At 65.3% G+C, this 183,065-nt stretch carries 162 protein-coding genes, 1 tRNA gene, 2 pseudogenes and 1 riboswitch; of the genes and pseudogenes, 89 read left to right on the top strand and 76 right to left on the bottom strand.

Annotated features, from left to right (window positions below; all coding sequences use genetic code 11):
- From AWB83_RS35810 to AWB83_RS17635, 3 genes and pseudogenes are all read right to left on the bottom strand, one after another.
- Positions 1–155 (bottom strand): annotated as a pseudogene (locus AWB83_RS35810) (alcohol dehydrogenase catalytic domain-containing protein); the annotation flags it as partial.
- A 38-nt stretch (positions 156–193) separates the two neighbouring features.
- Positions 194–1,420, bottom strand: coding sequence for an AGE family epimerase/isomerase (locus AWB83_RS17640; protein ID WP_087046893.1), 1,227 nt, complete (start codon positions 1,418–1,420; stop codon positions 194–196).
- Between the two features lie 108 nt (positions 1,421–1,528).
- On the bottom strand, positions 1,529–2,986 hold the full coding sequence (locus AWB83_RS17635; protein ID WP_087046892.1) for a xylulokinase: 1,458 nt from the start codon (positions 2,984–2,986) through the stop codon (positions 1,529–1,531).
- A gap of 336 nt (positions 2,987–3,322) precedes the next feature.
- Between AWB83_RS17635 and AWB83_RS17630 the strand changes: the two genes are divergently transcribed.
- Positions 3,323–4,714, top strand: a complete 1,392-nt coding sequence (locus tag AWB83_RS17630) for a nucleobase:cation symporter-2 family protein (protein WP_087046891.1) — start codon at positions 3,323–3,325, stop codon at positions 4,712–4,714.
- 140 nt (positions 4,715–4,854) lie between these two features.
- Here the strand turns inward: AWB83_RS17630 and AWB83_RS17625 are convergent, their stop codons facing one another.
- The 3 genes from AWB83_RS17625 to AWB83_RS17615 are packed head-to-tail and all read right to left on the bottom strand — an operon-like array spanning position 4,855 to position 10,768.
- Positions 4,855–6,321, bottom strand: coding sequence for an efflux transporter outer membrane subunit (locus AWB83_RS17625; RefSeq protein WP_087046890.1), 1,467 nt, complete (start codon positions 6,319–6,321; stop codon positions 4,855–4,857).
- Between the two features lies 1 nt (position 6,322).
- Positions 6,323–9,526: an efflux RND transporter permease subunit gene (locus AWB83_RS17620; RefSeq protein WP_087046889.1), complete on the bottom strand. Its 3,204-nt coding sequence runs from the start codon at positions 9,524–9,526 to the stop codon at positions 6,323–6,325.
- Between the two features lie 18 nt (positions 9,527–9,544).
- On the bottom strand, positions 9,545–10,768 hold the full coding sequence (locus tag AWB83_RS17615; protein WP_087046888.1) for an efflux RND transporter periplasmic adaptor subunit: 1,224 nt from the start codon (positions 10,766–10,768) through the stop codon (positions 9,545–9,547).
- A gap of 15 nt (positions 10,769–10,783) precedes the next feature.
- Here AWB83_RS17615 and AWB83_RS17610 point away from each other — a divergent pair, with 15 nt between their 5' ends.
- The gene (locus AWB83_RS17610) at positions 10,784–11,143 is read left to right on the top strand and encodes a hypothetical protein (protein ID WP_143750071.1); all 360 of its coding nucleotides are present in this window, start codon (positions 10,784–10,786) and stop codon (positions 11,141–11,143) included.
- A gap of 226 nt (positions 11,144–11,369) precedes the next feature.
- On the opposite strand, the gene AWB83_RS17605 is transcribed toward AWB83_RS17610, so the two are convergent.
- The 3 genes from AWB83_RS17605 to AWB83_RS17595 are packed head-to-tail and all read right to left on the bottom strand — an operon-like array spanning position 11,370 to position 17,357.
- Positions 11,370–12,896 (bottom strand): efflux transporter outer membrane subunit, encoded by a 1,527-nt coding sequence (locus AWB83_RS17605; RefSeq protein ID WP_087046886.1) that lies wholly within the window; start codon positions 12,894–12,896, stop codon positions 11,370–11,372.
- A 1-nt stretch (position 12,897) separates the two neighbouring features.
- Positions 12,898–16,083 (bottom strand): efflux RND transporter permease subunit, encoded by a 3,186-nt coding sequence (locus AWB83_RS17600; protein WP_087046885.1) that lies wholly within the window; start codon positions 16,081–16,083, stop codon positions 12,898–12,900.
- A gap of 23 nt (positions 16,084–16,106) precedes the next feature.
- Complete coding sequence (locus AWB83_RS17595; protein WP_087046884.1) at positions 16,107–17,357, bottom strand: efflux RND transporter periplasmic adaptor subunit; 1,251 nt, start codon at positions 17,355–17,357, stop codon at positions 16,107–16,109.
- 447 nt (positions 17,358–17,804) lie between these two features.
- Here AWB83_RS17595 and AWB83_RS17590 point away from each other — a divergent pair, with 447 nt between their 5' ends.
- On the top strand, positions 17,805–18,449 hold the full coding sequence (locus AWB83_RS17590; RefSeq protein ID WP_087046883.1) for a TetR family transcriptional regulator: 645 nt from the start codon (positions 17,805–17,807) through the stop codon (positions 18,447–18,449).
- On the opposite strand, the gene AWB83_RS17585 is transcribed toward AWB83_RS17590, so the two are convergent.
- Entirely contained in the window at positions 18,432–19,064 is a 633-nt protein-coding gene (locus AWB83_RS17585) for a cysteine hydrolase family protein (protein ID WP_087046882.1), read from the bottom strand. The genes AWB83_RS17590 and AWB83_RS17585 overlap by 18 nt on opposite strands.
- Positions 19,065–19,207: 143 nt before the next feature.
- Between AWB83_RS17585 and AWB83_RS17580 the strand changes: the two genes are divergently transcribed.
- A complete protein-coding gene (locus tag AWB83_RS17580) occupies positions 19,208–20,164 on the top strand; it encodes a helix-turn-helix domain-containing protein (protein ID WP_341866713.1) in 957 nt (318 codons plus the stop codon).
- A 32-nt stretch (positions 20,165–20,196) separates the two neighbouring features.
- On the opposite strand, the gene AWB83_RS17575 is transcribed toward AWB83_RS17580, so the two are convergent.
- The 7 genes from AWB83_RS17575 to AWB83_RS17545 form a co-directional block, all read right to left on the bottom strand.
- Complete coding sequence (locus tag AWB83_RS17575) at positions 20,197–20,988, bottom strand: SRPBCC family protein (protein WP_087046880.1); 792 nt, start codon at positions 20,986–20,988, stop codon at positions 20,197–20,199.
- Between the two features lie 75 nt (positions 20,989–21,063).
- On the bottom strand, positions 21,064–21,441 hold the full coding sequence (locus AWB83_RS17570; RefSeq protein WP_087046879.1) for a DUF427 domain-containing protein: 378 nt from the start codon (positions 21,439–21,441) through the stop codon (positions 21,064–21,066).
- A gap of 149 nt (positions 21,442–21,590) precedes the next feature.
- A complete protein-coding gene (locus tag AWB83_RS17565; protein ID WP_087046878.1) occupies positions 21,591–22,076 on the bottom strand; it encodes a hypothetical protein in 486 nt (161 codons plus the stop codon).
- Between the two features lie 140 nt (positions 22,077–22,216).
- Positions 22,217–23,722 carry a DegQ family serine endoprotease gene (locus AWB83_RS17560; protein ID WP_087046877.1) on the bottom strand — a complete coding sequence of 502 codons (1,506 nt, stop codon included), beginning with the start codon at positions 23,720–23,722 and terminating at the stop codon, positions 22,217–22,219.
- 501 nt (positions 23,723–24,223) lie between these two features.
- The gene (locus AWB83_RS17555) at positions 24,224–25,849 is read right to left on the bottom strand and encodes a YadA family autotransporter adhesin (RefSeq protein ID WP_159463060.1); all 1,626 of its coding nucleotides are present in this window, start codon (positions 25,847–25,849) and stop codon (positions 24,224–24,226) included.
- 670 nt (positions 25,850–26,519) lie between these two features.
- Positions 26,520–27,821: an ATP-binding protein gene (locus tag AWB83_RS17550; protein WP_087046875.1), complete on the bottom strand. Its 1,302-nt coding sequence runs from the start codon at positions 27,819–27,821 to the stop codon at positions 26,520–26,522.
- Complete coding sequence (locus tag AWB83_RS17545; RefSeq protein ID WP_087046874.1) at positions 27,821–28,483, bottom strand: response regulator; 663 nt, start codon at positions 28,481–28,483, stop codon at positions 27,821–27,823. The genes AWB83_RS17550 and AWB83_RS17545 overlap by 1 nt, the downstream gene beginning before the upstream one ends.
- Before the next feature lie 291 nt (positions 28,484–28,774).
- On the opposite strand from AWB83_RS17545, the gene dacB reads away from it, so the two are divergent.
- Positions 28,775–30,391 carry a D-alanyl-D-alanine carboxypeptidase/D-alanyl-D-alanine endopeptidase gene (gene dacB, locus AWB83_RS17540; protein ID WP_143750070.1) on the top strand — a complete coding sequence of 539 codons (1,617 nt, stop codon included), beginning with the start codon at positions 28,775–28,777 and terminating at the stop codon, positions 30,389–30,391.
- Positions 30,392–30,632: 241 nt separating this feature from the next.
- A complete protein-coding gene (locus AWB83_RS17535; RefSeq protein ID WP_087046873.1) occupies positions 30,633–31,739 on the top strand; it encodes an SGNH/GDSL hydrolase family protein in 1,107 nt (368 codons plus the stop codon).
- Between the two features lie 169 nt (positions 31,740–31,908).
- Here the strand turns inward: AWB83_RS17535 and AWB83_RS17530 are convergent, their stop codons facing one another.
- From AWB83_RS17530 to AWB83_RS17490, 9 genes are all read right to left on the bottom strand, one after another.
- Positions 31,909–32,940 carry an L-threonylcarbamoyladenylate synthase gene (locus AWB83_RS17530; protein ID WP_087046872.1) on the bottom strand — a complete coding sequence of 344 codons (1,032 nt, stop codon included), beginning with the start codon at positions 32,938–32,940 and terminating at the stop codon, positions 31,909–31,911.
- A 21-nt stretch (positions 32,941–32,961) separates the two neighbouring features.
- Positions 32,962–34,149, bottom strand: a complete 1,188-nt coding sequence (locus AWB83_RS17525; RefSeq protein ID WP_087046871.1) for a 5-(carboxyamino)imidazole ribonucleotide synthase — start codon at positions 34,147–34,149, stop codon at positions 32,962–32,964.
- A 91-nt stretch (positions 34,150–34,240) separates the two neighbouring features.
- Entirely contained in the window at positions 34,241–34,762 is a 522-nt protein-coding gene (purE, locus tag AWB83_RS17520) for a 5-(carboxyamino)imidazole ribonucleotide mutase (RefSeq protein WP_087046870.1), read from the bottom strand.
- Between the two features lie 63 nt (positions 34,763–34,825).
- A complete protein-coding gene (locus AWB83_RS17515; protein ID WP_087046869.1) occupies positions 34,826–35,716 on the bottom strand; it encodes a phosphoribosylaminoimidazolesuccinocarboxamide synthase in 891 nt (296 codons plus the stop codon).
- A 147-nt stretch (positions 35,717–35,863) separates the two neighbouring features.
- On the bottom strand, positions 35,864–36,928 hold the full coding sequence (fba, locus tag AWB83_RS17510; RefSeq protein ID WP_087046868.1) for a class II fructose-bisphosphate aldolase: 1,065 nt from the start codon (positions 36,926–36,928) through the stop codon (positions 35,864–35,866).
- A 222-nt stretch (positions 36,929–37,150) separates the two neighbouring features.
- A complete protein-coding gene (gene pyk, locus AWB83_RS17505) occupies positions 37,151–38,587 on the bottom strand; it encodes a pyruvate kinase (RefSeq protein ID WP_087046913.1) in 1,437 nt (478 codons plus the stop codon).
- A 376-nt stretch (positions 38,588–38,963) separates the two neighbouring features.
- Entirely contained in the window at positions 38,964–40,160 is a 1,197-nt protein-coding gene (locus AWB83_RS17500) for a phosphoglycerate kinase (RefSeq protein ID WP_087046867.1), read from the bottom strand.
- 380 nt (positions 40,161–40,540) lie between these two features.
- Positions 40,541–40,864: a branched-chain amino acid transport AzlD family protein gene (locus AWB83_RS17495; RefSeq protein WP_087046866.1), complete on the bottom strand. Its 324-nt coding sequence runs from the start codon at positions 40,862–40,864 to the stop codon at positions 40,541–40,543.
- A complete protein-coding gene (locus tag AWB83_RS17490) occupies positions 40,861–41,679 on the bottom strand; it encodes an AzlC family ABC transporter permease (protein WP_244197779.1) in 819 nt (272 codons plus the stop codon). Before AWB83_RS17490 ends, AWB83_RS17495 begins: the two co-directional genes overlap by 4 nt.
- A gap of 359 nt (positions 41,680–42,038) precedes the next feature.
- Between AWB83_RS17490 and AWB83_RS17485 the strand changes: the two genes are divergently transcribed.
- The 6 genes from AWB83_RS17485 (at position 42,039) to AWB83_RS17460 (ending at position 46,853) form a co-directional block, all read left to right on the top strand.
- Complete coding sequence (locus AWB83_RS17485) at positions 42,039–42,959, top strand: branched-chain amino acid transaminase (RefSeq protein ID WP_087046865.1); 921 nt, start codon at positions 42,039–42,041, stop codon at positions 42,957–42,959.
- Positions 42,960–43,050: 91 nt separating this feature from the next.
- Positions 43,051–43,248: a zinc-finger domain-containing protein gene (locus tag AWB83_RS17480; RefSeq protein ID WP_087046864.1), complete on the top strand. Its 198-nt coding sequence runs from the start codon at positions 43,051–43,053 to the stop codon at positions 43,246–43,248.
- A 180-nt stretch (positions 43,249–43,428) separates the two neighbouring features.
- Positions 43,429–44,502, top strand: coding sequence for a lipopolysaccharide heptosyltransferase II (waaF, locus tag AWB83_RS17475; protein WP_087046863.1), 1,074 nt, complete (start codon positions 43,429–43,431; stop codon positions 44,500–44,502).
- 202 nt (positions 44,503–44,704) lie between these two features.
- Positions 44,705–45,151, top strand: coding sequence for a nuclear transport factor 2 family protein (locus AWB83_RS17470; RefSeq protein WP_087046862.1), 447 nt, complete (start codon positions 44,705–44,707; stop codon positions 45,149–45,151).
- Between the two features lie 40 nt (positions 45,152–45,191).
- Positions 45,192–46,265, top strand: coding sequence for a YheT family hydrolase (locus AWB83_RS17465; protein WP_087046861.1), 1,074 nt, complete (start codon positions 45,192–45,194; stop codon positions 46,263–46,265).
- Positions 46,266–46,271: 6 nt separating this feature from the next.
- The gene (locus tag AWB83_RS17460; protein WP_087046860.1) at positions 46,272–46,853 is read left to right on the top strand and encodes a DUF2946 family protein; all 582 of its coding nucleotides are present in this window, start codon (positions 46,272–46,274) and stop codon (positions 46,851–46,853) included.
- Position 46,854: 1 nt separating this feature from the next.
- Here the strand turns inward: AWB83_RS17460 and AWB83_RS17455 are convergent, their stop codons facing one another.
- Positions 46,855–48,897: a M48 family metalloprotease gene (locus AWB83_RS17455; protein ID WP_087046859.1), complete on the bottom strand. Its 2,043-nt coding sequence runs from the start codon at positions 48,895–48,897 to the stop codon at positions 46,855–46,857.
- Positions 48,898–49,072: 175 nt separating this feature from the next.
- Here AWB83_RS17455 and moaC point away from each other — a divergent pair, with 175 nt between their 5' ends.
- Entirely contained in the window at positions 49,073–49,570 is a 498-nt protein-coding gene (moaC, locus tag AWB83_RS17450; RefSeq protein WP_087046858.1) for a cyclic pyranopterin monophosphate synthase MoaC, read from the top strand.
- 7 nt (positions 49,571–49,577) lie between these two features.
- Here moaC and AWB83_RS17445 read toward each other — a convergent pair whose 3' ends face one another.
- From AWB83_RS17445 to recA, 8 genes are all read right to left on the bottom strand, one after another.
- Entirely contained in the window at positions 49,578–51,395 is a 1,818-nt protein-coding gene (locus AWB83_RS17445) for a PglL family O-oligosaccharyltransferase (protein ID WP_087046857.1), read from the bottom strand.
- 179 nt (positions 51,396–51,574) lie between these two features.
- The gene (locus AWB83_RS17440; RefSeq protein ID WP_087046856.1) at positions 51,575–52,165 is read right to left on the bottom strand and encodes a pilin; all 591 of its coding nucleotides are present in this window, start codon (positions 52,163–52,165) and stop codon (positions 51,575–51,577) included.
- Positions 52,166–52,306: 141 nt separating this feature from the next.
- Positions 52,307–53,017 (bottom strand): TerC family protein, encoded by a 711-nt coding sequence (locus AWB83_RS17435; RefSeq protein WP_087046855.1) that lies wholly within the window; start codon positions 53,015–53,017, stop codon positions 52,307–52,309.
- A gap of 128 nt (positions 53,018–53,145) precedes the next feature.
- Entirely contained in the window at positions 53,146–54,027 is an 882-nt protein-coding gene (gene sucD / locus AWB83_RS17430; protein ID WP_087046854.1) for a succinate--CoA ligase subunit alpha, read from the bottom strand.
- Between the two features lie 97 nt (positions 54,028–54,124).
- On the bottom strand, positions 54,125–55,306 hold the full coding sequence (sucC, locus tag AWB83_RS17425) for an ADP-forming succinate--CoA ligase subunit beta (RefSeq protein ID WP_341866717.1): 1,182 nt from the start codon (positions 55,304–55,306) through the stop codon (positions 54,125–54,127).
- Between the two features lie 107 nt (positions 55,307–55,413).
- Positions 55,414–56,055 (bottom strand): DUF2889 domain-containing protein, encoded by a 642-nt coding sequence (locus AWB83_RS17420; RefSeq protein WP_087046852.1) that lies wholly within the window; start codon positions 56,053–56,055, stop codon positions 55,414–55,416.
- A gap of 127 nt (positions 56,056–56,182) precedes the next feature.
- Entirely contained in the window at positions 56,183–57,178 is a 996-nt protein-coding gene (recX, locus tag AWB83_RS17415; RefSeq protein ID WP_087046851.1) for a recombination regulator RecX, read from the bottom strand.
- 18 nt (positions 57,179–57,196) lie between these two features.
- Positions 57,197–58,267 (bottom strand): recombinase RecA, encoded by a 1,071-nt coding sequence (gene recA, locus AWB83_RS17410; protein ID WP_087046850.1) that lies wholly within the window; start codon positions 58,265–58,267, stop codon positions 57,197–57,199.
- 296 nt (positions 58,268–58,563) lie between these two features.
- Between recA and AWB83_RS17405 the strand changes: the two genes are divergently transcribed.
- The 6 genes from AWB83_RS17405 (at position 58,564) to AWB83_RS17380 (ending at position 64,988) form a co-directional block, all read left to right on the top strand.
- On the top strand, positions 58,564–59,292 hold the full coding sequence (locus AWB83_RS17405) for a response regulator transcription factor (RefSeq protein WP_087046912.1): 729 nt from the start codon (positions 58,564–58,566) through the stop codon (positions 59,290–59,292).
- 5 nt (positions 59,293–59,297) lie between these two features.
- The gene (locus tag AWB83_RS17400; protein ID WP_244197778.1) at positions 59,298–60,884 is read left to right on the top strand and encodes a sensor histidine kinase; all 1,587 of its coding nucleotides are present in this window, start codon (positions 59,298–59,300) and stop codon (positions 60,882–60,884) included.
- Positions 60,885–61,115: 231 nt separating this feature from the next.
- A complete protein-coding gene (locus AWB83_RS17395; protein WP_087046849.1) occupies positions 61,116–62,774 on the top strand; it encodes an MFS transporter in 1,659 nt (552 codons plus the stop codon).
- A gap of 119 nt (positions 62,775–62,893) precedes the next feature.
- A tRNA-Met gene (locus AWB83_RS17390) sits at positions 62,894–62,970 on the top strand.
- Positions 62,971–63,304: 334 nt separating this feature from the next.
- Positions 63,305–63,997, top strand: coding sequence for a hypothetical protein (locus AWB83_RS17385; protein ID WP_087046848.1), 693 nt, complete (start codon positions 63,305–63,307; stop codon positions 63,995–63,997).
- A gap of 130 nt (positions 63,998–64,127) precedes the next feature.
- Positions 64,128–64,988: a MurR/RpiR family transcriptional regulator gene (locus tag AWB83_RS17380; protein WP_087046847.1), complete on the top strand. Its 861-nt coding sequence runs from the start codon at positions 64,128–64,130 to the stop codon at positions 64,986–64,988.
- Here AWB83_RS17380 and AWB83_RS17375 read toward each other — a convergent pair.
- The gene (locus AWB83_RS17375) at positions 64,985–65,872 is read right to left on the bottom strand and encodes a LysR family transcriptional regulator (RefSeq protein ID WP_087046846.1); all 888 of its coding nucleotides are present in this window, start codon (positions 65,870–65,872) and stop codon (positions 64,985–64,987) included. The genes AWB83_RS17380 and AWB83_RS17375 overlap by 4 nt on opposite strands.
- 102 nt (positions 65,873–65,974) lie before the next feature.
- On the opposite strand from AWB83_RS17375, the gene AWB83_RS17370 reads away from it, so the two are divergent.
- The 6 genes from AWB83_RS17370 to AWB83_RS17345 all read left to right on the top strand — a co-directional run bounded on the left by AWB83_RS17370 (position 65,975) and on the right by AWB83_RS17345 (position 72,250).
- Positions 65,975–67,411: an N-acyl-D-amino-acid deacylase family protein gene (locus AWB83_RS17370; protein WP_087046910.1), complete on the top strand. Its 1,437-nt coding sequence runs from the start codon at positions 65,975–65,977 to the stop codon at positions 67,409–67,411.
- A gap of 24 nt (positions 67,412–67,435) precedes the next feature.
- Positions 67,436–68,752 (top strand): MFS transporter, encoded by a 1,317-nt coding sequence (locus tag AWB83_RS17365; RefSeq protein ID WP_087046845.1) that lies wholly within the window; start codon positions 67,436–67,438, stop codon positions 68,750–68,752.
- 91 nt (positions 68,753–68,843) lie between these two features.
- Positions 68,844–70,187: an aspartate aminotransferase family protein gene (locus AWB83_RS17360; protein WP_087046844.1), complete on the top strand. Its 1,344-nt coding sequence runs from the start codon at positions 68,844–68,846 to the stop codon at positions 70,185–70,187.
- Positions 70,184–70,378 (top strand): hypothetical protein, encoded by a 195-nt coding sequence (locus AWB83_RS17355; RefSeq protein ID WP_087046843.1) that lies wholly within the window; start codon positions 70,184–70,186, stop codon positions 70,376–70,378. Before AWB83_RS17360 ends, AWB83_RS17355 begins: the two co-directional genes overlap by 4 nt.
- Positions 70,362–71,699, top strand: a complete 1,338-nt coding sequence (locus tag AWB83_RS17350) for an AtzE family amidohydrolase (protein ID WP_087046842.1) — start codon at positions 70,362–70,364, stop codon at positions 71,697–71,699. The genes AWB83_RS17355 and AWB83_RS17350 overlap by 17 nt, the downstream gene beginning before the upstream one ends.
- The gene (locus AWB83_RS17345; protein WP_087046841.1) at positions 71,696–72,250 is read left to right on the top strand and encodes a carboxymuconolactone decarboxylase family protein; all 555 of its coding nucleotides are present in this window, start codon (positions 71,696–71,698) and stop codon (positions 72,248–72,250) included. Before AWB83_RS17350 ends, AWB83_RS17345 begins: the two co-directional genes overlap by 4 nt.
- A gap of 36 nt (positions 72,251–72,286) precedes the next feature.
- On the opposite strand, the gene AWB83_RS17340 is transcribed toward AWB83_RS17345, so the two are convergent.
- Positions 72,287–73,183 carry a glutamate/aspartate ABC transporter substrate-binding protein gene (locus AWB83_RS17340; RefSeq protein WP_087046840.1) on the bottom strand — a complete coding sequence of 299 codons (897 nt, stop codon included), beginning with the start codon at positions 73,181–73,183 and terminating at the stop codon, positions 72,287–72,289.
- 202 nt (positions 73,184–73,385) lie between these two features.
- Between AWB83_RS17340 and AWB83_RS17335 the strand changes: the two genes are divergently transcribed.
- From AWB83_RS17335 to AWB83_RS17325, 3 genes are all read left to right on the top strand, one after another.
- Positions 73,386–74,054 (top strand): glycine zipper 2TM domain-containing protein, encoded by a 669-nt coding sequence (locus tag AWB83_RS17335; protein ID WP_087046839.1) that lies wholly within the window; start codon positions 73,386–73,388, stop codon positions 74,052–74,054.
- Between the two features lie 131 nt (positions 74,055–74,185).
- Positions 74,186–74,677 (top strand): hypothetical protein, encoded by a 492-nt coding sequence (locus tag AWB83_RS17330; RefSeq protein ID WP_087046838.1) that lies wholly within the window; start codon positions 74,186–74,188, stop codon positions 74,675–74,677.
- Between the two features lie 403 nt (positions 74,678–75,080).
- A complete protein-coding gene (locus tag AWB83_RS17325; protein ID WP_087046837.1) occupies positions 75,081–75,704 on the top strand; it encodes a cysteine hydrolase family protein in 624 nt (207 codons plus the stop codon).
- Between the two features lie 12 nt (positions 75,705–75,716).
- Here AWB83_RS17325 and AWB83_RS17320 read toward each other — a convergent pair whose 3' ends face one another.
- The 3 genes from AWB83_RS17320 to AWB83_RS17310 are packed head-to-tail and all read right to left on the bottom strand — an operon-like array spanning position 75,717 to position 77,493.
- Positions 75,717–76,064 carry a hypothetical protein gene (locus AWB83_RS17320; RefSeq protein ID WP_244197777.1) on the bottom strand — a complete coding sequence of 116 codons (348 nt, stop codon included), beginning with the start codon at positions 76,062–76,064 and terminating at the stop codon, positions 75,717–75,719.
- A gap of 57 nt (positions 76,065–76,121) precedes the next feature.
- On the bottom strand, positions 76,122–76,688 hold the full coding sequence (locus tag AWB83_RS17315) for a hypothetical protein (RefSeq protein WP_087046909.1): 567 nt from the start codon (positions 76,686–76,688) through the stop codon (positions 76,122–76,124).
- Positions 76,689–76,716: 28 nt separating this feature from the next.
- Positions 76,717–77,493: a peptidoglycan DD-metalloendopeptidase family protein gene (locus AWB83_RS17310; protein WP_244197775.1), complete on the bottom strand. Its 777-nt coding sequence runs from the start codon at positions 77,491–77,493 to the stop codon at positions 76,717–76,719.
- Between AWB83_RS17310 and AWB83_RS37280 the strand changes: the two genes are divergently transcribed.
- Both AWB83_RS37280 and AWB83_RS17305 read left to right on the top strand, forming a co-directional pair.
- The gene (locus AWB83_RS37280; RefSeq protein ID WP_244197774.1) at positions 77,450–77,734 is read left to right on the top strand and encodes a hypothetical protein; all 285 of its coding nucleotides are present in this window, start codon (positions 77,450–77,452) and stop codon (positions 77,732–77,734) included. The two genes, AWB83_RS17310 and AWB83_RS37280, sit on opposite strands and share 44 nt — an antisense overlap.
- A gap of 348 nt (positions 77,735–78,082) precedes the next feature.
- A complete protein-coding gene (locus AWB83_RS17305; RefSeq protein ID WP_087046908.1) occupies positions 78,083–78,334 on the top strand; it encodes a GlsB/YeaQ/YmgE family stress response membrane protein in 252 nt (83 codons plus the stop codon).
- Positions 78,335–78,400: 66 nt separating this feature from the next.
- Here the strand turns inward: AWB83_RS17305 and AWB83_RS17300 are convergent, their stop codons facing one another.
- A complete protein-coding gene (locus AWB83_RS17300; protein ID WP_087046834.1) occupies positions 78,401–79,063 on the bottom strand; it encodes a DedA family protein in 663 nt (220 codons plus the stop codon).
- 204 nt (positions 79,064–79,267) lie between these two features.
- On the opposite strand from AWB83_RS17300, the gene mutL reads away from it, so the two are divergent.
- The 4 genes and pseudogenes from mutL to AWB83_RS17280 all read left to right on the top strand — a co-directional run.
- Positions 79,268–81,247, top strand: coding sequence for a DNA mismatch repair endonuclease MutL (gene mutL / locus AWB83_RS17295; protein WP_087046907.1), 1,980 nt, complete (start codon positions 79,268–79,270; stop codon positions 81,245–81,247).
- A complete protein-coding gene (gene miaA, locus AWB83_RS17290; protein WP_087046833.1) occupies positions 81,244–82,194 on the top strand; it encodes a tRNA (adenosine(37)-N6)-dimethylallyltransferase MiaA in 951 nt (316 codons plus the stop codon). The genes mutL and miaA overlap by 4 nt, the downstream gene beginning before the upstream one ends.
- Positions 82,142–82,456 carry a nucleotidyltransferase family protein gene (locus AWB83_RS17285; protein ID WP_374729122.1) on the top strand — a complete coding sequence of 105 codons (315 nt, stop codon included), beginning with the start codon at positions 82,142–82,144 and terminating at the stop codon, positions 82,454–82,456. Before miaA ends, AWB83_RS17285 begins: the two co-directional genes overlap by 53 nt.
- Positions 82,457–82,545: 89 nt before the next feature.
- A pseudogene (locus AWB83_RS17280) lies at positions 82,546–82,806 on the top strand (HepT-like ribonuclease domain-containing protein); the annotation flags it as partial.
- An 81-nt stretch (positions 82,807–82,887) separates the two neighbouring features.
- Here the strand turns inward: AWB83_RS17280 and purM are convergent.
- Positions 82,888–83,955 carry a phosphoribosylformylglycinamidine cyclo-ligase gene (gene purM / locus AWB83_RS17275; protein ID WP_087046832.1) on the bottom strand — a complete coding sequence of 356 codons (1,068 nt, stop codon included), beginning with the start codon at positions 83,953–83,955 and terminating at the stop codon, positions 82,888–82,890.
- 251 nt (positions 83,956–84,206) lie between these two features.
- Here purM and hda point away from each other — a divergent pair, with 251 nt between their 5' ends.
- The 7 genes from hda (at position 84,207) to AWB83_RS17240 (ending at position 89,891) form a co-directional block, all read left to right on the top strand.
- The gene (gene hda / locus AWB83_RS17270; protein ID WP_087046831.1) at positions 84,207–85,019 is read left to right on the top strand and encodes a DnaA regulatory inactivator Hda; all 813 of its coding nucleotides are present in this window, start codon (positions 84,207–84,209) and stop codon (positions 85,017–85,019) included.
- 11 nt (positions 85,020–85,030) lie between these two features.
- Positions 85,031–85,717, top strand: a complete 687-nt coding sequence (locus AWB83_RS17265; protein ID WP_087046830.1) for a histidinol-phosphatase — start codon at positions 85,031–85,033, stop codon at positions 85,715–85,717.
- Positions 85,710–87,296 carry a polynucleotide adenylyltransferase PcnB gene (gene pcnB, locus AWB83_RS17260; protein WP_087046829.1) on the top strand — a complete coding sequence of 529 codons (1,587 nt, stop codon included), beginning with the start codon at positions 85,710–85,712 and terminating at the stop codon, positions 87,294–87,296. Before AWB83_RS17265 ends, pcnB begins: the two co-directional genes overlap by 8 nt.
- An 85-nt stretch (positions 87,297–87,381) precedes the next feature.
- Positions 87,382–87,936, top strand: coding sequence for a 2-amino-4-hydroxy-6-hydroxymethyldihydropteridine diphosphokinase (folK, locus tag AWB83_RS17255; RefSeq protein WP_087046828.1), 555 nt, complete (start codon positions 87,382–87,384; stop codon positions 87,934–87,936).
- A complete protein-coding gene (locus AWB83_RS17250) occupies positions 87,933–88,613 on the top strand; it encodes a deoxynucleoside kinase (RefSeq protein WP_087046827.1) in 681 nt (226 codons plus the stop codon). The genes folK and AWB83_RS17250 overlap by 4 nt, the downstream gene beginning before the upstream one ends.
- Positions 88,614–88,652: 39 nt before the next feature.
- Positions 88,653–89,468, top strand: coding sequence for a 3-methyl-2-oxobutanoate hydroxymethyltransferase (panB, locus tag AWB83_RS17245; protein WP_087046826.1), 816 nt, complete (start codon positions 88,653–88,655; stop codon positions 89,466–89,468).
- A 123-nt stretch (positions 89,469–89,591) separates the two neighbouring features.
- A complete protein-coding gene (locus tag AWB83_RS17240) occupies positions 89,592–89,891 on the top strand; it encodes a hypothetical protein (protein ID WP_087046824.1) in 300 nt (99 codons plus the stop codon).
- A 149-nt stretch (positions 89,892–90,040) separates the two neighbouring features.
- Here AWB83_RS17240 and AWB83_RS17235 read toward each other — a convergent pair whose 3' ends face one another.
- Positions 90,041–90,973 carry a CopD family protein gene (locus AWB83_RS17235; RefSeq protein WP_087046822.1) on the bottom strand — a complete coding sequence of 311 codons (933 nt, stop codon included), beginning with the start codon at positions 90,971–90,973 and terminating at the stop codon, positions 90,041–90,043.
- A gap of 454 nt (positions 90,974–91,427) precedes the next feature.
- Here AWB83_RS17235 and AWB83_RS17230 point away from each other — a divergent pair, with 454 nt between their 5' ends.
- From AWB83_RS17230 to AWB83_RS17215, 4 genes are all read left to right on the top strand, one after another.
- Positions 91,428–92,174 carry a c-type cytochrome gene (locus tag AWB83_RS17230; RefSeq protein WP_087046820.1) on the top strand — a complete coding sequence of 249 codons (747 nt, stop codon included), beginning with the start codon at positions 91,428–91,430 and terminating at the stop codon, positions 92,172–92,174.
- A 21-nt stretch (positions 92,175–92,195) separates the two neighbouring features.
- Positions 92,196–93,494, top strand: coding sequence for a c-type cytochrome (locus AWB83_RS17225; protein ID WP_087046818.1), 1,299 nt, complete (start codon positions 92,196–92,198; stop codon positions 93,492–93,494).
- A 111-nt stretch (positions 93,495–93,605) separates the two neighbouring features.
- Entirely contained in the window at positions 93,606–94,226 is a 621-nt protein-coding gene (gene trhA / locus AWB83_RS17220) for a PAQR family membrane homeostasis protein TrhA (RefSeq protein WP_087046816.1), read from the top strand.
- A 236-nt stretch (positions 94,227–94,462) separates the two neighbouring features.
- Positions 94,463–95,986 carry a DEAD/DEAH box helicase gene (locus AWB83_RS17215; protein WP_087046814.1) on the top strand — a complete coding sequence of 508 codons (1,524 nt, stop codon included), beginning with the start codon at positions 94,463–94,465 and terminating at the stop codon, positions 95,984–95,986.
- Between the two features lie 28 nt (positions 95,987–96,014).
- Here the strand turns inward: AWB83_RS17215 and AWB83_RS17210 are convergent, their stop codons facing one another.
- The 4 genes from AWB83_RS17210 to ggt form a co-directional block, all read right to left on the bottom strand.
- On the bottom strand, positions 96,015–96,527 hold the full coding sequence (locus AWB83_RS17210) for a hypothetical protein (protein WP_087046812.1): 513 nt from the start codon (positions 96,525–96,527) through the stop codon (positions 96,015–96,017).
- A gap of 40 nt (positions 96,528–96,567) precedes the next feature.
- Complete coding sequence (locus tag AWB83_RS17205; RefSeq protein WP_087046811.1) at positions 96,568–97,392, bottom strand: ferritin-like domain-containing protein; 825 nt, start codon at positions 97,390–97,392, stop codon at positions 96,568–96,570.
- 352 nt (positions 97,393–97,744) lie between these two features.
- On the bottom strand, positions 97,745–99,094 hold the full coding sequence (locus AWB83_RS17200) for an MFS transporter (protein ID WP_096059378.1): 1,350 nt from the start codon (positions 99,092–99,094) through the stop codon (positions 97,745–97,747).
- A 163-nt stretch (positions 99,095–99,257) separates the two neighbouring features.
- The gene (gene ggt / locus AWB83_RS17195) at positions 99,258–100,895 is read right to left on the bottom strand and encodes a gamma-glutamyltransferase (protein WP_087046809.1); all 1,638 of its coding nucleotides are present in this window, start codon (positions 100,893–100,895) and stop codon (positions 99,258–99,260) included.
- A 466-nt stretch (positions 100,896–101,361) separates the two neighbouring features.
- Between ggt and AWB83_RS17190 the strand changes: the two genes are divergently transcribed.
- Positions 101,362–101,559: a hypothetical protein gene (locus tag AWB83_RS17190; protein ID WP_008351420.1), complete on the top strand. Its 198-nt coding sequence runs from the start codon at positions 101,362–101,364 to the stop codon at positions 101,557–101,559.
- A 76-nt stretch (positions 101,560–101,635) separates the two neighbouring features.
- Here the strand turns inward: AWB83_RS17190 and AWB83_RS17185 are convergent, their stop codons facing one another.
- The gene (locus AWB83_RS17185) at positions 101,636–102,016 is read right to left on the bottom strand and encodes a hypothetical protein (RefSeq protein WP_087046808.1); all 381 of its coding nucleotides are present in this window, start codon (positions 102,014–102,016) and stop codon (positions 101,636–101,638) included.
- A 250-nt stretch (positions 102,017–102,266) separates the two neighbouring features.
- On the opposite strand from AWB83_RS17185, the gene glpK reads away from it, so the two are divergent.
- Both glpK and ribB read left to right on the top strand, forming a co-directional pair.
- Positions 102,267–103,763 (top strand): glycerol kinase GlpK, encoded by a 1,497-nt coding sequence (gene glpK / locus AWB83_RS17180; protein ID WP_087046806.1) that lies wholly within the window; start codon positions 102,267–102,269, stop codon positions 103,761–103,763.
- 117 nt (positions 103,764–103,880) lie between these two features.
- Positions 103,881–104,042, top strand: a riboswitch (FMN riboswitch).
- A 178-nt stretch (positions 104,043–104,220) separates the two neighbouring features.
- The gene (gene ribB, locus AWB83_RS17175) at positions 104,221–104,931 is read left to right on the top strand and encodes a 3,4-dihydroxy-2-butanone-4-phosphate synthase (protein WP_087046904.1); all 711 of its coding nucleotides are present in this window, start codon (positions 104,221–104,223) and stop codon (positions 104,929–104,931) included.
- Between the two features lie 15 nt (positions 104,932–104,946).
- Here ribB and AWB83_RS17170 read toward each other — a convergent pair whose 3' ends face one another.
- The 3 genes from AWB83_RS17170 to AWB83_RS17160 are packed head-to-tail and all read right to left on the bottom strand — an operon-like array spanning position 104,947 to position 107,277.
- Complete coding sequence (locus AWB83_RS17170) at positions 104,947–105,633, bottom strand: HAD family hydrolase (RefSeq protein WP_087046805.1); 687 nt, start codon at positions 105,631–105,633, stop codon at positions 104,947–104,949.
- 37 nt (positions 105,634–105,670) lie between these two features.
- Positions 105,671–106,861 carry an MFS transporter gene (locus AWB83_RS17165; protein WP_087046803.1) on the bottom strand — a complete coding sequence of 397 codons (1,191 nt, stop codon included), beginning with the start codon at positions 106,859–106,861 and terminating at the stop codon, positions 105,671–105,673.
- A gap of 38 nt (positions 106,862–106,899) precedes the next feature.
- Positions 106,900–107,277, bottom strand: coding sequence for a VOC family protein (locus AWB83_RS17160; protein WP_087046801.1), 378 nt, complete (start codon positions 107,275–107,277; stop codon positions 106,900–106,902).
- Between the two features lie 107 nt (positions 107,278–107,384).
- On the opposite strand from AWB83_RS17160, the gene AWB83_RS17155 reads away from it, so the two are divergent.
- From AWB83_RS17155 to AWB83_RS17080, 16 genes are all read left to right on the top strand, one after another.
- Complete coding sequence (locus tag AWB83_RS17155) at positions 107,385–108,356, top strand: LysR family transcriptional regulator (protein WP_087046903.1); 972 nt, start codon at positions 107,385–107,387, stop codon at positions 108,354–108,356.
- 125 nt (positions 108,357–108,481) lie between these two features.
- On the top strand, positions 108,482–109,843 hold the full coding sequence (miaB, locus tag AWB83_RS17150) for a tRNA (N6-isopentenyl adenosine(37)-C2)-methylthiotransferase MiaB (protein WP_087046799.1): 1,362 nt from the start codon (positions 108,482–108,484) through the stop codon (positions 109,841–109,843).
- Between the two features lie 21 nt (positions 109,844–109,864).
- Positions 109,865–110,983 carry a PhoH family protein gene (locus AWB83_RS17145; RefSeq protein ID WP_087046797.1) on the top strand — a complete coding sequence of 373 codons (1,119 nt, stop codon included), beginning with the start codon at positions 109,865–109,867 and terminating at the stop codon, positions 110,981–110,983.
- On the top strand, positions 110,980–111,450 hold the full coding sequence (ybeY, locus tag AWB83_RS17140) for an rRNA maturation RNase YbeY (protein WP_087046795.1): 471 nt from the start codon (positions 110,980–110,982) through the stop codon (positions 111,448–111,450). Before AWB83_RS17145 ends, ybeY begins: the two co-directional genes overlap by 4 nt.
- A gap of 26 nt (positions 111,451–111,476) precedes the next feature.
- Positions 111,477–112,169, top strand: coding sequence for a gamma-glutamylcyclotransferase (locus tag AWB83_RS17135; RefSeq protein ID WP_087046793.1), 693 nt, complete (start codon positions 111,477–111,479; stop codon positions 112,167–112,169).
- A 202-nt stretch (positions 112,170–112,371) separates the two neighbouring features.
- A complete protein-coding gene (locus AWB83_RS17130) occupies positions 112,372–112,671 on the top strand; it encodes a type II toxin-antitoxin system HigB family toxin (protein WP_087046791.1) in 300 nt (99 codons plus the stop codon).
- Entirely contained in the window at positions 112,668–113,087 is a 420-nt protein-coding gene (locus tag AWB83_RS17125) for a helix-turn-helix domain-containing protein (protein ID WP_087046789.1), read from the top strand. Before AWB83_RS17130 ends, AWB83_RS17125 begins: the two co-directional genes overlap by 4 nt.
- 133 nt (positions 113,088–113,220) lie before the next feature.
- Positions 113,221–114,126 carry a CorC family transporter gene (locus tag AWB83_RS17120; protein ID WP_087046788.1) on the top strand — a complete coding sequence of 302 codons (906 nt, stop codon included), beginning with the start codon at positions 113,221–113,223 and terminating at the stop codon, positions 114,124–114,126.
- Positions 114,127–114,204: 78 nt separating this feature from the next.
- Positions 114,205–115,896, top strand: coding sequence for an apolipoprotein N-acyltransferase (gene lnt, locus AWB83_RS17115; RefSeq protein ID WP_096059377.1), 1,692 nt, complete (start codon positions 114,205–114,207; stop codon positions 115,894–115,896).
- A 185-nt stretch (positions 115,897–116,081) separates the two neighbouring features.
- Positions 116,082–117,101 (top strand): glycine--tRNA ligase subunit alpha, encoded by a 1,020-nt coding sequence (gene glyQ / locus AWB83_RS17110; protein WP_087046786.1) that lies wholly within the window; start codon positions 116,082–116,084, stop codon positions 117,099–117,101.
- Between the two features lie 17 nt (positions 117,102–117,118).
- Positions 117,119–119,218 (top strand): glycine--tRNA ligase subunit beta, encoded by a 2,100-nt coding sequence (glyS, locus tag AWB83_RS17105; protein ID WP_087046784.1) that lies wholly within the window; start codon positions 117,119–117,121, stop codon positions 119,216–119,218.
- Between the two features lie 10 nt (positions 119,219–119,228).
- Positions 119,229–119,786, top strand: a complete 558-nt coding sequence (gene gmhB, locus AWB83_RS17100; RefSeq protein WP_087046782.1) for a D-glycero-beta-D-manno-heptose 1,7-bisphosphate 7-phosphatase — start codon at positions 119,229–119,231, stop codon at positions 119,784–119,786.
- A gap of 37 nt (positions 119,787–119,823) precedes the next feature.
- On the top strand, positions 119,824–120,597 hold the full coding sequence (locus AWB83_RS17095; protein ID WP_087046781.1) for a lysophospholipid acyltransferase family protein: 774 nt from the start codon (positions 119,824–119,826) through the stop codon (positions 120,595–120,597).
- An 84-nt stretch (positions 120,598–120,681) separates the two neighbouring features.
- Positions 120,682–121,602 (top strand): M48 family metallopeptidase, encoded by a 921-nt coding sequence (locus tag AWB83_RS17090; protein ID WP_087046901.1) that lies wholly within the window; start codon positions 120,682–120,684, stop codon positions 121,600–121,602.
- A gap of 119 nt (positions 121,603–121,721) precedes the next feature.
- Positions 121,722–122,108 (top strand): lactoylglutathione lyase, encoded by a 387-nt coding sequence (gloA, locus tag AWB83_RS17085; RefSeq protein ID WP_096059376.1) that lies wholly within the window; start codon positions 121,722–121,724, stop codon positions 122,106–122,108.
- 181 nt (positions 122,109–122,289) lie between these two features.
- On the top strand, positions 122,290–123,219 hold the full coding sequence (locus tag AWB83_RS17080; RefSeq protein WP_087046780.1) for a DMT family transporter: 930 nt from the start codon (positions 122,290–122,292) through the stop codon (positions 123,217–123,219).
- Position 123,220: 1 nt separating this feature from the next.
- On the opposite strand, the gene AWB83_RS17075 is transcribed toward AWB83_RS17080, so the two are convergent.
- On the bottom strand, positions 123,221–124,234 hold the full coding sequence (locus AWB83_RS17075) for a DedA family protein/thiosulfate sulfurtransferase GlpE (RefSeq protein WP_087046778.1): 1,014 nt from the start codon (positions 124,232–124,234) through the stop codon (positions 123,221–123,223).
- 206 nt (positions 124,235–124,440) lie between these two features.
- Here AWB83_RS17075 and AWB83_RS17070 point away from each other — a divergent pair, with 206 nt between their 5' ends.
- Positions 124,441–125,301 carry an MBL fold metallo-hydrolase gene (locus AWB83_RS17070; RefSeq protein WP_087046776.1) on the top strand — a complete coding sequence of 287 codons (861 nt, stop codon included), beginning with the start codon at positions 124,441–124,443 and terminating at the stop codon, positions 125,299–125,301.
- Between the two features lie 16 nt (positions 125,302–125,317).
- Here the strand turns inward: AWB83_RS17070 and AWB83_RS17065 are convergent, their stop codons facing one another.
- Positions 125,318–125,953: a FadR/GntR family transcriptional regulator gene (locus tag AWB83_RS17065; protein ID WP_244197773.1), complete on the bottom strand. Its 636-nt coding sequence runs from the start codon at positions 125,951–125,953 to the stop codon at positions 125,318–125,320.
- A gap of 214 nt (positions 125,954–126,167) precedes the next feature.
- Between AWB83_RS17065 and dgoD the strand changes: the two genes are divergently transcribed.
- Positions 126,168–127,316, top strand: a complete 1,149-nt coding sequence (gene dgoD / locus AWB83_RS17060; protein WP_087046773.1) for a galactonate dehydratase — start codon at positions 126,168–126,170, stop codon at positions 127,314–127,316.
- A gap of 37 nt (positions 127,317–127,353) precedes the next feature.
- On the opposite strand, the gene pabB is transcribed toward dgoD, so the two are convergent.
- From pabB to grpE, 5 genes are all read right to left on the bottom strand, one after another.
- Positions 127,354–129,153, bottom strand: coding sequence for an aminodeoxychorismate synthase component I (gene pabB / locus AWB83_RS17055; RefSeq protein ID WP_087046772.1), 1,800 nt, complete (start codon positions 129,151–129,153; stop codon positions 127,354–127,356).
- A 27-nt stretch (positions 129,154–129,180) separates the two neighbouring features.
- Positions 129,181–130,317, bottom strand: a complete 1,137-nt coding sequence (dnaJ, locus tag AWB83_RS17050) for a molecular chaperone DnaJ (RefSeq protein WP_087046770.1) — start codon at positions 130,315–130,317, stop codon at positions 129,181–129,183.
- Between the two features lie 255 nt (positions 130,318–130,572).
- Entirely contained in the window at positions 130,573–132,528 is a 1,956-nt protein-coding gene (gene dnaK, locus AWB83_RS17045) for a molecular chaperone DnaK (RefSeq protein ID WP_087046769.1), read from the bottom strand.
- A gap of 166 nt (positions 132,529–132,694) precedes the next feature.
- Positions 132,695–133,090: a thioredoxin family protein gene (locus AWB83_RS17040; protein WP_087046767.1), complete on the bottom strand. Its 396-nt coding sequence runs from the start codon at positions 133,088–133,090 to the stop codon at positions 132,695–132,697.
- Between the two features lie 17 nt (positions 133,091–133,107).
- The gene (grpE, locus tag AWB83_RS17035) at positions 133,108–133,704 is read right to left on the bottom strand and encodes a nucleotide exchange factor GrpE (RefSeq protein ID WP_087046765.1); all 597 of its coding nucleotides are present in this window, start codon (positions 133,702–133,704) and stop codon (positions 133,108–133,110) included.
- Between the two features lie 359 nt (positions 133,705–134,063).
- Here grpE and AWB83_RS36815 point away from each other — a divergent pair, with 359 nt between their 5' ends.
- A complete protein-coding gene (locus tag AWB83_RS36815; protein ID WP_167389124.1) occupies positions 134,064–134,225 on the top strand; it encodes a hypothetical protein in 162 nt (53 codons plus the stop codon).
- Here the strand turns inward: AWB83_RS36815 and AWB83_RS17030 are convergent.
- From AWB83_RS17030 to hrcA, 3 genes are all read right to left on the bottom strand, one after another.
- Positions 134,197–134,604, bottom strand: a complete 408-nt coding sequence (locus tag AWB83_RS17030) for an Hsp15 family ribosome-associated heat shock protein (RefSeq protein WP_087046764.1) — start codon at positions 134,602–134,604, stop codon at positions 134,197–134,199. The genes AWB83_RS36815 and AWB83_RS17030 overlap by 29 nt on opposite strands.
- 25 nt (positions 134,605–134,629) lie before the next feature.
- Positions 134,630–135,697, bottom strand: coding sequence for a ferrochelatase (gene hemH, locus AWB83_RS17025; RefSeq protein ID WP_087046762.1), 1,068 nt, complete (start codon positions 135,695–135,697; stop codon positions 134,630–134,632).
- 132 nt (positions 135,698–135,829) lie between these two features.
- Positions 135,830–136,846 (bottom strand): heat-inducible transcriptional repressor HrcA, encoded by a 1,017-nt coding sequence (gene hrcA, locus AWB83_RS17020; RefSeq protein ID WP_087046760.1) that lies wholly within the window; start codon positions 136,844–136,846, stop codon positions 135,830–135,832.
- Positions 136,847–137,032: 186 nt separating this feature from the next.
- Here hrcA and AWB83_RS17015 point away from each other — a divergent pair, with 186 nt between their 5' ends.
- Positions 137,033–137,929 carry an NAD kinase gene (locus AWB83_RS17015; RefSeq protein ID WP_087046759.1) on the top strand — a complete coding sequence of 299 codons (897 nt, stop codon included), beginning with the start codon at positions 137,033–137,035 and terminating at the stop codon, positions 137,927–137,929.
- A gap of 40 nt (positions 137,930–137,969) precedes the next feature.
- Positions 137,970–139,625 carry a DNA repair protein RecN gene (gene recN / locus AWB83_RS17010; protein ID WP_087046757.1) on the top strand — a complete coding sequence of 552 codons (1,656 nt, stop codon included), beginning with the start codon at positions 137,970–137,972 and terminating at the stop codon, positions 139,623–139,625.
- Positions 139,626–139,633: 8 nt separating this feature from the next.
- On the opposite strand, the gene glnE is transcribed toward recN, so the two are convergent.
- On the bottom strand, positions 139,634–142,426 hold the full coding sequence (glnE, locus tag AWB83_RS17005; protein ID WP_087046755.1) for a bifunctional [glutamate--ammonia ligase]-adenylyl-L-tyrosine phosphorylase/[glutamate--ammonia-ligase] adenylyltransferase: 2,793 nt from the start codon (positions 142,424–142,426) through the stop codon (positions 139,634–139,636).
- Positions 142,427–142,651: 225 nt separating this feature from the next.
- Here glnE and AWB83_RS17000 point away from each other — a divergent pair, with 225 nt between their 5' ends.
- The 4 genes from AWB83_RS17000 (at position 142,652) to aroG (ending at position 150,899) form a co-directional block, all read left to right on the top strand.
- Positions 142,652–146,974 (top strand): YhdP family phospholipid transporter, encoded by a 4,323-nt coding sequence (locus tag AWB83_RS17000; protein WP_087046754.1) that lies wholly within the window; start codon positions 142,652–142,654, stop codon positions 146,972–146,974.
- 70 nt (positions 146,975–147,044) lie between these two features.
- On the top strand, positions 147,045–147,890 hold the full coding sequence (locus AWB83_RS16995; RefSeq protein ID WP_087046753.1) for a carbon-nitrogen hydrolase family protein: 846 nt from the start codon (positions 147,045–147,047) through the stop codon (positions 147,888–147,890).
- A 129-nt stretch (positions 147,891–148,019) separates the two neighbouring features.
- Positions 148,020–149,486: a metalloprotease TldD gene (gene tldD / locus AWB83_RS16990; protein ID WP_087046752.1), complete on the top strand. Its 1,467-nt coding sequence runs from the start codon at positions 148,020–148,022 to the stop codon at positions 149,484–149,486.
- Between the two features lie 339 nt (positions 149,487–149,825).
- Positions 149,826–150,899, top strand: a complete 1,074-nt coding sequence (gene aroG / locus AWB83_RS16985) for a 3-deoxy-7-phosphoheptulonate synthase AroG (RefSeq protein WP_087046751.1) — start codon at positions 149,826–149,828, stop codon at positions 150,897–150,899.
- Between the two features lie 145 nt (positions 150,900–151,044).
- Here the strand turns inward: aroG and AWB83_RS16980 are convergent, their stop codons facing one another.
- Positions 151,045–151,611, bottom strand: a complete 567-nt coding sequence (locus tag AWB83_RS16980; protein ID WP_087046899.1) for a cob(I)yrinic acid a,c-diamide adenosyltransferase — start codon at positions 151,609–151,611, stop codon at positions 151,045–151,047.
- Between the two features lie 271 nt (positions 151,612–151,882).
- Here AWB83_RS16980 and AWB83_RS16975 point away from each other — a divergent pair, with 271 nt between their 5' ends.
- The 6 genes from AWB83_RS16975 (at position 151,883) to proC (ending at position 158,979) form a co-directional block, all read left to right on the top strand.
- Positions 151,883–153,298, top strand: a complete 1,416-nt coding sequence (locus AWB83_RS16975) for an FAD-binding oxidoreductase (RefSeq protein ID WP_087046750.1) — start codon at positions 151,883–151,885, stop codon at positions 153,296–153,298.
- Positions 153,299–153,409: 111 nt separating this feature from the next.
- Positions 153,410–154,909 carry an FAD-linked oxidase C-terminal domain-containing protein gene (locus tag AWB83_RS16970; protein WP_087046898.1) on the top strand — a complete coding sequence of 500 codons (1,500 nt, stop codon included), beginning with the start codon at positions 153,410–153,412 and terminating at the stop codon, positions 154,907–154,909.
- 143 nt (positions 154,910–155,052) lie between these two features.
- Entirely contained in the window at positions 155,053–156,141 is a 1,089-nt protein-coding gene (gene glcE / locus AWB83_RS16965) for a glycolate oxidase subunit GlcE (protein WP_087046748.1), read from the top strand.
- 36 nt (positions 156,142–156,177) lie between these two features.
- Positions 156,178–157,404, top strand: coding sequence for a glycolate oxidase subunit GlcF (glcF, locus tag AWB83_RS16960; RefSeq protein ID WP_087046747.1), 1,227 nt, complete (start codon positions 156,178–156,180; stop codon positions 157,402–157,404).
- Positions 157,405–157,448: 44 nt separating this feature from the next.
- On the top strand, positions 157,449–158,144 hold the full coding sequence (locus tag AWB83_RS16955; protein ID WP_087046745.1) for a YggS family pyridoxal phosphate-dependent enzyme: 696 nt from the start codon (positions 157,449–157,451) through the stop codon (positions 158,142–158,144).
- 22 nt (positions 158,145–158,166) lie between these two features.
- Positions 158,167–158,979: a pyrroline-5-carboxylate reductase gene (gene proC / locus AWB83_RS16950; RefSeq protein ID WP_087046743.1), complete on the top strand. Its 813-nt coding sequence runs from the start codon at positions 158,167–158,169 to the stop codon at positions 158,977–158,979.
- A 73-nt stretch (positions 158,980–159,052) separates the two neighbouring features.
- Here proC and ubiA read toward each other — a convergent pair whose 3' ends face one another.
- The 6 genes from ubiA to recG all read right to left on the bottom strand — a co-directional run bounded on the left by ubiA (position 159,053) and on the right by recG (position 165,974).
- A complete protein-coding gene (gene ubiA / locus AWB83_RS16945) occupies positions 159,053–159,910 on the bottom strand; it encodes a 4-hydroxybenzoate octaprenyltransferase (protein WP_087046742.1) in 858 nt (285 codons plus the stop codon).
- 144 nt (positions 159,911–160,054) lie between these two features.
- On the bottom strand, positions 160,055–160,543 hold the full coding sequence (locus AWB83_RS16940) for a Dps family protein (protein WP_087046741.1): 489 nt from the start codon (positions 160,541–160,543) through the stop codon (positions 160,055–160,057).
- A gap of 180 nt (positions 160,544–160,723) precedes the next feature.
- A complete protein-coding gene (locus AWB83_RS36510) occupies positions 160,724–160,876 on the bottom strand; it encodes a hypothetical protein (protein WP_159463059.1) in 153 nt (50 codons plus the stop codon).
- Between the two features lie 33 nt (positions 160,877–160,909).
- Positions 160,910–162,370, bottom strand: a complete 1,461-nt coding sequence (locus AWB83_RS16935) for a catalase (RefSeq protein ID WP_087046740.1) — start codon at positions 162,368–162,370, stop codon at positions 160,910–160,912.
- Positions 162,371–162,692: 322 nt separating this feature from the next.
- A complete protein-coding gene (locus AWB83_RS16930) occupies positions 162,693–163,652 on the bottom strand; it encodes a hydrogen peroxide-inducible genes activator (RefSeq protein WP_087046739.1) in 960 nt (319 codons plus the stop codon).
- 132 nt (positions 163,653–163,784) lie between these two features.
- Positions 163,785–165,974: an ATP-dependent DNA helicase RecG gene (gene recG, locus AWB83_RS16925; RefSeq protein WP_087046738.1), complete on the bottom strand. Its 2,190-nt coding sequence runs from the start codon at positions 165,972–165,974 to the stop codon at positions 163,785–163,787.
- A 72-nt stretch (positions 165,975–166,046) separates the two neighbouring features.
- On the opposite strand from recG, the gene queA reads away from it, so the two are divergent.
- The 5 genes from queA (at position 166,047) to secF (ending at position 171,999) form a co-directional block, all read left to right on the top strand.
- Positions 166,047–167,093, top strand: coding sequence for a tRNA preQ1(34) S-adenosylmethionine ribosyltransferase-isomerase QueA (queA, locus tag AWB83_RS16920; RefSeq protein WP_087046736.1), 1,047 nt, complete (start codon positions 166,047–166,049; stop codon positions 167,091–167,093).
- 52 nt (positions 167,094–167,145) lie between these two features.
- Entirely contained in the window at positions 167,146–168,309 is a 1,164-nt protein-coding gene (tgt, locus tag AWB83_RS16915; protein ID WP_087046897.1) for a tRNA guanosine(34) transglycosylase Tgt, read from the top strand.
- Positions 168,310–168,506: 197 nt separating this feature from the next.
- Positions 168,507–168,836 (top strand): preprotein translocase subunit YajC, encoded by a 330-nt coding sequence (gene yajC / locus AWB83_RS16910; RefSeq protein ID WP_087046735.1) that lies wholly within the window; start codon positions 168,507–168,509, stop codon positions 168,834–168,836.
- Positions 168,837–168,961: 125 nt separating this feature from the next.
- Entirely contained in the window at positions 168,962–171,022 is a 2,061-nt protein-coding gene (secD, locus tag AWB83_RS16905; protein ID WP_087046732.1) for a protein translocase subunit SecD, read from the top strand.
- A 26-nt stretch (positions 171,023–171,048) separates the two neighbouring features.
- A complete protein-coding gene (gene secF / locus AWB83_RS16900) occupies positions 171,049–171,999 on the top strand; it encodes a protein translocase subunit SecF (RefSeq protein WP_087046731.1) in 951 nt (316 codons plus the stop codon).
- A gap of 77 nt (positions 172,000–172,076) precedes the next feature.
- Here the strand turns inward: secF and AWB83_RS16895 are convergent, their stop codons facing one another.
- The 3 genes from AWB83_RS16895 to AWB83_RS16885 all read right to left on the bottom strand — a co-directional run bounded on the left by AWB83_RS16895 (position 172,077) and on the right by AWB83_RS16885 (position 173,971).
- The gene (locus tag AWB83_RS16895; RefSeq protein ID WP_374729121.1) at positions 172,077–172,685 is read right to left on the bottom strand and encodes a YceI family protein; all 609 of its coding nucleotides are present in this window, start codon (positions 172,683–172,685) and stop codon (positions 172,077–172,079) included.
- A 26-nt stretch (positions 172,686–172,711) separates the two neighbouring features.
- Positions 172,712–173,269, bottom strand: coding sequence for a YceI family protein (locus AWB83_RS16890; RefSeq protein ID WP_087046729.1), 558 nt, complete (start codon positions 173,267–173,269; stop codon positions 172,712–172,714).
- Positions 173,270–173,401: 132 nt separating this feature from the next.
- Entirely contained in the window at positions 173,402–173,971 is a 570-nt protein-coding gene (locus AWB83_RS16885; RefSeq protein ID WP_087046727.1) for a cytochrome b, read from the bottom strand.
- 458 nt (positions 173,972–174,429) lie between these two features.
- On the opposite strand from AWB83_RS16885, the gene AWB83_RS16880 reads away from it, so the two are divergent.
- The 5 genes from AWB83_RS16880 (at position 174,430) to AWB83_RS16860 (ending at position 178,932) form a co-directional block, all read left to right on the top strand.
- Complete coding sequence (locus tag AWB83_RS16880; RefSeq protein WP_087046726.1) at positions 174,430–175,107, top strand: paraquat-inducible protein A; 678 nt, start codon at positions 174,430–174,432, stop codon at positions 175,105–175,107.
- Positions 175,104–175,787, top strand: coding sequence for a paraquat-inducible protein A (locus AWB83_RS16875; RefSeq protein ID WP_087046725.1), 684 nt, complete (start codon positions 175,104–175,106; stop codon positions 175,785–175,787). Before AWB83_RS16880 ends, AWB83_RS16875 begins: the two co-directional genes overlap by 4 nt.
- Complete coding sequence (locus AWB83_RS16870; RefSeq protein WP_096059375.1) at positions 175,780–177,456, top strand: PqiB family protein; 1,677 nt, start codon at positions 175,780–175,782, stop codon at positions 177,454–177,456. The genes AWB83_RS16875 and AWB83_RS16870 overlap by 8 nt, the downstream gene beginning before the upstream one ends.
- Positions 177,453–178,160: a PqiC family protein gene (locus tag AWB83_RS16865; RefSeq protein WP_087046723.1), complete on the top strand. Its 708-nt coding sequence runs from the start codon at positions 177,453–177,455 to the stop codon at positions 178,158–178,160. Before AWB83_RS16870 ends, AWB83_RS16865 begins: the two co-directional genes overlap by 4 nt.
- A 160-nt stretch (positions 178,161–178,320) precedes the next feature.
- Positions 178,321–178,932, top strand: a complete 612-nt coding sequence (locus AWB83_RS16860; protein ID WP_208636763.1) for a glutathione S-transferase C-terminal domain-containing protein — start codon at positions 178,321–178,323, stop codon at positions 178,930–178,932.
- Between the two features lie 51 nt (positions 178,933–178,983).
- Here the strand turns inward: AWB83_RS16860 and AWB83_RS16855 are convergent, their stop codons facing one another.
- The 4 genes from AWB83_RS16855 to AWB83_RS16840 all read right to left on the bottom strand — a co-directional run bounded on the left by AWB83_RS16855 (position 178,984) and on the right by AWB83_RS16840 (position 182,758).
- Positions 178,984–180,015, bottom strand: a complete 1,032-nt coding sequence (locus AWB83_RS16855) for an alpha/beta hydrolase (protein WP_087046894.1) — start codon at positions 180,013–180,015, stop codon at positions 178,984–178,986.
- A 316-nt stretch (positions 180,016–180,331) separates the two neighbouring features.
- Complete coding sequence (locus AWB83_RS16850) at positions 180,332–180,889, bottom strand: TetR/AcrR family transcriptional regulator (protein WP_087046722.1); 558 nt, start codon at positions 180,887–180,889, stop codon at positions 180,332–180,334.
- A 161-nt stretch (positions 180,890–181,050) separates the two neighbouring features.
- The gene (gene mnmA, locus AWB83_RS16845; protein WP_087046721.1) at positions 181,051–182,181 is read right to left on the bottom strand and encodes a tRNA 2-thiouridine(34) synthase MnmA; all 1,131 of its coding nucleotides are present in this window, start codon (positions 182,179–182,181) and stop codon (positions 181,051–181,053) included.
- Between the two features lie 94 nt (positions 182,182–182,275).
- Positions 182,276–182,758: an NUDIX hydrolase gene (locus AWB83_RS16840; RefSeq protein ID WP_087046719.1), complete on the bottom strand. Its 483-nt coding sequence runs from the start codon at positions 182,756–182,758 to the stop codon at positions 182,276–182,278.
- Between the last annotated feature and the right edge of the window lie 307 nt (positions 182,759–183,065).

The following is a 183,065-nucleotide window of genomic DNA, read 5'->3' as shown; positions in this document are numbered from 1 at the left end:
GGGTCCGCGCCCGAAAGCGTGTAGTAATCGGTATGGCAAATGCCGGTCGCCTTGACCTCGATCAGCACTTCACCCGCACGCGGGCCTTCGAGATCGACTTCCTCGATCGTCAGAGGCTTGCCCGCTTCCCATGCAATTGCTGCTTTCGTCTTCATCGTTCAGCTCCTTGAGTTTCGGTGATGCGGATTCCGTCTCAGCGCACGACGTTGAGCACTTCGTAGCATGCGCCCATCGTGTGATAGTCGGTCTTGCCGGCGGGGCTCTTCTCGTCGCTGTACTGGCGGTTGTCGCGCGTGAGGATGCGATACCACGCCCCCCACTTGTGATCGACGAAATGCTCCCAGCCATAGCGCCACAGGCGCTCGTAATCGCTCCAGTAGCGCGCGGCGAGCGCGGCGTCGCCATCGCGCTGCGCGCGATCCGCGAGCAGGGCCGCAGCAGCGAGCGACTCCGCCTGAACCCAGAAATACTTGTCCTCGTCGTAGAACTTGCCGTCGGGATCGAAGCCATAGACCATGCCGCCATGCTCGTGATCCCACGACAGTTCCAGCGCCCGATCGAACAATTCGCGCGCACGCGTGAGATGCCACGCCTCGGGCCGGTGACGGTCGAGGATCAGCAGAAGCTTCGCCCATTCCGTCTGATGCCCGGGCTGAAAGCCCCACGGCCTGAAGATGTTGCTGCGGTCGCCCTTGTTGTAGTCCCAGTCGATCGACCAGTCCGGCTTGTAGTGCTCCCACACGAGACCGCCCGCGAGGCTCGCCTGGCGGTTCACCATGTTGTCCGCGAGCAGCGCCGCGCGATCGAGATAGCGCGCTTCGCCGGTCGCTTCGTACGCGGCGAGCATCGCCTCGCAGCTATGCATGTTCGCGTTCTGGCCGCGATAGCCGGACACCTGCCAGTCCTCGCTCGCTTCGTCCTTGTAGAGGCCGTGCGCCGCGTCCCAGAAGCGCGTGTCCATCAGCTCCCAGGTTTCGTCGAGATAGGCGCGCGCTTCGTCGAGTCCGGCTTCGATCGCCTTCGCATACGCGAGCACGACGAACGCGAGGCCGTAGCAATGGTTGGTCGCATCGGTGACGTCGCGGCCATCGAGCGTCCACGCATAGCCGCCCGTCCGCGGATTGCGATGAACCTCGCGCAGATACTCGATGCCGTGCACCACGCCGCCGCGATATTCATCGAGGCCGAAGTGCTTGTGCGCCATCGCATAGTTGAAGACGAAGCGCGTGCTCGACACGAGATGCCGCGATGTGCGGTCGTAGATCGTGCCGTCGTTCTTGTAGTAGTGGTAGAAGCCGCCCGCCGGGTCCATGCAGTGCGGGTGATAGAAGGTCATCGTGCGCAACGCGTGATCGAGCAGGAACGCGCGCGAGCGGAAATCGGGGTGCAACGCGGGTGTGGACGGTTCGGGTGCGGGCATGGCTGAATTCGATGTTGTCTTGACGAAGCGAGCATCACTTGCGGCTCATATGAAGCGCCGCTTCATAGTCCCCGCCGCATATTGCGTCGGAATTAAGGGTACGAAAGTTTAAGCGCTCTCGCGCCGCGGTGCGAACCAGTCTTCGGCGCGCTTGTACAGACCGATGAAACGCGCGATCCGTTCATCGAGCGATGCGTTTGCCCGGGGCGTCGCGGCGAGCGTCGCCGCGGGCGCGAGCGATGCGAGGTCGTCCACGCGCCAGTGGCCCGCCGCGATGCCGCCGAGGATCGCCGCGCCGCGCGTCGCCGCGTTCGGGCAATCCACCGCGTGCAGTTCGACGCGCAGTGCGTCGGCGAGCAGTTGCCGCCAGCGTGGATCGACCGAGCCGCCGCCCGCGAGACGCATCGAGTCGAGCGTGGTGCCGTGCTCGCCCAGGTTGCCCCGAATGGCGTCCAGTCCCGCACGCAAGGCGAATGCCACGCCCTCGAACGCGGCGCGCATCATCGTGCCGCGGGTGTCGTCGAGACCGAGTCCGAGCCAGCCGCCGCGCGCGTCCGGGTTCATCCACGGCGAACGCTCGCCGCTCAGATACGGCAGAAAGCTCACGGATGCGCTGGCGTTTGCGGCGAACGCATCGTCGTAGGCTTCGGGCCACGATGCGTAGCCGAGCCAGCCGCGCACCGCTTCGAGCGCGACGCCGACGTTCTGCATCGCCGCCATGCGATACCACGCGCCGGTCGCGGAGCGGTATGTGTGCAAGCCGTGCACCGGCGCGGGCGCGGCGGCGCACATCACGACGATCTGGCCGCCTGTGCCGGTGGTGAGGAGCGCATCGCCATCGGAGGACAAACCGCTGCCGAGCGCGGCGCACGGCGTATCGCCCGCGCCGACGGCCATCGGAATGCCCGCGCGCAAGCCGAGCGCCGACGCCGCTTGCTCCGACAGCGCACCGGCCCGCTCGTGCGACGCCGCAAGCGGCGCGAACCACGCGCGCGGCAAGCCGAGCCTGTCGATGAGCGCGTCGTCCCATTCGCCTGAAGGGCGGCCAAGCGCGGTCGCGCAAGCGTCCGACGGATCGGTGAGGAAGCTGGCAAAAGCGGCGCCGCCGAGCCTCGCGCGCAGCCAGTCCTTCGGCTGCAACGCCCAGCGCGTGTCGGCCGCGACCTGAGGCTCGTTCAGCGCGAGCCAGCGCAGTAACGGCCCGGCCATGCCCGGCGCCACGGGATTCGGCTGCGGCTCGGGCCACGCGTCGAGCAGATCGCGCGCGCGCGTGTCGGGCCAGAGCATCGCGGCGCGCAGCGCGCGGCCGTCGGCGGCGGTCGGCACGACGCCGTGCATCTGCCCGGAAAAGCCGATCGCGCTCACCGCCTCGCGCTCGTTCGCGGGCAGGCGCGATGCGGCATTCACGAGCGCCGAGTACCACGCATCGGGCGGCGTTTCAGCCCAGCCGGGGTGCGCGCTCGTCACGGCATAGGCAGCGCTCGAGAAGGCGACTTCGCGTCCGTCTTCGTCGACGATGGCGAGTTTGAGGGAGCCCGTACCGAGATCGATGCCGAGAAAACGCATGGGATTTTCGAGCGTGAAATGACGTTAGGGAAAACGCGTAAAACGGGGGTTTACCCCGCCAACGCGCGGGGAAGACGAAAAACGGACTATACGCGCGGCGTGATGCACATCATAACGAGCGTCGGAACAAAGCGGCCTTTCGTCACACGACAAAATTCCCTCGTCATGCGTCCAACCCCTTGTGGCAAAGGCTTGCGCACGTTTGCGCCAAGGATGGCGCGCGAAATCCATATCGTCGGGCGAACGCGACGTATAGCGCCGCGCGGTCTTGTTCATGCTTTCCGATGCACTTACCTTGGAGGCCATTCAAATGGAAAGGCTATAAAGGAGAGAGACATGGCTTCAAGTTCGGTGAAACCGTCCGTGCATCCGTGCGACGAACGGCTGCCCGCCGGTCAACTGCTGACCCTCGGCATACAGCACGTTCTCGTGATGTACGCGGGCGCGGTCGCGGTGCCGCTGATTCTCGGCGCAGCGATGAACCTGCCGAAAGACCAGGTCGCGTTTCTCATCAGCGCGGATTTGTTCTCATGCGGTATCGCCACTCTGATTCAGACGCTCGGGCTGTGGATCTTCGGTATTCGCCTGCCCGTCATCATGGGCTGCACGTTCGCCGCCGTCGGCCCGATGGTCGCGATCGGCACCAATCCCTCGCTCGGCATTCTCGACGTATTCGGCGCGACCATCGCGGCGGGCGTGATCGGCATCTTCCTTGCGCCGATGATCGGCAAGCTCCTGCGCTTCTTCCCGCCGGTCGTGGTCGGCACGGTGATCGCGGTCATCGGCCTCTCGCTGATGGGCGTCGGCATCAACTGGGCGGCGGGCGGCGTCGGCAATCCCGATTACGGCAATCCCGTGTATCTGCTGCTCTCGCTCGTCGTGCTCTCGCTGATCCTGCTCATCAACAAGTTCGCGCGCGGCTTCATCGCGAATATTTCGGTGCTGCTCGGCATCGTCGCGGGCTTCATCATCGCCGCGATGCTCGGCCGCGTGAACATGGACGGCGTCGCGCACGCGCCGTGGGTCGGCATCGTGCTGCCGTTCCATTTCGGCATGCCGCATTTCGATGCGCTCTCCGTGGCGACGATGGTCATCGTCATGTTCGTGACCTTCATCGAATCGACCGGCATGTTCCTCGCGGTCGGCGATCTGGTCGAGCGTCCGGTCGATCAGAAGGCGCTCGTGCGCGGCCTGCGCGTCGACGGTCTCGGCACGCTGATCGGCGGCCTCTTCAACTCGTTCCCGCATACGTCGTTTTCGCAGAACGTCGGCCTGATCGGCGTGACGGGCGTGAAGAGCCGCTTCGTCTGCGCGACCGGCGGCGTGATCCTCGTCGTGCTCGGCCTCTTTCCGAAGATGGCGCAGGTCGTGGCTTCGGTGCCGCCGTTCGTGCTGGGCGGCGCGGGCATCGTGATGTTCGGCATGGTTGCGGCGAACGGCATCAAGACGCTGTCGCGCGTGGACTTCTCGAAGAACCATCACAATCTGTTCATCGTCGCGGTGAGCGTGGGAATGGGCATGGTGCCGGTCGTCGCGCCGAAGTTCTTCACGCAACTGCCGCACGCGCTGGAGCCGATTCTTCACAGCGGGATTCTGCTGGCTTCGGTGTCGGCGGTGATTCTGAATATCGTGTTCAACGGCGTGCGCAAGGAGCGCGCGGCGCGACGCGAGATCCGCGAAGCCGCACATGAGTTCGATGGCGCGGCCCACGCGGGAGACGCGCACTAAGGAAGTCGTACCCTGGAAGTGCTTGCTGGCTGTTTGCGTTATGCGCCGCGGTGGGAGCCGCGGCGTTTTTTTTGATCGTGTCCCAGGCGCTGATATCGAACGCCCGGGGTGCTGCACCAGCTCAACGCAGAAACGGCGCGCTAGCCCGCATCCGCCGCGCGCGGCTGATCCCCGGTCCGCTCGACCCACCCGCCGCCGAGCGCCTGATACAACGTCACGAGATTGGCGAGCCGCTGCGTGCGCGCGGTGATGAGCGTCTGCTGCACCGAATAGAGATCCTGCTGCGCCGTCAATACGCCGAGATAGCTATCGACGCCCTGCTTGTAGCGCAGCGTCGACAGATCCAGCCGCCGCTGCTGCGCGGCCGTATCGCGCTCCAACGCCGCGATCTGCTGATCGTAGGTGCCGCGCGCGGCCAGCCCGTCGGCCACGTCGCGGAAAGCCGACTGAATCGCCTTCTCATAGTTCGCGATCTCGATCTTCTTCTGGATGTTCGCAAGATCGAGATTCGCTAGATTCTGCCCGCCCTGGAATAGAGGCAGCGTGATCGTCGGCGCGAAGCTCCACGCCGCCGAGCCCGGCTTGAACAGCCCGCCGAGCGACGGGCTCAGCGTGCCGAAGCTGCCCGTCAGCGAGATGCTCGGAAAGAACGCCGCGCGCGCCGCGCCGATGTTCGCATTCGCGGCGAGCAGGTTCTGCTCCGCCTCCATGATGTCCGGACGGCGCAGCAGCAGGTCCGACGGCAGCCCCGCCGGAATGTCGGTGAGCAGGTTCTGTCCGTCGAGCGCGAGACCGGCCGGCAAGTCGCCCGGCATCGGCTCGCCCAGCAGCAGCACCAGCGCGTTGACCGCCTGCGCCCGCGCGCGCTCCTGCGACTGGAGATTCGCCGCGGCGCTCTCCATCACCGTTTGCGCCTGGCTCAGGTCCAGCTCCGAAGCCGTGCCGTTGTCGAACTGGAGCTTCACGATGCCGTATGAATCGCGCGCGCTCCTGAGCGTCTGCCGCGTGACGCTCAGCAGGTCGTCGGCTTGCAGCACTTGCAGGTACTGCGTTGCCACCTGCGAGACCAGCGAGATCTCGGCCGCCTTGCGCGCGTACGCCGTCGCGAAGTATTTCGCGAGCGCCTGATCCTTCAGGCTCTGCACGCGACCGAACAGGTCGATCTCCCACGCCGCGTTCAGACCCACCGAGTAGGTGTTCTGGATCGTCTGGTTGAAGAGCGACAGATCCTTCGGCGTGCGCTGCTTCGACTGGCCGGCCTGCGCCGCAAGCGTCGGAAACAGCTCCGAGCGCGCGATGCGGTACTGCGCCTGCGCGGCCTGGACGTTGAGCACGGCGACGCGCAAATCGCGATTGTTCCCGAGCGCGATATCGATGAGCCGTTGCAGCCGCGCATCGACGAAGAAATCGCGCCAGCCGACGTCGGCGCCGGCCACGCCCCGGGCGCTGCGCGCGCCGCCATCCGCCGCGCCCGGCTGCGCCGCGTAGGCGCTGCCCGTCGGGAAGCTCGCCGATACCGGCGGCGCGGGACGCTCGTACTTCGGCGTCATCGTGCAACCCGTCGCCAGCGCCGCGATGGCCGTTGCAATCAAGGAGAATCTACGCATTTCAGTGTCCTTCGTTGCCCGGGCCATTGCCACCCTTCGTGCCTTGTTCAGCCCGGCGTTGCTGCTCGTAATGCGCGAGCGCCGCTCCCGCGTCTTCCTTGTCGCCGCCGAAGTGCGCACGCACGACGACGAAGAACATCGGCACCATGAAGATCGCGAGGAAGGTCGCGGTAACCATGCCGCCGATCACGCCCGTGCCGATCGCATGCTGGCTCGCCGCCCCCGCGCCGTTGCTGATCGCGAGCGGCAAGGTGCCGAGAATGAAGGCGAGCGAGGTCATCAGGATCGGGCGCAGACGCAGGCGCGCCGCTTCCATCGCCGCCTCGATCGGGCCCATCTTTTGCGATAACTGCAGATCGCGCGCGAACTCGACGATCAGAATCGCGTTCTTCGCGGATAGGCCGACGGTGGTGAGCAGGCCGACCTGGAAGAACACGTCGTTCTCCAGACCGCGCAGCGACACGGCCACGAGCGCACCGATCACGCCGAGCGGGACGACCATGATCACAGAGAACGGAATCGACCAGCTTTCGTACAGCGCCGCGAGGCACAGGAACACGACGAGAATCGAGATGCCGTAAAGAATCGGCGCCTGCGAGCCGGACTGGATCTGCTGATACGACAAGCCCGTCCATTCGTAGCCGATGCCCGCCGGCAGCTTCGCGGCGAGCGCCTCGATCGCGGCCATCGCCTGACCGGTCGATTTGCCCGGCGCCGCGACACCCTGGATTTCGATCGCCGAAAGACCGTTGTAGCGCTCGAGCTTGGGCGACCCGTAGCTCCATTCGCCCGTCGCGAACGACGAGAACGGCACCATCGCGCCCGATGCATTGCGCACATACCAGCTGTTGACGTTCTCCGGCGACATGCGGAACGGCGCGTCGCCCTGCATGTACACCTTCTTGATCCGGCTATCCGTATCGAGGAAGTTGTTCACGTACTTCGACGCCCAAGCGATCGAGAACGTCTGGTCGATCGTCGATGGATCGACGCCCTGCGCCTGCGCCTTTTCGCGGTCGATGCTCACCTTGAATTGCGCGGTGTCGTTCAGGCCGTTCGGACGCACCTGCGCGAGCGTCGGGTCCTTCGCGGCCATGCCGAGCAATATTGCGCGCGCCTGCATGAGCTTCTCGTGGCCGAGACCCGCGCGATCCTGGAGTTCGAAGTCGAAGCCCGATGCCGTGCCCAGTTCCGGAATGGACGGCGGATTCACCGGGAACACGAGCGCGCTCTTGTAGCTCGCGAAGTGGCCGTACGTGCGGCCCACCAGGGCCTGCACCTTTTCGTCCGGCTTCTTGCGCAGATCGAAGTCCTTCATCCGCACGAAGACGAGGCCCGAGTTCTGGCCACGGCCCGCGAAGCTGTAGCCGTTCACCGTGAAGACCGAGTCGACGACGGCGCCTTCCTTCTTCAGGAGGTAATCGGCGACATCGTCCAGCGCGCGCTGCGTCATTTCCTGCGTGGAGCCGGCGGGCGTCGACACGAGCACGAACATCGTGCCCTGATCCTCGTCGGGCAGGAACGCCTTCGGCAGCCGGCTGAACAGCATTCCCACCGCGACGATGACCACGAGATAGACGATCATGAACCGTCCCGAGCGGCGGAGCACATGAGCGACACCGCTGTGGTACTTCTCCTGGCTCTTTGCGAACGTGCGGTTGAACCAGCCGAAGAAGCCCGTCGTCTTCTCTTCGTGCCCCTTCGGCAGCGGCTTGAGCAGCGTCGCGCACAATGCCGGGGTCAGGATCATCGCGGTCAGGACCGACAGGCCCATCGCGGAGACGATCGTGAGGGAGAACTGGCGGTAGATCGCGCCGACCGAGCCGCCCGTGAAGGCCACCGGCACGAACACCGCGGCCAGCACCAGCGCCACGCCGACCAGCGCGCCGGTGATCTGGCCCATCGCCTTGCGCGTCGCCTCCTTCGGGGGCAAGCCCTCCTCGGTCATCACCCGCTCGACGTTCTCCACGACCACGATCGCATCGTCCACGAGCAAGCCGATGGCGAGCACGAGGCCGAACATCGACAGCGTATTGATCGAAAAGCCGACCGCCCCCATGATCGCGAACGTGCCGAGCAGCACGACCGGCACCGCGATCGTCGGAATCAGCGTCGCCCGCAGGTTCTGCAGGAACAGATACATCACGAGGAACACCAGCACGATGGCCTCGAACAGCGTCACCGCCACGTCGGAGATCGACTGCTTCACGAAAGGCGTGGTGTCGTACGGATACCTGACGACGAGGCCGTGCGGGAAGTACTTCGACAGCTCCTGCACCTTCGCGCGCACCGCATTCGCGGTCGCGAGGGCATTCGCGCCGGTCGCCAGCTGAATGCCGAAACCGGCGGCCGGGCGGCCGTTGTACTGGGTCACGAAATTGAAGTTCTCGCCGCCGAGATCGACGCGCGCGACATCCTTGATGCGCACTTGCGAGCCGTCCTGATTCACCTTGAGGAGCACGTTGCCGAACTGCTCGGGCGTGCGCAGCAAGGTCGCCTCGGTGATGGTCGCCTGCGTGGACTGGCCCGGCACGGCGGGCGTGCCGCCCAGCTGGCCGCCCGCGACCTGCACGTTCTGGCCTTGCAGCGCGTTCTGCACGTCGATCGGCGTGAGGCTGAACTTGGTCAGCTTGTTCGGATCGAGCCAGATGCGCATCGCGTACTGCGAGCCGAACAGCGTCACGGTCCCGACGCCGTTCAGGCGGCTGATCGGGTCCTGGACGTTCGACGCCACGTAGTTCGCAAGGTCATCGCGGCTCATGCTCCCGTCTTCCGACACGAACGCCAGCACGAGCAGGAAGCTGCTGCTCGACTTCGCCACCGTGATGCCGAGCTGCTGCACGACCTGCGGCAGATTCGGCGTCGCGAGCTGCAGCTTGTTCTGCACCTGCACCTGCGCGATGTCGGCATTGGTGCCCGCCGCGAAGGTCAGCGTGATGGTCGCGGTACCGGTGTCATCGGAGGTGGAGGACAGGTACAGCAGGTGATCCAGGCCGCTCATCTGCTGCTCGATCACCTGCGTGACGGTGTTCTCCACCGTCTGCGCCGATGCGCCCGGATACGTGGCGTTGATTTGAATGGAAGGCGGCGCGATCGTCGGATACTGCGCGACCGGCAATGACGAGACGGACGCGATGCCCGCCAGCATCATGATGATCGCGATCACCCACGCGAAGATCGGGCGATCGATGAAGAATTTGGCCATGAAGCTTGCCTCCCGTCCTTAGGCGCCAGCGGCGGCGGCGCCGGAGGCGGCCCGCGCGCCCGACGCGGGCCCGGCGGCGGCGGTGGCGGGTTCGGCGGGCACTCGAGGCAGATGCGCGGGCACCGCCTTCACTTCCATGCCCGGCCGCACCTTGTCGATGCCGTCGACGATCACGCGGTCGCCCGCGTTCAGGCCGCTGTCGACCACCCAGTTCTGTCCGTAGGTGCCCGACGTGACGAGCGGCCGCTGCGCCACCTTGCCGTCCTTGCCGACCACCATCGCGAGCGCCGTGCCCTTCTGGTCGTGCGTCACACCCTGGACCGGCACGACCAGCGCGCCGGGATTCACTCCTTCCTCGATGCGCGCGCGCACGAACATGCCGGGGAGTAGCACGCGATCCTTGTTCGTGAAGATCGCGCGCACCGTCACGGAGCCCGTGGACGGGTCCACGGTCACATCGCTGAATTGCAGCTTGCCCTGCTCGGAATAGACGCGGCCGTCCTCGAGGATCAGCGTGACTTTCGCGGCGTTCGGGCCGTTCGCCGACAGACGCCCCTCCTGGATCTGACGCCGCAGCTTGAGGCCGTCGAGGCTCGATTGCGTGAGATCGACGTACATCGGGTCGAGCTGCTGGACGGTCACCATCAGCGTTGCCTGAGCCGCCTGGACATAGGCGCCCGGCGTGACCTGCGAGATGCCGACCTGACCCGTGACGGGCGAAGTCACGTCGGTATATCCGAGGTTGATCTGCGCGGTATCGATCGCGGCCCTGGCCGACGCGACATCCGCCTGGGCCTGGCCGAGCGCTGCGACCGCGTTGTCGTAGTCTTGCTTGCTGACGGCATTGGAAGCGACGAGCACCTTGTAGCGCTCCGCCTGCGCGGTCGTCGAGACGAGATTGGCCTGCGCCTTCGCATACGATGCCTTCGCGTTGTTCAGCTGCGCGACGTAAGGCGCCGGGTCGATCTTGTAGAGCCGCTGACCCGCCTTGACGACACTGCCTTCGGTGAACTCGCGGCGCAGCACGATGCCGTCGACGCGCGCACGCACCTGTGCGTCGAGGAAGGCGCTCGTGCGGCCCGTCAGCTCCGTGGTGACGGGCACCGGCACCGGCTGGAGAGCGACGACGCCGACTTCCGGCGCATGAGGCGCCATCGCGGGATGCTTCTCCCCGCATGCGGCAGCCAGCATGGCGGCTGTCGTGACGCCGATGAGGCGGTATGGAATCCGTTTGAGACGCATGGAACGCAAACCTCTGTGGTTACTAAATGGGGAAAGGCGCGCGTCCTCGCGTTGGATGCGGGTCGCGCGCACGACGGGCTCCTTGCGATGCCGCGCATCGGATCGCCGCGCTGCGCCAGCCGGTCGTTCGGCTCGCAGGCGCTTCGGATGGCTGATCGGCTCGTCGCATCGCAGAAGGCCGTCGGCGAATGCGACGGCCGCAACATGAAAGTGCGCGCTCGCCATACCGACGAGTTGCCGTCACCTTCCGTGAAAGGCGGCCTTATTTTTTGGATAACTAATTTCTATCGTCTGTGTCTGTGCGCAACGTTCACCGGCCGATTGCCGCGACCAAAAAAGCTGATGCCCGCGAATATCGCCTGGGACGCTTCGTGACAAGCTGTTTTACGAAATCGCGGGAACGGGTTGCACCGTTACGGCTTTGACGAGCCGCCGATTATAGATATCGCGTGCGCTGAGGAAGCCTAAACAAGAGGCAAATGTGCGAAGAATTGACAGTTGTTCAACAATTATGCCGAAGACGTAACAGAAAAAAGCCCGGCGCGATGGCCGGGCTCCGTTACATCGAACCTCCGGGCGACGCCGGGCGTCGCGCCGGGCGCTACCCCGCCGCCGGCGCCGAGGCCGGCTGCGGCGCGCCTTGCGAGCCGTAGTCGACCGGCGCGTCGGCCGGACGCGGCGCATCGCCCGAATGCTCGATCCATCCGCCGCCGAGGAACTGATACAGATCGACGAGGTTGGTCAGGCGATTCAGCCGCGCGGTGATCAGCAACTGCTGCGCCGAGTACAGATCGGTCTGCGCGGTCAGCACGGCCAGATAGCTGTCCACGCCGTTGCGATAGCGCAGGTCCGACAACTCCAGCCGGCGGCTCTGCGATTTCACGAAACGCTCGAGCGACTTGATCTGCTCGTCGTACGTGCCGCGCGCGGCGAGGCCGTCGGCGACTTCGCGGAACGCCGTCTGAATCGCCTTCTCGTAGTTGGCGATCTCGACGCGCTTCTCGATATTCGCCAGATCGAGATTGGCCACGTTCTGACCGCCCTCGAAGATCGGCAGATCGATCGTCGGCGCAAACGACCATGCGGCCGAACCCGGCTTGAACAGGCCGCCGAGCGTCGGCGACAGCGTGCCGAAGCTGCCCGTCAGCGAGACTTTCGGGAAGAAAGCCGCGCGCGCCGCGCCGATGTTCGCATTCGCCGCCAGCAGCGACTGCTCCGCCGCCGCGATATCGGGACGGCGCGTCAGGAGATCGGACGGCAGGCCAGCCGGAATGTCGGACAGCAGATTCTGCGTGTCGAGCGGCATGCCCGACGGCAGATCGGCGGGCAACGGCTCGCCGACGAGCAGCACGAGCGCGTTCTCGGCCTGCGCGCGCAGACGCGCCTGCGCCTGCAGATTCGCCTCCGCCTGCTGAACCACGCCCTCGGACTGCCGCAAGTCGAGCTCCGAGCCCGTGCCGTTGTCGTACTGCAGCTTGGTGATGCGGTACGATTCCTGCGCCGTCTTCAGTGTGTTCTGCGTGACGACGAGCTGATCGTCGTAGGCGAGCATCGTCAGATACTGGTCCGCCACCGACGACACCAGCGCGATTTCCGCCGCCTTGCGCGATTCGGCCGTCGACAGATACTGCGCGAGCGCCTGATCCTTCAGGCTCTGCACGCGCCCGAAGAAGTCGATTTCCCAGGACGCGTTGAGCCCGACGCTATACGTGTTCGAGATCGTCTGATTGAAGAACGACAGATCTCTCGGCGTGCGCTGCTTCGACTGCGAGGCGACCGCGTCGAGCGACGGGAACAGTCCGGCGCGCGTGATCCGGTACTGCGCCTGCGCCGCCTGCACGTTCAGCACCGAGACCCGCAGGTCGCGGTTGTTCTTCAGTGCGAGCGCGACGATTTCCTTCAGGCGCGCGTCGGCGAAGAAATCGCGCCAGCCGATGTCCGGCGCGCTCTGGCTGTTCGCGCTGCGGCCATTGCTCGCCGTCGACGACATGTCCGGCTGGGTCGCGTACACACCGCCTTCCGGAAACGTCTGCGCGACGGGCGCGGCCGGGCGCTCGTACTTCGGCTGGAACGTGCAGCCGGCCGCGAACACCGCCACGGCGGCCGCGATCAAGGAATGTTTAAGCATCTCAATGTCCTTCCTTATCGGAGCCATTCTGCGAGCCGCCATGCGGACCTTCGAAATCGCCCGACGTACCCGGCGACGGCACATCCTTGCTCTTGCTGAACTTCGAGATCACGACGAAGAACATCGGGATCATGAAGATGGCGAGGAAGGTCGCGGTCAGCATCCCGCCGATCACGCCGGTACCGATCGCGTGCTGGCTCGCCGAGCCCGCGCCGTTACTGATCGCGAGCGGCAGCACGCCGAGAATGAACGCGAGCGAGGTCATCAGAATCGGGCGCAACCGCAGGCGCGCCGCTTCCATCGCCGCCTCCACCGTCGTCATGCCCTGTATCCGCAGCTCGCGCGCGAATTCCACGATCAGAATCGCGTTCTTCGCCGACAGACCCACCGTCGTCAACAGGCCGACCTGGAAGAACACGTCGTTCTCGAGACCGCGCAGCGTGGCGGCCAGCAGCGCGCCGAGCACCCCGAGCGGCACGACCATGATCACCGAGAACGGAATCGACCAGCTTTCGTACAGCGCCGCGAGACACAGGAACACGACGAGGATCGAGATGCCGTACAGGATCGGCGCCTGCGAGCCCGACTGGCGTTCCTGATACGACAGACCCGTCCATTCGTAGCCGATGCCCGCCGGCAGCTTCGCCGCGATGGCTTCCATCGCCGTCATCGCCTGGCCGGTCGACTTGCCCGGCGCGGCCGCGCCCTGGATTTCCACCGCCGAGATGCCGTTGTAACGCTCGAGCTTGGGCGACCCGTAGATCCAGTCACCCGTCGCGAATGCGGAGAACGGCACCATCGTACCGCCGGTGTTACGCACGTACCACTTGTTCAGGTCTTCCGGACTCATGCGGAACGGACCGTCGCCCTGTACGTAGACCTTCTTGATCCGGTTGTCGACGTCGAGGAAGTTGTTGATGTACTGCGACGCCCAGGCGATCGAGAACGTCTGGTCAATGTCCGAGATCGCGACGCCGAGCGCATTCGCCTTCTCGCGGTCGATGTTCACCTTGAACTGCGGCGTATCGTTCAGGCCGTTCGGGCGCACCTGCGCGAGCGTCGGGTCCTTCGCGGCCATGCCGAGCAGCATGTTGCGCGCTTCCATCAGCTTCGCGTGGCCCACGCCGGCGCGATCCTGCAGTTCGAAGTCGAAGCCGGCGGCGGTGCCGAGTTCGGGAATCGAAGGCGGATTGACCGGGAAGATCATCGCGTCCTTGTAAGGCGCGAAGTGCATGAACATCCGGCCGACCAGCGCCTGCACCTTGTCCTTGCTCGCCTGACGCTGCGCGTAGTCCTTCATCCGCACGAACACGAGACCGGAGTTCTGGCCGCGGCCCGCGAACGAGAAGCCGTTCACCGTGAACACCGATTCGACGATCGCCTTCTCGTCCTGCAGCAGATAGTTCTGCACGTCCGCGAGCACGTGCGCCGTGTACTCCTGCGTGGAGCCGGCCGGCGCCTGCACGAGCACGAACATCGTGCCCTGGTCCTCGTCGGGCAGGAACGATTTCGGCAGACGCAGGAACAGCATGCCCACCGCGATGATCACGACGATATAGATGATGAGCCACCGTCCCGAGCGCCGGATCACGTGCTGCACGCCGCTGTGGTACTTCTCCTGGCTCTTGTTGAAGTTGCGGTTGAACCAGCCGAAGAAGCCCTTCTTCTCGGGCTGATGCCCTTCCGGATGCGGCTTCAGGATCGTCGCGCACAGCGCCGGCGTGAGAATCAGCGCGACCATCACGGACAGCACCATCGCCGCCACGATCGTCAGCGAGAACTGCCGGTAGATCGCGCCGACCGAGCCGCCCGAGAACGCCACCGGCACGAACACCGCCGACAGCACGAGCGCCACGCCGACCAGCGCGCCGGTGATCTGGCCCATCGCCTTTCGCGTCGCGTCCCGTGGCGATAAATGCTCCTCGGTCATCACGCGCTCGACGTTCTCCACGACCACGATCGCATCGTCCACGAGAAGACCGATCGCCAGCACGAGACCGAACATCGACAGCACGTTGATCGAGAAGCCCACCGCCGACATGATCGCGAACGTGCCGAGCAGCACGACCGGCACCGCGATCGTCGGGATGATCGTCGCCCGCAGGTTCTGCAGGAACAGATACATCACGAGGAACACGAGCACGATACCTTCGATCAGCGTCTTGACCACTTCCTCGATCGACAGGCGCACGAACGGCGTGGTGTCGTACGGATACTTCACGACGAGCCCGTTCGGGAAGTACTTCGACAGCTCGTCGACCTTCTGGCGCACCAGCTTCGCGGTCTGCAGCGCGTTCGCGCCCGTCGCGAGCTGAATACCGAAGCCCGCCGTCGGCTGGCCGTTGTACTTCGTGTCGAAGTTGTAGTTTTCGCCGCCCAGCTCGATCCTCGCGACATCCTTCAGGCGGACCTGCGAGCCGTCCTGGTTTACTTTCAGCAGGATGTTGCCGAACTGCTCGGGCGTCTGCAGCAGCGTCGCTTCGGTGATGGTCGCCTGGAGCATCTGCCCCGGCACCGCCGGCGTGCCGCCGAGACTGCCCGCCGCCACCTGCACGTTCTGGTTGGTGATCGCGTTCTTCACGTCGACGGGCGTGAGCGCATAGTTCGTGAGCTTCGTCGCGTCGAGCCAGATGCGCATCGCGTACTGCGAGCCGAACAGCGTCACCGTGCCGACGCCGTCGATACGCGAGAGCGGATCCTGCACCTTCGAGGCCACGTAGTTCGCGAGGTCATACTTGCTCATGCTGCCGTCTTCGGACACGAACGCGAGCACGAGCAGAAAGCTCGAGCTCGACTTCGTGACCTTCGTGCCCAGCTGCTGCACGACTTGCGGCAGAAGCGGCGTCGCGAGCTGCAGCTTGTTCTGCACCTGAACCTGCGCAATGTCCGGGTTCGTGCCCGCGGCGAACGTCAGCGTGATGGTGGCCGTGCCCGAGTCGTCACTGGTCGACGAGAGATACAGCAAGTGGTCGAGACCGCTCATCTGCTGCTCGATCACCTGCGTCACCGTGTTTTCCACGGTGCTCGCCGAGGCGCCCGGATACGTCGCACTGATCTGGATGGCCGGCGGTGCGATCGTCGGATACTGCGCGACCGGCAGCGTGAAGATCGACGCCATCCCCGCCAGCATCAGGATGATCGCGATCACCCACGCGAAGATCGGTCGATCGATAAAAAACTTTGCCATGTAACAGGCTCCCTGTTATTGCCTTACGCGCCAGACGCGGCCGAAGCTGCTTGCGCACCGCTCGAGGCGGCCGCACCGCTCGCGCCCGCCGGAGCCGGACCCGCGGCCTGCGCGGCGGAGGCGCCCGCGACCGGATACGGCAGCTTCGCGGCGACCGGCTTCACCTGCATGCCGGGCTTGGCCTTCTCGACGCCGTTCACGATCACGCGATCGCCCGGATTCAGGCCGCTGTCGACCACCCAGTTGTTGCCGTTGGTGCCGCCGGTGACGAGCTGGCGCAGTTCGACCTTGTCGTCCTTGTTGACGACGAGCGCGGTCGGCTGGCCCTTCTGGTCGTGCGTGACGCCGATCTGCGGCACGACGAGCGCGTGGTCGTTCATGCCTTCCTGGATGCGCGCGCGCACGAACATGCCGGGCAGGAGCACGCGGTCCTTGTTGTCGAAGATCGCGCGCACGGTGACCGAGCCGGTGCTCTGGTCGACGCTCACGTCGGAGAACTGCAGCTTGCCCTGCTCGGTGTACGTGCGGCCGTCCTCGAGCACGAGCGTCACCTTCGCGGCGTGGATGCCTTCGGTCTGCAGGCGGCCTTCCTGGATCTGCCTGCGCAGCTTGAGGCCCTCGACGCTCGATTGCGTCAGATCGACGTAGATCGGATCGAGCTGCTGCACGGTGGTCATGAGCGTCGCCTGGCTCGCCTGCACGTACGCGCCCGGCGTGACCTGCGAAATCCCCGTGCGGCCGGTGATCGGCGAGACGACGTCGGTATAGCCGAGATTGATCTGCGCGGTATCGACGGAGGCCTTGCCGGCGGCGACGTCCGCCACGGCCTGGCCCTGCGCGGCCACGGCGTTGTCGTAGTCCTGCCTGGACACGGCGTTGGCCGCGACCAGCACCTTGTAACGCGCGACGAGCGCGTTCTGCGAAGCGACGTTGGCCTGCGCCTTCGCGAGCGATGCCTTCGCGTTGTTCAGCGCGGCGATGTATGGCGCCGGGTCGATCTTGTAGAGACGCTGACCGGCCTTGACCTCGGCGCCTTCAGTGAACTCGCGGCGCAGCACGATGCCGTCGACCCGCGCGCGCACCTGCGCAACCAGATACGCATTGGTGCGACCCGGCAGATCGACGATGACCGGCACGCTCGTCGGCTGCACGGTGACGATGCCCACTTCGGGCGGTTGCGGCGGAGGTGCTGACTGTTTTTGTCCGCACGCTGCCAGGAACACGGCAGCCGTCGCGGCGGTGATTAAGCGGAATGGAACCCGTTCGACGCGCATGGAGCGACCTCTGTCTAAGACTGAGAGTGAAGTGGGTGCGCGGCGGCCTTCCCCGGGCAATGCCGCGCACGAGCGTCGTAAGACGCTGACCAATAAACCAACCAGTGAGACCCGCGAGCGCAACCGCCGGCCAGCGGCCGGCTTTTCATGTCCGTGCGCGACGCCTATGCAGCGCCGCCGAAAGGCCTGAGGACGGCCAGAACGGACAATCGAAATGAAAGCTTGGCTGGGATACCACCCGCCGCCTGCTACTTGGGCTATCGGTCGACGGGTGGTATTGTATATACATTCACGAATGAATGTAAAAAACTGTACGTGTTTTCCCCATTGGAAGCGAGAAAAAACCGCTCGGGGAATCGATTACGTTGGACGAATCTTCGACAGGGCCGCATTTAGGGCGTCCCTTCAACGGCAGCAGCAGGAGCAGACGGCCATCGGCCGCACGATATGGTCAGACGAACCAAGGAAGAAGCGAAGGCAACGCGCAACCGTGTTCTGGACGCGGCCGAGCGCGTCTTCTACGAAAAAGGCGTGTCGCGCACGACGCTCGCGGACATCGCGCAGGCCGCGGGCGTGACGCGCGGCGCGATCTACTGGCATTTCGCCAACAAGGGCGATCTCTTCAACGCGATGTTCGACCGCAGCCTGCTGCCGCTCGACGAGCTCGTGGCGACCACGCTGGACGGCAAGGAAGAAGACCCCCTCGCGCGCCTTCGGGAGCTGTTCGTCTGGTGCATGCGCAACATCACGACCGACGAGCAGCGCCGGCGCGTGTTCGACATCCTCTTTATGAAATGCGAGTTCGTCGAGGAAATGGGGCCGGTGCGCGAGCGGCATCAGAACAACATGCGCGACGGCATGGAGCGCATCGAGCGCGCGCTGCGCAACGCGGTCGAAAAGAAGCAGTTGCCCGCGACGCTGGACGCGCGCCGCGCCACGACCATGCTCCACTGCCTCTTCACCGGCATCCTGCACGATTCGCTGATGCTGCCCGACCTGGTTCATCCGGAGCGCGACGCCGAAGCGCTCATCGACGCGTGCTTCGACGCCCTGCGTTGCAGCCCGGCCCTGCTGTCACCGGCTTGCGGCTGAATCCGCCGCGCGCGCACGCTGGTTCGACGCGTAAATGTTGTCGCGCGCGGGCGGCTGGCCGCTTTCCAGCGCGGTGATCCATTCGTCGGTGCCGAGCACGGCGGCGAAGCGCGACTGCATCACGACCGTGAATACGCGGTGGATCTCTTCCGCGCTCGCTTTGCCCGCGCGGTTCTCGTAGGGCACGGCGCCCGTCGCATCCGCGAGAAACTCCACCGATAGGCCGGCATGCACCGCGTGCTTGACGGTGGAATCGTCGCAGTTGTGCGTCATGTAGCCGGCGATCACGATCGTGTCGATGTCGTGGGCGCTCAGCCAGTCGGCGAGATCGGTGCCGGCGAACGCGCTCGGCAGCGACTTCTCGACGTAATGCGCGCGCGGGCGCGACCTCACCGTCTCGTGCAGTTCCGCCAGCGCCGAGCCGCGCGCGAAGATCGGCGCAGTGGCGGGCGCGAAATTCTGCACGACGACGACCGGCACGCCGTGCTTCTGCGCGGCGTCCATCGCCCGGCCGATGTTGGCGAGCGACAGGTTCACATCGGGATATTCGATCGGCAGGTTGCCGGTGACGTATTCGTTCTGCACGTCGATGACGATCAGGGCGCGGCGCGGCATGGTCAGCTCCTTTTCTTGAATGAGCGCGATGGGTCGAGCGCATTGTCGCCGCACCCCGGCGGCGGCCAGAAGTGGCCCGATTGCCAACTTTCGCAGAAATCGGGCCAAAATGCTCGAATTCGATGATCCGCCGGAGCCGAGCCATGAGTCGCCATTCGATCGCCGTCGTCGCGTTCGACCGCATCAGCCCGTTTCATCTCGCCGTGCCGTGTATCGTGTTCGGCGAGGAGCGCGGCGGCATCGGCGTGCCGTCGTTCGACTTTCGCGTGTGCGCGGCGGAGCCGGATGCGCTCGCGACGTCGGCCGGCTTCACGATCGCGGCGCGGCATTCGCTCGATGCGCTCGCGAGCGCCGATGTGATCATCGTGCCTTCCTGGCGCGATCCGGACGAAACGCCGCCCGATGCGCTGCTCGAAGCGCTGCGCGCCGCTTACGCGCGCGATGCGCAGGTCGTCGGACTGTGTCTCGGCTCCTACGTGCTCGCGGCGGCGGGTCTGCTCGACGGCCGCGCCGCCACCACGCACTGGGCGTGGGCGGACGATTTCGCGCGCCGCTATCCGCGCGTGCGCCTCGACCCCAACGTGCTCTACATCGACGACGGCAACATCACGACCTCCGCCGGCACTGCGGCGGGACTCGATTGCTGCCTGCACGTGCTGCGGCGGCTCGCCGGCTCGCGCGCGGCCAATCACGTCGCGCGACGGCTCGTCGTGCCGCCGCACCGGCAAGGCTCGCAGGCGCAGTTCATCGACGAGCCGTTGCCCGAGCGCGCGCATGGCGAACGGCTCGCGGGACTGCTCGACTGGATGCGCGCGAATCTGCAAACCGAGCATTCGCTCGATGCGCTCGCCGCGCGCATGGCCATGAGCCGGCGTACGTTCACGCGGCGTTTCCGGGAAACGACGGGCGCGGCGGTCGGCGCGTGGCTCGCCGGGCAACGCGTCGCGCTCGCGCAGCGGCTGCTCGAAGACACCGACTTGCCGATCGATCGCATCGCTGAGGAAAGCGGATTTCGCACAGGCGCGACGCTGCGCCAGCAGTTCGCGCAGACGCTGAAAACGTCGCCGTCGGCTTATCGGAGAGCGTTTCGCGGGGTGTGATGCGTCATTGCGGCCCGCTCATTGCAGCCCGCTCATTGCAGCCCGATGTGCTGCGCGAAGTACGCAAAGAGCGCGACGCACACGAGCATCGCCGCCCAAGCCCAGCCCGGCAGGCCGAGCGGATGCGGATCGTGAGAGTGATCGTGCTCGTGATGCGCGAATCCGTGTCCGTGCAGGCGATGCCGCAACACGCCGCTCGCGTGGGCGTCGGCGGCGGGTCCGCGCATCGCGCCCGAGCGACGCGAGAACGCCGCGGACATCGAGCTCGGCCGCAGGAACACATGCCGGCGCGCCGCGCTTTCGCCCGCCGCGCGCAGCGACGGCAAACCGTGCTTGGCGCGCACCACCTCGCAGAACTCGGCGAAGAAATCGTCGGCGCCGTCGCGCAGCGCGTTTTCGATCTGGCGTGACGGCAAGCCGGCAAGCGGACCCGAGACCGTCGCCCAGACGGTGTATTCGATCCAGGTCGCGTCGCCGCCGTCGTCCGGATTCAGCGCCACCGCGATCTGACCGCGCAAGGATCCGACGCCTTCGCCGCGCGCCTTGAAGCTCAAGGTGCGCGCATACGCGAGCTCGGCGGATTCCGCGTTTTCGCCCTCCTCGTGCGCCGCCTGCCGCGTGCGCCCGGCGGAATGCGCGCGAACGTCGTAGCGTGCGCGCAGCGCGCCCAGCGGCACGATCAGCGTGAGCGCATACTCGCCGCTCGGCGTGCGCGTGAAGGATTCGCAGTTGTCGAGGCTCGCGCGCACCAGCGCGAGATCGCCCAGCGCCTCCCGGACATGCGCCGGGTCGAGCGGAACGCGAAACGCATCGGTGACTTCCATTCGAGCCTCCGGGGCAAGGACCGCATTCGTTCGTTATCGCCGAGTGGGCGCGACCGTGTCTGTACGAATACCCGCCTAGGACGTTTCGTCGATGCGATCGACGCGCGACCGGTTGAACGCGAGATAGCCCTTGATCTTCGCCGCGGCATCGTGCGGGGCCTCGTAGCTCCACGCGGCGTTCTCGACCGGGCCGTCCTCCGTCAACAGGTGATAGTGCGTGGCCTCGCCCTTCAGCGGGCAATGCGAGGTGTGGATCGAGCGTTCCAGGCGCGCCATGTTGACGTCGGCGCGCGGAAAATAGTGCACCTTCTCCATGCCCGGTTCGATCAGCGTAAGGGCCCCGTGGGTATCGGCGTAGGTGACGCCCTGATGGATCACGCGGCAGCGCCGGCTGTTCGCCGTAATCTCGATGCGATGCGCCGCTTCGTGCCCGTCGTTCAGATCCGTGCCCATCTGGTGCGCCTCCCGTGTGCCAACCGAAAGCGAAAAAAGCCACGAGCCGTCGACCATGAAAAGCCGATGCCCGTGGCTTAATTATGAGACAACTTTCGATGCCGGGGTGAGTGCTTTCGATGCTGCCGTGGTCACCCTCCTTCCCGCGCCTACTGAATACTCCAGTGGAACGCCGCCTTGGCCTTGCCCGGCCCCGACACGTTGACCGATTGTTTCTTTTCCTGATCCTTGTACTTGGCGTACACCGTGTAGCTGCCGGGAGGAAGCTTGACGAGCATGTACGGGCCCATCGACTCGGCGCTCAGCACCTCGCCGCCGCCCTGGCCGCCCACGATGCGCACGTGCACGCCCGCGAGATAGTCGGCCGTCGGTCCCGTGAAGCGCAGCGACAGCGGCCAATGCGCTTCTTCGCGCAACAATGCGCGCGATTCGTCGAGCCCCACGCCGCCCGACGTGTAGGAGACGTCGCCCTGCTGCTGGATTTGCGGCAGGCCGCCACCGTTGGTGTTGCCGGCGCTCGACATGTCGCTCGTGGTACCGCCCGATGCCTGCGCCCAGGCGCCGCCCGCCATGCCCGCGCCCAGCGCCGCCATGAGGAGTGCTGCGGCAAGCTTGCCCGTGGTTCTGCTCGTCATGTTTTTGCTCCTTTTTCCGATGTCGCCGGGCCCGCGAGCGCCGGCGACGTCACGCCCGATGCGTCGGCTTCACGCGATGGGGCACCGGAGAGCCATGAAGCATGGTTCGTGCCCGCATCGCATGCGCCGCCGGCGGCGCCTTAGCCGAGATCGACCGGAACGAAGATCTGCGCATTGTCGCGCTGGATCAGGAGCGCGATGCTGTCGCCCGCGTGCGAAACCATCGACTTCAACTGCTGCACGGAGCTGACCGGCTGGCCGTTGACCGCGAGGATCACGTCGCCCGCCTGGATGCCCGCGCTCGCCGCCGCCCCGTTCGACTGCTGCACCAGCAGCCCGCGCGAAAGCGAATCGTTCTGCTTCTCTTCCGGCGTGAGCGGGCGCACCGCGACGCCGAGGCGGGCCTCCTGAGCGGAAGCGCCATCGTCGCCGCCGGGGTTCGCGCTGGCGGTCTTGGCGTCCTTCAGGGCGCCGATCGTGACGTTGAGGTCCTTCGAGCTCTTGTCGCGCCACACCGTCACCTTCGCGGAGCTGCCGGGCGAGAGGCTCGCAACCTGCGACGGCAGCGAGGTCGAATCGGCCACCGGCACGCCGTTGAGCGCGATGATCACGTCACCCGGCTGCAGACCCGCCTTCGCCGCCGGTCCGCCCGGCTCGATCGAGCTCACGAGCGCGCCCTGCGGCGACTTCATGCCGAACGAATTCGCGAGCGTCTGGTTCATGCCCTGCACGGTCACGCCGAGACGGCCGCGATCGACGTGGCCCGTCTTGATGAGCGCGTCCTTCACCTTGATCGCCTCGTTGATCGGGATGGCGAATGAAAGACCCTGAAAGCCGCCTGTCTGCGAATAGATCATCGAGTTGATGCCGATTACCTCGCCTTGCAGGTTGAAGAGCGGGCCGCCCGAGTTACCAGGGTTCACCGGCACGTCCGTCTGGATGAACGGCGTGTAGTTCTCGTTGGGCAGCGCGCGCGACTTCGCGCTGATGATGCCCGAGGTCACGGTGTTGTCAAAGCCGTACGGCGAGCCGATCGCGACGACCCACTGGCCGACCTTGCTGCCGTTCGGATCGCCGATCTTGACGGTCGGCAGGTTCTTCGCGTCGATCTTCAGCACGGCGACGTCCGACTGCTTGTCTGCGCCGATGACTTTCGCGCGGAATTCGCGCTTGTCCGTGAGCTTGACGGTGACGACGTTGGCGTTGTCGACCACGTGCGCATTCGTCAGGATGTAGCCGTCGCCGCTCACGATGAAGCCCGAGCCGAGACCTTCGCTCGGACGGTCCGCGCCCGGGCCGCCGTCGCCGCCGCCGAAGCCGGGCATGCCGCCGAAGCGCTTGAAGAACTGGTAGAAGGGGTCGTCGGGGTCCATCGGCAGCTGGTTCTGGCTACGGCGCGACGACGTCTGCTTCACGACATGCTTCGCGCTGATGTTCACCACGGCCGGGCCATAGGTCTCGACGAGACCGGAGAAATCGGGAATGCCTGTCTTGGCCGCGGCTTCGGCGGGCATCATCGCCGCCGCCGCGGCGGGCGAGATGACCTGCGGCGCAGGCACATTATTATGACCGGCCACGTAGCCCGCCGACAAGGCAACGGCGACAGCCACTGCGACGGCGCTGCGGGTGAGAATCTTCGCTTTCATCGTGTGCTCCTGACGAGGGATGCGCTCTCGAAGAGCGCGCAATATCGATGAAGGAAGATTACGGGGTGTCACTTAAACCTTTCTTAAAAATTGAAGCTTGCGCGGGAACTTCGAAAGAAAAGGGGCGGCTGCTCTTGCGAACAGCCGCCCCTTGCTACTGCTTCACTACGGTACAACTTTGCTGCGTTACTTCAATACTGCGTTACTACGATTTCAACTGCTTTACTACGGGGTACAACGCGACTACTGCTACTCCTACTGCTACTACGGCTTGCTGCTCTCGAACCACCACACAACCAACGAGAGAGATATTAACGACTAGGAACTCCGAATCGAAGCAGACAACTCCGAAAGCATCGAGCCATGCACACGCTCGTCGCTTCGCGGCTCCGGCGAATGAAAAAAGGGCGGCTGCCCTTCCGGACGGCCGCCCCTGCTTGCTGCCTTGCTTCGAACCGCTTTACTACTCTCTACAGTTGATCTCGCCTGCGCGACGCCAGCTTAGAACTCGTAGCCCACCTGGCCGCGCACGCCCGTATCGCCATGCGGCGTGAACGACGCAGCCCCATTCACGAGCCAGTGGTTGTTCATGGAGCGATACGTGCCGCCGACGCCCACCGCGGTATAGCCCTTGTAGTTCGCGACGCCCGCCGCGACCACCGTCTTGCCCGGCTGGCTGGGCGTGAGGTTCGGCATGGCCATCGCCGCGGCGACGCCGGCAAACGCCTGACGCGCAACCGTGTTGACGCTGTTCTGAACCGTGTTCAACTGATTCATGTTGACGGCGTCGGTGCCGTTGATGCCAGGCGCCACGTTCGTGAGGCGGCGCTCGTTGCCTTGCGAGCCGAACGAAACCGTGTTGTCCTCGTTGGCGAGCGAACCACTGCCGATTGCGACCGAATTGTTGCCCGAAGCGATCGAACCGTTGCCGAGCGCCGTCGAGTCCGTACCGCTCGCGACTGCCGGCGTGTCCATCTTCTGCGAGGCAACGACGCTCGTGCTGGCGCCTGCGAAATTCTTGACCTGCTGCATGAGACCTGCCACGTCCTGGTTCGTCTGGTACAACTGCGAACCGTTGACAGCGTCGCTGCTGTCGGCGCTCAGCTCGCCGGCCGCCACGCCCGTTACCATGCGGGCGCCTTGCGTGCCGGTCATGTCGACCACCGTGCCGTCGTTGTCCTTCGCGACGGTGATGGTGCGCGTGTTCGCATCCTGACGAACCAGGCCGACGTTGCCGCTGTTGATCGCGTTGTTGATGTTGTTGATGTCGGTGGTGTTCTTGGCGATGTTGGTGGTGTTCTTCGCGATATCGGTCGTGTTCTGGGCAACGTTGTTGTTCAGGTTCGCGATGTCCGCGGTGTTCTGAGCGACATTTTGATTCGTCGCATAGAGCTGCGAACCGTTGACCGCGTCCGTGCTGCTGGCCGACAGTTGGCCTGCCGTCACTCCCGTCACGGTGCGCGTGCCCTGCGTGCCCGTCATGTCGACGACCGTGCCGTCGGTGCTCTTTGCAACGGTGATGACACGCGTGCTCGCGTCTTGTTGCACCAGGCCGATCGAACCATTGTTGATCTTGGTGTTGATGGTGTTGATGTCAGTCGTGTTCTGCGTCACTTGCTGATTGGTCGCGAACAGCTGCGAGCCGTTCACCGCATCGGTACTCGACGCCGAGAGGTTCCCCGCCGTCACGTTCTTCAGCGTGCGTGTCGCGCCGTTCCTGTCCGCGAAGTTCACGGCCGCACCGTCGGTGTCCTTGCCCACGGTCAGATCCTGGCCGGCCGCGGCCTGCTGTACCAGACCAATCGTGCCGTTGTTGATCTGGTTCGTGAGGTCGTCGATCGCCGTCGTGTTGCCGGATACGGACGTGTTCAGCTTGCCCAGCGCCGCATCGACCTTGCTGAAGCCGGAGCCGACGCTGGTTGCCGCGCCGGTGGTCCCGGCGATGCTGTTCGCATTGGCGAGCGTATAAGTCGGAGCGGTGACGGCGCCAGTGGTCGCATTGAGCGACGCGCCGCCGCCTAAGGCATTGACCACCGGTGTGAGTTGGCTCACGTTGACGGCGTCTCTCGCGCTGACGCCGGCAGCAATACCGGAGAGCAGCACACCGCCATTGACGCTGTCGGTCATCGTCGCCACGTTCGCGGAGTTGCTTGGGCTGAAGGCCAGCTTTTTCTGAGTCGTGGAAATCACGATCTGCGTACCACCGGACCCAATGCTGGTCCATGTACCCGATCCGGGCAGGTCGCCGATGATATCTCCGCCGCTCCAGTCCACACAACTCGCGACGGGGCCCATTGCCATATAGTTGTATTGGTACAGGACGTCGTTCGTACACATGTCCGCCCAAGCGTTGCCAGAAAGCAGAAGTGTCGCCGAGCCTGCCAAGAGCATGAGCCTCGCGATCAGTTTGAAACGACCAGACCTTTTTCCACCTCGTGCAACGGCGCGCTCCCGCGCGACAATCCAACTACCTGCACCTTCGGTCAGGTTCGACCGATAACTCGTTTTCATTTAGGCCTCCAGATTAATTACCGTTTTCATATTACGACACCCAGGTGTGTCCAGAAAGATCGGTAAATCCTAAATTTTTATCAACGAGAGATTTACTGAAAGGCGCAACCGGATCGATCGGCATATATTGTGCCGAGCCGCGGCGCGAAGCATTATATGATTCGGTTACCTAAATATCCGATGCCGCTCGCCCGAGCAGGATTGATTTAACTTTCTCGCGCAATAAGAAAACGCGCTTCACGCCATCTATATTGGATCGACTCGATTGATCCAGGAACGATTCGACTCAAAACCGAATCGACGCTTTCAGCCCGCCGGCCGGCGATTCCCCGAGCGCCACCGTCGTGCCATGCTGAGCCGCGATGCGCCGCACGATCGCAAGCCCGAGCCCGCTGCCCGCGACATCGGTGGGCGCGCGAGTCGCCCCTTCCCCGGCCCGATAAAACCGGTCGAATACGCGCTCGCGCTCTTCGGCGGGAATGCCCGGCCCGGTGTCCGAGATTTCGACCAGGGGATGGTGATCTTCCGCTTTCAAGCACACATCCACCCGCCCGCCTTTGGGCGTGTACTTGGTCGCGTTATCGATGAGATTGTTGAACATCACGCGAAGCGAATCCGGATCGCCCTTGACGAATGCGGGCTCGCTCGCCTCGATGCCGAGGTCCACGCCGCGCTCCTGCGCCACGAGCACGTAGCCGCGCACGCATCCTTCGAGCAGTTCGCGCAGGTCGACTTGCGTCTCGACGGCCTTGCCATCCGGCTCGGAACGCGCCAGCGCGAGCAACTGTTCGGCGAGCCGGGTCGCGCGCGCGATGCCTTCGTGCAAGTCGGCCAGCGCCTCGCGCCGGGTCTCGTCATCCTGCGCGCGCGCGACGAGCTGTGCCTGAATCTGCACGGCGGCGAGCGGCGTGCGCAGTTCATGCGCGGCGTCGGCGACGAAAGCCTTCTGCGTATCGAGCGCCGCCGACAGACGCGCGAGCAGCGCGTTCAACGCACGCACGACGGGCCGCACTTCTTGCGGCAGACGTCGATCGGAGAGAGGATCGAGCGCCTCGGGATGACGCGTGTCGAGCGCGCGCGTCACGCGCTGCAAGGGCGCGAGCCCGCGTCCGACGATGACCCATATCGCCAGGCCCAGCAGCGGCAGCAGCAGCACGAGCGGCCATAACGTGCGCCACGCGACGCCCGCCGCGACGCGATTGCGAATGGAGAGCGGCTGCGCGAGCTGCACGACGTTGTCGCCGACGATCGCGCTATACACGCGCCACTCGCCGCGCGGCGTCATCTCGGTGGAGAAGCCGAGCTCCGCGTGCGGCGCGAGCGGCACGCGCGGATGCGAGTAGTACATCAGCACGCCGTTGCGATTCCAGATCTGGATCACGACGCCTTCGTCGCTCTCGCTGCGCGAACTGAGCACCGACGAAAACGGCTCGGACGGCAGCGCCGCCGCAATCTGCTGAAGCTGATAATCGAAGAGTTCGTTGGCTTCGGCGAGCGCCTGCCGATAGATGAGCCAGCCTGCAAAGCCCACGCCGACGATCACGAGCGCGAGCAGCCAGATGAGCAGCGTGCGGCGAATCGACCGCATCAGGCGTCCTTCGCGACCATGTAGCCCAGGCCGCGCACGTTGCGAATGAGATCGGCGCCGAGCTTCTTTCTCAGCGAATGGATGTAGACCTCGACCGTGTTGCTGCCAATTTCCTCGCCCCAGCCGTAGATCTTCTCTTCGAGCTGGCTCTTGGAGAGCACCGCGCCGGGCCGCGCCATCAGCGCTTCGAGCAGCGCGAACTCGCGCGCCGACAGCGAGACGGGATTGCCCGCGAGCGTCACCTGATGGCCGACCGGATCGAGCGTCAGCTCGCCGTGCCGCACGAGCGATTCGCCGCGCCCCACGTGACGGCGGATCAGCGCACGCATGCGCGCGCCAAGCTCGTCGAGATCGAAGGGCTTGACGAGATAGTCGTCCGCGCCGGCATCCAGCCCCTTCACGCGGTCCGCGATGGCGTCGCGCGCCGTGACGATGAGCACCGGCAGCGCGTTGCCGCGCGCGCGTAGCGTCTTCAGCACGTCGAGGCCGTCGCGCTTGGGCAGGCCGAGGTCGAGCAGCATCAGGTCGTAGGGCTCGCCAGCGACGGCCGTGAGCGCGGCCTCGCCGTCCTGCACCCAGTCGACAGCGAAGCCGTCCGCGCGCAGCGCCTTGCGCACGCCTTCGGCGATCATCCGGTCATCTTCGACAAGCAGGATTCGCATGGCACATGTCTATCCGTGGTTACGTGAAGCAGCCGCGAGGCCGCGACCCATTGTAGCCGCGCGGCCCCGCCACAGGCTTAAACGGGTCTTAACCGTGCCGGCCACCGGCCGGCCGTGCGCGCTTGCAAAGGACAACGACGTGTCGCGCGCAAGCCGCATCGCGCCAGTGCGATTTCCATTCGTACGATTTCCGCAAGCCAGCTTGTCTACAATAGCCGCTTCCCGCGCGTGGCCGCTTTCACCGAGCCGCGCGCCGCCGCCCCAAACCCGCTCCGGAACGTCCGTTCGTCCATGCTGCCCGCTTTTCATTCCGTGTCCCGCCGCCTTTCCTCGTTCGCGCTCGCCGCGGTCCTCGCAAGCGCGACGCTCGGCCACATGCCCGACGCCCAGGCGCGTGGCGGCACGAGGGCCGAATCGCAGGCGCAGGCGCCGGAGCGCGCGGCGATAGGCGCCAAAGGCGGCTCGAAGGCGAGGCACGCCGCGAAAGGTGCAAAGGCGGAACACGCCGCGCGGGCGAGCGTGCCCGCCGGTCCGCTGCCCGCCTCGGTGATGACGGCCCTTGCACGCGCGCACGTGCCGCTTTCGTCGATGAGCGTGGTCGTGCAGCGTGTCGGCGCACCGGTGCCGCTCGTCGAGATCAACGCGAACCAGCCGATGCTGCCCGCCTCGACGATGAAGCTCGTCACCACCTACGCGGGGCTCTCGATGCTCGGGCCCGACTATCGCTGGAAGACGACCGCCTACGCGGACGGCGACGTGGATGCGCAAGGCGTGCTGCACGGCAATCTGTATATCCAGGGCACGGGCGATCCGAAGCTCGTGCCGGAAGAGCTGATCGATCTCGTCGACCAGATCCGCAAGAACGGCATCACGGGCATCGACGGCGCAGTCGTGCTCGACAAGCGTTACTTCGACGTATCCACGCGCAATCTGCCCGCCTTCGACAACGACGACTCCGCGCCCTACAACGTCGGCCCGGACCCGCTGCTCTACGCATTCAAGTCGCTCTCCTTCACGCTGACGCCGAATCCGGACGGGCAGGTTTCCATCGACGTGCTGCCGCAGCTCGCGCAACTGCAGATCGACAACGAACTGCGCGTCACGCGCGGCGCATGCGTGGGCTCGCTTTCGGCGGCGTCGCCGAGCGTCGCGCAGACGCAGAGCGGCTTCGTGCAGGCGTCGTTCATCGGCGACTATCCGCTGCGCTGCGGCTCGCGCACGATCAACGTCGCCGCGCTCGATCATTCGACCTTCTTCGCGGGCGGCTTCCTCGCGCTGTGGAAGCAGGCGGGCGGCACGTTCCAGGGCGCGACGCGCGAAGGTCCGACGCCGGCAAACGCGCGCCTCGTCGGCACGCATCGCAGTCCGGTGCTGTCCGACATCGTTCGCGACATCAACAAGTTCAGCAACAACGTGATGGCGCGCAATCTGTTCCTCACGATCGGCGCGGCGCAACTGAAGCCGCCCGCGACGACCGCGAAATCCGCGCAGGCGATTCAGGCGTTCCTGCGCCGCAGCGCGTTGCCGATGAACGGCCTCTCGCTCGACAACGGCTCGGGCCTGTCGCGCGACGAAAGCATCTCCGCGCTCTCGCTCGCCGATCTGCTGCTGGCGGCGAACGCGAGTCCGGTCGCGCAGGTGTTCGTGGAGTCGCTGCCGATCGCGGGCGTCGACGGCACCATGCGCAACCGCCTGACCAACGCGGGCGCGCTCGGCAACGCGCACATCAAGACCGGCACGCTGCGCGACGTGCGCGCGATCGCGGGCTACGTCGGCTCGGCGAACGGCGAGAGCTACGTGGTCGTGAGCTTCATCAACGATCCGCGCGCCGAGGCCGCGCGCGCCGCACACGACGCGCTGCTCGAATGGGTCTACGAAGGCGCGCGCAAGCCGGGCGTCGCGGACTGAACACGCGGCTCGCGGGCACGGAAGCCCGGCGCGACCGAAGACTTCTTCTACGAAGTCGCGTTCGGAAAGCCGCATGCGCCGTGTACGCTGTCGGGCACGGCGCTCGGCCGGATGCGGGTGGTCATGCAGCCGGGCGGGCGTGCCGCATCGCTTAATATTGCAGTTGCGTGCCGTGAAGACCGGAAAGAAGGTCGAGCGCCGCGATCGAACTAGAAAACACCGAAGAACGGAGACGAGGTCCATGAAGAAGCAACGCTCGACGCGCGCCGCCCTGGTGCGCTTTGCCCAGGTCGCCACGGCCAGCGCCGCATTCGCCCTGCTCGCCGCATGCGGCGGCGGGGGTGACGACAACAATTCCACGCCGCCGGGCGGCGTCAAGCTGCAGGTGGTGTCCTTCGGCGACAGCCTCTCGGACGTCGGCACATACTCGCCGGTCGCGGCGGCGAACTTCGGCGGCGGCCGCTTCACGACGAATCCGGGCCAGGTGTGGGTCCAGGATGTCGCGCAGTATTACGGCGACACGCTGACGCCCGCGATGACCGGCGGCTTCGGCACGCCGCCCGCGACGCAGGCGGGCTTGGGTTACGCGCAGGGCGGCGCGCTCGTGACCAATCCAATCGGCATCAATCACGTTTCGAACGATCCCGCGAACTATCAGGGTGCGCTGACGGTGCCGGTCGTCCAGCAGGTGAAGAACTATCTCACCGCGCACGGCAGCTTCAATTCGGGCCAGCTCGTGCTCGTCGGCGGCGGCGCGAACGATATCCTGTACAACTTGCAGGCAGTGCAGGCGGGACAGTTGTCGCCGACCAATGCAGGCATCGCGATCGCAACCGCGGCGGGTCAGCTCGCCGGCGTCGTCGCCACGATCCTGCAGAACGGCGCGACGCACGTGCTGGTATCGAATGTGCCGGACATCAGTTTGACGCCGCAGGGCGTGATGAGCAGCGCGGCCGTGCGCGCGCAGTTGCAGCAGGTTTCACAGTTGTTCAACGCTACGCTCACCGCAAAACTGACGGAGTTCGGGGTGATCTCGAAGGTGGCCTTACTGGATATCGCCACGCCGTTCGCCAATATCACGGCGAACTTCGGGCAGTACGGCTTCACGGTGTCCAACACGGGAACGGCGTGTAACTTGCAGGCAATGGCCGCGGCGGCGCAGAAGTTCGGCGAGACCAATCCGAGCGCGTTCGCCACTTCGCTCTTCTGCTCGCCGGAGACGTTGACCGTCGCGGGCGCGGATCAGACCTACATGTTCGCCGATACGCTGCATCCGACGACGCATCTGCATGCGCTTTATGCGCAGCAGGCGGAGCAGGCAGTGGCGAAGACGGGGCTGGGGAAGTAAGTCTGGAACGTCAGGAGTAAAAAACCGCCCGGATACAACGCCGGGCGGTTTTTGTTTTTTGGCCTGGTTGAATCTCTGCGCATGCGGAGGAAACCCAGGACCATGACGATCCGCCACGGACCCGAAATCCCCACGATACATCTTCAAGAATCACGCGAGAACGACGCGATCACCTATCCGCCTCAAACGCCGCCGCCGCCCTTCCCAGCCGATCGTTCACCGCGATCCACTCGATCGACTCCGGCAGCTTCTCGATGAAAATGCGCTCGACGTTCGCGCGATCCAGCGCGCGAAGAAGGCCGTAGAGATCGCGCGCATAGCTCTGCGGATCTTCGGGCGCGGCAACGAAGTGCACATTCGCGGCATGCGCCCACTCGCCCGCGCTCGACGCCCGCGCGACCAGCGCGATCTTCTTCCCGCTCGAGCGGTCCTGCGCCGCGAGCAACGGCGCGATCGCGGCGAACGGCAACAACGCGAGCGGCGTGCGCGGCGCGTAATGCGCCTTCAGCGTGCCGGACGCGCGCGGCGCGGTGGCGTCCGAGCCATCGGGCAAGCGCGGCGCGACGCCGATCACGTCCGCGATCTGCTGCGGACTCACATGCCCCGGCCGCAACAACGCCGGAAAACCGCGCGACAAATCCAGAATTGTCGATTCGATGCCGACATCCGCCGCGCCGCCGTCGAGCACATGCACGGCGCTGCCGAACTCGTCGCGCACGTGCTGGGCGGTCGTCGGGCTGACGTGACCGAAGCGGTTCGCCGAAGGCCCCGCTACGCCGCCCTGCTTGCCCGTCCCCGCGCGCCGCTTGTGGAACGCCGACAGCAATTGCTGCGCAACCGGATGCGACGGACACCGGACGCCCACCGAATCCTGGCCGCCGCTCACCGCCGCCGGAATATGCGCCGCGCGCTTGAGAATCAGCGTGAGCGGGCCGGGCCAGAACGCATCGATGAGCTTTTGCGCGTCGGCGGGCAGTTCGCGCACCCAATAGCCCGGATCGGCCTCGGGCGCGAGATGCACGATCACCGGGTGATTCGCCGGCCGTCCCTTGGCCGCGTAGATGCGCGCGATGGCGTCCGGATTCTCGGCGTCGCCGCCGAGCCCGTAGACCGTCTCGGTCGGAAACGCGACGAGTTCGCCCGCATCGAGCAAGGCCGCGGCTTCATCGATCTGTGCGGCGCCCGGAAAGTGGATGGTCATTGCCTGCTTGCTGCCAAAGTCTTAATCGAGCGGGATATGCAGCATGCGCGCGCAGTCGCGCGCCGCCGTGCGCGCTTCCTCGAGCGTCGCCGCCGTGAAGTTGATGTGGCCCATCTTGCGGCCCCGGCGCGCTTCCTCCTTGCCGTACAGATGCAGCCGTGCCGCCGGCATTGCCGCGACCTCCGGCCACGCGGGCGGACGCGCCTTGTCGCCGTCGAACCAGATGTCGCCGAGCAGGTTCAGCATCGCGGCCGGCGAATGCTGGCGCGGGTCGCCGAGCGGCATGCCGGTCATCGCGCGCACCTGCTGCTCGAACTGACTCGTAGCGCAGGCATCGACCGTGTAGTGGCCGGAATTGTGCGGACGCGGCGCCATTTCGTTGGCGATGAGCGAACTGTCCTCCAGCACGAAGAACTCGACGCACAGCACGCCCACGTAGCCCATCTTCGCGGCGATGGTGAGCGCCGCGTCCTGCGCCTGGGCGACGAGCGCGTCGGACGCATCGGGTGCGGGCACGACCGTCTTCGCGAGAATGCCGTTCATGTGCACGTTCTGCGCGAGCGGGAACACGGCCGACTTGCCGTCGCCGCCGCGTGCGATCAGCACGGACACTTCATACTTGAGCGGCATGCGTTTTTCCAGCACGCACGGCACGCCCGACAGCGACGCGTACGCCGTGCGCACTTCGTCGACATTGCGCACGCTCACCTGTCCCTTGCCGTCATAGCCGAGACGCGCGGTTTTCAGAATGCCGGGCAGCACGGCGGCGATCTTCTCGTCGGGCAGCGCGGCGAGCGCCTGCGGCGATTCGATGACGACGTGCGGCGCGACCGGCACGCCCGATGCCGCGATGAAGCGCTTCTCCGCGACGCGGTCCTGCGCAATGGCGACGCAGCTCGCCGCCGGGCTCACGAAGGTGCAGGACGCGAGGAATTCGAGGCTCGCGGACGGCACGTTCTCGAATTCCGTCGATATCGCCGCGCACAGGCGGCCGAGCTCGATGAGCGCGGCCTTGTCGTCGTAGGCGGCGCGGATGTGCCGGTCCGCAACGGCGCCGGCGGGGCTCGTCTCATCCGGATCGAGGACGGCGACGCGATAGCCCATCGACTGCGCGGCGAAGCAGAACATGCGGCCGAGCTGGCCGCCGCCGACCATGCCGAGCCAGGCGCCCGGCAGGATGGGAGAGATCGGGGAGTTTTGTGGGTTCATCGTGGGAGCTGAGTCGCGGACGGTGGGCGAAGCGTGCTGTTTTCGGGGCCCTGCTGTGAGACGAAGTGGGAAACGCAATCGCTGTTGCGCTTCAGAGCGGCGGCAACGCCATATCGCGCGCCGCCTGATTCTGCTTCACGCGGAAAGCCGCCAGCGCGTCGGCATAGCGCGCATCCGTCACGCTCAGAATCGATACCGCGAACAGCGCCGCATTGGCCGCGCCCGCCTCGCCGATGGCGAAGGTCGCGACCGGCACGCCCTTGGGCATCTGCACGATCGAGTGCAGGGAATCGACGCCCTTCAGATACTTGCTCGCCACCGGCACGCCGAGCACCGGCACCGTGGTCTTCGCGGCCAGCATGCCGGGCAGATGCGCCGCGCCGCCCGCGCCCGCGATGATCGCGCGCAAGCCGCGCTCGCGAGCGCTTTCGGCGTAGGCGAACATCTCGTCGGGCATGCGGTGCGCCGAGACGACCTTCGCCTCGTACGGCACGCCGAATTCCTGCAGGATCGCCACCGCGTTCTTCATCACGTCCCAGTCGGAGCTGGAGCCCATCAACACGCCGACGAGCGGCGCTGCGTGCATATGCGCGCCGGTCTGTACTTCGCTCATTCCTTTTCCCTTGAATTGCGCGCGCCGCTTTCCGGAAGCGGCGCCTGTCGAACTATCGAGAACTTACGAAAGCGTCTTACCCGTCAGACGTTGCAGCGCTTCCTGATACTTCTCCGACGTCTTCGCGATCACGTCTTCCGGCAGCTTCGGCGCCGGCGGCTCCTTCTTCCACGGCTGTGTTTCGAGCCAGTCGCGCACGAACTGCTTGTCGAACGACGGCGGATTCGTGCCGACCTGGTAACCGTCGGCCGGCCAGAAGCGCGACGAATCGGCGGTCAGCACTTCGTCCATCAGATACAGGTCGCCCTTGTTGTCCAGACCGAACTCGAACTTCGTATCGGCAATGATGATGCCGCGCGTCGCCGCGTACTCGGCGGCTTCCTTGTACAGCTGGATGGAAATGCGCTTGATCGTCGCCGACAGCTCGGTGCCGATGCGGCGCTCCATTTCATCGTAGGTGATGTTTTCGTCGTGATGGCCCATTTCGGCCTTGGCCGCCGGCGTGAAGATCGGCTCGGGCAGCTTCTGCGCGTTCTGCAGGCCCGGCGGCAACTCCACGCCGCACACCGCGCCCGTCGCCTGATAGTCCTTCCAGCCGCTGCCCGCGAGATAGCCGCGCACGACCGCCTCGACCAGAATCGGCTCCAGGCGCTTCACCACGACCGCGCGGCCCTTCACCTGCTCGACTTCGTCCGGCGCCACGACGGAAGCCGGATCGATGCCCGTGTTGTGATTCGGCACGATGTGGCCGAGCTTCTCGAACCAGAAATCGGCCATCGTGTTCAGCACGCGGCCCTTGTTCGGAATCGGCTCGCCCATGACGACGTCGAATGCGGAAAGGCGGTCGGTCGTGACGATCAGGAGCTTGTCCTGACCGACTGCGTAGTTGTCGCGGACCTTGCCGCGGCCGAGCAGCGGCAGCGATTTGATCGTGGATTCGTATAGCGTGGACATCGTCGTATACCGAAGAGGTGCTGAAAAGGGTGGATCGCCGCGCCCGGCCCGCAGGCGCTACGAAAAAAGCGAACGGGTCCCGTCGCCGGAACCCGTTGATTTTACTTTACAAATACCGCGTGGCTCAGATCGGGCGTGATTTCACGCTCATTTGACGATCTGCGCGAGCTCGCCGGACTTGTACTTCTCGGCGATCTTGTCGAGCGAAACCGGTTTGATCTTGCCCGCCATGCCCTCGCAGCCGAACTGCATGTAGCGCTGGCGGCAGATTTCCTTGGCCGCTTCGCGCGCGGGCTTCAGGTAGTCGCGCGGATCGAACTTCGACGGATTCTCGAACAGATAGCGGCGGATTGCGCCGGTGATCGCGAGACGCAGGTCGGTGTCGATGTTCACCTTGCGCACGCCGTGCTTGATGCCTTCCTGAATTTCCTCGACCGGCACGCCGTAGGTTTCCTTCATGTCGCCGCCGAATTCGCGGATTTCCGCGAGCAGCTCCTGCGGCACCGACGACGAACCGTGCATCACGAGGTGCGTGTTCGGAATGCGCTGGTGGATTTCGCGGATCCGGTCGATTGCCAGAATGTCGCCCGTGGGCTTCTTCGAGAACTTGTACGCGCCGTGCGACGTGCCGATGGCGATCGCGAGCGCATCGCACTGCGTCTGCTTCACGAAGTCGGCGGCCTGCTCGACATCGGTCAGAAGCTGTTCGCGCGTCATCGTGCCTTCGGCGCCGTGGCCGTCTTCCTTGTCGCCCTTCATGGTTTCGAGCGAGCCGAGCACGCCCAGCTCGGCTTCGACCGTGACGCCGATCGCGTGCGAGAACTCGACGACTTTCTTCGACACCGCGACGTTGTACTCGTACGACGCAACGGTCTTGCCGTCCGCTTCGAGCGAGCCGTCCATCATCACGCTGGTGAAGCCGGAGCGGATCGCGGCCATGCAAACGGCCGGCGACTGGCCGTGATCCTGATGCATCACCACCGGAATATGCGGATACGACTCGACGGCCGCTTCGATCAGATGACGCAGGAACGCTTCGCCCGCGTACTTACGCGCGCCGGCGGACGCCTGCATGATGACGGGCGCGTTCACTTCGTTCGCGGCCGCCATGATCGCCTGCACCTGTTCGAGGTTGTTGACGTTGAATGCCGGGAGGCCGTAGCCGTGTTCGGCCGCGTGATCCAGCAGTTGACGCATTGATACGAGAGGCATTGTGGTGAGACTCCATGATGTGAAACGAATTCTGTAGCGCGCTCGATTCCGCTCTCGGGCGGTTTTCGGCTTTATCGAAGCTTTGACTGACGAAGCCGTCTTCGTCGTCCTGCGCGCTCTTCTGGAGCGCTCACCGTTGCTGGCACGGCGAGCGCTCCCGTGCTTGCGGCACGCCGCGCGGTCGTTGACCGCGCATCTTTCTCTTTATTGCGTACGACGTCCTCAGAAATGGTCGCCCACACGCACGATCTTCAGCGTGTTGGTGCCGCCCGCCTGGCCCATCGGCTCGCCGACGGTGAGCACGACCATGTCGCCGCGCGCAGCGTAGCCCTTCGACACGACCACTTCCAGCGCCTGATTCAGCGCGGCGTCGCGGTCCATGTTGGTGTCGACGTGCAGCGGCGTGACGTTGCGGTAGAGCGACATCGTGCGCTCGCTCGACACGCGCGGCGTGAGCGCGAAGATCGGCACGTGCGTCCAGTGACGCGACATCCACAACGCGGTCGAGCCCGACTCGGTCAGCGCGACGACCGCCTTCGCACCGAGATGGAATGCGGTGAACAGCGCGCCCATCGCGATCGACTGGTCGATACGCGTGAACGTGCGGTCGAGAAAATCGCGGTCCAGCTGCGATTCTTCCGACTTCTCCGCTTCTACGCACACGGCCGCCATCGTCTCGATGGTCGTCACCGGATACTTGCCCGCCGCGGTTTCGGCGGAGAGCATCACGGCGTCGGTGCCGTCGAGCACGGCGTTCGCCACGTCCGACACTTCCGCGCGCGTCGGCACGGGCGCGTGGATCATGGATTCCATCATCTGCGTGGCGGTGATCACGAGCTTGTTCGACTCGCGCGCCATGCGGATCATGCGCTTCTGCAACGCCGGAACCGCCGCGTTGCCCACTTCCACCGCGAGGTCGCCGCGCGCGACCATGATGCCGTCGGACGCGTCGAGAATGCCCTGCAGCGCCGGAATGGCTTCGGCGCGCTCGATCTTCGCGATCATCTTCGGCTTGATGCCGTACGGCGCGCCCGCGATGTTCGCGAGCTGACGCGCCATTTCCATGTCGGTCGCGTTCTTCGGGAACGACACCGCGACGAAGTCCGCGCCAAGCGACATCGCCGTCTTGATGTCCTCCATGTCCTTCTCGGTCAGCGCGGGCGCGGTGAGCCCGCCGCCCTGGCGGTTGATGCCCTTGTTGTTCGACAGCTCACCGCCGACCTTCACCGTCGTATGGATCTCCTCGCCGATCACGCGCGTGACGTCCAGCACGATGAGGCCGTCGTTGAGCAGCAGCACGTCGCCTGCGCGCAGGTCGCGCGGCAGATCCTTGTAGTCGAGGCCGACGCGCTCGTTGTTGCCGAGCGTGCAATTGGCGTCGAGGATGAACGAATTGCCCGCGACGAGCATCGTCTTGTTGTTCTCGAACTTGCCGACGCGGATCTTCGGGCCTTGCAGGTCCGCCATGATCGCGACTTCGCGGCCGATCTGGCGGGCCGCCTCGCGGACGATCTCGGCGCGCTGGCGGTGGTCGTCGGCGGTGCCGTGCGAGAAGTTGAAGCGAACGACGTCGAGGCCCGCCTGCAGCATTTGCAGCAGGATGTCCGGGCTCGTGGAAGCCGGGCCGATGGTGGCAACAATCTTTGTAGCGCGATGCATGGAATTCCTCGTCTCAGTAGGATCGCCCGTAACAACGCTGCGAGCACGTTGCGCTTGCGATGAGGTATTGCTCACCGCTTGCGCGCGCGCGCCGGTTCGTGCCGGCGTCGCTTTGTCGATTTCTTTCAGGGCATGGGCGGTCACGCCGCCGATGATGACCGGAGGCGTTTCGGGCACTGCCGCTTCGCCTTCGGGTTTTGCTTCGTTCGTCGCCGGATGCGGCTCATCGGGGCGAGGCGCTTCCGCAATCACTTGCGCTGCTTCGGCGGTCGCGTCGAGCGGGCCGCCGTTTTCGATCACATCGTCTTGCGCGCCGCCGGCTGCTTGCGCGCCCTTCTTTCCTGCCTTCGCCGGATTGCCTCGGGCCGCCAAGGCCTTAAGCCCCGGCGCGGGATTCGAGCACTTCGACCGCCGGCAGCGTCTTGCCTTCCAGGAACTCCAGGAACGCGCCGCCGCCGGTCGAGATGTAGCTCACCTTGTCGTGGATGCCGTACTTCGCGATGGCCGCGAGCGTGTCGCCGCCGCCCGCGATCGAGAACGCCGACGAACTGGCGATCGCCTGCGCGAGCGTCTTCGTGCCGTTGCCGAACTGGTCGAACTCGAACACGCCGACCGGGCCGTTCCACACGATCGTGCCGGCCGTTTCCAGTTGCGCGGCGAGCGCGCGGGCCGTGTCCGGGCCGATGTCGAGGATCAGGTCGTCGTCGGCGACATCGGCGACGGGCTTGGTTTCCGCCTTCGCGGTCGCGGCGAATTCCTTGGCGGTGACGACATCGCTCGGAATCGGCACCGATGCGCCGCGCGTGCGCGCCTGCTCGATGATTTCCTTCGCTTCGCCCACGAGATCGGCTTCCGCGAGCGACTTGCCGATCTTGAGGCCGGACGCCAGCATGAACGTGTTGGCGATGCCGCCGCCGACGATCAGCTGATCTACCTTCTCGGCGAGCGACTTGAGAATCGTGAGCTTGGTCGACACCTTCGAGCCCGCGACGATCGCAACCAGCGGGCGCTTCGGGTTGCCGAGCGCCTTGCCGAGCGCGTCGAGCTCGGCCGCCAGCAGCGGGCCCGCGCATGCGACGGGCGCGTACTTCGCGATGCCGTGCGTGGTCGCCTCGGCCCGGTGCGCGGTGCCGAACGCGTCGTTGACGTAGATGTCGCAGAGCTTCGCCATCTTCTGCGCGAGGCCGTCGTCGTTCTTCTTCTCGCCCTTGTTGCAGCGGCAGTTTTCCAGCAGCACGACCTGGCCCGGCTGCACGTTCACGCCGTCGACCCAGCCGGCGAGCAGCGGCACGTCGCGGCCGAGCAGCTCCGACAGGCGCGCCGCGACCGGCGCGAGCGAGTCTTCCGGCTTGAACTGGCCTTCGGTCGGGCGGCCCAGGTGGGACGTGACCATCACGGCCGCGCCCGCGTCGAGCGCCGCCTTGATCGCCGGGACCGAGGCGCGCACGCGCGTGTCTTCGGTGATGTTGCCGTCGTCGTCTTGCGGCACGTTGAGATCCGCGCGGATGAACACACGCTTGCCGGAGACTTTGCCTTCGGCGATCAGATCGGTGAAACGCAGTACTTTCGTCATGGGAGTCAACGTAGGTAGTGAAGCGGTTCGGGCGGGATGACCGGTGGGGGCCGGCCGGTTCGTGGAGTCGCCGCACTCGGGCCGCCGGGCAGGACGGCTCGCGCGCGGATCAGGCTGGGGGCGAGGGCCGCGCGGCGAAGCCGAACGCGCGTGCCGGAAGCGGAAGAAACGGGTCGGGCAGATGAATCCGGCGAAGCGCGCCGCACGCCATGACGCGCGGGCACGGCGCAGCGGCCGGGAGCGGCGGGTTGGACAACCGTAGCACGGTGACTGCCGGACACACTTTCGACCTCTCACTGGCCAGGAAAGACCGTCATCTTAACCGATCGCCCTGACCGCTTTTAGCGGGCAATCGTTGATGACGCGTATTTGGCTCGCCGTCATGCCGCGAGCCGCAACAGGGTGAAGACGATCATGCCGATGGCGATCGTGCCCATCATGCCGCGCCGCCACAGGTAGTACGCGAGTCCGGCCGCCGACGCCCAGAGCGCGTGATTCGACAGCGCGAGCGACATTCCCGTGGGCGTCTCCAGCAGATCCGGCACGACGACGCCCGCGAGCGCCGCCGCCGGGGCGTAGCGCAGCACCCGCTGCACGCGCGGTGGCAGGACCATGCGTTCGCCGCCGATCAGAAAGAGCGCGCGCGTCACCGCCGTGACGAGTCCCATGCCGAAGATGGCGAGCCAGACTTGCAGCGTGCTCATCGGGCGGTCCTCGTGGCATCGGGCTTGGCTTTCGTCTCCGCGCGGTCTTCGCCCGAAACGTCCGAAGCGCCCGAAACGCCTGCAACGCCCGCGCCGATCGGCTTCGGCCGCGCGCGCTCGGCGATCAGGTCCGCGAGCGTGCCCGCGATGAGCGCCGCGAACACCGACAGCGGCAGGCCGAAGCGATACGGCAGATCGAACGCCAGCAGTGCGACGACGCTTCCGACCGCGACCGCCGCCAGCGTCGAGCGCGTCGCGATGGCCGAGACGATGAGCGGAATCAGCGCGAGCGTGCCGGCGAGCTCGAGCCCCCAGTCATCGGGAATCAGGCTCGCGAGCAGAATCCCGACGACCGACGAAACCTGCCACGAGCTCCAGCTCGACACGGCGAGCCCCCAGAAGAACGCCTCCTTGCCCGGCTGCCGGCCGGTCGGGAAGTTCTGCTTCGAGAACATCAGATAGATGATGTCGCCGTTGAAATAGCCGAGCAGCAGGCGCCGCCGCAGCGGCAGATAGGAGAAATGCGGCGCGAGCCCCGCGCTGAAGATCACGAACCGCAGATTGACCATCGCGGCGGTCAGGAGAATCGTCCAGAGCGGCAGCTTCGCGGCGAAGAGCGGCAGCACGGCGAGCTGCGACGAGCCCGCGTACACCAGAAACGACATGCCGAGCGCCTGCGGCACGGTGAGGACGGACTTCGTCATCGCGATGCCGGTGACGAGCCCCCAGGAGAAAGTCGCCAGGACGGCGGGCGAGAAGGTGCGCGCACCCTCGAGAAAGGCGCGGCGATTCGTGTCGGACAGCCGGTCGAGCATGAGCGGGGGCGAGGCCAGGATGACGATTCGGGCAGCGAGCCACCACGCGGCCTCGATCGATTGCGCGATGGAACGGGAAACGCAGGTAAAAACGGGAATGGCGGGCTTCGCCGTTTCGCTTCACCGTTTCAGTCGGCGGCGAAAGGCAAATTATAGCGTCGTGAAACGCGCTCCAAGATCGGTTTCGTCGCGAAAAGACGCTAAAATGACGGTCTTTCGCCGCCTTTGCGCCCCGGGCGCGCGTTCCTCAGCCGGAATTCACGCGGGAACGCGCGCAAAACCGCGCACGAGCGCCGCCGCCCACCCACGACCGGGCGGCCAGCCCGAACTCACTTGAACGAGACAGCTAGGAGAATCGTATGTCAATGGCCGACCGCGACGGCAAGATCTGGATGGATGGCAAGCTGATCGACTGGCGTGATGCCAAGATCCACGTTCTGACCCACACGTTGCACTACGGCATGGGCGTATTCGAGGGCGTGCGCGCGTACAAGACGGCGCAGGGCACGGCGATCTTCCGCCTGAAGGAGCACACGAAGCGCCTGCTGAACTCGGCCAAGATCTTCCAGATGGAAGTCCCGTTCGATCAGGCGACGCTCGAAGCCGCGCAACTCGAAGTCGTGCGCGCGAACAACCTGGAAAGCTGCTACATCCGCCCGATCATCTGGGTCGGCTCGGAGAAGCTCGGCGTCTCGGCGAAGGGCAACACCATCCATGTGGCCATCGCGGCGTGGCCGTGGGGCGCGTATCTCGGCGAAGACGGCCTCGCCCGTGGCATCCGCGTGAAGACGTCGTCGTTCACGCGCCATCACGTGAACGTGTCGATGGTCCGCGCAAAGGCGTCCGGCTGGTACGTGAACTCGATTCTCGCGAACCAGGAAGCCGTGGCCGACGGCTACGACGAAGCCCTGCTGCTCGACGTGGACGGCTACGTCTCCGAAGGCTCGGGCGAGAACTTCTTCCTCGTGAACAACGGCAAGATCTACACGCCGGATCTGGCCTCGTGCCTCGACGGCATCACGCGCGACACGGTCATCACGCTCGCGCGCGATTTCGGCATTCCGGTCATCGAAAAGCGCATCACCCGCGACGAGGTCTACACCTGCGACGAAGCGTTCTTCACCGGCACCGCCGCGGAAGTCACGCCGATCCGCGAGCTCGACAACCGCACGATCGGCGCGGGCAAGCGCGGCCCGATCACAGAGAAGCTCCAAAGCGCGTTCTTCGACGTCGTCGGCGGCAAGAACGAGAAGTACGCGAGCTGGCTCGCGAAGGTCTGAGCGACCTTCCCTCGAAGCGGCGGGCCGGGCGGCTCGCCCGCTTCGTCCCGCGCCCCGCACGCAACGCAAGACATCAGGAAAAGAGATAGCAATGAGCGACTTGAAGGAAATGCCGCTGGTGGAACTGCTGGCCAAGGATCTGCCCGCTTTCTGCCCGAACCCGAAGATGCAGCGCTGGAGCACGCATCCGCGCGTCTTCATCGACGTGACGCACGGCGAAGCCCGCTGCCCGTACTGCGGCACGCGCTACAAGCTGAAAGACGGCGAAGTGCTCAAGGGCGGCCACTGAAGCTGAAGCAGCGTCGGGCGCCCGCGCGGCGCCTGGCATCGACGCGGCGGGCGTGCCCGCCATAGTCGCTCGCGCCGCGCAGCCATGCTTGAGCCGGCGGCGCCCATCGAACCCACGACAACTGACGACTCGCCCCAAGGCGGCGAGCCGCGTTTCTTTTTTGAGATCGGATAACGACAGATGCGCCGCGCGCTGGTTATAGCACCGAACTGGATCGGTGACGCATTGATGGCGCAGCCGCTCTTCACGCTTCTGAGGAAGCTGCATCCGCGCATCGCGATCGATGCCGTGGCGCCCAGCTGGGTCGCGCCCGTGCTCGAGCGCATGCCTGAGATCCGCGACGTCTACGCGACGGACCTCGCCCACGGCAAGCTGCAACTGCTGCGCCGCTGGCAGCTCGCGAGCGACTTGCGCGATGTCGGCTACGACGCCGCCTACGTGCTGCCCAACTCGGTGAAGTCCGCGCTGATTCCGTGGATGGCGGGCATCAACCTGCGCATCGGCTATACGGGCGAGAGCCGCTACGGGCTGCTCAACGTGCGGCACGCGAATCCGCCGAAGACCGAGCGTCCGCCGATGACCGCCCATTACGCGGCGCTGGCCTACGCGCCGGGCGCGAAGCTGCCGTTCATCGACCGCTTCGCGCAGCCCGAAGCCGCCGCGCAACCCGATGCGCAGACGCTCCCCGTGCCGCGCCTCGAATCCGATCCGAACGAAGCCGCGCGCGTCTCGGCGCGCTTCAACCTCGATACGCGCACGCCGCTCGTCGTGTTCTGCCCCGGCGCGGAGTACGGCCCGGCCAAGCGCTGGCCGCCGGAACATTTCGCGTCGCTCGCGCAGTTCATCGCGCAGTCGTTCCCGTACGCGCGCATCGTCGCGCTGGGCTCGAAGAAGGATGCGCCGATCGCGCAGGCCATCGCGGACCGCGCGCCGAACGTGCGCAACCTGTGCGGCCAGACCTCGCTCGGCGAGGCGTGCGCGCTGATTTCCCGGGCGAGCGCGGTCGTCACCAACGATTCCGGCCTCATGCACGTCGCGGCGGCCTCGCGCCGCCCGCTCGTCGCGGTCTACGGCTCGACCGATCCGCGCCACACGCCGCCCTTGTCCGATCTCGCAAAGGTACAATGGCTGCATCTTGAATGCAGTCCGTGCTTTGCCCGCGAGTGTCCGCTCGGCCATCTGAACTGCCTTCGCGAACTCACCGCCGAGCAGGTTTTCGGCGACTTGCGCGGCATGCTGCTCGCGCATCGTTGATGTTGCGGGCGCGCGTCGGATCGCGCGCCCGCATCGGCGTTTTCAGGCGGTTTCCCAGCCGTGTGTGCGGACGCGGACACGCGAATGTCTCCGAACGGGGGCATGCTTTGACCAATGACCGATGCAGCGCGCCGTCCCGTTGCTCCGCCGCCATCAGTGGCCGCACGCGCCGCCTGCACCGAATGCCAGAGACCCACGAGCCATGCCACGTTTCGCCCGCCTCTTCGAAGCCGCCGCCGACACCCTCAACGCTTACTATCAGGCCGTCGCGGACAACAGCATCGACACCGTGATGTCGTTGTGGCTCGACGAGGAGTTCGCCACCTGCGTCTGCCCGGACGGCACGCATCTGCATGGGCTGGAAAGCATACGCGCCGGTCTCGGCAAGCAATTCGAAGCGCAGCCGGTGACCATCGAGCCGCTCGATATCCGCGTGTACGACAGCCTCGGCACGGTGGTGTATGCGATCGCCGAGGCGCATCAGCCGGCCGCGTCGACCGGGGCGCCGCGCATGATCTACACGACCTACGTGATGGTTCATGAGCGCGGCGAGTGGCGCATCGCGCATATCCACGCGAGCGCGATGCCGCTGGAAACGGCGGGACAGTTCGCGGCCAAGCTGCGTCACGGTCAGGGACCGCTGCATTGAAGCATTGAAGCGCTGGAAAGACGTTCGTCGGGGAGGGGCCATGAAGCGCGATCCGTTGTTGAAACACGATTCGTCGTTCGTGGACAAGGCGCCCGCCGTGGCACTGAGGGAAACCGCGCGCATGCTCGCGCCGCCGGGCTCGGAGTGGCTCTACAGCGCGCCGCGCTGGCTGCCAACGAGTCACGCGCAGACCATCGTCCCGGCGCTGTTCGGCCGCAAGCCCGCCGTGCGCTACCGGCGCGAACGCTGGAGCACGCCCGACGGCGATTTCATCGATCTCGACTTCCTGGCGCACGATCCCGGCGACGAACCCGCCGCGACCGCCCCGCTCTTCGTGCTCTTCCACGGTCTCGAGGGAAACTCCGACTCGCACTACGCCCGCACGATGATGGCCGCGGCGCAGGCGCGCGGCTGGCATGGCGTCGTGCCGCATTTCCGCAGTTGCAGCGGGCCGCTCAACCTGCTGCCGCGCTTCTATCACCTCGCCGACAGCGCCGAAGTCGACTGGATCCTGCGACGGCTCGCGCAATCGCATCGCGGCCCGATCGTCGCGGCGGGGGTCTCGCTCGGCGGCAACGTGCTCCTGCACTGGCTGTGCGAGCGCGGCAAGGATGCGTCGATCGTCAGCGCGGCGGCGGCCATCTCCGCGCCGCTCGACGTCCACGCCGGCGGCGAGGCGATCTCGCAGGGCTTCGGCATGGTCTATACGCGCAGCTTCCTGAAATCGCTGAAGAAGAAGGCGCTCGCGAAGCTCGGGCAGTATCCCGGGCTTTACGACCGCGATGCCGTGCTCGCCGCGCGCACGCTGTACGAGTTCGACAACGTCGTGACCGCGCCCTTGCACGGCTTTCGCAACACCGATCACTACTGGTCGACCGCGACCATCCGCGCGCATCTGAAGCGCATCGAAGTGCCCGCGCTGCTGTTGAACGCGCGCAACGATCCGTTCCTGCCGGAATTCGCGCTGCCGTCGCTCGCGGAAGTGTCCGAGCGCGTCACGCTCGATCAGCCGAACCACGGCGGACACGTCGGATTCATGACGGGGCCGTTCCCGGGCCGGATCGACTGGCTGTCGCTGCGCGTGTTCGGTTATCTGGAGAACTTCGTTTCGTGAACCATCATGGATGAAATCGTCAAGCAGGCGCTCGCCAAATGGCCCAACGTTCCGCATTGCACCGGCTGGCTGCTGCTCGACCGGCGCGGCCAGTGGCGCATGCGCGACGACGCCGCGCAAGCCGCCGGTGAGCTTGGCACGCCGATCCGGCACGAGGCGCTGCTCGGCTTCATCAATCGCAACTACGAAAGCGATGCCGACGGCCAGTGGTTCTTCCAGAACGGCCCGCAGCGCGTGTATGTGGAGCTGGCGTATACGCCGTGGATCGTGCGCCTGCACGCGGTGGACGGTGCCTTGCGCCTGACCGATCAGGCCGGCGCGGCGTTCGAGCCGGCGCATGTGTGGATCGACGACGAAGGCGGCATCCTCTTTTCCGATGACGCCTCGCCCGCGCGCGTGGCCGCGCTGCACGACCACGATCTCGAACTGTTCGCGAACCACGCCTCGCTCGACGATGCCGGCAAGAGCGGCGTCTTTCACTGGCGCGCGGGCGTCGATCTTCCCGTGTCGATGATCGCGCGGGCGGAAGTCGCGAATCGCTTCGGCTTCGTTTCGAGTCCGGCGGCTCGGGCGGCATCAGCCAGCTGAGCTAGCCGTTCTTCTCCTGCTCGCGCTCTTCCTTGTAGCGCATCTCGAAATCGCGCAGGCGCGCCGATATCGTCGACAGATCGTAGAAGCTCACGTTCTTCACGTCGCGCGCCTCCTTCAACTGGCGGATCGCGGACGGCCACGCGCCGTCGAGCGCGAACTTTTCCGCCATCGCCTGATGCTGCCGCAGCGGATCGTTGAGCCCCGCGCTCGCCTGGGCGAGATAGAGCCACCAGTCGGGCCGCGTCGGCTCGGCGCGCGTTTCGCGCCGTGCGAGCGCCTGCGCTTCGGCATAGCGGCGCGCGGCGAGCAGCGCCTGCAAATGCACGTCGATGGCCGCGTGCGATTCCGGCCAGCGCTTCTGGGCGATCTCGGCGAGACGGATCGCCTCGTCGTTGCGGCCGGCGCGGCGCGCGATGTCGGCGGCGAGCACGTCGAGGCTCGGCGAGCTGCGCTGGGCCTGCGGCGCGGGCTGCGGTTTCGGTGACGGCGCAGATCCGCCCTCGACACGGATCGGCGCGAGCGCGATGTCGCCGAACGAGCGCGGCGGGCGCGCCGGCGAGGGTTCGGGTTGCGTGCTCTTGCCGAGGTTGAGCGGGGCGCGCGCGCCGTTGAGCGGCGTCGCGATCATCGAGGCGTCGGCGTTGCTCAGCGATTGGCCGGCGCCGGCGCTGCCTTTCTGCGATGGCGTTTGCGCCACTGTCGAAGCCGTCTTTGCAGCCGTCGCCGCGGGGGCGAGCGCCTGCGCCTCCTGCCGAGCCTGCGCCGATGCCGCCGCCGTGCTGGCCTCCTCGCCCTCGAACAGCCGCCGCGCTTTCGCGAGCGCGTCGCTGGCGGCGCCGTAATCGCCCATCAGCGATTGCGCCAGCGCGATGCCGTACCAGTTCGCCGCCGGATTGAGCGCCGTCTGGTCTTCGATTTCCGACCTGAGCCGGCTCGCGACCTCGCGATAATCGCTCGCGTAGTTCACCTGCAGCACGCGCGCGCGGGCGCGCACGAATGCGTACTCCACCGACTGGCGCGGCTGCCGGTACGGCACGCGCCGCGCACGGCCTTCCATGTCGGCGATGCGCTCGGTCGTGAGCGGATGTGTGCGGACGTAGGGCGGCACGCCGTTGTCGGCCATCGCCGAGCGGTCGAGGCGCTCGAAGAATGCCGCCATCGCGTAGGGATCGTAGCCTGCGGCGGCCAGCATCTGAAAGCCGACGCGATCGGCCTCGTGCTCGGCCGCGCGCGAAAAACGCAGCTGATTGTCGACCGCGAACGCCTGGCCGCCCATCGCGATGCCCATGCCGAGATCGCCGCTGTGCGCCAGCAGGCCCGCGAGCAGGCCGGCGAGCATGCCGGCGAGCGCCGCATAGCTGCTCTTTTCCTGCGCGCCGAGCATCCGCGCGATGTGGCGCTGGAGCACGTGCCCCATTTCGTGGCCGATGACCGATGCGAGCTCCGATTCGGTCTGCGTCGCCGCGATCAGCCCGGTATTCACGCCGATGAAGCCGCCGGGCATCGAAAACGCGTTGATCTGCGGATCGCGCACCGCGAAGAGGTCGAAATCGGGCCGGTAGCCCCCGAGATACTGCGTGGCCGCCGCGGCCGACAGCTTCGACGAGATCGAGTCGAGATAGTCGCGCAGCAGCCAGTCGTCGAGATAGTCGGGGTCGGCGCGCACTTCACGCATCATCCGCTCGCCGACCTTGCGCTCGGCCTGGGGCGTGAGCGAGCCGCCGGAACCGTCGCCGAGATCGGGCAGTTGCACCGACGAGAGCGGCGCGCGCAGGCCGGACATCGTGCCGGGCCGGTTCGCGAACCGGCTCTCGGCGCCGCCATAGACGCCGAACACGCCTTCGGCGACGTTGCCGGGCACGCCGCCGCCGGCCTTTTCCTGCGATGAACGCAGCGCCGACGCGGCGAGCGTGCCGGTCGAACCGGCCGCGTCCGAGGCGCCGCCGACGGGCGCAGTTGATTGCGCCAGCGCCGCGGGCGGCATGGCGAGGGCGAGGCACAGCAGGGAGATGAGCACGCGGCTCGGACGTGTCGAATGCATGGCGCGAAACCGGCGCGGCGCCGATGGTCCGCTCAAAACCAAAACGGGCTTATCGTATCAAGTGTTGCGCCGGAGACGTCCCGTCTCGCCGGCGAATGACGTCCGCGCGCAGTGCCCGGCGAAAAACCGCGCGAATTCACGCTGGTATGATAGGCGCCCACTCGAAGGAGACGCTATGTCCGGACTCACACATTTCGATGCCGCCGGCGAGGCGCACATGGTCGACGTCGGCGACAAGGGCGAGACGCGGCGCGTCGCGATCGCGCGCGGCTCGATCGCGATGCTCGAAAGCACGCTCGCGCTGATCCGCGAAGGCCGCGCGAAAAAGGGCGATGTGCTCGGCGTCGCGCGCATCGCGGCGATTCAGGGCGCGAAGCGCACCGCCGATCTGATTCCGCTGTGTCATCCGCTGGCGCTCACGCGCGTCGCGGTGGATTTCACGATCGACGAGGCGCTGCCGGGCGTGCATTGCGAGGTGCGCGTGGAGACGGTCGGACGAACCGGCGTGGAGATGGAAGCGCTGACCGCCGTGCAGGTCGGGTTGCTCACGATTTACGACATGTGCAAGGCGGTGGACCGGGGGATGACCATCACGAACGTGCGGGTGATGGAGAAGCATGGGGGGAAGTCGGGGGATTGGGTGGCGGAAGATCACGCATCGCCGACACCCTGACGCCGCCTCACTCCCCGTCATCGTCCTCGTCGTCTTCTGTCGAAGGCGATTGATTCTGCGCCGGCACGCCATACAGCTTCATCAGATCCGCCTTGAACGACGTCAGCGGCCGGCCCGCCTCATCGACGAGATCGTAGACGGCCGCCAACTGCTTCGGCCAGTCGTGTAGCTCGGTCGCGAAAATCTTCAGCCGCGCCATCGTATCGAGCGCCTCGGCGTTCTGTCCGGCCAATGCCTGCAGCACCGCATACCGCCGCAACACGGTCTCGCCCGGCAACAGCGCGATCGCCTTGCGATGCGCGGCAAGTTTCTCCTCGACATTCTGCGCATTGATCGTCAAGAGCGTCGCCGCGCCGTATTCGCCCCACGCCGTGAACAGGAACGACGGATTGTCGCGATACTGCTCGGCCGGCCGCGAGCCGTAGTAGAGCACTTCGGCGCGGTTGTAATCGCGCAGCGTCGGATAGAGCGCCGCGAGCCCGCCGAGCACGAGCACGACATACACGCCATACGACAGCGGCCGCGCGACCAGCCGCAAAGGCCGCGTCTCCAGCAGGCCGATGACGAGCATCGCCGGCATCAGAAAGAACATGTACTGCTGCGGATACTCGACGAGCGCGTGCATCATCAGCACGCCGAGCAGCGACAGCGCGAAGATGCGCGCCGGCGTCTGCGGCGCGCGCAGCACGCGGATCAGCCAGAGCACGACGCCCAGGAGCAGGATCGCCACGCCGAGCGCGCCCGTTTTCGCGAGCAGATCGATGAAGATGTCGTGCGCGTTGTTCGCGATCTCCACGCCGCCCAGATCGCGCACGAGATCGAACTGATAGCGCGGAAACTCGCCCCAGCCGACGCCCAGCAGCGGATGCGTCTTGAACATCGTCCAGCCGTATTTCCAGAGCGCGAGGCGCGGCGCGATCTGATTCGCGTCCTGCATGCGCTCGGCCGCCGATTGCGCGAGTCCGAAGTCGTAACGCGTGTTCGCCCAGCGCACCGCCGCGTTCACCGCGAAGAACAGGATCGCAAGCAGGATCGGCACGAGCCACGCGCGCAGGTCGCGCCGGCCCGGTCCGTCGAAGCCTTCGGACGCGATCGGCCGCCCCAGCACGACGGCCATCCAGAACCCGGCGACGACGATCACGCCTGTCTGCAGCCACGGCCCGCGCGACACCGTGAGCGCGAGCCCCAGCGAATACACCGCCGACAGCACGAGCCACAGGACGACCGGCAGACGGCGCGACTGCACGAAATAGAGCGCCCCCGCCATCGCGAAGGCGATGACCGTTGCAAGGTGATTCGCCTGCGCCATGTTGCCGAACGGACGCCGTTCGACCGTCACGTTGTACGCGACGACGAACGGCGTAAACTTCACTTCGAGGTGAAAGAGCTGCACGATCTGGCAGAAGACCGCGAACAGGCCGCCTAGCATCAACGCCGCCGCGCCGATGCGCAGCGCCTTCTCCGCGAGCCCCGCGCGCGCAAGCCCGAAGCCGGTATGCACCGCGACGAAAGACGCGAGCAGATACGCGCCGCCCAGCCAGTTCATCGACGGCTGCGCAATGGGCAGCAGCACGGTCTGGGCGACGAGCAGCAGGCCGAACGCGAGCGGCATCAGCGCCACGACCGGGGAGGCGAACTGCACCTTCGGCTCGGCAACGCGCACGAGCAGCGCGACCGTCGCGCCGAGCGCGAGATAAAGCGCAAGCGCGCTATATTCGGCGTAGAAAGTCGGGATCGGATACGTGTGGTTGACGACAGCGAAAGGAATCGTCAAGGCGAGACACAGGACTGCAAAGCAGAGAAAACGCGCGTATTGGGAAGGCATGAGGGACAGGGAACGTCGGCAACCGGCGCACTATACAAAACTTTGCCCCCGCTGTCCGGCGAACGGCGGGATTTGCGACGAAATGGCTGTTTTTCGCGCAAAAACGACGCTTCGAGGCGCGGGGGAGCCGTAATTCCTGCCGCCGCGCCCGTTCCCTGCGCTTCGCTCTTTCGCACTGCTTACGCGCGGCATTCCGGCGGTGCGAGATTGGCCGGCAAGCCCGGCGCTTCGGTCGGCAACGGCCCCGCACCCGGCGCGGGCAGCGACGACGCCGTCTTCGTCGCCGCAAAGCATTCCCACGTCAGCGAGCCTGCCTGCACCGCGCCGCGGGTGAGTGCGATCCGCGCCGTGGGGGTATCCGCGTTATCGGGAGTCGAGGGCACAAGCACGAGCGTGTTCGAGCCCGCGGGCGCGACGCGCGTCGAATACGCGATCGTGATCTGGCCGGTGTCGCTGTCGACGTGAATGGACTCGACGTTGCGCGTGCCCGGCGGCGACGCATAGCCGCCCGCGAGATCCGCGCCGCTCGCCGCGTTCTCCGCCACCGCGAGGCGCGCCGACGCCGCGAGCGATATGCCCTCGCCCACGCGGCTTCGCGCCAGATAGTCCTGATACGCGGGAATCGCGTAAGCCGCGACCACGCCGACGATCGCCAGCACGATCATCAATTCGATCAGGGTGAAGCCGCGCGCCAGTACCTCCTGCGCACGTCCGAACCACAATGCGCGCCGTTCCGGCGGCGCATTTAAACCACAAGCCAACATCGTCATTGCTGCTCCCAGAAATACGAAAGACGCCACGAAAAAGCGCCCTGCCGCGCGATGCGGACAGGACGCTTCGATCGTATTGAGGGAGCCAAAAAAGCGACAGTCGGCCGAACGGCCTAAGCGGTCGTGCCGTAACGAATGGGATCAGCCCGCCGCTCGATTGCCGTCGGCGAGCGCGCGGCGCTTGAGCAGCCAGCCGACGGCAACGACCAGCAACGCACCGATGACGCGCGCCGCATAACCGACGAGCTCGGTATTGAGCGCGGGCCAGCGATCGATGAAGGGATCGTCGATGATGAGCCCGCCCGCGATCCACCCGAGCAGCCCCGCGCCGATCAGCACGACGACAGGAAAGCGATCGAGCAGCTTCAGCACCAGCGTGCTGCCCCACACGATGAGCGGAATGCTCACGATGAGGCCGAAGATCACCAGCGCGAGGCGATGATGCGGGTCGGCCGCCTCCGCCGCGCCCGCGATCGCGATCACGTTGTCGAGGCTCATCACAGCATCCGCGATGATGATCGTCTTCACCGCCGCCCACAGCCGGTCCGACGCGTTGATCTGATGCTCGTCGTGATCCGGCTGCATCAGCTTCAGACCGATCCACAGCAGCAGCAGTCCGCCCAGGAACTTGAGGAACGGAACGTCGAGCAGCATGACCGCGAAGGCGATCAGCACGACGCGCAGCGCAATCGCGCCGAGCGTGCCGAGCACGATGCCGCGCGTGCGCTGCTGGTCGGGCAGGTTGCGGCAGGCGAGCGCGATCACGACGGCATTGTCGCCCCCAAGCAAAATGTCGATCAGGATGATCTGAACGACCGCGCCCCAGTGAAGGGTCGAAAAAAATTCGAGCATGTAGCGAAGCGAAAGCAGTGGCCGAAATGAAAAAAGCGAGGAAGCAGCGCTCCCTCGCTTCTTATCGGCTTATACGAAAGGAATCAGTAAGAGTACCAAACCCCGGCGTATTTTGCCTGCTCGATGTATCAGAGCACCGACTTCAGCAGACGGCCCATCTCCGACGGATTCTTCGTGACCTTGATGCCGCACGCGTCCATGATTTCGAGCTTGGCTTCCGCCGTGTCCGCACCGCCCGAGATCAGCGCGCCTGCGTGGCCCATGCGCTTGCCCGGAGGCGCCGTCACGCCCGCGATGAAGCCGACCACCGGCTTCTTCATGTTGTCCTTGATCCAGTAAGCGGCGTTCGCTTCGTCCGGACCGCCGATCTCGCCGATCATGATGACGGCGTCCGTCTCCGGATCGTCGTTGAACATCTTCATCACGTCGATGTGCTTGAGACCGTTGATCGGATCGCCGCCGATGCCGACCGCCGACGACTGGCCGAGACCCAGCGCCGTCAGCTGGCCGACCGCTTCATACGTCAGCGTGCCCGAGCGAGACACGACGCCGATGCGGCCCTTCTTGTGAATGTGGCCCGGCATGATGCCGATCTTCAGCTCGTCCGGCGTGATCGTGCCGGGGCAGTTCGGTCCGAGCAGCAGCGTCTTGCGGTTTTCGCGGCGCATGCGGTCCTTGATTTCCAGCATGTCGCGAACCGGAATGCCTTCCGTGATGCAGATCGCGAGATCGAGATCGGCCTCGACGGCTTCCCAGATCGCGGCGGCCGCGCCCGCGGGCGGCACGTAGATCACCGAAACGGTCGCGCCGGTTTCAGCCTTCGCTTCCTTGACGCTCGCGTAGATGGGAATACCTTCGAAATCTTCGCCCGCACGCTTCGGGTTCACACCCGCGACGTACGCTTCACGGCCGTTCGCGTATTCGCGGCAGGCTCGCGTGTGGAACTGGCCGGTCTTGCCGGTGATGCCCTGCGTGATGACCTTCGTGTCTTTGTTGATCAGAATCGACATGTAGTGACCTCTGTTCGTTTGGCGTCGCTCAAAGCAAATGCAAGCGCCGCCATTCGTATCTGGTGGAACGCTCTCTTAAGGCTGGGTAAGCGCGCGCTTACTTGCCTTCGGCTGCCGCGACGACCTTCTGCGCGGCTTCTTCCATGCTGTCGGCCGAGATGATCGGAAGGCCCGAGTCCGCCAGCATCTTCTTGCCGAGGTCTTCGTTCGTGCCCTTCATGCGCACGACGAGCGGCACTTGCAGATGCACCGCCTTCGACGCCGCGATCACGCCTTCCGCGATCACGTCGCAGCGCATGATGCCGCCGAAGATGTTCACGAGGATCGCCTTCAGGTTCGGGTTCTTCAGCATCAGCTTGAAGGCTTCCGTCACCTTCTCGGTCGTGGCGCCGCCGCCGACGTCGAGGAAGTTGGCCGGCTCGCCGCCGAACAGCTTGATGGTGTCCATCGTCGCCATCGCGAGGCCCGCGCCGTTCACGAGACAGCCGATGTTGCCGTCGAGCGAGATATACGCGAGGTCGAACTTCGACGCTTCGACTTCAGCCGGATCTTCTTCGTCCAGATCGCGGTATGCGACGATTTCCGGATGACGGAACAGCGCGTTCGAATCGAAGTTGAACTTGGCGTCGAGCGCGATGACCTTGCCGTCGCCGGTCACGATCAACGGGTTAATTTCCGCGAGCGATGCGTCGGTTTCGTAGAACGCCTTGTACAGGCCTTGCAGGATCGCGCGCGCCTGCGGGATCGATGCGTCCGGAATGCCGATCTTGCGAGCGAGGTCGTCGGCGTCCTTGTCCTGCAGACCGGTCGACGGCTCGACGGCGAACTTGTGCAGCAGTTCAGGCGTCTTTTCCGCGACTTCCTCGATGTCCATGCCGCCTTCGCTCGACGCCATCACGACGATCTTCTGCGAAACACGGTCGAGCACGAGGCCGACGTACAGTTCCTTCTTGATGTCCGCGCCTTCTTCGATCAGCAGGCGATTCACCTTCTGGCCTTCCGGGCCGGTCTGGTGCGTGACGAGCTGCATGCCGAGGATCTGGCTCGCGTATTCGCGGACCTGCTCGATCGACTTCGCGACCTTCACGCCGCCGCCCTTACCGCGGCCGCCGGCGTGGATCTGCGCCTTGACGACCCAAACCGGGCCGCCCAGCTCTTCCGCGGCCTTGACCGCATCGTCCACCGAGAACACGGGTTTGCCGCGCGGGACCGCGACGCCGAATTTCCGCAGGATTTCCTTACCCTGGTACTCGTGAATCTTCATGCGTGATTCCTTCAGTCTGAGAGTTGGAGTGAACTTCTGTTTGCTTGAACCGCTGATTCTTTTCGATTCTTGTTTGAATTCCTTGCGCCCGAGCGAGCGAGGACCAGGCAGCAAGAGGCGAACTACGTCTCTCGCCCGTCTTCTGCCGTGGCGCCCGCTTCCGTTTGGCCGGCAGGCGCGTAGCCGAACCAGCGCGGGTAATGCTCCCTGACCGCCGGTCCGTCGAAGCGCAACGCGTGGCACCGGCCGAGCTGAAACGGCGGCTCGTCCTGCGGCGCGGTCGCGCCGGCGCCTGGTTCGTCGGTTCGCTTGAACGGATTGCCGTCCTCGATCTTCCAGACGTCGCCTGCGAACGCCTGGATGGCTGCCGTGGGCAGGACGCCGCACAGTTCGGTGAGATGCGTGCAGCCGGCCGTGCCGCGCAGCACCTTGTTGGCTTCACGGCGGAAACTCTGGAGCAGATTGAGCCCGATGAGCTTGCGATACGCGGAATTGGACTCGGCGCACAGACCGCCATAGGGCGACCAGTCGGACGACGCTTCGGCGTCGACGATGGTGAGCTTGCGGTCGATGGTGATGCGCAGCCAGAGTTCATGGATCGGCAGGCCGTGTGGCCGGACGCCCGTCGCGAGGCGAAAGTCGCGCGGCTTGTCATCGGTTAGACAGGCTTCGATATCCCAGAGGCCATCCTCACGCTCGAACGCTTCCAACCGAATCGCGCGGCGATGGCGCAATTGTCGGGGAGCGGGAGGAGAGAGAGGCATGCTAAGAGTGAGCCAGTGAGCCGGTACGGGGAAAACCGTGCAATTTTAGCATATTGGGTATTTCGAGCCGGGCATGCGCCTGACGAATGGAACGTGCGTGCGGGACGAGGCGGCGCTCGCCTGACGCTCACTCGTCGGCGATTTCTTCGCTCAAGTCTTCGTCGCCGCCCTTGAGAATCTTGCCGATGGTACTGCTCGAGAAACCGCGCGCGGCGAGAAAGCGCGCCTGCTTGGCGCGCTCGCCGGGCGTCTCGGGCAGGACGCCGTATTTCTTGTCCCAGACGGCCTGGGCGCGCGCCGTCTCGGTTCGAGCGAGCTTGTCGGCCGTTTCGCCGATGAGCGCATCGCCGACGGCGTGCCGCTTCAGCTCGCTGATGATCCTGCTGCCGCCCATTTGCGACGCCCGCCGATGCACGACGCTCTCGACGAAGCGTTCGTTCGAGAGCCAGCCGTCGCGCTCGAGGCTATCGAGCAGGGATTCGAGCAAACTGGCTTCTTCCACGTACGGGCGCAGTTTTCTCGACAACTCCGCGCGGCTGTACTCGCGACGCGAGAGGAACGCGAGCGCGCGCGCCTTCGGCGAGCGCTGCGGGCGTTTGGGGTTGCTGGCTTCGGCTGCCGAAGGCTTGCGGGTACGTTGGTTCGAGCGGCTGTAAACGGGTTCGCTCGAAGCGGCGCGCGGCGCTTCGGAAGGCGCGCATTGTTCGAACGGCTCGAACGGATCGGCGTCTTCGAAAGGGTCCGCGAAAGGCGTCGGGGCCGGGGCCGGCTCCGAGACCTTGCCGGCGGGTTCAGGCGAGCCCGGCGCACGTCTCGCCCGAAGCGATTCGGGTTGCTCGGTTGCCTGCTTCAGCAGCGCGCGAGCTTGTTCCAGACGCGTCGATCGATCGATTGCGCCCGCCTGCGCGTCCTCACCGTTGTCGCCGGCAGCTCCGGAAACGCGACGCGCCGACGCGAATGGCTTCGCGTCGGCGCGTTCCTTGTTACCGCGTTTGAATCCGCCTGACTTCGACGATGCACCACGCCGCTCGCTGCTTCGCTCGTAGCGATCGACGGATTCGGAACTGTCGTCAGCTCCTTCATCCGCCGTGTCAGCCTTCGATCCGGACCGGCGCTTCTGCATCGTCCTTCGGGCTCGTGCTTACTCGTCGCCCGCCACTTCGGCGCCCGCGACGACGGCCTCGCCCATTGCAGCCACGCCCAGCGATTCCCGGATCTTGTTCTCGATCTCGCGCGCGATGTCGGGGTTCTCGCGCAGGAATTCACGCGCGTTGTCCTTGCCCTGACCGATGCGATCGCCGTTGTAGCTGTACCAGGCGCCCGCCTTGTCGATCAGCTTGGCCTGCACGCCCAGGTCGATGATTTCGCCCTGACGCGAAATGCCCTCGCCGTACAGAATGTCGAAGATGGCTTCGCGGAACGGCGGCGACACCTTGTTCTTCACGACCTTCACGCGCGTCTCGTTGCCGATGACTTCGTCGTTCTTCTTGATCGAACCAATGCGGCGGATATCCAGGCGCACCGACGAATAGAACTTCAGCGCGTTGCCGCCCGTGGTGGTTTCCGGGTTGCCGAACATCACGCCGATCTTCATGCGGATCTGGTTGATGAAGATGACGAGGCAGTTCGTGCGCTTGATGGTGCCGGTGAGCTTGCGCAGCGCCTGCGACATCAGGCGCGCTTGCAGGCCGGGCAGCGAGTCGCCCATTTCGCCTTCGATTTCGGCCTTCGGCACGAGCGCCGCGACCGAGTCGATGACGATCATGTCGATGGAGCCCGAGCGCACCAGCGCATCCGCGATTTCCAGCGCCTGTTCGCCGGTGTCCGGCTGCGAGATCAGCAGATCCTGCGCGTTCACGCCGAGCTTTTGCGCGTATTGCACGTCGAGCGCGTGCTCCGCGTCGATGAACGCCGCCGTGCCGCCGAGTTTCTGCATCTCGGCGATCACTTGCAGCGTGAGCGTGGTCTTGCCCGACGACTCAGGACCGTAGATTTCCACGACGCGGCCGCGCGGCAGGCCGCCGACGCCGAGCGCGATGTCCAGTCCGAGCGAACCAGTGGAAACCACCTGAATGTCTTCGACCGCCTCACCTGCGCCGAGCCGCATGATCGACCCTTTGCCGAATTGCTTTTCGATCTGCGAGAGCGCGGCGGCCAGGGCCTTGCTCTTCTCCGCAGTCATTCCAGCCGGGCCTTTCTTGCTTTCTTCCATGAATCGTCCTTTGCTATGATGAACGGCGTCTGAGGCAGTGCGCACGGGCTCTTTAAATGCTCATTGAGCGTATCTTTGAGCATGCGAAAGCCACCTTCGGCACTCACGCAGACACTGTATAAAAAAACAGTGGTTTTTGCAAGCACGATCGTCGTGGCGCTCTCTTTTTTGCCACGCCGCGCGAACCGCGCAAAAACCGCAAAACACCTGGAGACCGCCGCGCCGGGCGACAAACGGTGCCGGCAATGCCGATGCGCCTCATCGCGCAGGCAAGGCGTACAAAGGCGCACACGACGATGCGAATCCTCATTGCCGAAGACGACAGCATACTCGCGGACGGCCTCGTCCGATCACTCCGCCAATCGGGATACGCCGTCGACCATGTCAGGCATGGCGTCGAGGCGGACACCGCCCTCTCGCTGCAGACCTTCGACCTGCTGATCCTCGATCTCGGGCTGCCGCTCATGTCCGGGCTGGAAGTGCTGCGGCGCCTGCGCGCGCGCAACTCGCAGATGCCCGTGCTGATCCTGACCGCGGCCGACAGCGTCGACGAACGCGTGAAGGGGCTCGATCTCGGCGCGGATGACTATATGGCCAAGCCCTTCGCGCTGAACGAGCTCGAAGCGCGCGTGCGGGCGCTGACCCGGCGCGGCGCGGGCGGCGGCCCGACGGTGGTGAAGCACGGCTCGCTATCGTTCGATCAGGTCGGGCGCATCGCGACGATCGGCGAACAGGTGATCGATCTGTCCGCGCGTGAACTCGGCGTGCTCGAAGTGCTGCTGCAAAGAACCGGCCGGCTCGTGTCGAAGGAACAGCTCGTCAATCACCTGTGCGAATGGGGCGAGGAAGTCAGCAACAACGCGATCGAGGTCTACGTTCACCGGCTGCGCAAGAAGATCGAGCCGAGCGGCGCGAAGATCATCACGGTACGCGGTCTCGGTTACACACTGGAGAAGGCCGGCGCCACGGCGAACGGAGCGAGCCCGCAACCGTCCGGCGAAGCCGCCAGTCATCACTATAAGTAAGCCGCATGGGGTCGCCCGCTTCCACCGAATCGCGCGAATCGAAAAGCCACGCCGAAGCGAGCGCCACCACCGATTCCGACGCCCTGCGCGACGCCCGCTATGCCAATCCGTTTGCGCCGCCCGACGAGCTCGAGCCCGACTCGCAAGCGCATCCGCGCTCGCTCTTCGGCGAGATTCTCGACTGGATGCTCGCGCCGCTTCTGCTGCTCTGGCCGATGAGCATCGCGGTGACGTATCTCGTCGCGAAGTCCATCGCGAACGGGCCGTTCGACCGCGCGCTCGAAGCCGACGCCTACGTGCTCGCGCGCCAGATCCAGCCGGTCAATGGCGTGGCGGAGCTGCGCCTGCCCGACGCCACGCGCGATTTCCTGCGCGCCGACAACGTCGACAGCGTGTTCTTCCAGGTGCTCGGCACGCGCGGCGAACTGGTCGGCGGCGACCGCGACATGCCCCTGCCGCACGACGACGACCGCCCGCAGCCGGGCATCGTCGAGTTTCGCGACGATGTCCTGCGCGGCAACGACATCCGCGTCGCCTATACGACCGTCGATCTGCCCGGCCTCGCGCCCGGACGCGATCCGCAAGGCAGGCAGCCCGTGCTCGTTCAGGTGGCCGAGACGCTCGACAAGCGCAGCCAGCTCGCCAACGACATCATCAAGGGCGTGATCCTGCCGCAGTTCGTGATCCTGCCGCTCGCGATCATATTGGTGTGGTTCGGCCTGTCGCGCGGGCTCGCGCCGCTGCATGCGCTGCAGTCGAACATCCGCGCGCGCCGCCCCGACGATCTCTCGCCGCTCGAGGCGGGCCGCGCGCCGCCGGAGATCGCGCCGCTCGTCGCCTCGTTCAACGATCTGCTCACGCGCCTCGAGCAGAACATGGAGTTCCAGAAGCGCTTCATCGCCGATGCCGCGCACCAGATGAAGACGCCGCTCGCGGGCTTGCGCATGCAGGCCGAACTGGCGATGCGCCAGGACGTATCGACGGAAGTGCAGCGCTCGCTCGAACAGATCGCGATGAGCTCCGAGCACGCGGCGCGGCTCGTCACGCAGTTGCTCGCGCTCGCGCGCGCGGAGAATCGCGCGACGGGTCAGATCTTTTCGCGCGTCGAGCTGACGACGCTCGCGCGTCTCGCCGTGCGCGACTGGGTGCAGGCCGCCCTCGCGAAGCGCATGGATCTCGGCTACGAGGAGCCGCCGTATCCGGTCGAAGTGGAAGGCAACGTGGTGATGCTGCGCGAGATGCTGTCGAACCTGATCGACAACGCGATCCGCTACACGCCGGCGGGCGGGCGCATCACCGTGCGCGTGCGGACCGACGACAACGATCTCGACCTCGTGCATCTCGAAGTGGAGGACACGGGGCTCGGCATTCCGGCGGCGGAGCGCGCACGCGTGGTCGAGCGCTTCTATCGCATCCTCGGCCGCGAGGGCGACGGCAGCGGCCTCGGGCTTGCCATCGTCAAGGAGATCGCGACGATGCACGGCGGCGCGCTCACGATCGAGGATCACGTGTACCAGGAAAGCCCGCGCCTCGCCGGAACCCTCGTGCGGGTCAGCCTGCAGCGGGTTTTTCCTGCCCGGGACAAACCCTGAGCGCAAGCGCCGCCGGATGTTCGCGCAAGCGCGAGAAGAACGAGCTTAGACGAATTTAGACGATCGTTCGCATCGCGTATCCGCGAATACCGCGCAATTCCCGAATCCGGCCACCGGCATGCCCGGCGCGCGCCGCGTCAGAACGCCGTAAGTTTTCGTTCCAATAATCGTTGCACCGGACCCGCCTCGTCGCGGACCGACGTATTCGAATATCAAATCAGGAGACGACACATGGCTACGGTTGAGGGGCGCGTTTCGCACGCACCGATGACGGGGGAAGAGAAGAAGGTCATCTTCGCCTCGTCGCTCGGTACGGTGTTCGAGTGGTATGACTTCTATCTGGCGGGCTCGCTCGCCGTCTACATCAGCAAGACGTTCTTCTCCGGCGTCAATCCGACGGCCGGCTTCATCTTCACCCTGCTCGGCTTCGCGGCGGGCTTCGCGGTGCGTCCGTTCGGCGCGATCGTGTTCGGGCGGCTCGGCGACATGGTCGGGCGCAAGTACACGTTCCTCGTGACGATCGTCATCATGGGCCTGTCGACGTTCCTGATCGGCTTCCTGCCCGGATACGCGACGATAGGCATCGCGGCGCCGGTCATCTTCATCGCGATGCGTCTGTTGCAGGGCCTCGCGCTCGGCGGCGAATACGGGGGAGCCGCCACCTACGTCGCGGAGCACGCGCCCTCGAACAAGCGCGGTGCGTGGACGGCGTGGATCCAGACCACGGCGACGCTCGGTCTCTTCATCTCGCTGATCGTGATTCTGGCCGTGCGCACGACTTTGGGCGAAGAGCAGTTCGGCGCATGGGGGTGGCGCGTGCCGTTCCTCGTGTCGATCCTGCTGCTGGCCGTGTCCGTGTGGATCCGGATGAAGCTGCACGAATCGCCGGTGTTCGAGCGCATCAAGGCCGAAGGCAAGACCTCGAAGGCGCCGCTCACGGAAGCGTTCGCCGAGTGGAAGAACCTGAAGATCGTGCTGCTCGCGCTGTTCGGTCTGACGGCGGGCCAGGCGGTCGTGTGGTACACGGGTCAGTTCTATTCGCTCTTCTTCCTCACGCAGACGCTGAAGGTCGATGGCACGAGCGCGAACATCATGGTGGCCGTGGCGCTGCTGATCGGCACGCCGTTCTTCGTGTTCTTCGGGTCGCTCTCGGATCGCATCGGGCGCAAGCCGATCATCATGGCGGGCTGCCTGATCGCCGCCTTGAGCTTCTTCCCGCTCTTCAAGGCGCTCGCGCACTACACCAACCCGACGCTCGAAGCCGCGACGCAGAAGTCGCCGATTGTCGTGATCGCCAATCCGGACGAGTGCTCGTTCCAGTTCAACCCGGTGGGCACGTCGAAGTTCACGACGTCGTGCGATATCGCGAAGAGCGCGCTGTCGAAGGCCGGTCTCAACTACGAGAACGTGGCGGCACCTGCGGGAACGGTCGCGCAGATCAAGGTCGGCGAGACGGTGGTGAACACCTACGACGGCAAGGCCGCGGACGCGAAGGCGAAAGGCGCGGCGTTCGACAAGACGCTCGCGGGCACGCTCAAGAGCGCGGGCTATCCGGCGAAGGCCGATCCGGCGCTGATCAACTGGCCGATGGCGATCGTGGTCCTGACGATCCTCGTGATCTTCGTGACGATGGTGTACGGCCCGATCGCGGCGATGCTGGTGGAGATGTTCCCGGCGCGGATCCGCTATACGTCGATGTCGCTGCCGTATCACATCGGCAATGGCTGGTTCGGCGGGTTCCTGCCGGCTACGGCGTTCGCGATCGTCGCGGCCAAGGGCGATATCTATTCGGGCCTGTGGTATCCGATCGTCATTGCCTTGATTACCTTCGTGGTCGGCATGCTGTTCGTGAAGGACACGCGCAAGTCGAACGTTTATCACGAGGATTGACCAAGGCTTTGCGGGCGGGCTTGGGTTTCGGGTCCGCCCCTTCCACGCGTGTTTCTTAAGAAATCGCAGGGAAGGGGTTGACAGTGTGCCCGCCGCTCGCCATAATCTCGTCTTCTTTCGGCGAATTAGCTCAGTCGGTTAGAGCGACGGAATCATAATCCGCAGGTCCGGGGTTCGAGTCCCTGATTCGCCACCAGTTGCACCAAGCCCTTGAATCTTCTAACGAAGTTCAAGGGCTTTTTACATCTGGCGTCACTTTCGGTATCGCAGTGCCGACTTGCACAAGCTTCCTGTGCCTCCTTAGGTCCCTTCACGTGTCTGTCGTCTGCGTATGTGTCAAGACGAATTCGACACCCATATTCACTCGTCCCCGCTAGCTGAAAAATTAATACGGACAGCTGAAAGCGCGCGTCCCCGGTCGCCTCACCAGTCTCGCTCCGCCTGACATTTATCGCAGCAGCTCGGGATAAAACCACGCAAAATCCACGATCACGCCGGCATGGCGATTTTCAACTCGGGGACAACACAGAATGCCTGACACACCTTCGCAACAGCAAATCGACGAAGTCTTCGATATTGTCAAGAAGGCGACTACTGACAAACGACCGGAACGTCAACTTACTAAATACGAGAAAGCACTAGAAACCTTTAGCAAATGGCTGCTTACGCATCAGCTCATGGGCTTCTCGCTGGCTATTATTCTTGCTGGACTTTCCTATTTTCTCCATGACACACCATTGGCAAAGACGGCTTCCGCGACCGTAACGTTGTCTCAGCTACTGGGTGTAGCCCTTAGTCTCGTCGTCATTGCGTTCTCGGTTCCGTTTTTTCATCGACTGCTCAAGACGCCATTTTCTCAGTTCTTTCACCTGGCCGAATCCTCGGCCACCTTTAATCTCCAATATGTCGAACGGCTTGCAACTTGCGAAACCGCGGCCATTCGATATGTCCTCACCTGCTACGAGGGGGAGCGAATTGCATTCGAGAAGCGCTGCGGGATACTCGTCGGTTCAATCGAGAAAATCGGCTTCTTCCCGGCGCTGGCTGGTCTGGGCACCCTCTCGATTGGTCTATCAAAGCTTTCGGCCATGCAGTCATGGGCGAATGCGCTGATTTTTCTGATTCTGGCCTTTTACATCCTCAGCACAGCGGCGTTCGCCATGACGCAAAGACAGGATCGCGTGATCAGCCTGCTCAAGTACTGCCTGGAGACGTTCAACTAGGGGCGTTTGAGGGAAGCGCGGCTTCCGCCCACCAGCGCCACCGAGTAAATCGACTGCGGGCGTGCGAATTCGATTGCGTCGCGCCGTGTTTAAATAGCGCATCCAACCCGCTGCAACCGAGCCTTCCTCCGTGCCCACCTTCGACCAACTCGCCGCGACCATCCGCGACCGCTTCCCGGGCCTGAGCCCGCAGTTCCAGGCGGGCGCCGCCTTCCTGCTCGACTATCCGGACGAAGTCGCCGTCCTCTCGATGCGCAAGGTCGCGGAGCGCGCGAAGGTCCAGCCCGCCGCGATGGTCCGCCTCTCGCAGCAACTCGGCTTCCCCGGCTGGAACGAATTGCGCGAGATCTTCGTGAGCCGCGTGCGCACGCGGCCGGAACCGCTGACCACGCGCGCCCGTTCGCTCGTCAAAGGCGGCTCCGACAATCACCTTAGCCGGGATCTCGCGCACGCGCAGTCGCACAATCTCGAGCTCACGCTGGCGCAGAACGCCGAGAGCGTCGTCGAAGCGGCGAAGACCTTGAAGAAGGCGCCGCACGTCCATGTCGCGGGCTTTCGCTCGTGTTATCCCGTCGCCTTCAGCCTGCTCTACGGCTATCGGCTGTTTCGACCGTCCGTGAGCCTCGTCTCCGGCGAAGCCGGCACGCTCGAAATGCAGTTGCGCGGCATCGAGAAGCGGCACGCGGCGGTCGTCGTCAGCTTCGCGCCGTATTCCGTCGAAGCGGTGCGCGTGGCGCAAGCGGCGATCGAGCGCGGCGCGAAGCTCATCGCGCTCACCGACAGCGCCGTCTCCCCCATCGCACTGAACGCGGATCACACGCTGATGTTCTCGCACGATTCGCCGTCGTTCTTTCCGTCGCTCGTCGCGGCTTCGGCGCTGGCCGAAATGCTCGTCGCGCATCTGCTCGCGCTCGAAGGCAAGGAAGCGATCGCGAATCTGGAACAGGCCGAAGCCGCGCTCCACTCGCAAGGCGCCTACGCGGCGAGCTAGCCGAACGAAGCCCGCAGCAGTTCGCACAGATCGGCGGCGATGGACGACATCGACACATGCCGATGCTTCACGATGCCGATCGACCGCTGCACCTCCGGGCTCCCGATCGGGATCGCGCGAATGTCCGGCGCGAAGTGCGCGGACACCGCAAGCGATGGCACGATCGCGCAGCCGAGCCCCGCATCGACGAGCGCGACGACACATGAGATGTGCTCGACTTCGTAGAACCATCGCAGGCTGATCGACTCGTGCCCGAGCAGCATTTCGAGCAGCAGACGGTTGCCGCTGTCGCGTCCGCCGATGATGAGCTTCGTGCGCGCGAGATCGCGCAGCGTGACGCTCTCGTGGTCCGCCCACGGATGCTCGCGATGCACGGCGAGCACATAGCGATCCGTGAGCAGCGGCTCGAACGTGAGGTCCTCGTCGTCGCCGGGATCGAGGCTGATGCCGAATTCGGCGAGGCCCGCCCTCACCTGCCCGAGCACGAAATCGTGATTGCCGTCGAAGATCTGCACGCCGACCTGCGGATACTTCTCGCCATACCGCCGCAGCACATCGGGAAGCACGCGGTTCACCACGGTCGGAATGCTCGCGAGCCGCACCTTGCCGAAACGCTTCTCCGCAATCTCGCGGATCGACGACAGCATCGTGCCGAGTTGCGAAATCTGCTGGCGCGCCATCGGCAGGAACTGGCGGCCGACGCCCGTCAGCGCGACGCTGCGCGTCGTCCGGTGAAACAGCTCGACGCCGAGCGCCTGCTCCAGCTTCTGGATGCGCCGCGACAGCCCCGGCTGCGTCAGATGCATCCTCTCGGCCGCTTTCTGGAAGCTGCCGAGTTCCGCCACCGCGACGAATGCTTCGAGCTCCGAGTTCTCGACTTTCATAACTGTCTCGCATGAATCCGTGAAAAACCGGCATTGGACGTGCCTATTTTTTGCACCGAGCATTGTCGCCGAAACAAAAAGTCATCACAGCGGGGCATGCTCATGCACTATCAACTGATCATCCGGAACGGCGAAGTCATCGACGGAACCGGCAACGCGCGCTTCGCCGCCGACGTCGGCGTGAACGGCGAGCGCATCGAGGCGATCGGCGACCTGTCGGCGGCGAGCGCGGACGCGACCATCGACGCGACGGGCAAGATCGTGGCGCCGGGCTTCATCGACAGTCACACGCACGACGACGCCTTCGTTCTTACGCATCCCGACGTGCGGCCGAAAGTCGTGCAGGGCGTGACGACGGTGATCGCAGGCAACTGCGGCATCAGTCTCGCGCCCTTGCGGGCGGATGCGATTCCGCAACCGCTCGATCTGCTCGGCGTGCCCGAGCGCTTCGCCTACGACAGCTTCGCCGCCTATCTCGACGCGCTCGACGGGGCGCCCGCCGCCGTGAACGTCGCGGCGCTCGTCGGCCATTCGACGCTGCGCGTGCGTCACATGAACGATCTCGCGCGCGAAGCCACGGCGGACGAGCGCGCGCGCATGGCTGCCGATGTCGAAGAGGCGATGAAGGCGGGCGCGTTCGGGGTGTCTTCGGGCACGTTCTATCCGCCCGCGGCGGCGGCGAGCACGCAGGAGCTGATCGACGTCTGCGCGCCGCTCAAACGCTTTCCCGGCGTCTTCGCCACGCACTTGCGCGACGAAACCGCCGACATCGTTCCATCGATGGAAGAAGCGTTCGCGATCGGCAAGGCGGTCGGCGCGAATCTCGTGCTCTCGCATCACAAGGTCGCGGGCAAGGAGAATCACGGGCGCTCGGTCGAAACGCTCGCGCTCATCGACGCCCAAAGCGAGCGCCAGCCGCTCTGCCTCGACTGCCATCCATATCCGGCCACCTCCACCATGCTGCGCGCGGACCGCATCCGCCAGTCGTCGCGCGTGATGCTCGCATGGTCCACGAAGCGCCCCGAGCTCGCGGGCAAGGACTTCGTGGAGATCCTGCCGCTCTATGACGGCTCGATCGAAGCCGCCATCGAAGACCTGAAACCCGCGGGCGCGATCTATTTCGTCATGGACGAACAGGACGTGCGGCGCATCTTCCGCCACGAAAAGACGATGGTCGGCTCCGACGGCCTGCCGAACGACACCGCGCCGCACCCGCGCCTGTGGGGCACGTTTCCGCGCGTGCTCGGCCACTACTCCCGCGAGCTGAAGCTGTTTCCGCTGGAGACGGCCGTGCGCAAGATGTCCGGCCTCACCGCCGAGCAATTCGGCATCGATGCGCGCGGGCACGTCGCCGAAGGCCATTTCGCGGATCTCGTCGTGTTCGATCCCGACGAAGTCATCGACCGCGCGACGTTCGACGCGCCCAAGCTCGCGCCGAAGGGCATCGAGCATGTGATCGTGAACGGCGTGGCCGTGATCGCGCATGGCGAACCCACGGGCGCGAGACCGGGACGGGCGCTGCGCCGAATCCCTCGATAAACAACCAGCCGATCAGAGACCGACATGGCCACTCCCCATCAAGCAACGCCGCAATCCGCCGCGCATCCCGCGCACGCCGCCGACGCCGTGTATCGCAGGGTGACGCTGCGCGTCATCCCGCTCATCCTGCTGTGCTACTTCTTCGGCTATCTGGATCGCGTGAACGTCGGCTTCGCCAAGCTGCAGATGATGAGCGAGCTGAACCTCACCGAAGCGGCTTACGGCGTCGGCGCGGGGCTCTTCTTCGTCGGCTATCTGCTGCTTCAGGTGCCTGCCGGCTATCTCGTGAAGCGCCTGGGCGTGCGCGCGTGTCTCGGCGGCTCGCTGATCGCGTGGGGCATCGTCTCCATCGCGACGCTGGCGACGCGCGATCAGACGACGTTCTACATCCTGCGCTTTCTGCTCGGCCTGACGGAAGCGAGCTTCTTTCCCGCGGTCATCGCGTACTTCAGCCTGTGGTTTCCGTCGTTCCGTCTGGCCAAGGTGATGTCGCTGCTCTTTCTCGCGATGCCGCTCGGCGTGATCATCGGCGGCCCGCTGTCGGGCTGGATCATGGACGCCACGCACGGCGGCCTGAGCCTGCACGGCTGGCAGTGGATGTTCCTGATCGAAGGCCTGCCCGCGGTCATGCTCGGCGTCGTGCTGTTCGCCGCGGTGGTGAATCGCATCGAGGATGCGAAGTGGCTCTCGCGCGACGAACTCGCGGTCGTGAAAAGCGAGCTCGCGCGCGAATCGTCGGACAAGAAACAGGCGCTTCTGCCCGCGCTGAAGGAGCCGACGCTGTGGCTGCTGTGCGCGATCTCGTTTCTCTACAACGTCGGCAACTACGGCCTCGTCTTCTGGATGCCGACGATGGTCAAGGCGCTCGGCCATCTCAGCAATTTCCAGATCGGCGTCGTGAGCGCAATTCCCTATCTCGTCGCGGCCGCCGCGATGGTCATCAACGCGCAGCATTCCGTGAAGACACGCGAGCGGCGCTGGCACACGGCGGCGCCGGTGTTCATCGGCGGCATCGCGCTGATCGGCAGCGTGATGGCGGCGGGCGCGCCCGTGACCGCGGTCGCGTGCCTGACGGTAGCCGTCGCCGGCATCATGAGCACGCTGGCGATGTTCTGGAGCCTGCCGTCGCGCATTCTCGCGGGCACGGCGGCGGCGGGCGGCGCCGGTCTCGTGAACGTCGGCGCGGCGGTCGCGGGCTTCGTCGGGCCGACGATCATGGGCTTTCTCAAGGACATCACCGGCAGCACGACGGTCGGCGTCGCGCTGCTCGCCGTCACGCTGTTTCTCGCCGCGTTCCTGATCCTCGCGATTCCCGCGCGCTACATCAGGGCCGCGCAATGAGTCGCCGATACGCGCATCATTGACAACATATGTTGTTATCAGGTTAGAATCATACATCGCGTGTTGCGCACGCTCTTCAAAGGCAGGAACCATGACCACGGTATTTCATCGCGCGCCGCGCGCCAAGCTCCCCGTCGCCGTGCGCGGCGACGGCATCGAGATCGTCGATTCGACCGGCAAGCGCTACATCGACGCGTGCGGCGGCGCGGCCGTCTCGTGCCTCGGCCACAGTCATCCGCGCGTGATCGAGGCCATCCAGCGCCAGGTGCAGCAACTGCCCTATGCGCATACGTCGTTCTTCACGACGGAACCCGCCGAGGAACTCGCGAACCTGCTCGTCGAAGCCGCGCCGAAGAATCTCGGTCATGTCTATTTCGTGTCCGGCGGCTCCGAAGCGATGGAGGCGGCGCTCAAGCTCGCGCGCCAGTATTTCGTCGAGACGGGGCAGCCCGAGCGGCGGCATTTCATCGCGCGGCGGCAGAGCTATCACGGCAACACGCTCGGCGCGCTCGCGATCGGCGGCAACGCGTGGCGCCGCGAGCCGTTCCTGCCGATCCTGATCGAAGCGCATCACGTCACGCCCTGCTTCGCGTATCGCGAGCAGCGCGCGGGCGAATCGGACGAAGCCTTCGCGCAACGTCTCGCCGACGAGCTCGAAGCCAAGATTCTCGAGCTCGGGCCGGAAACGGTGGCCGCGTTCGTTGCTGAAACTGTCGTCGGCGCGACGGCCGGCGCGGTACCGCCGGTGCGCGAGTACTTCCGCAAGATTCGCGCGGTCTGCGACAAGTACGGCGTGCTGCTGATCCTCGACGAAGTGATGTCGGGCATGGGCCGCACCGGCTATCTGTTCGCGTGCGAGGAAGACGGCGTGTCGCCCGACATTCTGGCGATCGCGAAAGGGCTCGGCGCGGGTTATCAGCCGATCGGCGCGACGCTCGTCAGCAACGAGATCTTCGAGACGATCGTCGGCGGCTCCGGGTTCTTCCAGCACGGCCACACATATATCGGTCATGCGACGGCGTGCGCGGCGGCGCTCGAAGTGCAGAAGGTCATCGCCGGGGACAAGCTGCTCGACAACGTGAAGGCGCGCGGCGAGCAATTGCGCGCCCTGCTGCGCGAGCGGCATGCGAAGCATCCGTTCATCGGCGACGTGCGCGGGCGCGGCCTCTTCACCGGCGTCGAGCTCGTCCAGGACCGCGGGAGCAAGGCGCCGTTCGATCCGAAGCACAAGCTGCACGCCGTCATCAAGAGCGAGGCGATGAAGCGCGGCCTCATGGTCTATCCGATGGGCGGCACCGTGGACGGCATTAACGGCGATCACGTGCTCATCGCGCCGCCGTTCATCACGACGAGCGAGCAGATCGAAACCATCGTCGAGCGTCTTTCCGAGGCGATCGACGGCGCGCTCGGCGTGATCGGCGCGAAGGCCGCATGAAGCAAGCAGCCGACGGCACCCCGTTCGACTCGCGACGCTACGCGAAAGCGTGCGCGGCGAGCCTCGGCATCGCATTGCCCGATGCGCTGCTGACGGACGTCGCGGCGCTGCTCGATACGATGCACGCGAGCGCGCGGCAACTCGCCATTGCGCTCGACGAACCGGAACCCGACGATGAACCGCGCGCTTGAAATCGCCGCCGACGTGCGCGCGCGAAGACGTTCGGCCGTCGACGCGACGCGTGAAGCGCTCGCTGTCATCGAGCGCGAGAACGCCGCGATCAACGCGTTCCATCACGTTTTCCACGACGAAGCGCTTGCACACGCCGGGCGCATCGACGCGCTGCTTGCGAACGGCATCGATCCCGGGCCGCTCGCCGGCGTGCCGTTTGCGGCAAAGAGCCTGTTCGATATCGAAGGCCATGCGAGGATCGCCGGCTCGCGCGCGCGGCTCGATGCGCCCGCCGCGCGACGCGACGCCGACGCCGTCGCGCGGCTCAGGCAGGCCGGCGCGGTGCTCGTCGGCACGACGCACATGGACGAGCTCGCGTGCGGTGCGACCGGCGAAAATCCGCATTTCGGCGCAGTGCGCAATCCGCACGACATCGAATGCATGACGGGCGGATCGTCGGGCGGCTCGGCGGCCGCCGTCGCGGCGGGATGCGTGCCGCTCGCGCTCGGCAGCGACACCAACGGCTCCATCCGCGCGCCCGCCGCGCTGTGCGGCGCATGGGGCATGAAGCCGACGTTCGGGCGCCTGTCGAAGCGCGGCACGCTGCCCTATGCCGATTCGCTCGATTGCATCGGCGGCTTTGCGCGTAACGTCGACGATCTCGCGGCGATGTACGCGGTTCTCGACGGCAACGCATCGAACGAACGCTGCGACGAGCGGAAAGTCGCCGTGCTCGGCGGCTTCTTCGAAACCTATGCTTCGCGCGAAGCGTGGGACGCCGTGATGCAAACGGCATCATTGCTCGGGCCGCACGAGACGATCGTCATGCCCGAAGACGAGATGCAACTCGTGCGCGGCGCCGCGACGATCATCTCGAACGTCGAAGTCGCGACCGCGCACGCGAATCTGCTCGACGCGCCTGCCGAAAGCGTGTCGCCACGCCTGCGCACGCGCCTGCTGGCGGGCGCATTGAGTCCGGCCGCGTGGTACGCCCGCGCGCTGCGCTACCAGCAGCGCTTTCGCATGCGCATGTCGCGCCTCTTCGCCGACTTCGACATCCTGCTCGCGCCATGCACGCCCTTCGCGGCGCCGCGCTTCTCCGACACGACCATCATGGTGGGCGTTCACGCGCTCGAACCGGCGAAGCATCTCGGCATGCTGACGCAGCCCATTTCCTTCGCGGGCCTTCCGGTCGTCACCGCGCCCGTGATTCGCCCAGGCCGCATGCCGCTCGGCGTGCAGGTGATCGCCGCGCCCTTCGACGAAGCCGCGTGCCTCGCGACGGCGCGGCGCATCGAGGAGGGCTTCAGGAACACCCAACGAACATCGACCGACACATGAGCAAGAGACTTCCCGATTTCAACACCGCCACCGCATCCGACGAACAGAAGGCCGTGCTGCAGGACATCCTGAGCGGCCCGCGCGGCAACCTCAACGGGCCGTTTCTCGGCTGGATCTTCAGCCCGGAACTCGCGCAGAACGCGCAGAAGCTCGGCGCGTTCTGCCGCTACAAGACGGGCCTGCCGCTGCGGCTGTCGGAACTCGCGATCCTGGTGACGGCGGCGCGCTGGCGCTCGCAGGCGGAATGGCACATTCATCATCCGATCGCGCTGGACGCGGGCCTGCCCGCCGATGTCGCCGAGGCGCTGCGCACCGGCAAGACGCCGGATTTCGCCGATGCCGAGGACAAGCTCGTCTTCGATTTCGCGACCGAGCTCTATGAAACGAAGCGCGTAAGCGATGCGACCTATGACGCCGCCGTCGCGCGCTTCGGCCATACGGTGGTGGTGAATCTCGTCGGCCTGCTGGGCTACTACGCGCTCGTCGCGATGACGCTCAACACGTTCGGCATGCGCGCCGAAGGGCAAAAGGACCTGCCCTTCGCGGAATGAGCTACGCCGGGCGCGTCCTTGCGCCCGGCATGCAGATCATTCGAACGCCTTGTCGTTCGGCTCGGCGTAGAGCTTCTGCATCGTCTCGCTCATCGGGAAATCGAAGTTGATGTTCTTCGGTGGCACGGGTTTCATGAACCACTTGTCGTACATCGTCTTGATCTCGGGGCTCTTCATCACCTGGCTCATCGTGTCGTCGACGAGCTTTTTGAACTCCGGATCGTCCTTGCGCATCATGAAGCCGTAGGCCTCCGACGACTGCGGCGTGCCGACGAGCACCCAGTCGGAAGGCTTCGCCGTCAGCGAGCGCGTGCCCGCGAGCAGCACGTCGTCCATCATGTAGGCCACCGCGCGGCCGGTTTCGAGCGTCGCTCGCCCTTCCCCGTAGTCCTTCGCGCTGATGATGCTCATGTTCATCTTCTTCTCTTCGTTCATCTTGCGCAGGATGCGTTCGGACGTCGTGCCCTGATTCGTCACGACGGTCTTGCCCGCGAGGTCAGGAAAATCCTTGATGCCCGAATCCTTTTTGGTGAGCAGGCGCGTGGTCGCGACGAAGAACGTGTCGGAGAAGGCCACCTGATTCTGCCGCGACGTGAGGTTCGTCGTCACGCCGCATTCGAGATCGACCGTGCCGTTCTGCACGAGCGAGATGCGGTTCTGCGACGTCACCGGAATGAAGCGCACGCGCAAATCCGGATGCTTCGTCCTGGCCTTGACCGCGTCGATCACCTTGTTGCACAGGTCCTGGGAAAAACCGACGACGTTGTTGCTCGCATCGACATATGAAAACGGCACGGACGTTTCGCGATGGCCGATCGCGATCAGATCGACGGCCTGTATCTTGGCGAGCGTCATCTGGCCGTAGCTCGCCCCCGTGACGAGCGAGAGCGCGGCAAGCGCGAAAGCGGATGCGAGCAGCGGCTTGGTTTTCATGGCTTCCTCTTTTGTGTGGAATGATACATATGTTGCCATCTACAAAATTAGCGCAACATATGTAAAGACCCTAGGCCGCCTGGGGATGCCTCGCCAAGCGCGTTCGCGCCGCGACTTTTGCTTACAAATGTCACAGCATCCGCGTCCACCGCGCGCGGGACGCGGCGTTATAGCAGGCAGGCATCCACAGGAGGTCGCTGCCATGAACGCTGTTCCCGAGATTCAAACGAAGCCGTCCCGCATTCACCCGCTCGTCGCGGCAGCCGCCGTGTCGGTCATCCTCGCGTGCGGCACCGGGGTCGCGGCGATGACGGGCCTGCTGCCCTCGTCGAAGGCGACCGCCGCGGCTGTCACGGCCTCACCGCTCGTCGATGCGCAAGTGACCAAGACAACGCCTTCGCAACAGGCATCGCAACCGGCGACTCAGCAAGCCGCGCCGCTGCCGCGCGCCGTGCGCGGGCATCACGTGAATCCGGCGCGTACCGCCGCGCCGGTCCATGAGCCGGCCGTCCATGCGACGAATCCCGCGCCCGCCTACGATCCGTACGCCGGTGAAGTGACCGCGGTGAACACCGTGCAGACCGCCCAGCCTACGACGGGCCTCGGCGCGGTCGGCGGCGCGGTGGTCGGCGGGCTCGCGGGCACGCAGATCGGCAACGGACGCGGCCGCACGGCGGCGACGATCATCGGCGCGATCGGCGGCGGGCTCGCGGGCAATCAGATCGAGCACGCGGTTCACAAGGCGACGACGTACCAGGTGCAGGTCCGCATGGACGACGGCAGCGTGCGCACGTTCAACTACGAAGCCGCGCCGGGAGTCGCAATCGGCCAGAAGGTGCGCGTGTCCGGCGAGACGCTGACGCCGGCCTGAGGACGAGACCACGACCCTTAAGACAGAGCTAATTTTCCGGTGCGATGATGCCTTCCACCTCGAATGCATCCGGCGTCCCGGCACAGCCAGGCGCCCCGGTCCAAGCGAAAAGCCTTTTCGGGAGTGCTTCCGTGAAAAAGAAATCGACGAACATGAAATCCGCCCGTCCCGCGATGTCGCCGCTCCTGCGCGCGCTGACGTACAGCCGCGAGGCGCGCGAGCCGATGATCGACGCGATGTTGCTGCAATGCTACGCCGCGCTCGATGCGTTTCATCGCGGGCACGGCTCGCAGCCGCTCTTCATGACGATGTGCCGTCATCTGCTGGTTGCGGAGGAGCTGTGCCAGCTCGGCCACGCGCCCGAATTCGAGGATGACATCACGCTCGCGCACGAAGCCCTCGTCGAACTGGATGCGCGTCATTCGGCCGAAGGCGCCTGGATGCTCGACGCCGACGAGCACTCGCGGCTTTGCACGGCGCTCGCCGTATTCGCGGGGCAGCTGGAAGACGCGACGCTCGAGCACATCGCCCAGGCGGAGGCGCGCATGGTCACGCAATCGCTGGTCGCGGCGAACATGCGCTCGAGTCTTGCGCGCACACAAGCGGTTGCGTCGGAACGCTGAATATCAGGGCTTTCCCGCAAAACGCTGATCAAATTGCGAAAGTGTTTGCGAACGTACATTCAGACAAATGCGCGCTCGCAATACTTATTCCAGCGCACGGGGGAAGCAGTCAAGCGCGCTGAGAGACCAAAACATGATGGGCGGCACTCGACCGGATCGAGGAAGGAAGCACTGCGCACAGGCGAAACAAGAACAAATCGCGCATGCTTTCGCCAACGGCCTGGCGAGTCGCAGGCGAAGGAAGCCCGCGCTCCGACAACGAAGCTCAAAAGCCGGCATTTCGCCGGCTTTTTCTTTTGCCGCGCCGCGCGCATAGCGCGGTTTCGGATGCTCGTTTGCCGGACGCGTAACATGAGGCGGGGCGCGTTTCGCGCCATCTCACCGTTGCGAGCGGAGGCAGACGATGAACGCCTGTCCGAAAGACCGCACCGCCCTGCTGTTCGTGGATCCCTACAACGACTTTCTCGCCGAGGGCGGCAAGCTCTGGCCGCGCGTCGCGCAGACGCAGAATGCGGCGCATCTGCATGAAAACCTGAGGCGCGTCGCGTCGACCGTGCGCTCGCTCGGCCTGCCGGTGTTCATCGTGCCGCATCGCCGTTTCGAGCCGGGCGACATCGATGCATGGGCGCATCCGTCGCCGTATCTGTCGACGGCCACGCGTTCGCTCGTCTTCGGCAGGAACACATGGGGCGGCGAATGGTTTCCCGACTTCGCGCCCCAGCCGGGCGACACGATCGTGAAGGAACACTGGATGAGCAGCGGCTTCGCCAATACCGATCTCGATTTCCTGCTGAAGCAGCGCGGCATCTCGCACGTGATCCTCATCGGGCTCGTCGCGAATACGTGCATCGAGACGACGGGACGATTCGCGGCGCAGCTCGGCTATCACGTCACGCTCGTACGCGACGCGACCGCCGCGTTCTCCGACGAAGCGCTGCACGCGGCCCACGAAATCAACGCGCGCACCTACGCGCACGCGCTAGTGACGACAGACGAACTGGTCGCTCAGCTGACGGCGCCTGAATGAAAGGATGGCGGATCAGAGGAACCTGGAGAAGACCGTGCGCGCGCATTCCGCGCACCAATGACGCGATATCGCATCGGGACGGGCGTCCCAGACATGGCCATAGGCGCATTGCCAACTGAGTGGCGTCGACGCATCGACATAGCCTGGCGACAACAATACGCCGCCACGCGCCTCGGCCGCCTCGCGCAGGCGCCTCGTCTCAAGCTCGCGCCGCTGCGCCGCGCAGCTCATGCAGCGCACGTTGCGCGCCGGGTCGAGCGACTCGTCCCAGGAATGGCCGCGGCCGCATTCCCAGCGCGAAAGCGTCGCCTGGTTCGTCCCGGCTCGCGCCCGGTCGCGAAAGCTCGCCGCTTCGGCCATCAGACGAAGATGCACGTTGCATTCGGCCGGAACGCTCATCGTCGGCTAGCGCGTGGCTCAGCGTTGACCGCCGCGGATCGACTCGGAGCGCGAGGTCGTCACCACCGTGCCGTCGGGACCGAAGTGCGCGTTGAACATCGCGTCCTGATTGACGCCGTCCTCGAGCCAGTGCCAGCTCCAGACACGCTCCTTCTTCAACGGATATTCAGCGATGGTCGTGGGCTTGCCGAGCAGCCTGCGCGCTTCGTCCATCGTCATGCCGGGCCGCACCTTCGCGAAATTCGCGGCGGTCAGCACCTGCGTCACGGAGACGAAGCGGCCGTTCGCATCGATATCCACCATGTAGGTGTTCGTTCCCGCCGGCCCGCGCGGATATTCGAGGCGCTTGCTGCCGTCCGTGAAAGCGCGCTCGGTTTCCGGCTCGCCCATCTGGTCGCGGATCTGCGCCTCGGTGGTCACGCCCGGCTGCAGGTTCTTGAGAAGCAGGTTGTCCGGCTTCACCGCATTGAAGAATGCCTTCAGCTTGTTCAATGCTTCCTCGCCTTGCCGCTGATCGCAGCCGGAGAACAGCGATACGGACGACGCCGCGACGAGCGCGGCGAGCACGATCTTCTTCACCTTCAGCCCCCTTCGCCCGCGAGCACGCAATGCGTCATCCGCCCGCCGCGCCGAGCAGCGGCATCGGATCGACGGCGGCGCCCGATTTTCTCACTTCGAAATGCAGCGCCGGCGTGCCGGTCGGCCCGGTGCCCATATCCGCGATGGTCGCGCCCTGCTTGACGGTATCGCCTTCCTTCACGAGCAGCTTCTCGTTGTAGGCGTAGGCGGTCAGATAGTCGTTGCCGTGCTTGACGATGATCATGCGCCCGTAGGAGCGCAGGCCGCTGCCCGCATAGACCACCTTGCCCGAGGCCGCCGCCTTGACCGGCTGCCCGACCTTGCCTTCGATATCGATGCCCTTGTTGCCGCTCGCGCCGAACTTGCGCACGACCTCGCCGCGCACGGGCCACACGAACGTGCCCTTGGGTGCGGTCGCGCTGACCACCGTCTCGCGCTCCTCGCTCGCGGCGGGCTTTTCGGCCGCCGTTTTTTGCGACGCCGGCTTCTCCGTCGTCGGCAGGAGCGGCGGCTGGGTCATCTTCGAGCCGGATGCCGTCGCCGATGCGCTCGCCGCGGCGCCCGGCGGCGCGACACGCAGCACCTGCCCGATGTTGACCTGCTTGCTCTCGGGCAGATTGTTCCAGCTGACCAGATCGGCGGGCTTTTGCTTGAAGGTCCGCGAAATGCCGTAGAGCGTGTCGCCCGGCTTCACGCGATAGAACCCCGGCTCGACGGGCGCGGGCGTCGCCGCCGCGGCCGGCCCGAGCGGCACGACCGGCGCGGGCGTGACGCTCGGCGCCGTGCTCTGCACGACCGGCGGCGCGCTCATCGCCGAACTTTCGACGATCGGCGCGGGCGTCCGCGGCGTCGACGAACATCCTGCCAGCCCTGCGGCAATTCCCGCTGCGAGCGTCATGCCCGCAATCGCCGTCCGAGAGTTCGATCCGAAACCCTCCTTGTGCATCACCACCAGCTTTCTCATGCTTTTCGTCTTGAACTTTTCTAACTTTTCGGCCGCGCTCGCACGCGGCGCCCTTCGTCACGCGCGTTTTTCCGCTGCCACGCCGTGACCGCCGTGCCCCGGACCCGCTCGCGCCGCAAGAATCCCAATTTCTGAAGCAATACAACTTCGCCAGCATAAAACATTACGGCTGCAAATTTGTCCGCGTGACCTAAACGACACATTTCGGCCGCGGATCGCGAACGCGACTCTTTGGCATTCTAAATTTTTGACGTAAGCCGCCGGGCCCTGCCGCCGCCTGCCCGCGCGGTGTCGCCGCGCGTTCCCCCTCGACAATCTTTGACAGTTTCAAGACCCTTGCGCCCATCGTTTCGGCTACATTCGCCGCGCCTGGACGCGGGGGCGTTCCCCGCAGCCTGCACCCCCCATATTTTCGGAGTCTCAGCGCATGCAACTCATGCAACATGGAATCATCCTCAGCCTGATCATCGGCGGCGTGGCCGGCTGGCTCGCCGGCCTCATCATGAACGGGAGCGGCTTCGGCATGCTGGTGGACATCATCGTCGGCATCGTGGGCGGTGTGATCGGCGGCTGGATCTTCGGCACGCTCGGCATCTCGTTCGGCGCCGGCATCTTCGGCACGCTCGTGACGGCCGTGATCGGCGCGGTCGTGCTGCTCTTCGTCATCCGCCTGTTCCGCCGCGGCTGAAGCGATTTCACCGCGCCCACGATGCCGTCAGGCCGTCACGACAGCCTCGTGGGCCCGAGCCGCTCCTCAAGCTTTCGAGTTGCGACGGCGGCTCACCTTCCATAGCGCGCCCAGCGCGATCGGGACGATCGCCGCGCCGATACCCACCAGCACGATCACGTTCAGATACTGCTTGATGAACGGAATGTTGCCGAAGAAGTAACCAAGCAGCACGAGCAACAGCACCCAGACGAGCGCGCCCAGAATATTGAAGAGCTGAAAGCGCGTGTGGCTCATCGCCGATACCCCGGCGACGAACGGCGCGAACGTGCGCACCACCGGCACGAAACGCGCGATCACGATGGTCTTGCCGCCGTGCCGCTCGTAGAAGTTGTGGGTTTTCTGCAGCGCCGCCCGGTCGAGAAAGCGCTCGAGCACCGGAATGCGGGTGTCGAAGACCTTCGGCCCGATGGCGCGGCCGACCCAGTAATTCACCGTGTTGCCGGATATCGCCGCGACGAGCAGAAGCGCGATCAGTGCGAACAGGTCCATCTCGTGCGTCGCGGCGAACGTCCCGCCGATGAAGAGCAGCGAATCGCCCGGCAGGAACGGGAATACGACGAGCCCGGTTTCGCAGAACACGATCAGGAACAACACCGCGTAGACCCAGGCGCCGTAATGCTGGATGAAGTCACCGAGCGACTTGTCGATGTGAAGGATGAGTCCCAGGAATTGCAGCAGCGTGTCCAAAAGCTTTCCTCGAAAAAATGGGGCCGGCGGCCGGCGAAAACCGGTCGCGGGCGACAAATGCAGGGGTCGCGCCATGATACCGAAGTGGCACGTCGCTTCGGTTAAAAAGCGCGCATCCGGACGCCATTTTCCGGCGCCCTGGCGGCTATGGACAGACGCCGGCCGGCGAACGAGCAGGCCGCGGCGAATCGTTATAATTTCGCCATGGCCGACCTCAACGAACCCTCCGCCGGCGCAATCGCCGCCGCTTTGACCGGCGATGGCGCGCGCCGTTCGCGCGCCATCGCCCCGCTGCCCGACCAACTCATCAGCCAGATCGCCGCGGGTGAAGTGGTGGAGCGGCCGGCGTCGGTCGTCAAGGAGCTGCTGGAAAACGCCCTCGACGCGGGCGCGCGCACGCTGCGCATCACGCTCGATGAAGGCGGCGTGAAACGCATCGTCGTCGCCGACGACGGCGACGGCATCCCGCCCGGCGAACTTCCCCTCGCCCTCATGCGCCATGCGACGAGCAAGATCCGCTCGCTCGCCGAGCTCGAAGCCGTCGCCACGCTCGGGTTTCGCGGCGAGGCGATCGCGTCGATCGCGTCCGTGGCCGAGCTCTTCATCACGAGCCGTACCGAAACCTGTCCGCACGCGACGCGCATCGACGCGCAGACCGGCGCGATTTCGCCCGCCGCCGGCACCGTCGGCACGACGATGGAAGTGCGCGAGCTGTACTTCAACACGCCCGCGCGCCGCAAGTTCCTGAAGAGCGAGCAGACCGAGCTCGGTCATTGCCTCGAAGTGATCCGCCGCACGGCGCTCGCGCGCCCGGACGTCGCGATTTCGGTGATCCACAACGGCCGCGCCGTCGAGCACTGGAACGCGAGCGATCCGCAGACGCGCGTCGCGAAGATTCTCGGCGAGGTGTTCGAGACCTCCCACCTGCCGCTCGACGAGCGCGCCGGCCCGCTCGCGGTCTACGGCTGCGCGGGCCTGCCGACGGCGAGCCGCGGCCGCGCCGACCAGCAATATTTCTTCGTGAACGGCCGCTTCGTGCGCGACAAGCTGCTCACGCACGCCGTGCGCGCCGCGTACGAGGACGTTCTGCACGGCAACCGCTATCCGGCATACGTGCTGTTTCTCGATCTGCCGCCCGAATCCGTCGATGTGAACGTGCATCCGTCGAAAATCGAAGTGCGCTTCCGCGATTCGCGCTCGATTCACCAGTACGTCTTTCATGCCGTGCAGCGCGCGCTCGCGCGGCACGCGGGCGCGTCGCCGGAGACGACATCGGGCGGGCACGCCGCGCAGTTGCAGCCGACCGGGCCGGCTTCGTTCAGCGCGAAGCCGTTCGTCGGAGCAGACACGCCTTCCACGAAAAGCGAAAACGGCACGACGTGGATGCGCCAGTCGCGCATGACGCAGGGCACGCTGCCGGTCGCGCAGCCGCTCGCGCTCTATGACGCGCTGTTCGGCCGCAAGGATCTCGCCGCGGGCACGCCGGACGCGGCGACGACCATCGGCACGCCGTACCCGACGCCCGAGCAGGCGCCCGCCACGCCCGTATGGGCAAGCGACAGCGCATCCTTCGCGTCCGGCCCGCTCGATCACGCCGACGATCAGCCGCTCGGCTTCGCCGTCGGCCAGATTCACGGCATCTACGTGCTGGCGCAGAACGCGCGCGGGCTCGTCATCGTCGACATGCACGCCGCGCACGAGCGGATTCTCTACGAGCAGTTCAAGCACGCGCTCGCCGATCGCGCGATCGGGGTGCAGCCGCTCCTGATTCCCGTGTCGATGACGGCCGATCCGGTGGAGATCGGCGTCGTCGAGGAAGAGCGTGAAACGCTCGATGCGCTCGGCTTCGACCTCGCGGTGCTCTCGCCGACGTCCATCGCGATCCGCGCCGTGCCCGCGCTGCTGAAGGACGCCGACCTGCAGTCGCTCGCGCGCGCCGTGCTTGCGGATCTGCACGCTTACGGCGGCTCGCGCGTGCTCACCGAGCGACAGCACGAGTTGCTGGGCACGCTCGCCTGCCACAACGCGGTACGGGCGAACCGGCGGCTCACGCTGGACGAGATGAACGCGCTCCTGCGCCAGATGGAAGCGACCGAGCGCGCCGATCAGTGCAATCACGGCCGGCCGACCTGGTATCAGCTGACGCTCGCCGATCTCGACCGCCTCTTCATGCGCGGACAATGAGCGATTCGGTTTTGTCCGTGCCTTGCCTGCTCGGGCCCACGGCGTCCGGAAAGACGGCCGCCGCGCTGGCGCTCGCGGCGCGGCATCCGGTCGAGATCGTGAGCGTGGATTCCGCGCTCGTGTACCGCGAAATGGACATCGGCACGGCCAAGCCGGACGCGGAGGAGCGCGCGGCGGCGCCGCATCATCTGATCGACATCATCGATCCCGCCGAAACATACTCCGCCGCGCAGTTTCGCGCGGATGCGCTCAGGCTCGTCGGCGAGATCGTCGCGCGCGGCAAGACGCCGTTGCTGGTCGGCGGCACGATGCTGTACTACAAGGCGCTGACGCAAGGCCTCAACGATCTCCCTACCGCCGACGCCGGCGTGCGCGCCGCCCTCGACGCCGACGCCGAACGCGAAGGCTGGCCCGCGCTGCATGCGCGGCTCGCGGCGGTCGATCCGGACACCGCCGCGCGCCTTGCGCCGAACGATTCGCAGCGCATCCAGCGGGCGCTGGAAGTCTTCATGCTGAGCGGACGGCCGATGTCCGCCCTGCTCGCCGCGCCGCGCACGCAAGCGGAGGATGCGCCGTATCGCTTCGTGCCGATCGCGCTGGAGCCGTCGGACCGGGCGGTGCTGCACAGGCGTATCGAGGCGCGCTTCGATGCGATGCTCGCGCACGGTTTCATCGACGAAGTGAAGCGGCTGCGCGCGCGCGGTGACCTCGACCTGTCGATGCCGTCGATGCGCTGTGTCGGCTATCGGCAGGCCTGGGAATTCCTCGACGGCGCGACGAGCCGCGACGAGATGCGCGACAAGGGCGTGTTCGCGACGCGGCAGCTGTGCAAGCGCCAGTTGACGTGGCTCAGGGCGATGCCGGAGCGCATCGTCGTGGATTGCTGCGCGGCGGATGCGACGGAGCGGGCGGTGGAGGCGGTGGAGCGCGTTTCGGGACTCCGATGAGCGTTGCGCTCCTCGTCCTTCCTCCTGCTCGAATCGCGCGGCCAACGCGCGCGTCTTCGGCTCCGTCCTGCACGGGGACGATGGCGATGAAAGCGACCTCGACATCCTCGTGGACGCGCTGCCAGGCGCGACACTGCTCGATCTGGGCGCGATTCAGGTCGAACTGGAGGATCTGCTCGGCGTATCGGTCGATGTGGTGACGCCGCAGGACTTGCCCCCGAAGTTTCGCCGTGAAGTGCTCGACGAGGCGCGTGCCGTATGAATGCGAAGCGGAAGTTGCGCCTCGGAGATTACGTGGAGCACATCCTGGACGCGTCGAAAACGGCGCGCGGGTAACTCGAAGGCACCGACAAAGCCGAGTTCATGCAAACGCGGATGATCCAGCAAGCCGTCATTCTGAATCTGATCGTGATCGGCGAGGCGGCGGTTCAAATCGAAACCGAGTTCCCGGATTTCGCACAAGCCAATGCCTCGGTGCCTTGGAAAAAACCGCGCGGCATGCGCAACCGACTGACCCACGGCTACTTCGACACGAATCTTGATATCGTCTGGGAGACCGTGAAGAACGCTTTGCCGGAACTCGAGCGCGTCCTGTCGCCGCATTCCGGATAACGCGGCGCGTACGAATCACCGCTCCAGAAACAAAAAACCCCCGCACTCCACGAGGGTTTTTGTCCGTGCGACCCGACGATCTCAAACCACCACCGTCTGCGCCTCTCCTGCCTTGCTTTCACGCACGACGCCGATCTGCCAGACCTGCTCACCGGCCGCGGACAGCAGCCCGGTCGCCGCCTGGGCATCTTCCGCCGCGACGATCACCGCCATCCCGATCCCGCAGTTGAACACGCGATGCATCTCCGCATCCGCTACGCCGCCGTGCTTCTGCAGCCACGCGAACAACGGCGGCAACGGCCACGCGCGATGATCCAGCTCCGCCGTCAGCCCTTCGCGCAGCACGCGCGGAATGTTCTCGACGAGCCCGCCGCCCGTGATGTGCGCCATGCCCTTCACCGTGACGCTCTGCATCGTCGAAAGCAGCGACTTCACGTAGATGCGCGTCGGCGCCATCAGCGCGTCGGCGAGCGAGCGGCCGTCGAAGTCCGCGTTCAGATCCGGATTCGCGCGCTCGATGATCTTGCGCACCAGCGAATAGCCGTTCGAATGAATGCCGCTCGAAGCAAGCCCCAGCACGACATCGCCCGGCTTGATCGTGCTGCCGTCGATGATCTTGCTCTTTTCCACCGCGCCCACCGCGAAGCCCGCGAGATCGTACTCGCCGTCCGGATACATGCCCGGCATTTCCGCCGTCTCGCCGCCGATCAGCGCGCACCCCGCCAGCTCGCAACCCTGCGCGATGCCTTTCACCACGTCGGCGGCCGTGTCGACGTCCAGCTTGCCGCACGCGAAATAATCGAGGAAAAAGAGCGGCTCGGCGCCCTGCACGAGAATGTCGTTCACGCTCATCGCGACGAGATCCTGGCCCACCGTGTCGTGGCGGTTCAGCTGGAACGCGAGGCGCAGCTTCGTGCCGACGCCGTCCGTGCCCGAAACGAGCACCGGCTCCTTGTACTTCTTCGGCACCTCGAAAAGCGCGCCGAATCCGCCGATGCCGCCCAGCACGCCGTCGCGCAACGTCTTCTTGGCAAATGGCTTGATGCGATCGACGAGCGCGTCGCCCGCGTCGATGTCCACGCCCGCATCGCGATAAGACAGACCCTCGGCCGAATCATGGGCGTTCTGGGCGGATTTCGGTTGATTCATGGGGGGAGTGCGAGAAGGTCGGTAAAATGCGATTTTACCCGATGATGACCCGACGACCGGATTTCCCGCGCGCGAGAAAGATCCCGGCGACGCTCTTTTCGAGATCCGGAGTGACCGAACGAGCGCGGCCGCGAAAAACGCGCATGGCTGGCGACAGCGGCTTCGCGCGCGATCGCGCGGCTCATCCGCCCGTTTTCGAGATACACCCGACTCAATACGCCCGACCCAAGGCCCGACGAAACCGATCTCCCGTGCAACGCCAACTGACGCTCGATCTCGGCACGCCGCCGCCCGCCACCTTCGACAATTTCTTCGCCGCCGGCAATCACGAACTGATCTCGCGGCTGCGCGAGCTCGAAGGCGCGCTCGCGGCAGGGCCGGTCGCGGACCGCACATTCTACGTCTGGGGCGAGCGGGGCAGCGGCCGCAGCCATCTGCTGCAGGCGCTCACGCACGAAGCGAACGGCCACGGGCGCTATCTGAGCCCGCAAAGCGCGCTCAACGCGTTCGGCTTCGATCCGCGCGTGACGCTCTACGCCGTCGACGATTGCGATCGCCTGTCGGCGGCGCAGCAGATCGCGCTCTTCAATCTCTTCAACGAAGTGCGCGCGCATCCGACGAGCGCCCTCGTCGCCACCGGCAACGACGCGCCGCTCGCGCTCACCGTGCGCGAAGACTTGCGCACGCGGCTCGGCTGGGGTCTCGTGTTCCATCTGCAGCCGCTTGCGGACGACGCCAAGGCGTCGGTGCTGAAGCACGCGGCGCGCGAGCGCGGCATCGTGCTGGCGGAAGACGTGCCCGGCTACCTGCTCACGCATTTCCGCCGCGACATGCCGAGCCTCATGGCCCTGCTCGACGAGCTCGACCGCTTCTCGCTGGAGCAAAAGCGCGCGGTGACGCGCCCGCTCCTGCGCGCGATGCTCCAGCAAAGCGGGCGGGCGACGCCGCTCGTTCCCGTGAGCGCCGAAGACGCGCCCGCAAAGCCGACCGACCTTCTGGGCGATCCGCTCGATCCCGATTCCGGCCCGGCCGCGCCGGACAACGATCCGACCCGCTTCAAGTAGAATGCGCACCCATGAACCTCGCCCTCTTTGATCTCGATCACACGCTCATTCCCACCGACAGCGACCATGAATGGGGCCGCTTCATGGTGAAGCTCGGCATCGTCGACGCGGAATCTTTCGCGCGTCAGAACGACTCCTTTTACGCCGATTACAAGGCGGGCGTGCTCGATATCAACGCTTATCTGCACGCGATGCTCGCACCCCTCGCGAAATACTCGCGCGAGCAACTCTCCGACTGGCACGCGCAGTTCATGCACGAAGTGATCAATCCGCGCATCGTGCCGGCCGCGGTCACGCTCGTGCGCGAGCATCAAGACAACGGCGATCTCTGTTGCCTCGTCACCGCGACCAACGCGTTCATCACCGCGCCGATCGCGGAAGCCTTCGGCATCGAAACGCTCATCGCATGCGAAGTGGAAACGGTCGACGATCATCCGCAAGGCGCGCTCACTGGCCGGCCGACCGGCACGCCGAGCTATCGCGAAGGCAAGATCGTGCGCGTGGAGCAATGGCTCGCGTCGCTCGGCAAGAAGCTCGGCGACTTCAAACACAGCTATTTCTACAGCGACTCGCACAACGATATCCCGCTCCTCGAGCGCGTCACCGACCCCGTCGCCACCAATCCGGACGACACCCTGCGGGCGCATGCGCAAGCCAAAGGCTGGCGCATCCTGAATCTCTTCGACACACGTGATTAAAAAACTCATCCGCAAGCTGTTCGGGCAAGAAAGCGCCTCTGCCGACGCCGGCAACGAAAGCGCGGCCAACGACAATCCGACTGCTTCGTCCGCCGTGAAACCCGCCCGCAAGAGCCCGCGCAAGAAAGCCGCGCCAGCGAAACGCGATCCGAACGTGCCGATCATCCTGTCCTCGGACATTCACGGCATCGATCCGTCGCTGATCTCGAAGAACGCCATCCGCGTGACCGATGGCCTGCAGCAGGCGGGACATCGCGCGTTCATCGTCGGCGGCGCGGTGCGCGATCTGCTGCTCGGCGTGGCGCCCAAGGACTTCGACGTCGCCACCGACGCAACGCCCGACCAGGTGCAGAAACTCTTCCGCCGCGCGCGCATCATCGGCCGGCGCTTTCAGATCGTGCACGTGCAGTTCGGACAGGAGATCATCGAGACCTCGACGTTCCGCGCGCTGATGGACGCGCCGCCGGCGGAACCCGTTGCCGAGCCGCCGCGCCGCCTGAAGCGCGGCGAGCTCGACAACCGCACGCACGCCGTCGATGCGAGCGGCCGCGTGCTGCGCGACAACGTCTGGGGCGAGCAGCACGAAGACGCCACGCGCCGCGACTTCACCATCAACGCGATGTACTACGATCCGGCCACGCAAACGGTGCTGGATTATCACGACGGCATGGCCGACATCCGCGCGCGCGTGCTCCGCATGATCGGCGATCCGGCCACGCGCTATCGCGAAGACCCGGTGCGCATGCTGCGCGTGGTGCGCTTCGCGGCGAAGCTCGGCTTCGAGATCGACGAGGCGACGCGCGCGCCGATCAAGGAACTCGCCGACCTGATGAACAACGTGCCGGCGGCGCGTCTCTTCGACGAGATGCTGAAGCTGCTGCTGTCCGGTCATGCGCTCGCGTGCCTCACGCGGCTGCGTCAGGAAGGTCTGCATCATGGCGTGCTGCCCCTGCTCGATGTCGTGCTCGAACAGCCGCACGGCGAGAAGTTCGTCACGCTCGCGCTCACCAGCACCGACGAACGCGTGCGTGCGGGCAAGCCGGTCTCGCCGGGCTTTCTCTTCGCCACGTTGCTGTGGCACGACGTGCAGACGCGCTGGCAGCAATACACCGCGAACGGTGAATATCCGGTGCCGGCGCTGCATCGCGCGATGGACGACGTCCTCGACATGCAGACCGAGAAGCTCGCGATCCACAAGCGCTACTCGTCGGACATGCGCGAGATCTGGGGTCTTCAGCATCGGCTGGAAAAGCGCGGCCGCAGCGCGCTGAAGCTGCTGGAACACCAAAGATTCAGAGCGGGGTATGATTTCCTGCTACTGCGTAGCGAATCGGGAGAACTCGATGCCGAAGTCGGTCAATGGTGGACCGACTTCGTAAACGGCGACGGCGCCGCGCGCGAAGCCTTGCTCACGCAAGGCGGAAAAGAGGGCAGCGCCCCGAAGAAGCGGCGTCGCCGCAGCAACACCAGGCGTCGTTCGAGCGATGCGGCAGCGCCCGGCGCGCAAGCGGAGCGAAGCGGCGATGGCGACGCGGTATCGAGCGCCGCACCCAGGCGTGAAGACGCGGACAACGAATAAAGCCGGTTTTGGTTACAGTAGCGGAGAGCGACGTGCTTTAATGCTCCTCCGCTTTTCGCTGCAACCTACGCGTAGGACTTCTGCCATGACGATTGCTTATCTGGGCCTGGGAGCGAATCTCGGCGATGCGCGCCAGACCCTGAAAGACGCAGTCGTGTGTCTCGCCCAGCAACACACGATCACCGTGCTCGCGAAATCGAGCGTCTATCGCACCGCACCGATCGATGCGTCGGGCGACGACTACTTCAACTGCGTCGTCAAGCTCGAGACGAGCCTGCCCGCGCGATCGCTCCTGCGCTTGTGTCACGGCATCGAGCAGCAGTTCGGGCGCGAGCGGCCGTATCGCAATGCGCCGCGCACGCTCGATCTCGACATCTTGCTCTACGGCGCATCGAGCATCGACGAAGCGGATCTCGTCGTGCCGCATCCGCGCATGACCGAGCGCGCCTTCGTGCTCGTGCCGCTCATCGAGCTCGACCCCGATCTCATTCTTCCCCAGCGCGGCCGCGCGGATTCATTCATTGCGGGCGTCGCCGATCAGCGCATCGAGAAGGTCGCCAACTGCCAGTGCATGGCAGGCTCGCAGACGCGCGGCGCGACCACGACGCCAGCCGCCACCAACAAGACAGATTGCCGATGAGCGTTCCGCCACTCACCGTCACCGCGCCGCAACTGCGGCCGCCGCACCGCTACATCGCGATCGAGGGCCCGATCGGCGTGGGCAAGACCACGCTCGCGACGCTGCTCGCCGAACGCTGGTCGATGCGCACGCTCTTCGAGCGCCCGCAGGACAATCCGTTTCTCGAGCGCTTCTATCGCGACACGACGCGCCATGCGCTCGCGACGCAATTGAGCTTCGCGCTGCAGCGCGCGTCGCAGGCCCGCGAAGCCGCCGATATCGTGGCGAGCGGCACGCCGCTGATGACCGACTTCCTCACGCAGAAGAGCGAGCTGTTCGCGCGCCTCACGCTGCCCGACGACGAGTTCCAGCTGTACGAGGACGTCGCGAGCCGCCTTCATGCGAACGGGCCCGCGCCCGATCTCGTCATCTACTTGCAGGCGAGCCCGGAAGTGCTGTTCTCGCGCATCCAGAAACGCGCGCTGCCGATGGAGCTGCAAATCTCGGACTCGTATCTGCGCGCGCTGTGCGACGCCTATAACGACTTCTTCTATCACTACGACGCGACGCCGCTGCTCACCGTGAACGCGGAGCATCTGAATCCGCTCGCATCGGATGAGGATCTCGCCTTGCTCGTCGAACGCATCGAGACGATGCGCGGACGCAAGGAATTCTTTGTCAAAGGCGTGTCGGCCTGAGCCTGTCATCGGGCGCACGCACTCTCCAGTGAAACGATCATGACGTATCTGCAGGAAACGAATCGCTCGACGATCACCGTCCCCAAGCTCCAGGCCATGCGCCAGGCGGGCGAACGCATCGCGATGCTGACATGCTATGACGCGAGCTTCGCTGCGCTGCTCGATCGCGCGGGCGTCGACGTCTTGCTGATCGGCGATTCGCTCGGCAACGTGCTGCAAGGGCATGGCACGACGCTGCCCGTCACGCTGAACGACATCGCGTATCACACGGCCTCGGTCGCGCGCGGCAACAGGAGCGCGCTCATCGTCGCGGACATGCCGTTCGGCACCATCGGTTCGAAAGAGGATGCCTACGCGAACGCGGTGCAGCTGATGCGCGCAGGCGCACAGATGGTGAAGATCGAAGGCGGCGAATGGCTCGCGGAGACCGTGCGCTTTCTCGTCGAGCGTTCGATCCCGGTGTGCGGGCACGTGGGGCTCACGCCGCAGTCGGTGCACGCGTTCGGCGGCTTCAAGGTGCAGGGCAAGTCGGAAGCGGCGGCGGTACAAATGAAGCGCGACGCCGTCGCGCTGCAGGAGGCGGGCGCGCAACTGCTCGTGATCGAGGCGGTGCCGACGCTGCTCGCGCGTGAAGTCACGCAGACGCTTGCAATTCCGACGATCGGCATCGGCGCGGGCATCGACTGCTCAGGACAGGTGCTCGTGCTGCACGACATGCTCGGCATCTTCCACGGCAAGCGGCCGCGCTTCGTCAAGGATTTCATGCAAGGGCAGCCGAACATCTGCGCGGGCGTCGAAGCATACGTGCGCGCGGTGAAGGACGGCAGTTTCCCCGGTCCCGAGCACACGTTCTGACGGCGCGCCGGACGCGCCGAAGCGTCCCGAAACGCCTGCTTATGATTGCGCTGTCTCGTACATACTGGCGAGCTTCTTGCGTGTATCCTTGCCTACAGTCACAAGAAAAAGAGCGGGAGAATCATGTGGCACGTCCTTCCCGATGAATACGTCCGGGCCCAACTGGCGGTCGGCTCGCTCGTCGCATTGGGCGTGGCCCGCGTCGTGGCCGCGGGGGTCGGCGCGCAGCACGGCTGGCGCATCTCGGTCGTGACGCGCTGGTTCATCGGCGCCGCGGCGCTGTTCTGCCTGCCGCAGTTGCTCGACGTGATTTGCTTCGCGGATTCGCATGCCGCGCTGGTCGAGCTTCAAGGGAAAGTCATCGGTTGCGCGGTCGCGCTCTTCTGCGCGCCGATCGTCAGTCACAAGCTCGGGTACGAATGACGGGCGCGGTCTGCTCCGCGTCATTCCATGCGCGGCGTGCTTCGCGCCAGCCGGGTTTTGCTTAGGGATCCGGAGCGACGAGCCATTCAAGAATTCGAAACGCTGGCGGTGACCCCCGCAGGCCTTTCGAACACCATCTCGAAAGCACATCATCCCGCTGAGGCGAGTCCCGGCACGCTGTGCGACAGCACGGCGGCCGCCACGAACACGCCCGCCATCATCACGGCCTCGATGCGCATGACGTTGATGACCGTGTGCGCATCCATCGTCGATGCACTGCGTTGCAATCGCGGCAGCGCCGACCAGCGGTTCAGCGCACCGAACACAAGCGCCGCCGCGATCAGCACGACCTTGACGAGCAGCGCGTGTCCCCATGCGCTCGCCGTCAGAACCGCGGGCGATCCGCCGATGCCGCGCCACGCGTTGAACGCACCCGTCGCGATCACCAGCGCCACCGCGATCGCCGCCGCATGCGACATGCGCGCGACCGTGCGGATCAGGAACGCTCGCGCCACCGACGTATCCAGCGCGGGCAACACGAACGCGCCCGCGATGACGATGCCGCCCCACGCGGCCGTCGCGAGCAGATGCAGCGCCTGCACGGCTTCGGCGACGGAGAACGCGCCGTCATCGGCGGCGTGACCGACCGCCGACTTGCCCGCCGCGACGATCAGCACCGCAAGTATCGCGAAACCGGTCCGCGCAGCCGATAGCGGTCCGCCGGGCGCGGCCGCCAGCAGCAAGAGCACGCTTCCCGCGAGGCCGACAGACCAGCCGATGCCCGCATGCGTGCCCGTCGCGACCAGCCATAGCGACGCACCGGCCCGCGCGATCGGCGCGCCGCTCATCGCCGCGGACTGCAGCCACAGCGAAACGAAATCGCAGAGCACCAGCACGATCGCGGCGGCCATCCCGGCACGCCATGCGCGCCGCCAGCCGGAGCGCGCGGGCGAAACCGGCGCGAACGCCTGTGCGCCGCACAGCCAGCCGTTGAGGATCAGCGCGCCGAGCACGCATGCGAAGGCGATGTCGGCAAGCGCGGCGAAGCCGACTTGCGCGAGCCAGAGGGAATCGTCACTCATCGTGGAGGATCGGCCGCGAGATGAACGCGCCTCGTAGAAGAGAGGGTCGTCGAGGAAAACCTGCGGAGTCTAAACGAACTCGCACGCGAACGCGCACGGTGCAGCACAGCATCGATTACGAGCGAAACGCCTTGAAATTTCGCCGCGCGCTTCCGAAACTGCATGAAGCACGTCGGGCAGGCGTTTCGAATCGAGTCGAGTCCTGATCGAAAGGAAATGACGTTCCGCGAGCGGTCAATGGCCGCGCGGCATATTGTCGCGAATGCGCTGCAACAGGACCTAGCGCCGGATTGTGTCAAATAGTCATCATCATGCATCGATGATAGAATGCCGCGTCGCATCAGAGGCTCGTCGAGCCGCTGTGGCCGTGGTCCGCCACCCACCGCCCCTTGCGTGGCCGTGGTTCGCCACCTTCGCACCGAGCCGCACGAAGCTCGGCAGGTCCCCGAATTTCATGGAGTGTCGCGTGTTTTCAAGACGCATTTTTCGTCCGCTGCTCGCTTTGGCTTTCGCCTCGGCTCTGGTAGGCGGCGCCGGCGTTTTCAGCTCCGCCGCGCAGGCGCAAAACCAGCCGATCGCCCCTGACACGATGGCTGCGCGCGTGCAAGGTTGCACGGCGTGCCACGGCGTTCACGGCGAAGGCACGGACAACGATTACTTCCCGCGTCTTGCCGGCAAGCCCGCCGACTATCTGTACAACCAGCTCCAGAATTTCCGCGAAGGCCGGCGCAAGTATCCGCCGATGAACTACCTCGTCACGTATCTCTCGGACGACTATCTTCATCAGATCGCGACGTACTTCTCGAACCAGCGTCCTCCGTATCCGCCGCCGGCCAAGGCCAACGTCTCGGCCACGACGCTCGCACGCGGCCAGCAGATCGTGCTGAACGGCGACTCCTCGAAGAACATTCCTGCTTGCGCGGCCTGCCACGGCAAGGGCCTGACCGGCATGCAGCCGGCCATCCCGGGTCTCGTCGGCCTGCACTCGGACTACATCAGCGCGCAAGTCGGCGCATGGAAGTCGGGCACGCGCCACGCCAAGGCCCCCGACTGCATGCAGCAGATCGCCTCGCGCCTGACGGACGACGACGTGACCGCCGTCGCCGCATGGCTCTCTACGCAAACTGCACCCGCCAACCCGGTGCCCGCGCCCGCTGGCTCGTTGAAGATGCCGCTCAAGTGCGGCAGCGAACCGCAATAAGGCGTCTGGAGCGACAACAAAATGAAACGCAAGTCCCTGTTCGCACTTTCCTCGGCTGTCGTGGTGGCAGCCGTCGCAGCCGGCGCCGTCCTCTGGTCGGGCGGCGACAATCTGCATTCGGGCGGCGCCATCGCGGCGACGCCGGCTGATAAAGCCGCGCTCGTCAAGCAAGGTGAATACCTCGCGCGCGCCGGCGACTGTATCGCGTGCCACACGGTGCGCGGCGGCAAGGAGTTCGCGGGCGGCCTGCCGATGGCCACGCCCTTCGGCACCATGTTCACGCCGAACATCACGCCGGACGATCAATACGGCATCGGCAAGTGGACCTCCGACGACTTCTATCGCGCGATGCATACGGGCCGCTCGAAGGACGGCAGCCTGCTCTACCCCGGCTTCCCGTTCACGAGCTACACGAAGGTCACGCGCGCCGACTCCGACGCGATCTACGCGTATCTGCGCTCGGTCCCGCCGGTTTCGGAACCGAGCCGTCCGCATGAACTGCGCTTCCCGTTCAACAACCGCAATCTGCTGATCGGCTGGCGCACGCTGTTCTTCAGCGAAGGCGAATACAAGCCGGATCCCACCAAATCGGTGGAATGGAACCGCGGCGCGTATCTGGTCGAAGGCCTGGGCCACTGCGGCATGTGCCACACCTCGATCAACGCGATGGGCGGCCCGGTCAGCTCGGCGGCCTTCGCGGGCGGCCTGATCCCGCTGCAGAACTGGTACGCGCCGTCGCTCACGTCGAACAAGGAAGCGGGCCTCGGCGACTGGGACCTGAAGGACATCAACGACCTGCTGAAGACCGGCGTGTCGCAGCGCGGCGCGGTGTTCGGCCCGATGGCCGAAGTGGTCCACAACAGCCTGCAGTACATGACCGACGCGGACGTCAACGCGATCTCGACCTATCTCAAGTCGATCCCGCAGAAGAAGGAAGCGCCGGAAGTCATGCAGCTTGAAACCTCCGAGAAGTTCGGCGGCGAGCTGCTCACGCTGGGCAAGAAGGTGTACACCGAGAACTGCGCGAAGTGCCACGCGGAGAACGGTCTCGGCAAGCCGCCTGCCTACCCGCCGCTCGCGAACAACCAGTCGATCCAGATGCAGTCGGCCGTCAACCCGATCCGCATGACGCTCAACGGCGGCTATCCGCCGAGCACGGAAGGCAACCCGATGCCGCACGGCATGCCGCCGTTCGCGCAGTCGCTGTCGGATACGGAAGTCGCTGCCGTCGTGACGTATATCCGTATGTCGTGGGGCAACCATGGCACGCCGGTGTCGCCGCAGCAGGTGAGCAATCTGCGTTCGGCGCCGCTCGACTGAGGTCCGCAGCGGCCATCCGCAAAGACAGCGTACAATACGCACTGGGGCGCAGCCTTCGTAGTTGGGGCCGCGCCTCTTGCTTTTTGGTGAATGCGTTTTTGTGGATTCGACATGCACGCGGGTGAGCGTTTCAACAGCATCAGCCATCTGATCGGCGCTTTGCTGTCGGTGGCGGGACTGGCGACGCTCGTCACGATGGGCGCGCTGGATGGCGACGCCTACAAGGTCGTCAGCTTCGCGCTGTACGGTGCGATGCTCTGCGTGCTGTACATCATCTCCACGCTGTACCACTGGGCGCGCACGCCGCGCGTCAAGGCGATACTGCAGAAGTGCGATCATTCGGCCATCTACTTGCTGATCGCAGGCAGCTACACGCCGTATACACTGGTGACTTTGCGTGGACCATGGGGCTGGTCGCTTTTCGGCGTGAGCTGGGGGCTTGCCGCACTCGGCATCACGCAGGAACTCACGCTCGGGCGCCGAACCCGCAGCGTTTCGATGGTGCTCTACGTGTTGATGGGCTGGCTCGCGCTCGTAGCCGTTCATCCGCTCGTGAAGGCGCTGCCGGCCGCGGCAACCGCGTGGCTGGTGGCGGGCGGCGTCGTGTACACCGCCGGTATCTGGTTTTTCATCAACGACGAGCGCATCCGGCACGGACACGGAATCTGGCATCTGTTCGTGCTGGCAGGCAGCTTGTGCCAGTTCGTGAGCGTCGCGCGCTATGTCGCGTGAGCCGCGGACGGGACGAGCGCCACGGCATCGCAGCGTCATCGATGCAACTTAGCGCCTCATGACGTGTCTTGATAGCACGTCGAACCTTGCGGCAACGCCCGGCGCTCACTGACCGCCGATTGGCCCGCCGCCCGATTTTTTCCGAGCGTCGCGCATACGCTCTGCCGGCCGAACGATGATTCGCCGCAGTCACGATTCGCATGCGCGCCGTTCGACATAACGAATTACATCCATTTATGTCTTTTGATTCACTCGGTCTGTCCGAACCCCTGCTTCGAGCCGTCAACGAACTCGGCTATTCCAGTCCCACTCCGATCCAGCTGCAGGCGATCCCCGCCGTTCTGAAAGGCGGCGACCTGCTCGCGGGCGCGCAAACCGGCACGGGCAAGACCGCCGGCTTCACGCTGCCGATCCTGCAACGCCTGTCGCAACTCGCGCCCGTCACGGGCGGCGCGAAGCGCCCGGTGCGCGCGCTGATTCTCACGCCGACGCGCGAACTCGCTGCACAGGTCGAGGAAAGCGTGCGCGCATACGGCAAGTATCTGAAGCTCAGATCGACCGTGATGTTCGGCGGCGTCGGCATCAATCCGCAGATCGAGGCGCTGCGCCGCGGCGTCGATATCGTCGTGGCGACGCCGGGGCGTCTGCTCGATCACATGCAGCAGAAGACGATCGACGTGTCGAAGCTCGAAATCCTCGTGCTCGACGAAGCCGATCGCATGCTCGACATGGGTTTCATCCACGACATCAAGCGCGTGCTGGCGCGTCTGCCGCAGAAGCGCCAGAACCTGCTCTTCTCGGCTACCTTCTCCGACGAGATCAAGGCGCTCGCCGACGGCCTGCTCGATTCGCCCGCGCTCATCGAAGTCGCGCGCCGCAATACGACGGCCGAGAGTGTCGAGCAGAAGATCCATCCGGTCGATCGCGATCGCAAGCGCGAGCTGCTCACGCATCTCATCCGCACCAACAACTGGTTCCAGGTGCTCGTGTTCACGCGCACGAAGCACGGCGCGAACCGGCTCGCCGAGCAGCTCGGCAAGGACGGCATCAGCGCCCTCGCGATTCACGGCAACAAGAGCCAGTCGGCGCGCACGCGCGCACTCGCCGAATTCAAGGATCAGACGCTGCAGGTGCTGGTCGCGACCGATATCGCGGCGCGCGGCATCGACATCGATCAACTGCCGCACGTCGTCAACTTCGATCTGCCGAACGTGCCGGAAGACTACGTGCATCGCATTGGCCGCACGGGGCGCGCGGGCGCGGAAGGCGAAGCGGTGTCGCTGGTCTGCGTGGACGAGCATCAACTGCTGCGGGACATCGAGCGCCTCATCAAGCGCCCGATTCCGAGCGAAGTGATTCCCGGCTTCGAACCCGATCCGAACGCGAAGCCCGAGCCGATCCAGCGCCGCAGCCAGGGGCGCGGCCAGAGTCAGGGGCGTCAGGCGCCGCGCAACGGCGAGGCGCGTCCGAATGGCGAGGCACGGCGCAATGGCGAGCCGCGCCGTGACGGCGCCCGTCCGAACGGCGAGACGCGTGCAGCGCGGCCGTCGAATGGAAACAACGGCGGTCAGCCTGCGCGCGACGGGCGCACTCACAGCAAGCCGGCGGCAAAGCCCGGCACGAGCGCCGGCGCCCCGCCGCGACGCGCGGAGCCGCCACAGGCAGGCCACGTCGCGAATGCACGCAAGCCGGCGACCAATCCCGGCGCGCTGCTCGGCGGCCGGCGCGACGCATTGCGCTCCGGCAACCGCGGGCGCTGAACAGGAATCGGCGCAGCGCGCCGATGTTTCAGGCGGCAGCGCTCGCCGCCCGCTTCAGCCATTCGAGTTGCTCGCGCCAGCGCGCGAGCACCGCATCGGCTTCAGTCAGTTCAAACGCGATTCCATTCGTGAGCCGCGCATACCCCACCCGCTGCATCTCGCCGCTCTCGATCGTGCCGACGAAGCATGCGAGCGGCACATCGTCGAGCGGCACGCGCCGCGCATCCAGCTGCACCTGATAGAACGCCTCGTCGAATACGAAGGCGAGCGTGGCGCGCCCGCTCGCGGCGACGGCCTGCGCGGTCCGCGACGATGGCCAGAGCGCGAATGCGAGCGTGCGCGCATCGGGGGCGAGCAACTCGCCCGCGCTCAGCAGCGCGGTCCGCACGCGATGGGCCGTATCGGCGGCGCACAGCGATGCGGTGAACCTGCCGTCGGCGCCCGCGAGCGTGCCATCGAAGAGCGCGCGCAACGCGGGCGGCCATTCGTCGAAAACGGAATGCGAGGACAGCGATGCCTGCGGCGCGGTGTGATCGGTCATATCAAGACGCCGGCTTCGGGCCGGCATCGCTGGACAAGGGCTAGCGGAAGAACAGTTGCGTCATCTTGGAGAGCGGATAGTGCACGCCGGGCTGAATGCGCGCGGGCAGATCGAGCGGCTTGAGCAGCATCTTGATGGCCTGATCCGCCGACAGGTTGCGCCTCACGAGCGCATTCACACGCGCGGAAAGCTCGCGGTTGTATTCCGAATCCTGCGCGTGCTCGGGATATCGAATCGCGAAAACGTGCCGCAGCGCGATCTCCGAATCCTCGCTCTTCAATTCCACGACACGCCGGATGAGCGCACCGAGCACCGCGATGCGCCCGTTGCCTTCGATCTTGTTCCACTTCTTGAAGAAGCGGAAAAAGTGCTTGTAGTGCCGCACTTCGTCCAGGCGAATGTTATCGGTGATCTCTTTCAGCACCGGTTCGTCCGAACATTCGTTGATGGCGCGATAAAGCGTGGCCGTGCCCGTCTCGACGACACAGCGCGCCACCATCTCGAGCGCGCGCTTCTTCTCGAACGCCTCATAGGAACAAGTGAGCGAGTATTCGGCGAAGAAATTCCTGAAGGCCGTGTCCCAGTCGAACTCCGGCCAGACGTAATTGATGTAGGTCTTGAGCGCCCTGCCATGCTGCATCTCTTCGGGCTCCCACTCGTTGTTGAGCCACGCAGAGATCTCGGGGTCGTCGTGGAAATACTTGCTGAGATTGCTCGTGTAGAGATCGGTGCCGCTCTCGATGAACGAACAGGCGCACAGCAACAAGAGAAGATACTCGTTGGATTCCGCCTTTTGACGGTCGATCCTGGTGAGATCGATGTCTTCGATGCGCCACGGCATGACGTGGGTACTGTCGGTGTACATGTATCGCGCTCCCTGGCTGGACTGAACGCGCCATCGGCGAACAAGAAAAGGCCGAGGTTCAGGCGACGCCGCAAACGGTTCGGTCACAGCGTCTTCAACTTCACGTGTTAGCAGCTTGTTTTCCCATCTTAGCTGCCCTGCAACGACTTTGCAGACACGGGGACAGACTCGCGCGAGGAGGCGTCGGTTCCGTCCGTGTGAAATTTCCACGACTCGATGCGGGGCGCCATCGAGCTACCTGAGCATGAAACGTGCCGGTCGCATTCCCTACGAATCAAGGAGCGCCCGAAATGCACGAAGGCGGCCGAAGCCGCCTCGATTGATTCGGATGACGCATGCCGTCGAACGGATGTTACGCCGCGCGCCGCCCGAAATGCATGCGCCACGCGACGATCGCAAGCGACACGCCGGACAGCACCGCGGCGAGCAGCACGTAGTAGCTCGGCGCGAGTTTGTCGCCGGTGAGATGGATGAACGCCTCGACGATCGTCGGCGCGAATCCGCCGAACAACGTGACGCCGAGCGCGTAGCCTATCGAGAGGCCCGTCGAGCGCACGCGCGTCGGGAAGATCTCCGACATGAGCGCGGGCATCGGGCCGGAGTACGCCGCTTTCAGGATGCCCGCGGCCGCTTGCAGGATGACGAGCGACGTGATCGTCGGATGCGCCTGCAGCCACGCAAACATCGGATAAATCGTGACGCCCATGAAAATCGACGTGGCGAGCATGATGCGGATGCGTCCCAGCCGGTCGGAGAGCGCGCCCATCAACGGCGAGAAGATGAACTGAAGTCCGCCGTTGAGCACGACGACGGCGAAAGAAGCGGTGGCCGGAAGGTGCAGTTGCTTGACCGCGTACATCGGCATGTAGAGTTGCAAGACGTACACGCCGACGGTCGATTGCGCGACGATGCCCACGGCGAGCAACAGATTCAGCCATTGATTCGAGAACGAGACGCCGGGCGTGCTCGTGTTCTTTGCGGAACGCGTTGCCAGAAACTCGGGCGTTTCGTCGAGATGCGAGCGAATGTAGTAGCCGACCGGACCGACGAGCAGACCGAAGACGAACGGAATGCGCCAGCCCCAGCTTTCGAGTTCCGGCTGCGGCAGCCATGCGGTCAGGAGCGAGCCGAACGACGCTGCCATGATCGCGGCAAGCCCCTGGCTCGCGAACTGCCAGCTCGCGTAATAGCCGCGCCGGGCTTCGCTGTGCTCGACCATGAAGGCGGTCGCGCTGCCGAATTCGCCGCCGACGGCAAAGCCTTGCACGAGGCGCGCAAGCAGGATCAGCAGTGGTGCAGCGACGCCGATATGCTGATACGACGGCATCACGGCCATCGTGAGCGTGCCGACCATCATCAGCAAAATGGCGAGCGTGAGCGCGGCCTTGCGGCCTTTGCGATCGCCGTAGATGCCAAGCACGATCGCGCCGAGCGGACGCATCAGGAACGAGATGCCGAAGGTGCCGATGGCCAGCATCGTCGAAAGCCACTCGTCGTGCGACGGAAAGAATGCCTTGGCGATGACCGTCGCGAAGTAGCCATACACGAGAAAGTCGAACCACTCGAGCGCATTGCCCACCGACGACGAGAACACGATGCGGCGGACCATCGCTTTCGACATCGCTTCCCTGGGTGCGGACGTTCCGGCATTCGTCGCCGCCGCGCCTTGAGCGTTCGGCGCTCGATACGCCCTTTCGTTCATGATTCTCCTTCCCCTGCTTCGGCCGTTGTGTCGTGGTTTTGAGCTCGCGGCGCTACGCCGTGAGCGGGCGTGCGTGTCCATTTCGCGTGCCTGATGGCAGCGAATGCACGCGATCATTTCAATGAAGGAAGACCGCCCCGAAGCGCGGCCCCCGATGTTTGAGTCAGAAGCCTGCAGCCAGCCCGTCGCGCCGGCTGTCGCTTGCCGCGACGTAACCGCGCTCGGGATCGTTGCGATCGAGCTTCCAGATGTATTGGCCCGAGCCGAAGTCCATGTACGGATCGTCGACGGACTTGATCGTATGGCCGAGCCCTTCGAGCGCGCGCGCGGTTTGTGCGTCGAGCGTGGCTTCGATGTCGATCGTGAAGTCGCGATTGACCTTCCAGCGCGGCGCGTCGCACGCGGCCTGCGGCTGCTGACCGTAGTCGAGCATGCGCACGATGGATTGCAAGTGGCCTTGCGGCTGCATGTCGCCGCCCATCACGCCGAAGCTCATGACGGCTTCGCGGCGGCCATCGACCTGCTGGGTGAGGAACGCGGGAATGATCGTATGGAACGGGCGCTTGCCGCCCTCGACCACGTTCGCGGACTTCGGATCCATCGAGAAGCCGCAGCCGCGGTTCTGCAGCGAGATGCCGGTATCCGGCACGACCACGCCCGAGCCGAATCCCATGTAGTTCGACTGGATGAAGCTCACCATCATGCCGCGCTCGTCTGCCACGGACATGTAGATGGTGCCGCCCGCCTTCGGCATGCCGAAGTCAAACTGCGTGGCCTTCGTCGGGTCGATGAGCTTGGCGCGCTCCGTCAGATAGGCGTCGTCGAGCATCTGCTCGGGCGTCACTTCCATCGAACGGGGATCGGCGACGTAGCGGTAAACGTCGGCGAAGGCGAGCTTCATCGCCTCGATCTGCAGATGCTGCGACTCGATGCGATCGACGGTGAGCGCGCTGACGTCGAATTTGTCGAGAATGCCGAGCGCGATCAGCGCCGCGATGCCCTGCCCGTTCGGCGGGATCTCGTGCACCGTGTAGCCGCGATAGTCCTTGCTGATCGGCTCGACCCAATCCGCGCGGTAGTTGCGCAGATCGTCCATCGTCAGCGCGGCACCGCCCTCACGCGCGAACGCGGCGATGCGCTCGGCGAGCTCGCCCTCGTAGAACGCGCGCGGGCCGTCCTGCGCGAGCTTGCGCAGCGTCCTCGCGTGGCCGGGGAAGCGCACGAGCTCGCTCACCTCGGGCGCGCGGCCGTGCGGCATGAAGACGTCCGCGAAGCCGGGCTGATCCTTGAGCTCGGGCACCGCCGCCGCCCACTTGTACGCGACGATGCTCGCCACCGCATGACCGCGCTCGGCGATCTCGATGGCCGGCTCCATCAGGTCCGCGAACGGCAGGGAACCGAACTTCGCGTGCAGCGCTTCCCATCCGGCAATGACGCCCGGCACCGTCACCGCATCCCAGCCGCGCTTCGGCTGGCGCGCGAGGCCGCTTTCCTCGCCGTACTTGCGGCGGAAATAGTCGACGTTCCATGCGGCCGGCGACACACCGGACGCATTCAATCCGTGCAGCTTCCTGCCGTCCCACACGAGCGCGAAAGCATCGCCGCCCAAGCCACACGAAACCGGCTCGACCACGGTGATGGCTGCCGCCGCGGCGATGGCGGCGTCCACGGCGTTGCCACCCTTCCAGAGCATGCGCAGCCCGGCCTGCGCGGCAAGCGGATGCGACGTCGAAACGATGTTGCGGGCGAACACCGGCAGGCGCGGCGTGGGATACGGGTTTTGCCAGTTGAAGCGAGTCATTGAATGAAGTCCGAAATACCAGCGGGCGGGACCATCCGGGCGATGCTGCGGGACGGCCGGGCAAAAGGGGAATATTGCATTGCCTGCTTAATCTGAAACAAATTCATTTATCGTATGAATTAATGAACAATGCGCATGATTCTGACGAGAGAGCCGGCATTCGGTGCGAACCGTCAGATAGATCGCCAGTGTTCGTGTGCGCTGCCGCACGAACTTCAAGTGGATTCTCCGAATTCTCATAAACGGAGGACCGCCTCCGCTGGCGAAAAAAGTCAAAGCGAAAATTTTCGCGATGAATTTGGCACTCGTCAGACGCTTGCCTACAATCCCAATTCCCGGCACGCGCAGTACAAAATCAACGCGTCTGCCCGGCGGTTTTTCAGTTTCCCCGTACAAACGTTTCGAAGCAAAAGACCCGGCTTACAAAGCCGGCTGCTTATGCCGTTCGGTCGTCATGGAGAACACAATGCTGAGTCCGCACGAATTTGCCACGCTGCTACTGGTTCAGGAAGCGCCCAATCAGGTCGACATGGAGCGCGAAGAACTCGACGCCCTGCTCGAACGCCAGCTCGTTCAACTCGAGAATCTCGCCTCCGGGCGTCAGCAATGGCGTCTCACCGCTACCGGCGATTCCACTGTCAAGGCTTTCAAGCGTTACTCGTAGCACGCGCAGCAGGACTCGGGGCGCGGCCGACGGCCGCGTCCGTTTCATCCTTTCATTCAGGCTCCGTCGAGGCGTCTCATCCGGCGCGCAGCGTCGGGTCGACCGCGGCACGCCAGCTCAAAGCCCGAGCTCGCTGATCCAGAAAGAAGTTCGCCCACTCGCTTTGCGAGTCGGGGCCGGGATTCGCCTGATAGGCGCGATGCCGCTCGGCAATCGCCGCCTGAAACGCGCAGAAGCGCTCCTTCGACAAGCCGCCGCGCCGCTCGGCCACATAGGCATCGAAGAAGGTCGAATAGACGGACTGCGCGTCCGCGCCATAGTCGACCGGCGACGTACCGCACATCTCCTGCAGCGCATTGAACGACGGCGCGCCCATCGAGCCTTGCAGGCTCGGCGTGCCGACACATCCGGCCAACAGCGCCGCACCCAGCACGCCTGAAACAAACAGCATTCGCATTGCACTCACCCTTCGTTCGATTTCCCGATGCCAGTATCGACCGATCGGGATCGTCGCGCCACTCGGCCGAATGGCATAGGCATTTTGCAGTCGAAGCGAAAGATGGCGCGCGGGAAAGATGGCGCACGGCTTATGCCGTTCGGCCAGGTTGTCCGCATCGGCTCGCTCCGATAGATTGCGCAAACGACATCAACGGACATCGCTCGCCGCGGCACGAAGCCTCGACGCCCGCCCAAACCCGGAGAAGACCATGCAGGATCAGTACGTTCTCGCGCTCGACCAGGGCACAACCAGCTCGCGCGCCATGCTGTTCGACCGAAGCGGCAACGTCGTCTCGGTGGCGCAGAAGGAGTTCCAGCAGATCTACCCTGAAGCCGGCTGGGTCGAGCACGATCCGCAGGAAATCTGGTCGACGCAGGCGGGCGTCGCGGCGGAGGCGGTCACGCGAGCGGGTGCGAGCGCCTCCTCGATCGCGGCGGTCGGCATCACGAATCAGCGGGAAACCACGATCGTCTGGGACCGCGAGACCGGCAAGCCGGTGTACAACGCCATCGTCTGGCAGGACCGCCGCACGGCCGGCTTTTGCGAGGAGCTGAAGGCGCGCGGTCTCGAAGCGATGGTGCGCGCAAAGACCGGCCTGCCCATCGACGCGTATTTCTCCGCCACGAAGATCCGCTGGATTCTGGACAACGTCGAAGGCGCTCGCGACAAGGCGAAGCAGGGACGGCTCGCCTTCGGCACCGTGGACAGCTGGCTCGTGTGGAATTTCACGCGGCACGGCATGCACATCACCGATATCACCAACGCGTCGCGCACCATGCTCTTCGACATCCACGAGCGGCGCTGGGACGACGAACTGCTCGACGCGCTCGACATTCCGCGCAGCATGCTGCCCGAAGTGCGGACCTCGTCGGAGGTGTACGGAACGACGCAAGGCGCGGTGTTCGCGAAGGATCTTCCGCTCGCGTCGCTTGCCGGCGACCAGCACGCCGCGCTCTTCGGCCAGATGTGCACGGAATCCGGCATGGTGAAGAACACCTATGGCACCGGCTGCTTTCTCGTCATGAACACGGGCGAGAAGCCGATCGAATCGCGCAACAATCTCGTGACGACGATCGCCTGGCAGATCGGCGATCAGGTCAACTACGCGCTCGAAGGCAGCATCTTCATCGCGGGCGCGGTCGTGCAATGGCTGCGCGACGGCCTCGGCCTCATCCGCCACGCGAGCGAAGTCGAGACGCTTGCGCGCGGCGTGCCGCATAGCGACGGCGTCTATCTCGTGCCCGCCTTCGCCGGTCTCGGCGCGCCGCACTGGAACGCGCGCGCCCGCGGCACGCTCTTCGGCGTGACGCGCGGCACGACCTCGGGCCATCTCGCGCGCGCGGCGCTCGACTCGATCGCGTATCAGTCCGTCGACGTGCTGAAAGCGATGGAAGCGGACTCGGGCATGCGCATCGCGGAGTTGCGCGTCGATGGCGGCGCCTGTGCGAACGATCTCCTGATGCAGTTTCAGGCCGACATTCTCGGCGTCGATGTCGCGCGCCCGCGCATCGCGGAAACGACGGCGCTCGGCGCGGCTTACCTCGCGGGGCTCGCCGTCGGGTACTGGAAGGATGTCGACGAACTCAAGGCGCAATGGCAGCTGGAGCGGCGCTTCACGCCGTCGATGCCCGCGCCGGAAATCGTGTCTTGTCTCAGCGGCTGGCGGCGCGCGGTCAGCGCGGCAAAGGCATGGGCGGACAGCTGACCCGCGGGCGGATCGGCCCATGTCGCTTTCCGGAACGTCTGGCCATGCGGCAGTGCAAAAAGCGCGTGCGTGCTGTATCCTGAAAAAGTCGTCGAGCCCTCGGCTTGCCGGCATTCAGTACGTCTTCAGGGCGGGGCGCAATTCCCCACCGGCGGTATGTGGCAGGCCTCGTGGCCGGTCACGAGCCCGCGAGCGCCCGCGCCAGCATCATGCGCGGGGTCAGCAGATCTGGTGAGACGCCAGAGCCGACGGTCACAGTCCGGATGAAAGAAGATGTGCAGATGGCCATGTCCGTTCCCCCATGGCGGCGCACGCATTGCGCCGAGCCGGACGACGCCGCGCCGCCTGGCGCGTCGCCGGGGGGTGCCGTTCTGTCTGTTTGCAATGCCCTGAAACGTTTTTCGCCCATTTTTTCGCGAGAGCGTTTCACATGTCCCAGACTCAAGCCACCAGCAGCCTGTCGTTCGCCACACCCGCCGTCATCGCCGACGACGCCTGCGCCGATCTTCCCCAACTCTCGTCGTTCGATGTCCCGCCGCGCATCGCCGCCGCGCTCGACGCCATGCGCGAAGGCCGCCCGGTCGTGCTGCAGGACGACGACGATCGCGAGAACGAAGCCGATCTGATCGTCGCCGCCGAGAAGCTCACCGACGCCACGATGGCGCTCCTGATCCGCGAATGCAGCGGCATCGTGTGCCTGTGCCTGCCCGACGACAAGGTGCGCGCGCTCGAACTGCCGCCTATGACCGCCGCGAACGGCAGCCGCTACGGCACCGCGTTCACCGTGTCGATCGAGGCGCGCGAAGGCGTGACCACGGGCGTGTCGGCGGCCGACCGCGTGACGACAATCCGCGCGGCCATCGCCGATCATGCGAAGCCGGGCGACATCGTGCGGCCGGGTCACGTCTTCCCGCTGCGCGCGATGCCCGGTGGCGTGCTCGCGCGGCGCGGCCACACGGAAGGCACCGTCGACCTGGCGATCCTCGCCGGCCTCAAGCCCGCGGGCGTGCTGTGCGAATTGATGAACCCCGACGGCACGATGACACGCGGCGCGCAGGTCGAGCGCTTCGCGAAGGAGCACGGCCTGCCGATGCTGACTATCGCGGAACTGGTCGAATTCCGCGCGGCGCTCGCAGCCGCGCGTGAAGCCGTGGAAGAAGTTGCCTGAGAAAGAGAGACTGGCTCAGGAAAGCACGTCGCCGAAATCCCCACGCACGCCGGCTGCGACGAGCGCGGGCAACTCGTCCATGTGTTCCATGATCCGCGTGATGCCGGTTTCACGCAGCACCTGCGCATAGCCCGAAGGAATGTGGCTCGCGCCCACGAACGCGATGGTCTTCATGCCCGCGGCGCGCGCCGCCGTCAGTCCGGCGACGCTGTCCTCCACGACGAGGCAGCGCGCCGGCTCGACATCGAGCGTGCGCGCCGCCAGCAGATAGACATCCGGATAAGGCTTCGGCCGCTCGACCTGCTGCGCGCTGAACACGCGCGCGCCGACGATCTCGTCGAGCCCCGCGCGCCGCACCGACGCGCGCACGCGCTCCATGCGGCTGTTCGATACCACCGCCACCGGCAAGCCGCAGCCTTCGAGCGCGGCGCGCACGCCCGCGATCGGCCCGAGCGAGCGCGCGAGCTCCACCGAGACGCGCGCCTCGATCGTCGCGACGAAATTCGGCGGCATCGCGATACCGAACTTCGTCTCCAGACTGGCCAGGAAGCGCGAGGTCTGCTGTCCGAAGGCCGTCTTGACGGCCGGTTTGAAGTCGATGCCGGGAAACGTCTCGGTGAGAACGTCCAGCATCACGCGATCCGCGATGATTTCGCTGTCGACGAGCACGCCGTCGCAATCGCAGATGAGATGATCGATCATGTTGGCTCGAATTACGTTGAGCCAACATGATAAGCGCTCAGCAGGCGTCGGCCGCCTTTACGTCCGTCTTTACCCTGTTCCGGACGCGCGGCGTGTCGAGGCGCGCGGCGAACCACGTCACGGCGAGCGCCGCGAGCGCGACCACGGCCGCCGCCCACGGCAGCGCATCGAGTCCGTGGCCATGCGTCAGCACCGCGCCGCCGAGCCACGCGCCCCCCGCATTGCCGACGTTGAACGCGCCGATATTCAGCGTCGACGCGAGGTTCGGCGCATCTTTCGCCTTCTCGACGACGCGCGTCTGCAGCGGCGGCACCGTCGCGAACGCCGCGATGCCCCACACGAAGATCGTGACGATCGCGCCGATCGGGCTGTGGCTCGTCTTCGCGAACACCGCCATGACGATCGCGAGCGCGAACAGAATGCCCATCAGCGAACGCATCAGCGCGCGGTCGGCGAGCTTGCCGCCGATCGTATTGCCGATCGTGAGACCGATGCCGAACAGCACCAGAATCAGCGTGACGTCACGCGGCGAGAAGCCGCCCACCTGCTCGAGAATCGGCGCGATGTAGGTGAACACGACGAACACACCGCCGAAGCCGAGCACCGTCATCGTGAGCGCGAGCCAGACTTGCGGGTCGCGGAGCACGCGCACTTCGCGTCCGAGGCCGCTCGGCGCCGCGTCGTGACGATTCGGCACGAGCGCCGTCACGCCGAGCGCCGACAGCACGCCCAGACCGGCGACGATCCAGAAGGTCGCGCGCCAGCCCAGCTCCTGGCCGACGAACGTCCCGAACGGCACACCCAGCACGTTCGCGAGCGTGAGTCCGGTGAACATGAGCGCGATGGCGCTCGCGCGCTTTTCGGCCGGCACGAGCGACGCGGCCACGACCGCGCCGATGCCGAAGAACGAGCCGTGCGCGAACGACGTCACGACGCGCGCGACCATCAGCAGGCCGTAGTCCGGCGCGACCGCACAGAGCACGTTGCCGACGATGAACACGAGCATCAGCAATTGCAGCGCGAGCTTGCGCGGCAGTTTCGCGGTCAGCACGGCGAGCAGCGGCGCGCCGACCGCGACGCCGAGCGCGTAGCCCGTGACGAGCAGGCCCGCCGACGGAATCGAAACGGAAAGGTCGTGCGCGACGTTGGGCAGGAGGCCCATGATGACGAATTCCGTCGTGCCGATTGCGAAGGCGCTGATCGCCAGCGCGAGAAGCGGAAGAGGCATGGTGGTGACTCCAAATGCGGAAAAAGGTGCGGAAAGACTCAGTGACGCGCGGTCACGAATTCGACGACGACGCCGGGCGCCAGCCGCACGAACAGCTGCCGCTCGCGGGCGAGCGGTACTTCGGCGAGCTGGTACGCGTAGCCGCGGCAGTCGAGACGTTCGAGCAGCGCGCTCCACTCGGCCTGGTCGTCGATGCGCAGCGCGAGATGGTCGATGCGCGTCGCGTTCGGCCTGTCCGCCGGCGCCGCCGCGCCCGCCGCGATCAGATGCACCGCCGGACGCGAGCCGAGATGGAGCCAGTAGCCGCCAACGCCGAACGGCGGTCGCGGCCCGACCCGCATTCCGGCGATATCGACGAAAAAGCGCATGATCGCTTCGCAGTCCGGCGCGACGATGGTGACGTGGTCGAGTTGCATGGCTGAACGCTTGGGGTTAACGCTTGGTGGACATCCTGCAATACCGGCATGCCTTTGAGAATTGGGCTAGTCTTTGAATCATTCTCAAAAGGAATTTGAAAATGACGATGGACAGGCTCGGTGACATGCGCCTTTTCGTGGAAGCGGCGGCGGCGGGCAGCCTGTCGGCGGCGGGACGCAAGCTCGGACTATCGCCGGCGGCGGCGAGCGCTCGACTCATCAAGCTGGAAAAGGCGTTGCGCACGCGGCTCTTCGAGCGCACGACGCGCCAGTTGCGCGTCACGGACGAAGGCCGGATGTATCTGCAGCACTGCCGCATCGCGCTGCAGGCGATCGACGACGCCGAAGCCGCGCTGCAGGCGGGCCAGAACGTCGTGCGCGGCAAGGTGCGCATTTCGGCGACATCGGATTTCGGGCGCTACATGCTGCGCGGCTGGCTCGACGAATTCGGCGCGCGGCACCCGGACGTCAGCTTCGCGCTGACGCTCTCGGACTCGGTGTCGAATCTGATGCTGGAGGAAATCGATCTGGCAGTCCGTTTCGGCGCGCCGCCGGACAGCGGTCTCGCCGCCCGCGTGCTGGCGCCGAACCGGCGCGTGCTGTGCGCGTCGCCGGATTATCTGGAGCGCCGCGGCACGCCGAAGACGCCGGCGGATCTCGTCGGCCACGATTTCGTCGTGCTCGTCACGTCGTCCGGGCCGCTCAGCGAGCTGAACTTCGTGCGCGGCGAGGAGCGCTACGCCTTCACGATGCCCGTCGCCGATTCCTGGGAATCCAACGACGGCGCGCTCACCCGCGCGTGGGCGCTGGCGGGCCACGGCATCGCGCATAAGTCGATCTGGGATATCGCCGCCGACATCCATGCCGGCACACTCCGGATGGTGCTGCCCGACTGGTGCACGCACGAAGCCGCCGTCCACGCGCTGTTCCGCGCGAACCGCTACATGGCGCCGCGCGTGCGCGCGCTGCTGGACTTTCTCGTCGAGCGTTTCGAAAAAACCACGCAGGAGCTGCTCGGCGATCTGGCCTATCCGCCCGACAAACGCCCGCGACGTCAGGAATGGCTGCCAGAGCTATAATATAGGGCTAAATTACAGCAAAAAGCGGGCAGATCACCGTAGAAGTCCGCGAAGAAGTTCGTCATTCGCCCTTTTCAATCTCTTACCAGCGCCCCCAGGTTAACCACTGCGACCGGCGACAATTCATGACCAAGAAAGTTTATGTAAAGACCTTCGGCTGCCAGATGAACGAGTACGACTCCGACAAGATGGTCGACGTGCTCGGCGCGGCGGAAGGACTCGTCAAGACGGATACGCCCGAAGACGCGGACGTCATTCTGTTCAACACGTGCTCGGTGCGCGAGAAGGCCCAGGAGAAAGTGTTCTCCGATCTCGGCCGCGTGCGCGAGCTGAAGGAAGCGAACCCGGATCTGCTGATCGGCGTCGGCGGCTGCGTGGCGAGCCAGGAAGGCGCGTCGATCGTGGCGCGCGCGCCGTACGTCGATCTCGTGTTCGGCCCGCAGACGCTGCATCGCCTGCCCGCCATGATCGACCAGCGCCGCGCCACCGGCCGCGCGCAGGTCGACATCACGTTCCCGGAAATCGAGAAGTTCGATCACCTGCCGCCCGCGCGCGTCGAAGGCCCGAGCGCGTTCGTGTCGATCATGGAAGGCTGCAGCAAGTATTGCAGCTACTGCGTCGTGCCCTACACGCGCGGCGAGGAAGTCTCGCGCCCGCTGGATGACGTGCTCACCGAAATCGCCGGCCTCGCCGATCAGGGCGTGCGCGAAGTCACGCTGCTCGGCCAGAACGTGAACGCTTATCTTGGCGCGCTGACGGCCGGGTCGCACGAGATCGCGGATTTCGCGACGCTCATCGAATACGTCGCCGAGGTGCCAGGCATCGAGCGCATTCGCTATACGACGTCGCATCCGAAGGAATTCACCCAGCGGCTCATCGACGCCTACGCGAAAGTGCCGAAGCTCGTCTCGCACTTGCATCTGCCGGTGCAGCACGGCTCGGACCGCATCCTGATGGCGATGAAGCGCGGCTACACCGTGCTCGAATACAAGTCGGTCATCCGCCGCCTGCGCGCGATCCGCCCGGACCTGTCGCTGTCGACGGACTTCATCGTCGGCTTCCCCGGCGAGACCGAGGACGACTTCAAGAAGATGATGGCGCTCGTCGACGAGATGCGCTACGACACGAGCTTCTCGTTCATCTACAGTCCGCGCCCCGGCACGCCCGCCGCGAACCTGCACGACGACACGCCGCGCGAAGTCAAGCTCAAGCGCCTGCAACACCTGCAGGCGACCATCGAGGAAAACGTGCAGCGCATCAGCGAGTCGATGGTCGGGAAGGTCGAGCGGATTCTGGTCGAGCGCCCGGCGCGCAAGGATCCGAACGAGCTCGCCGGACGCACCGAGAACAACCGCGTCGTCAATTTCCCCGCGCCGGTGGAATCGCACGCACGCCTGATCGGCCAGATGATCGACGTGAAGATCGTACATGCGTACCCGCACTCGTTGCGCGGCGAATTAGTGATGGCGCCCGAGCTGGCGCACTGAAAACAGGACACTCGGTTCACTTTGAAGAACGCTCCCACGCAGCATCTGGAATTCACCGCTCCGCGCGACGATAACGCGCGGCTCGCCAACCTCTGCGGCCCGCTCGACGAGAACCTGCGGCAGATCGAACAGGCGCTGGATGTCACGCTCTCGCGGCGCGGCCACAAGATTTCGATTCGCGGCCGCGGCGCGAAAGTCGCGCTCGCGGCGCTCGAAAACTTCTACAACCGCGCGCGCGATCCGATTTCCGTCGACGACATTCAGCTCGCGCTCGTCGAGGCGCGTCACGCGACGCGCCGCGCGAGGGAAGCGCGCGAAGCCAATGGAGAAGAGGACGAGTTCGATCCGCGCTTTCGCGGCGACCCGGATCATCCGTTCGACGAGCCGAGCGCGACGATCGATCTCGGCGAGGACGAGGACCATGGGCCGAAGCTGTACACGCGTCGCGCCGACCTGCGCGGACGCACGCCCGCGCAGCGCGAGTATCTGAAGCAGATCCTGTCGCATGACGTGACCTTCGGCATCGGGCCGGCGGGCACGGGCAAGACGTATCTGGCGGTCGCGTGCGCGGTCGACGCGCTCGAGCGCGATCAGGTGAAGCGCATCGTGCTGACGCGTCCGGCCGTCGAGGCGGGCGAGCGGCTCGGCTTCCTGCCGGGCGATCTCGCGCAAAAGGTCGACCCGTATCTGCGCCCGCTCTACGACGCGCTCTACGATCTGCTCGGCTTCGACAAGACCGCGAAGATGTTCGAGCGCCAGATGATCGAGATCGCGCCGCTCGCCTACATGCGCGGACGTACGCTGAATCACGCCTTCATCATTCTCGACGAGGCGCAGAACACCACGCCCGAGCAGATGAAGATGTTCCTGACGCGTATCGGCTTCGGCTCGAAGGCAGTCGTGACCGGCGATACGACGCAGGTCGACTTGCCGCGCGGGCACAAGAGCGGCCTCATCGAGGCGCAGCACGTGCTGTCGGAAGTGCGCGGCATCGCGATCACCCATTTCACGTCGGCGGACGTGGTGCGGCATCCGCTCGTCGCGCGCATCGTCGAGGCTTACGATGCGCAGGCGCAGAAGGACGCCGCGCTCGCCGAAGCCGCGCGCGCTGCGCAACAATCGCAGAAGCCGGAACAATGACGCGCGCGCCCCGCCTCACTTTGACGATGCAGTTCCCGGCCGCGAAGGCATTCCCGTCGCACAAGGCGATCCTGCCGCGCGCGACGGTCGCGCGCTGGATCAAGGCGTCGCTGTTCACGGACGCCGAGCTGACCGTGCGCTTCGTCGTCGAGGAGGAAGGCCGGATGCTCAACCGCACGTATCGTCAGAAAGACTACGCGACGAACGTGCTGACCTTCGCCTACGCGGAATCGGAGGACGATCCCGTCGCGGGCGATCTGATTCTGTGCTGCCCGGTCGTCGAGCGCGAGGCGGCCGAGCAGGGCAAGCCGCTCGCCGCGCACTACGCGCATCTGATCGTCCACGGGACGCTGCATGCGCAGGGCTACGACCACGAGGTCGAAAGCGAAGCGCAAGAGATGGAATCGATCGAGACGGATATCATGCAGTCTCTGGGATATTCCGATCCTTACGTGCCTCTGACCTGAAGCCGGTCCGATGCCCTGAACGCGCCGTGAACGACAAGACGCCCGAACCCACGCAGCCCGCACCGCCCCAAGCCGAACCGACGCCGGCGCCCTGCCCGGACTATCCGCCCGCGCTCGGCGAATCGGCGCTTCTGAGCGACGAGGAGCTCGCCGCGTCGCGCGAGGCGGCGCTCGTCGACTGGGACCGAAAGTCGGATCTATGGCTCTTCGGCTATGGTTCGCTCATCTGGAACCCCGGACTGCCGACGCTCGAGGCGGTGCGCGGCAAAGTGCACGGCTACCATCGCGGGCTTTACCTGTGGTCGCGCGTGAATCGCGGCACGCCCGAGCAGCCGGGCCTCGTGCTCGCGCTCGATCGCGGCGGCTCGTGCACCGGCATGGCGTTCCGTCTCGCGGGCGCCGATGCGACCGAGCATCTGCAAGTGCTGTGGCGGCGCGAAATGGCGATGGCCTCCTACCGGCCGGCGTGGCTGCCGTGCGCGCTCGCCGATGGGCGGCGCGTCGAGGCGCTCGCATTCGTCATGCGCCGCGAGGCGGCGTCCTATACCGGCAAGCTCGCCGATCCGGTCGTGCGGACCGTGTTCGGCTGCGCGAGCGGGCGCTACGGCACGACGCTCGATTACGTCAGCCGGACGGTCGAGGCCCTGCGCGAAAGCGGCATGCCGGATCGCGCGCTGGAGGCGCTTCTCAGGCGTTGTCAGGCGCAGGGGAAGAAGTGATGCATATGCCGCCGGCATCCGTATGACTTTTGCGGCCGGCTTCGTCCGTTCGGCCAGCGCACGGGGACGGACATACTTCTCGCATATTTTTCAGCTAAGGTCTCGCCTCAAGGGTAGCACTGGATACATGCGAATAAACTGGATTTCGATTCGAGGTGCAGGAGATGACCCGAAGCGCGATCTGTCGGGAAGGAAAAGCAGGATGCGGGTGATTTCAAAGAAAGTGCTCGAAGAATTCATTGACAAGCATCCCGCCGCGAAGAGTTCTCTCGTCACTTGGTATAGATTGGCAAGTGAGTGCCACGCGGACGACCTCACGGGTCTCAGGAAAACCTTCCGCACGGTCGACTACCGTCCTTCCCAGTACTACGTGTTCGATGTGGGCGGCAACAATTTTCGCGTTGTCGCCGCGATCCACTTCAATCGGCAGATGATGTTCGTTCGCGATGTGCTGACGCACAAACAGTACGACCAATGGACCGACGCAGACCGACGTAAATGAAAGCTCATAGCCATTCGGGCGGCGTTGCCGAATTCGCGAAGACCTGGTCCACGCTTCAGGGCCAGATCTTCCTCAAACCGATCCGCAACGACGAGGACTATCGCAAGATGGTCGCCCTCGCCAATGAACTGGCCGATCACCTCGGAGGCGAGGAAGGTTCGCTCGCCGATTTGTTCGGGGTGGTTACGGATCTGATCGAGGTGTGGGAATCGCATCATCCGGATCTGCCGAGGGCCGAGCCGAAGGACGTGCTGCGCGACCTGCTGGACAGGCACGATCTCAAGCAGAAGGATCTCGCCGACATCGCATCGCCAACCGTAATCAGTGACATCCTTGCCGGCCGCCGCGCGATCAGCAAGAGCGTTGCGAAGGCGTTGGCCGAGCGCTTCGGCACCGATGTCAGCGCATTCATGTGAGCACGCCGCATCGTGTCCAGACGTTTTCACCCCCAGCCGAAACATGCGCGCCGCGTCACGCAGCCCGCATTTTCCCTTGGTGTATGCTTAACTCTCCGCTAACCCGCGCTCGGGAACTCCCGGGCGCTCCGCTATGAACGAACCCTATCCCAGTCGACGCCACACCGACAAACCGCAGGAAAAGCGCTCGCTTCTCGAACGCCTGACCGATTTCATCTCGCACGAGCCCGAATCGCGCGACGAACTTCTCGAAGTGCTCCAGGACGCGCACGAGCGCAACCTGCTCGACGCCGATTCGCTCTCGATGATCGAAGGCGTCTTTCAGGTGTCCGATCTCTGCGCGCGCGACATCATGGTTCCGCGCGCCCAGATGGACGCCATCAACATCGCGGAAACGCCCGCCGAATTCATCCCCTTCGTGCTCGAAAAGGCGCACTCGCGCTATCCCGTCTACGAAGGCAATCGCGACAACGTCATCGGCGTGCTGCTCGCGAAAGATCTGCTGCGCTACTACGCCGAAGAGGAATTCGACGTGCGCGGCATGTTGCGCCCCGCCGTCTTCATCCCCGAATCGAAGCGCCTGAACGTGCTGCTGCACGACTTTCGCGTGAACCGCAATCACATCGCGATCGTCGTCGACGAGTACGGCGGCGTGGCCGGCCTCATCACCATCGAGGACGTGCTGGAGCAGATCGTCGGCGACATCGAGGACGAATACGACTTCGACGAGGAAGCCGGCAACATCATCGCGACGCCCGACGGCAAGTATCGCGTGCGCGCGCTCACCGGCATCGAGCAGTTCAACGAGGCGTTCGGCACCGATTTCTCCGACGAGGAAGTGGACACCATCGGCGGACTCGTCACGCATCGCTTCGGGCGCGTGCCGCATCGCGGCGAGAAGGTGCGCATCGACGATTTCGCGTTCGAGATCCTGCGCGGCGACGCCCGGCAGATTCACGTTCTCCTCGTGCGGCGCGTGCCGAATCTCGCGCAGCAACATCATCACGCGGGCGACGACGAAGACGAACTGCGCGACTAAGCGCCGCGCGGGCGCCGGACGCAAGCCACGCCCGCCATCATCCGTTCGCCCGCTTCCGTTTCATTTCGACCGTCATCAATGGCCGATTCATCGTTTCGCATTTTTTCCCGGCGGCGCAATTCGTCCGTGACCTCCACGGTTCCCGTGGCGTCCGAGTCGCCGCGCGCGTTGCCCTTCTGGCATTACCTCGTCGCCGCCGTGCTCGGCGCGGTGAACACGCTTTCCTTCGCGCCGACGCCGCACGGCGGATGGATCGAGCTCGTCATCTTCGCGCTGTTCTTCGCGTGGCTCTCGCGCACCAGCGGCTGGCGCAGCGCCGCCATGACCGGCTGGGCGTTCGGCTTCGGCAACTTCGTGACCGGCGTGTGGTGGCTGTACGTGAGCATGCATGTCTATGGCGGCATGGCCGCGCCGCTCGCCGCGGCCGCCGTGGCATTGTTCTCGCTGTATCTCGCCCTGTATCCGGCGTTGTCGAGCGTGGTCTGGTCGTTCGTCGCGGGGCGCGCCCGATTCGGCGACGAAGACGCCGCCACCACGCGAGACATCGAAGCCGCACCGCCCTATGCGCCGACGTGGCACGGCGCGTTCGCCTTTGCGAGCGCCTGGGCGCTCGGCGAATGGCTGCGCGGCCTCGTGTTCACGGGCTTTCCGTGGCTCGCGAGCGGCTACGCGCAGGTCGACGGCCCGCTCAAGGGCTTCGGTTCGATCGTCGGCGTGTACGGCGTCGCGTGGGTGCTCGCGCTCGTGGCCGCGCTCATCGTGCAGGCGGCTTATCACTGCCGGCACGCGAACCGTGGCGCGCGTGCGCTGATCCCGGCCGCAGTGGCGATCGCGCTGATCGTCGCGGGCATGCTGCTGTCGCTCGTGCAATGGACGACGCCCGCCAACGCGCCGCTCTTCGTGCGTCTTCTGCAAGGCAACGTGAAGCAGGAGATGAAGTTCGAGCAGGCGGGCGTCGACGAATCGCTCGCGCTCTACAGGCAGCTCATCACCGAGAAGCCCGCCGATCTGATCGTCACGCCGGAAACCGCGCTGCCCGTGCTGTCGGTGCAGATCCCGCAGGACTTCGCCGTGGCGATCCGCCGCTTCGCGGACGACACCGGCTCGTCGATCCTCTTCGGCGCGATCGGCGTCACGATTCTCCGGGACGGACGCGCGACCGACTACACCAACAGCCTCTTCGGCGTCACGCCGCACGTGAACGGCGTCTATCGCTACGACAAGCATCACCTCGTGCCCTTCGGCGAATTCGTGCCGCTCGGCTTTCACTGGTTCGTGCGGATGATGGGCATTCCGCTCGGCGATCTCGCGCGCGGGCCGATCGCGCAGAAGGCGTTCTTCGTGCACAACCAGCCGATCGCCGTCGATATCTGCTACGAGGACATCTTCGGCGAAGAGATCGCGCGCACGATCCGAGAACAGGAGACGCCCGCGGGCATTCTCGTCAACTCGACCAATCTCGCGTGGTTCGGCAATACGATCGCGCTCGATCAGCACCTTCAGATCGCGCGCATGCGATCGATCGAAACCGGCCGGCCGATGCTGCGCTCGACCAACACCGGCATGACGGCCGTGATCGCGGCCAACGGCGATGTCGTGTCCAGGCTGCCGACGTTCACCACCGGCGTCCTCGAAGCGACCGTGCAAGGCACCTCGGGCCGCACGCCGTATGTGACGAGCGGCAACGTGACGGTCATTGCCGTATCGCTGATCCTGCTCGCGTTCGGGTTTGCGTTCGCGCCGAACCGGAAACGCTCGGGCGCGCGCTGAACGCCGGGTGAAACGAAGCCGCGCCGCGCAATGCAGCGCGGCCGGCGCGCCCCGGCCGCGGACACGCGCCAGCCAAAAAACGGCATCCGCCCCTTCATTCGGCTAAAATTCAAGGTTTTAGCGCTTCGGCCGACTCCCGGAGTCGCGTCGTCAACGACGATGGCCGCGCCCCGCACAAGGCAATCATGCTCACTTTCCAGCAAATCATTCTGACGCTGCAGTCCTACTGGAACGAGAAGGGCTGCGCGCTGCTCCAGCCGATCGACATGGAAGTCGGCGCGGGCACCTCGCACGTCCACACGTTCCTGCGCGCGATCGGCCCCGAGCCGTGGCGCGCGGCCTACGTTCAACCGTCGCGCCGCCCGAAGGACGGCCGCTACGGCGAGAACCCGAATCGTCTGCAGCACTACTATCAGTATCAGGTCGTGCTGAAGCCCGCGCCGGAAAACATCCTCGATCTGTACCTCGGCTCGCTCGAAGCGCTCGGCTTCGACCTGAAGCAGAACGACGTGCGCTTCGTCGAGGACGACTGGGAGAATCCGACGCTCGGCGCGTGGGGCCTCGGCTGGGAAGTGTGGCTCAACGGCATGGAAGTGACGCAGTTCACGTATTTCCAGCAGGCGGGCGGCATCGACTGCAAGCCCGTGCTCGGCGAAATCACCTACGGTCTCGAACGTCTCGCGATGTATCTGCAGAAGGTCGAGAACGTGTACGACCTCATCTGGACCGAGTGGGAAGAAGACGGTCCGAACGGCAAGGAATTGCGCCGCCTCACGTACGGCGACGTGTATCACCAGAACGAAGTCGAGCAGTCCACTTACAACTTCGAGCACGCGAACGTCGATCTGCTCTTCACGTTCTTCAAGAGCTACGAGGAAGAAGCGAAGAAGATGATCGACGCGAAGCTCGCGCTTCCCGCGTATGAACTCGTGCTGAAGGCCGGCCACACGTTCAACCTGCTCGATGCGCGCGGCGCCATTTCCGTGACGGAGCGCGCGGCGTACATCGGCCGCATCCGCGCGTTGTCGCGTCTCGTCGCGCAGGCTTACTACGATTCGCGCGAAGCGCTCGGTTTCCCGATGCTCGGCGATCCCGTGAAGAGAGATCACGATCTCATCACCGATCAGGAGGAAGCCGCCCGGCCCGCATGGGCGCCGCCGCTCAAGGTGGAAAGCGCACCGACTGGAAACAACGAACAGGTTTGATGAGGCTCGACAGAACAATGACGCAATCCAACAACGCTTCTCTGCTCGTCGAGCTGCTGACCGAAGAACTTCCGCCGAAAGCGCTCGCGCGTCTCGGCACCGCTTTCGCCGAAGGCATCGTGGAGCGGCTCGCCGCGCGCGACCTGATCGACGGCAAGCCCGAATTCGAGAAATACGCGACGCCGCGCCGCTTGGCCGTGCTCGTGAAGAACGTGCGCGATGTCGCACCGGAAAAGCAGGTGCGCGAGAAAGTGCTGCCGGTGTCGGTGGCGCTCGATGCCAACGGCAATCCCACGCCGCCGCTCGCGAAGAAACTCGCGGCGCTGGGCTTCCCGGACTTTCCGCTCGCCGAGCTCGAACGCGCGCAGGACGGCAAGGCCGAAGCGTTCTTCCTGCGCTATGCGGCGCCGGGCGCGACGCTCGCCGAAGGCCTGCAGGCCGCGCTCGACGAAACCCTCGGCAAGCTGCCGATTCCGAAGGTCATGACGTATCAGCGTCCGGACGGCACCAGCGTGCAGTTCGTGCGTCCGGTGCAGCGCCTGATCGCGATGCACGGCCGGAACGTCGTGCCGGCGACCGCGCTCGGCGTCGATTCGGGCGATACGACCGTCGGCCATCGCTTCATGTCGGAAGGCTTCGTCGCGATTCCGGGCGCCGATGACTACGCCGATACGCTGCGCCGCAAGGGCCACGTCGTCGCCAGCTTCGACGATCGCCGCGAATCGATCCGCACGCAGCTTCAGGCATTCGCGGGTGAAGACCGCGTCGTGATGCCCGAGGCGCTGCTCGACGAAGTGAACGCGCTGGTCGAATGGCCGGTCGTCTACGAATGCCGCTTCGACGAGGAGTTCCTGCAAGTGCCGCAGGAATGCCTGATCCTCACGATGCAGACCAACCAGAAGTACTTCGCGCTCACGGATCAGAACGGCAAGCTGCGCTCGCGCTTCCTGATCGTCTCGAACATCGATACCAAGACGCCGGGCGAGATCATCGAAGGCAACGAGCGCGTCGTGCGCCCGCGTCTCGCCGACGCGAAGTTCTTCTTCACGCAGGACAAGAAGAAGCGTCTGGAAGACCTCGTGCCGCGCCTCGCGAACGTCGTCTATCACAACAAGCTCGGCTCGACATTGCAGCGCGTCGAGCGTCTCGAGGCGCTCGCGGGCGAGCTCGCGCCGATGGTCGGCGTCGATGCCGCACTGACGCGCCGCGCCGCGCGTCTCGCGAAAGCCGACCTCCTGACCGACATGGTCGGCGAGTTCCCCGAGCTGCAAGGCACGATGGGCACGTACTACGCGCGTCACGACGGCGAGCCCGAGGAAGTGGCGCTCGCGTGCTCGGAGCATTATCAGCCGCGCTTTTCCGGCGACGAAACGCCCTCGACCGGCGTCGGCTGCGCGGTCGCGCTGGCGGACAAGCTGGAGACGATCGTCGGCATCTGGGGCATCGGCCTGGCTCCCACCGGCGAAAAGGATCCGTTCGCGCTGCGCCGTCATGCGCTCGGCGTGCTGCGCATCCTGCTGGAAAAGAAGCTGCCGATCGACCTGCGTGAGCTCGTCGTAGCCGCGCAGCGCCAGTTCGCGGGCATGCCGCAAGTCGCGGATTCGACCGAAGCGGTGTACGCCTTCTTCATGGACCGCCTGCGCGGCCTGCTGCGCGAGCGCGGCTTCGAAGCCAACGATATCGAAGCGGTGCTGAGCCTGAACCCGACGCGCCTCGACGATATCGTCGCGCGCCTCGACGCCGTGCGTGAATTCGCGTCGCTCCCGGAAGCGGCATCGCTCGCGGCGGCCAACAAGCGCATCTCGAACATCCTCAAGAAGTCGGAACAGGGCGCGCCTTCTTCGGTGAGCAAGGAACGGCTCGTCGAAGCGGCGGAGAAGGATCTCTACGCGCAGATCGAACAAGTGACGCCGCGCGTGCAGAGCCGGCTCGCCGCGCGCAACTACACGGAAGCGCTGACGGCGCTCGCCCAGTTGCGCGAGAGCGTCGATACGTTCTTCAACGACGTGATGGTCAACGCGGAAGACCCGGCGCTCCGCAACAACCGCCTCGCGCTGCTCAACGCGCTGCATCAGCAGATGAACTGCGTCGCGGATATTTCGAAGCTCGCCGCATAGAGTGCCGCCCATGGTCATGAACCGAAAACTGGTCATCCTCGATCGCGACGGCGTCATCAACGTCGACTCCGATGCGTTCATCAAGTCGCCGGACGAATGGGTCGCCATTCCCGGCAGCCTCGAAGCGATCGCGCGCCTGAATCAGGCGGGCTATCGCGTGGCGATCGCATCGAACCAGTCGGGCATCGGGCGCGGCCTGTTCGACATGGCCGCGCTCAACGCGATGCATCAGAAGATGAATCGCGCGGCCGCGGCCGTCGGCGGGCGCATCGACGCGGTGTTCTTCTGCCCGCATACCGCCGAGGATCAGTGCGACTGCAGAAAGCCCAAGCCCGGCATGTTGCAGCAGATCATCGATCGCTTCGAGATCGATCCCGAGGACACGCCAGTCGTCGGCGATTCGCTGCGCGATCTGCAGGCGGGCGAGGCGCTCGGCTTTCCGGTGCATCTCGTGCTCACGGGCAAGGGCGAAAAGACGCTGAAGGAAGGCAACCTGCCCAAAGGCACCGTCGTTCATAAAGACCTGCGCGCGTTCGCACTCGACTTCCTCGCGCGGCATCAAGACTGACCCGCCTTCACGCCGTCGCCCGGCATTACTGACCTCCATGCGCTTCATCCGTTCGTTGCTGTTGATGATCTACTTCATCGTGTATACGGTGCCATACGCGATCGCGTGCTTCATCGCGTTTCCGTTCATGCGCGCCGACAGGCGCTACTGGATGGCGGCGGGCTGGTGCAAGTCGACGATCGTCGTGCTGCGGCATCTGATCGGCATTCGATACAGGATCGAAGGCATGGAGAACCTGCCGAATGGTCCCGCCGTGCTGCTGTCGAAGCATCAGTCCGCCTGGGAGACGCTCGCGTTCCCCGCGCTGATGCCGCGCCCGCTCTGCTATGTCTTCAAGCGCGAACTGCTCTATGTGCCGTTCTTCGGCTGGGCGCTCGGGCTCCTCAAGATGGTGCACATCGACCGCAAGCAGGGGCGCGACGCGTTCGTATCCGTCACGCGTCAGGGCCGCGCGCGCATGGACGAAGGCGCATGGGTCATCATGTTTCCCGAAGGTACGCGCACGCGCGTGGGCAGCCAGGGCAAGTACAAGACGGGCGGCGCGCGCTTCGCGGTGGCGACGGGCGCGCCGGTCGTGCCGATCGCGCATAACGCGGGTCACGTCTGGCCGCGCAATTCCTTCATCAAATATCCGGGTATAGTCACGGTGTCGATCGGGCAACCGATCGATACCGCCGGCCTCACGCCCGAGGAAGTGAACACGCGCGTCGAAAGCTGGATCGAAACGGAAATGCGCCGCATCGATCCGCACGCCTACACCGCGCCGTACGCGCAGCCGGGCGAAGCCGGCGCCGCGGGCGCGGGCCGCTGAAGCGGCAGCCCATTCATATCGAGCTGCGGCGTGCCTTATTCGTTCTTCTCGTCATTGCTGCGCCGTGAGCGCAAAGCCGAACCGATGCAGAAGCCCCCATCGCGGCAGCGTCCCGCCGTCGCGCTCGATACCCTGCAGCTCGATCTTCCGTTCGAGCATGCACCCGCCTACTCCGGCACGCCGCCCGCGAACGGGCCGGCTCCGTTGCGCGGCGACATCCCGAACGCCGATCCCGTTCCGATCCTCACGCCCGCCGCGCCGCCGACGCCGCTGCCCGACGGCGTGCGCCTGCGCCGCATCCTGCTCAAGGCGGGCGCGCTCGAGTATCGGCTCAAGCGCTCGTCGCGACGCACGATCGGCTTTTGCATCGACGGCACCGGGCTTGCGATCACCGCGCCGCGCTGGGTGACGATCGCGGACATCGAGAGCGCGATCCTCGACAAGCAGAACTGGATCGTCAAGAAGCTCACCGAATGGCAGACGCGCGTCGAGCAGCGCGCGCTGCCGCGCATCGAGTGGAAGGACGGCGCGCAGTTTCCGTATCTCGGCAAGACGATCAGCGTGTCGCTCGGCTCAGCGGCGAGCACGTTGTCCTTCGATGACGAAACCAATGTCCTCTCGCTCGCGCTGCCCGCGCTCGCCGATACCCAGCAGATCAAGGATCGCGTGCAGGGCTGGCTGCAGAGCGAGGCGAAACGCATCTTCGGCGAGCGGCTCGCGGTCTATGCGGCGAAGCTCGGCGTCGAGTATCGCGCGTACGCGCTTTCGTCGGCGGCGACACGCTGGGGCAGTTGCTCCAGCGACGGCAAGATCCGCCTCAACTGGCGGCTCATTCATTTCCCGATGTCGATCATCGATTACGTGGTCGCGCACGAGCTCGCGCATCTGCGCGAGATGAACCATAGCCCGCGTTTCTGGCAGACGGTCGAATCGATCTTCCCCGAGTTCCGCGAGGCGCGGCATACGTTGAAGCACCATCCGCCGGACTTGCTGCCGGCGCTTTGAGGCGTCGTCAGCGCGCAGGAATCGCCGACGGTACAATTTCCGGACACGCCCGAAGCGGCCTTCGGCGCCGCGCGGGCGCACGTCTGTCCTCATCGCATCCACATAACAGGAACCCCACCATGCGACTCCTTCACACGATGCTGCGCGTCGGCGACCTGCAGCGTTCCATCGATTTCTACACGCGCATTCTCGGCATGAAAGTGCTGCGTCAAAGCGAAAACACCGAGTACAAGTACACGCTCGCCTTCGTCGGCTACGGTCCCGAAAGCGAGAACAGCGTGCTCGAGCTGACCTACAACTGGGGCGTCGAGAAGTACGAGATGGGCACGGCGTACGGCCATATCGCGCTCGAAGTCGACAATGTGGCGGAAGCGTGCGAGCGTATCCGCCAGGCAGGCGGCAAGGTCACGCGCGAAGCCGGTCCCGTGAAGGGCGGCACGACCGTGATCGCGTTCGTCGAGGATCCGGACGGCTACAAGGTCGAACTCATCGAAAAGCACGCCTGATTCACGCATGATCTCGCGCGCCGCATGATCGTCGCGGCGCGCCGGCCTCCGCATTTCCACGGGCGCGACCCGGCCTTTCACTGTCGCGGCCCGTTCGCTGGCACAATCGACGCTCCAAATCGGTGCATGGCCGATGTGGGTTCCCGCACGGCCATGTCCCGCCACGTCTACGAGCCAGCCGATGAGCACGCCCTCCCTCGCCTTGCGCCGCGCCCCGGACGCCACCGCCATCATCGTGATGATCGCGTTGTGCGGCGCGTGGGGTTTTCAGCAAGTCGCCATCAAGGAAGCGAACGCATCGATCCCGCCGATGCTGCAAGCCGGCATCCGCTCGCTGATCGCGACGTTTCTCGTTTGGATCTGGACGCGCACGCGCGGCGTGCCGCTGTTTCAGCGCGACGACACCCTGCCCGCCGGATTGCTCGCGGGCCTGCTGTTCGGCGGCGAATTCGTCTGCATCTTTTTCGGCCTGAGTCTCACCACCGCGACGCGCATGGCCGTGTTCCTCTACACCGCGCCCTGCTTCACCGCGCTCGGCCTGCACTGGTTCGTCGCCGGCGAGCGGCTGTCGCGCACGCAGTGGTGCGGCATCGTGCTGGCGTTCTGCGGCATGGCGCTCGCCTTCGCCGACGGCTTCCTGCACGGCGATCCGAACAGCGCATCGACCTGGCAAGGCACCGCGGGCGATGCGCTCGGCATCATGGCGGGTCTCTTCTGGGCCGCGACGACAGTCGTCGTGCGTGCATCGTCGCTGGCACATGCGAGCGCGAGCAAGACGCTGTTCTATCAGCTGGCGGTGTCGGCGGTGTTGCTGCTGGCGCTCGCGGCGGGCATCGGGCAGACGCACGTCGAAGCCGTGTCGCCGCTCGCGATCGCGAGCCTCGCGTATCAGGCGATCGTCGTCGCGTTCGTCAGCTATCTGACGTGGTTCTGGCTGCTCACGCGCTACATGGCGTCGCGCCTTTCCGTGTTTTCGTTTCTCACGCCGATCTTCGGCGTCATCTTCGGCGTGCTGCTGCTCGGCGAGCACTTCAACGTGCGCTTCATGACGGCCGCCGCGATGGTGCTTGCGGGCATCGCGCTGGTGAACCGGCCGGCGCGCAAGTCGTAGCTCACTCCGGCGCGGTCGCGCGGATCGTCACCATGTCGTGATCCATGTCGTCGTGATCGGGCGGCGCGTGCAGGTGCTCCGGCGGAATGGCCTCGACCGGATAGCCGTGCTTCTCCCATGCGTCGAGCCCGCCCTTCAGCGGCCGCACATGCCTGAACCCCTTCGCGCGCAACTGCTTCGCGATGGTCTTCGCGGTCGCCTCGTTCGGACAGACGCAGTACACGACCACTTCGTGCTCCGAATACAACTGATCGACGCGATCCGGCGAATCGAGATCCAGCGCGATCGCACCCGCGATGCGATACGGCTCGCGGCGCCTGGTTTCCGGCGGACGCGCGTCGTAGATCACAGGTGGCGTGTCGGAGCGCATCATCGCGTCGAGCTGGTCCGGCGTGATGTGATATTTCTCGAGCCACTGGCGGAACTGCACGCGCCGGATCCATCGATACAGCAGAAAGCCGAGCGCGACCATGACGAGAATATCGATCACCGTCGTGCCGTTCGCGCGCACCAGCACGATGAGCCGCCCGATCTGCTCCTGCAGCACCGCGCCGCCGAGCATCCAGAAACTCGCCCATGCCGTCGCGCCGATCAGGTCCCACAGCACGAACACGCGCACCTCGATCTGCGTGGTGCCGAGCAGCGGCGCCGACACGAGGCCGAGCCCCGGCACGAACTTCGACAGCGCGAGCAGCGGCACGCCGAAGCGCTCGAACCAGCGGCGCGCGGTGCGCAGCGTCGAATCGATCGACAGCGAGAAGCGCACCAGCGAATTGAGGAAGCGCCGGCCGTAAAGGCGGCCCGCGGCGAACCACAATGAATCGGCGATCAGCACGGCGAGCACCGCGGCCGCGAGCATCTGCCAGAACGGCGCGTTGCCGGCGGCGACCAGCGTGCCGGCGAGAATCAGCATCGGCGCGGCGGGGACCGGCACGCCGAGCTGCGTCGCAAGGACGCTGACGAAGACGGCCCACGCGCCCCAGGACGACGCGAGCGAAGTCGGGACGTGCGGCATTCAGAACCCTCGATCAGGCTTTCGGTGAGGTGACGATCGACGCGTTTGCGGCCGCCACAAAGGGTTACACTTTATCTCGATCAGGACAAAAACGCCCGATCGGGCCAGCGCATGCGGCCCGAACATGTGCTGACTTCGACATGCGGGCGACGAGACCAGAGGCCGACACGAGACAACCAGCCGCACCGCAGCCGGGGGAAACCAGCGTGCAACCGATCATTCAGGCTTTCTTCGATATCAACACCGGCACGATGACCTATGTCGTCTACGAAAAGGCCGGTTCGGCGACAGCCATCATCGATCCCGTGCTCGACTTCGATCCGAAAGCCGCGCGCACCTCGACGCGCTCCGCCGACGCGGTCGTCGCGTTCGTGCGCGAGCAGCGGCTCACCGTCGCATGGATTTTGGAGACGCACGCGCACGCCGACCATCTCTCGGCGGCGCCGTATCTGAAGCGCACGCTCGGCGGAAAGATCGGCATCGGTGAATCGATTCGCACCGTGCAGGGCGTGTTCAAGAAGATCTTCGATCTCGAGCCGGAGTTTCAGCTCGACGGCTCGCAGTTCGATCATCTGTTCAGCGACGGCGAGCGTTTCATGATCGGCGAGATCGAGGCGTCGGCGCTCTACGTGCCGGGCCACACGCCGGCGGACATGGCGTATCACATCGGCGATGCGGTGTTCGTCGGCGACACGCTCTTTCTGCCGGACGTCGGCACGGCGCGCTGCGACTTTCCGGGCGGCAACGCGCGCACGCTGTATCGCTCGATTCAGCGGCTGCTCGCGCTCGATCCCGACACGCGGCTTTTCGTCTGCCACGACTATCCGCCCGAAACGCGCGCCCCGCGGTGCGAAACCACGGTGCGCGAGCAGCGCGAGCACAACATTCATGTCGGCGGCGGCAAGACCGAGGACGAATTCGTCGCGATGCGCGAAGCGCGCGACGCGACGCTCGGCATGCCGACGCTCATCTTGCCCGCGATTCAGGTCAACATTCGCGCGGGCCGGTTTCCCGAGGCCGCCCGCAACGGCACGACCTATCTGAAGATTCCCCTCAACGCGCTGTGACGCGTTAAGACGCGCGTCATTCTTCGATGCGCCCGCGCGTCACGCCGAGCAGGTCGGCCATCGCGCGGCGCGCGGCAGTGGCATCGCGCGCGATGATCGCATCGAACACGGCCGTGTGCTCCGCGAGCGACGCGTTGTAGACCTCCGCCCGCTTCGCGTTCAGGCGCAACTGGCCTTCGAGCGTGCGCTCGATCAGCGCGCCGAGCGGAATCAGCAGTTCGTTGCTGCATGCGGCGAGCACGCAGAGATGAAAGTCGAGGTCGGCGCGCACCCATTCGTCGACGTTCTGCGCGTCGGCCATCGCCTGATGGGCGCGCGCGAGACGCTCGCGGGTGCGTTCCTCGTGATTGCCCGCGGCGAGCGCGGCCGCGTATGGCTCGATCATCTCGCGCATCTCCTGAAGCTTGAGCGCGAATTGCAGCGGCGGCGCGACGCGCGAGTACCAGTCGAGCATGTCGGCGTCGAGCAGGTTCCACGCTTGCCTGGCGCGCACACGCGTGCCGACCTTCGGACGCGACTCGATCAGCCCCTTCGACGTGAGCGTGCGCAGCGCCTCCCGAAGCACCGTCCTGCTCACTTCGAAGCGCTCCATCAACTCCGCTTCGCGCGGCAAGGACGAGCCAGGCTGAAAGTCGCCTCGCAGAATCCCCATGCCCAGTTCGTGCGCCACGCGGCCATGCAGATCCCGGTGAATGGTGGTCTCCTTGCAGATTTGGGCAAGATTATCCGGTATTCACCTGATGTTTCGTAAGCCCGGATTCTCATTCCAATAATACTATTAATATGCTCAGAGAGCCGGATTTTGCTACCATGTGAACCCTCGGCTTTGCATGGGACCAGAACACTGGTCGACAAGGAGACGCTTCATGAAAATCACGAAACTCGAGACCTTCATCGTTCCGCCGCGCTGGTGCTTTCTCAAGATCGAAACCGACGAGGGCATTACCGGCTGGGGCGAGCCGGTCGTCGAAGGCCGCGCCCACACGGTGGCGGCCGCCGTCGACGAGCTGTCGGACTATCTGATCGGCAAGGACCCGCGCCATATCGAAGACCTTTGGCAAGTGATGTATCGCTCAGGCTTCTATCGCGGCGGTCCGATCGGCATGAGCGCGATCGCGGGCGTCGATCAGGCGCTGTGGGACATTCTCGGCAAGCATCACGGCGTGCCGGTGCACGCGCTGCTCGGCGGCCAGGTGCGCGACAAGATCAAGGTCTATTCGTGGATCGGCGGCGACCGGCCGAGCGATGTCGCGAACAATGCGCGCGCCGTGGTCGAGCGCGGCTTCAAGGCCGTGAAGATGAACGGCTCGGAAGAGCTGCAGATCATCGATACCTTCGACAAGGTGCAAGGCGTGATCGACAACGTGCGCGCGGTGCGCGAGGCGGTCGGGCCGAACGTGGGCATCGGCGTGGACTTTCACGGCCGCGTGCACAAGCCGATGGCGAAGGTGCTCGCCAGGGAGCTCGATCCGTACAAGCTGATGTTCATCGAGGAGCCGGTGCTCTCGGAGAACGTCGAGGCGCTGCGCGATATCGTCAACCAGACGAGCACGCCGATCGCGCTCGGCGAGCGGCTCTATTCGCGCTGGGACTTCAAGCACATCCTCGCGGGCGGTTACGTCGACATCATTCAGCCGGACGCGTCGCATGCGGGCGGAATCACCGAATGCCGCAAGATCGCGACGATGGCCGAAGCCTACGATGTCGCGCTCGCGCTGCACTGCCCGCTCGGGCCGATCGCGCTCGCGACCTGCCTGCAGATCGATGCCGTGAGCTACAACGCGTTCATCCAGGAGCAGAGCCTCGGCATCCACTACAACCAGGGCAACGACCTGCTCGATTACATCAGGAATCCGGAAGTCTTCAAGTATGAAGACGGCATGGTGTCGATCCCGCAAGGGCCGGGCCTGGGTATCGAGGTGAACGAGGAGAAGGTGCGCGAGATGACCAAGGTCGGCCACCGCTGGCGCAATCCGGTGTGGCGTCACGCGGACGGCAGCGTCGCCGAGTGGTGATCGTCTTGCGCCGACTGCGCGTCGCGTGGGCGCGCAGTCAGCGTTTCAGATTTGCCTTTACCGCGCCGCGCAGCGCGTTGCTGATGAGCAGACCTTCGGCGCGTTCCAGGTCGCGCATCGTGAGCGTGCGTTCGGCGGCGCCCAGCTCTTCGATCAGCACCGCGCGCATGACGCCCGGCAGCACGCCCGCGTCGACCGGCGGCGTCCACCACTTGCCGTCGAGCTGCACGAAGACGCTCGAACGGCCGCCTTCGGTCAGCTCGCCGCGTTCGTTGCTGAACAACATGTCGAACGCACCTTCGGCTTCGGCGGCTTTCCACGCGCGATCGTAGTCGGCGCGGCGCGTCGTCTTGTGGCGCAGGAGCGAGTCCGCGGATGATTGCGGCGCGAAGCCGCGATCGGAAGCGAGCAACACGTCCACCGTGTCCGATGGCAAGGCGCCAAGCGGCGCGCTCGTCACCGCGATGCGCCCGCTCTTGTCCAGCGCGATGCGCAGGCGATACGGCTTGCCCGCCTCGAATCCCGCGCAGTGCCGCGCAACTTGGGCGTCGAGCGCGTTCTCGTCGAATGCGAAGCCGAAATAGGCGGCGCTTCCCTTCAGCCGCGCGACATGACGCGCGTAGTGGCGAACGCCTTCGCCGCGCGTCGCATGGGTCGTCTCGAAGAGTTCGAAACCCGGGTCGGCACCGGTCAGAAAGCGCGCTTTCAACAGACACTCCTCGTATTCGTCGGCGGCGACGCTGTCGAGCACGATGCCCGCGCCGATGCCGAGCACGCCGCGCTTTTCCGCCGCATCGACGACGAGCGTGCGAATCGCGACCGACAGACAGAAGTCGCCGCTCGCATCGAGCCAGCCGATCGCGCCGGTGTAGAGGCCGCGCGGCGTGCTCTCGATTTCGTCGATCAACTGCATCGTGCGGTACTTGGGCGCGCCGGTGATCGAGCCGCACGGAAACAGCGCGCGCACGATGCCGGCGAACGACGTGCCGGGAATGACGCGCGCCTCGATGGTCGACGTCATCTGCCAGACCGACGCGTAGGGCTCGACGGAGAACAGCGCCGGCACGTTCACCGAGCCCGTGACCGCCACGCGCGACATGTCGTTGCGCAGCAAGTCGACGATCATCACGTTTTCAGCGCGATTCTTCGGGTCGAGGCGCAATGCTTCGGGGTCGGTGTCGCGCGGTGCGGTGCCTTTCATCGGCCGCGCGCGCAAGAGATCGCCGTGCTTTTCGACGAACAGTTCCGGCGAGCACGACACGACGAACCGGCCATCCGGCAGCGCGATGAAGGCGCCGTAGTGCACGGCCTGCCGCTCGCGCAAGCGCCGATAGAGCGCGGCCGGCGCGCCGAACACATCGAAGTCGAGCCGATACGTGTAGTTGATCTGATACGACTCGCCTTCGCACAGCGCATCCTGCACGGCCGCGATGGCGGTGTCGAACTCGGCGCGCGTGACGCTCGGCGCGATGCCCGCGACGCCTGCCGTCGAAGGCAGGTCGCTGCCGGAATCCTGCGACGCCAGCCACGCGCTCGCCTCGTCGCGCGAAAAATGCGCGCACTCACGGAACATGAGCACGCGCAGCGCACGATCATCACCGCGCCCGATCCTGCCGAACTGCAGGTTGCGCCCGAACTCGTAATCCGCGACGACGACCGCATGCAGCCCGCTCTGCAGATCGCGCTCGATCTCGCCGCACACCGCATCGAGCGCGTGACCCTCCACGCACACGCGTTCGTGCGCAAAGTCGGTGTACAAACGACTCGACCGCCTTTCGGCGGTCGCGTCGCAATCGTCGAGCAGCGCGAACACCGCGCCGCGCTCTTCAGTCTTCATGGTCGTGCTCGCACTGCGTCGAGCGCATCAGTCGAAAAAGCTCTTCACGCGGTCGAACCAGCTCTTGCTTTGCGGACTATGCCGCGCGCCGCCTTCAACCAGCGATTTCTCGAACTGCCGCAGCAGATCGCGCTGCTGCTCGGTGAGCTTGATCGGCGTTTCCACCTGCACGTGCACGTAGAGATCGCCGGCGATGCTCGAACGCAAGCCCTTGATGCCCTTGCCGCGCAGACGGAACGTCTTGCCCGACTGCGTGCCTTCCGGCACCGTGAAGCTCGCGCGGCCCGCGAGCGTCGGCACTTCGATCTCGCCGCCCAATGCCGCCGTCGTGAACGGAATCGGCATCTGGCAATGCAGGTCGTCGCCGTCGCGCTCGAACACCGAGTGCTGCTTGATGTGGATTTCCACATACAGGTCGCCGTTCGGCCCGCCGTTGATGCCCGGTTCGCCGTTGCCTGCCGAGCGGATGCGCATGCCGTCGTCGATGCCCGCCGGAATCTTCACTTCCAGCGTCTTCGTCTCTTTTACCTTGCCCGCGCCGTGGCAGTTCGCGCACGGATCCGGAATGTAGCTGCCGCTGCCGTGACACTTCGGGCACGTCTGCTGGATACTGAAGAAGCCCTGCGACATGCGCACCTGGCCCTGACCATGACAGGTCGGGCAAGTCTCGGGCTTGGTGCCCGGCTTCGCGCCCGAGCCGTGACAGACGTTGCAGTTGACCCAGCTCGGCACGCGGATCTGCGTGTCGTAGCCGTGCGCCGCCTGCTCCAGCGTGATTTCCATGCTATAGCGCAAGTCCGCGCCGCGATACACCTGCGGGCCGCCGCGGCCGCCGCGAGCAGCGCCGCCCGCCGCCTGTCCGAAGATGTCGCCGAAGATGTCGCCGAAGGCATCGGCGAAACCGCCGAAGCCCTGCGCGCCCGCGCCCGCCATGTTCGGGTCGACGCCCGCATGGCCGTACTGATCGTACGCGGCACGCTTCTGCTGGTCGGAGAGCATTTCGTAGGCTTCCTTCGCCTCCTTGAAATTCTCTTCCGCCTTCTTGTTGTCCGGATTGCGGTCAGGGTGATACTTCATCGCGAGCTTGCGATACGCCTTCTTGATCTCGTCGTCGCTCGCGTTTTTCGCGACGCCCAGAACGTCGTAGTAATCCCGTTTCGCCATATCGGTTCGATGCCGCCGCGCTTATCCGCGACGGTTCCTCTGAGATGCTCCGGGTCCTGCGACCCGCGCGTAAACCTCTGACACCTGGCCCGAATGATCGCTTCGAACCATGCGCCTCTAAAAAACAACGTGCCCGGAGAGCCATACGACTCGCCAGGCGCGTTCCACGTCAGACGCTAAACGCGTCCGGTGCTTTTCACATCGCTGCGAAAAGACCGCGGGCGCGGGACATTTTCATCCACGCGCCCTTGCGGCTTAGTCCTTCTTCACTTCCTTGAAGTCGGCGTCGACGACATCGTCGTGCTGCTGGCTCGCGCCCGTATCCGCCGAAGCGCCCGCGCCTGCTGCACCGGCAGCCGCGCCCGCGGCGCCTTGCTGCGCCTGCATGTCGGCGTACATCTTCTCGCCCAGCTTCTGCGAAGCCTGAGCCAGCGCCTCGACCTTCGCTTCGATCGTGGCCTTGTCGCTCGCGTTGTCCTTCAGCGCGTCTTCGAGGTCCTTCAATGCCGCTTCGATCTTTTCCTTCTCGGCAGCTTCCACCTTGTCGCCGTATTCGGCAACAGCCTTCTTCGTGCTGTGGACCAGCGCATCGCCCTGATTGCGGGCGTCGGCCAGCTCGCGCAGCTTGTGATCTTCCTCGGCGTTGGCTTCGGCGTCCTTCACCATCTTGTCGATTTCGGCGTCCGTCAGGCCCGAGTTCGCCTTGATGGTGATCTTGTTTTCCTTGCCCGTCGCCTTGTCCTTCGCGCCGACGTGCAGAATGCCGTTCGCGTCGATGTCGAAGGTCACTTCGATCTGCGGCACGCCGCGCGGTGCGGGCGGAATGCCTTCGAGGTTGAACTCGCCGAGCAGCTTGTTGCCCGCGGCCATTTCACGCTCGCCCTGGAACACCTTAATGGTCACGGCGCCCTGGTTGTCGTCCGCCGTCGAATACACTTGGGCGTGCTTCGTCGGGATCGTCGTGTTCTTGTTGATCATCTTCGTCATCACGCCGCCGAGCGTCTCGATGCCGAGCGACAGAGGCGTCACGTCGAGCAGCAGAACGTCCTTGCGGTCGCCCGACAGAACCTGGCCCTGAATCGCGGCGCCAACCGCCACGGCTTCGTCCGGGTTCACGTCACGGCGCGGATCCTTGCCGAAGAACTCCTTCACCTTTTCCTGCACCTTCGGCATGCGGGTCATGCCGCCGACGAGAATCACGTCGTCGATGTCGCCGACCTTCACGCCCGCATCCTTGATCGCGATGCGGCACGGTTCGATCGTGCGCTCGATCAGCTCTTCGACGAGCGCTTCGAGCTTCGCGCGGGTGAACTTGAGGTTCAGGTGCTTCGGACCCGACGCGTCCGCCGTGATGTACGGCAGGTTGATGTCGGTCTGCGCCGTCGACGACAGTTCGATCTTCGCCTTTTCAGCGGCTTCCTTCAGGCGCTGCAGCGCGAGCACGTCCTTCGACAGATCGACGCCCTGCTCCTTCTTGAACTCGCCGATGATGTAATCGATGATGCGCTGGTCGAAGTCTTCACCGCCGAGGAACGTGTCGCCGTTGGTCGAGAGCACTTCGAACTGCTTTTCGCCGTCCACGTCGGCAATCTCGATGATCGAGATGTCGAACGTGCCGCCGCCCAGGTCGAACACCGCGATCTTGCGGTCGCCCTTTTCGGCCTTGTCGAGACCGAACGCGAGCGCGGCTGCCGTCGGCTCGTTGATGATGCGCTTCACTTCCAGCCCGGCGATGCGACCCGCGTCCTTGGTTGCCTGACGCTGGCTGTCGTTGAAATACGCCGGAACCGTGATGACGGCTTCCGTCACCGGCTCGCCGAGGTAGTCCTCAGCGGTCTTCTTCATCTTGCGCAGAACTTCGGCGGAAACCTGCGACGGCGCGAGGTTCTTGCCGTGCGCCTCGACCCATGCATCGCCGTTGTCGTGCTTGACGATCTTGTAGGGCATCAGGTTGATGTCCTTCTGCACTTCCTTCTCGTCGAAGCGGCGGCCGATCAGGCGCTTGACCGCATACAGCGTGTTCTTCGGGTTGGTGACCGACTGACGCTTTGCGGGCGCGCCGACGAGGATTTCGTTGTCGTCGAGATACGCGATGATCGACGGCGTGGTGCGCGCGCCTTCCGAGTTCTCGATGACCTTGACCTGGTTACCTTCCATCAGCGCCACGCACGAATTCGTGGTGCCGAGGTCGATGCCGATGATTTTGCCCATTTTTTATACTCTCCTAGCTTTGATCGCAGTGGCGTTGCGGCGGCGGCGGTGTATCGCCTCATGCCGGCTTTTGCCGCCGATTTACCGGGCCGAACGCCCAAAATTCATACCTGTACGCAAGATAAGAGCGTCAGTTTCGATTTCAAGACCCTGAAAGCGATGCGGTCTATAACTTTTTTTGCACCGCGTCGATCTTCTCCCGTGCTGCCCTGACTGCCGCTTCGAACTGCGCGAGGCCGTGCCAGCCGGTCGCCCGGCCGAGGCGCTTGCCCCGGTGAAAGAAAAACCAAGTCGGCACGCCATGCAGCATGAAGCGGCGGCCCAGTTCGCGATGCTCATAAACATTGCCGTGGAACCACTTCAGGCCGAGCGCGCGGATTTCGTCGGGTTTCGCGAGCATCGCTTTCTTCGCGATCTCGCAGTTGAAGCAATCGTGGCCCCAAAAGAAGACCACGGCCAGTTCGTCGCCCGCCGACGCGAGGCCGGCGTCGAAACCCGCCTCGTCGAGCTCCCGCATGTCGAAGACGGCGAAAGCGGTCGAATCGACGGGGGCGCTGGCCATGATCGCTTCGGCGCGCCTTACTTCGGCGCGGCGACGGTGACGAGCGCCGGACGCAGCACGCGGTCGGCGATCACGTAACCCTTTTGCAGCACCGTGACGACCGTGTTCGGCTCCTGATCGGCCGGCACCATCGAAATGGCCTGATGGCGATGCGGATCGAATTTCTCGCCGACCGGGTTCAGCGCGATGACGCGGCCCTTCTCGAGCGCGCCGGTCAATTGCTTGAGCGTCAGTTCGACGCCTTCGCGCACCTTGGTCAGATCCGACGACTGGTCGGCAAGCGCGGCTTCGAGGCTGTCGAGCACCGGCAGCAGGTTCTCCGCAAAATTCTCGATGGCGAATTTATGCGCCTTCGACACGTCTTCCTGGCTGCGGCGACGCACGTTCTCGGTTTCCGCCTTGGCCCGCAGGAAGTCTTCCTTGAGCGCGGCGATCGTGGCCTGAGCCTCGGCGAGCGCCGTTTCCGTCGCGTTCGGCACGGCCTGCTGCGCGACAGCCGCGTCTGGCTGAGCGGCTTCGGCTGCGGCGGGCTGAGCAGGATCGGCGGCCTGGCGCGCGTTTTCGTCGGCGGGCGTCGGGTTCTGGCTCGCTGAATTCTCTTGCGTGTTTTCCATGTCGCTGAATGTATTGCTGTGAGTTGAATCGGATGCGAAAGCGGCCAACCGGTCGTGATGGGTCGCGTTTTTCGCACTAGCGGCGGAAATTGGGGCGTCGAAGGCATTTTCAAGCCTTCCGGGCGGATTTTTCGGACTTATTTCAACGTTCTGCGAGGGATGAAACGATCGGTAATGCGCGTTTCGCCGCATCGCGCAAATTCAGATTGAGGGAAAGCCCTGAGTCGCCTACACTTCGATCATGCATGGTAGGACGCACGTTTACCCTAATCCTACGAATGCTTCAATCCGCTTTCAGCCCTTGCCCGTTTCCTGAACCGGCCGCTTCCTGACCGGGCAACCCGCTCTTCGGGGGTACCATGAAACTGACCTTTGCTATCGCGGTGGTCGCCCTGGTACTCGTCGCGGGAACGACCACCATCTGCATGTCCGGCGCCGTGACCGACCGTAACACCGAGTACGGCGGCGTTCACGCGACCATGGAACACTTCTTCAATCCGGGCCAGAAAGTTTGTCGATGACGCGCCGGTCCCGCTTGGTCGGCCTGCCCTGCAAGCCGGCCGCGGGCTCGCGGAACGTTCTGCGGCGCTCGGTTTCGGCGAGGCGCTTCGCGCGCCCTTCCTCGGTTTCGGCATAGAGCGTCTGCGCGACCGTCGCCGGGCCGCGCACGTCGCACATGCCCAGCACCTCGACCTGCCATACGAGCCGCTCGATATCGATCTCGACGATGTCGCCGATACGCACGTCCTTCGACGGCTTAACGTTTGCGCCGCCGATCTTCACGCGCCCCTTCTCCACCGCATCGCTCGCGAGCGAACGCGTCTTGAAGAAGCGCGCCGCCCACAGCCATTTATCGATGCGCAAACGCGCGCCGGGTTCCGTCGAAATTTTATAGTTCATCAGTGAATGCCTGTCGAAGCCGGAGTCAGGCCACCGCCGTGAGCGGCTGAACGGTCTGCACCGGCCAGCCCTGCAGATGCTGCGCCGCGATTTCGCCGATCGCCTTGATCCACGCCGGCGAGGCGTTCAGGCAGGGAATCCGGTGAAAATGCTTGCCGCCGGCCTTCAGAAATTCGTCGCGCACTTCGATGCCGATTTCCTCGATGGTTTCCAGGCAATCCGCCGTGAAGCCGGGACAGAACACGTCCACGCGCGCGACGCCGCCCGCGCCCAGTTCCGCGACCGTCGGCGCCGTGTACGGCTGAAGCCATTCCGCGCGGCCGAAACGCGACTGGAACGTCACGCGGCATTCCACCGGACTGAGCCCGAGCGCCGCGGCGAGCAGCGAGCCCGTCAACTGGCACTGATCGTGATACGGGTCGCCGAGATCCATCGTGCGCTTCGGCACGCCGTGAAAGCTCAGGACGAGCTTGTCGCCGGCGGCGAAATCCGGCTGGCCGTGATGGCGCCAGTAGTCGCGCACCTGCTCCGCGAGCGCGGCAATGTACGCCGGATGATCGGCGTAATGGCGAATCGTGCGGATTTCCGGCTGATTGCGCACGCGCTTCAGCGCAGCAAAAGCCTCGTCGAAAGCGGTGGCCGTGGTGGACGACGAGTACTGCGGATACATCGGCAGAAGCAGGATGCGCTCGGCGCCTTCCAGCTTCAGCTGATTGAGCATCGCGCCGATGCCGGGCGCGCCGTAGCGCATCGCGTAGTCGACGATCACGTGGTAGTCGTTCGCCGCGAAGAGCCGCCGCAGGCCCTCGACCTGCTTTTCCGTGAAGACGCGCAGCGGCGAGCCTTCGGGCAGCCACACCTGCGTGTATTTCTTCGCCGACGCGCGCCCGCGCAACGGCAGAATCAACCCGCGCAGAATCACTTGCCAGGCCAACGAGGGAATTTCGACGACGCGCGGATCCGACAGGAATTGCGCCAGATATTTACGCACCGCCCGCGGCGTGGGCGCGTCCGGCGTGCCGAGATTGATCAGCAGCACCGCGACGCGATGCGAAGCGCTGGGCTGCGAGGGCAACTCGAGGTCGAAACGCATAGGGCAAGCGGACTGGAACGGTCATCGAAATGGTGAAGACCATTATAGCGGTGCGTTCAGAAGCGCATCATTGGCCGAATGGCCGAGTGGCGCCGCCCGGCGCGCCCCGTCAAGATAGGCGCGAATGCAGCGTTACTGATGGCTGAGCGACATCGAGAGCAGACGCGCGGTGATGTCCACGATCGGAATCACGCGGTTGTACGCCATGCGCGTCGGGCCGATCACGCCGAGTGTGCCGACGATCTTCCCGTTGACCTCGTACGGCGCCGTCACGACGCTCATTTCCTCGATCGGCACGAGATTCGACTCGCCGCCGATGAAGATCTGCACGCCTTGCGCGTGACTCGATACATCCAGCAACTGCAGGAGGCTCGTCTTTTGGTCGAACAGGTCGAACAGCTTGCGCAGCCGCGCCATGTCGGAGGAAAGGTCCGCCACTTCGAGCAGGTTGCGCTCGCCGGAAATCAGCACGGTGTCGATGGGGTCCGTCTCGACGGTGCTCGCGACCACGGCCGCCTGCATGAGCGCGGTCATGTCGCCGCGCAGCTGGTCGATTTCCTCGCGCAGGCGCCGGCGCACCTCGTCGAAAGAGAGGCCTGCGAAATGCGCGTTGATGTAATTGGAGGCTTCGGTGAGCTGCGAGGGCGTGTAGTCGCGCTGCGTCGCCATCATGCGGTTCTGCACGTCGCCTTCGGGCGTGACGATGATAAGCAGGATGCGCTTGTCCGACAGCCGCATGAACTCGATCTGCCTGAACATGTGGCTGCGGCGCGGCGTCAGCACGACGCCCGCGAACGACGAGAGACTGGACAGCACGCTCGCCGCCGCGGCGACGATCTTCTGCGGCTCCTCGCCCTGCAGGCGGGTCTTGACCGCGGTGGTCATCGCTTCATCTTCCGGAGGCTCTACAGTCAGCATCGTGTCGACGAAGAGCCGGTAGCCGCGCGGCGTGGGAATGCGGCCCGCAGAGGTATGCGGGCTTGCGACGAGACCGAGCTCCTCGAGATCCGACATGACGTTGCGGATCGTCGCGGGGCTCAGTTCGAGGCCGGAATGACGTGATAACGTGCGCGAACCGACCGGCTGACCTTCGGCGATGTAGCGCTCGATCAACGTTTTGAGGAGGGTTTGTGCACGTGGGTCTAGCATGGGCAAATTTTAGCTCAACGAGTCGGGTAGCGGCGAGCCGCGCCGCGTGCGCTGCGTTCAACGTCCGCTCCATTCTAGCGAGAAACAGCGGGCGCGCTCGCGCACCCCGGCGCGGCCTGCGTGCGGCGCGTCCGGCCGTGGTCGCCCACGGTTCTTTTCGCCCTCTGACTATGGTGTAATGCCGGCATGGAAATTGGTCAATTCAAGACGGTCGCCCTCGTGGGGCGCACGAACACGCCCGGCATCGAGGCGCCGCTGAGATCGCTCGCCGATCTCCTCGCGCAGCAAGGCTTCGAGGTCGTGTTCGAGGCGAGCACGGCGAAGGACGTCGGTGTGACGGAATTCCCGGCGCTCTCCATCGCCGAGATGGGCGCGCGCGCGGACGTCGCGATCGTGCTCGGCGGCGACGGGACGATGCTCGGCATCGGCCGGCAGCTCGCGCCGTACAAGACGCCGCTCATCGGCGTGAATCACGGGCGGCTCGGCTTCATCACCGACATCCCGCTCAAGGCAATGCGCGAGCTCGTGCCGCAGATGCTCGCCGGCCAGTTCGAGCGCGAGGAGCGCAGCCTGCTCGAAGCGCGCATCGTGCGCAACGACAAGCCGATCTATCACGCGCTCGCGTTCAACGACGTCGTGGTGAACCGCAGCGGCTTCTCCGGCATGGCGGAGCTGCGCGTGTCGGTGGACGGCCACTTCATGTACAACCAGCGTTCGGACGGCCTCATCGTCGCGACGCCGACGGGCTCGACCGCCTACGCGCTGTCTTCGGCGGGCCCGATCCTGCATCCGCAACTGCAGGGCTTCGTGCTCGTGCCGATCGCGCCGCATTCGCTGTCGAACCGTCCGATCGTGCTGCCCGACGATTCGAAGGTGACCATTCAGATCATCGGCGGCCGGGACGTGAACGTGAACTTCGACATGCAGTCGTTCACCGCCGTCGAGCTGAACGATGCCATCGAAGTGCGGCGCTCGAAGCACACGGTGCCGGTGCTGCATCCGGTCGGCTACAGCAGCTACGCCACGCTGCGCAAGAAGCTGCACTGGAACGAGCATCCGTCGCAGGACTCGTCGACGCTCTGATCTGCCCGCCCATATTTGCCCGATCCTTCCCGAAGCATCCATGCTCCGACACCTCTCCATTCGAGACTTCGTCATCGTCGCCGCGCTCGATATCGAGTTCGACTCAGGCTTCACGGTCTTTTCGGGTGAAACCGGCGCGGGCAAATCCATTCTCATCGATGCCCTCGCGCTCACGCTCGGCGCGCGGGGCGACGCGAGCGTCGTGCGCGCGGCTCAGGCGCGCGCGGACATCACCGCCGAATTCTCGACGCATCCGCTCGTCGTGCGCTGGCTCGAGGAGCATGCCCTCGGCGAACCGGAAGCCGAGACGGTCATGCTGCGCCGGGTGATCGATTCGGGCGGCCGCTCGCGCGCGTTCATCAACGGCACGCCCGCGACGCTCGCGCAACTGCGCGAAGTGGGCGAAATGCTCGTCGATATTCACGGCCAGCACGCGCACCAGTTGCTGATGCGCCCGGACGCGCAGCGCGAACTCTTCGATACCCACGCGCAATTGCTCGACACGGCCGGCACGGTCAATCGCGCGTGGCGCGCGTGGCGCGACGCGCAGCAGGCCGTCGAGACCGCCCGGAGCCGCGACCGCGAGCTGCAGCTGGAACGCGAGCGCCTCGCGTGGCAATTGAGCGAGTTCGACAAGCTCGCGCCGCAGCCCGGCGAATGGGAGGAAGTGAGCGCGGAGCATCATCGGCTGTCGCATTCGGCGAGTCTCATCGACGGCGTGCAGGGCGCGCTCGGCGCGCTCTCCGAATCCGATGAGGCGATGATCTCGCAGCTCGGCGCGATCATCTCGAAGCTGCGCGGCCTCGCCGACATCGATCCGGCCTTGAACGACGTGCTCGCCTCGCTCGAACCGGCCGAGATCCAGTTGCAGGAGGCGTCGTATTCGCTGTCGCACTATGCGCAGCGGCTGGAACTCGATCCCGACCGGCTCGCCCAGGTCGAAAAGCGCATGGATCAGTTGCACTCGACCGCGCGCAAGTTCCGCCTTCAGCCGGAGACGTTGCCCGAGGAGCACCAGGCGCGCCGCCGTCAGCTGGCCGAACTCGACGCCGCCGCCGACCTCGACGCGCTCAGCGCCGCCGCCGAAAAAGCAAGGAGCGCGTACCTCGAACAGGCGAAAGTGCTGTCGAAGGCGCGCGCCAAGGCAGCGAAAAGCCTGTCGAAGGCGGTTACCGAAGGCATGCAGGAATTGTCGATGGCGGGCGGCAGCTTCGAAGTCGCGCTCGTGCCGCTCGCAGAAGGCGGCGCGAACGGGCTGGAGCAGATCGAATTCCGCGTCGCGGGCCATGCCGGCGTCGCGCTCAGGCCGCTCGCGAAAGTCGCATCGGGCGGCGAGCTCGCGCGCATCAGCCTCGCGCTCGCCGTGATCGCGAGCACCGCGAGCCCGACGCCCACGCTCATCTTCGACGAAGTGGACACCGGCATCGGCGGCGGCGTCGCGGAAGTGGTCGGGCGGCTGCTGCATCAGCTCGGGCGCGACCGTCAGGTGCTGTGCGTCACGCACCTGCCGCAAGTGGCCGCGCGCGGCGATCAGCACTTCCAGGTCGCGAAGTCCTCCGACGACGCGGGCGGCACCGTCAGCACGGTGACGCCGCTCGACAAGTCGACGCGCATCGAGGAAGTGGCGCGCATGCTGGGGGGACTGGAAATCACCGCGACCACGCGCAAGCACGCGAAGGAAATGCTGGCGGCTTGAGCGTCCGCTCAGGCCGCCCCGGCAAACACCTGATCCCATAACGCCGTCACCGCGTCGCGCTCGGACTGAACCTCGGCCGGATCGACGCGCGCCTTCTCCATGCCGTCGAGCCTGAGCGTGTGCTGCAGCTTGCGGTAATGCCGGTACGCCGCGCCGATCGCATCCGCTTCCGCTTCGGCGATCAATCCGCTTTGCGCGGCGATCTTCAGCAGCGAGATATTGCCCGCGTTGCGCAGGAACTCGTGATGCTCGCGGGCGTGCAGCAGCACCCAGTACTGCACGATGAACTCGATATCGACCATGCCGCCGCGATCGTGCTTCAGGTCGAACAGTTCGCTGCGATTCGGATGCCCCGCGGCGACACGCTCGCGCATCGCGACGATCTCGCGAGCGAGCGCGCCCGCGTCGCGCTCCATGACGAGCACGTCCGCGCGGATCGCCTCGAACTGCGCGCCGATTTCGGTATCGCCCGCGCTGTAGCGAGCGCGCGAAAGCGCCTGATGCTCCCAGACCCACGCCGTATTCGCCGCGTCGCCCTCGCGGATCTGATAGCGGCGGAAGGAATCGAGGTCCGTCACGAGCAGGCCCGACTCGCCGTTGGGCCGCAGACGCAGATCGACATCGAAGAGCGTGCCCGCGCCCGTCGCCGCCGTGAGCCACGTGATGAGACGGCGCGTGAACATCGCGTAGATGTCGGAGGCGGATTCGTGCGGATCGTCGTAGAGGAAGATGAGATCGAGATCCGACGCGTAGCCCAGTTCCTTGCCGCCCAGCTTCCCATACGCGATGACCGAGAAGCGCGGCGTCTCGCGATGCCGCTTCGGGAACTGCTCCCAGACGGTTTGCACCGTCACGTCGAGCACCGCGTCGGCGAGTTCGGAGAGACGGTCGCTCACGTGTTCGACGCTCAGATGCCCGGCGAGATCGATCAGCAGAATGCGGAAGACTTCGGCCTGATGCGCGTGGCGCAGCAGATCCATCTGATGTTCGGCGTCCTCGGCGGCCTTGAGACGCGCGAGCAGCGAACGCTTGAATTCGGACCAGTCGAACGGGCTCGCGATGGCTTCGTCGTCGAGCAGCTCGTCGAGCAATTGCGGATGGCGGATCAGATAGCCCGCCGCCCAGCGCGAACCCGACAGCACGGACAATACGCGCTCGAGCGCCGCCGGGTATTCCGTCAGCAACGCGAGATACGCGCCGCGCTTGCCGATGGCTTCGAGCAGATCGAACACGCGCACGATGGTGTCGCCGCGACGCGCGGCGTCGATCGACTGCACGGCTTCGAGCGCACGCTGCGCGACGATGTCGAAACGTTCCCGGCTCCGCGACGGCAAGCCGGCATAGCGCGCCGAATTCCAGACGCCCGTGAGCCGCGCGAGCACCGGCGCCGGGTCCGCGAAGCCGAGTGCCGAAAGACGCGCGGCGAGTTCTTCCTGCGCGGAGTCGTCCGCGAGCGCGCTGCTCCAGATCCACGACGCCGCCGAATCCTCCGCGACGCCGCAGCCGCCCTGCCCGCTCACCTTGTCGGCGAAGATCGCATCGAACTGCTGCTCGACCAGTTCGCGATGCGCGTCGAGCGTCTCCATCAGCGCGGCGTAGTCGGCGAAACCGAGCGACTTCGCGAGCAGCGCGCGCTCGTCGTCGGCGACGGGCATCGCGTGCGTCTGCGCATCGTTGCGATATTGCAGCCGATGCTCGACCGTGCGCAGGAACAGATACGCATCGGACAGCGATTCGCACACGGCCGGCGCGAGCAAGCCGTGCGCGGCCGCGCGCCGGAGCACCGCGAGCGTCGGGCGAATGCGGAAATCCGCCGCCTGTCCGCCGCGAATCAGCTGGAATACCTGTGCGCTGAACTCGATCTCGCGGATGCCGCCGCGACCGAGCTTGATGTCGTCGGCCTTGTCGGGGCGCATCGACGCGCGCCGCCGCGCTTCATGACGAATCTGCTGATGCAGCGAGCGGATCGCCGCGATCACGCCGTAGTCGAGATAGCGCCGGTAGATGAACGGCGTCGCGATCGCCTCGAGCTGCCTGGCGAGGCGCCGCGCCGAATCGCTCTGCGTCTCCGATACGAGCCTCCCCTTGATCCACGCGTAGCGCTCCCACTCGCGGCCCTGGACGTAGAAATATTCCTCGAGCATGCCGAGACTGCATACGAGCGGACCGGAATCGCCGTTGGGGCGCAGACGCATGTCGACGCGAAACACATAGCCGTCCTGCGTGATCTCCGCGAGCGCGCCGATCAGCCGCTTGCCGAGCCGTGTGAAGAATTCCTGCGTCGTGAGCGGCGAGCGCGTGCCGCCCGAGGTCTCGCCGTCTTCTTCATAGACGAAGATCAGGTCGATGTCCGACGACGCGTTCAGCTCGCGCCCGCCGAGCTTGCCCATGCCGACGACGCCGAGCGTCAGCCGCTCGCCATTCGGCCCGCGCGGCTCGCCGAACAGCACTTCGAGATCCGCCGAGAGCACCGCCAGCGCCCGCTGCACGACGACTTCGGCGAGATCGGTCATCGCGCCGGTGACTTCGGCAACATCCGCCGCGCCCGCGAGATCGCGCTCCATCACCGTGCAGAACACGTCCGTTCGCAGGCGGCGCAGCGCGGTCTTGAGCGCGGCTTCGTTGAGCACGCCGTTCTCGGCGCAGGGCACGCAGTGCGTGTCGAGCCGTGCCTCGATCCATTCGCGGGTCACGGGCGACTTCGCCCATTGCGCGACTTGCGACGCCAGTTCGGGACGCGCCGCATACGCGCGCGCCGCATAGTTGGAATAGTCGGAACTGAGAAGAGGGGCGTCGGTCATGAAAGGATGGGTTCGCTCATTGCTTCTGGAAAATCGCGTCGCTGACGATGGCCGGTCCGCACCATGGAGCAGCGAATGCCGGAGCCGGCCGCGCGCCTGCCAAGTCTTGCCGGACACGGCTTTGCGGGCTTCCCGGAGTGCGCGGGCAGCGGCCGTCCCCGCGGCGCCCGTGTTACATTTCAGCGTCAAACACGCAAAACTACCATATCGCCCGACAGCCGCAGCATGTCCGACAGCAGACGATCCGTCGACCCGACCGAAGTTGGACAAGCCAAGCCCAGCGGCAACGCCGAGCGCGTACTTTCGCGCGTCTTCAAAATCGTTCTCGTCATCGCCGCCGTGGCGTATTTCGCGGTGGCGTGCGTCTATCTCGGCCTGCGTTACGTCGTGCTCCCGGAGGTCGATTCGTTCAGGCCGCGCATCGAGCAGCTCGTCTCGTCGAAGATTCACGCCCAGCTTCACATCGGCAGAATCTCGGCGCGATGGTCGGGCCTCACGCCGACGCTCGACATCGACAACCTGCGCATCGACGCCGCCGACGGCTCGCCCGGACTCGCCGTTCCGCACGCGAGCGCAAGCATCGCCTGGGGATCGCTGGTGCACCTGAGGCCCAAGCTCGCGGACCTGACCGTCGAGGGTCCGGACGTGATCATCGCGCGCAACGCCGACGGCGCGCTCACGGTCGCGGGCGTGCCGATTCCCGCGCATCGCACCGGCTCGAACGCCTTCACGACCTGGCTGCTCGGCCAGGACCGCATTCTTCTGCGCGGCGGCACGCTGCGCTGGCGCGACGCCCAGCGCACCGCACCCGAGATAGCGTTCAAGCGGCTGCACCTCGCGATCGTCAACGATGGCACGCGGCATCGCCTCACGCTCCAGGCGCCGGCCGACGGCGAAGTGCTGCGCGGCCCGCTCGACGTGCGCGCGGACTTCCGTCATCAGCCGTTTTCCGCGATGGGCGCGCCCGCGAACTGGACCGGCCGCCTCTACGTCTCCACCGGCCCGGTCGATCTGCCGACGCTCGCGCGCTACGTGAAGATGCCGTTCCAGATGTTCAGCGGCCTCATCAACAACCAGATCTGGCTGAATTTCGCGGGCGGGCAGCTACAGAATGCGACCGGCGAGCTGATCGGCGCCAACATCGGATTGCGCGTGCGCGCGACGCAGCCGCGGCTCGATCTGCCGACCGCGCGCTTCGGCTGGACCATCGACAAGAAAGACTCCGAGTACACGCTCGATCTCAAGAACCTGCACGCCGAACTCGGCCAGTTGCCGCTCGACGACGGCACGCCGGTCGCGCGGCTGCTCGTGTCGCGCTCGCTCACGGCCACGTATCGGCTGCCGAGCGTCGGCAAGGGGCAATTGCTGCGGCTCACGGGCGATACCGTCGACCTAGGCATCCTCGCGGAGTTCGTGCGCGCGCTGCCGGTGCCGGCCAAGGTCCTCAACGAACTGGTGCGCTTCAATCCGCGCGGGCAGGTCTCGAACTATACGATCTACACCGAGCGCACCGCGCCGAAAACCGAAGAGGAAGCGCTGCAGCAACGCAAGAAAGGCGATGCGCCGCTGCTGCATTACGCATTCAAGGGCGACCTCGAAGGCATCAGCGTGCAGGCGCAGGAGCCGCCGCCCGGACTCACGATCAACAACCATCCGCGAGCGGGTATTCCGGGCATCGAAAATCTGTGGGGCGCGGTCGACGCCAACGAGAAGGAAGGCAGGATCACCATCGACACGAAGAACGCGGCCGTCATCATTCCCGGCGCATTCGACGACCCGCGCCTCACCTTCGATTCGCTGCGGGGCAATGCGCGCTGGAGCGTCGCCGATGCCGTGGCGCCCGGCGAATTGCGCCGCGCCTTCACGATCCACCTCGAAACGCTGCGCGTGAAGAACGCGGACGCCGAAGGCGAAGTCACCGCCGATTACTGGAACCAGGGCCACGGCCGCGGCAATCTCGACCTCAAGGCGAAGGTCGCGCACCTGAAGGTGACGCGTCTCGTGCGCTATCTGCCGACGAGCCTGAACGAGCGCGTGCGCGTCTATCTCGGTCATGCGCTGCAGGCGGGCACCGCGAGGAACGGGACGATCGAAGTGCACGGCGATCTCACCCGCTTCCCCTACGCGAAGTTTCCGGACGCGGGCGTGTTCCGCATCAACGCGCCCTTCACGGGCGGCAAGTTCGATCCGACGCCGTTCCCGCCGCGCAAGATGGCGAACGGCCTGCCGAACTTCTGGCCGGCGTTCGAGGGCATCGACGGCACGTTCACGCTCGCGCAGAACAAGCTCGGCTTCGACATCGACCGCGGGCATTACCGCGACGTGCGTGTCTCGAAGGTGATCGGGCACATCGACGATACGGGCAACCGCGAGACGAAGCTGTGGATCGACGGCCGCGCGCGCGGCCCGCTCGCCGACATGCTGCAGTATGTCGACGACAGCTCGCTCGGCCTGATGGCGAAGCATGCGACGCGCAGGATCGACGCGAAAGGCGACGCCGTGCTCGCGCTCACGCTCGGCATTCCGCGCTACCGTCCGCCCGCGCCGCAGCCGCCGATCAAGACCGAGTACAAGGGCTCGCTCACCTTCGCCGACAACGAAATCGCGTATGGCAATCTGCCGCCGCTCACACATCTGCGCGGCCGTGCGGACTTCGGCGCGAAGACCGTCACGCTCGACGGCCTCACCGCGCAATTGCTCGGCGGCGACGTGCGCGCGAAGGGCGGCGTGCAGCCCGACGGTAGCTATGCGATCGACGTGAACGGGCGCATCGGCGCGGATGTGGCCGAGCGGCTGAACACGCGCATGAGTCCGCAGGTCGTGCAGTTCATGAAGCGCATCAAAGGCGCCGCGCCCTATGAATTGCACGTGCGCGGCGTGAAGAACGCGCTGCCGAACGTGCGGGCGAGCTCGGATCTGACGGGGCTCGCCATCGATCTGCCCGCGCCGTTCGGCAAGGCGCAAGGCACGCCGATGCCGTTTTCCTTCACGTTCCAGCCCGCGCCGGACGGCCCTTCCGATCTGCACGACGCGCAGCTCGGCTTCGGCCCGGTGCAAGCGCATTACGTGCTGCAGCAGATCGGCAAGGCGCAGGTGAAGATCGATCCGCAGAACGCCGCCGAGCCGATGAACATGCGCGCGCGCCTGAAGGTCGTGCGCGGCGCGATCGGCGTGAACAAGCCCGCGGACTTGCCGGCCGAAGGCGTGAGCGCGGCCGTCGACCTGGACGAGCTCGATGCGGACGCATGGCGCAAGACCTTCGCCGACATCAACGCGGCCACCATGGCGACGCCGGAGTCGGCCGCGGCCGCCAACGCGCCGCGCCCGCCGATGAGCGAGAACGTCAGGCAGTTCATCCCGACGCGCGCCGCCGTCCACTTCACGACGCTCAAGCTGCTCGACAGGCGCTGGGAGAACGTCGTGATCGGCGCGAGCCAGGACAGACAAGACGGGGATCGCAAATGGCAGGCGAATGTCGCGTCGAACCAGGTGTCGGGCTACCTCGCGTGGACGCCGGGCGCGACGAAGGAAAGCCCCGGCACCTTGCAGGCGCGCTTCGCCAAAGTGGTGATTCCGGAGAAGACGGAAAACGATCTCGTCGGCAAGGTCATCCGGAAGCCACCGCGCAACATGCCGACGATCGATCTCATCGTGAACGAGCTCGTGTTCCGCGGTCACAGCCTCGGGCGGCTCGAAGTCGATGCCCATAACGAAGTGATCGCCGACGGGCCGATCTGGACACTCGACAAGCTCGAGCTCGCCAACCCCGACGCGACGCTCACCGCGAACGCGACGTGGCGCACGCTGCCGGGCGGCGTGGTCGAGGCCGCGCAGCCGGACCCGATGCCCTACGACACCGACGACGGCATCCCGCGCCGCACGTCGCTCGATTTCAAGCTCGACGTGAAGAACGGCGGCCAGTTGATCGACCGCTTCGGCGCGCCGCACGTGATCAACAGCGGCAGCGGCACGGTCTCGGGCCACGCGGGCTGGAACGGCGGCCCGACCACGCTCGATCCGAAAACGCTCGACGGCAACGTCGCCGTCGACCTGCATCACGGGCAGATCCTGCGCGCGCCGGGCGCGGCGAAGTGGCTCGGCATCTTCAGCCTGCGCAGTCTCGCGAACCTGCTGACGCTGCATTTCGACGATGTGGTCGGCAAGGGTTTGCCGTTCGAGAAGATCACGGGCAATGCGCGCATCGTCGACGGCATCAGCCGCACGGACGACTTCCTCATGGTCACCTCGCCCGCGCGCGTGCAGATGCAGGGCATGGTCGATCTGCCGAAGCAGACGCAGAACCTGCACGTGAAGGTGATTCCGACGGTCGGCGCGGGCGCGGTCGCGCTGGGCGCGGCAGTGATCAATCCGCTGCTCGGTCTCGGCGCGCTCGCCGCGGACCTCGCGCTGTCGGCGTCGATCCAGAAGGCGTTCGCGCTCGACTATTCGATCACCGGTTCGTGGACCAAACCCGTCGTCCAGCGCCTCAAGGGCGATCAGGGTAAGATCGAAGCACCGGCCGCCGCCGTGCCGTCCGCTGCCCAGTGAGAAACGGTCGTTCGCGTCGCGCGCCGGCGACGCTTTTTCGTCCCCATTTTCCTAATCTGCGCACTGAGACATGAGCGAAACATCGAGCGAAAACGCGGCCGGTCCGTCCGGCAAGCCGTTTCAGGTCGCCGCGCTGCAGATGGTCAGCACGCCGGACCGCGACCGCAATCTGGCCGACGCCGGGCGCCTCGTCGCCGAGGCCGCGCGCGGCGGCGCGCAACTGGTGCTGCTGCCGGAATATTTCTGCTACATGGGCTTCAAGGACACCGACAAGCTCGCGATCCGCGAAACGCCCGGCTCCGGCCCCATTCAGCAGTTTCTTGCCGATGCGGCGCGTGAGCACCGCGTGTGGATCATCGGCGGGACGCTGCCGCTGCAGTCGCCCGAACCGGATCGCGTGTTGAACACGACGCTCGTCTTCGATCCGGCCGGAAAGCAGGTCGCGCGCTATGACAAGATTCATCTGTTCAATTTCGAAAAGGGCGAGGAATCGTTCGACGAAGCCCGGACCATCTGCCCGGGAAGCGAAGTGCGGACGTTCCAGGCGCCGTTCGGACGCGTCGGCTTGTCGGTTTGTTACGACCTGCGCTTTCCGGAGCTGTATCGGAAACTCGGTGATTGCGCGCTGATGGTCGTTCCATCCGCGTTCACCTACACGACCGGCAACGCGCACTGGGAAACGCTGCTCAAGGCGCGCGCCGTCGAGAATCAGTGCTACGTGCTCGCCGCGGCGCAAGGCGGCAAGCATGAGAACGGTCGCCGCACGTGGGGCCACAGCATGCTGGTCGATCCGTGGGGCGAAGTCGTCGCCGTGCTGGACGAAGGCATGGGCGTGGTGGCGGGCGGCATCGATCCCGAACGCATCGCCGCCGTGCGACAAAGTTTGCCGGCGTACCGGCATCGCGTAATCGGGTGAAACGCGCGGCGCCACTTGAAGACTCGACTTGAAGATGCGGGTTCCTCCCCGCACATGACCTGACTGAATCAGACCGTAGAATAGTCTGCAATTCGTCTGAAATATCACCGAAATCGCAACAGGCACCGCATGAATATCATCGAACCCGGCATTCGCAACCTGGTCACGGCGAAGGACGTCTTGCTCACGCCGTACGGCCTCGACGAAGGGCTGATCACCCGCACGCTCGCGGACATCTTCGAGCATCGCGTCGATTACGCCGACCTCTACTTCCAGTCCACGCGCAGCGAAGCGTGGAGCCTCGAGGAAGGCATCGTCAAATCGGGCAGCTTCAGCATCGATCAGGGCGTGGGCGTGCGCGCCGTGTCCGGCGAGCGCACGGCGTTCGCCTACTCGGATGACCTGTCGCCCGAATCCATCCGCCAGGCCGCGATCGCGACGCGCGCGATCGCCAAAGCGGGCGGCGGCAAGCACAGGATCAAACCGGCGAGCTCGCTGACGGGCGTGTCGGGCCGCGATCTGTATCTGCCCGCCGATCCGCTCCATTCGCTCGATGCCAACGCGAAGGTCAAGCTGCTGGAGCGCGTCGAGCAGATGGCGCGCAGCAAGGACCCGCGCATCACGCAGGTGATGGCGGGCCTGGCCGGCGAATACGATGTCGTGCTGGTCGCGCGCAGCGACGGCGCGCTCGCCGCCGACGTGCGCCCGCTGGTGCGCGTGTCGGTGACGGTGATCGCCGAGCAGAACGGCCGGCGCGAGATCGGCACGGGCGGCGGCGGCGGGCGCTTCGACTACGGCTATTTCACCGATGCGGTGTTGAGCAAGTACGCCGATGACGCCGTGCACGCGGCGCTCGTGAACCTCGAGGCGCGCCCCGCTCCGGCGGGCGCCATGACCGTCGTGCTCGGGCCGGGCTGGCCGGGCGTGCTGCTGCACGAGGCGGTCGGACACGGGCTCGAAGGCGACTTCAACCGCAAGGGATCGTCTGCGTTCGCGGGACGCATCGGCGAGCAGGTCGCGGCGAAGGGCGTCACCGTGGTCGATGACGGCACGCTGCCGAATCGCCGCGGCTCGCTCAACATCGACGACGAAGGCAACCCGACGCAGTGCACGACGCTGATCGAGGATGGCATCCTCAAGGGCTACATCCAGGACTCGCTCAACGCGCGCCTGATGAAGATGCCGGTGACGGGCAACGCGCGCCGCGAATCGTACGCCGCGCTGCCGATGCCGCGCATGACCAACACCTACATGCTCAACGGCGACAAGGACCCGCAGGAGATTCTCGCGTCGGTGAAGAACGGTCTCTATGCGGTGAACTTCGGCGGCGGTCAGGTCGATATCACCAACGGCAAGTTCGTGTTCTCGGCGTCCGAGGCGTACATGATCGAAAACGGCAAGATCACGTATCCGGTGAAGGGCGCGACGCTGATCGGCAGCGGGCCCGAATCGCTCAAGTACGTGACGATGATCGGCAACGATATGTCGCTGGATAGCGGTGTCGGCGTGTGCGGCAAGGAAGGCCAGAGCGTGCCCGTGGGCGTCGGACAGCCGACGCTGCGCATCGAACGGATGACGGTGGGCGGGACGGTTTGACCTTTTGATGATCGTGCGGGAAATCCGCATCGCCTGAGCGCGAATCTGGCGCGCTCGCGTTCTGCGATGCGGATTGTCCGCGTTTTTGGTGTTGCAGGCTTGTCAGCGCCGCATGTTTGCGGTTATAAAAGCAGTCACAACTTTTTTCGACCTCCGTTCGATCCATCATGTCCGCCAAGTTTTATTTTTATTTCTTTTGGCATCTCAAGCCGCTGGCGGATCGAGAGGGGTGAGTCGTAGGTTGAGCAAACCGAATTCCCGAAAAACCGCCAGCGAGTCTGGCGGTTTTTTTTCGCCTTTCGCTGGATCTGATCAGCACGCAGCCGTTGGAGAACCGAAATGCCCCCGCACAATACCGATGACGTACGTATCCGCGAATTGAAAGAGCTGACCCCGCCCGCGCATCTGATCCGCGAGTTTCCTTGCGCCGAGCCGGTGTCGGAGATCATCTTCAATGCGCGGCAGTCGATGCATCGCATTCTTCACGGGATGGATGACCGGTTGATCGTCATCATCGGGCCCTGCTCGATTCATGATCCGAAGGCGGCGATCGAGTACGCGGGGCGCCTGATCGAGCAGCGCAAGCGGTTTGCGGGGGAACTGGAGATCGTGATGCGGGTGTACTTCGAGAAGCCGCGCACCACGGTCGGCTGGAAGGGACTCATCAACGACCCGTACATGGATAACAGCTTCAAGATCAATGACGGCTTGCGGGCTGCGCGGGAGTTGCTCATGCATATCAATGAGCTTGGGCTGCCCGCGGGTACCGAGTACCTCGATATGATCAGTCCGCAGTACATCGCTGACCTCATTTCCTGGGGGGCGATCGGGGCGCGGACGACGGAATCGCAAGTGCACCGCGAGTTGGCTTCGGGCTTGTCCTGTCCTGTCGGGTTCAAGAACGGCACCGATGGCAATGTGAAGATCGCCGTCGATGCGATCAAGGCGGCATCGCAGCCGCACCATTTCCTGTCAGTCACCAAGGGCGGGCATTCGGCGATCGTTTCCACCGCAGGCAATGAGGATTGTCACATCATCCTGCGCGGCGGAAAGACCCCCAATTACGATGCGGATAGCGTCAATGCCGCGTGCAGCGATATCGGCAAAGCGGGTCTGGCTGCGCGCCTGATGATCGACGCGAGTCATGCCAATAGCTCGAAGAAGCATGAGAACCAGATTCCGGTTTGCGAGGACATCGGCCGACAACTCGCTTCAGGCGATGAGCGGATCGTCGGCGTGATGGTGGAATCGCATCTCGTCGCCGGGCGGCAGGATTTGAAGGAAGGATGCGAACTCGCATACGGGCAAAGCGTTACGGATGCCTGCATCGGTTGGGACGAGAGTGTGAAGGTGCTGGAAGGGCTCGCTGAGGCGGTCAAGCAGCGGCGAGTGGTCCGCGGCGGCGGGAACTGACGCGCACCACCGTACGTGCCGTTCCTGATGACACTGCCGGTCCCGCCGGCAGTGTCGATCGAACATTCCGCGTGTTCGAAAAAGGACGGTCGACAACCGGCCGCCGGAAACGAAATCGCGGACAGGTTCCGCTGACCGGAGCGAATCATTGATCAGGCACGTTTCGCTCGCGATTCCACAGAATATCCGTGCCGCCGTCGACCCTATTAAGTACTCGCGCCCAGACAAACAGCAAATCCGACAACCGATTCACATACTTCCGCGGCGCCTCATTCACTCCGGCAGCATCCCTGCGGCCCACCGCCACGATCGCCCGCTCCGCCCTGCGGCACACCGTCCGCGCGACGTGAGCCACCGCCGCCGCCCTCGACCCGCCCGGCAAAATGAACTCCTTCAAGGGCGGCAACGTCCCGTTGTACTCCGCGAGCCAAGCATCGAGCTGCGCCAGACGCGGCTCCTGAATCATCGAATGCCCGGGAATCGACAACTCGCCGCCGAGATCGAACAGATCGTTCTGGATCTGCGTCAGCGCCGCTCGCACGTCCGACGGCATCGGCTCGCAGAGCAGCACTCCGATCGTCGAATTCAGCTCATCCACATCCCCGATGGCGGCGATCCGCGCATCGTCCTTCGAGACACGGCTGCCATCTCCGAGGCCCGTGGTCCCATCATCGCCGGTGCGCGTGGCGATCTTGCTCAGGCGGTTGCCCATCATCACTCCCTGCATCGCTGATAAATCGATCAAAAGCCGACCCATTATAGGCACGCTTTCGAGCCCGACAGCCCGGTCGGCCGGGCGTCGTCCCGAGGGCGTAAAATGAGATGAACACCGTACGGTTTTCGCGCCAGTCGCAGAACGGAGCCGGTATCAGGCATCACGCGAAACCCGCAACGCTCGGACCAGCCGCGAAACACCGAGGCACACGCGCTGCCCGCTCAGCACCCAGACAAGAAACACAGCCGTACCGCCCGGAGACACGCTCGTGAACCACCCCGCAGAACAGAGCGCATTGCGCCGCCCCTTCCCCGCCGCGCTGCTCGACGCGCTGAAGGCCCGATTCGGCGAGCGCGCCACGACTGCGCAGGCCGTGCGCGAACATCACGGCCGCGACGAATCGCCGTTCGACCCGCAACTCCCAGACGCCGTCGTCTTCGCGCGCAGCACCGAGGAAGTGCAGGCCATCGTCAGGCTATGCGCCGAGCACGACGTCCCGATCATCCCCTACGGCAACGGCTCGTCGCTCGAAGGCCATCTGCTCGCGGTGCAAGGCGGCGTCTCGATCGACCTGTCCGGGATGAACCAGATCGTCTCGATCAACGCCGAAGACCTGACCGTCACCGTCCAGCCCGGCATCTCGCGCAAGCAACTGAACGAAGCCTTGAGAGACACCGGGCTCTTCTTCCCGATCGACCCGGGCGCGGACGCGAGCATCGGCGGCATGTCGGCGACGCGCGCCTCCGGCACGAACGCCGTGCGCTACGGCTCGATGCGCGAGAACGTGCTCGCGCTCACCGTCGTCCTCGCCGATGGCCGCGTCATCAGGACCGGCACGCGCGCGCGCAAATCCTCCGCGGGATATGACCTGACGCGCCTGTTCGTCGGCTCGGAAGGCACGCTCGGTGTCATCACCGAAATCACCGTGCGCCTCTATCCGCAGCCCGAAGCGATCTCGGCCGCCGTGTGCGCGTTCCCGTCGATGGGCGACGCCGTGCGCGCCGTCATCGAAACCATCCAGATGGGCGTGCCGATCGCGCGCGTCGAATTCGTCGACAAGCTCGCCGTGCGCGCGATCAATCGCCACTCGAACCTGACGCTGCGCGAATCGCCGATGCTGTTCTTCGAATTCCACGGCACCGAATCCGGCGTGCAGGAGCAGGCCCGGACCGTGCAGGAAATCGTCGCGCAGAACAAGGGCGAGGATTTCGAATGGGCGACGCGCCCCGAAGACCGCAACCGCCTCTGGAACGCCCGCCACAGCGCCTACTTCGCGATGCTGCAGCTGAAGCCCGGCTGCCGCGCCGTCACGACCGACGTCTGCGTGCCGATCTCGCGTCTTGCCGAATGCGTCGAGGAAACGGAAAAGGACTTGCGGGGCTCGTACTTGCCGAGCCCGATTGTCGGCCACGTGGGCGACGGCAACTTCCACGTCGCGATGCTGCTCGACCCCGGCAAGCCGGAAGAACTGGAGGAAGCCGAGCGCATCAACCGGCGCATCGTCGGGCGCGCGCTGGAGATGGGCGGCACCTGCACGGGCGAGCACGGCATCGGTTTGCACAAGATGGGCTTCCTGATCGACGAGCACGGTGAGGACGCCATTGCCGTGATGCGCTCGATCAAACAGGCGCTCGATCCGAAGAACATGATGAACCCGGGGAAAATCTTCGCTTTCGAAGGCTGAGGAAGTCGCGCAAGATAGGCGAATCAAAATGAGCGCCGCCAGGCATCACAGGCGCCGGGAGGAGACATGAACGCACCCGACGAGCTCAAGTCCGAGCAGATGTCGCCCAACATGCCGCACGAGGCCGCTGCCGATCTGACCGAAGAGCAGCTCGCCGCGCGTCAGCGCGAGGTCGTGCAGGCGCTGATGGCCGTGCTGCCGACGCACTGCCTGCTCTATCGCGAGGAAGACACCGCCGCCTACGAATGCGACGGTCTCGCCGCGTACCGGCGTCTGCCGCTCGCGGTCGCGCTGCCGGAAACGGAGGCGCAGGTGCAGCGCGTCGTGCAGATCTGCTCGCGTCTTGGCGTTCCGATCGTCCCGCGCGGCGCGGGCACGGGGCTTTCCGGCGGCGCAATGCCGATTCGGCACGGCATCGTGCTGTCGCTCGCGCGCTTTCGCAAGATCATCGAAGTCGATCCGTACGCCCGTACCGCCACCGTGCAGCCCGGCGTGCGCAATCTCGCGATTTCGGAGGCCGCCGCGCCCTACGGCCTGTACTACGCGCCCGATCCGTCGTCGCAGATTGCCTGCACGATCGGCGGTAACGTGTCCGAGAACTCCGGCGGCGTGCATTGCCTGAAATACGGCCTCACGGTGCACAACGTGCTGCGCGTGCGCGCGGTGACGATGGAGGGCGATGTCGTCGAGTTCGGCTCGCTCGGGCCGGACGCGCCGGGCCTCGACCTGCTCGCGGTGCTGATCGGCAGCGAAGGCATGTTCGCGATCGTCACGGAGATCACGGTCAAGCTGATTCCGAAGCCGCAGACGGCGCAGGTCATCATGGCGAGCTTCGACGATGTCGTGAAGGGCGGCAACGCGGTCGCGGCGATCATCGCGGCGGGCATCATCCCGGCCGGCCTCGAAATGATGGACAAACCCGCGACGCGCGCCGTCGAGCAGTTCGTCAACGCGGGCTACGATCTCGACGCTGCCGCGATCCTGCTCTGCGAGTCCGACGGCACGCACGACGAAGTCGCCGAGGAAATCGTCCGCATGACGGCCGTGCTGCGCGAGCACGGCGCGTCGCGCATCCAGATTTCGCGTTCGGAAACGGAACGCCTGAAGTTCTGGTCCGGCCGCAAGAACGCATTTCCGGCGGCGGGCCGCATCTCGCCGGACTATTACTGCATGGACGGCACCGTGCCGCGCCGCTCGATCGGGCCGCTGCTCGCGCGCATCGAGGAGATGGAGAAGAAGTACGCGCTGCGCTGCATCAATGTGTTCCATGCCGGCGACGGCAATATGCATCCGCTGATTCTCTTCAACGGCAACGATCTCGACGAATGGCATCGCGCCGAGGCGTTCGGCTGCGACATCCTCGAGACCTGCGTCGAGCTGGGCGGCACGGTGACGGGCGAGCATGGCGTGGGCATCGAAAAAATCAATTCGATGTGCGTGCAATTCTCGCCGGAGGAGCGCGACGCGTTCTTCGCGGTGAAGCGCGCGTTCGATCCGCCGGGCTTGCTCAACCCCGACAAGGGCATCCCGACGCGCGCGCGCTGCGCCGAATACGGCAAGATGCATGTGCGAGGCGGCCTCCTGCCGCACCCCGAGCTGCCGCGCTTCTAGAGCCTCACGAAGCGCGGCGCGCGTTCCGCTATCCATGTTTCTCCGAGTGCGACGGCGTTATGCGGCCGGTACAATCGACCGGACAGCCGTAGAAGCCGACTAGACAAGTCGAATACCGACATCGACGAACGAGCGGAACACCCATGGAACAGGACGACATCGTCGCCGGCTGGTCGGAGAGGATCGCCCGGGCCACCGAAACCGGCACGCTGCTCCGCATTCGAGGCGGCGGCACGAAGGACTGGTATGGCCAGACGCTCCAGGGAGAGATCCTCGACACGCGCGCGTATCGCGGCATCATCGCCTACGATCCGGCGGAGCTCGTCATCACCGCGCGAAGCGGAACGCCGCTTGCCGAAATCGAAGCAGCGCTGAGAGAACACAGCCAGATGCTGCCGTTCGAGCCGCCCCACTTCGGCCGCAACGCCACGCTGGGCGGCTGCATCGCCGCGGGCCTTGCCGGGCCGCGGCGCGCCTGGACCGGCGCGCCGCGCGATTTCGTGCTGGGCGCCGTCGTCATGAACGGGCGCGGGCAAGTGCTGCACTTCGGCGGGCAGGTGGTGAAGAACGTCGCGGGATACGACGTCTCGCGGCTGCTCGCCGGCTCGCTCGGCACGCTCGGGCTGATCCTCGAGCTGTCGATCAAGGTGCTGCCGCGGCCCGTGGCCGAAGCCACGCTCAAGTTCGACATGCACGCCACCGACGGCGTGCGCAAGCTCAACGAATGGGGCGGCCATCCGCTGCCGATCACCGGCAGCGCCTGGCGCGACGGCACGCTGGCCCTGCGTCTCGCGGGTGCGGAAGCCGCCGTGAAGACCGCGCGCACCACGCTCGGCGGCGAGGTGGTCGACGCCGTGGAAGCCGACCGTTTCTGGATCGGCCTGCGCGAGCAGACGGATCCGTTCTTCGCGGTGATCGAGCCGCGCTCGGCGCTGTGGCGGCTCGCGTTGCCTTCGATCGCGGAGCCGCTGCATCTGCCGGGCGCGCAGTTGATGGAATGGGGCGGCGGCCAGCGCTGGTGGATCACCGACACCGATCCGCAAACCGTGCGCATCAGCGCGAAGCAGGCGGGCGGCCACGCGACGATCTTCCGCGCGGGCTCCGCCTACGACCGCAATGCGGGCGTGTTTACGCCACTGCCCGCGCCGCTGATGAAGATTCATCGCGGGCTGAAGGCAGCCTTCGATCCGGCGCGCATCTTCAATCGCGCGCGGCTTTATCCCGATTTCTGAGCGAAGGTCCGGGCGTCCAACGGCAAAAGCGAAACGATGCAAACCAATCTCGCCGAATTCATCCGCGGCACGGCCGATGGCGACGAAGCCGACGCCATCCTGCGCAAGTGCGTGCACTGCGGCTTCTGCACGGCGACCTGCCCGACGTATCAGTTGCTCGGCGACGAGCTCGACGGGCCGCGCGGGCGCATCTATCTGATGAAGCAGATGTTCGAGGGCGCGCCCGTCACGCGCAGCACGCAGCTGCATCTGGACCGCTGCCTCACCTGCCGCAATTGCGAAACGACGTGCCCCTCGGGCGTGCAATACGGCAAGCTCGTCGAGATCGGGCGCAAGGTCATCGAGGAGAAAGTCGAGCGGCCGATGCGCCAGCGCCTGCAGCGCCGCTTTCTCGCGAGCTTTCTGCCGAACAGCACGCTCTTCACGCCCGCGATGAAGCTCGGCCAGCAGTTTCGAGGCATCCTCCCGCGCAAGCTGCGCGCGAAGATTCCGCTGCCCGAGCGGCCGCTCGCCGCGCCGACAGGCAAGCACGCGCGCAAGATGCTGATGCTCGCCGGCTGCGTGCAGCCCGCGATGATGCCCAACGTCAACACGGCGACGGCGCGCGTGTTCGATGCGCTCGGCATCGAGATCGTCACCGCGCCCGATGCAGGCTGCTGCGGCGCGATCCGCCTGCATCTCGGCTACAACGAGGACGCGCTCGTTGACGTGCGCAACAACATCGACGCGTGGTGGCCCTACATGGAAAGCGGCGTCGATGCGATCGTCATGAACGCCTCGGGGTGCGGCGCGACCGTGAAGGAATACGCGCACCTCATGCGCAACGACCCGGCGTATGCGGAAAAAGCGCAGCGCATCGTCGATCTGACGCGCGATCTGGCCGAAATCCTGCCGATGTACGAGGAAGAGCTCGTCTCGCTCGCGCGCCGCCGCGGCGTGCATACGGTCGCGTTTCATCCGCCGTGCACGCTGCAGCACGGCCAGCAGATCCGCGGGCGCGTCGAGCAACTGCTCACCGCGCTCGGGCTCGAAGTGCGCCTGCCCGCCGATAGCCATCTTTGCTGCGGATCGGCGGGCACGTACTCGGTGCTGCAGCCGAAGCTCTCGTACACGCTGCGCAATCAGAAGCTCGACCGGCTGGAGAAGCTGGAGCCGCAGCTGATCCTGTCGGCGAATGTCGGCTGCATCGCGCATCTGCAAAGCGGCACGTCGACGCCCGTCACACACTGGATCCAGCTACTGGAGCATCTGATTTACGGATGAGCGATTCGTATAATGGGCGGATCGCTCCCATTGCCGTCCGAAGCATGTCAATCGCTCAACATCTCGAAGAAGTCCGGCAACGCATCGCGAAGGCCGCGCACGACGCCTCGCGCGATGCGTCGTCCGTCAGGCTGCTCGCGGTCTCCAAGACCTTTCCCGCGAGCGACGTGCGCGCCGCCTTCGATGCCGGCCAGCGCGCGTTCGGCGAAAACTATGTGCAGGAAGGCATCGCGAAGATCGCCGAACTCGCCGACCTGCGCCGCGACATCGAATGGCATTTCATCGGGCCGCTGCAATCGAACAAGACGAAGCTGGTCGCCGAGCAGTTCGACTGGGTGCATTCGATCGATCGCCTGAAGATCGCCGAGCGGCTCTCCGCGCAGCGTCCAGAAGGCGCGCCCGCGCTCAACGTCTGCGTGCAGGTCAACGTGAGCGGCGAGGCGTCGAAAAGCGGTGTCGAGCCGACCGAGGCCGTCGCGCTCGCGCATGCGGTGGCCGCCCTGCCCGGCCTGCGCCTGCGCGGCCTGATGGCGATTCCCGAACCCACCGGCACGCTCGACGCGCAACGCCAGCCGCACGCGCGTCTGCGCGAACTGATGAACGCATTGCGCGCCGACGGCCTCGATCTCGACACGCTCTCGATGGGCATGTCGGCCGATCTCGAAGCCGCCGTGCTCGAAGGCGCGACGATGGTGCGCATCGGCACGGCGATCTTCGGCGCGCGTGATTATTCGCATTGACTCACTTTCTGCTCAACTCACCATGAAAATCGCATTCATCGGCGGCGGCAACATGGCCGCGGCGCTCATCGGCGGTCTCATCAAGCGCGGCGTCGCGCCGGCGGACATCTACGCCGTCGACATCAACGACGAGGCGCGCGAGCGCACCGCGCAACAGTTCGGCATCGCGACGGGCGCGAGCATCGACGCGAAACTCGCCGGCTACGACGCCATCGTGCTCGCCGTGAAGCCGCAAGTGCTCAAGAGCGTGGCCGAAGCGCTCGCGCCGCATCTGTCGAAGCAGACGATCATCAGCATTGCGGCCGGCATCCGCGCGAGCGATCTGAGCCGCTGGCTGAACGGCTACGCGCAGATCGTGCGCACGATGCCGAACACGCCGGCGCTGATCGGCATGGGCGTGACCGGCCTCGCCGCGCTGCCGGGCGTCTCCGATGCCGCGAAGGCGCTCGCCTCGCAAGTGCTGGAAGCGGTCGGCGCCGCCGTCTGGTTCGACGACGAAGCGAAGCTCGACGCCGTCACCGCGATCTCCGGGAGCGGCCCGGCCTACGTGTTCTACTTCATCGAAGCGATGCAGGAAGCGGCGCGCCAGCTCGGCATGGATGAAGCGCAAGGCCGCGCGCTCGCGGTCGCCACCTTCACCGGCGCGGCGCAACTGGCGGCGCAATCGGGCGAACCCGCGAGCGTGCTCCGCGAACGCGTGACGTCGAAGGGCGGCACGACGGCGGCGGCGCTCGCGTCGTTCGATGCGCAAGGGGTGAAGGACGCGATCGTGCGCGGCGCGCTGGCGGCACAGGCGCGGGCGAAGGAAATGGGCGACGAGCTCGGCGCGGCCTGACGCTCGAACCGCGTTGCCATGAAAAAAACGGCAGTTCATCGCGAACTGCCGTTTGTTTTTCAGGCGGCGGGATTCACGCGGCCGCGTAATGCAGCGCGATGCCCGCGAACAGCATGCCGCCCAGCCAGTTGTTGTGCCTGAACGCGGCGAAGCACGCCATGCGATCGCGGCCGCGGATCAGCGCGTAGTGATACGCCGCGCAGCCCGCCGCGGCGAGCCAGCCGAGCCAGTAGAGCCAGCCGAAGCCCAGCGCCACGCCGATCCCGGCGTAAATCGCCAGCGTCGCCGCGTAGCAGAGCATCACGGCGAGCACGTCGTGGCGCCCGAAGGTGAGCGCGGACGTGCGGATGCCGATCTTGATGTCGTCGTCGCGGTCGACCATCGCGTATTCGGTGTCGTAGGCGACCGACCAGAACACATTGGCGACGAGCATGATCCACGCGAGCACCGGCACGTGGTTCTGCACGGCGGCGAATGCCATCGGAATGCCGAAGCCGAACGCGATGCCGAGATACGCCTGCGGAATCGCGAAGAAGCGCTTGGTGAACGGATACGAGCCCGCGACGAAGAGCGCGAACACCGACAGCTCCTTCGTAAGCGTGTTGAGCGGCAGGATCAGCAGGAACGCGACGAGCGCGAGCGCCGCCGCCAGCGCCACCGCCTCCCACGCCTTGATCTTGCCCGACGTGATCGGCCGCTCGGCGGTGCGCTTCACGTGGCGGTCGAAGTCGCGATCGGCATAGTCGTTGATCGCACAGCCCGCCGAGCGCATGAGAATCGTGCCGACGATGAAGATGACGAGCAGCATCGGCGACGGACGGCCTTCCGATGCGATCCACAGCGCGTTGAGCGTCGGCCACAGGAGCAGCAGGCTGCCGATGGGCTTGTCGAGGCGCACGAGGCGCATGTAGAGCGGGAGACGGGCGAACATGGCGATACAGGCGGGGAAGACGCAACGGCCTATTTTAGACCAGGGTGCAGGCATGGGCTTTCATGCGTGATTTCGCGCAGCCCTCAAAGCAAAAACCCCGTGCGACGAATCGCACGGGGTTTTCATCGGACGAGGCGATGCGCCTCAGGCCAGCATCGCGCGCAGCATCCACGCGGTCTTCTCGTGCGTCTGCATGCGTTGCGTGAGCAGGTCGGCGGTCGGCTCGTCGTTCGCGGCCTCGGTCGCCGGGAAGATTGCGCGCGCCGTGCGCACCACGGCTTCCTGGCCTTCTACCAGTTGGCGGATCATCTCTTCGGCAGCCGGCACGCCGTCCGCTTCCGGAATCGACGACAGCTTCGCGAAGTCCTTGTAGCTGCCCGGCGCGTGCACGCCCAGCGCGCGGATGCGCTCCGCGATCGAATCGACGGCCAGCGCGAGCTCGTTGTACTGCGTCTCGAACATCAGATGCAGCGTGTTGAACATCGGCCCCGTGACGTTCCAGTGAAAGTTGTGGGTCTTCAGGTACAGCGTGTACGTGTCGGCCAGCAGCCGGGACAGCCCCTCGGCGATCTTCTTGCGGTCCTTGTCGCTGATGCCGATGTTGACGGCAGGTGCAGTGCCTTTCTTCGCCATGATGACTCCGTGAGAGAGTGATTCGAACGGTGCGAACGCCGCGCGCGTCGCTGCGCTGCACGGCGTTTCAAGCGTTCGACAGTTTATCTTAGAAACGGGGAACGCCTTATTGCGCGGCAAGGCCTGTCGGGCCCTCGCGGGTGCGTCTCGATGACGCAATCCCCGCGCGTCAGGTCACGCTCAAGCGACCGCGACACCGCTCGCGACGACGATGCCGTAGGCCGCCGCCACGATGCCGAACGCGATCGCGATGCGCACGCCGCGCGAGGCCGCGCGGCTCGATGCTTCGATCTGATCGACCGCCTGGGCGATATGGTTCAACGCTTGAGACATGATGTGTTCTCCCGGTGTTTCGAGGCGCCGCTCTCAGGCAGCGGCGGTGTCTTTCTCGCCGAGCTTCGCGAGCGCGTCGATGACGCCCTGCGCGTAGGCCGGATCGATGCGGCGGAAATGCCCGATCTGCCGCGCGACGATCTCGTCCGGCACGCCGTGGATATGCCGCGCGATGTTGCCGAAGAAACGCTCGCGCTGCGCATCGTCGAAGAGCCTGAAGAGCGCTGCCGGCTGGCTGTAGTAGTCGTCGTCCTGGCGATGGTCGTAGCGCTGCACCGTGCCGCCCGCGAGCGGCGGCTCGTTCACGTTGGCGTCCTGCGCGAATTCGCCGTAGCGGTTCGGCTCGTAGTTGACGCGACCGCCGAGGTTGCCGTCGATGCGCATCGCGCCGTCGCGATGGAACGGATTGGCTACGGCCGCACGCGGCGCATTCACCGGAATCTGATGATGATTGATGCCGAGGCGATATCGCTGCGTGTCGCCGTACGAGAACAGGCGGCCCTGCAGCAACCGGTCCGGAGAGAAGCCGATGCCCGGCACGACGTTCGCCGGCGTGAACGCGGCCTGCTCGACGTCCGCGAAATAGTTCTGCGCGTTGCGGTTCAGCTCGATCACGCCGACGTCGATCAGCGGATAGTCCTTGTGCGGCCAAACCTTGGTGATGTCGAACGGATTCATGTCCGACTTCGCCGCCTGCTCTTCCGTCATCACCTGAATGCGGAAATTCCACCGCGGGAAGTTGCCATTGTCGATGTTCTCGACCAGGTCGCGCTGCGCGCTCTCGCGGTCGTTCGCGATCACGGCGGCCGCTTCGGCATCCGTGTAGTTCTCGAGCGGCTGCTGCGACTTGAAGTGAAACTTCACGTAGAAGCGCTCGTTGTCCTCGTTGATGAACGAGAACGTGTGCGAGCCGAAGCCGTGCATCTGGCGATAGCTCTTCGGAATGCCGCGGTCGCTCATGAGAATCGTCACCTGATGCAGCGATTCCGGATGACGCGACCAGAAATCCCACGCGGCCACGTTGCTGCGCATGTTGGTGTACGGATCGCGCTTCTGCGTGTGGATGAAGTCCGGGAACTTGAGCGGATCGCGGATGAAGAACACCGGCGTGTTGTTGCCGACCACATCCCAGTTCCCCTCCTCCGTGTAGAACTTTATCGAGAAGCCGCGCACGTCGCGCTCGGCATCCGCCGCGCCGCGTTCGCCCGCAACCGTCGAGAAGCGCATGAAAATCGGTGTTTCCTTGCCGATGCCCGAGAAGAGCTTCGCCTTCGTGTAGCGCGAAATGTCATGCGTCACGCGGAACGTGCCGAACGCGCCCGATCCCTTCGCATGCACGCGGCGCTCGGGAATCACTTCGCGATCGAAGTGCGCGAGCTTCTCTACCAGCCAGAAATCCTGCAGCGTGACGGGACCGCGCGGGCCTGCGGTCTGCGCGTTCTGGTTGTCTCCGACGGGTGCGCCTGCGGCAGTCGTGAGTCGTTGGTTCATCATCGTGATGCTCCTGTTTATGCGTTTGCGTTGGATGAGGCGCGCTCAGACGGCAGCGCGGGCGAAATCGGCGAGAACGTTCATCGCGACGTGGCGAAACGCGTCCCATCGGGCGGCAAAGCGCGTGGTCGAGGCGTCGTTGCGGTTCATCGGCTTCCTCCGGTTTTCGTGTCCACTGTTGCTGGGACCGATGTGAGGAGCTTAACAAATACTATCGAAAATTTTGATTTGATAAATTTTATCTATTCGATAGACGGATTTTCGCACGCGGAAACGACAACGCGCCGCGCTCGGGAGAGCGAGCGCGGCGCGTCCGAAAGGCGGATCAGTTGACTGCGACGGGCATGTCGAGCTTCTTGACGCCCGGCAGGTTGCAGTTGGCGATCGCGTCGCAGATGGCGTCGATCGCGGGCATGCGCGTGAAACTCTTGCGCCACGCCAGCACGACGCGGCGGTCCGGCACGGGTTCATCGAACGGCACATAGCTGAGCAGGCCGGAATCGATGCCCCCCGCATGCGGCCTCACCTCGCTCACCGACATGCGCGGCAGCACCGTGATGCCCACGCCGCTCGCGACCATATGGCGGATCGTCTCCAGCGACGAGCCTTCGAAGGTCTTCTGAATGCCGTCCGCGTTCTGCGAGAAGCGCATGAGTTCCGGGCACACGCCGAGCACGTGATCGCGGAAGCAATGGCCGCTGCCGAGCAGCAGCATGGTTTCCTGCTTGAGATCGTCCGGGTCGATCTTCGGGCGGTTTTCCCAAGCGTGGCCCGAAGGCATCGCGACGACGAACGGCTCGTCGTAGAGCGCGCGCACCATGAGGCCCGTTTCGGGAAACGGCAGCGCCATGATCGCGACGTCGATCTCGCCTTGCTTCAGGAGCTCGATCAGCTTGAGCGTGTAGTTTTCCTGGAGCATCAGCGGCATCTGCGGGACCGCTTTGATCATCTGCTTGACGAGCGTCGGCAGCAGATACGGCCCGATGGTGTAGATCACGCCGAGACGCAGAGGGCCGACGAGCGGGTCCTTGCCCTGCTTGGCGATTTCCTTGATGGCGAGCGTCTGTTCGAGCACGCGCTGCGCCTGGGTGACGATCTGCTCGCCGATCGGCGTCACGCTGACCTCGCTCGTGCCGCGCTCGAAGATCTGTACGTTCAGTTCGTCTTCGAGCTTCTTGATCGCCACCGACAGGGTCGGCTGGCTGACGAAGCACGCCTCGGCCGCGCGGCCGAAATGCCGTTCGCGCGCGACCGCGACGATGTACTTCAGTTCAGTGAGCGTCATTGGGGGCCAATGAAATACATTGATTCGATAGGTTTGAGTTATACACCTGCCGGCGGCCGTTCGACAACTTTCTGCGTTCGCCTGATTCGCGCGGGCTAAATAGGGACCGACAAGCCGCGCGCGAGTTCACGCTCAGGCCTTCAAATAGTGCTCGCGTGCACCGAGCCAGCGCGCGAGATGACGGGTGACGGCGTCGGGGAAGGCCTTCAGCATCGCGTCGGCGGCTTCGCGCGCCGGTTCGATGAGCCAGCCGTCCTGCTCCAGGCTCGCGAAGCGCAGCATCGCCTCGCCCGATTGGCGCGCGCCGAGAAATTCGCCGGGGCCGCGTATTTCCAGGTCGCGGCGGGCGATTTCGAAGCCGTCGGTCGTCTCGCGCATGGTCTGGAGGCGCGCGCGGGCGGTCTGTGACAGCGGATTCGCGTACATCAGCACGCAGACGGACGCCGCGCTGCCCCGCCCCACGCGCCCGCGCAACTGATGCAGCTGCGCGAGGCCGAAGCGCTCGGCGTGCTCGATCACCATCAGCGACGCGTTCGGCACGTCGACGCCCACTTCGATCACGGTCGTCGCGACGAGCAACTGCACTTCGTTGCGCGCGAACGCGTCCATCACCGCTGCTTTCTCGGCGGGCGCCAGCCGCCCGTGAACCAGCCCGACGCGCAACTCCGGCAGCGCGGCGACGAGCGTCTCGTAAGTCTCGACGGCCGTCTGCAATTGCAGCGTCTCGCTTTCCTCGATCAGCGGACAGACCCAGTACACCTGACGCCCGGTCAGAGCCGCCTCGCGCACGCGGCCGATGATCTCGTCGCGGCGTCCGTCGGACACGATTTTGGTGAGAATCGGCGTGCGGCCCGGCGGCAATTCGTCGATGGTCGAGACGTCGAGGTCCGCGTAGTAGGTCATCGCGAGCGTGCGCGGGATCGGCGTCGCGGACATCATCAGCTGATGCGGCTGGAAATCGTGCGCGCCGTCCGCCGCGTTCAGCGCCTTCGCGCGCAACGCGAGCCGCTGCGCGACGCCGAAGCGATGCTGCTCGTCGACGATCACGAGCCCGAGGCGCGCGAACTCCACCGCGTCCTGAATGATCGCGTGCGTGCCGATGATCAGTTGCGCCGTGCCGAGCGCCGCCGCTTCGAGCGCGGCGCGCTTCTCCTTCGCCTTGATGCTGCCCGCGAGCCACGCGACCGACACGCCGAGCGGCTCGAGCCAGCCGCGCAGCTTGCGCGCATGCTGCTCCGCGAGAATTTCGGTCGGCGCCATGAGCGCGGCCTGATAACCCGCGTCGATGGCCTGCGCCGCCGCGAGCGCCGCGACGATCGTCTTGCCGCTGCCGACATCGCCCTGAAGCAGGCGCTGCATCGGATGCGCGAGCGTCAGTTCGGCCGCGATTTCCGCGACCACGCGCTGCTGCGCGCCCGTCAGCGTGAACGGCAGCGCGCGCAGCAGGCGCACGACGAGCGATGCTTCGTCGACCGGGGAACGCCGCGGCATCGCCGGCGCGGCGCGCCTGCGGCGCTCCTCGTGCGCGCGCTTGAGCGACAGCTGCTGGGCGAGCAGCTCCTCGAACTTGATGCGCGTCCACGCCGGATGCGTGCCGTCGATGAGCGCGGTTTCGTCGGAATCCGCGCGCGGGTGATGGAGCGTCTTCACGGCATCGAGCAGGCCCGGCACGTTCAACGGCGCGAGATGCGCCCGCGCGATCGGCTCCGGGAGCAGTTCCGGCAGCGACACGCGCGAGAGCGCCGAATCGATCGCCTTGCGCAAATACGCCTGCGAGATGCCCGCCGTCGACGGATACACCGGCGTGAGCGCCTGCGGCAGCGGCGTGTCTTCCTCCACCGGGCGCACGGACGGATGGACCATCTCCAACCCGAAAAAGCCGCCGCGCACGTCGCCGCGCACGCGCAGGCGCACGCCGACGGCCATCTGCCTGACTTGCGAGCCGTAGAAGTTGAGGAAACGCAGCGTGAGTTCGTCGCCGGCGTCGTCGTGAATTTTCACGAGCAGCTGGCGGCGCGGGCGATACGCGATCTCGTTGTCGAACACGACGCCTTCGGTCTGCGCGTTGTCGCCGGGAATCAGTTCGCCGATCGGCGTGAGCGAGGTTTCGTCCTCGTAGCGCATCGGCAGATGCAGGACGAGATCGATGTCGGATTTCAGGCCGAGCCTCGCGAGCTTGTCCGCCGTCTTGACGACCGGTTTCGGCTTCTTCTCCGCGCTTCCGGCCGTCTTCGCCCGCTTGCGCGCGACAGGCGCGTCGGCTTCTTCCGCGATCGGAAGGGTGTCGGCCGGGGAAGACAGGCGGCGGTCGGACAAGGGCATCTAATCTCTTCGCAAGTACAATGTGAGGTTTGTTCGGCGCATTTGTGCCTCGTTCGTGCCTTTGTTCACGCCATGTTCACGCTTTCCGATTTCGATTTTAATCTGCCGCCCGAGCTGATCGCGCAGAGCGCGCTTGCCGAGCGCAGCGCGAGCCGCCTGCTGGAGGTGGACAATCGCACGTCTCCTGCAACGCTCGTGGACCGGCGCTTTTCCGAGTTGCCGGATCTCGTCGAGCCGGGCGATCTGCTCGTCTTCAACGATACCAAAGTCCTGAAGGCGCGCTTCTTCGGCCAGAAGGCCAGCGGCGGCCGCGTCGAGGTGCTCGTCGAGCGTCTGACGGGCGCCACCACGGCGCTCGCGCAGATCCGCGCGAGCAAGAGCCCGGCTCAGGGCAGCGTGATCCGGCTCGCGGATGCGTTCGACGTGACCGTCGGCGAGCGCGTCGAGCCGTTCTACACGCTGCATTTTCCGGCCGAGTGCCTGACGCTCATCGAGCAGTACGGCCGCCTGCCGCTGCCGCCGTACATCGAGCACGACGCCGATGTCTACGACGAAACCCGCTATCAGACCGTGTACGCCGCCAATCCTGGCGCGGTGGCCGCGCCGACCGCGGGCCTGCACTTCGACGACGCCCTCTTCGTGGAACTCGATGCGCGCGGCGTCGAGCGCGCGACACTCACGCTGCATGTCGGCGCGGGCACGTTCCAGCCGGTGCGCGTCGAGAACATCGCCGAGCACAAGATGCACAGCGAGTGGTACGACCTGCCGCAATCGCTCGTCGATCGCATCGCGGCGGTGAAGGCGCGCGGCAATCGCGTGATCGCGGTCGGCACCACGTCGATGCGCGCGCTCGAAGCCGCCGCGCGCGACGCCGCGCAAGCCGGCCGGCCGCTCGCGGCGACGCAGGCCGAAACCGATATCTTCATCACGCCGGGCTACGAATTCCGCGTCGTCGACCGGCTCGTGACGAATTTCCATCTGCCGAAGTCCACGCTGCTGATGCTCGTCTCCGCATTCGCCGGCATGGACGCGATCCGCGAGGCGTATCGCCACGCGATCGAGGCGCGCTACCGCTTTTTCAGCTACGGCGACGCGATGCTGCTCACCCGGGCAGCGTAGTTCTTTCAACCCTTTGCGCCGGACTGTCTTCCGGTTGCAGGAGCACTCCACGATGACCGCTGGTCACCCCAACGCGCCCGAGAACGGGCTCAAGTTCGAATTGCTGACGACCGACGGCCAGGCGCGCCGCGGCCGCCTCACGCTCAATCACGGTGTCGTCGAGACGCCGATCTTCATGCCGGTCGGCACCTACGGCACCGTCAAGGCGATCCAGCCGCGCGAGCTCGAGGAGATTCGCGCGCAGATCATCCTCGGCAACACGTTTCACCTGTGGCTGCGCCCGGGCCTCGAGACGATCGGCGCCCACGGCGGGCTGCACCGGTTCATGGGCTGGCAGCGGCCGATCCTGACCGATTCGGGCGGCTTTCAGGTATTTTCGCTGGGCGACCTGCGCAAGATCACGGAAGATGGCGTCACGTTCGCATCACCGATCAACGGCGACAAGCTCTTCCTGTCGCCCGAAGTGTCGATGCAGATCCAGAAAGTGCTGAATTCCGACATCGTCATGCAGTTCGACGAATGCACGCCCTACGCGACCAGCGGCGTGCCGACCTCGCACAAGGACGCCGCCGATTCCATGCGCATGTCGATGCGCTGGGCGAAACGCTCCATCGACGAATTCAACGGGCTCGGCAATCCGAACGCGCTGTTCGGCATCGTGCAGGGCGGCATGTACGAGGACCTGCGCGACGAGTCGCTCGCGGGCTTGTCGGACATCGGCTTCCACGGCCTCGCGATCGGCGGCCTGTCCGTCGGCGAGCCGAAGGAAGACATGATGCGCGTGCTGAACCACATCGGCCCGAAGCTTCCGGCCGACAAGCCGCACTACCTGATGGGCGTCGGCACGCCGGAAGATCTCGTCGCGGGCGTGGCGGCCGGCGTCGACATGTTCGACTGCGTGATGCCCACGCGCAATGCGCGCAACGGCTGGCTCTTCACGCGCTTCGGCGATCTCAAGATCAAGAACGCGACGCACAGGAACTCGATGAAGCCGCTCGACGAAAGCTGCGGCTGCTACACGTGCCAGAATTTCTCGCGCGGCTATCTGCACCACCTGCACCGCGTCGGCGAGATTCTCGGCGCGCAACTGAACACGATTCACAATCTGCATTACTACCTGCAACTGATGAGCGAAGTGCGGGAATCGATCGAAAATCACACGTTCGAAGCGTTCCGCAAGACTTTTTCGGAGAACCGCGCGCGCGGCGTCGATTGAGCACGATCTCGAAACGACACCGCAAGCATTACAATCTGCTTTCCATTGCTTGCGAAACATGCCTCGAACGCCTCGTAACGGCTTGATGACAAAGCGCATTCCCGGAGTCTCGCGGCATGGGCGAGTGGTAGAATGTCGGGCTAATTTCCATTCGACTTTTTCGAACGTATTTCTGACGCAATAACGGAGAGACCAACGTGTCGTTCATTTCCAATGCCTTTGCACAAGGCACGACCGCGAGCAGCGCGGAATCGAGCCTCATGAGCTTCCTGCCGCTCATTCTGATGTTCGCGGTGCTGTACTTCATCATGATCCGCCCGCAAATGAAGCGCCAGAAGGAGCATCGCAACATGCTCGCCGCCATGGCCAAGGGCGACGAGGTGGTGACGAACGGCGGCATCGTCGGCAAGATCACCAAGGTGTCGGACGCCTACGTGGGCGTGGAAATCGCCGAGGGCACGGAAATCACCGTCCAGAAGGCTTCCGTGACGACCATTCTCCCGAAGGGCACGATCAAGTCGCTGTAAGGCCACTCGTTCCACCGCGTCCGGCGCGGCCTCGCTCACCGGGCCGTCCGATTCATCCGACGGCTCGTCGCGCATAACGCCGGACGCTCTCTCCCCCGAAGCCAACTTTACGGTCGGCCATCCCCATGAATCGTTATCCCCTCTGGAAGTATGTCGTGATGCTGGTGGCGCTCGTCATCGGCCTCGTGTACACGCTCCCCAACTTCTTCGGCGAGGCGCCGGCCGTTCAGGTGTCGAGCGGCAAGGCGACGGTCAAGCTGGATTCGACGACGCTCGCCAACGTCGAAAGCGCGCTCGCCGCGAACAACGTCAAGGCCGATGAAGTCACCTTCGACAACTCGCAGTTGAACGCGAACATCCGCGTGCGCCTGACCGACACCGACACGCAGCTGCGCGTGAAGGACCTGCTCAGCAAGTCGCTCAACAGCGACCCGAGCGATCCGCAGTACATCGTCGCGCTGAACCTGCAGAGCGCCTCGCCGCGCTGGCTGACGGCCCTGCACGCGCTGCCGATGTACCTCGGTCTCGACCTGCGCGGCGGCGTGCACTTCCTGCTGCAAGTGGACATGGCCGGCGCGCTCAACAAGAAGCTCGACTCCGACGCCGCCGATGCGCGCACCTATCTGCGCGACCGCAATGTCCGCGACGGCGGCGTGAACCGCGTCGGGCAATCGATCGTCGTGAATTTTTCCGATCAGGCCGCGGCAGACAGTGCGCGCCCGATGCTCTCGACCGGCGTGCCCGAACTGCAATGGACGACGCGCCAGGGCAGCGACGGCTACCAGGTGGTTGGCACTTTCTCGGCGGCGGCGCAGAAGACCGTCGAGGATGCCGCGCTCAAGCAGAACATCACGACGCTGCATAACCGCGTAAATGAACTGGGCGTCGCGGAGCCGGTGATCCAGCAGCAGGGCTCGGACCGCATCGTGGTCGAGCTGCCGGGCGTGCAGGACACGGCGAAGGCGAAGGACATCATCGGCCGCACGGCTACGCTCGAAGCGCGTCTCGCCGATCCGGTCAACACCTACATCGGCCCGAACGACGCGGTGCCGCCCGGCGACGAAGCCTTCAAGCAGGGCGACCGCACCGTGCTGCTGCGCAAGCAGGTGATCTTCACGGGCGACCGCATCATCGATGCTTCAGCGGGCTTCGACGAGCATCAGCGTCCGTCGGTCAACATCCGGCTCGATTCGGCCGGCGGCCGCGCGGTGTCCGCCGTGTCCCGCGATAACATCGGCAAGCCGATGGCGATGGTGCTGTTCGAGAAGGGCAAGGGCGAAGTGCTGACGGTCGCGACCATCCAGTCGGAGCTGGGCGACCGCTTCCAGATCACCGGCCAGCCGACTCCGCAGGCCGCAACCGACCTCGCGCTGCTCCTGCGCGCGGGCTCGCTCGCGGCGCCGATGGACATCATCGAGGAACGCACGGTCGGTCCGAGCCTCGGCGCGGACAACATCAAGAAGGGCTTCGATTCGGTGCAGTACGGTTTCGCCGCGATCGCCATCTTCATGATCGCGTACTACCTGCTGTTCGGCCTGTTCTCGATGCTGGCGCTGTCGGTCAACCTGCTGCTGCTGGTGGCGATTCTCTCGCTGCTGCAGGCGACGCTGACCCTGCCGGGCATCGCGGCTATCGCGCTCGCGCTCGGTATGGCGATCGACGCGAACGTGCTGATCAACGAGCGCATCCGCGAGGAGCTGCGCAACGGCGCGCCGCCGCAGACCGCGATTCAGGAAGGCTTCAAGCACGCCTGGGCCACGATTCTCGACTCGAACGTCACCACGCTCATCGCGGGTCTCGCGCTGCTCGCGTTCGGCTCTGGACCGGTGCGCGGCTTCGCGGTCGTGCACTGCATCGGCATTCTGACGTCGATGTTCTCGGCGGTGTTCTTCTCGCGCGGTCTCGTGAACCTGTGGTACGGCGGCAAGAAGAAGCTGAAGACGCTGGCGATCGGTCAGGTGTGGCGTCCGGGAGGCGCCGACGCCGAGGCCGCCGCGGCGGCCTATCTCGCGGCTCAGCGCGGCGATGAATCGCCCGTCGACGAAATCGTGAAGACGGCGAAGGGCAAGACCAAGACCGCAGCGCCGCGCGCGGCGGCCCAGGCGCAGGCGCGCACGGGCAAGCCGACGGTGCGCCGCCGCTCGGGCCCCGGCGTCGATCAACAGAAACCGGGCCAGTCCCGCTGAAACCGCTGAGTCCGGAGATATAGCAAATGGAATTCTTCCGTATTCGCCGCGACATTCCGTTCATGGAGCGCGCGTTGATTTTCAACGTGATCTCGCTCGTGACGTTCCTCGCGGCCGTATTCTTCCTCGTTCATCGAGGGCTGCATCTGTCGGTGGAGTTCACCGGCGGGACGGTCGTCGAGGTGCAGTATCCGCAAGCCGTGTCGCCCGAACCCGTGCGCGCGACGATGGCGAAGCTCGGCTACGCCGACGCGCAAGTGCAGAACTTCGGCACCTCGCGCGACGTGCTGATCCGTCTGCCGTTGAAGCAAGGTCTCACGTCGGCGCAGCAGAGCGATCAGGTGATGTCGGCGCTCAAGGCCGACAACGCGCAGGTGAGCTTGCAGCGCGTCGAGTTCGTCGGTCCCCAGGTCGGCAAGGAACTCGTGACGAACGGCCTGCTCGCGCTCGCGTGCGTGGTGATCGGCATCGTGATCTATCTGTCGTTCCGCTTCGAGTGGAAGTATGCGGTCGCGGGCGTCATCGCGAACCTGCACGATGTGGTGATCATTCTCGGCTTCTTCGCGTTCTTCCAGTGGGAGTTCTCGCTCTCCGTGCTCGCGGCGATTCTCGCGGTGCTCGGCTACTCGGTGAACGAGTCGGTGGTTATCTTCGACCGGATTCGCGAGACCTTCCGCAAGCAGCGCAAGATGACCGTGATGGAAGTGATCGACCACGCGATCACGAGCACGATGTCGCGGACCATCATCACGCACGGCTGTACGGAAATGATGGTGCTGTCGATGTTCTTCTTCGGCGGCCCGACGCTGCACTACTTCGCGCTGGCGCTGACGGTGGGTATCCTGTTCGGTATCTATTCGTCGGTGTTCGTTGCCGCGGCGCTCGCGATGTGGTTCGGCGTGAAGCGTGAGGACCTCGTGAAGGACAAGAAGGACAAGTTCGATCCGAACGATCCGAATGCGGGGGCGCAGGTTTGAGCACCACGCATTCTCTCGAGGCGTAAAAAAGCGGCCGGTCTTCACAGACCGGCCGCTTTTGCCTTGAGGCGCGCGATTTACTGCTTCACGCCTTCCGCCTGAATATGCAGCACCGTCTTCAGGCTGAACCCGTACGACTTGCCGTAATCCATCCCGAAGTCGCCGCGATCGAAGGTCGTCGTCGCTTCGACGCCGCACACTTCCTTCTTCATCATCGGGTTCACGAAGCACTTGAAGTGCTCGATCTTCAGGTTGATCGGCTTGGTCACGCCGTGCATCGTCAGCGTGCCGACCACTTCCGTCGGCGTGTCGCCGTCGAACTTGATCGACGTGCCCTTGTACTCCGCCGTCGGGTACTTGGCGACGTCGAAGAACTCGTTCTTCTGCAAATGCTCGTCGAGCTTCGCATTGCCCGTGTTGACCGACGCGATGTCGATCGTCACGTTCACCGTCCCGGTCTTGGCCGCGCGGTCGAGCACGACTTCACCGCTGCTCTTGTTGAACTTGCCGCGCCACGTCGACACGCCGCCGAAGTGGTCGGCCTCGAAGCTCGGATACGTGTGGTTCGGGTCGAGCTTGTACGTGTCGGCGGCAAGCGCGCTGAAGGACATGCCGAGCGCGAGCGCGCCCGCAGCGATGATCGAAAGCTTTTTCAAGTTTTTCTCCTGACTAGATACGCAAACCATGCGTGAAATGAGTGTGAACGCGCTGCTCACTTCTTCGCAGCAACGATGTGAAACTTGATGACGACGTCGTCCGCGACGATCGACGTATCCTTCCATTCACCCGTCCCGACATCGAACTGGGTGCGCTTGATCGGCAGCGAGCCATCGAACGTTTCCGTCGCGCCCTGCTGCGTGACCGTCACGGGCACCGTGACCGTCTGCGATTTGCCCTTGATCGTGACCTTTCCCGTCACGTTGTACTTGTTGCCGCCGGCGGGCGCGATGGCGCTGGAGACGAAGGTCGCGCTCGGATACTTGCCCGCATCGAACCATTCCGCGCCGCGCACCTGCTTGTTGTAGTCGTCGTCGCCGAGGTCGTAGCTGCCGGTGTCGATCGTGATGTTCGCCGTGCCCGCCGTGGGCTTCGCCGGATCGAATGCGATCTGCGCGGTGAACTTGTTGAACTTGCCGTCGGTGGGCACGTTCATCTGCTTCGAGGTGGCGATCACCGAGCTCTTGCTCATGTCCACTTGCGCATGCGCCGCCGCGGCCAGCGCGAGCGAAGCAGCGGTCACCAGCATCCAACGATTGAGTTTCACTTTCATGTGTGCCCTATTCAGACGGTTCGAACAAGCAAACCGGCATTGGAAACAAACCGGTATTGGAAATCAAAAGAACGCGAGAACAATCAGCCGCCGGGAAACGTCCTGCCAACGGCGAGGAAACAATCGAGACGCTTATCTGAGGAATGGCAGCATGCGTCCGAGCAAGCCGTCGCGGTCGACGAAATGGTGCTTGACAGCAGCGAGCACGTGCACGACGACGAAAAAAAGCAGCGTGTAATTGAGCGCGATATGCACGATGCGCAGCGTCGCCTTCAGCGCCTTGTCCGGGCCGATGATGGTCGGCAGCGGCAGCACGCCGAGATAGACAACCTGCAGGCCCGCCGCCGAGCTGTATAGATAGCCCGACGCGGGAATGACGAGCATCAGCACGTAAAGCAGGAAATGCGTGAGATGCGCCGCGCGCTGCTGCCAGCGCGGCATGCCTTCGGGCATCGGCGGCGTCGGGTGCGTGACGCGCCAGAGCAGGCGCAGCACGGCGAGCGCGAATACCGTCACGCCGATCCACTTGTGCCACGAGAAGTACTTGAGCTTGGTCGGCGTGATGCCCGGTATATCGGTCATGATCCAGCCGAGATAGAAACCGCACACGATCAACAGCGCGATCAACCAGTGCAGGCCAATCGCCGTGGCGCCATAGCGTTGCTCCCGCGGTGTCGTCGCGATGTGTGCGCTGCTTTCCATAGTGCTGTCACCCAGGGTGTTCGATGTTTCCAAGCCTGTCGTCCGGGAACGACGGGTATTCAAGGCCGCCATGCTACATCAACGCTGATTTATTGCCAGCGCGCGCCAAAAGACCGGCCTGGCGGCCAAAAGCCAGGCCTGGCGCGGCTTTGCGGCCGGTCGAGGCGGCCTCCGCGCCCTTGCCCGCTGCGCATGCAACGAACTATTCCATGCATGCAACGGTCGATGAGTGCGCGACGAAGCGGAACGAGCCACGACGGATTCCGGCATCAATCCATTAACGAGCGAACACATTGTTTCATTCCGCTTGTCACGAAGCGTTCCGCCTGGTCCGCCATTCATTCGTCATTTGATACCATGCTGATACCATTTGCGCTGGCCCGCCGCTTGCTAAGCTCCGCCGGAGCCGGTCTCCGCGGCGCCCGACACACATGCTCGACACGGCTCGGGCTTCCAACATGAACGCGAACGAACCGGACGATCTGATCGCGTGTCACGAATGCGACGCGCTCTTCAGGAAATGTGAACTGCCTCAGCATACGTCGGCAAAGTGCGCGCGCTGCGGGTCGCTGCTCTACCGCAGCATTTCGTCGAACCTCGACAAGATCTGTGCGATGACGCTCGCCGCGCTGGTCACCTTCGTGATCGCGCAGAGCTTTCCCATCGTCGAACTGGAGGCGAACGGCCTCACCTCGGAAACGACGCTCATCGGCGCGATCGTCGCGCTGTGGAACGAGCAGATGGAGATCATGGCCGTTCTCGTATTCTGCTCGACCATTCTGTTTCCATTGTGCGAACTGGTCGCGCTGCTCTACGTGCTGCTTCCGCTGCGCTCGGGCTACGTGCCGCCGGGCTTCAACGGGCTCCTGCGCGGGATCCAGTTCGTGCGTCCGTGGGGCATGATCGAAGTGTTCATGCTCGGCGTGCTCGTGACGCTCGTGAAGATGGTGAGCATCGCGCGCGTGATTCCCGAAGCGGCGCTCTTCGCTTTCGGCGCGCTGACGTTGATGTTCGCGGTCGTCCTGAGCTTCGATCCGCAAGCACTGTGGGATATCGCGGCCCGGCTCGGCCCGCGCGAGTCCGCGGCCGGCAGGCGCGCGAAGCGCATCCCGACCGACGCGAGGCAGAAGTCATGAACGAGTCCATCGATCCGGCGAGCGACGAGCCGCAAGATCCCGCGACGCACTTCACCACGGCGTCGCGCGCGAACGTCGTCTCCTGTCACGCGTGCGGGCTGGTGCAGCCGCTCGCGCGCACCGTCGAGAAACAGCGCTGCACGCGCTGCGACGCCGTCGTGCACCGACGCCATCCGGACAGCATCGCGCGCACCTGGGCGCTGCTCATCAGCGCGGCGATTCTCTATATCCCGGCCAATCTCTTTCCGATCATGCACACGTCGTCGATCCTCGGCTCCGAGGACGACACCATCATGAGCGGCGTCGCGCTCTTCTGGAACGACGGCGACTATCCGCTCGCCGCGGTGATTTTCATCGCCAGCATTCTCGTGCCGATGCTCAAGCTCGTGACGCTCGGCTTTCTCGTCATCAGCGTGCAGCGGCGCTCGACCTGGCGTCCGCGCCAGCGCACGACGCTCTTTCGCGTCGTCGAGGGCATCGGCCGCTGGTCGATGCTCGACGTCTTCGTGATCACGCTCACCATCGCGCTCGTGCGCTTCAAGTCGCTCGCCGTCATCACGCCGGGACCGGGCGCGCTCGCGTTCGCGTCGGTGGTCGTGCTGACGATGATCGCGTCCATGCAATTCGACCCGCGCCTCATGTGGGACAACATCGAACCGTCAGGAAAGAAATATGACTAGTGCCCAAGGTCCGAACGACCCGAAGCAGCCGTTGCCGCCCGCCAGCGGCGGCGGCAACGGAGGCAAGGGCAGCGGCCTGCCGCCGAACCTGCCCGAGCCCGTGATTGAGCCGCGCAGCCGCTGGCTGCCTTCGCTCGTCTGGGTCATTCCGCTCGTCGCGGCGTTGATCGGCGTGATTCTCGTCGTGAAGACGGTGTCGAGCCGCGGACCTACCGTGACCATTAGCTTCGTGAGCGCGGAAGGCCTCGAGCCCGGCAAGACGAAGGTGAAGTTCAAGGACGTGGATATCGGCACGGTCAAGACCATCACGCTGTCGAAAGACCATTCGCGCGTGCTCGTCGATGTCCAGCTCACCAAGGAAGCCACCGACTTCGCCGTGAAGGACACACGCTTCTGGGTCGTGCGCCCGCGCGTGGCGGCAAGCGGCGTGACCGGCCTGTCGACGCTTCTGTCCGGCGCGTATATCGGCGTCGATGCGGGCAAGTCCACCGAAGACCAGACCTATTTCGTCGGCCTCGAAGCGCCGCCCGCCGTGACCGGCGACCAGAAGGGCCACACGTTCACGCTGCACGGCGAATCGCTCGGCTCGCTCGACATCGGCTCGCCGGTCTACTACCGGCGCGTGCAGGTCGGCCAGGTCGCGGCGTTCTCGCTCGACAAGGACGGCACCGGCGTCACATTGCAGGTGTTCGTCACCGCGCCGTACGACCAGTACGTCGGCACCAACTCGCGCTGGTGGCATGCGAGCGGCGTCGATCTGCGGCTCGATTCGAGCGGCTTCACGCTCAACACGCAATCGCTCGCGACGGTCGTGCTGGGCGGCATCGCGTTCCAGACGCCGCCGAACCAGCAGCCCGGGCCGCAGGCGCAGAACAACGCGACCTTCCGCCTCGCCTCCGATCAGGCCGACGCCATGCGCGATCCGGACGGCCAGGCCGTGCATGTCGTGATGAACTTCAATCAGTCGCTGCGCGGGCTGTCGGTCGGCGCGCCGGTCGACTTCCGGGGCATCGTGCTCGGTCAGGTCACGGGCATCGGCGTGCAATACGATCCGAAGTCGCATTCGTTCATGATGCCGGTCACGATCGACCTCTATCCCGATCGCCTCGGCAGGCGCGCCAAGCACGCGCTGCCGGAGCAAGGGTCGGTGGCGAGCCAGGACATGCTGCAACTGCTCGTGAAGCGCGGTCTGCGCGGCCAGTTGCGCACCGGCAACCTGCTGACGAGCCAGTTGTACGTCGCGCTCGACTTCTTCCCGAAGGCGCCGCCCGTGACGGTCAACGCCAACATGGACCCGATCGAGCTGCCGACCGTGCCGAACACGCTCGATGAGCTGCAACTGCAGATCGCGGACATCGCGCGCAAGATCGACAAGATTCCTTTCGACCAGATCGGCAACAACCTGAACGGCTCGCTGAAGAACGCAAACGCGTTGTTCGACAAGCTCGACCGCGAGGTGGTCCCCGAAATGCGCGACACGCTCACGCAGGCGAAGAAGACCTTCAACGAAGCGCAATCGACGCTGCAGTCGGATTCGCCGATCCAGTCGGACACGCGTCAGGCCATGCAGGAGCTCACGCGGACGCTTCAATCGCTCAATGCGCTCGCGGATTATCTGGAACGCCATCCGGAATCGCTGCTGCGCGGTAAATCGGGAGACAAACCATGAAATTCGGCGCGTTGATGTTGACCCTGGGCGCGGCCGGGATGCTCGCCGCCTGCGCTTCGCCGACGAGCCGCTTCTACACGCTCGGCGGCGGCGAGGCGCGGCCCGTGCCGTCCGCGCCGGCTTCGTTCTATTTCGAGCTGGCGCCCGTGGACATGCCGCAGCAGGTCACGAGGAATCAGCTGGTCGTGCAGACGAGCCCCGCACAGGTGCAGGTGCTGGAGGAGAATCGCTGGGCGTCGCTGCCCGCCGACGAAGTGCGGCGCGCGCTGTCCGCCGATCTCACCCAGCAACTGGGCGCGATCGACGTCTACAACACGCCGCGGCCGGAATCCGTGCCGGTGTATCGCGTGAAGGTGAACGTGCAGCGCTTCGAGTCGTGGCCGGGGTCGCAGGCGCTGATCGATGCGGTCTGGAGCGTGCGCGCCGCCGGTTCGTCGAACGTGCTGACTTGCCGGACCGTCGCGCAGGAGCGCGTGGGCTCGGGCTACGACGCGCTCGTCGAGGGTCATCGCAAGGCAGTGGACGAACTGGCCTCGGCGATCTCGGCCGGCATGCGCAGCCTCGCCTCGCTGCCGCCGCCCGCGACGGCGGGCACGGCGACCGCGCCCGTGAAAGGCAAAACCGGTGCGATCGCCAAACCCGCCGCCGCGCCGAGGTTGCCATGCCCTTCGGCGAGCGCATCGGCGACAGTCAGCACGCAATGATCGAATCGACGTCGGCTGCGTGCGGGCGCATGCCGACGAATCGTAAAGTCCTCGCGCGGCTCATGTTGTCGGCAGGCGACAGCTATCTCGAATTTGTAATTCGCGCGTGCGCCCGGTTAAGATCATCGTCGCCGAAATTCCGAATCAACGCGAAGAAAAGATGATGAAACTGATCGGTTCGCACACCAGCCCATTTGTCCGCAAGGTGCGGATCGTCATGGCGGAAAAGAAGATCGATTGCGAACTGTTGCTCGAGGACGTCTGGGCATCCGATTCGAAAATTCACGACTACAACCCGCTCGGCAAAGTGCCCTGCCTCATCCTGGACGACGGCGAAGCCGTGTTCGATTCGCGCGTCATCTGCGAGTTCGTGGACACGCTCACGCCCGTGGGCAAGCTGCTGCCGCAGGAGCGGCGCGAGCGCACCGAGGTGCGTTGCTGGGAAGCGCTCGCCGACGGCATGCTCGACGCCACCGTGCTGATCCGTCTCGAAGGCGTGCTGCGCGAGGAAGCGCATCGTAGCGAGTCGTGGGTGGCGCGCCAGCGGCGCAAGGTGGACGACGGCCTGCGCGCGATGGCGCGCGGGATCGGCTCGAAGCAATGGTGCTCGGCGAACCGCTTCACGCTCGCGGACATCGCGTGCGGCTGTGCGCTCGGCTACCTCGACTTGCGCCTGCCGGAGCTGAACTGGCGCGACGCGCATCCGAATCTCGACAAGTACTACGCGCGCCTCTCGCAGCGGCAATCGTTCGTGGATACCGTGCCGCTCTGATCGGCACGCGAAAACGGTCCCGCGCGCGGCGGGAGCGTCGCGTCTTCGCGCCTACTTCTTCAGCGCGGCCTTCAGCGTCGCGTTGGCTTGCGCGATGGCCGCGCGTGTCGCGGGGGTTTCGGCCAGCGCGTTGAGCATGACGAAGTCGTGAATCGTGCCGTTGTAGCGCACCGACGTGACCGGCACGCCGGCCTGCGAAAGCTTGCGCGCATAAGCCTCGCCTTCGTCGCGCAGCACGTCGTTTTCATCCGTGATGACGAGCGCCGGCGGCAACCCCTTCAACGCCTCGATGCTCGCGCGCAGAGGCGATGCGGTGATCTTCTCGCGATCCGCGGCATTCGGTGCGTAGGCGTCCCAGAACCATTTCATCGCGTCGCGTGTGAGCCATGGGCCGTTGGCGAATTCGGCGTAGGAACCATCGTCGAAATTCGCGTCGGTCACCGGATAGAAAAGCACTTGCGCGCGCAGCTTCGGACCGCCGCGTTCCTTCGCCAGCAGCGTGACGGCCGCCGTCATGTTGCCGCCGACGCTGTCGCCGGCGACGGCCATCCGCGAGGCATCGACGTCGAATTCCTTCGCATGATCCGCGACGTAGCGGGTCGCAGCGTAAGCCTGCTCGATCGGCACGGGATACTTCGTTTCCGGCGAGCGGTCGTAGTCGACGAAGACGACTGCCGCCTGCGCGCCGTTCGCGATCTCGCGCACCAGGCGGTCGTGCGTGTTCTTGTCGCCCAGCACCCAGCCGCCGCCGTGGAAATACATGATGACCGGCAACGCACCCTTCGCATGCTCGGGGCGCACGATGCGCAGCGCGATCCTGCCCGTCGGACCGGCTTCGATCACGCGATCCTCGATTTTCGCGGCTTGCTTCTTCACCGGCTGCGCCTGCGCACCGGCGAGGACATTGCGCGCATCGGCGGGCGACAGCGTGTAGATCGGCGGCGCGTTCTTCGCGGCGAGGGCATCGATGAACTGCTGCGTCGCCGGCTCGAGCACGGGCGCGGCGGATGCCTCGTGGGCAGCGGACTGTGACAGCACGGCGGCGACGGCGGTGGCGAGCGCTGCGGTCTTGAGCTTCTTCATCATTCACTCCAGGATCATTGGATTTCGATTAAGCCGATGCGCCTGTCAGGGGCGCACCGGAACGGGTGGTGAAACGCAAGAAAAAACAGATTCCAAATTGAATCTACTGCTAGATAGATAGCTGAATACGGTAAAACAATATGAACTGCGGACCGGCCGAATTTGTACCGACGGCGGCACCCTTGTGGCCGTATCAACCGACCAAACCAGCAAGCTGATCAAAAAAACCGCACTAATCGGCCAATATCTATCTACTTAAAGATAGATAATCCAACGCTCGCTCAGTTGTTTTTCACATGGTTATCCACAGGGTTGTCTACCGGCGGACGGTATCCGCCACTTCTTCCAGGCGCGTACGCGTCTGAAAAAGGCGGCACGCCAGCAGGCTGCCCTGGAACGCGGCGTACAGCGCGCGGGCTGCCGCGTCGGGCTTTCCACCGGCGTCGAGCGTGTCCTGCGCCTCGCCCTCGGCGAGCACCTTCGCCAGCCAGCTCTCGTTCGCCTTGAAGAACGCCTGCACGGCGTGCCGAATCTTTTCCGGCAATGACTCGATGTCCGCCGCGAGCATCCCGCACAGGCAAATCTGATTTTCCCCACCGATGATCCGCCCGAACAGCTTCGTATAGCGATCGAGCTTCTTGTCGGCCGGGGCGGAGCTGTCGATCGCGTAGATCGACGACATGACGTCCGCGCTGTAGGCGTTCACGGCTTCGAGCGCGAGATCTTCCTTGGTCGGGAAGTAGTAGTGAATGCTGGAGGTCTTCACCCCGACCAATTCGGACAGGTCGCGATAGCTGAATCCGTTGTAGCCGCGCGTCATCAGCAGCGTCTGCGCATGGTCCAGAAGCGCTTCGCGTACTGTGTTCTTGTCCATTTCCAAAATTTGTCCCTGCGTTCGTTGTGCGTAATTTATCTATCACTAGATAGACAGTCAAGCACTTGTATCAAAAAAGTTTTTATCGGACCGATAGGTATGGATCGCGGAGAGTAATGGTCAAGAAAAAGCCCTGACCGAAGCCAGGGCTTTTGCCGTGATCAGCGCGCGGCGGAAAGCGATGCCGCCTGCGGCGCATCCTGCCCCACCGCTGCTTGCTCGATGATGCCGCCGCCCAGACAGACGTCGCCCTGATACAGCACGGCGGATTGGCCCGGCGTCACGGCCCATTGGGCTTCGTCGAAGTGGAGTTCGAAGCGCCCGTCCTCCGCGTTGGCGAAGCGGCACGCCGCGTCCTGCTGCCGGTAGCGCGTCTTGGCGCCGCACGCCACGCCCTCTTCCGGCGCGAAGCCCGCGACCCAGCTCGTATTGCCTGCGACGAGCGCCGGCGATAACAGCCACGGATGGTCGTGCCCTTGCACGACATACAGCGTGTTGCTCGCCATATCCTTGCCCGCGACGAACCAAGGCTCGCCGCTGCCGTCCTTCGCGCCGCCGATGCCGATGCCCTTGCGCTGCCCGAACGTGTAGAAGGCGAGCCCGATATGCTCGCCGACGATCTTCCCTTCGGCCGTCTTCATCGGGCCGGGCCTGGTCGGCAGATAACGGTTCAGGAATTCGCGGAACGGCCGTTCGCCGATGAAGCAGATGCCGGTGGAATCCTTCTTCTTCGCGTTCGGCAGGCCGATCTGCGCCGCGATTTCGCGCACCTTCGTCTTCGGAATCTCGCCGAGCGGGAACAGCGTCTTCGACAGTTGCGCCTGGTTCAGCCGATGCAGAAAGTACGACTGGTCCTTGGTCGAATCGGTCGCCTTGAGCAGCTGGAAGAGCCCGTCCTGCTCGCGCACGCGCGCGTAGTGGCCCGTCGCGATGGTTTCCGCACCGAGCGACATCGCGTGATCGAGGAACGCCTTGAACTTGATTTCCGCGTTGCACAGCACGTCGGGATTGGGCGTGCGGCCCGCCGAGTATTCGCGCAGGAACTCCGCGAACACGCGGTCCTTGTACTCGGCGGCGAAGTTGACCGCCTCGACATCGATGCCGATCAGATCCGCGACCGACACCACATCGATCCAGTCCTGCCGGGTCGAACAGTATTCGCCGTCATCGTCGTCTTCCCAGTTCTTCATGAAGAGGCCGACGACGTCGTAGCCTTGCTCCTTCAGAAGCCATGCCGTGACCGACGAATCGACGCCGCCCGACATGCCCACCACTACTCTTCGCTTGCTCATAGGGATACCGCTTTTGTCCCGCGCCGGCGCCGAAGGCAAGCGGGATGACGCCGCATGAAGCGGCTCTGAAAAATGGCGCTGGTGCAAAAAGGCCTTAAGCCCGCACCACCGGCGCGACCGAATGCGTATGAATGAAATCGAGCGGCACGCGCCGCCCGGACAGGTAATCGTCGACACACTTCATCACGAGCGGCGTCCGGTGCCGGTCGGCCGATGCGCGCAGCTCGTCGGCGGTCAGCCACATTGCGCGCACGATGCCTTCGTCCAGCGCGCGCCCGGCCTCGACGCCCGCTGATCTGCCGCAGAACGTGAACCGCAGATACGTGACGTCGCGCTCAGGCCGCGCGAAGTGCGTCATGTATGCGCCGACGAGCGCCTCGGGCTCGAAGCGATGCGCCGTTTCCTCGAACGTCTCGCGGATCACCGCCTCGATGAGCGTTTCGCCCGCCTCCAGATGACCGGCCGGTTGGTTGATTCTCAGCCCTGCCGACGTGTGCTCCTCGATCACGAGAAAGCGCCCATCCCGCTCGACGATCGCCGCCACCGTAACGTGGGGGGCCCAAGTGTCTGATTTCATGGTTGGATATTTTACCGTCGCCAGGCCATTCCCGCGCGCCGCTCGTAAGGGTAAGCGCTGATGACCGGAACACGGAACAAGTGCCGGATCGGATTTTTACGCATGCATTCTTCGGTTACAGTGGCGATAGCCGTCGATTCCAGCATTTGAAATAAAACTCAGCCTTAAGCCTTCCTAAGTCCTGTCCCGGACGCGGAAGCAAAAAAGACAGGAGGATTTGAAGATGCACATCGGAGTGCCTGCTGAAACGCGGGCGAACGAGGCGCGCGTCGCCGCCACGCCCGAGACCGTCAAGAAGCTCGTCACG

This window comes from Caballeronia ptereochthonis, assembly GCF_001545075.1.
Lineage (GTDB): Bacteria > Pseudomonadota > Gammaproteobacteria > Burkholderiales > Burkholderiaceae > Caballeronia > Caballeronia ptereochthonis.
Note: the sequence above shows the minus strand (reverse complement) of the source record. Positions and strands in the feature narration are given on the sequence as shown.

What these genes read in the sequence shown, in the direction of transcription:
- AWB83_RS17320 (WP_244197777.1), bottom strand. Translation starts at nt 76,064, where the DNA reads ATGGCCGAAGCGGCGAGCTTTCGCGACCGGGCGCGAGCCGGGACGAAC.
- AWB83_RS17485 (WP_087046865.1), top strand. Translation starts at nt 42,039, where the DNA reads ATGTCAATGGCCGACCGCGACGGCAAGATCTGGATGGATGGCAAGCTG.
- glcE (WP_087046748.1), top strand. Translation starts at nt 155,053, where the DNA reads ATGGAACAGGACGACATCGTCGCCGGCTGGTCGGAGAGGATCGCCCGG.
- AWB83_RS36510 (WP_159463059.1), bottom strand. Translation starts at nt 160,876, where the DNA reads ATGTCTCAAGCGTTGAACCATATCGCCCAGGCGGTCGATCAGATCGAA.
- miaA (WP_087046833.1), top strand. Translation starts at nt 81,244, where the DNA reads ATGAGCGATTCGGTTTTGTCCGTGCCTTGCCTGCTCGGGCCCACGGCG.
- miaB (WP_087046799.1), top strand. Translation starts at nt 108,482, where the DNA reads ATGACCAAGAAAGTTTATGTAAAGACCTTCGGCTGCCAGATGAACGAG.
- recN (WP_087046757.1), top strand. Translation starts at nt 137,970, where the DNA reads ATGCTCCGACACCTCTCCATTCGAGACTTCGTCATCGTCGCCGCGCTC.
- AWB83_RS17375 (WP_087046846.1), bottom strand. Translation starts at nt 65,872, where the DNA reads ATGAAAGTCGAGAACTCGGAGCTCGAAGCATTCGTCGCGGTGGCGGAA.
- AWB83_RS17350 (WP_087046842.1), top strand. Translation starts at nt 70,362, where the DNA reads ATGAACCGCGCGCTTGAAATCGCCGCCGACGTGCGCGCGCGAAGACGT.
- secD (WP_087046732.1), top strand. Translation starts at nt 168,962, where the DNA reads ATGAATCGTTATCCCCTCTGGAAGTATGTCGTGATGCTGGTGGCGCTC.
- AWB83_RS17040 (WP_087046767.1), bottom strand. Translation starts at nt 133,090, where the DNA reads ATGGCCAGCGCCCCCGTCGATTCGACCGCTTTCGCCGTCTTCGACATG.
- AWB83_RS17640 (WP_087046893.1), bottom strand. Translation starts at nt 1,420, where the DNA reads ATGCCCGCACCCGAACCGTCCACACCCGCGTTGCACCCCGATTTCCGC.
- AWB83_RS16890 (WP_087046729.1), bottom strand. Translation starts at nt 173,269, where the DNA reads ATGAAAGTGAAACTCAATCGTTGGATGCTGGTGACCGCTGCTTCGCTC.
- AWB83_RS17365 (WP_087046845.1), top strand. Translation starts at nt 67,436, where the DNA reads ATGGCCACTCCCCATCAAGCAACGCCGCAATCCGCCGCGCATCCCGCG.
- AWB83_RS17595 (WP_087046884.1), bottom strand. Translation starts at nt 17,357, where the DNA reads ATGCGCGTCGAACGGGTTCCATTCCGCTTAATCACCGCCGCGACGGCT.
- grpE (WP_087046765.1), bottom strand. Translation starts at nt 133,704, where the DNA reads ATGGAAAACACGCAAGAGAATTCAGCGAGCCAGAACCCGACGCCCGCC.
- AWB83_RS17325 (WP_087046837.1), top strand. Translation starts at nt 75,081, where the DNA reads ATGAACGCCTGTCCGAAAGACCGCACCGCCCTGCTGTTCGTGGATCCC.
- AWB83_RS17305 (WP_087046908.1), top strand. Translation starts at nt 78,083, where the DNA reads ATGCAACATGGAATCATCCTCAGCCTGATCATCGGCGGCGTGGCCGGC.
- purM (WP_087046832.1), bottom strand. Translation starts at nt 83,955, where the DNA reads ATGAATCAACCGAAATCCGCCCAGAACGCCCATGATTCGGCCGAGGGT.
- tgt (WP_087046897.1), top strand. Translation starts at nt 167,146, where the DNA reads ATGACCGCTGGTCACCCCAACGCGCCCGAGAACGGGCTCAAGTTCGAA.
- AWB83_RS16895 (WP_374729121.1), bottom strand. Translation starts at nt 172,685, where the DNA reads ATGGTTTGCGTATCTAGTCAGGAGAAAAACTTGAAAAAGCTTTCGATC.
- AWB83_RS17570 (WP_087046879.1), bottom strand. Translation starts at nt 21,441, where the DNA reads ATGGGCACGGATCTGAACGACGGGCACGAAGCGGCGCATCGCATCGAG.
- AWB83_RS17015 (WP_087046759.1), top strand. Translation starts at nt 137,033, where the DNA reads ATGGAAATTGGTCAATTCAAGACGGTCGCCCTCGTGGGGCGCACGAAC.
- AWB83_RS17460 (WP_087046860.1), top strand. Translation starts at nt 46,272, where the DNA reads ATGGATGAAATCGTCAAGCAGGCGCTCGCCAAATGGCCCAACGTTCCG.
- AWB83_RS17400 (WP_244197778.1), top strand. Translation starts at nt 59,298, where the DNA reads ATGGGGTCGCCCGCTTCCACCGAATCGCGCGAATCGAAAAGCCACGCC.
- AWB83_RS17630 (WP_087046891.1), top strand. Translation starts at nt 3,323, where the DNA reads ATGGCTTCAAGTTCGGTGAAACCGTCCGTGCATCCGTGCGACGAACGG.
- AWB83_RS16855 (WP_087046894.1), bottom strand. Translation starts at nt 180,015, where the DNA reads ATGAAGAAGCTCAAGACCGCAGCGCTCGCCACCGCCGTCGCCGCCGTG.
- AWB83_RS17440 (WP_087046856.1), bottom strand. Translation starts at nt 52,165, where the DNA reads ATGACGATGTTGGCTTGTGGTTTAAATGCGCCGCCGGAACGGCGCGCA.
- AWB83_RS17190 (WP_008351420.1), top strand. Translation starts at nt 101,362, where the DNA reads ATGCTGAGTCCGCACGAATTTGCCACGCTGCTACTGGTTCAGGAAGCG.
- folK (WP_087046828.1), top strand. Translation starts at nt 87,382, where the DNA reads ATGACGATTGCTTATCTGGGCCTGGGAGCGAATCTCGGCGATGCGCGC.
- pyk (WP_087046913.1), bottom strand. Translation starts at nt 38,587, where the DNA reads ATGCATCGCGCTACAAAGATTGTTGCCACCATCGGCCCGGCTTCCACG.
- tldD (WP_087046752.1), top strand. Translation starts at nt 148,020, where the DNA reads ATGAATATCATCGAACCCGGCATTCGCAACCTGGTCACGGCGAAGGAC.
- ggt (WP_087046809.1), bottom strand. Translation starts at nt 100,895, where the DNA reads ATGACTCGCTTCAACTGGCAAAACCCGTATCCCACGCCGCGCCTGCCG.
- AWB83_RS17625 (WP_087046890.1), bottom strand. Translation starts at nt 6,321, where the DNA reads ATGCGTAGATTCTCCTTGATTGCAACGGCCATCGCGGCGCTGGCGACG.
- AWB83_RS17125 (WP_087046789.1), top strand. Translation starts at nt 112,668, where the DNA reads ATGAAAGCTCATAGCCATTCGGGCGGCGTTGCCGAATTCGCGAAGACC.
- AWB83_RS17335 (WP_087046839.1), top strand. Translation starts at nt 73,386, where the DNA reads ATGAACGCTGTTCCCGAGATTCAAACGAAGCCGTCCCGCATTCACCCG.
- AWB83_RS17590 (WP_087046883.1), top strand. Translation starts at nt 17,805, where the DNA reads ATGGTCAGACGAACCAAGGAAGAAGCGAAGGCAACGCGCAACCGTGTT.
- AWB83_RS16870 (WP_096059375.1), top strand. Translation starts at nt 175,780, where the DNA reads ATGACTAGTGCCCAAGGTCCGAACGACCCGAAGCAGCCGTTGCCGCCC.
- AWB83_RS17240 (WP_087046824.1), top strand. Translation starts at nt 89,592, where the DNA reads ATGTGGCACGTCCTTCCCGATGAATACGTCCGGGCCCAACTGGCGGTC.
- dgoD (WP_087046773.1), top strand. Translation starts at nt 126,168, where the DNA reads ATGAAAATCACGAAACTCGAGACCTTCATCGTTCCGCCGCGCTGGTGC.
- moaC (WP_087046858.1), top strand. Translation starts at nt 49,073, where the DNA reads ATGTCCGGACTCACACATTTCGATGCCGCCGGCGAGGCGCACATGGTC.
- AWB83_RS17095 (WP_087046781.1), top strand. Translation starts at nt 119,824, where the DNA reads ATGCGCTTCATCCGTTCGTTGCTGTTGATGATCTACTTCATCGTGTAT.
- AWB83_RS17530 (WP_087046872.1), bottom strand. Translation starts at nt 32,940, where the DNA reads ATGACCATCCACTTTCCGGGCGCCGCACAGATCGATGAAGCCGCGGCC.
- AWB83_RS17215 (WP_087046814.1), top strand. Translation starts at nt 94,463, where the DNA reads ATGTCTTTTGATTCACTCGGTCTGTCCGAACCCCTGCTTCGAGCCGTC.
- AWB83_RS17605 (WP_087046886.1), bottom strand. Translation starts at nt 12,896, where the DNA reads ATGCTTAAACATTCCTTGATCGCGGCCGCCGTGGCGGTGTTCGCGGCC.
- proC (WP_087046743.1), top strand. Translation starts at nt 158,167, where the DNA reads ATGAAAATCGCATTCATCGGCGGCGGCAACATGGCCGCGGCGCTCATC.
- AWB83_RS17635 (WP_087046892.1), bottom strand. Translation starts at nt 2,986, where the DNA reads ATGCGTTTTCTCGGCATCGATCTCGGTACGGGCTCCCTCAAACTCGCC.
- AWB83_RS17585 (WP_087046882.1), bottom strand. Translation starts at nt 19,064, where the DNA reads ATGCCGCGCCGCGCCCTGATCGTCATCGACGTGCAGAACGAATACGTC.
- glyQ (WP_087046786.1), top strand. Translation starts at nt 116,082, where the DNA reads ATGCTCACTTTCCAGCAAATCATTCTGACGCTGCAGTCCTACTGGAAC.
- AWB83_RS17435 (WP_087046855.1), bottom strand. Translation starts at nt 53,017, where the DNA reads ATGCTCGAATTTTTTTCGACCCTTCACTGGGGCGCGGTCGTTCAGATC.
- AWB83_RS36815 (WP_167389124.1), top strand. Translation starts at nt 134,064, where the DNA reads ATGAAACTGACCTTTGCTATCGCGGTGGTCGCCCTGGTACTCGTCGCG.
- AWB83_RS17600 (WP_087046885.1), bottom strand. Translation starts at nt 16,083, where the DNA reads ATGGCAAAGTTTTTTATCGATCGACCGATCTTCGCGTGGGTGATCGCG.
- AWB83_RS17615 (WP_087046888.1), bottom strand. Translation starts at nt 10,768, where the DNA reads ATGCGTCTCAAACGGATTCCATACCGCCTCATCGGCGTCACGACAGCC.
- AWB83_RS17515 (WP_087046869.1), bottom strand. Translation starts at nt 35,716, where the DNA reads ATGTCCACGCTATACGAATCCACGATCAAATCGCTGCCGCTGCTCGGC.
- AWB83_RS17445 (WP_087046857.1), bottom strand. Translation starts at nt 51,395, where the DNA reads ATGCCTTCCCAATACGCGCGTTTTCTCTGCTTTGCAGTCCTGTGTCTC.
- AWB83_RS17230 (WP_087046820.1), top strand. Translation starts at nt 91,428, where the DNA reads ATGGAGTGTCGCGTGTTTTCAAGACGCATTTTTCGTCCGCTGCTCGCT.
- AWB83_RS17210 (WP_087046812.1), bottom strand. Translation starts at nt 96,527, where the DNA reads ATGACCGATCACACCGCGCCGCAGGCATCGCTGTCCTCGCATTCCGTT.
- AWB83_RS16880 (WP_087046726.1), top strand. Translation starts at nt 174,430, where the DNA reads ATGAACGCGAACGAACCGGACGATCTGATCGCGTGTCACGAATGCGAC.
- AWB83_RS17555 (WP_159463060.1), bottom strand. Translation starts at nt 25,849, where the DNA reads ATGACCGACAGCGTCAATGGCGGTGTGCTGCTCTCCGGTATTGCTGCC.
- AWB83_RS17490 (WP_244197779.1), bottom strand. Translation starts at nt 41,679, where the DNA reads ATGCTCGACCGGCTGTCCGACACGAATCGCCGCGCCTTTCTCGAGGGT.
- AWB83_RS17500 (WP_087046867.1), bottom strand. Translation starts at nt 40,160, where the DNA reads ATGACGAAAGTACTGCGTTTCACCGATCTGATCGCCGAAGGCAAAGTC.
- AWB83_RS17130 (WP_087046791.1), top strand. Translation starts at nt 112,372, where the DNA reads ATGCGGGTGATTTCAAAGAAAGTGCTCGAAGAATTCATTGACAAGCAT.
- trhA (WP_087046816.1), top strand. Translation starts at nt 93,606, where the DNA reads ATGCACGCGGGTGAGCGTTTCAACAGCATCAGCCATCTGATCGGCGCT.
- purE (WP_087046870.1), bottom strand. Translation starts at nt 34,762, where the DNA reads ATGAGCGAAGTACAGACCGGCGCGCATATGCACGCAGCGCCGCTCGTC.
- AWB83_RS17250 (WP_087046827.1), top strand. Translation starts at nt 87,933, where the DNA reads ATGAGCGTTCCGCCACTCACCGTCACCGCGCCGCAACTGCGGCCGCCG.
- mnmA (WP_087046721.1), bottom strand. Translation starts at nt 182,181, where the DNA reads ATGAGCAAGCGAAGAGTAGTGGTGGGCATGTCGGGCGGCGTCGATTCG.
- AWB83_RS17465 (WP_087046861.1), top strand. Translation starts at nt 45,192, where the DNA reads ATGAAGCGCGATCCGTTGTTGAAACACGATTCGTCGTTCGTGGACAAG.
- AWB83_RS17420 (WP_087046852.1), bottom strand. Translation starts at nt 56,055, where the DNA reads ATGCCTCTCTCTCCTCCCGCTCCCCGACAATTGCGCCATCGCCGCGCG.
- AWB83_RS17075 (WP_087046778.1), bottom strand. Translation starts at nt 124,234, where the DNA reads ATGCCGCACGTCCCGACTTCGCTCGCGTCGTCCTGGGGCGCGTGGGCC.
- AWB83_RS17370 (WP_087046910.1), top strand. Translation starts at nt 65,975, where the DNA reads ATGCACTATCAACTGATCATCCGGAACGGCGAAGTCATCGACGGAACC.
- AWB83_RS17620 (WP_087046889.1), bottom strand. Translation starts at nt 9,526, where the DNA reads ATGGCCAAATTCTTCATCGATCGCCCGATCTTCGCGTGGGTGATCGCG.
- AWB83_RS17565 (WP_087046878.1), bottom strand. Translation starts at nt 22,076, where the DNA reads ATGACGAGCAGAACCACGGGCAAGCTTGCCGCAGCACTCCTCATGGCG.
- AWB83_RS17345 (WP_087046841.1), top strand. Translation starts at nt 71,696, where the DNA reads ATGAGCAAGAGACTTCCCGATTTCAACACCGCCACCGCATCCGACGAA.
- AWB83_RS17205 (WP_087046811.1), bottom strand. Translation starts at nt 97,392, where the DNA reads ATGTACACCGACAGTACCCACGTCATGCCGTGGCGCATCGAAGACATC.
- AWB83_RS17545 (WP_087046874.1), bottom strand. Translation starts at nt 28,483, where the DNA reads ATGCGAATCCTGCTTGTCGAAGATGACCGGATGATCGCCGAAGGCGTG.
- recG (WP_087046738.1), bottom strand. Translation starts at nt 165,974, where the DNA reads ATGCCCTTGTCCGACCGCCGCCTGTCTTCCCCGGCCGACACCCTTCCG.
- sucD (WP_087046854.1), bottom strand. Translation starts at nt 54,027, where the DNA reads ATGTCGATTCTGATCAACAAAGACACGAAGGTCATCACGCAGGGCATC.
- AWB83_RS17265 (WP_087046830.1), top strand. Translation starts at nt 85,031, where the DNA reads ATGAACCTCGCCCTCTTTGATCTCGATCACACGCTCATTCCCACCGAC.
- AWB83_RS17495 (WP_087046866.1), bottom strand. Translation starts at nt 40,864, where the DNA reads ATGAGCACGCTGCAAGTCTGGCTCGCCATCTTCGGCATGGGACTCGTC.
- AWB83_RS17550 (WP_087046875.1), bottom strand. Translation starts at nt 27,821, where the DNA reads ATGCGGTCGATTCGCCGCACGCTGCTCATCTGGCTGCTCGCGCTCGTG.
- AWB83_RS17285 (WP_374729122.1), top strand. Translation starts at nt 82,142, where the DNA reads ATGCGACGGAGCGGGCGGTGGAGGCGGTGGAGCGCGTTTCGGGACTCC.
- AWB83_RS17340 (WP_087046840.1), bottom strand. Translation starts at nt 73,183, where the DNA reads ATGAAAACCAAGCCGCTGCTCGCATCCGCTTTCGCGCTTGCCGCGCTC.
- AWB83_RS17310 (WP_244197775.1), bottom strand. Translation starts at nt 77,493, where the DNA reads ATGAGCGCGCCGCCGGTCGTGCAGAGCACGGCGCCGAGCGTCACGCCC.
- AWB83_RS16840 (WP_087046719.1), bottom strand. Translation starts at nt 182,758, where the DNA reads ATGAAATCAGACACTTGGGCCCCCCACGTTACGGTGGCGGCGATCGTC.
- AWB83_RS17360 (WP_087046844.1), top strand. Translation starts at nt 68,844, where the DNA reads ATGACCACGGTATTTCATCGCGCGCCGCGCGCCAAGCTCCCCGTCGCC.
- AWB83_RS16930 (WP_087046739.1), bottom strand. Translation starts at nt 163,652, where the DNA reads ATGACGCTCACTGAACTGAAGTACATCGTCGCGGTCGCGCGCGAACGG.
- gloA (WP_096059376.1), top strand. Translation starts at nt 121,722, where the DNA reads ATGCGACTCCTTCACACGATGCTGCGCGTCGGCGACCTGCAGCGTTCC.
- waaF (WP_087046863.1), top strand. Translation starts at nt 43,429, where the DNA reads ATGCGCCGCGCGCTGGTTATAGCACCGAACTGGATCGGTGACGCATTG.
- AWB83_RS17455 (WP_087046859.1), bottom strand. Translation starts at nt 48,897, where the DNA reads ATGCATTCGACACGTCCGAGCCGCGTGCTCATCTCCCTGCTGTGCCTC.
- AWB83_RS17200 (WP_096059378.1), bottom strand. Translation starts at nt 99,094, where the DNA reads ATGAACGAAAGGGCGTATCGAGCGCCGAACGCTCAAGGCGCGGCGGCG.
- AWB83_RS17165 (WP_087046803.1), bottom strand. Translation starts at nt 106,861, where the DNA reads ATGCCTCTTCCGCTTCTCGCGCTGGCGATCAGCGCCTTCGCAATCGGC.
- AWB83_RS16970 (WP_087046898.1), top strand. Translation starts at nt 153,410, where the DNA reads ATGCCGCACGAGGCCGCTGCCGATCTGACCGAAGAGCAGCTCGCCGCG.
- lnt (WP_096059377.1), top strand. Translation starts at nt 114,205, where the DNA reads ATGGCCGATTCATCGTTTCGCATTTTTTCCCGGCGGCGCAATTCGTCC.
- AWB83_RS16940 (WP_087046741.1), bottom strand. Translation starts at nt 160,543, where the DNA reads ATGGCGAAGAAAGGCACTGCACCTGCCGTCAACATCGGCATCAGCGAC.
- panB (WP_087046826.1), top strand. Translation starts at nt 88,653, where the DNA reads ATGACGTATCTGCAGGAAACGAATCGCTCGACGATCACCGTCCCCAAG.
- AWB83_RS17160 (WP_087046801.1), bottom strand. Translation starts at nt 107,277, where the DNA reads ATGCAACTCGACCACGTCACCATCGTCGCGCCGGACTGCGAAGCGATC.
- mutL (WP_087046907.1), top strand. Translation starts at nt 79,268, where the DNA reads ATGGCCGACCTCAACGAACCCTCCGCCGGCGCAATCGCCGCCGCTTTG.
- hemH (WP_087046762.1), bottom strand. Translation starts at nt 135,697, where the DNA reads ATGCGTTTCGACCTCGAGTTGCCCTCGCAGCCCAGCGCTTCGCATCGC.
- AWB83_RS17535 (WP_087046873.1), top strand. Translation starts at nt 30,633, where the DNA reads ATGAAGAAGCAACGCTCGACGCGCGCCGCCCTGGTGCGCTTTGCCCAG.
- AWB83_RS17120 (WP_087046788.1), top strand. Translation starts at nt 113,221, where the DNA reads ATGAACGAACCCTATCCCAGTCGACGCCACACCGACAAACCGCAGGAA.
- AWB83_RS16860 (WP_208636763.1), top strand. Translation starts at nt 178,321, where the DNA reads ATGATGAAACTGATCGGTTCGCACACCAGCCCATTTGTCCGCAAGGTG.
- pabB (WP_087046772.1), bottom strand. Translation starts at nt 129,153, where the DNA reads ATGAAGACTGAAGAGCGCGGCGCGGTGTTCGCGCTGCTCGACGATTGC.
- recX (WP_087046851.1), bottom strand. Translation starts at nt 57,178, where the DNA reads ATGCAGAAGCGCCGGTCCGGATCGAAGGCTGACACGGCGGATGAAGGA.
- secF (WP_087046731.1), top strand. Translation starts at nt 171,049, where the DNA reads ATGGAATTCTTCCGTATTCGCCGCGACATTCCGTTCATGGAGCGCGCG.
- AWB83_RS17385 (WP_087046848.1), top strand. Translation starts at nt 63,305, where the DNA reads ATGCCTGACACACCTTCGCAACAGCAAATCGACGAAGTCTTCGATATT.
- AWB83_RS17480 (WP_087046864.1), top strand. Translation starts at nt 43,051, where the DNA reads ATGAGCGACTTGAAGGAAATGCCGCTGGTGGAACTGCTGGCCAAGGAT.
- AWB83_RS17170 (WP_087046805.1), bottom strand. Translation starts at nt 105,633, where the DNA reads ATGATCGATCATCTCATCTGCGATTGCGACGGCGTGCTCGTCGACAGC.
- dacB (WP_143750070.1), top strand. Translation starts at nt 28,775, where the DNA reads ATGCTGCCCGCTTTTCATTCCGTGTCCCGCCGCCTTTCCTCGTTCGCG.
- AWB83_RS17065 (WP_244197773.1), bottom strand. Translation starts at nt 125,953, where the DNA reads ATGGGGATTCTGCGAGGCGACTTTCAGCCTGGCTCGTCCTTGCCGCGC.
- AWB83_RS17090 (WP_087046901.1), top strand. Translation starts at nt 120,682, where the DNA reads ATGCAGAAGCCCCCATCGCGGCAGCGTCCCGCCGTCGCGCTCGATACC.
- AWB83_RS16865 (WP_087046723.1), top strand. Translation starts at nt 177,453, where the DNA reads ATGAAATTCGGCGCGTTGATGTTGACCCTGGGCGCGGCCGGGATGCTC.
- AWB83_RS17355 (WP_087046843.1), top strand. Translation starts at nt 70,184, where the DNA reads ATGAAGCAAGCAGCCGACGGCACCCCGTTCGACTCGCGACGCTACGCG.
- AWB83_RS17080 (WP_087046780.1), top strand. Translation starts at nt 122,290, where the DNA reads ATGAGCACGCCCTCCCTCGCCTTGCGCCGCGCCCCGGACGCCACCGCC.
- AWB83_RS16875 (WP_087046725.1), top strand. Translation starts at nt 175,104, where the DNA reads ATGAACGAGTCCATCGATCCGGCGAGCGACGAGCCGCAAGATCCCGCG.
- AWB83_RS17235 (WP_087046822.1), bottom strand. Translation starts at nt 90,973, where the DNA reads ATGAGTGACGATTCCCTCTGGCTCGCGCAAGTCGGCTTCGCCGCGCTT.
- glcF (WP_087046747.1), top strand. Translation starts at nt 156,178, where the DNA reads ATGCAAACCAATCTCGCCGAATTCATCCGCGGCACGGCCGATGGCGAC.
- dnaK (WP_087046769.1), bottom strand. Translation starts at nt 132,528, where the DNA reads ATGGGCAAAATCATCGGCATCGACCTCGGCACCACGAATTCGTGCGTG.
- AWB83_RS17575 (WP_087046880.1), bottom strand. Translation starts at nt 20,988, where the DNA reads ATGGAAGTCACCGATGCGTTTCGCGTTCCGCTCGACCCGGCGCATGTC.
- AWB83_RS17405 (WP_087046912.1), top strand. Translation starts at nt 58,564, where the DNA reads ATGCGAATCCTCATTGCCGAAGACGACAGCATACTCGCGGACGGCCTC.
- aroG (WP_087046751.1), top strand. Translation starts at nt 149,826, where the DNA reads ATGCCCCCGCACAATACCGATGACGTACGTATCCGCGAATTGAAAGAG.
- glnE (WP_087046755.1), bottom strand. Translation starts at nt 142,426, where the DNA reads ATGACCGACGCCCCTCTTCTCAGTTCCGACTATTCCAACTATGCGGCG.
- dnaJ (WP_087046770.1), bottom strand. Translation starts at nt 130,317, where the DNA reads ATGGCGAAACGGGATTACTACGACGTTCTGGGCGTCGCGAAAAACGCG.
- AWB83_RS17395 (WP_087046849.1), top strand. Translation starts at nt 61,116, where the DNA reads ATGGCTACGGTTGAGGGGCGCGTTTCGCACGCACCGATGACGGGGGAA.
- AWB83_RS17580 (WP_341866713.1), top strand. Translation starts at nt 19,208, where the DNA reads ATGAGTCGCCATTCGATCGCCGTCGTCGCGTTCGACCGCATCAGCCCG.
- ubiA (WP_087046742.1), bottom strand. Translation starts at nt 159,910, where the DNA reads ATGTTCGCCCGTCTCCCGCTCTACATGCGCCTCGTGCGCCTCGACAAG.
- glyS (WP_087046784.1), top strand. Translation starts at nt 117,119, where the DNA reads ATGACGCAATCCAACAACGCTTCTCTGCTCGTCGAGCTGCTGACCGAA.
- AWB83_RS17030 (WP_087046764.1), bottom strand. Translation starts at nt 134,604, where the DNA reads ATGAACTATAAAATTTCGACGGAACCCGGCGCGCGTTTGCGCATCGAT.
- AWB83_RS17470 (WP_087046862.1), top strand. Translation starts at nt 44,705, where the DNA reads ATGCCACGTTTCGCCCGCCTCTTCGAAGCCGCCGCCGACACCCTCAAC.
- AWB83_RS16935 (WP_087046740.1), bottom strand. Translation starts at nt 162,370, where the DNA reads ATGATGAACCAACGACTCACGACTGCCGCAGGCGCACCCGTCGGAGAC.
- gmhB (WP_087046782.1), top strand. Translation starts at nt 119,229, where the DNA reads ATGGTCATGAACCGAAAACTGGTCATCCTCGATCGCGACGGCGTCATC.
- AWB83_RS17560 (WP_087046877.1), bottom strand. Translation starts at nt 23,722, where the DNA reads ATGAAAGCGAAGATTCTCACCCGCAGCGCCGTCGCAGTGGCTGTCGCC.
- AWB83_RS16850 (WP_087046722.1), bottom strand. Translation starts at nt 180,889, where the DNA reads ATGGACAAGAACACAGTACGCGAAGCGCTTCTGGACCATGCGCAGACG.
- hrcA (WP_087046760.1), bottom strand. Translation starts at nt 136,846, where the DNA reads ATGCTAGACCCACGTGCACAAACCCTCCTCAAAACGTTGATCGAGCGC.
- AWB83_RS16980 (WP_087046899.1), bottom strand. Translation starts at nt 151,611, where the DNA reads ATGGGCAACCGCCTGAGCAAGATCGCCACGCGCACCGGCGATGATGGG.
- AWB83_RS16995 (WP_087046753.1), top strand. Translation starts at nt 147,045, where the DNA reads ATGAGCGAAACATCGAGCGAAAACGCGGCCGGTCCGTCCGGCAAGCCG.
- AWB83_RS17525 (WP_087046871.1), bottom strand. Translation starts at nt 34,149, where the DNA reads ATGAACCCACAAAACTCCCCGATCTCTCCCATCCTGCCGGGCGCCTGG.
- glpK (WP_087046806.1), top strand. Translation starts at nt 102,267, where the DNA reads ATGCAGGATCAGTACGTTCTCGCGCTCGACCAGGGCACAACCAGCTCG.
- queA (WP_087046736.1), top strand. Translation starts at nt 166,047, where the DNA reads ATGTTCACGCTTTCCGATTTCGATTTTAATCTGCCGCCCGAGCTGATC.
- ybeY (WP_087046795.1), top strand. Translation starts at nt 110,980, where the DNA reads ATGACGCGCGCGCCCCGCCTCACTTTGACGATGCAGTTCCCGGCCGCG.
- AWB83_RS16885 (WP_087046727.1), bottom strand. Translation starts at nt 173,971, where the DNA reads ATGGAAAGCAGCGCACACATCGCGACGACACCGCGGGAGCAACGCTAT.
- fba (WP_087046868.1), bottom strand. Translation starts at nt 36,928, where the DNA reads ATGCCTCTCGTATCAATGCGTCAACTGCTGGATCACGCGGCCGAACAC.
- AWB83_RS17225 (WP_087046818.1), top strand. Translation starts at nt 92,196, where the DNA reads ATGAAACGCAAGTCCCTGTTCGCACTTTCCTCGGCTGTCGTGGTGGCA.
- recA (WP_087046850.1), bottom strand. Translation starts at nt 58,267, where the DNA reads ATGGAAGAAAGCAAGAAAGGCCCGGCTGGAATGACTGCGGAGAAGAGC.
- AWB83_RS16955 (WP_087046745.1), top strand. Translation starts at nt 157,449, where the DNA reads ATGTCAATCGCTCAACATCTCGAAGAAGTCCGGCAACGCATCGCGAAG.
- AWB83_RS17000 (WP_087046754.1), top strand. Translation starts at nt 142,652, where the DNA reads ATGTCCGACAGCAGACGATCCGTCGACCCGACCGAAGTTGGACAAGCC.
- AWB83_RS17155 (WP_087046903.1), top strand. Translation starts at nt 107,385, where the DNA reads ATGGACAGGCTCGGTGACATGCGCCTTTTCGTGGAAGCGGCGGCGGCG.
- AWB83_RS17185 (WP_087046808.1), bottom strand. Translation starts at nt 102,016, where the DNA reads ATGCGAATGCTGTTTGTTTCAGGCGTGCTGGGTGCGGCGCTGTTGGCC.